The sequence below is a fragment of the Janthinobacterium sp. 1L-D-8-B-C4 genome (genome assembly GCF_057291295.1).
Map to the genome: position 1 here is coordinate 57672 of NZ_JBXAVX010000010.1, position 171794 is coordinate 229465.

The following is a 171794-nucleotide window of genomic DNA, read 5'->3' on the forward strand; positions in this document are numbered from 1 at the left end:
CTTTTCGGCGATGTCGAGCTGCGCCATGATCTTGATGCGAGAAATCAGCGAACCGTGGATGGCTTTCCTCGGCCGCACCACGTCGCGCAGGCTGCCGTCGATGCGAAAGCGCACCACCGAGGTCTGCTCGAACGGCTCGATATGGATATCGGAGGCGCCTTCGCGCAGCGCCTGCGTGAGCAGCGCATTGATCATGCGGATCACCGGCGCGTCGTCGGACGACTCGAGCAAATCTTCGATTGCCGGCACGTCCTGCAGCAGCTTGGTCAGATCCAGGTCGGCGTCGAATTCATCGGCCATCTGGGTCGCATTGCCGCCGCCGCCCGCATAGGCGCCGGCAATCGCCGCGTCGAGTTCCTCGCGCGGCAAGACCTTCAACTGGATCTGGCCGAAACGGCGCGACACTTCGGCAATTGCCGCTGGCGCCGTCGACACGGCCACCAGCACTTCGACCGCGCCGCCGTCCTGCGCGCCGGCCCGGGCCAGCAGGCCAAAATCGCGCGCGTAGGCGTAAGGAAGCAAATTACTCATGGCTGACCGATCACTGTTGCGGGTTTTGCTGATTTTGCTGGTTTTGCTGCTGGTACTGCTGCAGCATGGTCGGCGGCGTGGCGGCATTGGCCGGCGCGCCTTTTGGCGGCAACGGCGCCGCCGGCACCGGGCGCGTCACCATATTGCCGCCCACCGGCTGGCCGTCCTGCAGCGCCGGCAGCACCGGCGTGCCCAGGTCTTTCAGCATCAGGTTGCCGGTGGCCGGCACGGCGGCCGTTTCGGCCGAGCGCATGTAGTCGTAGCGGTCGGCCGCCAGGCTGCCGCTCTGCTCCTTGTTGCGCACGATCACCGGGCGCAAAAAGATCATCAGATTGGTTTTCTTGCGTTCGCGCGTCTGGTACTTGAACAGGTTACCCAGCAGCGGAATGTCGCCCAGGCCACGCACTTTTTCCGCGTTGTCGCCGGTGCTGTCCTCGATCAGGCCACCGAGCACAATGATCTGGCCGTCGTCGGCCAGCACATTGTTTTCGATCACGCGGTTGTTGATGGTGATGCCGCTTACCGCGGTCGTCGTCGATTTGTCCACGCTCGACGTCTCGTGGTAGATCGCCAGCTTGATGGTGCCGCCCTCGGAAATCTGCGGACGCACCTTCAACGTCAGGCCCACGTCCTTGCGGTCGATGGTCTGGAACGGGTTGGTATTGGTGCCGGCGGTGCTGGTGTACTGGCCGGTCAGGATCGGCACGTTCTGGCCCACTTGCATGGTGGCCAGTTCGTTGTCGAGCGTGACCAGGTTCGGCGTCGACAGGATATTGGCGTTGCCGTCCGATTCGAGCGCATGGGCCAGCGCACCGAGGCCCAGCGCGCCATTGATCTGCTTGAAGATGCCCAGGGTCAGGCCGCCCGTCGGCAGCACGGCGCCCTTGCCGGTGGCCAGCGCGGCGATATTGTTGGTGGTGCCGCTGGCGAACGATTGCAAGGCGCCGACGCGATAGCTGCTGGAGCTGTCGCCGGACAGGCCCAGCCACTGCACGCCAAATTCGGAAGCCTTGGCCGACGTCACTTCGACGATCAGCGCCTCGATATATACCTGGGCGCGGCGCACGTCGAGCTGGTCGATCACGGCGCGCAGGTTGCGGTAGACCGCTTCGTTGCAAGTGAGGATCAGGGTATTCGTCGAGGCATCGGCCTGGATAAAGCCGGCCGCGCCGCCCGAGGACAGCTGCTGCGGGCCATTGTTGAGAGCCGCGCCGCCAGTGCTGCCGTTTTGCGAGTTGCCGCCCATGCCGGTGCTGTTGATGCCGCTGATATTCTGGGTCTGGTTGTTGTTGCCCTGTGCGCTGTTATTGGTGCTGGTGCTTTGCTGCGCGGTGGCGGCCGAGCCGTCCGAGGTCACCACCGAGCGCAGGGTCTGCGCCAGCTTGGTGGCGTCGGCGTTCTTCAGGTAGACCACGTGCACATTGCCCAGCTGCGTGGTCGGCTGGTCCAGCTTGGCGATCAGCGACTTGGCCAGGTTGGCGCGCGCCGCCGATGGCGCGCGCAGCACCAGCGAATTGGTGCGCGGGTCGGCCAGCACCGAGACCTTGCCGGTATCGGCAGCGGCGCCGGCGCCGCCAGCATTGCCGCCTTCCATCAGCTTGTTCACCATCGAGGCCAGGTCGGAAGCGATCGCATAGCGCACCGGGATCACATCGAGATCGGTCGATGCCGGCACGTCGAGCGCGGCGATGATTTTCGCCATGCGCTTGAGGTTGTCGGCGTAATCGGTGATCACCAGTGAGTTGTTGCCCGGGTTGGCGTTGATCGTGTTGTTCGGCGAAATCAGCGGGCGCAGCACGGCCAGCAGGTTGGCCGACGATTCGTAGTTCAGGTAAAACACCTGGGTGGCGATCTGGTCGCCCTTGACCTGGGCCGCGCCATTGCCGACCTGGGTCGGCACCGACTGCAGCTTGGCGTCCGCTTCCGGCACCACCTTGGCGTAGCCGTCGCCGGACACCACCGCATAGCCTTGCAGGCGCAGGGCCGAGGCCAGCAGCGCAAAGGCCTGGGTCTTGCTGATCGATTTTTCCGACACCAGGGTAATCGTGCCCTTGACGCGCGGGTCGATCACGAAATTGATGTTGGTGTAATGGCCCACCGCCTTGATCACCGACTCGATGTCGGCGGCGACGAAATTGAGCGCCGCTTCGTCGCCGGGCGCGGCCCAGACTGGTGCCGGCATGCCGGCCACCGAACAGCACAGCAGGGCGGCGGCGGACAGGCGGCGCAGCGAGAAGGATGGTTTGATTGGGCTCACGGATGATTTTTTCATTGTCTAAACTCTAGGGCGATGATGTTTTTTTCGCTATTGCTACGGCGCTGTCCCAGCAAATTCAACAAACTCGCCAAGGTCTCTTCATATCCTGCTGCGGCCTGGGCCTGGCCGGAAAACTGCATGCGCCCCTGCTGCAAACTGCCGCTGCCATCAAGCAGCAAGGGGCCCTTCATGGAACGCAAGGTCAATGTGGCGTTCTGTCCCTGCCAATCGAAATCGAGTTCATAACTGCCCAGCGGGCGCAGCGACGACAGGCGCGAGGCCATGTCGGTCATCTGCAAGGTGGTACGCCCGATGGCGGAAAACTGCTGCTGCTCCAGGGCCAGCTGCAAGGTGCTCCACGACAGCCGCATGCTGCCGGTCGGTGCCACCGTGTTGAGTGGCGCGCCGAGGCCCCCCAGGCCATCGGCCGGCAGCAGCAGCGCCGCAGGGCTGACCTGCCAGTGCGACCATGAACCGCGCAGGTTGACCGGCTGCGACAGCGCCTCGGTATTTTGCAGCTCGACGTCGACCGAACCCCACAGCACCGACGGCGCAATGCGCCAGTTGAAGCGGCCGGGCAGCAATGGCGTGACGGCGCCGCCGGCACTGGCCGCGCCGCCGACAAAGGCCGAGCCGCGCCACAGGGTACCTTGCGCATCGCCCAAGGTCAAACGCCCGCCGGTCTGCTTTTCAACGATGGCAGCGACCCAGGCGGCTGGAAAGAACACCAGCAGGGTCAGGCAGACGCTGACGATGATCGCCAGCAGCCAGAGCACCATGCGCTTCATCGGGTCACGCCCGGGCTCTGGTGCAGCGACAAGGTGGCGTCGACCAGCCCGGCCTTGCTTTGCGCCGTGATCTTCGCGTCCTGCACTGCGATGCGGCCTTCGCGGCGCAAGCCATCGAGCCACAGCATGACGCTGGCAAACGGCACGCCGTTCAGCTGCACGCGCGCATACTCACCGGTCAGCGACAGCGATTGCGGCGCCAGGCCGCGCGCTTTCAGGGAAGCGTCCAGTGCCTCGCGGTTCATCGGCGCCACCTGCACCGGCGCCTGGCGCGCCAATTCTTCCGCTTCGCGCGCCAGCGACTGCAGCACGGCAGCCTTCTGGCGCAGCTCGGGCAAACTCTTTTGCAGCGCGATGCGCCCGTTCCAGGCCGGCTCGAAAAACACCGCATATACCAGCGCCACGCCGGCCACCACCGCGCCAATCGAAAGCAGCTTGCGCTCCTGCGCCGTGCGCTCGGCCCAGAAGGCCTGCATCGCCTGCTGGCGCGTGGCCAGTGCCGCCCTGCCCTTGTTCAATGCGATGCTCATGCTGCTGCTCCCTTGACCACCGTGGCGACCGTGATTTTCCAGACACCCGGCTCGGGCTCGTTCAGGTCCAGCTTGCGCGCGGCCAGCCCCTGCTTCACCTGTGCCTGCGCGCTGGCGTCGACCATGTCGGGCTTGATGCGCACGATCAGGCTGCGCTCGCGGTATTCCAGCGAGGCCACTACGCCGCGCCCGGCCAGGCCACCCAAGGCCTCGCCCAGCGCCGCGCTCATGCTGGTGAAATCATCCATGCTCGCTTGCCCGCCCTGCAAGCGCGCGGCGGCGATATTGCGCCGCATCTGTTCATCTTCACGGCCATATACCGGCGCCTCGTTCGGATACGCCGCCTTGAAGGTCTGCAGCATCGATGTCTGCACCGTCGCCACTTCGCGCTTCAGGCGCGACCATTCGATATTGATGCCTAGCAGATTGACGATCACCGCCAGGAGCGCCAGGCGCAATGGCCAGCGCCAGCGCGTCCAGTCGCGCGCGGCCGCCCCGCCTGCCCCTAACGCCGGCGCCAGGTCCAGCGCAGCGGTACGGCCGCCGGCGATCCAGTGCGCCCAATGGTCAAGCTCCACCGTCACGCCGGCCACGTCTTGCGCCAGTTGCCGATACTGCGCCAGTTCATCCTGCGCCACATACACGGTCAGCGGCACGTCGCCGGCAAACGCGCGCGTGGTCGCCAGCGCCTGTTGCGGCTCCGCTGGCAGCACCAGGCCCAGGCCTTCCTGCGGCGCCTGGCGCAAGGCCAGTTCGATACCCTGGCTGCCCGCCTGCAGGCTGGCCGACACGCCGCCGGGCGGCAAGGGCAGGCACAATTGCGATGGCAGCACGGCCACCTTGCGTGCACCCTGCGCCAGCAAGGCCTGCACCAGCACTTCGACCCAGGCGCGCTGCGCCACCGCTATCGTGCGCAGGCCGTTTGCGTCGGGCGCGCCGGCAGCCAGCACGCAGTCCTGCGCGTCGCCGAGGATATGTTCTTCCACCAGGCCAGGCAGCGCCGCGCGCAGGCGTGCACCGGCCAGCGGCGGCGTTTTCAGGCGCAGCAAGGTCACGTCGGCCGCCGCCAGCAGCAGCACCACGCGTTGTGCGCCGCCGATCAGCTGGCCCAGGCTGCCCAGGGCGGCGCTGCCCTGCTGCTGCAGCGCGCCACCGTCGCCGGCCAGCACGAAGGCGCAGACGGCCGCACTATCGGTGGAGGCCTTGGCCGGGTGGCGGATATACAAAGTTGTCAAAGGGACTCGCTTTCAGGTTTTAATTTTCCCGCAACCAGACCAGGCTGGTGGTGCGCTGTGGATTCGGCTGGCGCCACACCAGCGCCTGCGCATCGAGCGCGGCTCGGTCCAGCCGTACCCGGATCACGGTCAGGAAGTACTGGCTTTTTACGTCGATATCGACCCCGTCGATCACATTCTTGCCATTAATATTATTCTTGAAATTGCCCGTATCGACAAACTTTTTGCGCGGATTGGACAGTGTCAGGGCGCTCGCTTCGGAAACCGACATGTCGGTGACGGCGGCCAGCACTTCGGCCGAGGCGGTATTCACGTTGACGGGCGTCACCTGCGGCAGCACGATCACGTAGTCGCGCAGCTTTTCAATGATCTGCGGGGTATAGCCCGGTATCGCCAGCAAATCCTCGATCTGCGTCATGGCCACCGGCTCGCCGCTGCCGGAGGTGGCGGTATCGGTTTTCCTGTCGCTGCCGTCGGTAGCGGCGCGCAACTTCGGCTTCGCGCGCGCCACCGCGTCGGCCGTGGCCCGCGCCAGTCCGCTATCGAGTTGCAAGTTTCCCAGCAGGCGCTGGTAAGCCTGCAGCTGGCCGGGACTGGGCGCCCCCGTGATATCGACCAGGTTGGTGAGATTGAAACGCGCCTGCGCGTCGAGTGCGCGGCCAGACACGGTGGCGTCGAATTTTTCGGTGTCGACCTTTTCGCGGTCGACGTAATCATCAAGCCGCGCTTCCTCGATCGGCGTGGCCCATACGCCGTCCAGCGCCGTCAGCGAAGGATTGTCCTGGCGCAGCCAGAAGCGGGCAAAGTCGACCATGCCGCGCATGGCCCATTGCGTCTGCAGGCGCTGGCGCTGGTTTTCCATCGAGCGCACCTGCACCTGCTGCTGCCAGAACAGGCTGGCCACCACCGTGATGGCCAGCGCCGTCAGCAGCAGCGCCGTGATGACGGCCACGCCGCGCTGGCGCGTGGGGTGATTGAACGGCTTCATCCCGGCCCCAGCAAAAAGACCTTCGACAGGCCCGCGGCCTGGCCCGGCAGTTGCAAGGTCACTTCGAGGCCGGCCAGGTCCGCCGTCTTGCTGCCGGCGGCCAGGGTAATCCAGTCGGGCGCGGCGTTGCCGCTTAAGCTGCGCTGGCCGCGCATGACCATGCTGTCGACGCCGCGCAGCAGCACCACGCTGGCGTTGCCGGTATCGGTGTCGTCGCGCGCCGCCTGCCACAAGGTGTCGAGCACGGCCAGGTCCCGCGTGCCGGTTGACTCGCGCCGCGTCAGCACGCCGCCGACCAGGCGATAAGTGACTACTTGCAGCTGCTGCGGCTGCTGCTCGGAGACGGCCTGGCGCACCAGGATCAGCCGGTCCTGTTCGGCCGACAGGTTGCTGCGGCCATTGAGCAGGGTATTGGTGGCAGTGGCCGAGCTGGCGCCGGCCAGGTGGTCGCAGTCGCTCTGCATCTGCGCGAACGTCAGCTGCATGCCGCGCGACTGTTCCAGCTGGCCATTGAGCACCTCGCGCGAGCGCACGATACTGTCCAGGCCGCGCCAGCCCAGCACGGCGACCATCGCCAGGATGCCGATCGCCACCAGCAATTCGATCAGGGTGAAGCCGGCAACGGCCAAGCGTGGGCGCGCCATCAGTCGTTGAACGACAACAGGACCAGGCGCACGATGCGCCGGGCCGGGTACTGCGCGTCATAGACATTCACGCGCACCTGGCGCATGCGCGGGTTCGGCGTGGCCACCACTTCTTCTTCGCAGATCAGCTTCAGGTCGCCCTGCGGGCAATCCTCGCTGCGCTTGCCGGTCTGCGGGAATTTTTTCTCCAGCCGCAATCGCACCAGGTGATTTTCGGCCGACCAGGTGGCCATCATGGCGCTGCGCAGGCCATCGCTGTTCTGCGTCAGGCTGCCGACCGCGCGCAAGGACGCGCCCAGCGCGGTGCCGACGATCACCAGCGCCACCAGGACTTCCAGCAAAGTGAAGCCGCGCTGCGATGCACACAACTGCGGACGGCGTGGCAGGAATCTCATTATTGTTCGACCGTGAAGTGGCCGATGCCGTCGGCGCGGATAGCCACGCTGCGCTCGCCGCTGGCCAGGGTCAGCACGAAAGGCTTGTCGACCGGCTCGCGGCCAAACACGATGCGCAGCGGCTGGGCCGCGCTGGTCGATGGCTGCACGCTGAGCAGCATCGGCGTATTGGCAAAGCTGCGCTCGCGCAGCAAGTCATCTTTTGTCACGGCTTGCCACAGCTTTTCATTGAGGACCAAGAAACGATACTGGTTTTCATCGGCTTCGAACGCCACCTGCCGGCTGCGCACGATGGCTTCATCGCGCGCCAGCTGCAGCAGCAGGGCGATGCGTTCGGCCTCTTTTTGCAGCGCCTGCTGGCCGTTCGGCATGGCGTTCAGCGACACCAGGCCCAGGGTGATGCCGATAATGACCATCACCACCAGCAGCTCGATCAGCGTAAAGCCGCTGGCGCGTTGCCGGTTCACTGCGCGGCCAATGCTCATGGCAGGCATGGGGCAGACTTACTGGTCCCAGGAACCGATATCGGCGTCGTCGCCGCTACCGCCAGGCTGGCCATCGGCGCCCAGCGACATGATGTCAACTTCGCCTTTCAGGCCCGGCGACAGGTACTGGTAGGGATTGCCCCATGGGTCTTTCGGCATTTTTTCCAGGTAGCCGCCCGCCTTCCAGCCATTCGCGGCCGGGCCGACGGTCGGCTTTTCCACCAGCGAGCGCAAGCCCTGCTCGGTGGTTGGATAGCGCTGGTTGTCCAGGCGGTACAGTTTCAGCGCTTGCATCACGGTAGCGATGTCGACTTTCGCCGCCGCCACTTTCGATTCACCGGTGCGGGCGATCAGCTTGGGCACCACCAGCGAGGCGAGGATGCCCATGATCACCACCACCACCATGATTTCAATCAGCGTGAAGCCGCGCGCGCGGCGCTGCGGTATCGAACGGGTTGCTGCGTTTTGCATAAGAAGAAAGAGAAGTAGGTCTGTGGAATGCAGAGTATAAAGCCGAAATATGACAAAGCCTGTCATATGGGGACAATTTACGAAAATTTATCGCGCCGTGTTCAGACTGACAAGGCCGTGTCACCACAAACCGGGCAGGCCGGGTCGCGTGCCACGCGCATGCTGCTCCACTCCATGTGCAGGCCGTCGAGCAACAGCAAGCGCCCGGCCAGCGACTCGCCGATGCCCATGATGAGCTTCAACGCTTCAGCCGCCTGCATGCTGCCGACCACGCCGACCAATGGCGCGAACACGCCCATGGTGGAACAGGCTTCGTCGGTGAACTGCTGGTCTTGCGGGAACAAACAGGAGTAGCAAGGCTGGCTGCCCGTGCGCGGATCGAACACGCTGACCTGGCCGTCGAAGCGGATCACGGCGCCCGACACCAGCGGCACCTGGTGCGCCACGCAGGCGCGGTTGACGGCGTGGCGGGTGGCGAAATTGTCGGTGCAGTCGAGCACCACGGTGCTGCCCGCCACCAGTGCGGCCAGGCGCGCATCACTGACGCGCTCCTGCAAGGCGATCACGTCGATTTCCGGATTGATGTCCAACAGCGTGCTGCGCGCCGAAGCGGCTTTCGGCTGGCCGACGCGCGCGGTGACATGGGCGATCTGGCGCTGCAGATTGGTCAGGTCGACCGTGTCGTCATCGACCAGCGTCAAGTGGCCGACGCCGGCCGAGGCCAGGTACATGGCGGCGGGCGAACCGAGACCGCCGGCGCCGATCACCAGCACCTTCGCGTCGAGCAAGGCCTGCTGGCCTTCGATGCCGATCTGGTCGAGCAGGATATGGCGCGAGTAGCGCAGCAGCTGATTGTCGTTCATAACTACCGACCCCAAACAACATCTGGGGTCGGACCCTCAGGGTCCGACCCCGGCCCTTGCGGTGGGGTTGGGGTTCGCTGCATGATCAAGGCTTCTGCACCGGTATCTTTTTATCCTCGGCCTTGATATCGGACTTGATCTCGGGCTTGTCGCTGATCTTGACCGCCTTGGCGTCGGCCTTGGTTTCCGCCTTGGACAATTGCACCGGCAGGCCCTGGAAGTGGTTCAGCGCCTGCTGCAACTGGAAATCGTCCTTGGCGCCGTATTCGAGCGGCTTGCGCTTTTTCGCCGTGGCGATCAGGCGCTGCTCTTCTTCCAGCTGGTCATGTACGGTGCCCAGGGTGGGCGCGGCCGTTTCGGGCTTGCCGTCGTCGCTGTTCAGGTGTTTTTCCAGGTCTGCTTCGCGCACGCGCAGGCTGTTCCAGCCGTCGCCGTCGGCCGTTTCATCGACCAGCATGTCGGGCACGATGCCGCGCGCCTGGATCGAGCGCCCTTTCGGCGTGTAGTAGCGCGCCGTGGTCAGCTTGACGGCGGTGTCGGCCGTCAGCTGGCGCAAGGTCTGCACCGAACCCTTGCCGAAGGTTTGCGTGCCGATCACGGTGGCGCGCTGGTAGTCTTGCAGTGCGCCGGCGACGATTTCCGAAGCCGAGGCCGAGCCGGCATTGACCAGCACCACCAGCGGCACGGTTTTCAGCGCGGCCGGCAACTTGGCCAGCGGATCGGTTTTTTCGCCCGGTGGCGCATAGAACTCGCGGCGGCCATAAAACACCTGTTTCGATTCCGGCAACTGGCCGCTGGTCGAGACGATCACCGAGTTGCCCGGCAAAAAAGCGGCCGAGACGCCGATGGCGCCCGGCACCACGCCACCGGGATCGTTGCGCAAGTCCAGCACCAGGCCCTTGAGCTTGGGGTCCTGCGCATACAGCGCGTTGATCTTCTTGACCATGTCGTCGACGGTCGGCTCCTGGAACTGGGCGATGCGCAGCCAGGCATAACCGGGCGCGACCATCTTGGCCTTGACGCTTTGCACGCGGATTTCCTCGCGCACGATGGGAAACACCAGCGGCTTGCTGTCGCCCTTGCGCGACACCGTCAGCACCAGCTTGCTGTGCGGCTGGCCGCGCATGCGCTTGATGACCTCATCGAGCTGCAAGCCCTTGAGCGGCACGTTGTCGAGCCGGGTGATCACGTCGCCAGCGGCAATGCCGGCCTTGGCGGCCGGGCTGTCCTCGATCGGCGAGACCACTTTCACATAGCCGTCTTCCATGCTCACTTCAATGCCGATGCCGACAAACTTGCCCTGCACGCTTTCGCGCATTTCCTTGAAAGCGTTCTTGTCCAGGTAGACCGAATGCGGGTCCAGCGAGGCCACCATGCCGGCAATCGCCTCGGACAACAGCTTCTTGTCTTCCACCTTTTCAACGTAGTCGCTCTTGATCAGGCCAAACACGTCGGACAGCTGGCGCAGCTCGTCGAGCGGTAGCGGCGCACCGGCGCGCTGCGCGATGGCCGGGAACTGCACGGTGGCGCCGATGCCGGCCAGCAGGCCCACGCCGATCAAGCCGATAGTTTTTACTTTGATGCCCATATGTGATTCGCAATCTGCAAGTACGTTGTTACTTAAAACTTGACCCAGGTGGCGGGATCGAAGGCACGGCCCTGATGGCGCAGCTCAAAGTATAGCCCCGATTCTTCGTTGCCGCCGCTGTTGCCCGCGCTGGCGATCGCGTCGCCGCTCTTGACGCTGTCGCCGGCGCGTTTCAGCAAGGACTGGTTATTGCCATAAATGCTCATGTACTGGCCGCCATGGTCGACGATGATCAGGTTGCCGAAGCCGCGCATCCAGTCCGAGAACACCACGCGGCCGGCGGCCACGGCATGCACTTCGCTGCCCTCGCCGGTCTTGATGAACACGCCCTTCCAGGTGGGACCGTCTCCGCGCTTGCTGCCAAAGCGGGCCGCGACCCGGCCTGACACGGGCGGGCGCAACTGTCCTTTCAGGCTGGCAAAAGCGCCGTCCGGCGGCGCGGGCGCCAGGGTCGGACGGGCCGTTACCGGGACCGGCTCGGGTTTGGGTTCCGGCTTCGGCTCGGGCTTGGGTTCGACCTTGGCGATCTGTGGCGGCTCGTCGTTGTCGATCGGATCGAGTTTTACAGGCGGCGCCGGGACCGGGACAGGCACGGGCACCGGCACCGGGACCGGCACCGGCAGCGGGGTTTGCGGCTGAATCTTGCCCGATTTGCTCTGTTGCTCTCGTGCCAGGCGTTCGCGTTCGGCCAGCGCGCGCGCTTGTGCCCGCGCCAGCGCCTGGGCTTCTACCTTGGCGCGCGCGGCGAGCAAGCGCTCACGTTTTTCTTCGGCGGCCTTGGCGGCGGCCGCCGCTTTCGCGGCGGCGCGTTGTTCGGCCAGCAATTGCTGGCGTTTCTTTTCAGCGGCGGCCGCAGCCGCCTGCTCTTCGATCAGCTTGGCCAGCTTGTCGACCAGGTTGCCCATGCGCTGCTCGTCGCGCTCGACATTGCCCGCTTCCTTGCGCTTGGCCACCAGGCGCTGCGACAGATTGGCCAGCATGCTGGCGCGGCGCGCCTTTTCCTGTTCCAGCACGACTTTCTGGTCGCGTTCTTCCTGGGCGATTTCTTCCAGCTCATCCTTGGCGTTCTGCACCTCGGCCTGGTTTTTTTCCACCGCCAGCAAGTTCGCGCGCAACGATTCGAGCAGTCGCGCCTGCGCCTGCGACACATAGGCCATCAGTTGCAGGTCGCGGTTGATGCGGTTCGGATTGTCGCCCGACAGCAGCAGCTTCATGCGGTCTTCATTGCCGGCGACATATTGCTCGCGCAGCAATTTCGACAGTTGTCCTTTTTGTTTTTCCACCGTCGCCGTCAGCTCGCGGTGCTCCTTGCCCAGCGCATTGAGCTTGACGCTGGTCTCGCTTTGCTCCTGCGCCAGGTCGCGCAGCGCGCGATTGGCGTTGGAGATCGCCTCCTCCGACTCGGCCAGGGTATCGGCCGCGTCGTCCTTGGCGCTTTCGGTCTGGCTGATATCGCGTTTCAGGGCCGTCAGCTTTTGCTGCAGGCCGGCGCGCTGCAATTCCGCAGCCGCCTTCTGCTTGCTGCGTTCGGTGGGTCTGGCATGCGCGGCACCGCTGGAAAGCAGCAGCGCCAGGCACAACACGGCGCCGGCGCGCCAGGCCGGCAGGGGACGTTCAGCAGAGGGGGCGATCACTGTGCTACGGAAGAAAGACTGCAAAGTTACTTGGCCTTCCCTTGGTTCGCCACGGCAGCCTGGGCTGCCGCAATCGCTGCCGGGTCGCCCAGGTAGTAATGACGGATCGGTTTCAGGTCGGCATCGAGTTCATACACCAGCGGCTGGCCGTTCGGGATGTTCAGACCGACAATGTCGGCGTCGCTGATGCCGTCGAGCATCTTGATCAGGGCGCGCAGGCTGTTGCCGTGGGCCGAGATAATGATCTTCTTGCCGGCGCGAATGGCCGGCGCGATTTCCTCGTCCCAGGCCGGCATCACGCGCGCCACGGTGTCTTTCAGGCATTCGGTCAAGGGAATCGACGCTTTCGGCAGGCCGGCATAACGCGGATCGTTGAACGAGGCGCGCTCGTCGTCCTGCGCCAGCTCCGGCGGCGGCGTGTCGTAGCTGCGGCGCCAGACCAATACTTGCTCGTCGCCATACTTGGCGGCCGTTTCCGCCTTGTCCAGGCCCTGCAGGGCGCCGTAGTGGCGCTCGTTCAAACGCCAGTCGTTCTTCACCGGCAGGTACATCATGTCCATTTCGTCCAGCGCCAGCCACAGGGTGCGGATGGCGCGCTTGAGCACCGAGGTATAGGCCACGTCGAAAGTAAAGCCTTCTTCTTTCAGGATCTGGCCGGCAGCCTTGGCTTCGTTGATGCCCTTGGCCGTCAGATCGACGTCGGTCCAGCCGGTGAAGCGGTTATCGAGGTTCCAGGTGGACTCGCCGTGACGCATGAAAACGATTTTGTACATGGTTCTATCTTCTAAAAGGTTTCAATCAAAAAAGCAAAGGTAAAAAAGAACTGTTCCGGCTTCTATTTTATAATGCGCGCATTGACTTAAACCATTGGACCCTTCGTGAAATTCATTATCGACCATATTTTTCTGCTTGCCATCGTCATCCTGTCGGGCGGCGCCCTGCTCTGGCCACTGCTGTCGATGCGCGGCAAACGCGCCACCGTACTCGAAGTGACCCAGTTGATCAATCGTGGCAAGACCATGGTGCTCGACGTGCGCACGGCGGACGAATTCGCCAAGGGTCATCTGCCGGACGCAAAAAATATTCCAGTGGCAGAACTGGCAAAACGCATGGGCGAGCTGGAAAAATTCAAAACACGCCCCATTGTAGTGGTTTGCCAGAAAGGATCGCGCTCCGCAACCGCGGTTGCGGCGCTGACCAAGGCTGGTTTCGCTGAAGCAACTAGCTTGGAAGGCGGCATCGACGAATGGACCAAGCAGGGCCTGCCATTGAAAACACCGTTGCTGGCCAAACCGTCGCTGGCCAAATAAGGCCCGCCACTTTGCCACCGAGCACTCACACAAGGAGAACACCATGTCCGTCCCCGTAATCGTGTATAGCACCGCCGTGTGCCCGTATTGCATCCGCGCCGAGCGCCTGCTCGAAGCCAAAGGCGTGACCGTGCAAAAAGTGCGCGTCGACCTCGATCCTGCCGAGCGCGTCAAGATGATGGAACGCACGGGCCGCCGTACGGTCCCGCAAATTTATGTCGGCGACACCCATGTCGGTGGTTTCGATGACCTGTATGCGCTGGATCAAGCCGGCAAGCTGGACCCCTTGTTAAATGGCACGGCAACCTGATATAAAGTGGGGTCGAGAAATTGCTTGGTTTTTGGCGGTATTGTTTTGATACAATTGCCCTCGCACCCCAGCAAGTTGCGCCTATCCGGCACGGTTTGCCGCAAGCACCGTATTTGTACGCACCCTATTTGAACGGTGTGCCGTTCTTGTCCATTACAACGAAAGCGTTCCATGTCTGACGAAAATCTGCAACCAGTCTTCCAAATCCAACGCGTCTATCTGAAAGACATGTCGCTGGAACAACCAAATTCCCCAGCCATCTTCCTGGAACAAGAAGCGCCGGCCATCGAAGTCGCTCTGGACGTGAGCGCCGAGCCTCTGGCCGACGGCATCTTTGAAGCCACCGTGACCATCACCGTGACGGCCAAGGTTGGCGAAAAAGTCGCTTTCCTGGTTGAAGGCAAGCAAGCTGGTATCTTCGAAGCACGCAACATCCCTGCCGATCAACTCGATCCGCTGCTGGGAATCGGCTGCCCGAACATCATCTACCCTTACCTGCGCGCCAACATCGCCGACGTGATCACCCGTGCCGGCTTCCCGCCAGTGCACCTGGCCGAGATCAACTTCGAAGTGTTCTACCAGCAACGTCTGCAAGCGATTGCTGACGCGACTGCAGCAGCGCCTAACGAAACCATCAATTAAGTTTCGGCATGACTCCGCCAACCCGTCCTGGGTTGGCCCGACACGGCGGCTCGCTTGCTCAGGCCGCCGTGTTTCATTCAAGGTTCACCAAACATCATGTTGAAAAGTACGCTCATGAGCAAATTGCGTTGGATCTCAGGCGCCCTGCTGTTGCTGGCTACGGCCACCAGCCACGCCGTCGACTTCAAGACCGTGGGCGCGGCGCCCGTGATACTGTACGACGCGCCGTCGGCCAAGGGCGGCAAGCTGTATGTGGCGCCGCGCGGCATGCCGCTTGAAGTCGTGCTCAGCTACGGCGAATGGGTCAAGGTGCGCGACGCCAGTGGCGAAATGGCCTGGACCGAAGCCAAGGGCCTGTCCGCCAAACGCAACGTGGTGGCGCGCGCCGCCAACCTGAAAGTACGCGCCGGTCCTGACGACACCTCGTCGGCGGTGCTGCTGCTCGACAAGGGCGTGCTGCTGGAAATGAGCGAACAGCCGAGCAGTGGCTGGCTCAAGGTGCGCCACAAGGATGGCCAGACCGGCTACGTCAAGACCAGCGAAGTGTGGGGCCTGTAAGACATGCCAGTTTCCCCTGATACCAGCGCAAGCACCGCCAGCGCGCGCCGCCGTATCACCATTCTCGGCGCCGGCGCCTGGGGCACGGCGGTGGCGATGGCGCTGGCCGCCCGCCACGACGTACTGTTGTGGGGCCGCAACGCCGAGGCCATGGCGGCCATGGCCGCCAGCGGCGAAAACAGCTACCTGCCCGGCTTTGCGCTGCCGCCGCAACTGGCCATCTCCGCCGATTTCGACGCCGCACTCAACCATGCCAGCGGCGAGCATGCCCTGCTGGTTGCCGCCTGCCCGGTGGCCGGCCTGCGCCCGCTGCTGCTGCAGCTGAAAGACAAGCACATCCCCAACCTGGTGTGGCTGTGCAAGGGGTTTGAAAACGGCACCGGCCTGCTGCCACACCAGATCTTCCAGGACATCCTCGGTGACAAGGTCGCTGGCGGCGCCCTGTCCGGCCCGTCGTTTGCGCAGGAAGTGGCGCGCGGCCTGCCATGCGCGCTGACGATTGCCTCACATGATGCGGTGCTGCGCGCCTGCGTGGTGTCAGCCTTGCATGGTGGTAATTTCCGCGTGTATGCCAGCGATGACCTAGTCGGCGTGGAAGTAGGCGGCGCCGTGAAAAACGTGCTGGCGATTGCCACCGGCGTGGCCGATGGCCTGGGCCTGGGGCTGAACGCCCGCGCCGCGCTGATCACGCGTGGCCTGGCCGAAATCACGCGCCTGGGCACGGCCTTGGGTGGCCAGACAGAAACCTTCATGGGCCTGACCGGTATGGGCGACCTGATTCTGACCTGCACCGGTGATTTATCGCGCAACCGCAGAGTCGGCCTGGGGCTGGCGCAAGGCAAGCCGTTGGCTACCATCGTGGCCGAACTGGGCCATGTGGCCGAAGGCGTGCCATGCGCGCGCGCCGTGCGCGAGCTGGCGCAACGCATGCAGGTCGACATGCCGATCACCAACGCGGTGGCCGGCGTACTGTTCGATGGCGACTTGCCACAGGAAATGGTACAGCAATTGCTGGCGCGCGATCCGCGCGACGAAGCCAACCGGGTGTGAGCTGATTCAGCGGCCGGTCTTGGCCAGCAAGATGGTCATCAGCAACAGGCTGTCTTCGCGCGCTTCGAGCGCGTGGGCCTGGCCGCCATTGAGGTACACCATCTGGCCCGGCCCCAGCAGCTGCACGCTGCCGTGGGCGTCGAGCGCCACCTGACCTTGCAGGCACAGCAAGGTGACCTCTCCCAGCACATGATGTTCGGGCATGGTTTTGCCCTTGGGCATGCACATGCGGATCAGTTCCAGCTCGTCCGTCCTGGCCAGCGCAATCGAGGAAAATTGCGTCAGATCCTCGCCGCTGGCGCGCTGCACATCGATTACCTGCCCTGAAGTTGCGTGGTTCAATGCCATCATGCGCTCCTGTTCAGTTAGTCCGCCGCTTCCTCGACTTCCTCTTTGGCACCGCGCATCCATTGGACCAGTGGAAACGCATCCTTCAGGCCTTCGGCCATCAGCGGCAACAGTTTTTCCGGCTCGTTCAATGGCAACGGCAGCTCGGTCCAGACAAAAAAGCTTTTCAGCTTGATGAATTCGATATGTTCGGCATCAGCGTCAAAACCCTTGGGTGGACGCTGCAGCTTGCCCTCGTCCTGGATGGTGCCGAAACGGGCCTTCAAGCGCTTATTCTTGAGCACTTTGGAAAACCCTGGCGCATCGTTGACCATATGCTCGCGCAGCGCCTTCAGCCGGCCAGGCGGCGGCATGTATTCGCCGGCGCCAAACAGCACCTGGCCCTTGCCATCGATCTGCACATAATACGTGGGGCCGCCGGCCTTGCTGGGGCGGCGCATGTCGTTCGGCGCGATCGCCGCCGAAAAACGTGTTTTATACGGGCTTTTGTCATGTGCAAAGCGCACGTCGCGGTTGATGCGGAACATCGCCTTCTTGGGATTACAGAATTTCACAGCCGGATCGAACTTGCCGAGTTCGGCAATCAATGAAGTCACCAGGGCCAGGAATTCCTCGCGCAGGATATCGTAGCGCGGCTTGTTCATCACAAACCAGGGACGGTTGTTGTTTTCGCTCAGTTCACGTAAAAATTGGGTCAAATCACGCACATGCATGTGTCAGTTTCCGATTCTTGCTATTTGTTCAGTTCTTTCGGGGTCGGACGCTTGCCCACCACCACCTCGAGCGCTGCCTCGCGGCTCTTGCGCAGCACCGTCATTTTAGCTTTTTCGCCCGGCGGCAGTTGCGCGATCAAATTCAGCATTTCGGTGGTGTCGCCGACGCTCTTGCCGTCGACGTTGAGCAGGATGTCGCCCGGCTTGATGCCGGCCTTGTCGGCCGGGCCGCCGCGCACCACGCCGGCAATAATGGCGCCGGTGCTGCGCTGCAGGCCGAAGCTTTCGGCCAGCTCCTGCGTGATGTCCTGGGTTTCCACGCCGATCCAGCCGCGCACCACATGGCCGTTCTTGATGATCGCTTCCATCACCGTCTTGGTGGTGGAAACGGGAATGGCAAAGCCGATGCCGACCGAGCCGCCGCTTTGCGAATAGATGGCCGTATTGATGCCGATCAGGTTGCCGCGCGTATCGACCAGGGCGCCGCCCGAATTGCCGAAGTTGATGGCCGCGTCGGTCTGGATGAAGTTTTCAAAACTGTTGATATGCAGGTTATTGCGGCCCAGCGCGGAAATGATGCCCATGGTCACGGTCTGGCCCACGCCGAACGGGTTGCCGATCGCCAGCACGGCGTCGCCCACGCGCGCCTGCTCGGACTGGCCCAGCACGATCACCGGCAGCTTGTCGAGCTTGACCTTGATCACGGCCAGGTCCGTTTCCGGGTCCAGGCCGACCACCTGCGCCGGCGCCTTGCGCCCGTCGGTCAGCACGACTTCGATTTCGTCGGCGCCTTCGACCACGTGGTTGTTGGTGAGAATATAGCCTTCGGGGCTGACGATCACGCCCGAACCGAGGCTGTTTTTCATCGCGCTGCCTTCTTCATCCATGTCCGGCGTGCGTTCGCCGAAGAAACGCTTGAAGAAGGGGTCGCGCATCAGGGGATGGGCGCCGCGCTTGGGCGCCTGGGTGGTCAATATGTTGACCACCGCCGGCATGGCGCGCGCCGCCGCGTCGCGAAACGAGCCCGGCGCCAGGCTGCTCGACGCCGTTTCCACCACGGGGATCGGGGTGGCGGGCGAACCGAGTTGCTGGAGCCGGCTGGCCGGGCGCAAGGCGCCATACACAAAATACAGCGCCAGCGCGATGGTCACGGTTTGTGCAAACAACAACCAGAAACGTCGCATAAAAATCCACCCAAGTCAGCCGGCCCACGCCGGAACGGCTTATTGTGCCAGATCGTTGTTTTTTGGTGCGCCCTTGAGCGAGTCGCGGATCTCGCGCAGCAGCATGATGTCTTCCGGCGTGACCGGTGGCGCGGCCGGTGCCGGCGGCGGCGTATGGGCGCGGCGCGCCTTGTTCATCAACCGTACCATCTGGAAAATGATAAAGGCGAGAATGATGAAATTGAGCAAGATGGTCAGGAAGTTACCGTAGGCCAATACGGCGCCGGCCTTTTTCGCCTCCACCAGGGTCATGGTGGTAGCCTGTCCATTCAGGGGCAGGTAGTAATTGGCGAAATCGAGGCCGCCGAAAATGCGGCCGATCGGCGGCATGATGACGTCTTGCACCAGTGAATCGACAATCTTGCCGAAGGCGCCGCCGATGATGACACCGACCGCCAGATCGACCACATTGCCCTTCATTGCGAATTCTTTGAATTCTTTCATCATTGCCATGAATTTCCCCTTCAGATAAGTATAAAAAAACATGACGATCATACTATTGATTCTGTTTCCACCCGGATTTTGCATGTGCGGTCGCAGCATTCCCGCATGCCGCAAACTTTCTAGTTCGAAAGAACTAGCCACTCCCTGCAAAAGTATATAAATTATGGTACAAGCAACGTTTTGGTTTTATTCGTTGTTTGCTTCACTTATAATTTGCGGTTGCCAGCAGCGGCTTTTTTGCGCTATGACAATTAACAAGAAAATGGCATGGGCTGCGCCATTGACCGAAGTTCCGCAGGGATATTGCCACGTTATCGTACAAAGCGCGTACAAAGCGCATACAAAGAGACGGCGCCTGGCAAACGGTGGGAAAGCGCTTCGGCGACGGATGTTTCGCGGCTGCCATTCATAATAAAGATTCGCATTTTGACTGATTGGGGTTTGCATGAGTAACGAAAAGCAGGTCGATTCAGGCCGCCGCGGCTTGCTCGTCGCCACGTGCGCGGCGGGCAGTGTAGTCGGGTTGGCAACCGCAGGAGCCTTGGTAAGCACCTTCCAGCCGTCGGAGCGGGCGAAAGCCGCAGGCGCGCCGGTCGAAGTAGACATTGCCACCTTGCAGCCCGGCGAAATGCGCACCGTCGAATGGCGCGGCAAACCGGTCTGGATCCTCAAGCGCACGCCGGAAATGGTCGCGTCGCTGAAGAAAACCGACGGCAAGGTCGCCGATGCCAATTCGCAACGCAATCCTGCCGAGTTCACGCCAGAGTACTGCATGAACGAATGGCGCTCCATCAAGCCTGAAATCCTGGTCGCCGTCGGCATCTGTACCCACCTCGGCTGCTCGCCTTCCTCGAAATTTACTCCCGGTCCACAACCTTCCCTGCCCGATGACTGGGAAGGCGGCTTCTTGTGCCCTTGCCACGGCTCGACCTTCGACATGGCCGGCCGCGTGTACAAGAACAAGCCGGCGCCGGACAACCTGCAGGTGCCGCGCCACATGTACCTGAGCGACACCACCCTGGTGATTGGTAAAGACGCGAAAGGCGAGGCTTGATCATGGCTGCTTTCAAAGAAACCAAATTCCCGGCCGATGCGCCGGCCGCGCAAAAAGCAGTGGGCTGGGTCGATGACCGCTTTCCCCTGACCAAGCTGTGGAACGACCAGTGGGGCAAATACTACGCCCCGAAAAACTTCAATTTCTGGTACATCTTCGGCTCGCTGGCGATGCTGGTGCTGGTGCTGCAAATCGTCACCGGCATCTTTTTGACCATGCACTACAAGCCCGATGCGGCGCTGGCCTTCAATTCGGTCGAATACATCATGCGCGAAGTACCGTGGGGCTGGCTGGTGCGCTACATGCACTCGACCGGCGCTTCGGCCTTCTTCATCATCGTCTACCTGCACATGACGCGCGGCCTGCTGTACGGTTCCTACCGCAAGCCACGCGAACTGATCTGGCTGTTCGGTTTCGCCATCTTCCTGTGCCTGATGGCCGAAGCGTTCTTCGGCTACCTGCTGCCATGGGGCCAGATGTCGTACTGGGGCGCCCAGGTGATCGTCAACCTGTTCGGCGCAATTCCCTTCATCGGCCCTGATTTGTCGCTGTGGATCCGTGGCGACTACGTGGTCTCCGACGCCACCCTGAACCGTTTCTTTGCCTTCCACGTGATCGCCATCCCGCTGGTCCTGCTGGGCCTGGTCGCAGCGCATTTGATCGCCCTGCACGAAGTCGGTTCGAGCAATCCGGACGGCATCGAAGTGAAGGAAACCCTGGGCGCCGACGGCCATCCGCTCGATTCGATCCCGTCGCACCCCTACTACACCGTGCACGACCTGTTCGGCGTGTCGATCTTCCTGGTGATTTTCAGCGCGGTAGTGTTCTTTGCGCCGGAAATGGGCGGCTACTTCCTGGAGTACAACAACTTCCTGCCGGGCGACTCGCTGAAAACCCCGCTGCATATCGCGCCAACCTGGTACTTCACGCCGTTCTACTCGGTGCTGCGCGCCACCACCGCCGACTTCATGTACGTGCTGATGGGCGCCGTGGCCGCCTACGTGGTCTTCATCTGGCTCAAGTCGCGCCTGTCGATCAAGGTCAAGACGGCGATTGCCGTGATTGCCCTGCTGGCCATCGTCGGCATGCTGCCACAGGTGCTGGACGCGAAATTCTGGGGCGTGGTGTTCTTTGGCGGCTCGGTGGTGATCCTGGCGTTCTTGCCATGGCTGGACCATTCGCCGGTAAAGTCGATCCGCTACCGTCCGAGCTGGCACAAGATTGTGTATGCCATCTTTGGCCTGTCGTTCCTGATCCTCGGCTACCTCGGCACGCAAGCGCCAACCGACGCCAAGACCATCGTGTCGCAAGTGTGCACCCTGATTTACTTCAGCTTTTTCCTGCTGATGCCATGGTGGAGTGCAATGGGCAAGTTCAAGACCGTGCCGTCGCGTGTGACGTTTCACGCGCACTAAGCCGATCCCACGCCACGCTCAAAGGACATACATCAAATGAAGATTGCAAAAAAACTGCTCGCCATCCTGGCGTTCGTGCCCGCCCTGGCCCTGGCCAGCGAAGGTGGCTTTCCGCTCGACAAGGCGCCTGACCGCCAGACCAACATGGCGGCGCTGCAACATGGCGCCAAACTGTTCGTCAACTATTGCCTCAATTGCCACGCCGCCGTCTCGATGCGCTACAACCGCCTGAAAGACCTGGGCTTGACGGAAGACCAGATCAAGAAAAATCTGTTGTTCTCAGGTGATAAAGTGGGCGACCTGATGACCACGGCGCTGGCGCCGAAGGACGCCAAGGCCTTTTTCGGCGTGGTTCCGCCCGATTTGTCGGTAATTTCGCGCGCGAAATCATCTTCCGCTGGCACAGGCGGCGACTACCTGTATACTTACCTGCGTACGTTCTATAAAGACGACACGCGGCCGACCGGCTGGAACAACATGGTCGTGCCGAATGTTGCCATGCCGCATGTGTTATGGGAGTTGCAAGGTATCCAGACTGCCAAGTTCGTGGAAGAGACTGATCCGCATGATGCGGCCAAGAAAATCCACAAATTTGTCGGCTTCGAACAAGTCAAGCCAGGCACGTTGAACAAGATCGAGTATGACACTGCGGTGGCCGACCTGGTCGGCTACATGGAGTGGATGGCCGAACCGGCACAACAGACACGCAAGCGCCTGGGCGTTTGGGTACTGCTGTTCCTGTCGGCTTTTGCGCTGCTGGCATGGCGCCTGAATGCGTCGTTCTGGAAGGAAGTCAAATAAGTGAGGCGCCGGCTGAAGGCCGGTTAATGCCTGTTTCTGCGTTGTCCGCATGAGTGGACAAGCGACCTGGGGTGAGCCGTTCGCGGCTTCACCCCCTTTGTTTCTAAGGAACTATAAAAAATGATGGTTCTCTATTCGGGTACAACCTGCCCATTTTCGCAACGCTGCCGCCTGGTCCTGTTTGAAAAAGGCATGGACTTCGAAGTGCGCGACGTCGACCTGTTCAACAAGCCGGAAGACATTTCGACCATGAACCCGTATGGCCAGGTGCCGATCCTGGTCGAGCGTGAACTGATTCTGTATGAATCGAACATCATCAACGAGTACATCGATGAGCGCTTCCCGCATCCGCAACTGATGCCGGCCGATCCGCTGATGCGTGCCCGCGCGCGCCTGATGCTGTTCAACTTTGAAAAAGAACTGTTCGTGCACGTGCACGTGCTTGAAAGCGAACGCGCCAAGAGCAACGACAAGAGCCACGACAAGGCACGCGCGGAAATCCGCGACCGCCTGACAACCCTGGCGCCGCTGTTCCTGAAAAACAAGTACATGCTGGGCGACGAATTCTCGATGCTCGACGTGGCTGTTGCGCCGCTGCTGTGGCGCCTGGACCACTACGGCATCGAACTGTCGAAAACGGCCGCGCCGCTGATGAAATACGCCGAACGCATCTTCTCGCGTCCGGCCTATATCGAAGCGCTGACGCCGTCGGAAAAAGTCATGCGCCGTTAAAAGAGTTGCCCGGCAGGCCAAGCTTGCCGGGACATTCTGCGTCCTTTGAAATACCGGTGCACCGCCTTGCAGCAACGGCGGCGCACCCGCCTCACAGTGCCTATCATGTCTGAAATCTCAACCAAACCTTATATGCTGCGCGCCATCTACGAGTGGTGCACCGACAGCGGCTACACGCCCTACCTCGCGGTCAAAGTCGATTCGCGCACCACGGTACCGATGGAATACGTGAAAAAAGGCGAAATCGTCCTGAACATCAGCTTTGGTGCCACCAGCGGCCTGAAGATGGACAACGACGCCGTGCGCTTCCACGCCCGCTTCGGCGGCGTCTCGCGTGAAATCTACGTGCCGGTCGACAACGTGATGGCCATCTACGCCAACGAAAACGGCCAGGGCATGGCGTTCGAACCCGTGCTGGGCAACGACGACCCGCACGGCCAGCCAACCGACAGCCCCGCATCCAGCGACGCGCCACCACCACCGGCCCCGGCAGCGAGCGGCCCGACTCTATCATCGGTCCCGACCGGCAACACCGGATCGACCGAACCACGCGACACGCCGCCCGGCGACGACGAGCCACCAAAAAAAGGCGGCCGCCCGACCCTAACGCGCATTAAATAGCGTATAATTCGCAACGCGCAGTTTCTGCCGACTTAGCTCATTTGGTAGAGCAGTTGATTTGTAATCATCAGGTGGCCAGTTCGAAACCGGCAGTCGGCACCAGAATTCAGTTGGAAAATCAAAGGGTTGCAGGCTGTTGGCTTGCAATCCTTTGTCGCTTTTTTTGAAATTTTTTTTCATGTAGGCGCCATGTAGGTTTTTACTTGACGCTTCTCTTCCTCTAATGCGCTTGTTCCGTGGCAGGAGGATAAATTCGGTCACTAAAGAACTAGGGCTTGCATGCAAATTATTTCTGACGTGTCTCCAGTAGTCCCAGATAGCTCCTTGGCATCCATTACGGCGTGCTTAGGCGAAGCTGCTGCTAAGTACGCACAAAATAAGCATCGTGGGGGCTCAAATGGGAAAAAAGGCAGCCGGTATGAGGATTATTTTCTCGCTTACTCGGTTGCTGAAATTGTGTCCCATAGGCTAGATGGTACTATCCCTGCTTGGCCTTTTTTACGTGGACAAACCTATGGGTTCGTCGACGATATGATGGTCAGTAGCAGCGAAGCAAACAGTTACTATCAGTTGAAAAATGTTGCATCAATCTCGTGGACAACTGGCGACCATCCTATAGCAACGGACTTTTCTTATCAGTACGCAGTTGCTAGCTATGAAAAACAGGCGAACCCGACTACTCATCTAGTTGTTGCAAATGCTGCGCAACAGACTGCGTTGCAGGACTCAATGCCAGGTGATATAGCGCCTCACTCTACGGTTCGATATTTTCCTTACAGCGAGTCAGTCAACAGATTGGTCTTGGAAAATGAGTCACTCCATCCTGTGCTGAAGCAACTGTCAAAGTCTAAAACGCCGTGTGCAGACGAGTTAACCGGGGTGCTAGGCGTTCTGATCATGGGTTGTCTTGATCATCCCGAAGGCGCCAGTGTCGAGGCAATTTTGAAGTCGGTCAATCGGTTTCATCCTAACCAAATTCGCTTAATCGAACTGGTTGAGGCGCCGGTTATCCTAAGCGTTCGCTTCAAAAGCATTCTTGATGGAATTGCAGGATTGACGTACGATGTAAGCAAGGGGTTCTTTAACTGGTCAGCGTTTGGCACCACAGGTGTGTTTGGTTTTAGCTGCAATGACCCACAGTTCGTACAATTTCAAGCAAACGTCGAGCAAGTGCAGCCAACAACATTTGATGGCTTTGAGGAGCTTCTCCCATGAGAACTTTTACCCATTTTTCCTATGAAGACCCTGTAGCTAAGCAGCTCGTGGACGAGTTGCACACCATTCAGGGCAATCCGATGAAGTACCAAGAGCATATGTTGCAAATTGGTAGGCATCTGGGTGCTGGCATCATTCCAAAGTTGCCTAAAAATCAAAATTCTGCGATTTGTGTTGTATGCACAGTCGAAGACGCGGATTTCTTAGCACGGGGTCTCATTGAGGCTTTAGAGCAGGATGGGTTTGCCGAGCGTGTTCACTTAGTTTGTCTCTGGAATGAAAAAATCCGGGAAAATGGAGTATCGCTTTCCCCAATAAGCCGCCAGTATAAAGAAGAGTTTCCACCGGAGAATTCAATATTTATCGTGGTGAAATCAATCATCTCGGGTGCATGTGTAGTTAAGACCAATTTAACAAGAGCTGTTTCTTTTTCGCAACCCTCACGCATCATTGTAGCCTCACCTGTCATGCTAATCGGAGCAGAAGGTCGGTTGGAGAGGGAATTCCCGCCAGCTATAAGTGCGAAATTTGAATATGTTCACTTTGTTACTGATACGGAGAAAGACAAAGACGGCGAGAATGTGTTGCCTGGCATTGGTGGCTCATTGTATGAGCTGCTGGGCTTAGGGAACCAGCACGAGAAAAATAAGTACGTTCCATCAATCGTCAAGGAACGGCGTAAAAGATTGTTTCCCGCAATTGCTATTGCATAATTTCGGGAAAAAAGGCCTAACATTTCTTGTTAGGCCTTTTTTACGCCTAAGCTCATGAAGGCTTTACAACGCTTAGAATGTTTGCGCGTGATACCTGGTACGTACGTGCCAGTGCACTAACACTTTCACCAGCCACGTACTTAGCCGTGATTTCTACACGTTGCTCAACTGTGGTCTTCGACGGGCGCCCCAGCGTTTTACCTTCGCTCTTCGCGCGCGCCAAGCCCGCCTGCGTGCGCTCCACCAGCAAATCGCGCTCCATCTCGGCCACAGCTGCCAACATGGTCATCATCATCTTGCCGGCTGGCGAGGTCAGGTCCAGCTTGCCCAGCTGCAGGACAATGACGGCAATCTTGCGGGCTGCCAGCAGCTTGACCGTGGCGCCGACGTCCTGCGCGTCGCGGCCCAGGCGGTCGAGCTTCGCCACTACCAGCGTTTCGCCATTGCGAATCTGCGCCAGCAGCGCGGCAAACTCCGGGCGCTCGCTGGCGCTGGTCTTGCCACTGATGGTATCCGCATACCAGTAATCGACATGGTGGCCGGCCGCTTCAATTTCCATCTTCTGGTTGTCTGCGGTTTGCTCTTTGGTGCTGACGCGGCCGTATGCGAAGGTTGCCATGATGTTACTCCGGTTAAGACTGTTAGAAAACACTGTTAGAATATATCTACCTGTTAGAAATAGCAATCCCTATATTTCCAACATAGATTTATGTTGATGTTTGTAGATGTTAGAAATCGTTCGTTTTCTAACACCTTCTCGCTTAAGCTATACTTGCCTTTTTGAGAACGAAGAGGGTATCGTGACTTTAGACTTCAACGCGCCGTTAGCTGGGGTGACCCTGCTTCAAGTATTTACAATTGCGATTGCCACTGTCGGCGCGGTGCTGGGGGTGGTGAACACTTGGGCCAGTGTGGACAAATCAAGGATGAAACTCCGGGTCAGGCCAGCTCACGCAATTCCTTATGGTGGAGCACCTCAACACATAGGCATGAGTATTACTGTAACGAATCTCAGTGCATTCGCTGTCACTATCAACGAGGTCGGGATACTTTATCGGAAGGCTGCGAATCGGGGTGCAATTATCACGCCGATTTTAGGCGATCATGGCGAATGGCCCAGACGACTGGAGCCAAGGTCATCCGTAACGATTTATGCACAGCGGCCGGAGCCGAATACGCGTGGCATTAAATGTGCCTACGCGACAACTGCATGTGGAGTAACGAAAAAGGGAAGTTCCCCCGCCCTTCGACAAATGGCGCGTGAAGGCTAACGTCCGCTGATTTGGGACTATCTTCAGGTGAAGCGCAACTACAGGCCAGCAAGGCGCGCCAGCGGCTCGTGAAAGCGATTAAGGATTTCGGTATCGGTCTGAGCGGCAATTAATCCTGTGCGCTGGCACTGCTTGAAACCAACTCAAAACTAAGCAGGTCACCGCAATTGCAGCCGAACAGTGCCAGCAACTGGATATCCACGAAGGCGCTGCATTTCCCCGAAGATGCTCACATAGTTTAATGAGCACCTTCGACGTTTTTTGAGCACCTTCGGGAATTGGCCAGTCACAGCGGCCAGGTCCAGCCTCTTTCATACCTCCCTTGATTGCCACCACACCAAGGGCATCTACTTTATCTGCTTGCCAGCTATCTGTAATATATCTGTTTTTCAGATAAAATCGATATATCTGAATAACGGATACCATACATGTCTTTCTCGCCCACCACCCAACGTCTTCTCACAGCGTCGCAGCTCGGCCAATTGCTCGCATCGACCCGCAAACAACACAAAATGACTCAGGCGACTGTGGGCATTCGCGTCGGCTTGAGCCAGAACCGCATCTCGCACCTGGAGAGCCATCCTGATGAAATCAGCGTCAAGCAGTTACTCAGCTGGTGCTCCGCACTCGAGCTCGAGCTGCAACTGGGCGAGCGCGATACGTCCGCTGCAAGCAGTTCGGCCGAGTGGTAGCCATGGGTCGCAGCGCATGCTGACCGTCCTGCCTCAATACCGCATCGCCGGCATGCCACTGGCGGCGATCAGCGCCAGCGCAATCGGGCCGGCCATGCCCAGCACGGTGCCGCAGATGATGCCGGCGCTCCACCACCAGGTTTTCCAGCGCGCCAGCAGCAGGGCCACCACGATCTGCGCCAGCATGGCCAGCACATAGAGAGGGAAGAGGCCGATCTGGTTGAGTTCCAGCCAGAACGGTCCGCTGTAGTCGCGCAGATTCCAGCAAATGGCGCTCCAGGCCACCACGATCAGCAGCGCGAGCAGCATGCCGCGGCCGAAGCGGCGCCAGTGGCCATCAGGATGCTGCGGGTTGTTTGCCATGTTTTTTCCCTGGTTCAGAAATAATAACCCGCCTGCAGGTTGATCCTGCGCGTGTAGCCATCGTGTACGCTGGAGGTCGAGGCCAGCCCGTCGCCGTCCGGCGACAGGTAGGGGTGGTGCTTGCCCAGCATGAAATCGGCATAGAACACCCATTTGCCGGTTGAAAAAGTCAAGCCGCTGACATTCTGCACCGAACTTTTGTAATTGCCGACACGCTTGCGCAGGATGCTGTAGTCGTTGTACAGCTTGAAGCCGCCCAGCGGCCCCAGGGTACCCGGAATATCATAGCTGAGGTTGGCGATATAGATATCGCCTTTGGACGCCACCGGGTAGGGATAACCGAAGGCGCCCAAGATGACAAAGCTGTTCGAATCGAGCCCGCCATAGGTCTGGTTCGCGCCGTGGCTGGTGCCGTAGCTGTAGCGCAAGGCTTCCAGCATGACATTCCATGGCCCGGTGCCGCCCCGGTAGTGCAGCGCCACGGCATTGCGGCGGGTGTCGCGTCCTTCGCTGCGGGTGTCGTTACGGATGGTGCCGGTCAGGCCGGACAGCCCCACTTCATGCTGCCCGGCGCTGCCGATGTGCGCCACCACGCGGCCGGTGAAGGTCATGCGTTCGTGGTCGCGCTGGCCGGTGGCATACCCCTGCTGGGCGTCGTCGGGCACGATATTGTACGAGTAGCGATTCGAGGCGCCGGCCGTATTGCTGCCGCCGCCATAGGAGCCGCCGTCGCGCGGGAAAAAGCCCAGCTGCCACTCGACGGGGCCGGGCCGGCTGGCGTAGGTCAGGCCGAGATCGTACTTGTCCTCGAAACCGGTATAAAACGCCATCGACTCATAAAAATTATTGGACGCGAACGGCTGCAGCCCGAACGGGTTTTTCACCAGGCCTGCTTGCACCGTGCTCTTGTCGGCCAGGCGCATGCCGACCCAGCCGTGATGCAGGAAGTGCTGCCAGTAGCCGCCCTGCCCCTTCGGGTAGCGGTTGTAGCGGTATTGCGCCGAGCCGAGCAAGGTGCCGTCGTCGTAATTGACGTCCAGCCGGGCTGTGTCCAGGCCGACGAAACCGCTTGGATAGTCGTCCTGCCAGCTCTTGTAGACATAATTGAAGCGGACCGCGCCGCCGACGGTCCAGGGCGACTTGGCCACTTCCTCGGCCGCTACGGCGTTACACAGCAAGATCAACGCCCCGGCCAGCAGCGCGCCACGATAGTTTGCAGACATGGTCAATCTCCCGTATCAGTGCAGGCGCAGCGCATCGCGCGAGCCGGCCTGTGGCGCCCGCGCCGGCGAGGTCAAAGCGTTGCCTTCCATCTGCGGCAGCTTGAAGCCTGCCACCACCTCGGCCAGTGCGCTGGCTTGCTGCTGCAGCGATTGCGCGGCGGCGGCGGCCTGCTCGACCAGGGCGGCATTCTGCTGGGTGTTTTCATCCATTTGCGTCACCGCCGTGCCCACTTCGGTGATGCCGCTGCTCTGTTCATGGCTGGCACTGCTGATCTGCCTGACGATGGCAGCGAGCTTGCCGATGCTGTCGACCACTTCCGTCATGGTCACGCCGGCGCTTTCCACCAGCCGGCTGCCCGCGTCGACCTGGGTCACGGAGTCGCCGATCAGCGCCTTGATCTCCTTGGCCGCTTCGGCCGAGCGGCCGGCGAGCGAGCGCACTTCGGTCGCCACGACCGCAAAGCCGCGGCCCATTTCGCCGGCCCGCGCCGCTTCCACGGCGGCATTGAGGGCGAGGATATTGGTCTGGAAGGCGATGCCGTCGATGGTGCCGATAATGTCGACGATCTTGCGCGAGGCAGTATTGATATCACCCATGGTTAGCACCACCTGCTGCACCACTTCGCCACCGCGCCCGGCCACCTGGGTGGCGCTGGCGGCCAGTTCGTTGGCTTGCTGGGCGTTTTCGGCATTCTGCTGGACAGTGGCCATCAGTTGCTCCATGGCCGCCGAGGTTTCTTCCAGCGCGCTCGCTTGCGACTCGGTGCGCGTCGACAGGTCACTGTTGCCAGCAGCGATCTCGCCCGAGGCGGTGCGCACCGTATCGGACGCAACACGGATTTGCAGCAGCACGGCGGCGATCTTGTCGGCGAAACGGTTGAAGGCGCTGGCAATTTGCGTCAGCTCGTCGCGGCCGGACGCATCCATGCGCCGCGTCAGGTCGCCCTCGCCGGAAGCGATGTCTTCCAGCGCGTCGCGCACCAGCAGCATGCGGCGCAGCTGGCGGCTGACGAACACCGACATCAAGCCGCCAGCGGCCAGCAGGCACAACACCGTGATGATGACCGTCACGCGCAGCATCGTCCTCAAGGTCGCCGTGGCCAGGCCGCGGTCGACCGCCGTCAGCAGTATCCATGGCGTGCCCTCGACCTTGGCGGCATACACCATCTGCGTGGCGCCGTCGATCACCAGTTCAGCGTGCTCGCCGCCCTGCACCAGGCGCGCCAGCAGCGCAGCATCGAGCCCGGCGGCCAGGTCGGTCAGCGGCTTGAGGGTCAATTCCTTGCGCGCGTGCGCCAGGATGGTGTTGTTGGTGCCATCGACCAGCACCGCAAAACTCTTTTCCGTAGGGTGGATGGCGTTGACTTTCCTGACCACCGAGGTCAGCTTCGCATCAGCACTGACCACGCCGGCCAGCGCACCGCCAGCCTGGGTGAACACGGGTTCGACGAAGCTCACGTACAGTTCGCCGGTATTGGCATCGGCATACGCTGGCGTGATGGCGGGGCCGCCGGTCGATGCGGCCAGCTTGTACCAGGGGCGCGTGGTGCCGTCAAAGTCCGGCGGCACTGTCCAGCCGCTGTAGACAGCCCGCTTGTCGCTCATGGCAAAGCCCACCGAATCCATGGCCCCGGCCTGGCGGGCCGTATCGAGCGCGGGCTGCGGGTCCGCCTGGGCCACCGCCACCTTCAGTGCGCTGGCAATGCGCTGCTTGTCCTGCACCCATTCGGTCAGCTCGCGCGCATACTGGCGCGTGACATCGCCGATCTGCTTGTCCAGCGAGGTGAGCACATTGGCCCGCACGGTGACAAAGGTCACCGACGAGAGGAGTACCAGCGCGACTGCGACGATGGCAATGGCAATGGCGATAAGACGCGCACGCAGGGTGTGGAACATGGCAACTCCAGAAGGGAAAAGGGACGCAGCCAACAAGAAAAGTCCACGCTGTCGTGCGAGCACGAAGCCCGGATTCAGCTATGCCTGCCACGCATACAGTTAAACTCAGTGCAGCATATTGCGTCAAGTCAACTATTTTCTATTGCTGGCAGTTATGACAAGAGTGTGGTGAAACTGCAAATTCACCGTCTCCTGAGCAGAAAAGATAGGCGATGACGTGCTGCCCGCGTTAGGATTGTCCGGGCAGGCACAGCAACGTTTCGCCATTGCCCCGATGCAGGTCACGCCGGCGCCGCTGGCGACTTAAGCTGCCGGCACCTTGTACCCATCCGTCAAGGTTTTCAGGAACACGATCACATCCGCAATCTCCTTCTCGTTCAAGGCTAGGGCCTGGCCCTTTTGCCGGTCAAACGGCGCCACGACATTGACATTTGCCTCCAGGCCCGGCGGCAGGTCATCGTATTTGTGCACGCTGCCATCAATGTTCTTCGGATACCATTTTTGCGGCGCCGTGTCGCGCTGCACATAGAAGCGCAGCACCTGTTCCAGGCTGGTAAAGCTGCCGTTGTGGAAGAAGCTTTTGCGCAGCGCGACGTTGCGCAGGGACGGCGTCTTGAAGCGGCCGCAGTATTCCTTGTGGTCCTTCAAATCCGTGCGGTCGGGGCCGCACAGGCCCAGGTCAAAGTAGTGCGGGTCGGCGTTGACGGGCAGCTTGTTGTTGCGCGGCACGCCGATGTTGATCAGGCCGTAGTCGGTAAATTGCGGGAAGGCGCCGCCGGGGGTGATCTGGCTGATATGGCAGGAGGCGCAATTGCCCTTGGTCTCGTCGTTGAACAGGGCCAGGCCGCGCAGTTCCTGCGGACTCAACTTGACCTGCTTGCGCAAAAAGGCATCGTACTTGCTGGTGTAGGGATAAAAATCGGCCGGGCTTTCCTGGAACACTTCCAGCGACATCAGCGCCTGGCGCAGTGCCTGTTCGGGTTGCTCGAATATTTTCTCGCCATAGGTTTTGCGAAACTGCGCCGCCAGCGGGCCGTGCCGCAGTTTGTCGACCACGGCGGCGGCGTCAACGTTGCCCATCTCATGTTTTGACAGCAGCGGCGTCAATGCCTGTTCGTGGCCGGACTGGGCGCGGCCGTCCCAGTTGCGACCACCGGTCGGTCCCGCGTCGATGCTGTCGTCGCCATCGTCGTCATGGAAATGTTCGGTGAATGAGGGCGCGTTCTGCAGATAGCGCAGCGAGGGCGCGGCGCGCGTGCCGGTGTCTTTCAGGTCCGGGCCACCGAGCTGCACCGCCAGGCTGTTGGGCGGGCCATAGGCATGCTCGGGACTGTGGCAGCTGGCGCACGACAGCTTGCCCGACACCGACAGGCCGGGCTCGAAAAACATGGCGCGGCCCATCGCCGTCATGTCGGCCACCGAAGGCTGGTGCTGCGCTGGCGCATAGGCGGCATTCAGATAGGCCGGTGCGGCGGCAGGCTTGGGATCTTGCTGTGGCTGGCAGGCGGCCAGCATTAGCAAAAATGGCGTGAACTTCATCATGGCGGCAACTGACAGCTGTGAACATGGTCGGGCAGCGTAGCAACACCATATGACAGCTGCGTGACAAATCGGCCGCAAATGCCGCCCGAACATTACCGCATGTATCGCATGTAACGAAACATGGACATGTCACGCAGCTGACATATTGCCTGCCTAGCATGCGACGTTTTACACCCTTTCGTCACCCATAAGGCATGAGCATGAAACCGCACGCAAGACCTGCATTACGTCCCCTCCCCGTACTACTGGCGCTGGCCTTGGGCGCCGGCCTGGCAGCCTGCGGCAGCAATTACGCGCTGGCCCCCACCACCAGGGGCCAGGTGATCGGCAGCTACTATGAGAACGCCCAGGTCTGCCTGGAAAGCACGACGGCCAAACTGACCTGCGCCAGCGATTCGGCTCCCGTGCGCAGCACCGCCGACGGCAGCTTTACGGTGATGGGCGAAGGCGCCGTGCTGGCGCTCATCGGCACCGATGCGATCCGCCATGAAGTGGTGGGCGACGCCGGCAGCAAGGTAACGCAAAAACTGCTGCTGCGCGCACCCGCCGGCCATGCGGCATTTGTCAGCGCCCTGTCGACCGAACTGGCACAGGTGATGGATGGCAATGGCGGCGACTTTGCCGGCGCCAGCAACAAGCTGGCGGCGCGCATCGGCGTGTCGGAAACTGCTCTGGCCTCGGACTTCAACAAGGCCAGCGGCGACGAACTGGCAAAACTGAAAGCGGAAAACACCAGCGTGACGGCGGTGATCGCCGGCGCCAGCGCCCAGGCGGCGCCGGCCGATGCGCTGGCCGCCCTGAACAGCGGCCTGGCGCTGAACAATATCCAGACCATCGTCGTGATCTATGCGGAAAACCGCGGCTTCGACAATCTGTACGGTCTGTTCCCGGGCGCCAATGGTGTGCCGGGCGTGAATCCGACTTCGACCTCGAGCTATGTGCCACAAAAGGATATCGACGGCAGCGTCTTGCCGGTGCTGCCACCGACCTGGGGCGGCATGACGGCCGCCGGCCAGAGCACGGTGGTGACGCAGGCGCAATCGGCCAACCTGGCCAACAAACCGTTCCAGATCGACGACGCCAACAGCCCGATCAGCCTGCCGCAGTCCGTCATCACGCGCGACCTGGTGCACCGTTTTTATAACAACCAGATGCAGATCAATGGCGGCGCCAACGACAAGTTCGCGGCCTATTCCGACGCCGGCGGCCTGTCCATGGGTTACTACGACGGCAGCAAGATGAAGCTGTGGGATATCGCGAAGCAGTATGCGCTGGCCGACAACCTGTTCATCGGCGCCTTCGGCGGCTCGTTCCTGACGCACCAGTACCTGATCTGCGCCTGCGCGCCGACCTATCCGAATGCCGACACCTCGGTGGCCAAAGGCTCGATCTCGAAGATCGACGTCGACGCCAAGGGCAACTTCGTGCGCCTGACGCCGGCCGCCACCTCGCCCGCCACCGTATTGAATGGCGCGCCCGTCTACGCCAATGACAATACCTTGACGCCAGCCGACAGCAGCGGCATGTTCTACGCCGTCAATACCATGCAGCCGGCTTTCCAGCCGAGCAGCAATGCGCCGGCGTCCGGCGACAGCAGCAAGCTGTATGCCGACACCGGCAAGGCCAATACCTTGCCGCAGCAGACGCAGACCAATATCGGCGACCTGTTATCAGGCAAAAACATCGACTGGGCCTGGTATGCCGGTGCCTGGAAAGACACCACTGCGCTGGCCACGGCCAGCGCGCGCGGCAGCAGCTTTCCAAGCCCGCCAAACTTCCAGTTCCATCACCAGCCATTCAATTATTTTGCCAGCATGGACCCGGTCAAGGCGCCAGCCTACCGCGCCGCGCACCTGCGCGACTTCGACAGCCAGTTCATGACGGATGCGGCCGCCGGCAAGCTGCCACCGGTGACCTTCTACAAGCCGCAGGGCAACCTGAACCAGCACGCCGGTTATGCCAGCGTGGCCGATGGCGACGCGCATATCGCCAGCGTCATCGCGCAGTTGAAGAAGAGTCCGCAATGGAAGAACATGCTGGTGATCGTCACCTACGATGAAAACGGCGGCTTTTATGATCACGCGGCGCCACCGAAAGGCGACCGCTGGGGTCCGGGTACGCGCGTGCCGGCGATCCTGGTGTCACCGTACGTGAAAAAGGGCCTGGTCGACCATACGCAATACGATTCGGCTTCGATCCTGCGCGCCATCACGCACCGCTTCTCGCTGCCCGTGCTGGACGGTTTGAGCACGCGCGACAAGGCGCTGGTGGCCAATGGCGGCAAGCCGATGGGCGACTTCAGCGCGGCGCTGGCCTTGCTGCCGCAGGAGTAAAGGCCTCAGCGCTTGCGGCTGTCGAGCCAGTCCTGGCCGCCAGCCGCCAGGGCGGCAGTGATCACTTTTTCGGGCAGGCTGTAGACGGTGGCCCAGCTGGCGCGGCCGTCTGCCGTGTTGGCTGGAAAACTGTGGGTCTCGATCGGCCAGTGATACTTGCGTTTCAATGCCTTGACGATGGCCGCCAGCGAGACGCGGCCCTGCAGCGGTTCGGCGCCGGCCTGGTCCTGCTGCGACAGCAGCACGGCCAGGACCTGGCCGCGGCCCGTGCGCACGCCGGGGAAAGTGGGAGATTTTTTTGCCATCGCCTATTTTAACGGCCCGCGAGGCTGGCAAGGCGTGGTGTCGGCATTTCTTACAATTAGCTCATTCTTGTCCAGCCGTTTGACACAAGCCCTTGATACAACTCGGTTTTTTTGCTTGGCACGCAAGCTGCTTATCCAGGTCAACCCCCGACCACGATAATGAGGCTGCGATGAACATCGATCACCCACGAAGCAAGACCATGAGCCTGTTTGGCGCACTGGTAGCGGCCGGCATGCTGGTCACCGGCCAGGCCCAGGCCGGCGCCTATGGCCTGGCAGTCAACGACCTGAATAGTTTCCGCATCACCACCAGCGCCGGCACGCTGTCGCTGACGGGAGCCAATCGCAATGCCAGCGACAGCACATATTTTGAGGGCGCGGCAGCGGTCAATCCGCGCGCCGTCAACACCGGCCCTGCCGCCAATGCCGATGTGCTGCAAGTGTGTGCCGGCAACGGTTGCGCCGGCCTGGCGCAAAATAACTACGCCCCGACCACCGCGCTGGAGTTTGCCCGTGGCGACGCGCATGCCTTCGGCAATATGCTGACCGCTGCCGGCTCCACCGTGCGGGCCGTGTCGGAAGCGCAGCGCGATACGGTCGGTGCCGCTTCGTCGACAGCCGGCGACACCCTGACCGGCTCGGTCAACCTGACCCTGTCGAGCGCCGGCTTCATCACCTTCAGCTTCCTGGCGCGGCGCGACCTGCGCAGCAGCGTGACCACCTTGGGCGACAAGTCGAATGTGTCGATCATGGATATTTTCAGTATTTCCTGCAATGCCGCCAGCCCGGCAGGCTGCGCCCCGCGCGCCACCTCCGACGGCGTGGTATTCCAGTTCGCGCCGGATGGCAACCCGAACAATGGCAGCGACGTCAACGGCAACCATGGCGCTGGCTCTGGCAGCCTCGACCCCTTCAGCCTGAACATGACAGCCGGCACCAATGACCCGGGCACCTCGCGTACATTCACGAATGCCTTTGCGCAGTTTTCGCTGACCTCGAATTTTGCCTTGCCGGCTGGCAGCTACACGCTGAATTTTTCCAAATCCACGCGTACCGATATCGTCGTGATCGAACAGGTACCGGAACCGGGCACGCTGCTGCTGCTGGGCATCGGCCTGGCGGCGCTGGCAAGTACGCGCCGCCGCCAGGATCGCGCGTGATGCATCAACCGAGCCGCGCCAGCGCCTGGCGCGCCAGTGCCAGCTGCTGCACATAGTAGCGGTGCAGCACGGCTGGATCGATATCGCGTCCAAGGATCAGGCGCAGTTCGCTGGCCGGGCAATCGGCGGCCACAAACTCGACATTGGTTCCCAACTGGCGTGCCAGCCGGCGCGCTGCCTGCCGCTGCGCCGGACGGTATTCGACGCGCGTGCGCGCCACCCGGAACGAGGACGCATTTCCGGTACGAACCACTTGCAAGGGACTGCTGGCCAGGCTGCGCGCCAGCGCCGCCGCCATGCCCGGCTTGCCATTCCCATTGAGAATTTCCAGCCGCAGGCGCGGCGCCTCTGGTGCGCTGGCCGCCGCCACGCGCTGCAGGCGCGCCATGCCGTCGCTTTGCGTGATCTCGATGCGGTCCATGGCGGGTGCGCCAGCCGCTGCCGCAATCACCGGCGCTGCCGCCGGCAAAGTCTCGGCAGGCGGCGTAGCAGCCACCCGCAGACCTTGCGCCTGCGCCAGCACGCGCGCCGCTCGTTCGTGCTGTCCCAGCCTGGCCAGTACCTGCGACAGGCGCTGCCACGCCAGCGCATTGAGCGGGTCGAGCAGGCAGGCTTTTTCCAGTACCGTCAAGGCGTCGGCGTCGCGCCCGGCCAGCGCATAAGCATGGCCCAGGTTCCTGAGCAGATAGGCATGGCGCAGCGCTGGCGGTTCACCGCCAGCGAGCAGCGCTTCCCAGATGGCGACGGCCTGCTGCATTTCGCCGCGCTGCGCATGCAGCACGGCCTGGCCATTGCGATCGGCCAGCGCCAGGGGAACCGGGCCAGGCGCGGTAACGGGACTGGCGCAAGCGCCCAGCAGCAAGCAAGCACTGGCAGCGGCCAGGCGCGATAGCGAAAATGACATAGGATTCCTTTTATCGGTTGGCCATGGCCGGCACCAGCACGCGGTAGACCTCGATCACGGCAGGGCCCATCAGCACCAGCATCAAGGTAGGAAACACACAGAAAATCAGCGGAAACAACAATTTGAGGGCGATCTTGGCGGCCGCCTCTTCGGCCAGCAGGCTGCGCTTGCCGCGCAGGTTATCGGAATGCACGCGCAGCGAATCGCCCATGCTGGTGCCGAAACGCTCGGACTGGATCAGCATGGCCACCAGCACGTCGACATCCTCCACGCCGCTGCGCAGGGCCAGGTTGCGCAGCGCCTTTTCCTTGGTAAAACCGGCGCGCATTTCCATCAGCACCAGTTGCAGTTCCTGCGCCAGCACCATGCTTTTGATATGGATTTCAGCCGACACTTTCACCAGTGCGCGCTCCAGGCTCAGGCCCGCTTCGACGCAAACGGTCAGCAGGTCGAGCGCGTCGGGGATATTTTCAAAGATGTCGCGCTGGCGCCGCCTGGCGGTGCTGGCCAGGATCAGGTTCGGCAGGTAATAGCCGATGGTGGCGCTGACGCACAGGAAAAATAATAAAACGCTGCGCATGCCGGCCGCCATGCTGCTGGCCGCAAACAGGCCCAACACGGTGGGAAACAACAGGGCCAGCACTGACTTGGCGGCAAAATACAGCGCCGGCGCGCTGGCCTGGCGCCAGCCTGCATTCATGAAACGGGTGCGCAGCGGCGAGCGCTCCCAGCCTTCCTCGGGCAGCGACAATTTTGAAAACGGCTTGGCCACGCGCGCTACCCGTTCCACCCAGCCCTGCTCCAGCACCACCTCGCTGGCGACCGGCGCGGTGGCGCCAAACAGGCGCTGGCGCAAACTGCCCGGAAAGAAAATCAGCGACGCCGCCACCGCCAGGCCCGCCACCACGGCAAACACGATCACAAGAAACAGCAGTTGCTGGCCGGTCATGACATGCTCCTTCTCAAATACGGATTCGAATCACTTTGCGCATCCACACTACGCCCAGCGCCACCATGCCGGCGGCATACCACAACAGGCGTATGCCGCTGGGGTCGGTCCATAGCAGGCTGATGTATTGAGGGTTGACCAGCGACATCACGCCGATCATCACCACCGGCATCAGGCCCAGCACCCAAGCCGACATGCGTCCTTCAGCCGACAGCACGCGCACCTGTCCCAGCAATTTCAGACGCGCGCGGATGATGCGGGCGATACTCACCAGCACTTCGGCCAGGTTGCCACCCGATTCGCGCTGCACCAGCACGGCGATCACCAGGTAGCGCAAGTCGGTCAGCGGGATGCGCACAGCCAGGTTCTGCAGCGCTTCATTCATCGGCACGCCGTAATTGATCTCTTCATGGGCCAGCTTGAATTCGCCGCTGATCGGTTCATTCAATTCGTCGCCCACCATTTGCAGCACGTTTGAAAACGAATGGCCGGCACGCAGCGCGCGCGCCAGGAAATCAGCCGCCTCCGGCAGTTGCGCCTCGATCTTTTGCAGCCGCGCCGCGCGCGCGCGCAGCAGGAACAGCGGCGGTCCGCCAGCGGCCATCGCCAGCAGCAGCAACACGCCCGGCAAGGGCATCTGCCAGGCGGCCAGCAGCAGCAGCGCGGCCAGCAGCACGCCGCCGGCGATGGCCAGGAACTGTGCCACCGACGACGCCAGGCCCGCCTGCAGCAGCAAGCGGTCGAGCGCCTCGCATTGCGGTATTTTGCGCAGCAGGCGCTCCAGGCCAGGTGCGCGCGCGTAGCGGCGCTGCTTGAGGATCGATACCCGTTCGCCACCGGCCTCGCCGCGTGCGGCCATCAGGCGCAAGCGCCGGCTGATGCGCCGCGCCGCGCTGCCGTGCGTGCCCGACCACCACAGCCAGGCGCCTTCCACCATCAGGATGCAGGCGGCGAACAGGACGACGACAAAACCGTAGAAGACCAGGTCCATGATGGCTCCTCACTCGTAGATGCGGTCGGGGTCGAACACGCTGTCGGGCACCGGCGCGCCGAACAAGCGCAGGCGCTCCGTGAAGCGTGGCCGCACACCGGTGGCGCAGAAGTGGCCCAGCACGCGGCCGTTGGCGTCCACGCCGGTCTGCTCGAAGCGGAAGATTTCATGCATGGCGATGATCTCGCCTTCCATCCCCGTCACTTCCTGCAGGCTGACCAGCTTGCGCGCGCCGTCGGTCAGGCGCGACACCTGCATCACCACCGTCACGGCCGAACAGATCTGCTGGCGCGTGGCGCGCGGCGTCAGGTTCACGTTGGCCATGCCGACCATGTTTTCCAGCCGCGCCAGCGCGTCGCGCGCGGTGTTCGAGTGGATCGTCGCCAGCGAGCCTTCATGGCCGGTGTTCATCGCCTGCAGCATGTCGAGCGCCTCGGCGCCGCGCACCTCGCCCAGGATGATGCGATCGGGCCGCATGCGCAGCGCATTGCGCACCAGGGCGCGCTGGCTCACTTCGCCCTTGCCTTCGATATTCGGCGGGCGCGTTTCCAGGCGCACCACGTGCGGCTGGCGCAGCGCCAGTTCGGCCGCGTCTTCGATGGTGACGATGCGCTCGCTGGCAGGGATGAAGCCGGACAGCACGTTGAGCAGGGTCGTCTTGCCGCTGCCGGTGCCGCCCGAGATCAGGATATTGATCTTGGCCTGGCCCAGCGCCTGCAGCACCTGCACCATCGGCGGCGTCAGGCTTTTATAGTCGAGCATGTTGGCGATCGTCAGAGGCTGCACCGCGAAGCGCCGGATCGACAGGATCGGGCCGTCCACCGCCAGCGGCGGAATGATGGCGTTCACGCGCGAGCCGTCGGGCAGGCGCGCATCGACCATCGGACTCGATTCGTCGACGCGGCGCCCGACCCGCGAGACGATCTTCTCGATGATCTTCATCAGGTGCGCATTGTCATGAAACGTGACGTCGGTCAGTTCCAGGCGGCCACTGCGCTCGACGTAGACCTTGTCGCAGGTATTGACCAGGATGTCGGACACGCCAGGGTCGGCCAGCAGCGGCTCCAACGGCCCGAAACCCAGCATCTCGTGCTGGATATCGAGCACCAGGCTGTGCCGCTCGTGCTGGTTCAGCACGATGCGTTCTTCCTCGATCACGCGCTGCACCAGCAGCGCCAGCTCGTGCTTGAACTGTTCGGCCGTCAGGCGCTTCAGGCGCTCGAGGTCGATACGGTCGAGTATTGTCTGGTGCATGGTTTTTTTCAGCGCCTGGTAGGCGTGCAGCGCCAGCGCGCCATGTCCATGGCTGGCCGGGCGCGGCGGTTCGTTGGCCGCCAGGCGTTCGCGTAAGGTCATCTTGTCTCCCTTGAGGGTTGGTCAGGTATCGCTGCGGCTGAACAGGCGGTCGAACAGGCCGCGGCTTTCGGTGACGCGGCGCGCCGTCACCTGCTCGACCAGGTCGGCCAGGCTGCGCGCCACGGCGCTGGTGCGCGACAGTTGCAGCACCGGTATGCCCTGGTTGACCGAGTCGGTGGCGGACAGGTAGTCGTTCGGCACTGTGTGCACCACCGCAGCGCCCAGCGCCTGTTCCAGGTCGGCCAGGCGCAAGCGGCCACCCTTTTCGTAGCGGTTGACGATCAGGCGCAGCCGCTCGCCCGGATAGCCGAGCGAACGGAAGATGTCGAGCAGGCGGCGCCCGTCGCGGATGTCGGGCAGGGCCAGCTGCAACACGGGGTAGATGGCGTCGGCGCTGTCGAGCGCGCGCAGCGACAGCGCATCGATCTGGCGACCCACGTCGAGCACGATGTAGTCGTAATGCTGGCGCGCCACGGCCAGGATGCGGTCCATGTGGCCAGGCTGCATGTCGACCTTGTGCGCCGGATCGTCGGCCGCCGCCAGCACGCCGAAATTCGGCGTCACATGCACCAGGCAGGAGGCCAGGAAGGCGCCGTCCATGCGCGAGATCTGGGCGCAGATATCGGACAAGGTCATGGCCGGTTTCTGGTCCGAAACATACAGGGTGGCGTCGCCGAACTGGCCGTGCAGGTCGATCAGCAGCACCTTGCAGCCGGCCAGCGCGGCCAGCGCGTAGGCAAAATTGGTCGACAAGAAGGTGGCGCCGCTGCCGCCCTTGCACGAAATAAAGGCCAGCACCTTGCCATCGCGCATCTGCGTCACGCCGGCCTGGATATCGACCCGGTCCATCGCTTCGTGGAAGGCCTTGTGCACCAGCGGCAACTGCAGCACTTCACGCATGCCGGCGCGCATGGCGCGGATCAGCACGTCCTGCTGCTGGCCGCGCGTGAGCAGCATCAGCACGGCGGCCGGATACTGGCGCGCCAGGCGTTCGAGCAGGTCGGCCTCGTCGGCGTCGATGCCGCTGGCGTCGACGATCACCAGTTCGGGCGCCTCGGGCAGCATGCGCTCGACGGCGTCGCGCAGGCCGCTGCGGCGCTCCAGGATGCGCAGCACCGGCATGCGCGCGGCACCCTGGGCGGCGATTTCATCATGCAGCTGGACGTCACGGCTGATCATCAGGGCTCTCATTGCACATCCTTAAAAATAACGATACGACGGTCCGGCGATCCGGCGGTCCGGCGATCCGGCGGTCAGTTGCAAAAGGCGGGATTGTCCTGGTAGCCGAGCGACTCGGCCACCGCCAGTGTCACGCCACTGGGCAGGCGCACCGCTTGCGCACCCGATGGAAACATCATCTCCAGCAGCGGCAGGAGCGGACGGTAAGGCACCCGTTCGCATGTGCCGCCCGCAGCGGGCAGGCACAGCTGCGCCCGCACGAAGCGGATGCAGCTGGCGCCGTGCGGATCGTCCAGGCAATTGATACGGTTGCGCTGCGGGCAGCCCGGCATCACGCCCACCGGCAGCGCCGCCGACACGCCGCCAGCGGACGACTGGAACAGATAATCGATGCGCACATACGCGTCGCCGATGGCGCCACCCAACGGCAGCCGGCCCGGTCCCGCGCGCAGGATCGCCTGCTCGCGCACCGCCTGCACCGCGCTGGCATTGCTGAAGTCGGTGACGGCCGCGGCGCGCGCGGCGCGCCGGGTAATTTCCGGCACCAGATTCCACAGATAGACGGCGCGCGCCACTTCCAGCAGGGCAAACAGGAACAGGAAAAACAAGGTCGCCAGCATGGCGAACTCGACGGCAAAGACGCCGCCCTGGCGCCGCCGGCCTGCGTGTACGGTCTCAGTTCGCATAGCGCAGCACCGCGTTGGCATTCAATGAAATCGGTGCCAGCTGCGGCAGCCAGCGCATGGTCAGGTCGGGCAGGAAAGCGATCGGCAGGTCGGCGACAAATTTCACGCGCACCTGCAGCGGCCGCGTGACATAGGAACCGCAGGGATAGTCGCCGCTGGCATACACGCATTCGACGCGGATACGGTTGGCATTGAGCACCGGTCCCGTCTCGGCCAGCGCCTGCCGCACCATCTGCGTGGCAAACGCGGCGGCCTGGTTGGCGGTGTCATCATTCGTCATCTGCTGCAGCGGCAAGGTGGCCATGTAGCGCGCCGCATCCTGCGCGCTTTTTTGCACCGCCGTGTACATGAACAGGGCGCGACCGAACAACAGCACCACCGGCAACAGGCCCATGAAAAACAGCATGATCAGCGCCAGTTCGATCGCCGCCACGCCCTGCTGGCGGCGCTTGGGGCGGCACTGGACAGGGCGCCTCATCGCAGCAGCTCCGCCGGGCCGCCCAGCGCCAGTTCGTCGGCCATGCCGGCAAATTCACCGCTCAATACGCTGGCACTGGCGGGCGCCGTCATGAAAAAGCGGCCGATGCCCAGCACGCTGGCCAGCACGTCGCTACCGGCCGGCAAGGGGCAGGCCAGCAAGGCGATATGCAGCACGCGGCGCTGCGCCACGCCCGCATTGCCGACAGGCGCCGTAAGGAAGGCGGGCGCCGCATACGGCGTGCCGCTGGCAGGATAAAAGCTGTTGCTGGCCGGCGCCGTGGGCAGGCCCGGATACAGGCTGGCCCAGGCGCTGTTGGGAAAGGCCGTGTAGTCGCCGGCCGGCTTGGAATCGGCATATTGCACCGCCTTGGCAAACGACCACAGCGGCCCATAGCTGGCGGGCGCAATGCTGGCGGGCGTGCCGGCGGCCAGCGGCGGCAGGTCGGCCACCGTCAGCAAGGGCGTGCCACTGCTGGCCACCGCATTCGAGCCGGACGGCACATTCATCCACCAGTTCGACAAGGCATTCGGAAAGGCGCGGATATTCGTATCGGGCGGCGCCGTCACGGGGTTGCAGCGGCTGGCGCCATATTGGTTGAAGCGCGCATTGAAGGCCGGCCACAGCGCGGTGGGAAACGGCCGGTGCACGTGGATGGGCGTAGTGCCAATTGCCGTGTGCAGCACGCTGCCGCTGCAAATAAAGGGCTCGACGCTGGCGTCGCTCAATTGCGCGGAAGGCCCGATGGCGCCCAGCGGCCCAAGTGGATTGAGCAAAAAATGCTCGGCCGTTGCGCCATGCGGATTGAGCTTGAACAGGTTGTAGGCCACGCCGCGCCGAAAACCGAATTCCAGCGCTTCGCGGCGCTCGGGCGGCCCCGGATTGATGCGCAAGGACGCCGGCGCCGCCGACAGCGCGCACAGTGCCAGTGGCGTGATGCGCAGACTGCTGCGGCCCGCCACCGCGCGACCGCTGGTGCCGAGCGTGCGCAGGGCCGGCGACCAGGCGCCCAGGAAAGCGGTTGCCACCTGCCCCAGCGCAGGTACGTTGTCGCGCGTGTCGACGCGCACGAACAGCGCCCTGGCCGGATCGGGCACGGCGCCGGCGGCATGCCATGCGCTGGCGGGTGCATCGGCTGCGCTGGCGAAGCGGATACTGTCATCGGAAAGCAGGGCGCCCTGCAGGCGGCGCTGGTACAGGCTCTGGCCGGCCGCGCTGGCTTTCGCCTTGGCCACGGCATTGGCCAGGCCGGTGGCCGTACCCACCAGTTCGGGCGCGGCCGCCAGCGCCGCATTGTCGGCCAGGTTCTGCAGTTCGGTCTTGCGGCCGATGACCTGGCCGACATCGAGCGCCAGGCCGATAAAACCCAGCACCACAATCAGCAGGATGGAAAACATGATCAGCATCGCCCCCCGCTGGCGCACCGTTTTATTTTCCACCGCTGCCTCCCAGCAGGAAAGTCACCGGCGCCGCCGCCTGGCCATTCGGTTCGGCAAACGAGGCGCGGTAGCGCTCCATCACGGCACGCGCGCTGGCGCCGTCCAGGCCGTTGGCCGGCGCGGTATTGCCGGTGGCGGCCGGGTCCATTACCTGTTGCGCCATGGCCACGCGCGTGGCCTGGCCAAAGTGCGCATCGAAGCGCGGCGTGCTGCCCTGCACGCAGCCAGCCAGCTGCAGTAGCGGCAGCAGCAAAACAAGCGGCCGTATCAGGATGGGCATTTTCATTCGCATGGCATGGCTCCCTGGTTTATTGCAACTCGAAGCCGCCCACCGTGCGCGGCGCGGCGGCGGGCGTGGACAGCGGCGGCGGCGCGCCTTCCATCTTGCCGTTGAACATCAGATCCACGCGCGAAGGCGGCGTCAGCTGCGCCGTCGGCAAAGCTGCGCCAGCCGGCGGCAGCGGCTTGACCAGGTGGGCCGTGATGACGAACAGCAGCTCGGTGCGGTCGTGCTGGAAATCGGTGCTGCGAAACAGCGCGCCGAGCACTGGCAGCTCGCTGAGCCAGGGCAGGCCAGTGACGTTGCTGACCTGGTTGTTCTTGATCAGGCCGCCAATCGCATAGCTCTGGCCGTCATACAGCTGCACCGTGGTCGAGGCGCGCCGGGTGGTGATCACCGGCAGGATCGAGCGACCGGTGACGCCGGCGCTGGAAATGCCGACCCCTTCGCGCGACAGCTCCGACACTTCCGGCGCCACCTTCAGGTTGATGCGCCCGCCCGACAGTACGGTGGGCGTGAAACGCAGGCCGACGCCGTACTCGCGCTCTTCCAGCGTGACCTTGTTGTTGTCCTGGCCGACCGGAATGAAAATCTTGCCGCCGGCCAGAAAGCTGCCCTCCTGGCCGCTGATCGCCATCACGGTCGGCTCGGCCAGGATGCGCACCAGCCCGTCCTGCTTCTGCGCCTCGATGGTCAGTTGCTGGCCGTTCGACTTGCGCAGGTCCAAGAGGCCATTGGCCGCGCCGGTGAGAAAGTTCGACAGCAAGGTGGTGGCCCAGCTGCCGGAGGCAAAGCGCAAAGTGGCGCCTACTTCCAGGCGTTCGAGCAGCGACTTCGAGACTTCGGCGATCTGCACCGCCAGCATCACTTGCTGCGGCGCACTGACGTTGAGCATGTTGATGATGCGGCCAGCAGCCCCGCCCGCGCCCGTACCGGCGGCTGCCGCTGGCGTGGCCAGTGCAGCGCCGTCGGCCGGTTTGGGCAGCGCCAGCGGCGTGCTGGCGCGCCGTACATACGCTTGCGCCAGCTCGACCGCGCGCAGTACCGCGTCGGCGTCCTGCACCGTGCCCGACAGTACCAGGGTATCGGCGGCGGCCGTGACACGGATGGCTTTTTCTTCCGGCATCAGTTCGGCCAGCGTTGCGCGCAAGCCTGCCGGGTCCATGCTGACGGTGACATTGACCACGCTGCACACCCCGCTTCTGCCCTGAATAATCATGTTGGTGCTGCCGATATCGGCGCCCACCACGTACAGCGTATCGGGCGCCACCAGCATGGCTTGCGCCACGGCAGGATTGCCGACGCTGCGCTGCAGCACCGGCTCGGGCAGGCGCAGCATGCTCGACTTGCCTACCTCAAGCTGCAGATGGCCGGGCGTGGCGGCAGCGCCGCCGCAGCGTGGAGCGCTGTCGGCAGCGGCCGGCGGGGGCGATAGCAGCAGCAAAATCGGGCACAGGATCGGCAGGGCGCGGTTCATATCAGCATGTCCTCAGGTTGGGGCGGGCGGCTAGAAGCATTCGCGCGAGGTGCGCGTACCGTCGATCAGGCCGCTGCAATGCAGGGGCGGCGCCACCGCCGCCACGCGGCGCGGCGCGGCCGGCTTGACGGGGGCGGCCGACGCCGGTGCCACCGGGGGCGCGGCCGCAGGTTCGGGCGACGGCGCACCCAGCAGTGTCAGCTTGGTGGCGCCATCGGTCACGCCCGGCTGCGGATCGACCTGGTTGCGCAAGACCAGCGACAAGCTGCCCACGCTGCGCGCCAGATCCAGGTTTTCCGCCTGCGTCGGCGTCACTTCGAGGGTCACGGCATTGACCACGCGCGGTTTGGTTTCGTCGCGCCCCACTTCCTGCGCCACCGCCAGCACCAGGATGCGTTCGAGCACGATCTTGGAAATATTGCGGCTTTGCGGATACGTGCGGTCGCCCGCATCCTGCTGCGTGCTGACGATGATGTCGACATAATTGCCCGGCAAGGCAAAGCCGGCCACGCCGATCACGTCATTGACGCGCACGGTGATGGCGCGCCGCCCTTCCGTGATCAGGGCCGACAGGCCGCCCAGGGTGCCGGCCGGGGCCAGCTTTGCCTCGCTCAGCGGCTCGCCGCGCAGCACGCTGCTTTTCAGCACCCGTCCCGACAATTTCAAGGGGTCTTGCAGTGCGCCTTCCGGCAGGCTTTCCGCCGGCCATTCGGCCAGGCGCAGCATCTCCGGGCTCAGGCGCTGGCCCAGGTTGACGTCGGCCGCAGCGACCACGATCTTGCCCTTGCCGGCAGGGTTCTGGCGCAGCAGCCAGTGCGAGGCCAGCAGCACCGCCAACAAGCCCAGCACGATGGCCAGCGCCATCATCATCAGTGCGCGGCGATTTTTCATGCGATGTTCTCGTCGAGTACACCGTCCGCCACATCGCAACTGGCAAACAGGCTGCGCCAGGCCTGTTCCAGCGTGGCCACCGTCAATTGCGCTTCGCTGCCGGCAAAGCCGGCAAAGTCGGCGATGCGCTCCAGCAATTCACGCGGCGTGCTGGCCAGCAGCGCCCGACCGCTGACGCCATGCAGCTGGCGCAGCAAATGATTGAGCACCAGTTCATCGTAGGCGATGCCGGTGGCGCGGCATTGCTGGCGGAACAGCACGCGGTAGGCGCTCTCGCCCAGCGGTCCGAGCCGCACCTTGTAGCCGATGCGGCGCAGCAGTGCGGCGTCAAGCAGGCTGGCCGGCGCCAGGCTGGTGGCCAGCACCAGCGCATTGTCGAATGGCATGCTGATACTGGCGCCGCCGCGCAGGGCCAGCTGATCGATGCCGCAAGCGGCCGGCTGTATCAGCCGCGACAGCAATTGCGGCGCCGGCAGGCGCTGGCAGCCCAGGTCGTCAATGATCAGCATGCCATTGTTGGCGCGCACATGGGGCGGCGCCTGGTAGCAGCCACCACCTTCGTCATGGCGCAGTTCCAGCATGCCGCTGTCAAACTCGGCACCCACCTGGATCACGGGCCGCTGGCACAGCACCCAGCGGATATCGGTGCTGCGGCGTTCCAGCGCCTGGCGCGCATGGCTGCCATGCTGTACTGGCGGCAGGTGCACGGCCGGGTCATACAGGCAGATGATGTCGTGCCCCACCAGCACGGCATATGGCACCGCCACCAGGCCATGCAACAGTTTGCCCAGCTGCAGCGCCAGCGCGGACTTGCCGCTGCCCGGCGGGCCGTACAGCAACAGCGAGCGCCCGGAATGCAGGGCCGCGCCAACCGTGTCAAGCAGGCCCGGCCCGGCGTGGGCGCCACCCAGCACCACCGCCAGGTCATCGCTGGCCACGCGCAGCTCCTGCACCCGCCAGGACTGGCGCTCCACCATGGCGCGGTAGGCTGCCAGCGTGACCGGGGCCGCGCCCAGGTAGGCGCAGCGTTCCATGTAGGCGGCGGCATGCTGCTTGCCGGCGCCGGTCAGCTGATATTGCACGTCGATCTCGGATTCGCCACGCCACGCCACTTCGGCCAGTTGCTCGCCAACCATGAAGTCCAGCACTTCGCGCAGCACATTGATCGACAGCCGCAGCCGCGTGGTGAGCAGCGACAGATGGCTCTTGCCGCCCACCAGGATAGCCTTGGCGATCAGTTCCACCACCAGCTGGCGCTCCAGTCCCGTCTCGTGCAGGCTTTTCGGCTGCGGCGGCAAGGGCGGCATCAGCGCCGCATCGGCCGGACGACTGGTCTCGGCGGTGAAATAATCGACTTCGGTCATGCTTTTCTCCCCTGCTTATCTAGCCTGCGAAAGACAGAATTTCATTCTAACGAGCAACTTCAGGTGGACATTGATTCCAAGCAATGATCGGTTTCAGAGATAATTTCGTCCCTGTACCGCCAGGCTGCCCAAGGCGATCGCCAGGCCATACGGCATGTTGCCAACGCTGACGTGGCTGCCGGGCGATGACGCCAGCGGCATGCCGGCGGTGCGCGCCAAGAGCGGCCACAGCAGCTGGCGCAGATTGCGCACGCAGGCACGCCAGCTGCCTTGCCAGGTGACGATCAGCAAGGCCATCACGCCACCGAGCACAAAGGTGGCAAAGCAGATCAGCAGGGTCGGCCAGGGACCGGCAAAGGCGCCGACCATGGCGATCAGCTTGACGTCGCCGGCGGCCATGCCGCGCAGCAAATACAGTGGCAGGAACAGGAAGAAGCCGGTGGCCATGCCACCGAGGCTGTCGAGCAGGCCGGATGGCGGCGCCAGCCAGCCATGCAGGCAGAACGCGGCAAGCAGGCCCGCCAGTACCAGCCGGTTGGGAATTTTTCGGCGCATCAGATCGCTGACGGCGGCGGCCGTCACGAAGACCAGCAGCAGCAGGTCGCACAGCACGCTTGCAGACATGGGGAACTCCCGTAAAAAAAACCCGCCACCGGTTGCGCGGCGGCGGGCACCCACTTAAGGCGTCAACACCAGGTTGGTTGAAATTTCGGTGAGGACGGACAGCAGGTTGGTCTTGATCAGCAAGAAACCGGCCGTGATGGCAGTTGCCATCAGGGCCGCAATCAGGCCGTATTCGATTGCCGTAATGCCATCCTCATCCTTGACAAATTGCTGTACTGCCGACAGGAAGGTATTCATGACAGGCTCCCAAAAGTGAAACACAAGTCCCTGGCGCAATCGAGTGTGAAACATTGTCCATTCCTGCTACTATGTTTCTTGCCGTAAATTTCTGCGCCATTGCAATGACTATAAAACGCGGGCAATTTTCCAAATTGACGCACCACAAGTTTCTAGACGGAAATTGTCAAGCTTCGGTGGAATGGCGGGAGATGGCGGAGGACAGGACGATGATGGCGACAGCAAGCACTTTTTGCGCTGCGATGCACGAATCTCATCTATTTACATGAAATCTTGCATACGTAATTGCCTATGAGGCAAAAAAACATTATCCTGCTTAGCTCTTCTTTGGAAAGGCATCTCGCCGCAGGTTAGTGCCACCAAATAATCCTTGGCTTCTTGTAACGGACGTATATTGCTCGACGCAATGTTGGTATGAAGAATCTTGTGTGACCACTTTCCAGAGAACGACGATGGATTCCCTACTGAAACACATGGTGGACATGACCGGCCACCGCGATCACACCATGCTCGACGTCTCGGTGATCTCGGCGGTCCAGGAACTCGCTTGCGCGTCGCAAACCCGCGTGCTGGCGCTGACCAGCGTGCGTGGCCAGGTGTTCGTGCGGGCGCGGGCCATCGTGGTGGCAGGCAGTCCGGCGCGCATGGAAGACAATCTCGACCCTGCACTGCCAGGCGAACCGCTGTCGGACTATCCGGCGCTGGCGGCCTGCATCGCGCGCCATGAAACCAGTTGCGATGCGCTGTGCGCCGATGGCCGCCACCTGCTGTGGCTGCCCATCTGGATCGGCGACCAGGTCACTACCTGCCTTGAAATCACCAATCCCACGCCGTACACGGGCGCCACCATCCAGGTCATCGGCGGCATCGTCAGCGTCTACCGCAATTTCCAGAACCTGCTCGATTACAGCGAACGCGATTCGCTGACCGGTTTGCTGAACCGCAAGACCTTCGACCACCAGCTGGCCAAGATCCTGCAATCGCGCGGTGAGCTCGACAGCGAAGCGGCGCGCCCGGCCGATGAAGAGCGCCGTCATCACGGCAATACCGAACGGCAATGGCTGGCGGTGGTTGATGTCGACCATTTCAAGCTCGTCAACGACAAGTTCGGCCACCTGTATGGCGACGAGGTGCTGATCCTGATCGCCAACCTGCTGCAATCGTCGTTCCGCTCGCAAGACCGCATCTTCCGCTTCGGCGGCGAGGAATTCGTCGTGCTGCTGCGCTCGATCACCCTGGAAAATGCCCAGAAAATCATCGATCGTTTCCGCATCAACGTCGAAACCCACGATTTTCCACAAGTGGGCAGGGTTACCGTCAGCGTCGGTTTCGTCAGCATCAGCGCCTTCGAAGCGCCCGTCATCATCCTGGGCCGCGCCGACCAGGCGCTGTACTATGCAAAAAGCCACGGCCGCAACCTGGCCTGTCACTACGATGAGCTGGTGGAAAAGGGCATGCTCACCGCCGTCGCCTCGAACGATACGGCCGAATTCTTCTAGGCGTCCGCCAGCGACAGGAAACGCATCGGATCGACCTGCCACTTGGCCGCCGATTCATGGCCGACAATCTTGTCGCCGCCGCCAAAACCGAGTCCGCGCGACAGGTCGACCGTTTCCGGCTTGATATAGGCGTTGCTCCTGGTACTGAAGAATACATTCACCTTGGGCGCCAGCAAATTGCTCTCGTGGGCCTCGATCACCACGGCCAGGCGGCCAGACTCCAGCTTGACCATCGTGCCTACCGGATAGATACCCACGCAGCGCATGAAGTCCTGCGCGAAGACCGGATTGAAGTGGAATTTGCTCCATTCATAGATCTTGCGCAGCGCATCGGCCGCTGGAATCGCCTTGTGATAGCTGCGCTCGGATGTCAGGGCGTCGTACACATCGACAATCGCCGCCATCTGCGCCAGTTCGCCGATGGCGTCGCCGGCCAGGCCATCGGGATAGCCGCTGCCGTCGCGCCGTTCGTGATGGTGCAGGGTGATATCGAGTGGAATCGGTCCCACTTCGGGTGTTTGCAGCAAGATGTCATGCCCATCGCGCGGATGGCGCTTGATGAGGGCAAATTCTTCCGGGCTCAAGGGTCCGGGCTTGTTGAGGATGGCGTCGGGTACCAGCGCCTTGCCTGTGTCGTGCAGCAAGCCGCCCAGCCCCGCCTGGTGGGTGGTGGCAGGATCGAGCCCGCGCGAGCGGCAAAACGCCACCATCAGCGCGCAGACGCTGATCGAATGCAAGAAGGTATAGTCGTCCTTGGTCTTGATGCGCAACAACCCTACCAGCGCCCCCGGATTGCGCAGGATCGACTCGGTAATCTCCTCCACCATGGGCTGGACCCGGTCGATATCGACCGCATTGCCCAGCCGCACATCGGCCATTACCGTGCGCACCAGGCCCGATGCCTGCTTGCGCAGCTGCGTCGCGCGCGCCAGCTCCATGCTCAGCGAGATGCGCGTGACCTGCTGCGGCGCGCTGGCGATCTGCACCAGCTCGCGTTCGATGGCGGCGGCCGCCTGCGCCACGCTGGGCGCGTCCTGCACGTCCAGGCCCTTGCTGTTGTCGATCACCACGTCGTGGATGCCGGCGGCGATGATCTTGCGGATTTCTTCGTCGCTGCGCAGCAGGAAACGGTTGCGCATGAAGGGATGCGTCATCCAGTCGCAGCTGAGATCATGGACATACATACCCACTTTTAACTGCGAGGAATCGACTTTTTTGAACATGCTTTCATCCCACAAATCCGTCGGCGTGCGCGCCAGGGCGCACCAGAAGCGCTAGAATGAGTATAGCAAAATTGCAAGCCCCGGCAACGTCCATGCCAGCGCATGGTTTTTATGCCACAAGTTCCCGTTTTCCTCATCAGATTGCCCGTCCATGGAATTGCGTCAACTTCGCTACTTTGTTGCCATCGTCGACCACGGCTCGCTGTCGCGCGCCGCCCTGACCCTGCATGTGGCGCAGCCGGCCCTGACGCAACAGCTGCGCCAGCTGGAAGAAGAACTGGGCGTGCAACTGCTGCACCGCTCGGCACAGGGGGTCCTGAGTACCGACGCCGGCAAGATCTTCTACGAACACGCCCAAGCCATCCTGAAACAGGTGGCCGATGCCCGTTCGGCCGTCACGCAAAGCGCCACCCGCCCGTCCGGCAATGTGACCTTGGGACTGCCGCACAGCATTTCCGGCGCGCTGGCGCTGCCGCTGTTGCTGGCCGCGCGCGAACAGTATCCCGAAATCACCCTGCAACTAACCGAGGAAATCACCGGCAACCTGACCGAGCAATTGAAATCGGGCCGCCTCAACCTGGCCGTGCTGTTCGACGACGGGCAACTGGCGCCGTTTGCCAGCAGCGCGCTGGTGGAAGAAGAGATGCGCTTCATTTGCCGCAGCGATGCTTACTGCGCGCCCGAGGGCGACGCCTTGTCGTTCGCGCAGGCGCTGGCCACCACTTTGATCCTGCCGGGCCCGCAGCACGGCGTGCGCCCGCGCATCGACAGCCGCGCGCGCGCCGCCGGGCTGACGGCGACGCATGTGATCGAAATCAATTCGATCGCCATCCTGAAATCGGCGATTCTTGCCGGCATGGGCGCCACCATCTTGCCGGCCGCGCCGATGCTGGCCGAACTCGACAGCGGTGCCATGCGCAGCTACGCCATTCATGAGCCGGCACTGTCGCGCACGGTGGCGCTGTGCGCCTCGAAAAACATTCCACTCACCAATGCCGGCGCGGCCGTCAAGCAACTGGTGCGGCAAGTGGCGGCGCAGTTGTGCGATAGCGGCCGCTGGCAAGGTGCCCATATGCTGGCACTCGCCACATAAGTAAAACTTATAGCCCCATCGGCAAGGCATATTTGCCGCGCCCTCCTCGCCGCCCTACACTGAGGCAGCCGCGTACAAGCAGCAATTCCGTGTGCCCAGCGCGCGCCTTACCGGGCGCCGCCGCTACGCACACGTCATCTGAAACACCCTTTTGGAGACAGCCATGTCCGTGACCACGGAAAACGGCTCCGCAGCGTTCGTCAGAAACGCCGGTGCCGCGCCATCCACGCCGTTTGACCCTTCCCGTTTGACCAGCGTCAGCCTCGACGACAAATACACGGCCACCAGTGGCGCGATCTTTTTGTCCGGCATCCAGGCCCTGGTGCGCCTGCCGATGCTGCAGCGCCTGCGCGACCAGGCCGCCGGCCTGAACACGGCCGGCTTTATTTCCGGCTACCGCGGTTCGCCCTTGGGCGGCCTCGACGAAAACCTGTGGAAAGCGAAATCGCAACTGGAAGCGCACCACGTGCAGTTCGTGCCCGGCGTCAACGAAGACCTGGCTGCCACCGCCGTCTGGGGTTCGCAGCAGGTCGACCTGATCGGCCCTGCAAAATACGATGGCGTATTTGCCATGTGGTATGGCAAGGGCCCGGGCGTGGACCGTTGCGGCGATGTCTTCAAGCACATGAACCATGCGGGCACGGCCAGGCACGGCGGCGTGCTGCTGGTGGCCGGCGACGATCACGGCGCCTATTCCTCGACCCTGCCGCACCAGTCCGACCATCTGTTTTCGGCCTCGATGATCCCGCTGCTGTACCCATGCAATGTGCAGGAATACCTGGACCTGGGCATCCACGGCTGGGCCATGTCGCGTTTTTCCGGCTGCACCGTCGCCTTTAAAGCGTTGGCCGATACGGTCGAATCGTCCGCCTCGGTCGATGCCGATCCGTTCCGCGTTACCGTGAAAATCCCGCAGGATTTCCAGATGCCCGAAGGCGGCCTGAACGCGCGCCTGTCGAATATTCCGCTGGGCCAGCAGGCGCGCAACCAGGAAGCGCTGATGCAGGACTACAAAATCTATGCGGCGCTGGCGTATGCGCGCGAGAACAAGCTCAACCACACCACCATCGACAGCCCGAACGCACGGCTCGGCATCATTGCTTCCGGCAAGTCCTACCTGGACGTGCTCGAAGCGCTGGAGGAACTGGGTATCGATGAAACCATGGCGGCCGAGGTCGGCTTGCGCCTGTTCAAGGTAGCCATGCCGTGGCCGCTGGAACCGGACAGCGTGCGCGAATTCGCGCAAGGGCTCGATGAAATCCTGGTGGTCGAAGAAAAGCGCCAGATCGTCGAATACCAGTTGAAAGAGCAGCTGTACAACTGGCGCGACGACGTGCGCCCGCGGGTGATCGGCAAGTTCGATGAAAAAGGCGAATGGGTGGCGCCGCGCGGCGAATGGCTGCTCACCTCGAAGGCCGATTTTTCCGTCTCGCAAGTGGCCAGGGTGATCGCCAGCCGCATCGCGCGGCTCATTTCCGACCCCGTCACCTGCGATCTGATCAAGGCACGATTGAGCTTTCTGGACGCCAAGGATGCGGTCCTGAAAAAGGCCGTCGACACGCCGTTCCGCCCGGCCTTCTATTGCTCGGGCTGCCCGCACAATACCTCGACCAAGGTACCCGACGGCAGCCTGGCGCTGGCCGGCATCGGCTGCCATGTGATGGCCACCTCGATCTATCCGGAAATGAACAAGCTGACCACCCATATGGGCGGTGAAGGCGCGCCATGGATCGGCCAGGCGGCGTTTTCCACCCTGCCGCATGTGTTCCAGAACCTCGGCGACGGCACCTACTTTCACTCCGGCTATCTGGCGATCCGTGCCGCGCAGGCCGCCAAGGTCAATATCACCTATAAAATCCTGTACAACGATGCGGTGGCGATGACCGGTGGCCAGCCGGTCGACGGCCTGATCACCGTGCCGATGATGGCGCAGCAGGTGGCGGCCGAAGGCGTGGCGCGCATCGCGCTAGTGACCGAAGACCTGTCGCGCTATGCCGACCGTTCCAACCTGCCGGCGCACTTGACCTTGCACGACCGCAAGGACATGGATGCGGTGCAGCGCGAATTGCGGGAAATCCCGGGCGTGTCGGTATTGATCTACGACCAGACCTGCGCCGCCGAAAAGCGCCGGCGCCGCAAAAAAGGCGAGTATCCCGACGTCGCCAAGCGCATGGTCATCAACGACGCCGTGTGCGAAGGCTGCGGCGACTGCGGCGTGCAGTCGAACTGCGTGTCGATCCTGCCGAAGGAAACGCCATTCGGCCGCAAGCGCACCATCGACCAGTCGTCATGCAACAAGGATTATTCCTGCGCCAAGGGCTTTTGCCCCAGCTTCGTCACGGTCGAGGGCGGCAGCTTGAAAAAGACCAAGACCGGCACCAGCAAGGAAGACAATTTCGGCCCCTTGCCGGAACCCGTGCTGCCGGCCTGCGACGCACCGTATAACATCCTGATCAACGGCATCGGCGGCACCGGCGTAATCACCGTTGGCGCGCTGATGGGCATGGCGGCCCACCTCGAAGGCAAGGGCGCCTCCGTGCTGGACATGACGGGCATGTCGCAAAAGAACGGCTCCGTCACTTCGCACGTGAAAATCGCCGCCACGCCGGCGCAGATCCGCGCCCAGCGCATCGCCACCGGCGAAGCCGATCTGATACTGGGCTGCGACATGCTGACGGCCGGCGCCCAGGACGCCATCTCGAAAATGCGCCCGGGCCGCAGCCTGGCCGTGGTCAACCTGCATGAACAGCCACCCGGCACCTTTGCGCAAAACGCCGACTGGCAATACCCCACCGCGCAGGTGCGCCAGCTGATTGAGGAATCGGTGGGCGGCGCGGATGCGGCCGACTTCATCGACGCCACAAAACTGGCCACCGCGCTGATGGGCGACTCGATCGCCGCCAACCTGTTCATGCTCGGCTACGCCTGGCAAAAGGGCCGCATTCCGCTCACCGAAGCGGCGCTGCTGCGTGCGATTGAATTGAATGGCGTCGGCATCGAATCGAACAAGAAAAGTTTCCTGTGGGGCCGGCGCGCTGCAATCGACGTGCGCAAGGTAACGCAGATCGCCACCCCATCGCAGGCGATCGTGATGCAAATGCCGCAAAGCCTGGACGCCATCATCAAGCAGCGCGTGGAGTTTCTCACCGCCTACCAGGACGCGGCCTATGCGCAGGGCTACCAGACCCTGGTCAACCAGGTGCGCGACCGCGAAAACGTGCTGGGGCTTGGCCAGAAACTGTCCTTGGCGGTAGCGAAAAGCTATTTCAAATTGCTGGCCTACAAGGATGAATACGAAGTGGCCCGGCTGTACACCGATGGCCGTTTCGCCGAGCAACTGCAGCAACAGTTCGAAGGCAATTTTTCGGTCAAGTTCAACCTGGCGCCACCGCTGTTTTCCAGGAAAGACGCGAAGGGACACCTGGTCAAGGCCGAGTTCGGCTCCTGGATGTGGCGCGCGTTCAAGCTGCTGGCCAAGGCCAGGGGCCTGCGCGGCGGCACCTTCGACCTGTTCGGCTATACGGCCGAGCGCAAGATGGAACGCGCTCTGATCGTCGAGTACCGCGAACTGCTGGCCAACTTGCTGGTGAATATGACGGCCGACAACTACGCCACCTGCGTCGAACTGGCAGCCCTGCCCGAAAAAATCCGCGGCTTTGGCCATGTGAAGGAGCAGGCGGTGGCGACGTATCGCCAGGACAAGGCACGGCTGCTGGCGGTACTGGCGACAGGCACCAAACACGCGGCGTAAGCCAACGCAGCGGCTCGGCAACTTACAACGCAGCGCTACGGCGCTGCGTTTTTTTTACTCCATGCAACGTCCCACCGTCGCCCCCGGCAACAGCACCGGTTGCCAGATTTCCTGCAGTTTTTCCGGTGGCGTGCCGGCCAGCAAGGCTTGCAGCATTTCAACCATCTTGGCGCCGGCGCGGCGCAGGTCGGGCTGGGCGATGGTGGTGACATCAATGCCGATCAGGCTGTCTTCCACATTGCCCCAGACGATCACCGAGATCTCCTTGCCGATGGCAATGCCGGCGTCCATCAGCGCGCGCACCGCTCCCACGCCAGAGAGGTGGTTGTCGACGATGACGGCGGTGGGGCGTGGCGTGGCGGCCAACAGTTGCTGCATGGCCTGATAGCCGCTGCGGCGATCCAGTGCCTGCTCCAGAAGGTGGCGCGGGTCGGCCTGCAGGCCTGCTTGCGCCATGCAGCGCAGAAAGCTTTGCTTGCGCTGGTAGGCGAAATGCAGGTCCAGCGGCGCACTCAGCAAAGCGATGCGCTGGTGGCCATGCGCCAGCAGGAAGGACACCGCCAGGTCGATACCCGTGTCGTGGTCGTAATCAAAATACGCATACGGCGCTTCGGTGCAGGTGCGGCCATGGGCGACGAACGGAAAACCGGCCTGCATCAGGCAATCGATGCGTTCATCGCGGACCTTGGTGCGCCCCACCACCAGGCCATCGACCTGATGGCTGCGTACCATGGTTTCATACGAAGGCAGCTCATTTTGCGGCGAGACGGGCGAGATGATCAAGCTCATTTTTGCCGCTTCCACCGCCTCGGACATGCCATTGACCACCGACAGGAAAACACTGTCGCCCAGGTCATTGGGCAGCAATGGGAAAATCATGCCCAGCACATTGCTGCGGCCGACGGCAAGGCTGCGCGCCAGCGGATTGGGCCGGTAGCCGACTTTCTTGGCGGCGGCCAACACGATTTCACGGGTACGGGAATTGACTTCCGGGTAGCCATTCAAGGCCCTGCTGACTGTCGTTTTGGACATGCCCAGGGCGATGGCGAGGCTCTTGAGATTCATGATTACTACCTGTCTGCAGGGCCATATTAAGCTATCGTAACCATCGATTATAGCCGAGAGAACCTTGCAAACCACTTATATGCACAAGCAAAAATGGTGCAAAAACAACATTGTTATTGATATGTAAAAGACAAGCTGTCAATATCACATATTTGTTGCCAGCCTGAAAGGCTCGGATCACTATCGCCATGCCAGTCAATAGCGGCATTGATAGCGTGCACTTACTTCATGTCTCTTGCAAGCATTTTGCCCTGTACGTTAAGCAGCGCACGTTTGGATTATCAAGAAAACACAGTTCACTGGCGATGTGCGAAAATTTATCCTACTCTTGATTCAGGTTAAGCCTTTCCCATTGATCTGCGCACACCCAAGGTGAATATTGTGGCCTCCCTCTCTTCCATCAATTCCCTGCAAGCCAGCCTGGCAACGGCGCAACGGCGGGTCGAACAAGGCCAGAACCAGGTGCAGCGCGACAGCGAACAGCTGGCCGACAGCCGCCGCCAGTTGATCAAGGAAAAGGAACAACTGAGTGACACCCAGCGCAGCACGCAACAGGCGCAGACCAGCAGCGCCGAACCGATCAAGGTGCCACAGCTGGACCAGGCGATCAGGGTCGCGGTGCCGTCACAACTCGGTATCAATAGCACTCAGCAGCCGCAGCTGAACAGCTTCGGGCAATCGATCGGCCGCCTGATCAATACGACCGCCTGATTACTCGGCCATTTCCTGTTCCACCACTGCCAGCCACCATTTCTCGCCGCGTCGCGGCGCACGCAAATCGACCGCTTCGCCCATCTGCGGCGTGGCCAGGTCCACACCCCGCTTGGCGGCCAGCGCCGCAATGCGGTCGAACGGTTCATGCCAGGCATGCAGCCCCAGGTCAAACGTGCCGTTATGCACCGGCATCAGCCATTTGCCTTTCAAATCCAGGTGCGCCTGCAAGGTCTGTTCGGGCTGCATGTGCACGTCCGGCCACAACTTGTCATAGGCGCCGGTCTCGATCATGGTCACGTCGAACGGTCCATATTTTTCGCCGATCTGCCTGAAGCCATCGAAATAGCCGGAGTCACCGCTGAAAAACACGCGCAGTTCCGGCGCCTCGATCACCCATGAGGCCCATAAGGTCTTGTTACCGTCGAACAAACCTCGTCCCGAGAAATGCTGCGACGGCGTCGCCACCAGGCGCACACCCTCGAACGTCACACCCTGCCACCAGTCGAACTGCTGCACCTTGGTCTTGGGGATGCCCCACTCCACCAGGGTATCGCCAACGCCCAGCGGCGTGACGAAGTGCTCGGTCTTGGCCGCCAGCGCCAGCACGGCCGCATGATCAAGATGGTCGTAATGGTCGTGCGACAGGATGACGGCTTTGATCGGTGGCAACTCGTCTATGCTGATCGGCGGCTGGTGAAAGCGCTTCGGCCCGGCCCATTGCACCGGCGAAGCACGTTCGGAAAACACCGGGTCGGTCAGGAAAAAGTGGCCATTGAGCTTCAGCAGCAAGGTCGAATGGCCAAGGCGAAACAGGGTATTGTCGGGCGCCGCCAGCAGCTGGGCCTGGCTCAAGGCTTGCACCGGCACCGCCTTGGTCGGCACGGTGCCAGCCGGCTTGCCCACGGCAAAGGCCCACATCAGCTTCATGGTCTCAAACCCGCCCAGCTTGTGCATGGCCACCGGATTGCGAAACTTGCCGTCGACACGTTGCAAAACGGTAGGGGCGGCGGTATCGGCAGACTGCGCGCGCAGGGTGCAAGAACTGATGCTCATCAAGACTCCCAGAAAGATAATGTGATGCAAGGACATATGCGGCCTGTCGTGTCAAATACAAGGAAAATTTACACTACACAGTGTAGTTCCGATTTCAAGCAAAGTAAACCAGGAGGTGTAAAATATTGTTTTCAAAGGAGATTTGCAGCCATGGCCTTACCGCAACGCTTGACCGACCGCAAGCGCGTCGCCATCGTCGATGCCGCCATCGCCGAGTTTCGCGAGCACGGTTTTGATGCGACCAGCATGGACAAGATTGCCGCCACGGCCGCCGTTTCCAAGCGTACCGTGTACAACCATTTCCCCAGCAAGGACGAGCTGTTCTCGGAAATCCTGCAGCGCATGTGGGAAAGCAGCGCCGCGCAACCTGCAGTGCCCTACGAAGCAGGCCAAGCTTTGCGGCCACAGGTACTGGCGCTGGTCGAGCAGAAAATGGAATTGCTGTGCGATGCCGCGTTCATCGACCTGGCGCGCGTGATTTTCGGCGAAACCATCCATTCGCCCGAGCGGGCCCAGGCCATGGTGAAGCGCCTCAATGAAAAGGAAACCGGCCTCAATATCTGGATCCGCGCGGCGCAGCAGGATGGCCGCATCAAGGCCGGCGAGACGCTGGAAGTGGCGAACCTGTTGATGTCGCCGCTGAAAACCTTTGCTTTCTGGCCGCAGATCACCCTCGGCGAACCACTGCTCACTCCGGCGCGCCAGCGCGAAGTGGGAGCGCTCGCCGTGGACATGTTCTTGTGCTACTACGCCATCCCACAGCAGCAATAAAAACAGGAGCCGCCATGAGCATCACCCCGGAACAACTGGCTTTGTTGATGCAGGAAGTGGAAGTGGCCGACCCGATCGACTTTGCCGACCTACCCTTCAACGAGCAGGAGCTGCGTGGCCTGATCGCCAACCACCTGTGCGAGATGGCCGACGCCATGGAAAGCTTTACGCCGGAAGACCGCAACCTGGCCCTGCTGGCCGTGGCGGCCAAGCTGGTGCTGGAAAACCTGGTGCTGCACGTGCAGCTGCTGCGCCGCCACGGCCTGCCGGTCAGCGACGGCGTGGAGGCGCTGCTGCAGCGGCTGCAGAACAAGTCCTAGAGCACCGGTGCGGCGGGGAAATCGAGCACGGTATCGTTGACCCGGTTGAACAGATTGGTGAAGGTAATCGCGCTGATGGCCAGCAAGGTGTCGACGATCTGCGCATCGCTGTAGCCGGCCGCCTTGACCAGCGCCACCGTGTCCGGCGCGGTGGTGCCGCGCGACGTGACCAGGCTGCGGGCAAACGTGGCCAGTGCATCGAGACTTGCGTCGCCGCTGTCCGTGCCCTGGCGCAGGGCGATACTGGCGGCCTGGTCGATGCCGTTCTTGCTGGCCATCAAGGTATGGGCAGCCAGGCAATAGTCACAGCCCGCCGCTTCGCTGACGGCCAGGCGAATGGTTTCCAGCTCGCGCGCGGCCAGGCTGCTCTTGCGCAATGCGGCGTCGAGGCCCAGCGCCGCTTCGAGCGCGACCGCGCTGTTGCCGCCGATATCGGCGTAGGCATTGGGCACCTTGCCCATCGCGCCCTGGATGGCGGTAAACAGTTGCGCGGTCTTGCCGCTGGCTGCGCTGACGGCTTGTTGGGTAAGACGGGTCATGATGCTTCCTTTCAGTGGGGTGGTGCACTGCATCTGCAGGCATGAACACAGTCTACGCAGCGCACCCTTTCTTTTTAATGCCTGAAATGCGTTAAAATTTGCCCATTCGTCTCAAGTTCATCTTATGGATAGCCTCAGCCGCCTGCTTGCCCTGTACCCGATGCGCACCGCCCTCGATGTGCGCTGCCACTTCGGCGCGCCGTTTGTCTTGCAGCAGGAAGCGGTCGCGGCGGGCATCGCGCCCTACCATCTGATACTGCAGGGTCAAGCCTGGCTGACGCTCGCCGGCCAGCCGGACCTGGCCTTGCAGGCCGGCGATATCGTGGTGTTCCCGCATGGCAGCGCGCACACCCTTCAGTTGCAGGGCAACGGCGCTGCAGCGCCCGTCTACGAGCTTGCGTCGGCGAATCCCCTGCGCACGGTCGTCAATGACGGCGATGGCGTGCCGACCGATATCCTGTGCGGCCAGTTCAGCTGGGAGCCGCAGGTGTCGCAGGCGCTGCTGGCGACCTTGCCCGCTTGCATTCTGGTGCGCACGCAGGAAGCCGCCGATCTGGCGGGTTTGCAGGCCTTGATGCGTCTGCTGCAGCAGGAAGCCGAGCAGGACCGGCCCGGTGCGGCGACGGTGCTGGCGCAGCTGTCGTCGGCGCTGTTCGCGATGCTGATGCGCGCCTGGCTGGAACAGAAAGACCAGCCGCCGGGCCTGTTTGCCGTGCTGGCGGAGCGGCGTTTGCAGGCGGCGCTGCAGGCGATGCTGGCGCGGCCGGGGCAGGACTGGAATCTGTCCAGCCTGGCGGCGACCTGCCATATGTCGCGCGCCAACTTCGCCCGCGTGTTTCGGCAGGTGGCCAGTACCACGCCGGCCGCGCTGCTGCAGCAGCTGCGCATGGCGCAGGCGGCGCAGTGGCTGCGCCAGGATGGCCGTCCGGTGGCCGACATCGGCGAGCAGGCAGGCTACCAGTCCGAGGCGGCCTTCAACCGCGTCTTCAAACGCCATTTCGGCATGGGGCCGGGGCAATACCGGCGCACGGGCAATCTCATGCGCGGCGCACCGCCCGCGCCTGCAGGGTAAGGTCCGTTTCGGCCACCGCCACGCAGGGCAGGATATAGCCGTCCAGCCGTTCGTCGAGGCTGACGCCGGGCCAGTCCACCGTATAGCGCACCTTGCCTTCCGGCATATGGCACAGACAGGTGCGGCAAGTGCCGTTGCGGCAGGAACTGAGCAGGCGGATGCCCGCCAGTTCGGCGGCGGCCAGCAAGGTGGTGTCAGGGCCGGCGGAAAATTGCCAGCCCTGCGGCAGGATGGTGACGGTAGGCATTCAGGCAGTGTAGCAGCCTCAACCGTCCAAGGTGGTCCACTGCGCGCCGGCCGCATGGCTGCGCAGTACGGCCTCGGCAAACGCCAGCCCGGCCACGCCATCGGTCACCGTCGGCAGCAACCGCGCGGCTTCGGGAATCGCCTCGCCAGCCTGCAGCGCGCGGATAGTCAGGGCGGCATCCAGGTACAGCTGCGCAAATGCTTCCAGATAACCTTCCGGATGGCCGGCCGGCACGCGCGTGGCATGCTGCGCGGCGGCGCTATCGACCCTGCCGGGGCGAAGCAGCTGGCGGTTGCCGCCCTGCGGCGTGAACCACAATGCGTTCGGCTGTTCCTGGTCAAAGTCGAGCTGGGCCTTGCTGCCGAACAGGCGCAGCCGCACCGTGTTTTCGCAGCCGGTCGCCACCTGGCTGGCCCACAGCGTCCCCTTCGCGCCATTCGCATAGCGCAGCATCACCTGCACATGGTCGTCCAGCGTGCGGTTCGGTACAAAGGTCGACAGCTCGGCCAGCAGCGTTTCAGGCGTCAGTCCACTGACAAACTGCGCCATGTGATAGGCATGCACGCCGACGTCGAGCAAAGTTCCTCCCGGGCCGGCTTTCGACGGCTCGTTATGCCAGTTGCCCTCTGCCATGCCGCCGGCCGCAATCGCCTCGGCCAGCCAATCCTGGGAATACTCGACCTGCACCAGCCGCAAGTCACCAATTTCGCCGGCTTCGACCATGGCTTTCGCATGGCGCAGCAACGGGTAGCCGCTGTAGGTATGGGTCAGGGCGAACAGCAAATTCTTTTCCTGCGCCAGCGCCGCCAGCGCCTTGCCTTCGGCCAGCGAAATGGCCAGCGGCTTGTCACAGATCACATGGATGCCCGCTTCCAGGAAAGCGGTGGCCACCGGTGCGTGCAAATGATTGGGCGTGACGATGGCGACGGCCTCGATACCGTCGGCGCGCGCGCTTTCTGCCTGCGCCATCGCGCGGTAGTCGCTATAGCAGCGTTCAGGCGCCAGATGCAGCGCCTGGCCACTTGCCACCGCGCGCGTGGCGTCGGACGATAGCGCACCCGCCACCAGTTCATACTGGTCGTCGATGCGCGCCGCAATGCGGTGCACGGCGCCGATAAAGGCGCCCTGCCCGCCGCCTACCATGCCCAGCCGTAATCGTCGCTGCATCTCAGTCTCCTTGCTTCAGGCCCAGCAATTGATTGATTTGATTCTGGTCGACCGCACTGCCGGCAAAGTCGTCGAACGCATGCTCGGCCACGCGGATAATGTGCTCGCGGATAAAACGCGCGCCTTCGGCCGCGCCGTCTTCCGGGTGCTTCAGGCAGCACTCCCATTCCAGCACCGCCCAGCCCGGAAAGTCGTACTGCGCCATCTTTGAAAAGATCGCCTTGAAATCGATCTGGCCGTCGCCCAGCGAGCGGAAGCGCCCGGCCCGGTCCTGCCAGTCGCTGTAGCCGCCATACACGCCCTGGCGCCCGTTCGGGCGAAACTCGGCATCCTTCACATGGAAGGCCTTGATGCGCTCGTGATAGATGTCGATAAAGGCCAGGTAGTCGAGCTGCTGCAACACAAAGTGGCTGGGGTCGTACAGGATAGCGGCGCGCGGATGCTGGCCCACCGCATCGAGAAAGCGCTCGAACGTCACGCCATCGTGCAGGTCTTCGCCCGGATGCAGTTCATAGCAAACGTCGACACCGGCCGCATCGAACGCATCGAGGATCGGCAACCAGCGCCTGGCCAGCTCGGCAAAAGCCGTTTCCACCAGGCCGGCGGGACGCTGCGGCCACGGGTACAGATAGGGCCAGGCCAGCGCGCCGGAAAACGTCACATGGGCCTTCAAGCCCAGTCGCTGCGAAGCGGTGGCGGCCCACAGCAGTTGCTGCGTGGCCCAGGCCGTGCGCGCGGCCGGGTCGCCCTTCACATGCTCGGGCGCAAAGCCGTCGAACAGCGCGTCATAGGCCGGGTGCACGGCAATCAGCTGGCCCTGCAGATGCGTCGACAATTCGGTCACCTGCAGGCCGTGGCGCGCCAGCAAGGCGACGACGTCATCGCAATACTGCTGGCTGGCCGCCGCCTGCTCGAGGTCGAACAGACGCGGCGCGGTCGGCAGCTGCAAGCCCTTGTAGCCAAGGCCGGCCGCCCACTGCGCCAGGTGTTCGAGCGTATCGAACGGCGGCTCGTCGCCGAGAAACTGGGCCAGGAAAATGGCCGGGCCCTGGATGGTTTTCATGGGTATCCTTTAGCCCCGGAATGCGACTTCCGGGGCATACAAATTAAAACGGCGACTTTGGAAAGTAAAACTGCTTGGCGTTTTCACGCGTGATCAGCACCGACGGAATAATCGTGTTGGCCGGCAGTTTTTCGCCTTTCAAACGCGCTTCGGTGGTCAGCTTGATGGCGTCGTACATGAACTTCGGCGAGTACGATACATTGGCGACGATTTGCGGGTCGGAACCATCCATGATCTTCTTCACCGCGCCCTTGGCGCCAGCGCCGCCGAACACCTGCTTGATATCGGTGCGCTTGGCCTGGGTAATCGCTTTTTGCACGCCGATCGCCATATCGTCGTCGGCCGCCCAGACGGCGTCGATCTGCTTGAAGCGCGTCAGGTAATCCTGCATGACCTTGAAGGCGTCGTCGCGGTTCCAGTTGCCGTATTTGGCGTCGAGGATCTTGATGCCGGGCTGGCCTTTCATGACGGCGTTGAAGGCGTCGAAGCGCTCGTTGTCGAGCGTGGTCGGCATGCCGCGCAGCACCACGATATTGCCCTTGCCGTTCAGGCTTTTCGCCAGGTATTCGGCCGGCAGCTTGCCAAACGCCGTATTGTCGCCAGCGATATACGCATCCTGCGATTCGGTATTGGTCAGGCCACGGTCGACCACGGTCACATAGACGCCCTTGTTTTTCACTTGCGCCACCGGCTGCGTCAGCGAGGCCGATTCGATCGGGAAAATCACCAGGGTGTTGATCTTGTTGACCGTCAACATGTCCTGCAACTGATTCGCCTGCTCGGGTGCGGTGGCAGCCGTCTTGACGATGACCTTCACGCCGGGATGGGCTTTTTCCAGCTCCTCCTTGGCCTGGTTGGCCCACCACACGATGCCCGACGTAAAGCTGTGAGTCGCGGTCGGAATCGCCACGCCCACGATCAACTTGTCAGCCGCCTGCGCCGCCATCGGCACGGCCCATGCCTGCATGACCAGTACTGCCATCCCTGCTACACGAATAAAGCTTTTCATGCTGCTCTCCTCCAAGGTTATAGGCGGCCTGCGGGCCGCCCTTTCAGAACGCCGCTGTTTTTTTATTTGCGGCCTCGCTGCAGGAAGGCGACGGCGATAATCACCACGCCTTGCACTGCGGCATTCAGATAGACACTGATAATGCTGGTCAAATTCAGGATATTGCTGATCACGGACAGCAAGATGGCGCCGATCACGGTGCCAACGATGCGGCCTTCGCCGCCCTTCAGGGCGGTGCCGCCCACCACGACGGCGGCGATCGCTTCAAGTTCCCACAACAGGCCGGTGGTCGGCGTGGCCGAGCCGAGGCGCGGCACATACAGCACGGTGGCGATGCCGACGCACACGCCCAGCAGCATGTAGGTGGCGATTTTCACGCGGTCGACATTGATGGCGGCATAGCGCGCCACCTGCTCGTTCGAGCCGATCGCCTGCACATGGCGGCCAAAGGTGGTGCGGTTCAGGATAATGGCGCCGGCGGCTGCGACGATCAGGAAGATCCAGATCGGGATCGGCGCGCCCAGCACGCTGGTGTAGTACACGGGGCTGTACAGGTCCGACAAGGTCGAGTCGAGCGTCAGCGCGCCGCCATCGGCCAGGTAAGTGAGCACCGCGCGGAAGATGCCGAGCGTACCCAGCGTGACGATGAACGGCTCGATATTGCCCTTGCTGATCAACAAGCCATGCATCAGGCCAAAGCCGGCGCCCAGCACCAGCGCCATGCCGATTCCCAATACCAGCATGGTGATCGGCGCCAGATCGCCGCCCACGCCCATCGCCAATTGATTCATGAAATAAATCATGCAGCCGGCGATCAGCGCCGCCATCGAGCCGACCGACAGGTCGATACCGCCCGAGATAATCACGAAGGTCATGCCGACGGCGATAATGCCGATAAAGGCCGTGCGCGTGAGCACGTTCATCAGGTTGTCGATGGTGGCGAAGTCGCCGTTGAGCAAGGTGCCCGCGATGCACAGGGCGATCAGGCCCAGTACGGGGCCAAAGCCCTTGATGCGTGCGCCCAGTTGCGTCAATGAACTGGTGGTGGTATCAGTGCGTGCCGGTTGCATGAGCAATCAACTCCTCTTCGGTCAGGTGCTCGGCGCCGAGCGTGGTTTGTAAAGTGCCGGCACGCATCACCGCAACGCGGTGGCACAGGCCGATCAGTTCGATCAATTCGGACGAGATCACGATCACGGCGCGCCCTTCGGCGGCCAGGCGGTGGATCAGAAAATAAATGTCGCGCTTGGCGCCCACGTCCACGCCGCGGCTCGGTTCGTCGAGCACGATCACGCGCGGATCGGAATGCAGGTATTTGGCCAGCGCCAGCTTTTGCTGGTTACCGCCCGACAGCATGCGCGCGCGGCTGCCCTGGTCGCCAGTGCGGATATTGAAGTCGCCCACCGCCTTGGCCAGCGCGGCTTTCTCCGCCTTCAAGTCCAGCCAGGGCCGCGCATAGCGCTCCATCGTCATCATGGTCAGGTTTTCACGCAGGCCCAAATTCACGTGCAGGCCCTTGCCCTTGCGGTCTTCGCTCAGATAGGTCATGCCATGCACCATCGCTTCGCGCGGCGTGCGGATATTGACCATCTTGCCCTCCAGCGTGATGGTGCCGGCGCTGCGCGCGCGCAAACCCAGCAGCGCCTCGAACGACTCGGTGCGGCCGGCGCCGACCAGCCCGGCAAAACCCAGCACTTCGCCGGCGCGCACCTCGAACGACAGGTCGGTCGACCAGCCCGGCACGCTCAGGCCCTCGACCTTGAGCAGCACCGGCGCATCCGCCGCCAGCGGCACCTTGGCCGGGAACATGTCGGACAATTCGCGGCCCACCATCAGGTTGGCCATCTGCTGGCGCGTCAGGCTGGCCGTCAGTTCGCGCGTGACAAAGCGGCCGTCGCGCATGACGATCACTTCGTCCGTATTGCGCTCGACTTCATCGAGCTTGTGCGAGATATACAGGATGGTGACGCCGTCGCTTTTCAGCTGCGCCATCACGGCAAACAGGCGCTGGGTTTCCGACGAGGTCAGCGTGGCGGTCGGCTCGTCCATGATCAGGAAGCGGGCGCGGCGCGACAGCGCCTTGGCGATCTCGACCAGCTGCTTTTCAGCCACAATCAGGTCGCGGATTTTCGTTGCCGGCGACACGTCCAGCCCCACCTGCTTCAGGTAGCGCGACGCCTCCTCGTGCATGGCCTTTTCGTCGAGCAGCCAGCCGCGCGTTTTCTCGTGGCCGAGGAACATGTTCTGCGCCACCGTCAGGTGCTCGGCCAGGTTGAATTCCTGGTGGATCAGCACGATGCCGGCGCTTTCTGCCGCGCGCGAACTGGCAAAGCGCTGCGGCTGGCCATCGATCAGCAACTGGCCTTCGCTGACGGCCTCGTAGCCGGCAAGGATTTTCATCAGGGTCGACTTGCCGGCGCCGTTTTCACCGAGCAAGCCGTACACCCTTCCCGGCGACAATTCAAAACTGACGCCATGCAAGACCCGCACCGGACCGAAGTCCTTGCAGATCGCTTCAAATCTGACGGCAACGCTCACTATGCACTCCCCCGTAATACCAAATTATGTTGCAGCACCACTCCGGGCACTTGTGCGGCCGGGTCGGCCAGGCGCTGCAGCAGCAATCGCGCAGCCGTCTCGCCCAGCTCGCGCATCGGCTGCGCGATGGTGGTCAAGCCCGGATCGAACTGGGCGGCAATCGCGATATCGTCAAAGCCGATCACCGCCACGTCTTGCGGCACTCTTTTTTTCAACTGGCGCAGCGCGCTCAACACGCCAATGGCCAGGGTGTCGGAGACGGCAAAGATGGCAGTCGGCGCGTCGGCTTGCGCCATCAGGTCCAGCGCCGCCTGCGTGCCCGCCTCGTAGTCCAGGCTTTGCACGGTGCGCATCCATTGCGGCTGCACGGCCACGCCGGCGCCGGCCAGGGTGTCCAGATAGCCCTGGCGACGCTGGCGCGCATACAGATAGCGCTCGTCGGAATTGATCAGGGCGATACGCGTGTGTCCCTGCGCCAGCAGATGCGCCACCGCGTCGGAGGCGGCGCGGTGGTTGTCGATGCCGACATACGGCACGGCCACGCCGGGATCGAATTCGCAGCAGGCCACCCATGGCAGGCTGATCGATTCATGCGACAGCGCATGCTGCACCGTGTCCGGGTCAAGACAGATGGCGCCGTCGGCGCGGTGCATGCGCAGCAAGTCGAAATACGAACGCTCGCGGCCCTCGTCGGCGCCCGTGTCGCACAGCAGCACGAAATAACCGTGCTCGCGCGCTACCGTATCGATGCCGCGCACGATCTGCGCATAGAACGGGTTGCCGACGTCAGGCACCATGGTCAGCAGCATGCGGCTCTCGGCCGTGCGCAGGCTGCGCGCCAGGTGGTTCATGCGGTAGCCCAGCGCAGCGACCGAGGCGAGCACCTTGTCGCGCGTCGGCGCCCGCACGCTGCTGTGCTCGTTCATCACGCGCGAGACGGTCGCCACCGACACGCCGGCATGGGCGGCGACGGCGCTGATCGAGACGGCGGATTCGGCATTAACGATGGCGGGAACAACTGGCGGCATGGCGTTCTTCAAAAATGTAATCGATTACATTTATAAGCCAGAGCCGCGCGGGATGCAAACAATATCGATGGTGCGGTGCGGAAGATCTGACGCTAAGTTAGCGTCTTTTTCAACCCCAAAAGCAAGATCCGCGGTCGGACCCTCAGGGTCCGACCCCAGTATTTTCGCTGTTCGGGGTAAGCGAGAGCGGTCTCGGGTGCCTTAAATTAGCGGCATCAGGATCTGACCCCAGCCGTCTCATGCGTTATTGCAGCATGCCGCAAAACGCGTCACTACTGCCGTCGAGTATCACCCCGCTGGGCCAGCGGTGGCTGCGTTTTTGCGCCCGCAGCAGCGATGCCGCCAGCGCCGAATCGCCATCGACCGCATACACGAACACCGGCATGTTCAGACTGGCGGCGTCCGCCAGCAGCGTAGGATTGGCGTCCAGGCTGCGCGCGTCGACATGCACGCCGACCGGCATGCCGATCTGCTGCTGTACCCGCTGCAGCCAGGGCTTGTCGAGCTTCGGCGCGCGGGCGTTTTTGGCGATAAAGCGGCTGACGCGGTTGGCGCCGGCCGCCTGCGCGTTGCGCGCGTCGAACACGATCAGGCCCAGGTAACCCTGCGGATCGGCGCGGCGCGCGCACAGCAGGTTGTTCGGCACGGCGGACGTCAGGAACCAGTTGCCGTGCTTGATGCCACCGCGCAGCTGCTGCACCAGCGACTCGATCGGCGCGCAGGACGGCACCAGGTCCTTGATTTCCGCATTCAGGGTTTTGGCGGGGAACGGCGTGGCCAGGTCGGCGATGTCGGTTACGAAGGGTGGCGTTTCGGCGGTGGTCACGCCACGATGTTTCATGCTGGCGGCGCGCCATTGCCCGGCGTTCATCTGGCGCACAGGCAAGGGCTGGCCCGTATCGACCACCCGGCCCGTCAGCAGGTCGTGGTGTACCACCCAGCTGCCGTCGCCGAGCAGCTGCAAGTCTGTCTCGACGCCGTCCCAGGTGCCGAAATAGGCGTTGCGCAAGGCGCTCAGCGAATTTTCCGGGGCATTGCCGGCGCCGCGGTGGGCCTGCACCTTCATGCCCAGGCATTCGGCCTGCACGCTGCCGGCCAACAGACTCAGCAGCAGCGCCAGCGCCGCGGCCTTATTTTTCTTTCGGGTGATAACCATATTCCATTCCCTGCAAAATATTGATGCGAATCGCTTCATTGACGGGGTAGCTATAGCCCTGCCCCACCGCCACCACGTGCGTGAAATTGGCCAGCAGTGCCTTGCCGGCGATTTTCCAGCGCGTGCTGTCGGCGTCGGCCTGGCGGTTCCAGTCGAGCATCTGGCGGAACAACTCGCTTCGCGTCACATTATTGTCCGAGAGCGTAAAGATGCCCCAGGTACCGAGGAAAGCACCGGCCAGCACGCCGGTGGCGATCCAGGCCGAGCGGCGGCTCAGCTGGCCATCCTCGCCGGCCTGCTCGCCCCGGCGCGCCGCCAGCACCAGCAAGCCCACGGTAGCGATCAGGTACAGCAGTTTCGAGAAGTGGCCGATGGCGCCCAGCAAGGAAAAGAACAGCGCAACCGGTGGCACGATGGCCGCGCGCGAGGCTTCCTTGCCTTCCTCAAAGTATTTGCCGCCGCCCTCGAAGTCGCTGCGGCTGGCGCGGTATTCCACCAGTCTTTCGGCCGTCTGGCGCGCAACAAACTGGTCGAACAGACGGCCAAATTCGGCCGGGCTGCCATACGCATCCTGCACCACGGCGCCTTTGGGCAAGCGCAGTCCCCGGCTTTTCTCGCTACCGTCGCCGCCGTCCGGCCCATCGCGCAGGACGGACTGGATGCCGGGGCGCGCCACGAAGGCCGGGAAAGACAGGCCAGGCGGAATCCGGTCGCCCTTGACAGTCACGCCCTTGCCGGCCGCTTCCGACGCGTAGCGGCGCTTGATGGCAAGGCGGAACGAGAACTGGTCGGCCGGATGCCAGTTGGCCGGCACCGGCACTTTCTTGCGCACGTTACTGACCACTGCGGCGCGCCGGCGCGCCGGCACCGATTCGGGACGCCAGCCGTGGCGCGACAGGCTTTGCTGGTAATCATTCCAGGCCTTTTCCTGTTCCTGGCGCAGGCCGGCGTCGTTGTCGGGAATAATGCCCGAATACAGTTTCCAGCTATCGCGCACTTCCCCGATCGCCTGCTGGTACTTTTCATAGTAGCCGCCCGCACCGCCGGCGATCTTGCGCACGTTGAAGCTGATCAACTGCTCCTTGGCCGGCTCCATGCGTTCATCGAGATGGCCGACCGAGACGGCCAGGAAAGGAAACAATGCCAGGAAGGCTTTTCCCTCAGGCTGGGCAAACAGGGCGGGATCGTTGACCAGGCCCTGCAATTGCAAGCTGCCGGCCACCAGCGAGCGCTGCATCAAGGTGGTGTTGAAGGCCATGCGGCGAAATTCCGCATCGCGGGTATTGACCAGCACGGTTACCAGGGTTTTCAGCACCATGAACACCAGCACCGCCGTGAATGCGCACCAGATCATGATTTGCTTCCAGCTGGGGCCGCTGCCGTCCTTGCCGCCATTTTTCAGGCGCCGGCGCCACATCAGCTGCAGCACCACCAGCGCGGCGGCGATGCCCGACAGGCTGCGGCCGTAAAACTCCACGCCTTCCACGTCGTGCGGCGTGACATCGCCGCCCACCACGTCGAGCAGGCGGGCATTGAAGCCCAGCTCGAAGCACAGGTAGACGATGGTCAGGGCGATCAGAATCAGGGTCTGCCGGATCTGCAGACTGCGCAAACTCGCTGCCATCTTATTTCCTCAAATCGATCACGACCGGCTTGATCTCTTCGGCCTGGAAGATCATCGGCGCGGCCGCCGGTGCGGGCGTGGCCACGCGTGGCAGCGGCAGGCTGATGGCGGCGGGCGCGGCGGCCTTGGCCGGGGTTTCCTGGCGGCGCGTTTTTGCCGTGCTGCGCGATGTCGCTTTCGGTGCTGCCACAGGGGCAGCGGCGGGCGCCGGCGGCGCCGGAATCACGCGCCCGCCAGCATCGCCAATCGGCGTGTTGACCATCGCCGGGGCAGTGCCGCGCAAGGCGTCGTCGGCAAACGGCACCAAGCGCGTATCGACGCCGGGCGGCACCGGCACGCTGGTGTTGAGCAGACGGCTGTCGGTATAGATCTGGCGCGACAGGGTGTTGTAATTCGGGAAGTCGATATTGAGCGACTTGCCGTCAGGCGCCAGTGCCACGCGCGGGCGGTCCTTGCAATTGCCGATGGTCCATTGCAGCACGTCGCTGCCCTGGAAGGCCAGCACTTCGTAGCGGTAGGCGCAGCCGCGCTCCTGGGTTTCAACGATCACCACCGTGCGCTCGCCCACGTTTTCCACGCGCGCCACGCGCGCCGTAATGGCTTTTGCCAGTGGCACCACGCGAAACGCCTGCGACAGTTTGATCGAAAATTTTCCCTGCGTATCCTTGCGCAAGGTGCCTTCGGTGCCGTCACGCAGCTTGAAAGTGGACAGCGGCGTGCCGAACAGTTCGGCCGTATCGAGGCCGACCATCACGCCGCCCTGGCCGTTGGGCGTCATGGCGCAGCCGGTCAGCAAGACTCCGGCAGCGATGCCGGCAGCCAGCTTGCGCCAGTGCGCAGATGCAAAACTCTGATAGTTGTTCATGATTGATTACTTTCTCTTATTTTTTCATATCAAGGATTGATCACGGCCAGCGGATTGCCCGCGCCTGGCGGCGGCAACACCTTCTGGCGGTCGCGCGTGAGCAGGGTGAACGCGCCCAGCGTATCGGGGCCATTGACGATTTCCAGCTGCTCGCGCTGCAGCCAGGTGCGAATTTCCGCTTCGCTGGCGTCGGCGCGGAACAGCACGCGAATGCGCTTGCCTGTCTCGACGCCACTGCCGCCACCGCGATACTCGGCGTTGTCGATGATCGCCGCGTCCCTCGGCAGGAAAATCCAGACCGATTGCGCCACCATCACGCTGGCGGCGACGGCGGTCACCATCTTCAGCCAGCGCGAGGCATTGGCGGCCTTTACCGGCGCCGCCGGTATCATCGGTATGGCCGGCGCCGCTGCTGGCGTGGCTGGCGCTATGCGCAACTGCTGCAAGCCCTGGCCAAGCAACGTGCGGTAAGCGTGCCTGGCGTCCTTGCCCAGTTCGCCAAGCGGCGTGCCGGTCAGCGCGTAGCCGCCTAGCACTGCCACCCGCGCCACCACGCCGGGGGCGGCGGCCGCCGCATTGTCGCGCCCGTGCAATTCGAGCCAGCGCGCCGTTTGCAAGCGGTCCTGGCTGAACACGCCCAGGCAGGCGCCCAGGTCAGCCACCGCCAGGGTCACCGGCAGGTCGCACAGCACCAGGCCGGCGCGCGGATCGGCGGGCGCGTCGCGCTCTTCGACCACCAGGGCGCAGGCGTCGGCATAGGCTGCATCGGGCGTTACCAGCCAGCCGCGCCACTGGCCCAGCGCCGGCTGCCAGGCATCGAGCAGCACCGCGCCAAAGCCGGGGTGGCGCGCCAGCAGATGGATCTGGCCGCCGCCGATGGGGCGGTTCGCCAGCGGCGCCGCGTCGCTGCGGCGGGCAAAGCGTTCCAGCAGATGGGGCGGCACGGCGATGCCGCGCCAGTCGGGTGCGTCACCCTGGACGACATCGTCCGCCAGCAACTCGGTGCTGGCGGGGGCCGTTTCAAGACGGGCGGCAACAATGGCCAGCGAGGGCGTCAGCGCAGTCATGCCGGTGGCCTTTCATTCAAATTCGGGTGGGTGGATGCGGGATCCACATGCTCGCTTAACGCAGCCAGGCACAAAATATCCAAAACTATTTGCGCCGCATCGATATCGCTTGCCGTCAGGGTGTCGCCGCTACGCAGCTTGAGCAGGTTGAACACCCAGGCTCCCAGCAAGGTGGCGCGGTGCGACGCCTGTACCGTCTGGCGCCCGGCGCTGCTGGCGTCGCCCTTCTGCTTGTGGACCAGGCCCAGCTTGCCGCTGTGGTAGTGGGCCGAGGCGATCTGCTCGGCCAGTTCCTTGACCGGCATGCCGCCGCAGCCGCAATGGCGCAGCAGCAGGATCAAGTCATCGGACAAGGTGGTGATAAAGGTCTCGGCGGCCTCGCGCACCTGCTGCGGCGTCAGCTGATAGTCGCGCAGCGCTTGCGCGTACTCGTCGGGCGCGCGCAAGTGGCAAGCGGCATCATCCTCGCCGCCACCATCGGGCAGCTTGCGCAACTGGTCGATGATGTAGCGCTTGAAATACAAAAACAGCGCGCCGACATGAACCGGTACCGAGGTACTGTCGCTGCCCAGCACTTTTTCGACAAAGAAATGGTGGCGCAGGTCCGCCAGGCTGTCGCCCAGCGCCGCCGCTTCGCGCGGACGGCAGGGCGTCAGCGCGGCGATGGTGCGTTGATAAAACTCCGCCAGCTCTTGCTGGGTGAGCTGCTGGCGGCGGCTCCAGAAGTCCTGGATACGTTCAAATTGTTCCGATTGCAAAGCCGGTCCGATCGTGTATGAGGCGCGCGGCATGAGCTGTTCATGCCTGCGGCCGGGAAGAATACGCTTGCAGACAAGAAAAACTTGTCAGTAAGGTAAAATGCATAGAGGCAATTTTCTCATATCGATGTGAAAATCGCTAACCTTTTGTTACTCACACAACAACGACCGAGAGAGCGATGCGCCGTCTTTTCCTGCTATTGCTGACACTGTTTTTTCTGCAGTCCACGCATGCCCATGCGGCGACCCCGGGCAAGCGCATCGCGCTGGTGATCGGCAATGCCGCCTATCCTCAACCCCTGTTAAATCCCGTCAACGATGCGCGCGCCATGGCCGAACGCTTGCGCCGCCTTGGCTTCGAGGTGCTGTTGCGCACCGATATCAGCAGCGCGCAGTTGCAACAGGCCTCGGCTGAATTTTCCACCAAAGCGCGCGGCGCCGATATAGCGCTGGTGTTCTATGCCGGCCACGGCGCGCAGGCCGGCGAAGCCAATTACGTGCTGCCGATCGGCGCGAACATGAATGCGCTCAACAGCAGTGCGATCCAGTCGCAGGGCGTGTCGGTGGCCAGCCTGGCCGGCGACCTGCAGCGCAGCGGTGCGCGCGGCGCCGTGCTGATCCTGGACGCTTGCCGCGCCGAATACACGCGCGGCGGCGCCCAGTTACCCGTCAGTGGCAATGGCGCCGCCAGCCACGGTTTTGCCGATACAGGCGCGCCGCGCGGCGTGGTGATCGCCTATTCGGCCGGCCCCGGCGCACTGGCGCGCGACTTCTGGTCACCCGACTCGCGCAACAGCCCCTATACCAGCGCCCTGCTCGACGCACTCGACGCGCCCGGCCTGCCGATGGGCGAACTGTTTTCGCAAGTGGCCTCGCGCGTGGCCAGCATGACGCACGATGTGCAAAAGCCGCGCGTGTCGTTTGGCGAAACCTCGGCGCGCCTGGTGCTGAACCTGGGCAGCGGCAAGGTCACGCCCGAGCCGTCGCCGGCCGTGATAGCCAGCAATGGCAACGGCGGCATGCGCGCGCCGGCGCCTGCCGCCAGTACCGCCACGCCAGCAACCAAGGCTGGCGCCAAGGTCTGGCCCGGCAATGTACTGCAGGACATCAACCATGAAATCCGCATGCAGATCGCCGCGCGGCCATTCCCGCGCCAGCAGCTGGAAAAACGCGCCCGCACAGGCGACCTGGTGGCGCTGACGGCGCTGGGCTACGGCATCGGCGGCGGCGACGCCGGCGTCAAGCAGCCAAAAGCCGGCATGCAGTGGCTGGAAAAAGCCGCGGCAAAAGACTTCCCGGTGGCGCAGACCTACCTGGCCGAGCTGCTGATGGTCAAAGGCGACCCGGCCTCGTTGAAGCGCGCCGGCGTGCTGCTCGACGCCGCTTCGCAGGCCGGTTACAGCCCGGCGCACGCGTATAAATTCGACCTGGCGCGGCGCACCGGCGCACCGCCGCAGGAGGCGGCGCGCCATCTGCAGGACGCTTTCATGGGCTTGATGAAGGATTACCAGGGGGCGGCGAAAGACCTGATGCAGCCACCGAAAAAATAGGCTCTGTCACCACAAAAGGTGGGAACGACCCGACATTGCTGAGGTCTGACTAATCAGTTATTTCCTTCCAGGAGCTGATCATGGACCTTACCCAGTGGCAGGTTTTCGTCCAGCAATTCGCACTACTGTCACCGCGCCAGCGTATTGTCAGCGGCAACCTGTTGCGTAGCGATGTGGCGCAGGATGCGAGCGTGACCCTGATCGAACAAGTGGCACAAGGGCAGTTGCATTGCCCGGCCTGCGGCGCGACACATTTCCACCGACATGGCCAGGCCCATGGCCTGCAGCGCTACCGCTGTGTACCTTGCCGTAAAACCTTCAATGCCCTGACCGGCACGCCGCTGGCGCACTTGCGCTACAAGTCCCGCTGGCTGGCGTATGCCGATTGCCTGCTCAATTCGTTTTCGGTGCGCAAGGCTGCAAGCGAAGTCCATATCCATCGCAACACCAGTTTTCGCTGGCGCCACCGTTTCCTGGCCCTGGCCAAAACCGACCGGCCGCGTTGCCTGCATGGCATCGCCGAGGCCGACGAGATGTATATATTGGAGTCGCAGAAAGGGGCACGGCACCTGACGCGTCCGGCACGCAAGCGCGGCGGTGCGGCCCGCCAGCGCGGTATTTCGAATGAACAAGTGTGCGTCCTGGTTGCCCGTGACCGCACCGGGCAGACCGTCGATTTCGTTACCGGCCTGGGCCAGCTGACCAAGGCGAAGTTGCACGCCTGCCTGCCAGCGGTGATCGACCGTGACATCCTGCTGGTCACCGACGGCCATCCGGCGTATCCCGTATTTGCAAAAGAAATGGGGATTTTGCATGCTGCGGTGAATTTGCGGGCCGGCATCCGCGTGCGTGGCACGGTCCACGTGCAAAACGTCAACGCCTATCACAGCCGCTTGCGGGAATGGTTGCGCGCCTTTCATGGCGTGGCCACGCGTTACCTGCCCAACTACCTGGGCTGGCGCTGGATACTCGACGCAAAGAGGATATTGTCCTGCGAAAGCTTGCTCAGGGCCACTTTGGGCACGTTCCCACATTTGACAGTGACATAGCCAAAAAATAGTTTGAAATAATTTTGTATTTCCTGGGGCGCCCCCCGTTGTGGGAGGGTACATGCAATAAAGCATGCCAATTCCCAGGGAGTACAACATGCACACAGCACCGCAAACCACGGCAACATCCACCCCGTCCGCACGCGGCCGCATCCTCGCTTACCAGCCCGGCGGCCAGGGCACCGTCACCGTCGCCGGCGTGCAATATGCGTTCGACGTCGCCAGCCACTGGCGCTCCGACACGGCGCCCGCCATCAATGCCGCAGTCGACGTGCGCTTCAATGACGCCGGTGCCATCGACAGTTTGAGCGTGGTCACGGCGCAGCAGATCACCCAGGAAGAAATGACCGCCGCCGCCAAACTGGCGCGCGCAAAAGGCCAGCAGGTGTGGGGCAATGCCGTCGCCGCCCTGGGCCTCAAGGCGCTGGGCGCGGTCGGCGTGCTGGTGGCCGGCGCGTTTATTTTCAACACCATCAATATCAGGCTGTTCGCCGCCGTCTCGCGTTCGTACTGGCAGTTGCTGGGCCTGTCCGCCGACAGCCTGGAAGGCTTTGCGCGCGGCGGCGGTGGTGGTTTTACCTCGGCACAATTTTTCTTCCTGCTGGCGATTGCCGCCTGCTTTGCCACCATGGCCAGCACCAGCCCGAAAGCGGCGCTGGGCAAGTGCGCACCACTGCTGTTCATCGTCATCCACACCGGCATGCTGTATCTCAAGATCAAGGGCGCCATCAGCGAGGCGGGCGACGCCATGAGCGGCATTGCCGGTGCACGTGCCGCCAGCATGGCGCAGCAGATGGCCAGCGAAATGCTGGGCCAGGTGTGGCAGGGCATGTCGTTTGGCCTGGGCTTCTATCTGGTGCTCGCATCAAGCATCGTGCTGGCCAGCTTCGGCTACGGCGAATACAAACGCAAAAGCATTGTCTGATTCCCTCTTCTTTCATTTCACTTTACAAGGAACAACATCATGAAACGCACCCTGCCAGCCCTGTTCGCCATCGCCCTGATCCTGTCCGCCTGCGGCAAGAAAGAAGCCGATACCGCCACCCCTGACGCTGCGGCTCCTGGCCCCGTGGCCACCAGCACCGCCGACCTGGCCGCCAAGGCGCAAGTGAAGGCAGCGGCCGCCAGCCTGCCGCAAGCGGACCCGGCCACACCCAGCGCCAGCTACGTCGACATCACCAGCGGCAACCAATTGATGTACAGCTATATCGCCCTGTCCGGCGTGCCGCCCGACTACGCCAGCGTGGCGCAGCGCATCTCGCGTGAATACACCAGCACCGACGACGCCTTCCGCAAGCAGGAAGTGCTCGACGCCATCAAGCCGCAGATCGACGCCAAGGTCAGCGAAGCGAAAACGCGCCGCTACCTGCGCTACCAGATCAACGGCCAGGGCGCACTGTCGCCCTACGCGATGGACAAGGGCGCCTTCCCCGCCAAGTTTGCCGAGGCCGGCACCTATTACTACATGTACGACAATGGCGACTACAAGCTGGGCTTTACCAACGGCGACGGCTACAGCCTGCTGAAGGTGGACCAGGAAGCGGCGCGCAAGATCGAAGCGGCGCGCAGCAGCTACAAGAATTTTGCCATCGTCGTGTATGCCTACGCCCAGGAAGCGGACATGTCGGCGCGCCAGGTCAAGGCGCAGATCGTCAAGGTGGCGATCAAGCTGAACGGCGAAGAAATTCCCGTCAGCGCTGCCATCTAAAAGCGGGCTCGGTTACACTGTTCGCCACACTCAAGGAGACACGCGAATGGGCGAACAGACACTGGCCGAACAGCAACTGAGCAAGGGCCGTCAACTGCACCAGCAGGGCAAGCTGATCGAAGCGATCAACGCCTACCAGGCGGCTTATAAAGCGCAGCCGGCGCTGGCCGAAGCCCAGCATTTCCAGGGCCTGGCGATGCTGGAACTGGGCCAGCCGGCGATGGGCCTGGGGCTGCTGAAACTGTCGCTCAGGCAGCAGCCGGAAAATGCCCTGTTTCACCATAACCTGGGCAATGTGATGCGCGGCAATGACAACGACGCCGCGCTGGCCAGCTACGCTCAGGCCGCCAAGCTGGCGCCACAGGAACACGATTACGCGATTGTCCATGCCGAACTGTTGCTGGCGAAACAGCGCGTGCCGGAAACGATAGCGGAGCTGGAACGGGCGCACGCCCTGCGCCCGGAGCGCTGGCAAACCCTGCAGGGCCTGGCCGAGCTCTACTACCGCAGCGGCCAGCGCGAGCTGGCTTTGGCGCGCTACGAGCAGGCGCTGGCACTGCACCCGGCTTTGGCGCAAGTATGCCGGGTCGGCTTTGCCAGCCCCAATCCTGCTCAAGCCGAGCGCTTGAGCCAGCTGGAGGTAGCCGACGAGTTGCACGACTTTGTACGGGAAACCAACCTGCATGTCATCGATGATTTCCTGCCCGATCCCGCCGCCTGGCGTGCTCAGGCGTTGGCGCTGCCGTTCGAGCAGCAGCGCTATGCGGGCCAGAATTATCCGGGCAGCCAGACCGACGGTCAGCCCTGCCAGGCCATCATGGAGCGCATCGCCACCGCGCTGGGCCGTGAGATCCGCTTCATTTCACCGGACAACGGCTCGTACCGCCTCAGCTATGCCGACGCGATGGCGCGCACCGACATCCATGTCGACAACGAGACGGGCAACAATTTCAATTTTTATGCGGGCGTGCTGTATCTGAACCCGCCCGGGCAGTGCCAGGGCGGCACCACCTTCTGGCGCCACCAGCCGAGCGGCTGGTACCGCAGGCTACCCGAGGCGCAGGTGAAAGCGGGCGGCTACGCCAGCTTCAAGGATTTCCAGAAACGCTGGCTGCCGAACAACGCGGTGCAAAAATTCAATGACTTGCAGGAGCGGCGCGACAGCTGGCAGGCGCTGCTGGAAGTGCCGATGCGCCACAACCGGCTGATCGTGTACAAGGGCCACTATTTCCATTCGCTCAGCAATGTGTTTGGCGACACTCCCGACAATGGCCGGCTGGTACAACTTTTTTTCTTCGAGGTGCCGGACTAATACATATCCTTGGCCGCCGCCAGCACCGCATTGAGCAGCATGTCGGCGCCCGGCGACAGCAGATGGTCGCGCTGGCGGATGATGCCGAAGGCGTCCATCTTGCACGGCAGGTCGATCGGCAAAATGCTCAGCACGTTCAGCGACTGGTAGTAGTGCGCCACTTCGGTCGGCATCACGTGCAGCGAATCGGTCTGCTGCAGCAAGGACGTAATCAGGAGCAAGGCGGTGGTGTCGACCGTGTTGACGGGGGGCTCCAGGCCGGCGCGGCGGAACATCATGTCGCAGCGGTGGCGCAGGATGCTGCCTTGCGGCGGCAAAATCCACGGATGGTCCGAAATATCCTTCAATTGCAGGTTCTTGCGCGCCATCAAAGGATGGCCATTGCGTGCCACCACGCTGGCCGGCTCTTCCGTCAATTCCTCGTACACCAGGCCGGAGCTGCCTTCCTTTTCCAGGATGCGCCCGATCATGAAATCGAGCTTGCCGTGCTGCAGCATGTCCATCAGGGTATTGCTGTGCTCCACATGCACGCCGATGCGCATCAGGGGCGCCTGCTGCTTGATGCGGGCGATGGCGCGCGGCAGCAGGGCCATCGCCGGCGTCATGATGATGCCCACTTCCACCTGGCCCGTCAGGCCCGACTTGAGCGCAACGATATCGTCATGCGCCAGCGACAGGCTGGTCAGCGCCATGCGTGCGTGGCGTATCATGGTTTCGCCGAAAATGGTCGGCTCCATGCCGCGTGGCAACCGGTCGAACAGGCGCACGTCGAGCATCTCTTCCAGGTCCTTGATCTGCTTGGACGCGGCCGGTTGCGTCATGTGCAATTCTTCGGCCGCGCGGTGGATATTGCGCTGCTCGTCAAGGGCGATCAGGAGCAGCAATTGCCGCGTCTTCAAGCGGGCTCGCAAGAACCAGTTGGGGTTGAGAGTATCCATCAATAAATCATATCATGATCGATATCGGAAATTATTCGATATCGATATTATAGATATCGCTATGTCTCCAGTACAGTCAAAAAAAAGCCACCGGCGCTAACGCCGATGGCCATGCTCAGGCAGGTAAAAAATCAGGCGGTTTTCTTCTGCCCCATTGCCATCAAACGTTGCACCACGCAAAACACGAACAGCAGGCCGCCGATGACAATCTTGGTCCACCAGGAACTGAGCGTGCCGTCAAACGCGATCAGGGTCTGGATAGTGCCTAGCACCAGCACGCCCGACAAGGCGCCGGCCACATAGCCGTAGCCGCCGCTGAGCAAGGTGCCGCCAATCACCACGGCGGCAATTGCATCGAGTTCCGTGCCCTGCGCATGCAGGCCGTAGCCGGACAGCATGTAGAACGAAAACAGCACGCCGCCCAGGGAAGCGCAAAAGCCGCTGAAAGCATAGATCAGCACCTTGGTGCGGCCGACCGGCAAGCCCATCATCAGCGCCGACTGCTCATTGCCGCCGATCGCATACACCGCGCGGCCAAACGGCGTGGCGTGCGCCAGCCAGACCGCCGCCAGCAGGGTGATCACCGCGATCACCACGCCCGGGGAAACAAAGCCGCCAAGGAACTGCAGCTGGGTTTGCGACATGGCCACGTACAGCGGGTCGTCGATGGTGATCGAATTGATGCTGATCAGATAGCACAGGCCGCGTGCCAAAAACATGCCGGCCAGGGTGACGATGAACGGCTGCAGCTTGAAGTAGTGGATAAAGGCGCCCATGCTGGCGCCAAACACGCAGCCCAAGGCGAGCACGGTGGCAATCACCAGGAGCGGCGGCCAGTGCGCCACCTGCAGCAGCCAGGCGGCAATCATGGTCGACAGCGCCAGCACCGAGCCGACCGACAGGTCGATGCCGCCCGAGACGATCACAAACGTCATGCCGACGGCGATCACCAGCAAAAAGGCGTTATCAATCAGCAAGTTGAAAATGACTTGCGTCGACAGCAGGCCAGGATACATCGCGCCGCCCAGGCCCAGCATCACCACCAGCAGCAATACGGTGACGAGCGAGGTGAAATAAGGGGTATGCAGCAAGCCCTTCATGCTTTCCTCCGTTGCAGCAATTGCTTGAATTCCGACGATTGCGACATGCAGACGAGGAACACGACGACCGATTTGACCACCATGTTCACTTCCGGCGGCACGCCCAGCGAGTAGATCGTGTAGGTGAGGGTCTGGATGATCAGCGCGCCGATCATGCTGCCCACCAGGCTGAACTTGCCGCCGGCCAGCGAGGTGCCACCCAGGGTCACGGCCAGGATGGCATCCAGTTCCAGCATCAGCCCCGCGTTATTGGCGTCGGCGCTCTTGATGTTCGAGCTGATCATCAGGCCCGACAAGCCGGCGCAGGCGGCGCAGAACACGTAGACGAAAAATATCAATGTCGCCGTGCGGATGCCGGCCAGGCGCGCGGCCACCGGATTGATGCCGACTGCCTGGATAAACAGGCCGAGCGCGGTCTTTTTCATCAGCAAGGCGGTAATGATGAACACTGCCGCCACCAGGTACAGCGAGAACGGCAGGCCGAACAGATAGCCGCTGCCGATAAAGAAAAACGGCTTGTAGTAGACCGTGACGATCTGGCCGTCCGTCAGCAACTGCGCCAGGCCGCGCCCGGCCACCATCAGTATCAAGGTGGCGACGATCGGCTGCAGGCCCAGGCCGGCCACCAGCACGCCGTTCCAGGCGCCGCACAGCAAGGCTGCGCCCAGGGCCGCAGCCAGCGCCCAGCCCATCGGCATATTGCTCACGTAAGTGGGCACGCCGTTGTCCATCACCATGGTGCCGCCGATCAGCATGGCGGCCACGGTGCCGGACAGCGCCACCACGGCGCCAACCGAAATATCGATGCCGCGCGTGGCGATCACCAAGGTCATGCCGAGCGCCGCCAGCATCAAGGGAGCGGCGCGGTTGATGATGTCGATCACGCTGCCGTACAAATGGCCGTCGCGCACTTCAAGGTGGAAAAAGCCCGGGATGGTAAAGAAAGCCACCAGCAGCAGCAGCACCAGCGCGCCCACCGGGCGGCCGAGCGGGTGAGTCAGGACGTTATGCAAAGGGGAACCATCCGTGGTGATGGCCGAGCGCGCCGCGCCGGCCGGTGTGGAAATGCTCATGCGCTGTCTCCGGCGATCACCTGCAGCACCGAGCTGTCATCGAGCTCGCCACGCGCATATTCGCCGCAGGCCTTGCGGTCGCGCATGACGACAATGCGGTCGCTGCAGCGCAGCACCTCGGGCAGCTCGGACGAGATGAACAGGATCGCCATGCCTTTGCGGCACAGCTTGCTAACGTAACTCATGATTTCCTGCTTGGCGCGCACGTCGATGCCGCGCGTCGGTTCGTCCAGGATCAGCATTTTGGGATTGGTCACCAGCCAGCGTGCCAGCAAGGCTTTCTGCTGGTTGCCGCCCGACAAGCTGCCGATCGGCGTCTCGATGCTGGCCGTCTTGATGCCCAGCGCTTTCACGTACTCATCGGCCAGCGCCTGCTGGCGCTTGAACGGAATCGCGCGCAGCAAGCCGGTGCGTGCCTGCAAGGCCAGGATGATGTTTTCGCGCACCGACAGGTCCAGGATCGCGCCTTCGTGCTTGCGGTCTTCCGAGCAGAAACCGATATCGGCAGCGATCGCGTCGCGCGGCACGGCAAAGTTCTTTGCCTTGCCGTTGATCCGGATGCTGCCGGTATCGGCCTTGTCGGCACCAAACAGCAGGCGCGCCAGTTCGGTGCGGCCCGAGCCCAGCAAGCCGGCCAGGCCCAGCAGTTCACCCTGGCGGATATGGAAGTCCATCGGCGCCAGCGCACCCTTGCGGCCCAGGCCTTGCGCTTCGACCACATTTGCACCAAAAACAGCAGCGCCGTCGTGCAGCGGTTCATCGGCCAGCGCCTGCGTATCGGCCGCCACGCCGATCATCTTGTTGACCAGCGCCAGGCGCGACAGTTCGCTGCAAGGGTATTCGCCTTCGCGCTCACCGTTGCGCATCACCGTGATGCGGTCGGAAATGGCGTAGGTCTGCTCGAGGAAGTGGGTCACGAACAGAATCGCCATACCCTGCTCGCGCAAGCGGCGCAGTACCGAGAACAGCAGGTTGACTTCCGCTTCATCCAGGCTGGAGGTCGGTTCGTCGAGGATCAGCACGCGCGCCGAAATATTCAGGGCGCGCGAAATGGCCACCATCTGCTGGATTGCCAGCGGATAGGCCGACAATTGCGCCGTCACATCGATATCGATCTGCAGTTGCTGCAGCAAGGCGCGCGCCTGCTGCTGCATCGAGCGCCAGTCGATCGCCCCGAAGCGGCGCGGATAGCGGCCGATAAAAATGTTTTCCGCCACCGACAAATTCGGGCACAGATTGACTTCCTGGTACACGGTGCTGATGCCCAAGGCCTGGGCATCCGAAGTCGAGGCCGGCGCGATGGGCTTGCCATCGAGCACAATCTCGCCACTGTCGGGCGTGTAGACGCCCGTCAGCACCTTGATCAGGGTCGACTTCCCGGCGCCATTTTGCCCCATCAAGGTATGCACTTCGCCCGGATACAGGCGCAGTGCAACATTGCTGAGGGCTTTGACGCCGGGAAATGACTTGCTGATGCCGCGCAGTTCCAGCAATGGCACTGGCGCGGTGTCATGCGACACTTGCGTATTCATCGGCAAGCTTAGTATTTACGGTTAGGAAATTCCTTGGCCGCCACTTCGGCCGGGAACACGCCCTCTTCCGTCGTGATGCGTTTCGGCACCGCTTTGCCGGCCACCACATCGCGCGCGATCGACATCAGTTGCGGGCCCAGCAGCGGGCTGCACTCGACGGTGACGTTCAGCTTGCCGGCAATCATCGCCTCGAACGCGCCTTTCACGCCATCGATCGAGATGATAATGATGTCCTTGCCCGGCTTCATGCCCGCTTCTTCGATCGCCTGGATGGCGCCGATGGCCATGTCGTCATTGTGCGCGTACAGCACGTTGATCTTCTTGCCTTCGGCCTTCAGGAACGCTTCCATCACTTCCTTGCCCTTGGCGCGGGTAAAGTCGCCGGTTTGCGAACGGATGATCTTCAGCTTCGAATTCTTGCCGATGACTTCCGCAAAGCCCGCCTTGCGGTCGATCGCCGGCGCCGAACCGACGGTGCCTTGCAGCTCGACGATATTCAACTGCGCGTCCGGGGTTTTCTTGGCGTGCTCGAGCAGCCATTGACCGGCGCGGCGGCCCTCTTCGACGAAGTCCGAGCCGATAAAGGTCACGTACAGCGATTTGTCGGTGACGTTGACGGCGCGGTCAGTCAGGATGACGGGAATCTTGGCAGCCTTGGCTTCACGCAATACCGTATCCCAGCCCGATTCGACGACTGGCGAGAAGGCGATCACGTCGACCTTCTGGGCGATGAACGAGCGCAGGGCCTTGACCTGGTTTTCCTGTTTCTGCTGGGCGTCGGCAAATTTCAGGGTGACGCCATCTTTCTTGGCGGCGTCCTTGATCGACACGGTATTGGCGGTGCGCCATTCGCTTTCGGCACCCACCTGCGAGAAACCCATCACCAGCGGCTTGGCGGCAAAGGCGGACGTCGTGCTGGACAGGGCGAGCAGGATGGCGCTGGCGAGCAGTGTGCGGCGTGTGAATTTCATTGTAGTCTCCATTTTTATCGGAATACCGGCAAGACGGGATGCCTGGCCGGGCATTTTTTTATGAACCCATGGTAGGAGAAAGCAACATAGCCATCCAATCAATTCTTTTTCACAGGTGATATCAATTTATATATCGGTATCAAAAATAGTAAGCGCCGCCGCGCGGTAAACGAAAAAAAGCTCCTGCGGCGGTGGCCGGCAGGAGCGAACGTTTGCTGCGGGGATAAAATTATACCCAGCCGGCGTCGACAATGAATTCCTGCGACGAGCACATGGCGCCGTCGTCCGAAGCGAGGAACAGCACCATGGCCGAGATATCGCGCGCCATCAATTTATTCGGCAGGCACTGGCTTTTCTTGATTTCCAGCTCGGCCGCGTCGTCAACCCACAGGTCGATCTGGCGCTGCGTCATGACCCAGCCCGGCGTGACGGTATTGACGCGGATATTGTGCGCGCCATAGTCGCGCGCCAGGCCCCGCGTCAGTCCCACCACGGCCGCCTTGGTGGTGGCATACACGGGATAGCCGCCCGACTTCATGTGCCACGAAATCGAGCTGACATTGATGATGGAGCCACCGCCGCGGCGCTTCATGCCCTCGAATACGGCCTGGCAGGTGAAGAACATCGGCCGCTGATTGATCGCGATGCGCTCGTTCCAGTATTCCACGGTGACATCTTCGGCCTGGTGGCGCTGGTCGTTGGCGGCATTGTTGACCAGCACGTCGAAGTCGCCGATCTCGGCCACGAAGCCGGCCATGACGGCCTGCAGCGCGGGGATATCGGTAATATCACAGTGGCGAAACAGCGGCGCCGGCAAACCGGCTTCCGCCAAGCGGCGGCACAAAGCCTCGCTGGCGTCACGGGCAATATCGACAAACGCCACCAGCGCGCCTTGGGCGGCAAACTCCTCGACCATCGATTCGCCGATGCCGCTGCCACCACCGGTGATAAATACGCGCTTGCCACGCAGGCTGTCATACCTTGCCAACTGCTTCATCTGTTCTCCACTGTTTTACCGATTGACGCTTACTCTTTGCCCAATACACCGTCTTTACGGCGCCAGATACCCAGCGGATTGCCGTCACGCAGCGATTCCGGCAGCAGGTCCTGCAGCAGGTTCTGGTACGACACCGGGCGCAGGAAGCGGTTGATCGCCGCCGTGCCGACCGAAGTGCTGCGGCCATCCGAGGTGGCCGGGAACGGGCCGCCATGCACCATCGCGGTCGATACTTCCACGCCGGTCGGGAAACCGTTGGCCAGGATGCGGCCGACGCGGCGTTCCAGCGCCGGCAGCAGGCGGCGTGCGTCTTCCAGGTCGCCCTGGTCCATTTGCAAGGTAGCCGTCAGCTGGCCTTCCAGGCTTTCGGTGATTTCAACCAGTTGCGCGATATCGCGGCAGGCCACCAGCAGCGAGACCGGGCCGAACACTTCGTCGCGCAGGTCGTGTCTGGCCAAAAACGCCTCGCCCGAAGTAACGAACAGGGCGGCGGCGCCCTTGCCTTCTTCGCCCGTGTTCTGCACCAAGGACTTCACATCGGCGTGCTGCGCCAAAGCGGCCACGCCCTTGACGTAGCTGCTGGCGATGCCGGCCGTCAGCATGGTGCCAGCCGGCGCTGGCGCCAGCGCTTCGGCGGCGGCGGCGGCAAACGCCGTAAATTCAGGGCCTTCCAAACCCAGCACCAGGCCAGGATTGGTGCAGAACTGGCCCACGCCCATCGTCAGCGAACCGGCAAAGCCGGCGGCAATCGCGGCGCCACGGGCGGCCAGCGCCTGCGGCAGCACGAATACCGGGTTGATGCTGCTCATTTCGGCGTAGACAGGAATCGGTTGCGGACGGTTGGCCGCCACTTTCATCAGCGCCAGGCCACCGGCGCGCGAGCCGGTAAAGCCGACTGCCTGGATGGCCGGATGGGCTACCAGGTTCTGGCCGAGATCGTTGCCGATACCGGTCAGCAAGGAAAATACGCCGGCTGGCAGCTTGGCGATCTCGACTGCCTTGACGATGGCGCGCGCCACCAGTTCCGAGGTGCCAGGGTGGGCCGGATGGGCTTTCAGTACTACCGGGCAACCGGCGGCCAGGGCCGAAGCGGTATCGCCGCCAGCAACCGAGAAGGCCAGCGGGAAGTTGCTGGCGCCGAATACGGCAACCGGGCCCAGGCCGATCATGCGCAGGCGCAGGTCAGGACGTGGCGGGGTGCGTTCCGGCAGGGCGCTGTCGATGCGGGCATCGGTCCAGGAACCTTCGCGCAGCAGGCCGGCGAACAGTTTCAGCTGGCCCACGGTGCGGCCGCGTTCGCCTTCCAGGCGCACGCGCGGCAAGCCGCTTTCGGTCATGGCGCGCACGATCAGGTCGTCGCCGATGGCCAGGATCTGTTCGGCGATGGTGTCGAGGAAATCGGCACGCTCGGCGTCGGTGGTGGCACGGTAAGTGTCGAAGGCGGCTTCGGCCAGTCGGCAAGCTTCATCGATCTGGGCCGCATCGACGGTCTGGAACGACGGCGCGACATGCGCGAGGGCGGCCGGATCCCAGGCTTCGAAGGAGGCGCCGTTGGCTTTGACGGCAACGCCGCCGATCAGGGCTTCGCCCGTGATATTGAAACTCATAATGTGCTCACTTTCGCAAATTCGGTAGGGAAGATTTCAAGGCGGTTCGACAGTGCCGGGCCAAAGGCCGGCGCCTCGATTTCAAACGTTTCGCCCGGCGCGACACTCACGCCATCGGCAAAGCTCAAAGTCGCCGTGCCGAAGAAGTGTACATGTACATCGCCAGGACGTTTGAACAGCGGATATTTGAAGTGGTGGTGCTCCAGGTTGGCAATCGTGTGCGACATATTCGTCTCGCCACTGACAAAAGCCTTTTCCCAGCGCACTTTGCCGGAAGAGTCCAGCACGCGCGAGCTGCCGTCTATGTGTTCAGGCAAATCGCCCACCAGCAGGGCCGGGCCGACGCTGCACATGCGCAGTTTCGAATGCGCCAGGTACAGATAGTTCTGGCGTTCGGTGATGTGGTCCGAAAATTCATTGCCGATGGCGTAGCCGACGCGATACGGCTGGCCGTCGTCGCCGATCACGTACAGGCCGGCGATTTCCGGCTCTTCGCCGCCATCCAGAGCAAAGTCGGGCATGCCCAGCGGCTGGCCGCCGGCGCGCACGATCGAGCCGTCGCCCTTGTAGAACCATTCGGGCTGGGCGCCAGCCGCGCCAGCGGCAGGTTTGCCGCCTTCGACGCCCATGCGGAACATCTTCATCGAGTCGCTCAAGGATTCCGCATCGCCGCCGATTTTCTTGTGCATGGCGTCGCGCGCACCGGCGCTGCCCAGGTGGGTCAGGCCGGTGCCCGTCACGTAGCAGTGCGCTTCGTCGGCATGGTCGAGCGGCGGCAGGACGCGGCCGGCGGCGGCGATGGCCGCATAGGAAGCGGTCGCGGTGCCGAGCTTGGCGTTGACCAGTTCGGCCAGACCGGTTTTGCTGCGGATGGCGTCCTGCGCCAGCGCATAGGTCGTGTCGTAGCCGTCGATAATGGTGACGACATCGTCTTGCAGCAGGCCGACCTGGCGGGCGCCGTTTTCGTTCTTGAATTGAATCAGCAACATGTCAGTCTCTCGCTTAGTGTGAATGGCGTGGCACGGCGGAACCGCGCGGGCCGACCAGGAAGTCGAAGTCGCAGCCTTCATCGGCCTGCAGCACGTGTTCGATATACAGCTGCTGGTAGCCGGTCTTCGGACCTGGCGCGCTACCGCGCACGCGCACTGCCTGGCGCGCCGCCATTTCTTCGTCGGTAATGTCCAGGTTCAACAGGCCACCGGCGCAGTCAAGCGTGATCCAGTCGCCGTCCTGCACGATGCCCAGCGGGCCGCCGGCCATCGCTTCGGGCGCCACGTGCAGCACCACGGTGCCGTAGGCGGTACCGCTCATGCGTGCATCCGAAATGCGTACCATGTCCTTCACGCCGGCCGCCAGCAGTTTAGGCGGCAGGCCCATGTTGCCCACTTCGGCCATGCCCGGATAACCTTTCGGGCCGCAGTTCTTCATCACCAGCACCGAGTCTTTATCAACTTCCAGGTTCGGGTCCATGATGCGCGACTTGTAGTGCTCGAAGTCTTCGAACACCACGGCCTTGCCGCGGTGCTGCATCAGCGCCGGGGTGGCGGCCGACGGTTTCAGCACGGCGCCGCGTGGTGCCAGGTTGCCGCGCAAAATGCAGATGCCGCCATCCTTCAACAGAGGATTGTCCAGGGTGCGCACCACTTCGTCGTCGTAGATCGGCGCGTCCTTGCAGTTTTCCCACAGCGACTTGCCGTTGACGGTCAGCGCGTCCGGGTTGGGCAGCAGATTGCCGTCGCCCATGCGGCGGATCACGGCCGGCAGGCCACCGGCGTAATAAAACTCTTCCATCAGGAAGCGGCCCGATGGCAGCAGGTCGACGATGGTCGGCATGCCACGGCCCACGCGGGTCCAGTCTTCCAGTTCCAGGTCGACGCCGATACGCCCGGCAATCGCCTTCAGGTGGATCACGGCATTGGTCGAACCGCCGATGGCGGCGTTGACGCGAATCGCGTTTTCAAAATTTTCCTTGGTCAGGATTTTCGACAGTTTCAGGTCTTCATTGACCATCTCGACGATGCGGATGCCCGACATATGCGCCAGCACATAGCGACGCGCGTCTACCGCTGGAATCGCCGCATTGTGCGGCAGCGAGGTGCCCAGCGATTCGGCCATGCAGGCCATGGTCGAGGCCGTGCCCATGGTGTTGCAGGTACCGGCCGAGCGCGAGTGGCCCGCTTCGGCCGCCAAAAATTCGTGCATCGAAATTTCGCCGCCCTTGACCTGCTCGTGCAGTTGCCATACGGCCGTGCCGGAGCCGATGTTCTTGCCGTTGAGTTTGCCGTTCAGCATCGGGCCACCAGTGACGACGATGGTCGGAATATCGACTGACGCCGCGCCCATCAGCAGCGCCGGGGTCGTCTTGTCGCAGCCGACCAGCAGCACCACGCCGTCCATCGGATTGCCGCGGATCGATTCTTCGACGTCGATCGAGGCCAGGTTACGCGTCAGCATGGCGGTTGGGCGCAGATTCGATTCGCCGTTCGAGAACACCGGGAATTCGACCGGAAAACCACCCGCTTCCAGGATGCCGCGCTTGACGTGCTCGGCCAATTTACGGAAGTGCGCATTGCACGGCGTCAGTTCGGACCAGGTGTTGCAGATGCCGATAATCGGCTTGCCCTGGAATTCATGGTCGGGAATACCCTGGTTTTTCATCCAGCTGCGATACATGAAACCGTTCTTGTCCTGCGAGCCAAACCACTCGGCCGAGCGCAGTGTTACCTTCTTTTTTGTGTCAGACATGCCATTCTCCTGGTTGTGCCATGCCCGATCACATCAATCGGCCCGGGCAGCGATGTGGCGATACTAAAGAAAGGCGCCATGCCTTTCCAATCAATTTTTATAGCGTTTCGATACCGAAATGAATATCGACAACGGCAACAATAACGCCCTGCAAGCAGGGCGTGACAGTGCTGGCGGGAACGCAGGCTTACTCTGCTGAAAAGCGGTAGACCGTGCTGGTGCGGTACTCCTGGCCCGGTCGCAAGATGCTGTCGGGGAAGTGCGCATGATTGGGCGAGTCGGGAAAATGCTGGGTCTCCAGGCAGAAAGCGCCACGATAAGAATTGGCGCGCCCCTTGCCCTGCTGGCTGCTGTCGAGGAAATTGCCCGAGTAAAACTGCACACCTGGCTCTTCTGTATACACTTCCATCACGCGCCCCGACTGCGGCTCGCGCACCAGCGCTGCCAGGCTCAAGGCCTGCCCTGCCTGTTTATTGAGCACAAAGTTATGGTCATAACCGCGCCCGATGGCGATCTGCGGATCGTCGGCAGCCAGGCCTGTGCCTATCGGCGTGCTCTGGCGCAGGTCGAACGGCGTACCGGCCACCTCGGCCAGTTCCCCGGTGGGGATCGAACCCGCATCGACCGGCGTATAGCGGTCGGCATGGATAACGATCTCGTGCGCCAGAATATCGCCCTGCCCCGCCAGGTTGAAATAGCTGTGGTTGGTCAGGTTGACGGGCGTGGCCTGGTCGGTCACGGCGTGGTAGCGCAAGGTCAAGGCATTGTCGTTGTTCAGCTCATACACCACTGTGACGTCGAGCTTGCCCGGATAGCCATCTTCGCCGTCCGGACTGCTGCGCGTAAAGGTAACGCCGACCGCCTCGTCGTTTTCAAACGGCACCGCCTGCCACAGCACCTGGTGAAAACCCTGCTCGCCACCATGCAAATGGTTCGGTGGATTATTGACCGCCAGCTGGTAGTTCTTGCCATCGAGGCTGAACTGCCCCTTGGCAATCCGGTTGCCAAAACGCCCGATCACGGCGCCCAGGAAGGCCGAATTGGCCAGATACGGTTCGATATGGTCAAAGCCCAGCACCACGTCGGCAAACTTGCCATCGCGGTCCGGCACATGGACTTCGCTGATGATGGCGCCAAAGTCCAGCACCTTGACTTGCATGCCGTGGCGGTTGGTCAGCGTATAGGCAGTGACGGCGGAGCCGTCGGGCAGGGTGCCGAACGGCGTGGCGCTGACGGACAGGGCAAGGGCATCATGACTCATGGGCATACGGTCTCCGTTGGATTTTTATAGGCGGCATGCCATGCGGTGATGTCGCGCACGCAGGGCGCCACGCTGATCTTAGGGGCTGGAGAGTCATCGCACCAATCTTTTTTTCCTGCAATCCGATATCGGTTTTCATATCGTACAGCTGCAGGAATGGCTAGTCAGGCCATGCAAGTTTGCTGTTTTTAACGCTAACTCTTCGAAATTTTCACATTTTCATCGAGAAATTTTCATTTTTCCACGAATAAGCGTTCATAACTCGAAAAATTCAACTTTCTGCACCGCGTTGGACGCTCCATCGCTTAATAAGAATCTAACTCAGATAGCCTGATCCGATTCGGGTCTTTGGCAAGATTGGAAAACCGGAATATGTCAATACGGCATGAATAGTTCCCGTAGGGAAGCGCTGATCAATTCGGTTTTCTGACGAGGCTGGCGCGCCAAATACCCGACCGGCGAGCCGTTCAAGCCCGTTTTTCGTTCAATTTGACGCGATGCTGCGCGTCTTTCTGGAGTCAAGACGGACTACGGGATTCGGTGATCGTAAAGCGCCGTCCAGCCAGTACCAGATTGGCAAAGGCGAACAAGGTAAAAAGCTGTGCAGTGTTCTTGGCCAAGCCGCGATAGCGCGTCTTGCGATGACGGAACAGGTTCTTGATGACATGAAACGGATGCTCCACTTTTGCCCGCACGCTGGCCTTCAGATGCTCCAACTTTTCCGTCAGGCGCCCCAGTTTGTTATTGGGCAGCGCCTTGCGTTTGGAGCGCTTCATGGCCACGTGCCATGTCACTGATTTGCCGATGTTTTCGGGCCGTTTTTCCACGCCCTGATAGCCGGCGTCGCCGAGTGCAGCGGTCTCGTCGCCGTGCAGCAACGCGTGCGCCTGGGTTACATCGGCCGCATTGCCGGCCGTGCCAATGACCGTATGCACCAGGCCAGAAGCGACATCGACGCCGACGTGGGCCTTCATGCCAAAGTGCCAGTCGTTGCCTTTCTTCGACTGGTGCATTTCCGGATCACGCTTGCCATTCTTGTTCTTGGTCGACGGTGGCGCGGCGATCAGCGTGGCGTCGACGATAGTGCCTTCGCGCATCATCAAGCCTTTCTCGGCCAAGTGCCCGTTGATCGTGTCGAAGATCTGGCGCGTCAGCCCGTTGGCCTCAAGCAGGTGGCGGAACTTCAGCAAGGTCGTCGCGTCCGGCGCCGATTCGCGGCCCAGGTCGATGCCTACGAAAGCACGAATGGACTGGCTGTCATAGATCGCGTCTTCGATACCTTCGTCCGACAAGCCAAAGCATTGCTGGGCTACGTACATGCGCAGCATGCGCGCCAGTCCAATCGGTGGCCGGCCGGCACCTTCGACCTTCGGATAGAACGGCTCGACGGCTTTATGCAGCTTGCCCCACGGCGTTACGCTGTCGATCTCGGCCAGGAATCGGTCGCGTCGCGTCAGTTTCTTCTTGGCACCATATTCAAGGTCAGAAAAGCTCTTTTGCATGGTCGATGGCGGACAGTGGGGATGCCGTTATTGTCTCAGGTCGGACCTCAGCACGGAACGGTGCCAAATAAATAAATCAGTGCTTCCGTAGACCTAGCACTCATTCTCATCTCAAATCGAACACCAATGGTACCTGAAGCCGAACACCAGTTAGCAACACAAGCCGGACAATGATCTTCCTATCTGGACACCCTCAAGTAGTAAATGACGAGAAGGTCCGCTGCCATCCCAAAGTGGCCGATCGAGGCACTGTGAGAATTTGTGATTTTTCCACGTAGAAAGTCTGCTATCGTTGACCGATTTTGGCCATCTTCAGTCAGTGACCTGCAAACAGAAGCCTGAATTAATGCGTCAAGTGGGATGATCGAGGCTATCCGTGCTGCACGAGTACTCACCTACATGTACTATCAAGAGCGTGTTCTCTTGTTTAAAGCCGTGTATTGGCGCCGACGCGAAATTGACCTACCAAGTCGATTTTGACTGATGCAGATTACCCTACCGAAAGTAGCGCCAGACCAACATTTACGACGAGTTAGATAGATTACAGATTTTCAGAAACGTCGGTAAATTCAGCATCTACGTCAATATACGTATTAGAAATTTCTTTACATTAATGATATTGATGTGTTCGAATATTTCTATAATTAAATTTGGAAAAATATGAGCAATTTGAGAGCAATACGAGTTAAAAATCTGAGAAGCTTCTTAGATACTGAAGAAATTCCCATCCGCAGAATCAATGTGCTAGTGGGACGCAACAGCGGAGGCAAAAGCACCTTTGCTCGGATTTTACCATTGATACGCCAAAGTACCGAAGTACGTAAGCGCAGTCCAGTGCTGTGGTACGGCAGATTAGTCGATTTCGGCAGCTTCAACGACAGCTTGCGTAATGCAAAATCAGCTAAAGAGATCGAACTATCATTTCGAATTGGACTTAATAAAAAAACTTCTGACCTTACCACAAAGGTCATCGACGATGAAATATCTTACGATATTTCAACGACGATAACTTTAAGCCAAGTAAATACAGCATCCGAAACCACAATTTCAAAATTAGAAATAAGATTTGAATCTGTAAAATGTGTTTTGATATTTGAGGATCAGAAACTAACTTTAATTTCAGTTGATGATCTTCAAGAAATTGTAAATCCAGCATTTTATCAACAAATTTCCTATCCCGGACTTTTACCAAAAATTCATTCTTACCGATTTCAGAAAGTTAAATTTGGCGAAAAAGAGGTTGACGTCCCGACCAAAACGGATCTGTTTACCGGAGCATTGACCCGAGAGATTGCTAACATTAGCAAATCCAACGCACAACTGGACAGTTATGAAGATTTAATTGACCAACTTTCGTTTGGATCAGATAAAGAAATTTTGATTCAATTAAAAAAACCAAATGAAGGGCCGGCAAAATGGAGCGCTTACTGCAAAAATCTTGAGGAAAAAAATCCTGCATTTACTCGAATTCGAAATTTAATAATTATGGCAAAACTGCCGCTTCTAATTGCGGCAATCGACGAAGCTATAACTGTAATAAGCAAAAATGTTAACTATTTGGAGCCTCTTCGAGCAACCGCGCAAAGATATTATCGTCGCCAAGACCTAGCAGTCGACGAGATTGATTCTCGAGGCTCCAATTTACCATTTTTTTTAGATAATTTAGCGAGCTATGAAAAAGAGGAGCTCAACAAATGGCTCGTGAAAAATTTCGGCATTTCGGTTGAAACGGAAAGCTCGGGTGGACATATCGCAATTCGTTTGAAAATTGTTGGTTCTGACCAAGCAGTAAATCTAGCAGATACCGGATTCGGATATTCTCAGGTATTACCTATCGCTCTTCAACTTTGGAAACTAAGCGCAGGATGGATGTTTACTCGAAGCGGTACGGATGAATTTGTCCGAAAAACAGTTGTAATAGAGCAACCTGAACTTCACCTACACCCAGCCTTACAATCCAAACTTGCCGACATATTTGTCGCCTGCACTTCAGATATTGAACCTCACTCTCATTATCAAGGTCCAGGAATCGATATGATTGTGGAAACTCATAGCCCATCGTTAGTTAATAGGCTTGGAGAGTTGGTCTCGATCGGTATGATAGCACCGTCCGATGTACAAGTAATTCTATTTGATAAAAATGAGGAGACTGGAATTAGCTCTACACGCATCGCCGAATACTCCCATGACGGTAGGCTAAAAAATTGGCCCCATGGGTTTTTTGATGCTATTGATGACAATGAAACTTCGTTTTCGCTTAAGGGGTAAAAATTGCTAGTGCAACTTGACGCTTCATTAAGTGAATTATTACCCTCAAACTTAGCCGAACTTTCCGGACTGGAAAGTGTTCTTGCGTCGTCTTATAATGGTGAACACTTTCTTACTACTAGTTTTAACGTAGTAAGATCACTTTTACAACTTCCACTTAGTCAGAAATCGCGTGCTGTACTCAATAGATTGCGCTCAAATATTTCTGGCCACGGGGCATTTCCACATCCGAATAGCTTCAGCTTGAACATTACTTTAGCAGGTACTTTGAGTAAAATTAGTTCATCCGCGTGGAGTGTGCCAATTACAATATTCAGTAATAAGAATTTTCCTCCAAGCGTTGTTCTTGGAGAAAATATTTTGGATTCGGAAGCGTTCTTCCACGGCGCACGGCAAGCCGCCATTAAAAGTGGCTTTAAAGAATCCTGTAACGCGATTCGGGATGCAGGAGGAGGATCTCAGACGGCCGTTAAGCTGGAAAATTATTTAAAATCCAATAACGGATATTGTATGTGCATAACAGATGGAGATTATCGAAGTCCAGCATATCCTAGAAGTGCAGTGAGCAATGCTTGCTCTTCATTAGTCAATCTCAGCAACTGGCCCTCATTTGCTATGGATTTTCAAGCTAGATCCATCGAAAACATTCTTCCACTAGGAGTTGTCGAAGATGCATTGAGCGCGACGTCTATTCCGGCAGCATTTTATACTTACAAATCGATAAACAGTATAGACAGTGATGTAACTCGCTATTTAGACGTTAAAAACGGTTTAAAATTCTGTAGTTATATGAAAATCAAGGCCAAATCTGAGCAAGAAAAATTTTGGCACGGGAAAATTAAAAAACTGAATTTAGATTCGAAGGTAAAATATTATCTCGCGAATCCTCCGGCATGCACTTCAGAAAATTGTACTGTTTGTTCTATTATTGACGGAGTGGGGTCAGGCACGTTGAAACAAGTTGTATCACATTTTCAAAGAACCACTCCTCATAAGATCGCTGAGAGAATTGATCGAAACACAACTTGGTACGAGATCGGCGTGCGCATTTTCCACTGGACACTCGCCGATAAGCCAATCCTAATCTAAGGGCACCTCGAAAAAACTCCCCAGTTCTGGCATGATGCCGGCGGACCGACTCTGGTCCGATTTCCATAATCAAACACAGCCTGTTTGCCGGCTAGGAGCGCGAAGTAAGCTCGACGAACGTGGAGACACCTTGCGCCTGCTCGACCAAGATGCCAACTTCGCCGCGCTTGCCGAATCGGTCGATCATGCAGCGCCTCGACCAAGCAGGGATGTGGTGGTCGTTAGCCGTTTCTCACTAAACTGCTGGTGCGCGTGCTAATGACCCAGCATTTGTTTAACCTGAGCGACGAACAGGTGGAATTCCAACTGCTCGACCGTTTGAGCTTCCAACGTTTTTTCGGGCGGCGTTATAGTAGCCAAATCCCGGACCTCACAACGATCGGGATATTCAAGGAGCGAGTGGTCTAGACCGGGGGCAACCAAACGGTGTTTGAGTCGGTCATCCAACTGGGTTACGCCGGTAATCTCCCCACAAAACGCAATCAGAAGTAGAATTTTCTACTTAAGACACAGAAATCACTGCATGAAGACTACTGTGGTCTAGCAAAGAGCTTGCCGAGGCACGCATAGAGCGCGATATCGTAAAAAAAGCGGCAGCGTACTTTGCGCGGGAGTCGCTGCCAAGTACGCGGTCATGAAGACCTTGCGACTCGAATTTCCTGTCACCGTCATGTGCCGCGTCTTTCGCGTCTCGCGCAACGGTTTCTACGCTTGGGCGAACGGCAAACCGTCGCAGCGGGCGCAGGACGACGCGCGCCTGAAGGTCGCCTTCGAGGCCGTGCACGCGCAGAGCCGGCAGACTTTTGGCCCGCTTCGCATGCAGCCGGAACTGACGGCACAAGGCTTTCCGGCCGGCCGTGATCGTATCGTCCGTCTGCGTCGCGAGCTCGCCCTGCGCTGCAAGCAAAAGCGCAAGTTCAAAGCGACCACGAACTCGAAGCATGACTTGCCGGTGGCCGACAATCTGCTCAATCAGACTTTCGCGCCGACCCGGCCGAACGAAGCCTGGGTGACCGACATCACCTATGTGGCGACCGGCGAGGGCTGGCTTTACCTGGCCGGTATCAAGGACGTGTTCACCTGCGAGCTGGTGGGCTACGCGATGGACGAGCGCATGACGCAAACGCTGACGGCTACGGCGCTGTGGAAAGCCGTGCGCAACAAGCGCCCAGCGCCGGGCCTGATTCACCACTCCGACCGTGGCAGCCAGTACTGCGCCCATGACTATCAAAAACTGGTGACGCAGTTCGGCATGCAGCCGTCTATGTCGCGCCGGGGGAACTGCTATGACAACGCGCCCATGGAAAGCTTCTGGGGCAGCCTGAAAAACGAGCTGGTGCACCATCAACGTTACGCGACACCGGCCAATGCGAAAGCTGCAGTACAGGGATACATCGCAAGCTTCTATAACCGCCAGCGGCGCCACTCGCGCCTCGGCAATGTTTCACCTACGTTGCTTGCTGAAAAATTAAGCAAACAACCGAGGGCGGCTTGAAACAAAAGTATCCGCTATTGACAGCACACCTCAATCATGGCTCCAATGTCCCCCTATCTGAATAGCGCATCTATATTGGCAATAAAACTACGGGGCAAGCAGCTCGGCGAGCTTGGCCGCAACATTTGCCATCGTATCGTCTGCAGTGTTCAGGCCGCTTCTCGAACCCAGCAGGGGACTGACGTCACGGAGAGCTTCATACGTCGTGTCGTGCACGATAGGAACGAGCAAGTCACGCGCCAAGAGTACCGAAAGCTCTTTGTCGGCGATGCCCTCCCCTGCGAGGCGGCGCAGCAGCGCAGGAGTTACCAGCACAATCCCTACTCGCGACTTCACCAGTCCCTTATCGATTTCGCGGAGTAACGGCGTGCCTAGGAGGACATCCTTTTCGCTGAACCAAACCGAGACACCAAGCGACTCAAGCAGATCATGCAGTTCCTTAGCAGCTCCTTGCCGATCATCCCACGCGTGACAAAGAAATACGTCACGAAGATCGGGCACGGACGCTCGCCTTTCAACGTTTTCTCGGACCGGTGTGAGCGTCCGTACCTCGGCAGGTGTGTACACCACGGACGAACTTTCTCGCGACCAGCGCGGCCTCAAGGTACTTCTGGATGCACCACCGCTCCGAACGCCTCCATTGCTTCCCGACGAGGAATAAGATGGAGAGTAGGACGACGGCGAATTTGAGTATGACCCGAAGCCGCTATACCGGCTTCGGCTACTGCATGCGGGGCAAGCATCTCTCCCGCTCGCTGTACTATGGCCACGTACTGGTGCTGTGCATCTAGACATGTCGTAATCCTTTAGGTGGAATCGCTCTTCAGATAGCAGAGCAGTCTAACCTCGGTACAAGAGGCGGCAAATGACCTAACTCGGCCAATGCCGCTAAGGTTAGCATGTTGTAAATCTGGAAAATACATAAATATCACCCGGCATGTAAACATGAGCGGACAGCTAGACATCTGCGCCAAAGCGCAGATGTGCTGAATACCCATACCTAGTTGCGTACTATGGTTTTGAAGTGGTGGACTCTATTGATGGGCTGGCGACGATCTAAGCGGGTGCAGGCCTGCGTTCTATGCGATTGGCGGCGGTGTCCATGCGAATACTTGGAAGAATAGCTGAAGCAACTTCAGTCGCATCGCACTTTTTTAGCTCTCGATATAGGTAACCTGTAGACGCCCAAAAACGGCCGAAATTTTCCAACATCAGAAATTTTTAGATAAGGGCAACGCTGTTCGGTGCACATCAGGTAGCGAACAAAAAAGAGAAGCAGACCGAGCCTTCAACAAAAAAAATGCATTTTCGCAAAAAAGATTGGCACAATTTTCTGCGCAGTGCAGTGTGCCAAAATATGCTAAATAAAGTATCACATCGCAAACAAATGCCATGCCTACATACTTGATTTGTATAGAGGAAAACTGGTGCGGCTGGCGGGGATCGAACCCACGACCCTTGGCTTCGGAGGCCAATACTCTATCCACTGAGCTACAGCCGCGTAGGGGGAATTTCTGAAGTGAAGCGAAGGATACCGTTTTTCTTTACCTGCGTCTACGGAAACTGTCGTATCGCTGGCAATTGCATGTCACTGCTCAATTTTTGTGCCTATAATCGATAGTTTTATAAAGATTTGCATCCAGGCATGTAAAAATGCCAACATACACGGCCCACAGCTTCGAATCTGGACTAAGGACATCATGAGCGACGCACATAACGAACAACAATCAGCGATCAAAACGCCTAAACAACTGATAGCGGCAGTCGCCGGCTTTTTCCTTATAACGGTCATCGGCATCATCCTGCTGGTGCAATTCGTCACGGCGCAGAAGCTGACGGGCGAAGGCTCGAACAGCCAGTCGGCGGAAGCCATCGAGGAACGCCTGAGTCCGGTGGCCAATGCCGGCTATACCTTCAAGGACGCCAGCGGCCCGAAAGTGCTGCAAAGCGCCGAAGCGATCTATACCTCCACCTGCGTGGCCTGCCATGGCGCCGGCGTGGCCGGCGCACCGAAGTTTGGCGATGCGGGTGCCTGGACGGCGCGCCTGGCGCAAGGCTATGACACGGTATTGAAGCATGCGCTCGAAGGGCTGCGCGCGATGCCGGCCAAGGGCGGCAATCCGGACCTCGATGACGTCGAAGTGGCGCGCGCCGTGGTCTATATGGCCAATGCCTCGGGCGGCAAGTTCAAGGAGCCGGAAGTGCCGGCACCAGCCGCAGCGGCCGATGGCGCCGCGCCGGCAGCCGAAGCGGCACCAGCAGCAACGCCAGCCAAATAAAAAGGCCAGCTTCAAAAAAACCACCGTTCGGCACGGTGGTTTTTTTTCGTCCCTACAGTTTGAAGGCCGAGACGATCTGTTCCAGCTTGCCGGCCTGTTCCTGCATCGAATGGGCGGCAGCGGCGGCCTGCTCGACCAGCGCGGCGTTTTGCTGGGTGGCGTCGTCGAGCTGGGCAATGGCTTGGTTGACCTGGCCGATGCCGATATCCTGCTCCTGGCTGGCCAACATGATTTCGCCGAGGATGGCGGCGACCTTGTCGGTACCGGCAACGATCTCGCTCATGGTGGCGCCAGCCTGGCTGACCAGCTTGCTGCCGGCGTCGACGTTGTGCACCGATTCAGAGATAAGCGCGCCGATTTCCTTGGCGGCCTGGCTAGACCTCTGCGCCAGGTTGCGCACTTCGGAGGCCACCACCGCAAAGCCCCTGCCCTGTTCGCCGGCGCGCGCCGCTTCCACCGCCGCATTGAGCGCCAGGATATTGGTCTGGAAGGCGATGCCGTCGATGACGCTGATGATGTCGACGATTTTCTTCGACGACGCTTCGATCGCGCCCATCGTTTGCACCACTTGCGCCACCACCGCGCCGCCTTGCGCGGCAACCTTGGAGGCGTCGAGTGCCAGCCGGTTGGCCTGGGTGCCGCTGCTGACGTTCTGCTTGACGGTGCTGGTCAGCTGTTCCATCGACGAGGCGGTTTCTTCCAGCGCGCTGGCCTGGCTTTCGGTGCGGCTCGACAAGTCCTGGTTGCCGCTGGCGATTTCACGCGAGGCCAGCGCGATCGAGCCAGTGCTGCGGCCGATTTCACCAATCATGGTTTGCAGGCGGCCGATAAAGCTGTTGAAGCTGGTGGCGACGGCGTCGAATTCGCTGCCGCCACCGGCCGGCAGGCGGCGGCTCAGGTCGGCGTCGCCGGCCGACAGGGCATCGATATTGTCCTTCAGGCCAGTCAAGCGTTGCATGAAGACGCGGATGCCGCCGACGCACATCACGAACAGCAGGATGGCAACCGGGATCTGCACCGCGCCAAGTTTACCGAGGATGCGCCGGCTTTGCTGGGTCAGCGAGCTGGTCGGCAAGGAAGTGGCCAGCAGCCATGGGCTGCCGGGAATCGCGGTGACCAGCATCGTGCGCGCTTCGCCGGCGCTGTCGTAGTCGGACTCGATGCTGGTCTGTTTGTCGAGGGTCGGCAGCAGGCGCGCCAGTTCGGCGGCCATCGGCGAAGCGCTGGCCAAATCCGCCACTTTTTTCAGCACGATATCGCTCTTGATATAGGTGCTGTTGCTGACGATCTTGCCGTCGCGCTCGACGATCAGGATCTGGCCGTTCAGTTTTTTCTCCATGTCGGCCACCAGGCGGTTGAAAAAGCCCAGGGTCACATCGATGGTCGACACGCCGAACAGCTGGTCGCCCTTGTAGATCGGCATGGCGCAGTTGGTGCGCGGCTGCGGGCTGGCGTCGTCCTGGTAGGCATTGGCCCAGGTGCAATGGCCACGCGGCGATTTCAGGCCGCCGAGGAACCAGCTTTGCTCGAAATACTTCAGCGATTCCGGCGAATTCCAGTGCGTGTTGAACACCAGCTTGTTGGCGCTGTCACGCGCAACAAAAGTGGAAAACTTTTCGCGCCCCGGTTCGCGCTGGTTGGGCAGAGGCCAGATGCCGCCGCCAAACACGTTCGGGTCGGAATACTGGTCCACCAGGCCAGGCAGCACCACGTCGATAGTGGCGCTGTCGACCAGCGGGATGGTCTGCGTGATGCTGCGCGACTGCGCCTCGACCTGGCGCAATTGCTCGCCGATGCGGGTGGCGATATCGTTGACGCTGGAGGCGACCACCAGCGACTCGGTGCGCTTCAAGTCAGGCGTCACGAAGAAATGGATCACTGCCAGGGTCAGTCCCAGCAACAGCAGGAAAATCAGGCTGAACAAGGCGGTAAAGCGCGCCTGGCTGGTACGGAACAGGTTTTTCAAAGTGTGCCCCTTGAGCTCGTGAAGATGAATTTGCCGGCGCCGCACCATGCGTCGCCATGCCTGCTGCAATGTATATTCTGGGCAACAATCAAAGTCAATCCGCAAAAAACCAAGCTTACTAAAAACGCATTTTATTCACCCAGTTTTGCAACATGAAAAAAGCCGCCCGGCTGGTGACAGCGGAGCGGCTTCGAAGATTACCTTTCAGGCATTACCACATGATGACGCGGTCTTTCGGTGGCAGATACATCTTGTCGCCAGGTTTCACGCCGAAAGCCTGGTAGAAGCCCGGCTGGTTGCGCATGGTGCCATTGGCGCGGAATTCGCCTGGCGAATGCGGGTCGGTTTTCAGCAACACCAGTTGCTGGGCTTCACGCATCTTCATGCGCCATACCTGGGCAAAGCCCGCATAGAAGCGCTGCTCGCCGGTAAAGCCGTCGATGACCGGTGCTTTCTTGCCGTTCAGCGACAATTTATACGCCTTGTAGGCGATCGCCACGCCAGAGTTGTCGGCGATATTCTCGCCCAGGGTCAGCTCACCATTCACGTTGTGGCCTTTGACCGGGCTAAAGCCGTTGTACTGCTTGACCAGCTGCTGCGTCTTGGCCGCGAAGTTCTTGTGGTCGGCCTTGGTCCACCAGTCGCGCAGATTGCCGTCGCCGTCGTACTGGGCGCCCTGGTCGTCGAAGCCGTGGCTGATTTCATGGCCGATCACGCCGCCGATGGCGCCGTAGTTGACGGCGTCGTCGGCATTGGCGTCAAAGAACGGTGCTTGCAGGATGGCGGCCGGGAAAACGATTTCGTTCATTTCCGGGTTGTAATAGGCGTTGACGGTTTGCGGCGTCATGCCCCATTCGTCGCGGTCAATCGGCTGGCCCAGCTTGTTCAGTTCGCGGTTGTAATTGACCAGGTGCGAGCGCGCGATATTGCCGATCAGGTCGTCAGGCGTGACCGTCAGGCTGGAGTAGTCGCGCCATTTGTTCGGGTAGCCGATCTTGGTGGTGAACTTGGCCAGCTTGGCCTGCGCCTGCTTCTTGGTGACCGGGCTCATCCAGTCGAGCTTGTCGATGCTTTGCTTGTACGCCGTCATCAGGTTTTTCACCAGCGCTTCCATGCGCGCCTTGCGGTCGGCCGGGAAATATTGTTCGACGTACAGCTGGCCAACGGCTTCGCCCAGCGCGCCTTCGACGGCGCCCACGCCACGCTTCCAGCGCGGACGCATTTCCGTCACGCCCGTCAGGGTGGTGCCGTAGAACGCGAAGTTTTCATCGACATAGGCTTTCGGCAGGTAGCCCGCGTTAGCGTGCAGCAAATGCCACTGGAAATACGCTTTCCAGGTGTCGAGCGGGGTTTTTTCGGCAATCGCCGTGAAGCCCTTCAGGTAGCTGGGCTGGCTGACGATCACATAACCGACCTTGCCGGCGATGCCGGTGTCCGCCAGGTAGCGGTTCCAGTCGTAGCCGGGCGCCACTTCCGCCAGCTTCGCCAGTTCCACCTTGTTATAGGCTTTCACCGGGTCGCGGTTCTCGACATTGCTCCACTGCACGCGCGCCAGTTCCGTTTCCAGCGCCACGATGGCTTTCGCGTTGGCGCCAGCGTTCTTGTCGCCGGCCAGGCCCAGCATTTTTTCCACGTGGGCCGTGTATTTCGCCAGGGTGTCTGCCTTGGCCGCTTCCAGGTAGTAATCGCGGTCCGGCAGGCCCAGGCCGCTTTGCACGATGTCGGCCACGTACTTGGTCGAATCCTTGGCGTCCTGGTGGATGGCAAAGTCATACGGCGAGGTGACGCCAAGCTTGCTGAAGTGGGCGATCACGGCCGGCAGTTCTTTTTTGTCCTGCAGCGCGGCGATCTTTGCCAGTTCGGCATTCAAAGGGGTCAAGCCCAGGCTTTCAAGCTTGGCTTCGTCCATGAAGCTGTTGTAGAAGTCGCCGATTTTTTGTGCATTCGAGCCCGCTGCGCGGGCCTTGTCGGCGGCCGCGCCTTCGACGATGCCGCGCAATTGGGTTTGCGTGTCATCGGCCAGCTTGGCGAAACTGCCCCAGCTCGACTTGTCGGCGGGAATCACCGTGTCGGCCAGCCATTTGCCGTTCAGGTGCTGGAACAGGTCGTCCTGGGCGCGCACGGCCGGGTCGATGTATTCGATGGCGATGCCGGAAGCGAGGCCCGCAGGCGCGCTGGCGGCGACCGGAGCGGTTTTCTTGTTTACATCAGCAGCGTTGGCCATGCCGGCGACGCCGGCCAGCAAACTCAAGGTCAATGCACTTAACAAATGTCGATTCACGGTAGTCCTTGTATTGTGTGGAATATAAGGGTCAGAACGCCCTAGGCTTCTGGCCCGGTTTTCGACTGTAGCATACCGGCCGCAAGGGCATAAAAAAGTTTGCGGCGAAGGCAAAAAAGACCACGCGAGGTGGTCTTTTGTGTTGCTGCAACTATACGGTTTACCAGATGATGACGCGGTTTTCCGGGGCGACATACATCTTGTCGCCCGGTTTCACGCCGAACGCTTCATAGAAGCCAGGCTGGTTGACCATGGTGCCGTTGGCGCGATACTGGCCCGGCGAATGCGGATCGGTCTTGATCTGCACGATCTGTTGCGCTTCGCGCATCTTGCTGCGCCAGACCTGGCCAAAGCCCATGTAGAAGCGCTGGTCGCCGGTCAAGCCGTCGAGCACGGGCGCCGGTTGGCCTTTCAACGAAATCTTGTAGGCCTTGTAGGCGATCGCCACGCCGGAATTATCGGCAATGTTTTCGCCCAGGGTCAGCGCGCCGTTGACGTTATAGCCCGGCAACGGGCTGTAGCTGTCGTACTGCCTGGTCAGCGCGTCGGTCTTGGCAGCGAAGTTCTTGCGGTCTTCGGCCGTCCACCAGTCGCGCAGGTTGCCGTCGCCATCGGACTGGCTGCCCTTGTCGTCGAAGCCGTGGCTGATTTCATGGCCGATCACGGCGCCGATCGCGCCATAGTTGACGGCGTCGTCGGCGTTGGCGTCAAAGAACGGCGGCTGCAGGATCGACGCCGGGAACACGATCTCGTTCATGGTCGAGCTGTAATAGGCGTTCACCGTTTGCGGCGTCATGCCCCACTCTTCGCGGTCGATCGGTTTGCCCAGCTTGGCCACATTGCGTGCCGTGGCAAAGTTTGCCGCGCGCATCATGTTGCCGGCCAGGTCGTTGGAAGCGATCTGCAGTTTCGAGTAATCGCGCCATTTGTTCGGGTAGGCGATTTTTGGCGTGAACTTGGCCAGCTTGGCCTGCGCCTCTTTCTTGGTCTCCGGGCTCATCCAGTCCAGGGTGTCGATGCTTTCCTTGTAGGCGGCCAGCACGTTTTTCACCAGCCCTTGCATGTGTTCCTTGCGCTCGGCCGGAAAGTATTGCGCCACATACAGTTTGCCGACAGCTTCGCCCAGCACATTGTCGACGGCGCCCACGCCACGCTTCCAGCGCGGCTGGTTTTCCTTTACGCCGCTCAGCACGGTGCCGTAAAAGTCAAAGCTGGTATCGACAAAGTTTTTCGACAGGTAAGGCGCATAGGCGCGCAGCAGCTGCCACTCGAAATAGGCTTTTACGGTGTCGAGGTCGGCGGCAGCCAATACTTTGCTGTAGCCGGCCAGGTAGCTCGGCTGGTTGACGATCACGTAGTCGACCTTGTTGGCGATGCCGGCCGCGGCCAGGCTGCTTTTCAGGTCATAGCCTGGCGTCAGCTCATTGAGCTGGGTGACCGCCGTCTTGTTGTAGCGCTTGACGGGGTCGCGGTTTTCAACCTTGGTCCATTGCACTTCGGCCAGCGCCGTTTCCAGGGCTACCACGGCCTTGGCGCGTGCGGCGGCATTCTTGTCGCCGGCCATGGACAGCATTTTTTCCACGTGCGCCTGGTATTTGGCCTTCACTTCCGCCTGCTTCGGTTCCAGGTAATAGTCGCGGTCAGGCATGCCCAGGCCGCTCTGGCTCACATAGGCAGCGTATTTGGTCGACGCGCGCGCGTCCTGTCCCACATAAAAGGCATAGGGGGTCGAGACGCCGGTCTGGCTCAGGTGAGCGATCAGGCCCGGCACGCCCTTCTTGTCGCGCAGCGAGCGGATGCGATTCAGCTCGCCTGCCAGTGGTTTCACGCCCAGCGCATCGAGGCGGGCTTCATCCATGTAGCTGGCGTACAGGTCGCCAATCTTTTGCGCTTCGGAACCGGCCTTCTTGTTCTTGTCCTGTTGCGTCGCTTCGATAATGCCGCGCAATTGCGGCGTGGTGTCGTCGCGCAGCTTGGCAAACGAACCCCAGCTCGACTTGTCGGCCGGAATTTCAGCGGTTGCCAGCCATTTGCCGTTCAAATGGGTAAAGAAGTCATCCTGCACGCGCACGGCGGAGTCGATGTATTGCACGTCGATGCCGGACACAGGGGTGGGAGCGGCGTGGGCAAACGCAGCCAACAGGGTCAGGGTCAGGCTGCTCAAGAGATATCGTTTCACGAAAGTCCTTATGGGGCTGGTCAGAAAGAACGGGCGGATAGCCCGCCGCGCCGGGCGCGTCAAGACGGCGCGTCAAAGAATGTAGCACGCGCAGCACCGGCTTGACCATCCCCTGCCGCCGGACAGCTCCCAAAAAACGTCAGTTCCCGGGGAAATTCATGCTCGCGCCGCCGCTGCCCATGCTCGCGCCCATACCGCCCATGCCACCTTTGCCCCCCTTGCGCCCGCCAGGCTCGCCGCCCTCGCGCCCGCGCGACTCGGCATGCGGCACGGCGCCATCCATCACGCGCGCCATCTGGCCGGCGATAAACACGGTCACGGCCTGGCGCTGGCGTTCATCGAGCGCATCATTGACGCTCAGCCACCACTCGCGCAGCTGCTTTTCTTCGGCCAGGCTGACGGTACTTTCATTGTCCAGGCCCGCCAGCAGGTCGCGCAGTTCCAGGCTTGGTGACGCCAGCGCCTGCTGCACGCCAGCCTGCAAGCGTTCGCGGCGCGACTGGCGCTCGCGCAGCAGCTGGCGGGTTTTATTTTCTACCTGCTGCCACAGTATCTGCTGGTTGGCATTGAGTTTGAGTTCGGTCTTGAAATCGGGTGCCATCGGCAACAGGTCCTGCAAGCGCATCTCGGCGATCGGCACGGCCGAGGCACTGGCGCCTGCCATGCCCAGCATCAGGGCCAGCGCCATACGGCGCACATTGGAAAAGCACGGCAAAGATGTCATATGAAAGATTCCGGATAAAAAAAAGCCTGCGTCCGAAGACGCAGGCAAAACCACTTCGTGTCGAGAATGCGGATTGACTATAGGGCGGTCGGCTACGCTTTATTTCGACTCTTACAAATGCTTACTCCCCTCAAGACTATCCCTACACGGCTGTACACAAGCGCTACATTTGGCAAGCTTGCACGGTGCTTTTTGCGCCTACACTGCCATTACCTGCGCGCCTACAGCGCCAGCGGTAATTCAGGACTATACTTTCAAACAGGCGCCGCTCCATGGGGACTGGCGCCGCAGCAACGCATCGACGAAGGCGCAAATTCATGGGCAAACTTAAAAATACCGGCTTGATCGGCCTGGGCGTGGTGGCCGGCATCGCGGTGTCGCTGCAGTTTTCGGCGATGGCGCAAAAAAGCGTCGAGCCGGCCTTGCCACTGGAAGAATTACGCCAGCTGGCCGATGTGTTTGGCCTGATCAAGTCCGATTACGTGGAACCGGTGGAAGACAGGAAACTGCTGACGGAAGCCATTTCCGGCATGGTCGCCTCGCTCGACCCGCACTCGGCCTACCTGGATAAAAAAGCCTACGCCGAATTGCGCGAAGGCTCGGAAGGCAAGTTTGTCGGGCTGGGCATCGAGATCGGCGCCAGCGACGACGGCTATATCAAGATCGTCTCGCCGATCGAGGATTCACCGGCCTACCGCGCCGGCATCAAGGCGGGAGACCTGATCACGCGCCTCGACGGCCAGCCGGTCAAGGGCGTGAGCCTGGAAGACAGCGTCAAGCGGATGCGCGGCGAGCCAGGCACGAAGGTCACCCTGACGATCGCCCGCCAGGATGAGCCGCAGCCGCTGTCATTCACCATCACGCGCGAAGAAATCCACCAGAAGAGCGTCAAGTCGAAAATGGTCGAGCCGGGCTACGCCTGGCTGCGCGTGTCGCAGTTCCAGGAGCCGACCGTGGACGATCTGGCGGCCCAGATCACGGCGCTGTACCAGCAGGACCCGCAGATCAAGGGCATGGTGCTGGACCTGCGCAACGATCCGGGCGGCGTGCTGCAAGGCGCCATCGGCGTGTCGGCGGCGTTTTTGCCCAAGGATGCGGCCATCGTCTCGACCAACGGCCAGGTGGCCGAATCTAAACAGGTATTTTATGGCCGCGCCGAATACTACGCCTTCCGTTCCGACGGCGACGCGCTGGCGAAACTGCCGGCGGCGGTAAAAGACGTGCCGCTGGTGGTGCTGGTCAATACAGGTTCGGCCTCGGCCTCGGAAATCGTCGCCGGCGCCCTGCAGGACTACAAGCGCGCCACGATTATCGGCACGCAGACCTTCGGCAAGGGCTCGGTGCAGACCATCCGGCAGCTGACGGCCGACACCGCCGTCAAGCTGACCACCGCCCGCTATTACACGCCGAAAGGCCGCTCGATCCAGGCCAGGGGCATCGTGCCCGACCTGCTGGTCGATGAAACGGCCGAAGGCGACGGGTTGAACAGCCTGCGCATGCGCGAAGCGGATCTGCAAAAGCATCTGAGCAACGACCGCGACAAGGAAAGCGCCAAGGCCGCCCCCGTCAACGACGAGATGGAAGAGCAGTTGCGCATCATGGCGCTGGAAAAGAACCGCAAGCCGCTGGAGTTCGGCAGCAAGGACGATTTCCAGCTGACCCAGGCACTGAACCATCTGAAAGGCTTGCCGGTACAACTGGCCAAGGCCGAGCCGGTGGTGGTGCAGGCCGATGTGAAAAAAGACCAAAAGAAATAACCTTTTACCCTAAAGCAAGGCCGGGGTCGGACGGGGGCGCCAAGCCCCTCAGGGTCCGACCCCAGTCTCTGTCGTTGGGTTGATTCTTGTCAAATACCACCGCTGCGCAACACCCCTCTTCCGCTACAACCCAACGAAACTCTCTCAAGCCCACCCTGTTTGTGTAGAATTTGCTTCACTTGTCGGCATCGCGCCGATTGCCCAATTTGAAAGCGAATCCATGAAACAAGTCGTCATCAGCGGTACCGGCCTGTACACGCCGCCATTTTCGATCTCCAACGAAGAGCTGGTCGCCTGCTTCAACGCCTACGCAGAAAAAACCAATGCCGATAACGCCGAGGCGATTGCCGCCGGCACCGCCACGGCGCTGGATTTGTCGAGCGTGGCGTTTATCGAAAAGGCCTCCGGCATCAAGTCGCGCTACGTGATGGAAAAGGAAGGCATCCTCGACCCGGCGCGCATGGTCTCGCGCATTGCAGAGCGTGGCGATGACGAGATCTCGCTGCAGGCTGAAATGGCCGTGGCCGCCGCGCGCGACGCCTTGGCCCGCGCTGGCCGCAGCGCCGCCGATATCGACATGGTGCTGGTCGCTTGCAGCAACATGCAGCGCGCCTACCCGGCGCTGGCGGTCGAAGTGCAGGACGCGCTGGAGATCGACGGCTACGGTTTCGATATGAACGTGGCGTGCTCGTCGGCCACCTTCGGCATCCAGCAGGCGGTGGCCGCCGTGCAAAGCGGCCAGGCGCGCGCCGTGCTGGTGCTGAACCCGGAAATTACCAGCGGCCACCTGAACTGGCGCGACCGCGACAGCCACTTCATTTTTGGCGATGCCTGCACCGCCATCGTCGTCGAAGCCAAAGAAACAGCCGTGTCCGAACACCAGTTCGAGATTATCGGCACGGAACTGAAAACACGCTTTTCGAACGCGATTCGCAACAACTTCGGCTTTTTGAACCGTTTTGACGAGTCCGGCGTCGGCCAGGCCGACAAGCTGTTCCGCCAGCAGGGCCGCAAAGTCTTCAAGGAAGTGTGCCCGATGGCCGCCGAAATGATCAAGGCGACCCTGGCCAAGGCCGGCGTGGAAGTGCCGCAAGTGCGCCGCTACTGGCTGCACCAGGCCAACCTGAACATGAATTTGCTGATCGCGCGCCTGATCCTGGGCCGCGACGCCGAACCGGGCGAAGCACCGGTGATCCTCGACACCTATGCCAATACCTCGTCGGCCGGCTCGATTATTGCCTTCCATAAATATCAAGATGATTTGGAAACGGGCGCGCTGGGCGTGATCTGCTCGTTTGGCGCCGGCTACTCGATCGGTTGCGTGGTGGTGCGCAAGGTCTGAAACGATATGGTTTGAAAAACACCCGATCACTGCAATTGAGTGCAGTTCCAGGTGGATAGGCATGCGTTCGCGCCCACCTGGACGAAGATGCAGCACAAGTTTTTTGCAAAAAAGCCGCAGGAAAATTTCCAGCCTGGCCTTTCCAGCGTTTATACTTACTCGCTGAGCAACATCTTTTTCCCTCCGCATCCTGTAAGGAACCCATAACGCATGCCCCACGACATCAGTCTGATCACCACCATTGCCGCCGCCCTCGGGGTTGGCCTCGTTTTTGGCTTTATCGCCGCCCGCATGAAGCTGCCGGCTTTGGTCGGCTACCTGGCCGCCGGCATCGTCATCGGACCGGCCACGCCCGGTTTCGTTGCCGATGCGCAGATCGCCGGGCAATTGGCGGAGATCGGGGTGATGCTGATGATGTTCGGAGTCGGCCTGCACTTTTCCATCGAGGATTTATGGGATGTGCGCAAGATCGCCCTGCCGGGCGCCATCTTGCAGATCGGCGTCGCCACGGCGATGGGCATGGGCCTGGCCCACTGGTGGGGCTGGAGCCTCGGCGGCGGCCTGATCTTTGGCCTGGCGCTGTCGGTCGCCAGTACCGTGGTGCTGCTGCGCGCGCTGGAAGAACGGGGCATACTTGATTCCCTGAATGGCCGTATCGCCGTCGGCTGGCTGGTGGTGGAAGACCTGGTCACCGTGCTGGTGCTGGTGCTGCTGCCGGCCTTTGCGGGGACTTTGGGCGGCACGGTCGCGCCCGGTTCGGAAGAAGTCAGCCTGTGGCGCACCCTGGCCATCACCTTGGGCCAGGTGGCCGGCTTTATCATCTTCATGCTGGTGGTGGGGCGCAAGTTGTTCCCGTGGATCTTGTGGCAGGTGGCGCGCACCGGTTCGCGCGAACTGTTCACCTTGTGCGTGATTGCGGCGGCCGTCGGCATTGCCTACGCGTCGACCAAGCTGTTCGGGGTGTCGTTCGCGCTGGGCGCCTTCTTTGCCGGCATGGTGCTGCGCGAATCGGAACTGAGCCATCGCGCCGCCGAAGAGTCGCTACCGCTGCGCGACGCGTTCGCCGTGCTGTTTTTCGTCTCGGTCGGCATGCTGTTCGAGCCCAATATCCTGATCGAAAAACCGCTGCAGGTGCTGGCCGTGTGCGCCATCATTATCTTCGGCAAGTCGATCGCCGCCTTTTTGCTGGTGATGGCGCTGCGTTATCCACCGAAGACCGCCATTATCGTCTCGGCCAGCCTGGCGCAGATCGGTGAGTTTTCCTTCATTTTGGCCGCGCTGGGCCTGTCGCTGGGCCTGATGCCGCAGGAAGGCCAGAGCCTGATCCTGGCCGGCGCCATCCTGTCGATCGCACTGAACCCGGTAGTGTTCAGCATGGCCAAGCCGCTGCTGAACGTCATCGGCAACAGCGATTTTGCGCGCAAGTTCGAACGCACCAACGATCCGCTGGCTGAACTGCCAATGACGGTGCCGCAGGAAAAACTGCATGGCCAGATCGTGCTGGTCGGCTACGGCCGCGTGGGCCGGCGCATCGCGGCCGCACTGATGGAACGTGGCATCCACTTCGTGGTGGCCGAGGAAAACCGTGAAATCGTCGACCAGCTGCGCAAGGACGGCATCCCTGCCGTGGCCGGCAATGCGGGCGAACCGGCGGTGCTGATCCAGGCGCATATCACGCATGCCACCATGCTGGTGATCGCCACGCCGGACACCTTCCACGTGCGCGCCATGATTGAAACGGCGCGTGCGCTGAACCCCGGCATCCTGACGGTGGTGCGCACGCACAGTGAAGAAGAAGCCGAACTGCTGCGCGCCGAAAACGCCGGCAAGGTGTTTATCGGCGAGCACGAACTGGCGAACGGCATGATCGACCATGTGCTGCACAGTTTTGATGGCGAAAAGAAAGGCCACGGCCACTGAGATGGCACGGCGCGGTTTGGACGTTCTTACAACCGCGCCGCCAGTTCCGCCCCTTCCCGTATCGCCCGCTTCGCATCGAGCTCGGCCGCCAGCGCCGCGCCGCCGATCGCATGAAAACGCGGGCCGCCCTGCGCGCCAGGTGCCGGCATCAGTTCCGTCAGGCTGTCCTGCCCCGCGCAAATGATCACGTTGTCAACCGCCAGCAAGCGCTGCACGCCACCGACGGTAATGTGCAGGCCCTGGTCGTCGATCTTGTCGTAGGACACGCCAGCGAGCATGCATACGCCGTTCCTGGCCAGCGCCGCGCGGTGCACCCAGCCCGAGGTCTTGCCCAAACCTGCGCCGACCCTGCTGGCCTTGCGCTGCAACAGGAATAGTTGCCGCACCGGTTCCGCCGCCTGCGCCGGCACCAGGCCGCCGCCAGTGGCCGCATTCAGGTCCACGCCCCATTCGCCGGCCCAGGCGGCAATCGGCTGCGGCAGCGGATGGGCCGAATCATGCAGCAGGTACTCGCTGACGTCGAAGCCGATGCCGCCGGCGCCGATCACGGCCACGCGCTTGCCGACTTGCGCCTTGTGCTGCAGCACGTCCAGGTAGCTCAGCACACTGGGGTGATCGATGCCGGGGATGCCTGGCAGGCGCACCTTGATGCCGGTGGCAACAACCACCTCGTCAAAGCCGCCGGCCAACAATTGTTCGCGCGTCACACGCTGGCCCAGGCGCACATCGACGCCCAGCAGCGCCAGCCGACGTTCAAAGTAGCGGATGGTCTCGGCGAATTCTTCCTTGCCCGGTATCTGCATGGCTACCTTGAACTGGCCGCCGACCTTGGGCGCGGCGTCGAACAGGGTTACCTGGTGGCCGCACTCGGCGGCGACGGTGGCGGCCGACAGGCCGGCAGGGCCGGCACCGACCACTGCCACTTTTTTCAGCACCGCTTTTTTGGCATAGACCAGTTCCGTTTCATGGCAGGCGCGCGGGTTGACCAGGCAGCTGGCGCGTTGGTTGGCAAAGGTGTGGTCGAGGCAAGCCTGGTTGCAGCCGATACAGGTATTGATTTCATCGCTGCGCCCCGAGGCCGCTTTTGCGACGAAGTGCGGATCGGCCAGGAAAGGACGCGCCATCGACACCAGGTCGCAGTCGCCGCGCGCCAGGATGGCATCCGCTTCCTGCGGCATGTTGATGCGGTTCGAGGCCACCACGGGAATGCTCACTTCGCGCCGCAAGCGCCCCGCCACGCTGGCAAAAGCCGCGCGCGGCACCGATGTGACGATGGTCGGCACGCGCGCTTCATGCCAGCCGTAGCCGCTGTTGAGGATGGTCACGCCGGCCTGTTCCAGCGCCTTGGCCACCGTCACCACCTCGTCCCAGGTATTGCCGCCTTCGACCAGGTCGAGCAGGGAATGGCGGTACATGATGATGAATTCACGCCCGACGGCGGCGCGGATGCGGCGCACGATCTCGACGGCCAGGCGCATGCGGTTGGCGATGTCGCCGCCCCAACGATCAAGGCGCAAATTGGTGCGTGCACATAAAAACTGGTTCAGCAGATAGCCTTCGCTGCCCATCACTTCGACGCCGTCGTAGCCGGCCTGTTTGGCCAGGCGCGCGCAGCGCACATAGGCGCTGATGGTGCGTTCGATGCCGCGTTCGGTGAGCGCGCGCGGGCGAAATGGCGAAATCGGCGACTTTTTCGCCGAGGCTGACACCACGAAAGGCTGGTAGCCATAGCGGCCCGCATGCAGGATCTGCATGACGATCTTGCCGCCCTCTTCGTGCACGGCGCGCGTCACCTTGCGGTGATTGAGCACGTCGCCGAGGAAATTCATGGTGCCGCCAAACGGCAGCAGCCAGCCTTGCCGGTTCGGCGAAATGCCGCCCGTGACGATCAGCCCCACGCCGCCCTTCGCGCGTTCGCGGTAGAAAGCGGCCAGCTTGCCGTAGTGATAAAAACGGTCTTCCAGACCGGTGTGCATGGAACCCATGATGACGCGGTTGCGCAAGGTGGTAAAGCCCAGGTCGAGCGGGGCCAGCAGGTGGGGATAAGCGGTCATGGCGGTACTCGGTAAGAACGTGCGGCGGCGACGTCCAGCAGGCGTACGGTAGCAAGCATTGCAGGCGGGCGCAGCGCTTTTCTGTAGACCGGGGGTTCTAATATGTACGCAAGCGCACCTTGGCGGCGCGCGCAGCTTGTGCCGGACGATAGTTTCCCGTAGGCTAGACTGCATGATGCGATTATCTTTCAGTCTGCTGCTGCTGTGCGCCCTGCCCTGGTCCACCCCGGCGCTGGCGCAGGCGCCGCGCCTGGACACGCCGCGCCTCAAGGTCGAGGTCAAGCGCATCGAGGTCGATGCCCAGCGCATGTATGAAGTGAACGCCAATGCCGTGGTGCAGGCGGCCCCCGCCGCCGTGTGGAAAACCCTGACCGGCTACGAGCGCATGAGCGAGTTCGTGCCCGACCTCAGTTCCTGCCGCGTGCTGTCGCGCAACGGCAATGAGGTCATCATCGAGCAGCAGGGCATGGCCCGCTTCCTGTTCATGAACCACCCGATCCACCTGGTGGTGCGGGCGATGGAAACGCCGATGACGGCGATCGACATCGACCTCATTTCCGGCGACATGCGCCACTACGAGTCGCGCTGGGCCTTGACGCCCATGCCCGAGACGGGCGGCACGCGCATCGTCTTTTCCAGCCGCTTGATGCCGGGCTTCTATGTGCCCGGCATGCTGGGCACGACCATGATACGCGGCGATATCGAGCGCATGATGGGCGCCGTGATGGCGCGCATCGACAGCCAGCCAGCGCCCGCTGCAGTCAAATAGTTCAGGCCAGACTCAAGCCAGATAAGTATCGCGGTCGCGCAGTTCGGCGTAGTTTTCCAGGTTGCCCAATTTTACTGTCACCGGATTCAGGCTGGCCTGCGGCTGCATCGAGCGCCAGGCGAACAGCCATTCCTGCTCCACCGCTTCTTCGCGCGTCTTGGTAAACGCGGCGCCCAGGGCGGCGCGCTGGCCGTATTCGACCAGGCCGTCGATGCCCGCCCAGCTGGGCAAAGTGCGCTGCACGGCGCGGTGCAGGCGTTCGCCGAACTCTTCCGTGTTATGGATGATCAGGCAGCTGTCGGCCGGCGCGAACAGGTCGAACAGTTTCTTGTCCCACACCTGTGAAAAACTCAAGGTGAGGCAGTTGCCGGCCGGGGTCAGGCGGAACTGGCCCAGGCTCAGCGCCAGTTCGAGTTCGCTGCGCTGGCCGTAGCGGTGCAGTGTGGGGGGGCGTTGGTAATCGTGCATGCTAAGACTCAATCTTCAATATGGGGAATGGCAAGACCGGCGCGCGGCAATCAGCGTGGCGGTCGGATATGGCGCCGGATGCGCTGGGCGGTGGCGGCAAGATAAATCTCGCGCAGCAGGTAAGTGAAACAGCCGATCAGGCAGATCACGGCCAGCACGAAAAACACGGCGATGTATTTATCGAGCGTCAGATTCAGTATATCGCCCAAAAACAGCATGGCGATAATGACGCAGACGAAGAAACCGCACGCCGTGCTGAGGGAAATCGAATAATTGATCAGATGGGTGCGCCGGTACAGGGTATCGAGCTCATCCATGTAAAAATCGTTGTAGCCAATATCGAGCCGGTCTTCCAGCACGCGTGTGCGGTCTATGATGCGGCCCAGGCGATTGGTCAGCACTACCAGCATGGTGCCGATACCGGTCAGCAGGAATACCGGCGCAATCGCCAGCTGGATGATGTGGCCAATGTCGCCGATCTGTATGTTCATGGATAAAGGTAATGGTTCACGCTGGCGCCGACGCCGGTGCCGGCACAGGCGCTAGTGTAGCAGGCGCGGGCGTTGCAACGGTAGGCTGCCGCGCCCGTGCCGGCTATACGAAGCCGCGGCCCGGCTGGAAACGTTGCGTGGCGTTCACCAGCGCTGCAGCGATACCCCGTTCCAGCGCGCCATGGCCGGCGTCCGGGATCATCTCAAGTTGCGAACCGGGCCAGGCCTGGTGCAAACGGTATGCCGACAAGGGCGGGCAGATGGCGTCGTAGCGCCCTTGCACGATGACGGCCGGCAAATGCGCGATGCGGTGCAATTGCCGGATCAGCTGGTCTTCCTCGAAAAAGCCCAGGTTGGCCATATAGTGCGATTCCAGCCGGCCCACGCCCAGGTCGAGCGCATCGTTGGGCGTATCTTCGGCTTGCGGCATCAGGTAGACGCGGCGTCCTTCGAAGCGGCTCCAGGCGCGCGCGGCCGGCCAGTACATTGCCGGGTCGCCGCTGAGGATGCGTTTCACGTAGGCGGCCAGCAGGTCGCCGCGCTCTTCTTCAGGAATCAGGGCGGCAAATTCTTCGTACAGGTCGGGGTAAAACCAGCGCACGCCTTCGATGAACCAGTCGATCTCGGCCTGCGTGCACAGGAAGATGCCACGCAGCACGAAGCCCAGGCAAGCTTCTGGATGGGCCTCACCATACGCCAGCGCCAGGGTCGAGCCCCACGAACCGCCAAACACCAGCCATTGTTGTATGCCGAACTGGGCGCGCAACTGTTCAATGTCATCGATCAGGAGCTGCGTGGTGTTGTTGCGCCACTCGCCCAGCGGCGTCGACTTGCCGGCGCCGCGCTGGTCGAACAGGATCACGCGGTAGCGCTGCGGGTCAAAAAAGCGGCGGTGCTGCGGCGACAGGCCGGCGCCCGGGCCGCCATGCAGAAACAGCACGGGAATGCCGTCCGGGTTGCCGCACTCTTCCCAGTAAATGGTGTGCAGCGCATCGACGGCCAGCATGCCGTGCCGGTTCGGCAACAAGGCAGGAAACAACGGTGACAGGGTATCGGGCATGGCAGTACTCACTAGGTTGGACAGGCCTCAGGCCAGCGGCAAGGGCAGCCGGTTCGACGACTTGATCTCGCGCATCGACAGGCTGGACTGGATTTCCGCCACGCCGGGCAGGCGGCGCAGGACGTTGGAGACGAATTCGCCATACGCTTCCAGGTCGCGCGCCACCACTTGCAAGAAATAATCGGCTTCACCGGCCACGTTATGGCACGACAAAATTTCAGGAATCGACATGATCGCCTGCTCGAACTGCGACGGCTGCTCGTTGCCATGGTTGGCAAACACGATGCGCACGAACGCCACCAGGCCGATGCCCAGCTTCTTGCGGTTGATCAGCGCCTGGTAGCCGGTAATGAACCCTTCGTCCTCCAGCCGGCGCAAACGGCGCCAGACCGGCGTTTCACTAAGCTTCAGGCGATCGGCAAGGCGCGCATTGGACAACCGCCCTTCTTCCTGCAACAGCCTGAGTATGTGCAAATCAGTGGCATCCAGGCTTACTTCTGAAATTTTCATCTATTTATTGTTTTATTACGGGTGGAATCTACCCAGATACTAGAACATGGCAGGCAGCAATAGCAAGCACATTTCAATTAAGCAAGAACATAATGACGCGACCGCCCCACTCTTTGATTGCCTGCCACCGCCATGTCCGATTCTACCTTCTTGATGTATCTGCTGGCGCTGGCTGGCGCGTTCTTGTTGCCCGGGCCCGACATGGCGCTGGTGCTGGCGACCGGCGCGGCGCGCGGCGTGGGTACGGCCCTGGTCACGGCGCTGGGCATCGCCGGCGCGCGCGCCATGCACGTGGCGCTGTCCGGCGCCGGCCTGGCGGCGCTGATGGTCACGCATCCGGAAGCCTTGCAGTGGGTCAAATGGGCCGGTGCCGCCTATCTGTTCTACCTGGCAGCGCGGCTGCTGCAGTCGGCGCTGTCAAAACAGCCAGCGCAAGAGACACAGGCACCGGCCACGGCGCACAGTGCGCGCGCCAGTTTCGTGCGCGGCTTGCTGACCAATTTGCTCAATCCCAAGGCACTGCTGTTTTGCAGCATGTTCCTGCCGCAATTTGTCGCCGCCAATGGCGAGAGCATGGGCCTGCAATACCTGCGCTTGGGCGCCACCCTGGTACTGGTCGGCTTGCTGTTCGACGCCGTCTACGCGGTATTGGCCGCACGCCTGGCACGCCGGCTGCGCGGCAAGCCTTCGCCCTACGGCAAGTTCGTGCTGCCGACTGTATTCGTGCTGCTGGCGGGGCGGCTGGTGCTGAGCTGAGCGCACAACAAAAAAGCAGCCGAAGCTGCCTTTTGATGATGATGCGTAACGCTTACGACATGTGCTGGCCGCCGTTGATCGAGATATTGGCGCCGGTCACAAAGGCTGCCTCATCGGAGGCCAGGTAGGCCACCAGGCCCGCCACTTCTTCCGGCTTGCCCAGGCGCGCCATCGGGATTTGCGGGATGATTTTGCTGTCCAGCACTTCCTGTGGAATCGCCATCACCATCTTGGTGCCGATATAGCCTGGCGAAATGGTGTTGACGGTGACGTTCTTGCGCGCCACTTCCAGCGCCAGCGACTTGGTGAAACCATGCATGCCGGCCTTGGCGGCCGAATAGTTGGTCTGGCCGAAAGCACCCTTCTGGCCGTTCACGGACGAGATATTGATGATGCGGCCCCAGCCGCGCTCGACCATGCCGTCGCAGACCGGTTTGGTCATGTTGAAAACGGAGTCGAGGTTGGTGCCCATCACGGCGTCCCAGTTCGGCTTGTCCATTTTCTTGAACGTCATGTCGCGCGTGATACCGGCGTTATTGACCAGCACGTCGACCGGACCGACTTCCTTTTCCACCGTCGCCACGCAAGCAGCGGCCGAGTCGTAGTCCGATACATCGCAAGGATAGGCCTTGAAGTCATAGCCCTGGTCCTTGGTGGTCGCCAGCCATTCATCGACCTTGGTGTTGCCCGGGGAATACGTGGTCACCACGCGATAGCCCAGCGCCGCCAACTTGAAGCACACCGCTTCGCCCAGACCGCCCATGCCGCCTGTTACTAATGCAACTCTTGCCATTTTCATCCCCTCAGTGTCGTGCTGCTATTTGAATTTTGTCGTTCTACCGGCAGGCACTGCCTGCCGGAGCTACTGTACAGGCTTAATCGCGCTCGATCGCCAGGGCGACACCCATGCCGCCACCGATGCACAAGGCAGCCAGGCCCTTCTTGGCGTCGCGGCGTATCATTTCGTGGATCAGGGTGACCAGGATGCGCGCGCCCGAGGCGCCGATCGGGTGGCCGATGGCGATCGCGCCGCCGTTCACGTTGATCTTGCGGGTATCCCAGCCCATTTCCTTGTTGACGGCAATTGCCTGCGCGGCAAACGCCTCGTTGATTTCCATCAGGTCCAGTTCTTCATGCGTCCAGCCGGCTTTTTTCAGGCACAGGCGCGAAGCCGATACCGGGCCCATGCCCATCACGGCCGGGTCCAGGCCCGACGATGCGTAGGCCTTGATGCGCGCCAGCGGCTTCAGGCCCAGTTCCTTGGCGGCGGAGGCGGACATCATGATGACGGCGGCGGCGCCGTCATTCAGGCCCGAAGCGTTGCCGGCGGTGACGCTGCCTTCCTTGGAAAACGCGGGGCGCAGGCCGGCCAGCGACTCCAGGGTCGATCCCGGCTTGATGTATTCGTCGCTGTCGAACACGACCGTGCCTTTTTTGTTGACGATTTCCAGCGGCAGGATTTCATCCTTGAACTTGCCGGCTTTTTGCGCCGCTTCGGCCTTCAGCTGCGATTGCAGCGCGAATTCGTCCTGCTCGGCGCGCGACACTTCGTATTTCTTGGCGACGTTTTCCGCCGTGATGCCCATGTGGTACTGGTTGTAGACGTCCCACAGGCCATCGACGATCATGGTGTCGGTCATCTTGAAGTCGCCCATGCGGAAACCGTCGCGCGAACCGTTCATCACGTGTGGCGAGGCGCTCATGTTTTCCTGGCCGCCAGCGATGATGATGTTGGCGTCACCGCACTTGATCGCTTGCGCCGCCAGATGGGTGGCTTTCAGGCCGCTGCCGCAGACCTTGTTGATGGTGAAGGCGGGAATCGCGCTTGGCAAACCTGCCTTGATAACGGCCTGGCGCGCGGCGTTCTGGCCGACGCCGGCTGTCAGTACCTGGCCCAGGATCGCTTCGCTGATCAGGTTCGGGTCGATGCCGGTTTGCGCCAGCAGGCCCTTGATTACGTGTGCGCCCAGTTCGGACGCAGGAATCTTGGCCAGGCTGCCACCGAATTTGCCCACTGCGGTACGGCCGGCGGCCACGATTACGACATCATCCATTTATTTCTCCGATATGCTGGCCATGACGGCCAAGGTGTTGATGAATCCGGGAAGACGCAGCAAGCTGTACGCAAGCTGTACGCAAGCTGCATCATTGCATGCGCCTTTGCTTCAGTCGCACCACTGGCGTGGCCGGCAACGATGGCGGCCGGCCTGGCGGTGATGGCGGGCGGCCTGGCGCGGCGGATAGCCGCTGCCGGGCCGCGCGGTTCCTGTCAATGATCAGGACGCGTGTTTTTATCATACCCTTCATCGGCAGCGCCGAAAGGGCTTTTTAGAAAATTATTGAACGGGTTTATCAGAGGGAACGGTGTCTCCTTCACCACCTGCAACAGTTCACCGAATTTTTGATGCGATGCAGCAAACTCACCCTTTGTCACGGCGGTAAAATTTTCCTGGTTTTCTTGGGCAACTTCCTTTGCCTGGCGCCCATAGGAACCGATGCGTTCCATGGCCAGTTGCGACTGCGTGCGCGACAATTCCAACAGCGTTTTCGGGTCGCGCGCCGACAGCAATTGCTGCGCCGCTACCGTGCTGGCAGCGAGCGACGAGCGGGCTACATCGAGTTGCAGATCGATCAGCCTGGCGCCGCCTTGAAACGCCGCTTCGGTCAGCGCCTGGGCGCTGTTCAACTGGGCAGCGTAGATGGCCTTGCCGGCCTGGGACAGCTGCTCGGTAAATGAAAACATTGCATACCTCCTCAAATGATAGCGGTGCATGTTGCGCCGCACAGTGCTCCACTCTAAGCGGCGGCGCCTTGCAATCTCTTGATCTGGCTCAAGCTCTTTGTTGGATTGTTTCCAAGTGAACGATCATCAGGACAGCAACTTGATACCATCCAGCGAGGCCGCGCACTGTTCGCGTATCACGCTCACAAAGTCGCGCACATAAGCCCTGTCTTCCAGCGCGGGCGGCACGGAAACATACAGGTCGCTCCACAAGCCATGCTCGCCGACCGGGCGCGCCACCACATAATCGTAGTCGACATAGTTCTTGATGGCCCAGTTCGGCAGAGCGGCGATGCCGCGCCGGCTGGCCACCAGTTGCAGCACCGCCACCGTCAGTTCGGCCGTGCGGCGCTCGAAAACGATGCCGTTCGGCCGCAGCACTTCGCGGATCAAGTCGATGCGCTCTTCCGGCACCGGGTAGGTGATCAAGGTTTCACCGGTGAAGTCAGCCGCCGCCAGCCGGCGCTGCGCCTGCAGGCGGTGCTTTTGCGCCATCACCACCAGCATTTCAAAGCGGAACAACGGAAACACGGTGAAATCGGGACCATATGGCGAACCGATCACCAGATCGGCCTCGCCCGAACGCAGCAACTCGGCCGGTTCGCTGTGAAAGCCTGATACCAGGTCGATCTCCACTTCAGGCCAGCGCTGGCGAAACGCATCCATTACCGGCATCAGCCAGTCGAAACAGGTATGGCATTCAAGCGCCACGCGCAATTGTCCGGTGTCGCCCTGCGACAGGCGCGCCACATCGCGCTCGGCCAGTTCGATCTCGGGCAGCAACTTGTCGGCCAATTCCAGCAGGCGGCTGCCGGTGGCCGTAAACGCGATCGGCATCGACTTGCGCTCGAACAGCGGCGCCTTGTAGCGCTCCTCGAGCAGGCGGATCTGGTGCGACAGCGCCGACTGGGTGAGGTTGAGCAATTGCGCAGCGCGCACCAGGCTGCCGGACGAGCGCAAGGCGCTCAGGGTGCGCAGATGGCGAATTTCCAGCATGGTCCCTTGTTGTGGTGAATAATTTTCATGTTAAACGTCAAAAGGTTTCGTTTTGATTATAAATCAGATTGCCGCACACTCTAGCCTATCAACATTAAATCTCGATGACATCATGACGATCCTCTCCCATATCCTTGGTTTTCCCCGTATCGGTGCCGAACGCGAGCTGAAATTTGCGCTGGAACGCCATTGGCGTGGCGAGGCTGCGGAAGCCGCGCTGGAAGAAGCCGGCAAGCAATTGCGCGCACGCCACTGGGCGCTGCAGCGCGACGCCGGTCTCGATTTCGTCACCGTGGGCGACTTTGCCTTTTATGACCAGGTCGCCAACCATATACAACTGCTGGGCTGCGAGCCGGCCCGCTTCGACTTCAACGACCAGCAGTCGCAACTGTCACGCTACTTCAAGATGGCGCGCGGCGCGGACAACCATGCAGACCATGCCGGCTGCCACCACGGCCATGCCGATGCCGCCCCTGACGCGAGCAATTACGCGCTGGAAATGACGAAATGGTTCGACACCAATTATCACTACCTGGTACCGGAATTTTCACCGCTGACGCAATTCTCGCTGGCGTGCGAACGCCTGTTCGAGGAAGTGGCGGAAGCCCAGGCGCTGGGCCACCGCGTGAAAGCGGCACTGATCGGCCCGCTGACCTTTCTGTGGATGGGCAAGGCAAAAACGGCTGGCTTCGACCGCCTGGCGCTGCTCGGTCAATTGCTGCCGGTCTACGGCGCCCTGCTCGACCGCCTGAAGCGGCAAGGCGTGGCCTGGGTGCAGGTCGATGAACCGATCCTGGGCCTGGACTTGCCGAACGCATGGCGCAGCGCGTTTGAAAGCACCTACTGGCAGCTGAACCAGGTGGGCGTGAATATTTTGCTGGCCACCTATTTTTCGCCGCTGGAAGAAAACCTCAGCCTGGCCTGCCGCCTGCCGGTGGCCGGCCTGCATGTGGACGGCATCCGCGCGCCGCAGGAATTGAGCAGCGTTACCGACTGGCTGCCAGCGCATAAAGTGCTGTCGATCGGCATCGTCGATGGCCGCAATATCTGGCGCACCGACCTGGACCAGGCCATCGCCGTGCTGCAGCCACTGGTCGATAAACGCGGCGGCCACCTGTGGCTGGCGCCGTCCTGTTCCTTGCTGCACACACCGCTCTCGCTGGCGCAAGAAACCGGGCTGGAACCCGAGATCAAATCGTGGCTGGCGTTCGCCACAGAAAAGCTGGTCGAACTGTCATTGCTGAAAGACGCGCTGGCCGGCAATGGCGACAGCACCGCGCTGGCCGTTTCGCGCCTGGCGCTGGCCGGCCGGCGCAGCAGCTTGCGCGTGCACCGCCCGCCAGTGGCGCAGCGCCTGCAAGCACTGTCGCCGACCGCCGACCGGCGCGACTCGGGCTTTCCGCTGCGCCAGGCGCTGCAGCGCGCACGCTTCCAGTTGCCGGATTTTCCCACCACCACCATCGGCTCGTTCCCGCAAACGAGCACCATCCGCGCCGCCCGCGCCAACTTCAAGCGCGGCGAACTGGCCGCCGCCGACTATGAACGCAGCATGCACGCGGAAATCGCCCATGCCGTGGCGCGTCAGGAAGCGCTGGGGCTGGACGTGCTGGTGCATGGCGAAGCCGAGCGCAACGACATGGTGGAATACTTTGCCGAGCAGCTCGATGGCTTTTTGTTTACCCGCCTGGGCTGGGTGCAATCGTATGGTTCGCGCTGCGTCAAGCCGCCCGTCATCTATGGCGACGTGCAGCGCCCCGCCGCCATGACGGTGGCCTGGACGGTGCATGCGCAAAGCCTGACCGGCAAACCAATGAAAGGTATGCTGACGGGGCCGATCACGATCCTGCAATGGTCGTTCGTGCGCGACGACCAGCCACGCGCCACCACCGCGCTGCAGATCGCGCTGGCGATTCGCGATGAAGTGGCCGACCTGGAAACGGCTGGCATCGGCATCATCCAGATCGACGAGCCGGCCATCCGCGAAGGCTTGCCGCTGCGCCGCAGCCAGTGGGACGCCTACCTGGACTGGGCCACGCGCACGTTTCGCATCACCGCTTCGGTGGCTGGCGACAGCACGCAGATCCACACCCATATGTGCTATGCGCAATTTAACGACATCCTGCCGCAGATCGCCGCCATGGACGCCGACGTGATCACCATCGAAACCAGCCGTTCGGACATGGAACTGCTGACCGGCTTTGGCCAGTTCAAGTACCCGAACGAGATTGGCCCCGGCGTGTACGACATCCATTCACCGCGCATTCCATCGGTCAATGAAATGGTGAGACTGCTGCAAAAGGCCAGCGCGGTAATTGCGCCGGCGAACTTGTGGGTGAACCCCGATTGCGGCCTGAAAACGCGTGGCTGGCAGGAAACCGAAGCGGCGCTGGCCAATATGGTGCAGGCGGCAAGACAAATGCGGCGCGCCAGCGGCGACATAAAAGCTTGATGGCCTTCAGGCCGCATGCACGGCTGCTTTCAGGGCGACGCGACGGGTTTTCCGTGCGTCGCCCCGTTTTTTTCACATGAAGCACATGTTGCTCTACGGAATAGCATCCGTGCGTCCCCTGACAGCGTTTTTTTTGCAGTAGAATGCAAGAAATTTACTGCTTTCCATATGTGCCTATCGGTCACCGGGCCTTCCGCAGTTTCACTCTGAACAACGTTTATGTCCAAAAGCCTGCTGCAGAAGCCGATTGAAATCAAGATTTCCACCGTCGTTGCCGTCTCGGCCATCGTGCACGGTGCCGATACCCAGGCGCTCGACGCGGCCCTGCACGACATGACGGGCGGGGTGGCCGACTTTTTCGAAGATGACCTGGCGGTGCTCGACGTGGCCGACCTGGCGCCCGGCGACACACCGGTGGACTGGGCCGCGCTGGTGGCCCTGCTGAAAAAATACCGCTTGAACGCCGTTGCCGTGCGCAATGCCGCGCCGGAGATGCACGAAGCCATCCTGGCGCAGGGCCTGAGCCTGGACAGTGGCAAGACGCGCGACGATGCACCAGCCAAGGACGGCCCGACCCTGGCCGCCGAGTCCGGCGCCGAAGCGCAGGTAATGGTGATCGACACGCCGGTGCGCGCCGGCCAGCGCATTTATGCGCGCGGCTGCGACCTGATCATCACGGCGGTCGTCAACAACGGCGCCGAAATCATTGCCGACGGCAGCATCCACGTGTATTCCTCGTTGTATGGCCGCGCGCTGGCCGGCGCCTCGGGCAATCCGCAGGCGCGCATTTTTGCGCTGGCGATGGAGCCGGAACTGGTGTCGATCGCCGGCGTGTACCGCACCTTCGAGGACGGTTTTACGCCGGAGATGAAGGGCGGACCGGCGCAAATACGTTTGGCTGGCGACAGAATCGAGATACACTCCATGAAACCGGTCACCCCCGTAAACCGCTCTTGAACTGCACAACTCAAAGAGATATCTGAAAAGGATTATTTGTGGCAAGAATTATTGTTGTGACGTCCGGCAAGGGCGGTGTCGGCAAAACCACCTCCAGCGCCAGTTTTTCCACTGGCCTGGCACTGCGCGGCCACAAGACAGCCGTGCTCGACTTTGACGTGGGCCTGCGCAATCTCGACCTGATCATGGGTTGCGAACGCCGCGTGGTCTATGACCTGATCAATGTGATCAACAAGGAAGCAACGCTGAACCAGGCGCTGATCAAGGACAAGCACTGCGACAACCTGTTCATCCTGCCTGCTTCGCAAACGCGCGACAAGGACGCTTTGAGCGAGGAAGGCGTGGAACGCGTGTTGAACGACCTGATCAACATGGGCTTCGAATTCATCATCTGCGATTCGCCGGCCGGCATCGAGCATGGCGCGCTGATGGCGCTGACGTTTGCCGACGAAGCGATCATCGTCACCAATCCGGAAGTGTCGTCGGTACGCGACTCGGACCGCATCCTGGGCATCCTGCAGGCCAAGTCGCGCCGCGCGCAGACCGGCGCCGAGCCGGTCAAGGAACACTTGCTGATCACGCGTTATGCGCCGAAACGCGTGGAATCGGAAGAAATGCTGTCCTACCAGGACGTGCAGGAAATCCTGCGCATCCCGCTGGTGGGTATCATTCCGGAATCGGAACAAGTGCTGGCCGCCTCGAACCAGGGCAACCCCGCCATCCATTTCAAGGGCACCGACGTGGCGCAAGCCTACGAAGACGTGGTCTCGCGCTTCCTCGGCGAAGAAGTGCCGCTGCGCTTCACCAACTATGAAAAACCTGGTTTCCTCCAGCGCATTTTCGGGACGAAGTGACATGGCCTTGCTTTCTTTCCTGTTCCCTCCCAAACCGAAAACGGCCAGCGCGGCCAAGGAACGCCTGCAGATCATTATCGCGCGTGAACGCAGCGGCCGCGACGGCCCCGACTTCCTGCCGGCCCTGCACAAGGAATTGATCGAGGTCATTTCCAAGTACACCAAGGTCAACGCCGAAGACATCAAGATCTCGCTCGACCGCCAGGGTAACCTGGAAGTGCTCGATGTGAACGTGGTGCTGCCGGACGCGTAAGTGCTAGGCGGCAAGTAGCCGCCAGAAACAGTTCTATAATCAAAGGGTTGACGCGTCGTCAGCCCTTTTCGCGTTGTTGCCGACGCCATTCATTCATGCCGCACTGGAGCCAACATTGAAAATCGCACGGATCACCATTCAGAATTTCCGTTGCTTTGAAAATGTACAGCTCGCGTTCGATCGCCAGTTGACGGTGATCGTGGCGCGCAACGGCCAAGGGAAATCGTCCCTGCTCGACGCGATCAAGATTGCCTTGTGGCCGTATATTGCCGGTTTTGATCTCGGCAGCATGTCACTCGATACCACCGGCATCAATATTGACGACGTGTTGCGCGAAAAGCTGGCGGCGCATCAGATGGAGTGGCGTTTGCCCTGTGTGATCGATTCAAGTGGCACGATTGAGCCGTTCGAGGAAATGGATGTGATCTGGCATGAAGAACGTTTCCGTGACAGTGTCAAGAAATCCAGCAAGACAAAAAATATAGCTTCTTCCAAGGCAATACCGTTATATGGTTATGCGCAGGTGCTGGAAAAACGCATCTTTGCCAATGGCCAGGTTAAAGCAGACGATCTGCCGATGCTCGGTTACTACGGCACAGGCCGCTTGTGGAGTCAGAAAAAACTGGCCGGCAAATCTGAAAAACTGGACCAGGCATCTCTATCGCGCACCTGGGCTTACCGCGATTGCCTGGCGCCCTCGTCAAACTATACCGATTTTGCCCAGTGGTACACACGCGTCTTCAAGGCGCTGCGCGACGCGCAGATCCGCAATCTGGAAAAGAACCTGCGCCCCGATGCCGCTATTGCCAGCGACCTGATCGCACCGGTGCGCGCGGTGCAGCAGGCCATCGACACCATCCTGCAATCCCATACGGGCTGGCACACGCTGGAATACAGCGCCGAGCACGACGATCTGGTGCTGGAGCATGCAGAGCAGGGCAAACTGAAGGTACACCAGCTGAGCGACGGCATCCGCAATATGCTGGCGCTGGTCGGCGATATTGCCTACCGCTGCTACAAGCTCAATACCCACTATGGCAAGCAGGCAGCCTTGCTGACGCATGGCATCGTGATGATCGATGAAATCGACATGCACTTGCATCCCGAGTGGCAGCAAACCGTGCTGCCCGACTTGCAACGGGCCTTCCCGAATATCCAGCTCATCGTCACTACGCACAGCCCGCAAGTGCTGAGCAGCATCGCCGCCAGCTGCATACGCCGGCTCGATTGGGAAACCGACGAAGACAGCGGGCGCAAACGGATGGTGGTCAATCCCGTCGACCAGCAAACCATGGGCGTGGCCAGTTCGGATGTGTTGGCCAACGTGATGGGTATCGATCCGGTGCCCGATGTCGAGCCGGCACGGCAGCTCAGTCGCTATCTGGCACTGATTCAGCAGAATTTGCATGAAGAGCCAGAGGGCAGGCAACTGCGGGAAGAACTCAATGAGCATTTTGGTCCGGACCATCCGAACATGCTCGAATGTGACAGCCTGATCCGTCTGCAAGCCTTCAAACGCAAGTTGCCTCTGCGCGGGAATCTTGATGCGTAAGCTACAACGCGGCCCGGCGCCAGCATGCTTGTCCTTATATCGGCATGGCTTGAACAACTGGAAGGCGCTGACGGCTGACAATAGGCAAGAAATATGGGTAAGCCTTGAAGCAATGCAACAGCAGCGCTGCGCCTATTGCGAAGGCGAACTTCGCATCGGCAAGCGGCATATCGAGCACTTTCGTCAGAGGGACCGAGATACACGGTTGACTTTTATCTGGTCCAACCTTTTTGGCTCGTGCAATCAGGATGACAGTTGCGGCAAATACAAAGATGAGCTGCCGCGTTATGATCCCGCCAGCCTGATCAAGCCGGACGATGAGGACCCGGAACACTTTTTCTTGTTCATCAGTGACGGTAGTATCGCTGTGCGGGAAGGATTGAGTATTATGGAAAAGCAACGCGCCAACGAAACCATCCGTATTTTCAATCTCAATGGCGTGCTGCGTGCAAGACGCCATATAGCTGTATTAGGCTATCTTAGCCTGGCAAAAGAAGTCCAGCAGTTGGTCGATTCCGGTGACTTTACCTTGGCTCAAGGGAATGAAGTTTTAAAAGACGAACTCATCGCAATAGCGCATCTGCCATTTTCTACAGCGATTCGACATGTATTGACTGCTGCGTGATGACCTCAGCTTGGCCGTACCGCAATCAATTCCTGCGCCACCGCCGCGCAGGCGTTGACGTGCTGGTTGCCGATCTGGCGGAACACGGCGTAGCCTAGCGCGGCTGCCACGGCCTGGCCGGCGAATGGCACGAAGCGGGCCACCTGCTTGCTGGCCAGTTTCACGCCACTGCGCTTGAGCAGGTGGATGATCAGTTCGCGCGTCACCAGTTTCCCTACCAGCATGCCACCCATGCCGATCGCCACGCGATAGGCCATCAGCTTGAACTGCGGGTTCAGTTTTTCGATCTGCTCCGGCGTCAGGCCGAATTCATGGTTGATGTCGTTGATCAGCATCGACAGCAGGCCGACGTCCGACATCAGGTCGATGCCCGGGATCGGAATGGCCGAAGTGCCGGCCGACATCAGGGCGCGGCGGCCCACCAGGCGGCGGCAGCGCTCGCGTGCCTGCTCGATTTCGGCCAGGGTGCCCGGGATCAGATTCCAATCGGTGACGGTATTGTCTGGCATACGGTTTCTCCACGCGGTAAAGGCAAACCCAAGTGTAGCGGAAAGGGCGCCCTTTCGATTTCACTGGACACAGTTGCAATCTCTGTTATATTTCATGAGAGCATTCCTTAACATTACGATAAGCAGCGCTGCCCGTCTGTTTGTTGTTACACATTCCAGCCAAATATGCGAATTGCCGTACTCGATAGCGACCATAGCCAGGCAGAACTGATATGCCAGGTGCTCACTGCGGCAGGACATGCTTGCCATGAGTTCCAGAGCGCCAGGGAGATGCTGGGGCAACTGCGCAAGGACAGTTGCGACATGCTGATCCTCGACTGGCAGGTCAGCGATCTCGATGGCGCCGAAGTATTGCGCCGTGCACGCGAAAAACTGGCGCCCAAGGCGCCGGTGTTGTTTATGACCAACAGCTCGGGCGAAGACGATATCGTCGCCGGCATCAAGGCCGGCGCCGACGATTACCTGGTGAAACCGCTGCGGCGCAGTGAACTGGCGCTGCGTGCCCAGGCCCTGCTGCGCATGGCGTATCCTACCCAAACCAGCGCCGAGCAACTGCAATTTGGCAATTACACATTTGAAACGCGCGCCGGTCGGCTGCTGATGGACGGCGAGCCGCTGGACGTGACGCACAAGGAATTTGCCCTGGCGTTGCTGTTTTTCCGCAACCTGGGCCGGCCCTTGTCGCGCGCCTATATCCATGAAGCGGTATGGCAACGCGAAACGGTCGTGCCCTCGCGCACCATGGACACCCACGTTTCGCGCGTGCGCAACAAGCTGCAACTGAAACCCGAACATGGCTACCGGCTGGTGCCCGTGTACAGCTACGGTTACCGCCTGGAAAAGCTGAGCGCCCAGCCGGCAAATGCCTGAGCCAGGGCGGGCCTGCTCAAGCAACGGGCACAAAGCGCTATAATATCGGCACAAGTCATCCCAACGCCCTGAAATGCAACTGCTAGCCGTCGGCCTCAATCACACCACCGCACCAGTGTCGCTCCGCGAACAGCTGGCGTTTTCGCCTGAGCATCTGGGCCAGGCGGTGGTGGCGGCGCGCACCTGGTTCCAGCGCATCGACCTGCGCGACAATGACGAAGCGGCCATTTTATCGACTTGTAACCGCACCGAGCTGTATGCGGCCAGCCGGGTACCGAACCCGCTCGACGCCGGCGCCCATTTCCTGGCCGATTATCACAAGCTCAGCTACAGCGAACTGCGGCCCCACCTGTACATGCTGCCGCAGCACGACGCCGTGCGCCACACCTTCCGCGTCGCCTCCGGGCTCGATTCGATGGTGCTGGGCGAAACGCAGATCCTGGGCCAGATCAAGGACGCCATCCGCACCGCCGATGAGGTGGGCGGCCTGGGCACCTATTTGCACCAGCTGTTCCAGCGCAGTTTTTCGGTCGCCAAGGAAGTGCGCAGCACCACCGAAATCGGCGCCCACAGCGTGTCGATGGCGGCCGCCGCCGTGCGGCTGTCGCAGCGCATCTTCGACAAGATCGCCGAGCAGAACGTGCTGTTCATCGGCGCCGGCGAAATGATCGAGCTGTGCGCCACCCACTTTGCGGCGCAGAACCCGAACAGCATCACGATTGCCAACCGCACCATGGAACGCGGCGAGGCGCTGGCCCACCGTTTCAACGGCAAGGCGATCCGCCTGGCCGACCTGCCGGAAAAACTGCACCAGTTCGACATCGTCATCTCTTGCACGGCGTCATCCTTGCCGCTGCTGGGCCTGGGCCTGGTCGAGCGCGCCATCAAGGCGCGCCGCCACAAGCCCATGTTCATGGTCGACCTGGCCGTGCCGCGCGATATCGAAACCGAAGTGGGCCGCCTGAACGACGTGTTCCTGTATACGGTCGACGACCTGGGCAAGGTGGTGCAGACGGGCCTGGAAAGCCGCCAGGCGGCCGTGGCGCAAGCCGAAGCCATCATCGAGACGCGCGTGCAATCGTTCATGACCTGGGTCGACGACCGCGCCATGGTGCCGGTGATCCAGGATTTGCATGAAAGCAGCGAAACCTTGCGCCAGATGGAAGTCGAACGCGCGCGCAAGATGCTGGCCAAGGGCGCCGACATCGACGCCGTGCTCGAAGCACTGTCGAAAGGCCTGACGGCCAAATTCATGCACGGCCCGCAACAGGCACTGCACCGCGCGCAAGGCGACGAGCGCAAGCAACTGGCCACCCTGCTGCCGAAACTGTTCCGTCCGCGCCGTTAGCGCAGCGCGCTGGCCGTCCCAGGCCCTGCTTTCCAGGCGCGCCCGCGGTGTGCCCTCCTCGTTCACTCTTTCTCTCGAATTGCTATGAAACCATCCATGCTGTCCAAGCTCGATCAACTGGCGAACCGCCTGGTTGAACTCGACGAACTGTTGATGCACCAGGACGCCACGTCGAATATGGACAGCTACCGCAAGATGACGCGCGAGCATGCCGAGCTGGGCCCGCTGGTGGCGCTGTACCACTCCTACCAGGAAGCGGGCAACGACATCGCCACCGCGCAGGAAATGCTGGCGGACCCGGACATGAAAGACTTCGCCCAGGAAGAGATCGAGGCAGCGAAAACCACCATGACGCAGCTCGAGCGCGAACTGCAAACCATGCTGCTGCCAAAAGACGCGAATGACGAGCGCAATATTTTCCTGGAAATTCGCGCCGGCACCGGCGGCGACGAATCGGCCCTGTTTGCCGGCGACCTGCTGCGCATGTACACGCGCTTCGCCGAGCGCAACCGCTGGCAGGTGGAACTGGTGTCGGCTTCGGACTCCGACCTGGGCGGCTACCGCGAGGTGATCGTGCGCCTGGTCGGCAATGGCGCCTATTCCAAGCTGAAATTCGAGTCCGGCGGCCACCGCGTGCAGCGCGTGCCAGCCACCGAAACCCAGGGCCGCATCCACACCTCGGCCTGCACCGTGGCCGTGATGCCGGAAGCGGACGAAGTGGAAGACGTCAATATCAATCCGGCCGACCTGCGCATCGATACTTACCGCGCTTCGGGTGCCGGCGGCCAGCACATCAACAAGACCGACTCGGCCGTGCGGATTACCCACTTGCCGACCGGTATCGTGGTCGAATGCCAGGACGACCGCAGCCAGCACAAGAACAAGGCGCAGGCCATGAAAGTGCTGGCCGCGCGCATCAAGGACGTGCAGCTGCGCGAACAGCAATCGAAAGAAGCGGCCACCCGCAAGAGCCTGATCGGCTCGGGCGACCGCAGCGAGCGCATCCGTACCTACAACTTCCCGCAGGGACGCATGACGGATCATCGCATCAACCTGACCTTGTACAAGCTGGACTTCATCATGGATGGGGATTTGACGGAGTTGACCAATGCGCTGGCGGCTGAGCACCAGGCAGAGCTGTTGGCGGCCTTGGGCGATTAAAAAGCGTCCATGGCTGCGTTGCATTGCCTAGCCGTACTGTTCGTACTGTCTTCGGCAATGCGCCTTGCCCTGAACACTTTTTAAAGCGCCCAAGCTACAGGCTGGTTTAAGTAGCGGCTAAGCAATAAATTTTTCCGCCTGTGCGAAAATGCATGGCTAACATTCCATCCACCTCACCGTGTCGCCCATGAAAAATTCACGCACTGTCTTACTTTCTATCGCTGCCCTGTGCTTCGTCATGCTGGGCGTTGCCATGTATTTGCAGCATGTGATGAACATGGCGCCGTGCCCGCTGTGCGTGATCCAGCGCTATCTGTTCATTGCGATTGCGATTGGCTGCCTGATCGGCGCGGCGTCGAAAACACCGACCATCGGCGCAGCGATCGGCTTGCTGGCGTCGCTGGGCGGCCTGGGCGTGGCTGGCAAGCATTTGTATGTGCTGGCCCATCCGGGCTTTTCCTGCGGCATCGATCCGGTGGAAACGACACTGAACAAGATTTTCACGGCCGAATACATGCCTTTCATGTTTGAATCGTACGGCGCCTGTGAAAACGCGGGCGAGGCCTTCGTCGGCCTGTCGATCCCGCAATGGGCGTTCGTCTGGTTCGCCATCTTCGCGCTCGGCCTGCTGTTCACCTTGCTGCGCCGCAAAAAATAAACGAAAGCATCATGACAGTCACCTTGATCCCCGCCGGCAGCACCGTCGGCGCCCTGCAACAGCGTTCACTACTGGACGCGGTCGATAACCGCATCCTGCTCGGCCATGCGCTGGGCCTGTCGCGCGTGGGCCTGATCACGCAGTCCGAACGCGTGCTGACCGGCGACGAGGCGCAGCGCCTGTCCGGCCTGGTGGAACGCCGCCTGAACGGCGAACCGGTGGCGTATATCGTCGGCCAGCGCGAATTTTTCGGCCTGCCGTTTACCGTCAGCGACGCCGTGCTGATCCCGCGCCCCGATACCGAAGTGCTGGTGGAACTGGCGCTGGAACGCCTGCCGCCGGGCGGGCGCGTGCTCGACATGGGCACCGGCAGCGGCGCCATCGCCGTCGCCCTGGCCCATACCCGGCCCGACGCGGTGGTGACAGCGCTGGACGTGAGCAGCGCGGCGCTGGCCGTGGCGCGCCGCAATGCCAGCGCCAATGGCGTCAATATCACCTTCATGGCCAGCGACTGGTTCAGCGCGCTGGGCACGGAAAAGTTTGACCTGATCGTCTCCAATCCGCCGTATATCGCCAGCGGCGACCGCCACTTGGCCGAAGGCGACTTGCGGTTTGAACCTTCCGGCGCCCTGACCGACCATGCCGACGGCCTGTCGGCGCTGCGCACCATCGTCGCCGGCGCCGCGCGCCACCTGGCGCCGAAAGCCTGGCTGCTGATGGAGCATGGCTACGACCAGGCCGCCTCAGTGCGCCAGTTGCTGGTAGAGGCCGGCTTCAACCAGTCGCAAAGTTGGCGCGACCTGGCCGATATCGAACGCGTCAGCGGCGCCCGCCACGGCTGAAATTTTTTTTCGTCCGCTGCCACCTGCTTGACCGCGCAATGCGCCGTCCAGCGTCCAATTTGTTAAAATATCAAGCGCTTCCTGGCCGCCGCCCGCACCCCGTGTTCCCGGGGCGCAGGCAGACGGCGCGGCGATTTTGGGAGGCCGCCGACGCATTTGCGCATTTTCGGTTAATCTCAGCACCACATTTATTTGCTGTACAAGAAAGGAAGCTCAAATTGCCCAACCTGTTGACACGCCGCCTGGCATTGCTGACCGAAGATGCCAACCGCGCGCTGCTGGGCGGATTGCGCGGCATCGAGCGTGAAACCCTGCGCGTCGATCACGCCGGCCAACTGGCTTCCACGCCCCATCCCGCTGCGCTCGGTTCGGCGCTGACCCACCCTGAAATCACCACCGACTACGCCGAAGCACTGCTCGAATTCATTACCCCGGCCGAACCCGATATCGCCGTCACGCTCGATAAACTCGACACCGTGCACCGCCATGCCTATAGCCGCCTGGGCAACGAACTGCTGTGGAGCCAGTCTATGCCGGGCCAGCTGCCGGACGAAGAAAATATAGAAATCGCCAACTACGGCAGTTCGAACATGGGCATGCTCAAGCATGTCTACCGGCGCGGCCTGGCGCTGCGCTATGGCAAGGCCATGCAATGCATCGCCGGCATCCATTACAACTATTCGCTGGACGAAGGCCTGTGGCAGCTGCTGGCCAAACATGAGTCAAGCAACAGCGCATCGGCAAAAGACGTGCAGTCCGAAAGCTACCTGGCAACGATCCGCAACTTCCGCCGCTACAGCTGGCTCTTGATGTATCTGTTTGGTGCCTCGCCGGCGCTGGCGTCCGGCTTTTTGCGCGGCCGTCCGCACAAGCTCGACACCCTGTCCGCCGATACCCTGTATTTGCCTTATGCGACCAGCCTGCGCATGAGCGACCTGGGCTACCAGAACGACGCCCAGTCGGGCCTGCGTCCGCATGAAAACAGCCTCGACGATTACGTCAACGCGCTGACGCACGCCGTCAACGACCCGTATGCGCCGTATGAAGCACTGGGCACCAGGAAAGACGGCGAATGGATACAGCTGTCGACCAACGTGCTGCAGATCGAAAACGAATATTATTCGACCATTCGCCCCAAGCGCGTGATCCGTACCGGCGAACGCCCGATCCAGGCGCTGTGCCTGCGCGGCGTGCAATATATCGAAGTGCGCTGCATGGACGTCGACCCGTTCGAGCCGGTCGGCATCAGCCTGCCGACCGGGCGCTTCCTCGACGCCTTTTTGCTGTTCTGCGCGTTGGACGAGAGCGCGCCGATATCAGGCGAACAGAGCGCCTGCTATACCGCCAATTTTGCGCGCACCGTCAAGGAAGGCCGCAAGCCCGGCTTGACCCTGCGCCGCGACGGCGAAGAAATCGGCCTGCAAGCCTGGGGTGAAGAATTGCTGGCGCGTATCGCGCCGGTGGCGGCCTTGCTCGACGAGCGACATGGCGGCACCGAACACGCCGACAGCCTGGCCGCGCAAGCGGCGAAACTGGCCGATCCGGACGCCACGCCATCGGCGCGCGTGCTGCGCGAACTGCGCGCCAACGGCGGCTCGTTTGCCGCCTTCGGCCTGCAGCAAAGCGAGCGCCATGCGGCGTTTTTCCGCGCCCAGCCACCGACGCCAGAACAAAGCGCGTATTTCGATCAGCTGGCCGAAACGTCACTGGCCGAACAGCGCGCCATGGAAGCGGCGCCGCAGGGCAGCTTTGACGACTATGTCGCGTCCTACCGCGCCAGTACCCTGTGCTCGCACACCTGACTCGATAACCTTCCGTAAAGCGCCCGATGCTGACCTTCTACAATGAATTGCACAGCCAGCACCGGGGCCGCTTCGAAATGTTCCGCGGCGAAATCGTGCCCTGCTTCGAGACCCCGGAACGGGCCGACATGGTGGTGGCCGAACTGGGGCGGCGCAACCTGGGCCGCATTGTCACGCCGCACGGCGTGCCGCTGACCTCCCTGGAACGCATCCACACGCCGCGCTACCTGCACTTTTTGCGCCACGCCTGGCACGACTGGCTGGCGCTCGACCCGGACAACGCCAACCGCGACGCCGTGCCATCGGTCTGGCCGGTGCGCACCTTGCGCAGCGATATCGAACCCGACAACTTCACCGCCAAGCTGGGCCTGTATTCGATGGACAACGGCACGCCCCTGACCGCCGGCACCTGGACCGCCGCCAAGACCGGCGCCGACTGCGCCGTCAACGCGGCGCACGCGCTGCGCCTCGGCGAACGGGCCACGTTTGCGCTGACGCGTCCGCCGGGCCACCATGCGGGTGCCGACTTCTTTGGCGGCTACTGTTTCCTGAACAACGCCGCGCTGGCGGCCCAGCACCTGCTCGACGACGGCGCGCGCCGGGTCGCCATCCTCGACCTCGATTACCACCACGGCAACGGCACCCAGAGCATCTTCTATGCGCGCAACGACGTGCTGTTCGTCTCGATGCACGCCGACCCGCGCCAGGAATATCCGTTCTACCTGGGCCACGCCGACGAGACCGGCATGGATGCCGGCCTGGGCTACAACGTCAACCTGCCGCTGCCGGCCGGCTGCCCGACCGCGCAGTGGTTCACGGCGCTGGAAACGGCCTGCTTGCGCATCACCATGTACGCGCCCGACGCGCTGGTGGTCTCGCTGGGCGTGGATACCTATGTCGGCGACCCGCTGTCGCATTTCGCCCTGCAAAGCGGCGACTACCTGCGCCTGGGCGAACGGCTGGCTTACCTGAACCTGCCGACCGCCTTCATTCTCGAAGGCGGCTATGCGGTCAAGGAACTGGGCATCAATGTAGTGAATGTGCTCGAAGGTTTCGAGACGGCGGAGTAGGTTGGGCTCCGCAACGGTCCTGATCATCCATTGTCAATCTCCCTGCGTTTTCATTCGAAGCCTGCTTCGCATGCCGCCCAGGAACACTTCGTCGGTGCTGTTCCAGCGCGAGTTCGCCAGGTACTCGCTGTCCGGGCCCGCCGGGAAGCGCAGACGGTCGGTCTGGTCGTTTGCGGCGGCAAAGATGCCGTCGGCAACCTGGTCTGCATGCGTGACGGTGCCGGGATTGGCGAAGGACTGCATCAACTGGCCGGCGTACGCCTGGTAGGCGGGCGGCACAAGGCCGTCCATGCGGTGCATGCCGTTGGCCGTGAAGCTGGTTCCGGGACCGTAGCCTGGCTCGACCAGCTTGACGCGCAGGCCCAAGGTATCGAGTTCGAAGAACAGCGCTTCGGTGAAGCCCTCGATGGCGAACTTGCTGGCGGCGTAGGGCGCCACCAGCGGCATGCCGGCGAAGCAGACGCTCGATGTCACGTTGACGATGGTCCCCTGGCCACGTTGACGCATGTGCGGAATGATGGCCTGGGTCATGGCCATGACGCCGAAAGTATTGGTTTCAAATATCTCGCGTATGGTTGCCGCCGGCGTGGCCTCGAACGCCGAGAACAGGCCGATGCCGGCGTTGTTGACCAGCACGTCGATCTGGCCGAAGGCGTCGATCCCCTGGCGAATGGCGCCAGCGATGCCCGTCTCGTCGGTGACGTCGAGCTGAACTACCAGCAAACGCTCGGATGGCGCGATCAGTGCGGGATCGGGCTTGCGCATCGTCGCGATGACGTTCCAGCCCTGTTGCAGGAATCGTTCGGCCGCCGCCTTGCCGTAGCCGGAGGATGTGCCAGTGATCAGTACGGTTTTCATATGCATCTCCTTGAATTAAAAATACATGGTAGGTCGTATGAGAAAGACGATCAATCGCGTATAGTCTTGGAATTATGCGAGAACGTCTAAATGATGATCCACTAGCCTCCATCGTAGCCTTGCTGCGACCGCGTACCGTGTTATCGAAGTTCGTCAGCGGTTCAGGCAGTTGGGCAGTGCGATACCTGGACTATGGCCGGCCCAGCTTTTGCCTGATGACGGCGGGCTCGTGCTGGTTGCGCGTCGCAGACGCCGAGCCGTTCCTGTTGGAAAAGGGTGACTTCGTGCTATTGCCGGCGACGCCAGAATTTCGCATGGGCAGCGACTTGCAGGCGCTTGCAACGCCGACCATGCGGGTCGCCGAGGCCGACGAAGCTGAGGCCAGCGAGATTCGGCATGGCGCCGATGACGCAGAACCTGCTGTACGCATGCTCGGCGGCTACTTCCTGTTCGATCCGGTCAACGCGCCGCTGCTGGTGGGGCTCATGCCGAGCGTGGTCCACATCAAGGCGGCCGATGCCAGCGGCGCGCGTTTGGGCTGGATCGCGCGCGCCATCGGCGAAGAAACGGCAACCAGCCGGCCTGGCGGCGAGGCCATATTGATGCGCCTGGTCGAAGTGATGCTGATCGAAGCGCTGCGCTGGCGGCCGGAGCGGGACGCCGGGACGGTTTCCGGCCTGCTGTCAGGCCTCGCCGATCCACGCATTTCAGTCGCCCTCAGGCATATCCACGATGACGTCGCGCGGCGCTGGACAATTGAGGAACTGGGCAGCAAGGCCGGCATGTCACGGGCGGCGTTTGCCGCGCGGTTCATGCAGGTGCTTGGCATTCCTCCGATGGAATACGTACTGCGCTGGCGCATGGCACTGGCCAAGGACTTGCTGTGGCATGACGGTCTGTCGCTGGGCGAGGTTGCCCACGCCATCGGCTATCAGTCCGCCAGTGCGTTCAGCGCCGCCTTCAGCCGTTGCGTGGGTTCGTCGCCGGGATCTTTCGCGCGAACCGCACGGACCCGGGCGCCGGCCGATCGGCACTAGGGGCCGGTCCCGGCTGTAACGGATTCACATATTGCGGAACAGCGCCATGAACGGCTGGCTTACCACCAGCGTTTCCGGCCGCGTTTTCAGGCGCAGCAGGCCGCGTCCCATCTCGTCGCGCGACACCGACGCCACCGCTTTCATGTTGACGATGGTCGAGCGGTGGATCTGCTTGAAGACGGCCGGGTCGAGCGTGTCGAGCAGTTCGCGTATCGGTTTCCTCAGCAACGCTTCGCCATCGGCCGTCATCACCGCCGTGTACTTGGTATCGGACTGGAAATAGGCGATATCGTCGACCATGATCAATTTGGTGTCCTTGCCGCTGCTGGCCGTCAGCCACACCAGCGGCGGCGCCTTGGCCACCGATGGCAAAGCGCCTGTCAATTGCTGCAGCAGCGCCGCCAGGGCCACATCAGGCGCCGCACCTTTCGCCGCGCGCGCTTCGATGCGTTCGCGGCAAGCCTGCAGGCGCGGCCGCGCCACCGGTTTCAGCAGATAGTCGACGGCGCCCTTGTCGAAGGCGGCGATCGCATACTGGTCGTAGGCGGTGATGAACACCACCTGCGTGCCCGGGCTGGCGTCCAGTGCGCCTGCCGCCACTTCCAGGCCACTCAAGCCCGGCATACGGATATCGAGCAGGGCCACGTCGGGCTGGAAGGTGGCGATCGCTTCGAGCGCCGTGCCGCCGTCGTCGCAGGCCGATACCACGCGCAACTCGGGCCACACTTCGGACAATAAAGTCAGCAAGGCTTCGCGCAGCAGCGTTTCGTCTTCGGCGACGACACACGTCATGGGTTTTAAGTCAGGCATATGCCGCTCCCCTGGCCGTGCTGTCCGGCACCGTGATGGTGGCGGCCACGCCGCCCGGGAAATTCGACACGATGCTGAACAGCGCCGCGTCGCCGTACGTCAGGCGTAGCCGTTCGCGCACATTGCGCAGGCCGATGCCGGTGCCGCCGCCATGGTCGCTGAAACCCTGGCCGTCGTCGGCCACCGTGATGGCCACCGTGCCCTCGCCGGCGCGCGCCAGGATCCACACGGTGCCGCCGCCGCTTTTCGGCTCCAGCCCATGCTTGATGGCGTTTTCCACCAGGGTCTGCAACATCATCGGCGGCACCTCCACCTGCTTCAGATACTGCGGCACTTCGATCTGCAAATTCAGGCGGCTACCCATGCGGATTTTCAAAATATCGAGATAGGCCTTCGCACGTTCCAGCTCGATGCCGATGGTCGACATGGCGTTCTCGGTGCGCGGCAGCGAATGGCGCAGATATTCGATCAGATTGCCCAGCATCTCGTCGGCGCGCGGCGGGTCGCTGCGCGTCAGCAGCTGTGCGCTGGCCAAGGTGTTGTACAGAAAATGCGGCTCGACCTGGGCGTGCAGCAGGCTCAGTTTGGCCACCGTCAGCTCTTTTTCCGTCACCGTCTGGCGCGCTTCGGCCTGCTCGCCGCGGCGGCGCTGCGCCACCCGGCGCGTAATCGCCCGCGTCACCGCTTCCGCGTTTTCCAGGTTGGTGCCATGGTCGACCAGGAACCAGTCGGTCCAGGCAGTACGCGCCGGCTCGCAGATCAGGGTCACGCTGCCCGCTTCGCCGTTCGGCGTGACGGTGGCCAGTATCTGGTTCGGGCGCGGCTCGAGGAAGTTCAGCAGATGCCAGCGCGGCGCACCGGACTGGGTATAAGGCGCCGGACGGCGCACGCGCGCCTGCACCTGCAGGCTGTCGCGCGCGCTTTCCTGCATCTCGCTGCCCGGCAGTTCGCGGATCGCCGCGTCGATCAGGTCGAACGTTTCACCGGCCTCGAACGGCACTTCGATCTGGCGCCGCTGGCGGCAAGACAGCGCTGCGCCATCGACCTTGCCGGCGATCAGGCGTACGCGGCGCACATGCGAAAATGCATTCAGGGCCGCAAACGCGCCCAGCAGGCTGGCTGTGCCAACTACAAAGCCTTCAAAGTGGGCGCCATGCGGCAGCAGGCCATTGAGCACGATCGACGCGATCAGCGCATAGGCGGCGAGGCTCGCCAGCGCAAGGCGGAAGATGAAGAAGAAGCTGGTCATGATGGTGTCCTGGGGGCGTTGAAGTGAGCCTAGATTAGCAATCAGCGCCAACCATGATGGCCATTATGCGACGAAAGGCATGGATGGACGACGGAAACAATCATTTCAACATCAGGACAGCATGGCGGATGGGCGCAGGCGCTCCAGCAGGCGTCTTGCATGCAAACAGCAACGCTGACGAGCCAGTTGCGGATCGTCAGCGTTGCGCCTGTCACAGCCCTGACGGATAGGTTTCCTCAACCTCGCCCGGGCGCCAGCGTACTGAATACTCGAGCGGCTGCAGCGCGCTGGACTGGTCGACGTGCACGATGGCGTCGAACTGGCGGGCCGGGTGGGCCTGGAAATAATGGCTGAGCCGCTCGGTTTGGGGCCGGTAGATGACGCCGATGGCGCGCTCGAGCAGCGGCGTGCCCAGCTCGGCCAGCGCACTGTGGCGTGCGCGCAGTGGCAGCAGCAGGCAATTGCTGCGCAACATGACGGCCACCTCGTGCAGCAGGCCTTCGATGCTGTCGGGCGGCGCCGGCAACACCGTCTTGAGCTCGACCGGCGCGTCCCACGCGCTGGCCGCGCTGACCGTGCCGCTGTGGGTGGTAAAGCCGAGGATGAAGACCTGCTCCTCGCCGCAGCGCTCGCGCATCAGCTGGCCCACGTTCAACTGGCCGTCCCAGCCCATTTCGGTATGGCGGGCGTCGCCGAGGTGGGAATTGTGCGCCCACACCACGATGCGCGCCGGGCGCTGGAGCTTGGCGCTCAGGTGCGCCTGCAGCTGTTCCAGCGTATCGGCCATATGGCTGTCGCGCTGGTTCCACGACTGGTCGCGGCTGCTGAACATCACGCGGTAATAGCTTTCGGCGTTTTGCACCACGCGCATTTTGCTGGGCGTAAAACAGGTCGTCGGGCACCAGGCCGTCACCGCTCTCGCGCACATGGCCCGCAGCAAGCTGGCTCAGTTCGGCAAGCTGGCGTATCACCTGCTGTTCGCAATCGTGCTGCATGCCCAGCGAGGTGGCAACGCCATATTGCTGCGTATCGACCGCGATATGGTCAAAGCCGGCATAGCGGGCGCGGGCGCGCCGTGCGGCGACAGGGTCGGCCGTTTCCAGGTAGTCGATGACGGCGTAGATCGACTTGCGCAGGCTGTACAGGTCGATGCCGTAAAAGCCGACCGGGTGCTGTTCGTTGCGCCCGTTATGCGCGCGCAGCCAGTCGAGCAAGGCGATTATTTCGACATTGCGCCACATCCATTGCGGAAAGCGCTCGAAACCGGACAGCGCATGGTCGGCGGTGCGGTCGCTGCCGGCATGCTGGACATAGCGGCTGGCCTGCAAGGCGTCCGGCCAGTCGGCCTCGACGGCGATGGCGTCGAAGCCCTGTTCGGTGATCAGGCGCCGGCTGATTTCGGCGCGCAGGCGATAGAACTCGCGCGTGCCATGGGTCGCTTCGCCCAGCAGCACATAGCGCGCGCTGCCGCACAGCCCGATGAGCGCATCGAGATCCGCAGTGCCGGCGATGGGCTGCGCCTCGCGGCACAATTTGCGCGCCAATAATGGCTCGGTCATATGGCCCTCCTTTCATCGCGCTTTACCGCTTGGACAGGTGCCGCAGGGCCAAGTTCACGCGGCCCGCTGCAGTCCGGTAAAAATCATGAAATAAAATAGCTTGCAATTAAATAGCGCACGATATATATTGTGTACATGGACGCCGCATTGCAGATGATTCAGATGGGCTTCCCGGGTAATTACCCAACAAAAAAGTAGCACACTATTTAGTCGTTAACTATTTAATTCAAGGAGCACTACCATGTCGATCCAACAAGTCCTGTACCGCGCCCAAGCTACCGCCACCGGAGGCCGCGAAGGCCGCGCCGTATCGTCCGATAACGTGCTCGACGTGAAACTGACCACGCCGAAAGAACTGGGCGGCAATGGCGCCGTCGGCACCAACCCTGAACAGCTGTTCGCCGCCGGCTACTCGGCCTGCTTTATCGGCGCGATGAAATTTGTCGGCGGCCGCGACAAGATCGCCCTGCCAGCAGATCTGTCGATCGAAGGCAACGTCGGTATCGGCGCCATCGAAACGGGCTTCGGCATCGAAGTGGAACTGAAAATCTCGCTGCCGGGCATGGACCGCGCCGCCGCCGAAGCGCTGGTCGCCGCCGCCCATATCGTCTGCCCGTACTCGAATGCCACCCGCGGCAATATCGACGTCACTTTGACCATCGTCTAAGCACGCTGGTTGTCATCCAAACCGCGCTGCCTGATGGCGGCGCGGTTTTTTTTTGCCTGAAGCTTTAAAATCACGCTTTTCCCTGACAACCTGGAACACCGATGATCACCTGGCAATGGCAAACGTTTGACGAACTCGGCCCCCACTGCCTGTATGCGCTGCTGGCGCTACGCCAGCGCGTATTCGTGCTGGAACAGCAGTGCCTGTATGCCGACATGGACGGGCATGACCAGGCCGCCATGCATCTGCTGGGCTGGCAAACGGTCGATGGCGAGCGGCAACTGGCGGCTTACTTGCGCGTGCTGGCGCCGGGCGCCAAGTATGTCGAGATGTCGCTGGGCCGCGTGCTGACGGCGCCCGAGGCGCGCACCACCGGCGCCGGCAAGCAGTTGCTTCTGGAAGGCATCGCGCGCGCCGTGCGCCTGCATGCGGGCCATGCCATCCGCATCGGCGCGCAGCAATACCTGGAACGCTTTTATCAGTCGTTTGGTTTTGTTACCGTCAGCGCCCCCTATGACGAGGACGGCATACAGCATATCGACATGCTGCGCGCGGCGGAAGCTGCATGACAACCGCGCTGATTTCCTGGAGCGGCGGCAAGGATTCCTGCTTGACCCTGTGGCGTGCGCGGGCCGCCGGCATGGCCGTGCCGCTGTTGATCACGGCGATGGATGAGGACGGGCGCAAGTCGCGCTCGCACGGCGTGCCGCCCGCGCTGCTTGAAGCGCAGGCCGCCAGCCTGGGCGCGCGCCTGCAGCGCTATCACGCCAGCTGGGCCAGCTACGAAGAAAAATTCATCGCCATGCTGCGCGCGGCGAAAGCCGATGGCATCGAACATGCCCTGTTCGGCGATATCGACCTGCAGCCGCACCGCGACTGGGAAGAAAAAGTCTGCGCGGCAGCCGGCCTGCAGGCGCACTTGCCGCTGTGGGGAGAAGATCGCCTGGCGCTGGTCGAGGAGTTTTTGGCGGCCGGCTTCAAGGCGATTGTCGTCTGCATCAACGGCAACCATTTGCCGCCCGAATTTTGCGGGCGCGAATTCGACGCCGCCTTCCTGGCCGATTTGCCGCCCGGCGTGGACGCCTGCGGCGAGAATGGCGAGTTCCATACCTTTGTCTATGACGGCCCGGCCTTCAGCGCGCCGGTGGCGCTCAAGCGCACCCAAGTGCTGCGCTACGATGCGCCGCGGGACCTCGGTGGCGCCACCTATTATTTCCAGGAGCTGGCGCCCGCTTGAAGCGTGGCAAGCGTGGCGTCAGATGCAAAACGGGCGGCCCGCAGGCCGCCCCGTTGCATGTCAGGCAACCGCTACATCAAGGCTTGGTGAGGGTGACCAGGGTCACATCGAATACCAGGCCGGCATAGGCCGGAATGGTTGGCAGGCTGCCATTCGGACCATAGCCAAGATCGGATGGAATCGTCAGGCGGCGCGTGCCGCCCACCTTCATGCCGACCAGGCCACGATCCCAGCCCGGAATGACCCGGCCCTTGCCCAGCACCACATCAAAGCCGACGCCAGGCTTGGTGGCGTCGAACTGCGTGCCCTTGTTGTCAGTCTTGCCCGAGTTATACAGCCAGCCGGTGTAGGTGACGATCAGGGTATCGCCGGAGGCGGCCGCCGCGCCCGTGCCTACCGTCAGGTCGGTAACGATCAATTCCTTCACCTGGGTGGCCGGATCGATGACGGGATCCTTTTTTTCATTGGCGGCGCTGCCGCAAGCGGTCAGGGCAAAAGCACAAGCGACGGAAGCGATCAACTGAAATACCGATTTCATGGTTTCCCTTTACATATTGGAGTGTGACTGTAGCCCGTACGATGCGGACCGTGCGGGCTGCAGTTTAACAGGAGAAACCGGGCCAACTTGTAAGCAGACGTAAGCAGGCTGGCCGATGCGTGGTTCCTGCAACACATGCGGAACCACGCAGCGGCCGGCGCATCAGATTTCCACCTGCGTGCCCAGCTCGATCACCCGGTTGCTGGGGATCTGGTAGTAGTCGGCCGCCGTGCGCGCATTGCGCGACATGGTGACGAACAGATGCTCGCGCCATGGCATCATGCCCTGGCCTGGTGTCGAGATGATGGTCTGGCGGGCGATAAAGAACGACGTTTCCATCATTTCAAAGGTAAAGTCCTCGCCCGAACCCTGGGCCAGCGCCAGCGCGGCCGGAATGTCCGGCTCGTCCTTGAAACCATAATGCACATTGACCTGGTAGCACTGGTGGCCGAGGTCGAGCACATTGACCTGCTCGTTGCGCGGCACCCACGGCTCTTCGTGCATGAAAACGGTCAAAAAGATCACGCGCTCGTGCAGCACCTTGTTGTGCAGCAGGTTGTGCAATAGCGCATGCGGCACGCCATCGCTTTCGCCGCGCAGGAAGATCGCCGTGCCCGGCACCCGCAGCGGCGGCGCAATGAACAGCGAGGCGAGGAAATCGTCGAGCGGAATCGCGTGTCTTTCCAAATTGTCGAACACCAGTTGGCGCCCGCGCTTCCAGGTCAGCATGACAATGAACAGGATTGAGCCCAGCAGCAGCGGGAACCAGCCGCCGTGGAACAGCTTCAGCGCGCTGGCCGACACCAGGTTGACGTCGATGATCAGGAAAAAGCCGGTCGCGGCCCAGCACAGGGCCAGGTTCATCTTCCAGCGGTAGCGGATCACGAAGAACGTCAAGATGGTGGTGCACAGCATGGTGGCCGTGACGGCAATGCCGTACGCGGCGGCCAGGTTTTCCGAGGAACCGAAACCGACCACGGCCAGCAGCACCACGCACAGCTGCAGCCAGTTGACGGCCGGGATATAGATCTGGCCGATTTCGCTTTCCGAGGTGTGGCGCACGCGCATGCGCGGCAAAAAGCCCAGCGCGATGGCCTGCTTGGTCATCGAGAAGGTGCCGGAAATGGTTGCCTGCGAGGCGATCACGGTGGCCATCGTCGACAATATCACCAGCGGGTACACGCTCCACGAGCCCAGTTGCTGGTAGAACGGATTCGACACCGCTTCCGGATGCGCCAGCAGCAAGCCGCCCTGGCCCAGGTAGTTCAGCGCCAGCGCAGGAAACGCGATCAGAAACCAGGCCAGGCGGATCGGTTTCTTGCCGAAGTGGCCCATGTCGGCGTACAGCGCCTCGGCGCCCGTCAGCGCCAGCACTACCGCGCCCAGCGCGACAAACGCGACAAAGCCGTTTTCCATCAGGAAAGTGGCCGCATGCACGGGGTTCAGCGCGGCCAGCACCTGCGGCGACTTGATGATGTTGAGCACGCCCATGATGGCCAGCGCGGCAAACCACAGCACCATGATGGGCGCGAAATAGCGGCCGATGCCGGCCGTGCCATGCGACTGCACCGAGTACAGGGCCACCAGCACCACCATCGTCAGCGGCACCACATAGGGGCTGAAGGCGGGCGTGGCCACTTCCAGGCCCTCGATCGCCGACAAGACGGAGATGGCCGGCGTGATCACGCTGTCGCCATAGAACAGGGTGGCGCCAAACACGCCGATCACCATCAGCGGGAAATGCCAGCGCGACAGCTTGCTGACCGACGACAGCACCAGCGCCATCAGCGCCATGATGCCGCCCTCGCCGCGGTTGTCGGCGCGCAGCACCAGGGTCACGTACTTGAGCGAAACGATCAGGGTCAGGCCCCAGAAGATCAGCGAGACGATGCCCAGCAGGTTGTTGTGGGTCAGCGCCAGGCCGTGGGCAGGGTCGAACACGGTCTTCAGGGTGTAGAGCGGGCTGGTGCCGATATCGCCGTAGACGATGCCCACGGCCGCCAGCGTCATGCCGGCCAGGCCGCTTTTTTTATGTTCCGACGTCAAGGTTGCACCCGTTTTTGTTTTGTTGCATCGCACAATATGATAGGTATTAGCAAATAGCAAGAGTATTTTTGCATGGTTCCGGCGCTGCCCCAAGGTCGTTTGTTATTGGCTGCGGCACCCCTGTGCACGGCGTCGCGGCCTTCGATTTGTTGCCATTCTACGCTGCCCCGGTGCCGCCCGGCAGGCCGTATTGATTTCAGCGATAATGGCAGACTGTCTATTCTTTTTGAAGCCGATCATGAATCCAGGCATGCTGTACGCCTCGCTCGCCTTTTTATGCTGGGGCCTGTTTCCACTGTACTTCCATGCCCTGGAAGAAGTCGCACCGCAGGAAATCCTCGCCCACCGCATGGTCTGGTCACTGCTGTTCCTCGGCATCGTGCTGACGGTGCGCCGCCAGTGGGGCTGGCTGGGCGCCTTGAAAAGCCAGCCGAAGGTGGTGGCCAGCTTTGTCGCCAGCGCGTTCTTGTTGTCGGCCAACTGGTTCATTTATATCTGGGCCGTCAACAACGGCCATGTGGTCGACGCCAGCCTCGGCTATTTCATTACGCCGCTGATCAATGTGATGCTGGGCTTTTTGCTGCTGCACGAACGCCTGCGCCGGGCGCAGTGGCTGGCCATCGCCATGGCCGCCTGCGGCGTGGCCTGGCTGACCTGGCAGGCGGGGCAAGTGCCGTGGATCGCCCTGCTGCTGGCCGCCACCTTTGGCGGCTACGGCCTGCTGCGCAAGACGGCAGCCTTGGGCGCGCTCGAAGGCCTGTCGTTCGAAACCATGATCCTGTTCCCGCTGGCGCTGGCCTATATGTTATGGCTCACCTGGCATGGCCAGAGCGGCTTCGTCAATACGGAGTCCGGCACCACGCGCGCCCTGCTGCTGGCGTCGGGTCCGATCACGGCGATTCCGCTGCTGATGTTCGCGGCCGGCGCGCGGCGCTTGCCGCTGGCCGTGCTGGGCCTGCTGCAATATATCGCCCCCACCGGCCAGTTGCTGATTGGCGTGTGGGTCTTCCATGAATCATTTACGCAGGAACGCATGCTGGGCTTCATGGTGATCTGGGCCGCGCTGGCGCTGTATGCGTGCGAAGGGCTGTGGATGAACCGCCGCGCCCGCCTGGCAGCCTGATGTACATGACAGCGCTGGCCGGAAGCGGGCGTTTACCGTATCCTGTTCGTCTTTGTATAACACCCGAGATTTCTAATGGCTAATTACGTCTACACCATGAATCGCGTGGGCAAGATCGTCCCGCCCAAGCGCCAGATCCTGAAAGATATTTCCCTTTCCTTCTTCCCGGGCGCCAAGATCGGCGTGCTGGGCCTGAACGGTTCCGGTAAATCGACCCTGCTTAAAATCATGGCCGGCATCGATACCGACATCCAGGGCGAAGCCGTGCCGATGCCGGGCCTGAATATCGGCTACCTGCCGCAGGAACCGCAGCTCGATCCGGAAAAAACCGTGCGCCAGGAAGTGGAATCGGGCCTGGGCGAAGTGTTCGAAGCACAAGCCAAGCTCGAAGCCGTGTACGCCGCCTATGCCGAGGAAGACGCCGATTTCGACGCCCTGGCCAATGAGCAGGCGCGCCTGGAAGCGATCATCTCGACCTCCGACGGCGGCAACCTGAATCTGCAACTGGAAATGGCCGCCGACGCGCTGCGCCTGCCGCCATGGGATGCCAAAATCGGCGTGCTGTCGGGCGGTGAAAAGCGCCGCGTGGCGCTGTGCAAGCTGCTGCTGTCGAAACCGGACATGCTGCTGCTCGACGAGCCAACCAATCACCTGGATGCGGAATCGGTCGACTGGCTGGAACAATTCCTGCTGCGCTTCCCGGGCACCGTGGTGGCGATTACCCACGATCGCTACTTCCTCGACAACGCGGCCGAGTGGATACTGGAACTGGACCGTGGCAGCGGCATTCCATGGAAGGGCAATTACTCGACCTGGCTGGAACAGAAGCAAGCGCGCCTGAAACAAGAAGAAGCAACCGAATCGGCACGCCAGAAGGCGCTGCAGAAAGAACTGGAATGGTCGCGCCAGAACCCGAAAGCGCGCCAGGCCAAGTCGAAAGCCCGCCTGGCCCGCTTCAACGAGCTGTCCGAGCACGAATACCAGAAGCGCAACGAAACCCAGGAGATCTTCATTCCCGTGGCCGAGCGCTTGGGCAATGAAGTGATCGAGTTCAAGAACGTGTCGAAAGCATTTGGCGACCGGCTGCTGATCGACGACCTGAGCTTCACGATTCCTGCCGGCGCCATCGTCGGCATTATCGGCCCCAACGGCGCCGGTAAATCGACCCTGTTCAAGATGATCACCGGCACCGAGCAGCCGGACAGCGGCGAAGTGGCGATCGGCCAGACGGCGCGCGTGTCGATTGTCGACCAGAATCGCGGCGACTCGCTGTCGGACAACAAGACCGTGTTCCAGGACGTCTGCGGCGGCGCCGACATGCTCACCGTGGGACGCTTTGAAATGCCGTCGCGCGCCTACCTGGGCCGCTTCAACTTCAAAGGTGGCGACCAGCAAAAAATCGTCGGCAACCTGTCCGGCGGTGAACGTGGCCGCCTGCACCTGGCAAAAACGCTCTTGATGGGCGGCAACGTCCTGCTGCTCGATGAACCATCGAACGATCTGGACGTGGAAACCCTGCGCGCGCTGGAAGACGCCCTGCTGGAATTTGCCGGCAGCGTGATGGTCATTTCCCACGATCGCTGGTTCCTCGACCGTATCGCCACGCATATCCTGGCGTTCGAAGGCGATTCGCAGGTGAAATTCTTTGACGGCAACTACCAGGAATATGAAGCCGACAAGAAAAAACGCCTGGGCGAAGAAGGCGCCAAGCCGAAACGCATCCGCTACAAGCCGCTGACCGTGTAAGTTTTACGGCTGGCAATACAAAAAGGCAGTCACCTCGCGGTGACTGCCTTTTTTTTCAGCAACTTCTATAGGAAAGCTTAGAAGTTGTAGCGCGCGCCGACTGCCAGGCCTGTGGCCTTGTGGCCCTGGTCGGCGCTCTTGCCGAAGTGTTCCACTTCTGCCGTCAGCGAGACTTTCTCGTTGATCGCGTACTGCGCGCCCAGCGAGGCGTACACGCCGGTCTTGTTCTCGCCGCGGATACCGGTCGACAGGCCCGAGCCGCTCAGGCTGTTGTCGACACGGGCGACACCAAGCTTGCCGAACACGCCGACTTTTTCATTGACGGGCATGGTGGCCTTGCCTGCCAGGTAGTAGCCGTGCGAATCGCTTTTCACATTGCCGCCAGCGCCAGCGCCGTTGACATAGCTGTAGTCCTTGCTGCCGAAGTCGGCATAACCGCCCTCGACCGCCCAAGTCTGGTTCAGGTCGTAACCAGCAAAGACCTTGCCGCCGGCCTTCGCGCCGCTGTGGTTACCGGCGCTGGTGGCGCCAGGAACATCGAAGTCATAACGGTTGGCGGTGACACCCACGCCCACATAAGGACCTTCGGCATGGGCGGCGCTCATGGCGGACAGGGCGGTTACGGAAGCGATCATTGCAAACAGGATCTTTTTCATCATGTTACCTCTTGAATAAGTTGAATTGCCTGGATTCGCAGTTCAGCGAAATGCGATGTGTCCACGATAGCACTGTGAAAAACACACGTCCGTCTCCATTCCGTAAGAAATGTGACGAGATGTAAGCCAGGCAGTTAACTGATTAATAAGGTAGAAATGAGCAAAGTTAGACTAACTTAAGCGAAACTTAAGAGAAGTCATAAAATCCGGTACTTATGCGTAGGCCTCCGCCATGGTCATCACCCTCGGCGTGATCGCGATGCCATGTTGCGCAAACAGGGCCGTGATGTCGGCCAGGTTCTGCGTACATTCCTCGCTTTTCCAGCCCTTGAAAATATCGGTGCCGTCTTTCTGGAAATGCAGGTCCAGCACCTGGCAGCCATCCTTGTGCAAATAGGACGAACTGTAAGTATTGCCGAAGCCCAGCGCCTTGAGCTGGTCCAGCAAGCCTTGCGGCGCATGGTCGGGGTTGGTGGCGAGGAAGACGCCGAAAGTCTTGCCTGGTGGCTTGGCGGCGATATCGACCTCATAAATGCCTGGCGCCTTGCTGCTTGATGTGGTCTTCAGAAATAACATGGAATACTCCCTGCGCGTGCAGTCTCGCGCCTGAAGCCGGCGCCATGACTGGGGCGGTGCGCTTGATTCCCAGTATTAAATGTTATTTCCAATCAGCATCTTTGTCGACAACGCAGCCCTTATATTTGGTCATTTGTGGTTATCTGGCTGCTTATTTGCTGCGCGGGCATTCCAGATTGCCCGTTAACATTGCACCAAGACAAGCACTACTGCATACTTTTGCCTTGCGCGCGCCAGCCCGACCTTCCAAAACTTCCATGCTGTCGAACAAGTACCGTCTGCTACTGCTCCTGACCTTGATCCTTGCTGCGGGCTTTGTCGCTACCAGCCTGGCCAGTTACCTGGCCTCGCGCAATGCCATCGAACATGGCATCGCCGACCAGACCTTGCCGCTGACGGGCGACAATATCTATTCCGAAATCCAGAAAGACATGCTGCGCCCCGTCTTCATTTCATCGCTGATGGCGCACGACACCTTCGTGCGCGACTGGATACTGGCCGGTGAAAGCGACAGCAAGCAAATCGTGCGCTATCTGGCCGAAGTGAAAAAGAAATACGGCGCCATCACCAGCTTCCTGATTTCCGACAAGACCAGCAAATATTATTACGCCGAAGGCACGCTCAAATCGATCAGCCCAAAAGCCGAGCGCGACATCTGGTACTACCGCGTGCGCAACATGAAGGGCAGCGACTATGAAACCAATGTCGACATCGACATGGCCAACCGCGACAGCATGACGATCTTCATCAACCACCGCGTGCTCGATTACGACGGGCGCTTTATCGGCGCCACCGGCATCGGCCTGACCCTGGATACGATGAGCCATATCATCGACCGCTACCAGGCGCGCTTTCGCCGCAATATCTATTTTGTCGACGGCAAGGGCGCCATCGTGCTCGCTGGCAAGACCATGCGCGACAACCACAGTGGCCAGGGCAATATCCGCAGCCTGCCAGGGGTGCGCGATATTGCCGGCCATATCCTCAACCAGCAGACCGAACCGACGCATTTGTCCTACCAGCTTGAACGTGCGCAAATCCTCGTCAATTCGCGCCATATCCCCGAACTGGGCTGGTATCTGGTAGTCGAGCAAAATGTCAGCGATGAAGTCAAATCCCTGCAAAACGTGTTCATTCTGAATCTGGCCATCAGCTTTGGCGTGACTTTGCTGGTATTGCTGCTCACTTTGCTTACCGTCAACCGCTACCAACAGCGCATCGAACGCATCGCCTCCACCGACGCATTGACGGGTTTGTTGAACCGCAAGTCGCTGGAACTGTTGTTCCAGCGCGCCATGCTGCTGTCCAAACGCACGACCCAGCCCATGTCGGCCATCCTGTTCGATATCGATTTCTTCAAGCGCGTCAACGACACCCATGGCCACCTGTGGGGCGACAAGGTGATCCTGGGGGTGGCCGACGTGGCGCGCGCCACCGTGCGCGACAGCGACGTCATCACGCGCTGGGGCGGCGAAGAATACCTGGTGCTGCTGAACAACTGCAGCCTGGCGCAGGCGGTGCAAGTGGCCGAAGCCTTGCGCACGGCCGTCGCCGGCCACGACTTTGGCCTGCCCGCGCCGCAATTGCCGGTGACCATCAGCCTGGGCGTGACCGAATACCGGCACGACGAAAGCGAATCCGCCTTCTTTTCACGCGCCGACAGCGCCCTGTACCAGGCCAAGAACGGCGGACGAAACCGCGTGGTAACAGCTTGACTACTGAGCGCGCTTGCGTCGGGCCAGGTCCACGGTAGGCGCCACCAGCGCCGCATACAAGTCGCCGGTGGCCGCGTCCCACTGCGCCACCGCCTGCTGCTGGCGCGCCACGGTGGCCATGTCGCCACGCGCGATCGGGCCGGTGAGCGCGGGCGCCGCGCCCAGGCGCAGCACATTGGCCACCGTTTCCGTCACCAAGGGCCCAGCCAGCTGGCGCGCCACCGCTTCCGGGATGCCGGCAGCCTGGTAAGCGCGCAGCGAAGCGTCGAGCACCGTCACCAGGTAATTGCTGGCGAACACGGCAGCGGCGTGATACACGGTCTTGGCGGCTGCGTCGATCGGCACCGGGCGTGCACCGATGCTGGTCAAGGCTGGCGTCAAAAAGGCCAGCGCCAGCGGGTCGCCTTCGACACCGCAATAGGTGCCGTCGAAACTGCCCGCCACCTGTGCCGGATCGGCAAAGCTGCGGATCGGATGCACGCTGGCGACCGAAGCGCCGGCCTGGCTGGCCGACAGCAGCAGGCTGGACGCCAGCGCGCCGCTGCAATGGAACACGATGGCGCCGGCCTGCCCGCCCTCGGCCACCAGCGCCGTGCAAGCGGGCACGATCTGGTCGTCCGAGACGGCCAGCATGGTCACGTCGGCGCGCCGCAAGGCCGCATAGCTGTCAATCGGCCGGCCGGCGCCAATGAAGCCGACCGCGGCGCTTGCCGAGTCCATCGAGCGCGTCAGCACGTCCTGCACGGCAATGCCTTCCACGCCGGCGAACAAGCGCCCCAGCACCCGGCCCACATGGCCGGCGCCGATGATATTCAAGGTCACGTCCATGATGGCCTAGAAGCTGGAGCCCGGCTGCTGCAGGAAGGTTTCTTCTTCGGCGGTGGAAGCGCGGCCCAGGATGGCATTGCGGTGCGGGAAGCGGCCGAAGCGGGCAATCACTTCCTGGTGGCGCTGGGCATAGTCGAGCATGCTCTCGAAGCCCTCGCGCGACTGCGTCAGCAACTGGAACAGTTCCACCGCCCTCGCCTGCATGGCCAGGTCTTCCGCATGCTCGAAAGGCATGTAGACAAACGAGCGCAGGGTCGGCTCCAGTTGCTGGTCCTGGCCGTTTTCCACCAGCGCCACGGCCAGCGCCAGCGCTTGAGCGTCGCCGGCAAACGCGCGCGGCGTGCCGCGATACACATTGCGCGTGAACTGGTCGAGCACCAGGATCTGCGCCAGCGCGCCGCGCGGCGTGGCGGCCCAGTCGCGCAGGCCGCCGTCGATGGCGGTGTCGATCAGGGCGCCGAAGCGCTCGCGGATCTGCGCGTCGAAAGCGTCGTCCTTGCGGAACCATTCGGTGCGCGACTGGCCGTGGGCCGGGTTGTCGGGAGCCAGAAACCAGAAATCGAGTACCGCTTGTGCCTGTGTATCCATGGTGATCCTTGTCTAGTTGCGGGCATGCGACAGCTGGAAGCCGGCGATGCCGTCGAAAGCGGCCAGCTCGGCCGACATGGCGGACAGGCTGGCGCCCGTGTTCTTGCCATGGGCGATGGCGACGAAACGCCACTCCTGCATGCCGTCGGTGCTGCCGATGGTCAGCGAGCCGCCCGCGATATCGTAGCCGCGCTTGGCGGCCATGCGGCGCAGCGCATCTTCGCGTGGCACGAAGTCGCGCCTGAAGCGCATGGTGATGGCCACGGCATGGCGCGAGGGCAGCCAACTCTCCAATTTTGACAGAAAAATCATCGCCATCGCGCACAAAAAGGCGAGGCCCATGGCCGACAGGTAAAAGCCGATGCCCACCATGATGCCGATTACCGACGAGGCCCAGATCGAGGCGGCAGTCGTCAGGCCGCTGATATTGAAGCCTTCGCGCATGATCACGCCGGCACCCAGGAAACCGACGCCGGTGACGATGCCCTGGATCACGCGCGTCGGGTCGCTGCCAACGATGCTGCCATGGCCGCCGTACCAGAACTCCGGGTAACCACCGAGCACCGTCAGCGCGGCCGAGGCCATGCACACCAGGCTGTAGGTGCGCATGCCCGCCGCACGCCCGTGGTAGGAACGCTCGTAGCCGACAAGCAAACCCAGCAGCAGCGCGCCGAGCAAATTGAGCAGGATCACGCCATTGGTCGCCAGCTCGGCCGGCGACCAGTAGGCGCGCAGGAAGTCGATGGTCGGCATCGGCTACGGTTTTTTGGTCAGCTGCTTTTCAAACGCCACATCAAGCTTGCTGACCCGGCGCGCCTTTTGCGGCCCCAGCGCATTGACAAAGGCGACAAAGGCATCGAGTTCCAGCGGCTCGCACAAGGGCGGCAGGCCCGGGCCTTCGGTCAGGAAAAACAGCTCATTGCCGGTACGCGCCATGGTGTAGAGGCGGTTGCCAGTGCGTTCCTTGAGCCGCTCGATGGCGGAGGTGGCGCGTGTCGATCGCATCAGATGGCTCCCGTGCGTTGTTCCAGCCACGCCAATGCAGGCGCATCGGCCGGCGCGGCCAGGTGCGGCGCCAGGCGCGCGCGCACGGTGGCGTGATAGTCGTTCAGCCAGGCCGCTTCGTCGTCGCGCATCAGGCTGCGTTCGATGCAGCGCGTATCGATCGGGCACAAGGTCAGGGTCTCGCATTTCAGAAAGTCGCCGAACTGCGAGGACTCGGCCGGCACATTCAATACCAGGTTCTCGATGCGGATACCCCACTGGCCGGGACGGTAGATGCCCGGTTCGACCGAGGTGATCATGCCCGGCTCCATCGCCGTTTGCGGCTCCGGCATGGCGGACTGGGAAATCGATTGCGGCCCTTCATGCACGTTCAGGAAAAAGCCCACGCCGTGGCCGGTGCCATGGCCAAAATCGATGCCTTCGGCCCACAGCGGCGCGCGTGCGATGGCGTCCAGCATGGGCGACTTGACGCCGCGCGGGAACTGCGCGCGCGACAGCGCGATCATGCTGCGCAATACCAGGGTGAAATCGCGCCGCTGTTCCGCCGTGATGGCCCCCACCGGCACCACCCGCGTGATGTCGGTGGTGCCGCCCAGGTACTGGCCGCCCGAATCGATCAGCAGCAGGCCATCGCCCTCGATGGTCGCCGCCGTCTCGGCATGCGCGTGGTAATGCATGATGGCGCCATGCGCGTTGAAGCCGGCGATGGTGCCGAAACTGGGGCTGACAAAACCGGCGCGGCGCGCACGTGCCGCCGTCAGGCGTTCATCGACGCCGATCTCCGTCAAGGGCGCGCGCTGCGGGTCGGCCAGGGTGGCGTCGAGCCAGCTGAAAAATTCGCACAGCGCCGCGCCATCCTGCTCCATGGCCGCGCGCACATGGGCCGCTTCGCTGTCGCTCTTGCGCGACTTGGCCAGTGTGGTCGGGTTGATCGCTTCGATCACGCGCACGCCGCCGGCCACCGCCTGGCGCGTGCCGTACGTGACGCGGCGCGGGTCGAGCAGCAAGCTGGCGCCCACTGGCAAGGCGGCCAGCGCGTTTGCGGCCTGCGCATACGGCGCCACGTCGACGCCCTGCTCTTCCAGGGTCGCGCGCAAGTCGGCAGGCAGCTTGCCCTCGGCAACAAACAAGGTGGCGCGCTCGGGTCCCACCAGCGCATGGGCCAGGAACACGGGGTTGTAGTTGACGTCGGCGCCGCGCAGGTTGAACAGATACGCGATATCGTCGAGCGTGGAAATCACATGATGACTGGCGCCATGGGCGTTCATGCTGGCGCGCAGCGCCGCCAGTTTGTCGCCGCGCGGCAGGGCCGGATACGGCGCGCCATGCTCGAAGATGGCAGCTGTCGGCAGCGCCGGGCGCTCCGTCCAAACATGGTTCAGCAGGTCGGTATCGGTGCGCAGCAGCACCTGTTCACCCAGCGCCTGCTGCAGCAGGCGTGCATTGGCCAGGCCCAGCACGGCGCCGTCGACGGCCACGGTTTGCCCGGCGCGCATGGTGGTGCCCAGCCAGTCGATAAACAGCACGCTGGCGCCGGACGGGATTTTCTTCAGCTCGATGCCGCTGCCGGCCAGTTCGGTTTCCGCCTGCTCCCAGTAGCGGCCATCGGTCCATACGCCGGCAAAGTCCTGCGTGACGACCAGCGTGCCGACCGAACCGGTGAAACCGGACAGCCATTCACGGCCCTGCCAGTGCGCCGGCAGGTATTCGGACAGATGCGGATCGGCCGACGGCACGATCAGGGCGTCGATCCGTTGCACGCGCATGGCGGCGCGCAGCAGGGTCAAACGGGAGGCGGGATTACTGGTGACGGATGTCTGCATGGCGGCAAAAAAATGTGGTGCTGGGAAGCGTCCATGATACTCCGATTGCCGGCGATGCAGTACTCATGCGGCGCGCTGCGCTACCAGCTCGGCAATCTGTTCGGCCGCAGGCGTTTCAGCGGCCATGGCGGCGGCCACCGTGGCGCAGGCAGCGGCAACCGCAGGCTTGGCCAGCAAGCCCGCCAGCGCGCCGGTCCAGGCGCGCAGTGGCGCGTCGGGCAGCACCGTGGCAGCCACCCCGAGGCGCCGCAGGCGCGCGGCGTTGTCGGGCTGGTCGAAGGCGAACGGCACCACCAGCTGCGGCTTGCCGGCCGCCAGCACGGTGGCGCTGGTGCCGATGCCGCCGTGGTGCACGAACGCCGCCGCCTGCGGTGCCAGCAGGTCGAAAGGCGCATACGCCGCATGGTGCACGCTGGCGGGCAAGGTGGCCGGCAATTGCGCGCGGTATGGCGTGACGACCACCACCCGCAGCCCCAGCGCGGCGGCCGCATCCAGTGCGCGGGCGATAAAGGCGCCGCCATGCGCCATCGCCGAACCGGGCGTGACGACGACTGGCGGGCTGCCCGCATCGATAAAGCGCTGCAGGGCAGGCTCAAGCTGGCCTTCGCTGGCCGGCATGCGCGGAAAGCCGGTGCACACCGTATTCGGTGGCCAATCCGGCTGCGGCGCGGCAAACCAGGCGGGAAAGGCGCAGATCACCTGCTGCGGCGAATGCAGCCAGCGGCTCATCACGCGCCGCACCGGCGCCAGGCCCAGGCTGGCGCGCAGGCGGTTGATGGCGGGCCGCACGACAGGATCAAGCATCAGCCGCTCGACCAGGTTCAGGATCAGCCGCACCAGCGGGCGCGGCAGCGAGCGCGGCCAGTTCAGGCCGCGCCGCACGGACGTATCGTCGGCCGTCAAAAAGCACGACGGTGCCAGGTGCACCGTCACCAGAGGCACGCCCTGCGCATCCTGCAGCAGGCGTCCCGTCAGGCCGAGGGTGCTGGCGACAATGATCGTCGGTTCGCTACTTTCGCGCACCAGCGCCAGCTGCTGCGCATAGGCGCTGGGCAAATGGCGCGCCATATGCTTCCAGATGGTGGCAAAGCCCTTCACCGGATGCCACAGGCCGGGATCCTGCACGCTGGCGTCGAGTTCATCCTGGCTCAGGCCCGAGACAAACTGCAGGCCGGCGCGCTCGACCCGTTCCTGGAAATTGGCGGTGGCCACCAGGGTCACCGCATGGCCGCGCGCGCGCAGCGCCTGGCCGATGACGATAAACGGGTAGACATCGCCGGCGCTGCCGACAGCCAGGATCAAGATATGCGCCATCTCAACCCTTGAGCAGCTGGCCGGCCAGGCCGACGATTTTTTCCAGCAGCGCCTCGTCGTGCGGCAGCCAGGGCATGGCGCCCAGCTTGCTGCCTTTGGCCGTAACCTCCACCACCACTTCGGCGCCGTCCAGCGTGACCCTGCCGGTGGCCAGATGAATCGCGTGCCGGCCCACCATCAGGTGGCGCGCTTCGACGACCATGCGGCCCGCAGCGATCTGCTGCGCAAACACCTGCCCCAGCACGGCGCGCCGCATGCCCACCATCGGCCCCGCTTCCAGACTGGCCAGGTGAGCCAGACGCTGTTGGCGCTGCGCGTCCGGCTCTTCCTCGACCAGCGCCAACGCGCTGGCGCTGACCAGCAAATCGACCGCGCGGCACGCCTCCGAATACGCCACCGGCGCCATCTGCCGCATCTGCGCCGCTTCCAGTCCATTGGACGTGCAAGCGCCCTGCGCCCCCGGATACACGCGGCCCTCGATGCGCAGCAATACGCGCCAGGCGCCGAACTGGCGCGACAGGCCTTCATCGTGGTCCAGCCGCCAGCCTTCGCGCCGCGCCAGGCCCAGCAAGGTACGCAGCGACAGCTGGTAGCCGGCAAACGGGGCGCCGCCGTCGCCCGGTGCTTCATATATTTCGCGATACACCTGACGCAGCGGCTGGCGCACACGCCGCTGCGTGACCAGCGCCTGCCAGCTGGCGCGCTCTTGCACACTGCCGTGCAAGGGGTGCCACAGGCCGATCTCGCCGCAGTCGGGCAACGCCACTGGCCGGCCCTGCGCATCGATGGCACCCTGCCCGTCGAGCATGAAAGCCTGGCCGTCGCCCGTGCGCCAGACCAGAGCGCGCGCCACTGTGTCGATATCGGCGTCGCCGCGCAGGGCGCGCCATTGGTCGAGGCTGAACCACACCTCGCTGGCGTAGCCCGCCTCCAGGCGGCGCGCCAGCACGGCCTGGCGTCGCTTGCCCATGGGGCCTGGCATGCCGGCCCGCCAGGCGATATCGGGTCGTTCCGCCAGCGCTCTTTCGGCCGGCTTCAGGTTGCGTTCGAGCTTTTTGCGGATGCCCGCATGGCGCACACTGGCCAGCGCCGTGCGCAAGGCCAGCAGGCTTTCCGGCGTGGGGATGGTTTCCACCGCATGGCCCAGCGCCATCGCCAGCGATTGCGACGGCGCGCTTTTTGCCGTGCCCGGCGCCACGCACGCCAATGGCAGCAAGGTAGTGATCACGGGCCTGAACCAGTCATCGTCCCGGTAGGCCGCGACCCGCGCGGCGCGCGCCAGCACCGGCGAGTCTGCCGTGGCAAAGGCGGCGTCGGCCGCATACGGCACGCTGCCGTCGTGGATGGCGGCGATATGGCGCGCCGCGTCTTCGAGCATGCTGCGCGAAAAATCGACATAGGCGGCGTCGCCGGCCAGCACTTCGGCCGGGTCGGCCTCGCCGATGCTGTCGCGATTCCAGAAGCTGCTGTGGCGCGAACCGGCCAGCGCCAGCAGCGAATCGGGTTTCAGTTGCGCCAGCAGTTCCAGCTCCTGCAAGGTCAATGACATGGGATAGCGTGCGTGGCGCTCCTGCATCACCTGCATGAACAGGGCAGGCGCATCGCCGCCGGCCAGGCGCGCCAGCAGATACGCCTGGTAATGCCGCTCGGCCCAGCCCGAGTTTTCCCCCAGAATGCGCCGCGCCTGCGCCGCCGTGCCAGCCGGTACCTCACCCTGCAGGCAGGCCAGGCAAGCGACCACGTACTCCCATTCGCCGCTGTAATCACCGGCCGCGTCGAGTGCATCAAGGAATTGGTCGCCAGCGAGCAGCGGCGCCAGATTGGCCCCGGCCACCTGTTCTTGCAGCATACGCCCCAGCTTGAACCGCTCGATATCGTCATGACCAAAGCTCGCCGCGCGGTGCAGCGCGCCCCAGACCACACCCAATTCCTCTGGCGTCCAGCCGCTCAAATCGACCGGCGGCCCGGTAAAACGCGCATGGTCGACCAGGGCGCCATCGAGGCGCGCACGCAGGGCTGTGGCGCGGGTCGATTCAGCTGGCATCATCGGCCTCGTAGCGGCGCAGGCCGTCCAGATCGAGCACGCGGATGCCGCCGTAATCAAGACGCAGCAAACCCTGTTTTTCCAGCACCTGCAAGGCCTGGTTGGCGCGCTGGCGCGACGAGCCCGACAGCAAGCCTATCTCTTCCTGCGACAGCTGCACCAGGGTGTCCACGCCCGGGTACAGATGCGAATTGAACATCGACGCCAGGCAGCGCGCCACGCGCGTGTTCAGGTCCAGCAGGCGGTCGTTTTCCACCATGCCGATAAACTGGCCCAGGCGCTCGTTCAGCTGCATCAGCAAAAAGCGCGTAAACGGCAAGCTGGTATCGAGCAGCCAGTGGAAGGTCGACGCAGGCAGGCGCGCCACACGCGTGTCACGCAGGGCCATGGTGTCGTATTTGCGGATCTCGTTTTTCAGCAAGGAACCTTCGCCAAACCAGCTGCCCGGTGGCACGCCGATAAAGGTCATGGCCTTGCCGGAAGCGGAAAAATTATTCATCTTGACCATGCCGCTGATGACGCCGATCCAGTAATCGGCCGGCTCGCCCTTGCGGCAGACAAAGCCGCCTTTCGGCACGAACGCTTCCACGGTATCGGCTTCCACGCGCGCCAGTTGATCGGCGTCCAGCAGCTGCGCCCAGTTGGCCGCGCGCACGGCATCCTTGAGACTGATATCGACTATTTTCATTTGTGCGACGCACCATCGAAAAGTGGGCAAATGTCCCCGAAAAGACAACTCGGCAAACCAACGCAAGCTACTATCATTGCACAAACGCCTTACACATAAAAACACAGAGTGCCACCCAATGAGGTGGCGCCTGAGACACGCAACAGGAGACACTGGTGCAAAACAATACAGCAATGCCGACTTTTCCCCGGCGCCTGGTGCAGCATGGCGCCGTCCGTCCCGACAAACCCGCCTTCCGCGAAAAATACCTGGGCATCTGGCAAACCTGGACCTGGCAGGACGTCAACGCCGAGGTCCGCGCGCTGGCCTGCGGCCTGGCCGCCATCGGTTTCCAGCGCGGCATGAACCTGGCCATTATCGGCGACAACCGCCCGCGCCTGTACTGGGCCATGCTGGCCGCGCAAAGCCTGGGCGGCGTGCCCGTGCCGCTGTACCAGGATGCGCCGGCGGCCGACATGGCCTATGTGCTGCAGGACGCGCATATCCAGTATGCCATTGTCGAAGACCAGGAACAGGTCGACAAGCTGCTCGAACTGAAAACCATGTATGCGCATGTGGCGCATATCGCCTATGACGACGAGCGCGGCATGCGCCACTACCACCAGTCCGAGCTGATTTCCTTTGCCGGCCTGCAGGCGCTGGGGCGCGAATACGACAGCGCGCATCCGGGCTTTTTCGAAGCGGCCGTCGAAGCGGGCCGCGGCAGCGACTCGGCCGTGATCCTGTACACCTCGGGCACCACCGGCAAACCAAAGGGCGTTTGCCAGAGTCACACGGCCCTGCTGGCGGCAGGCGTTGGCTGCGTGGCCTTCGACAAGCTGACCGACAACGAAGATATTTTGTCCTACCTGCCGATGGCGTGGGTTGGCGACTGCCTGTTTTCGCTGGCGCAGGCGATGGTGGCGGGGTTCACCGTCAACTGCCCGGAATCGGGCGACACGGTGATGATCGACATGCGCGAAATCGGCCCGACCTGCTACTTTGCGCCGCCGCGCGTGTTTGAAAACATGCTCACCAGCGTGATGATACGGATGGAAGACGCCAGCAGCATCAAGCGCCGCCTGTTCGCCCATTTCATGGACGTGGCCAAGCGCTGCGGCGCACAGATCCTCGACGGCAAGCCGGTGCCGTTGCTGGACCGCCTCAGCTACCAGCTGGGCAATGTGCTGGTCTACGGCCCGCTGAAAAACGTGCTGGGCCTGTCGCGCGTGCGCGTCGCCTACACCGCCGGTGCCGCCATCGGCCCCGACCTGTTTCGCTTCTACCGCTCGATCGGCGTGAACCTAAAGCAGCTGTACGGCTCGACCGAAACCTGCGCCTATGTGTGCTTGCAACCGGATGGCAATATCAAGTTCGACAGCGTCGGTCTGCCGGCGCCCGGCGTGGAGGTCAAGCTCGCACCGAATGGCGAAGTGCTGGTCAAGTCGCAGGCCACCATGAGCGGCTACTACCACCGCCCCGAAGCGACCGCCGAAGTGATCGACGCCGATGGCTATTTTCATACGGGCGACGCGGGCGTGTTCGACAGCGAAGGCCATTTGAAAATCATCGACCGCGCGGCCGATGTCGGCAAGATGAATTGCGGCGCCATCTTCGCCCCCAACTATATCGAAAACAAGCTCAAGTTCTTCCCCTTCATCAAGGAAGTGGTGGCCTTCGGCCATGGCCGCGACCAGGTCTGCGCCTTTATCAATATCGATATCGAGGCGGTCGGCAACTGGTCCGAGCGGCGCGGCATCGCCTACGCCGGCTATACCGACCTGGCCGCGCGCGAAGAGACCTATGGCCTGATCCGCGACTGCATCGAACAGGTCAACGCGGAACTGGCGGCCGATCCGCTGATGGACCGCACGCAGGTGCACCGCTTCCTGGTGCTGCACAAGGAACTCGATCCCGATGACGACGAACTGACCCGCACGCGCAAGGTGCGCCGCAAGTTCATCGCCGAAAAATACGCGGTGCTCATTGCCGCCCTGTACGAAGGGAAAACCTCGCAGTTCATCGAGACCCAGGTCAAGTTCGAGGATGGACGCACCGGTTCGACCAGTGCCGACCTGCAGATCTGGAGCAGCAAAACCTGGCCGGCCCTGGGCCTGGCAGCATGATGGAGCACGGTACGATGCTAATGAATGAACCCGACGTCCACTTCGGCACCGAGCGCAAGACCGGTCCCGTGATCTTGGACCTGAAAAATATCTCCCTGTCGTTCGGCGGCGTGAAGGCACTGACCGATATCTCTTTCGACGTGAAACAGCACGAGATCCGCGCCATCATCGGCCCCAATGGCGCCGGCAAAAGCTCGATGCTCAATGTGATCAACGGCGTGTACCGCCCGCAGCAGGGCGAGATCATCTACCGCGGCGAACACCGGCGCGGCATGGATTGCTACCAGGCCGCCAAGTCCGGCATTGCGCGCACGTTCCAGAACATCGCCCTGTTCAAGGGCATGACGGTGCTCGACAACATCATGACCGGCCGCAACCTGAAAATGAAATCGAACTTTCTGCTGCAGGCCCTGTACTGGGGGCCGGCACGGCGCGAGGAAATCGAACACCGCAAGAAGGCCGAGGAAATTATCGACTTCCTGGAAATCCAGGCGATCCGCAAGACTCCGGTCGGGCGCCTGCCCTACGGTCTGCAAAAGCGCGTCGAACTGGGCCGCGCATTGGTGGCCGAACCGGAGATTTTGCTGCTCGACGAACCGATGGCCGGCATGAACGTGGAAGAAAAACAGGACATGTGCCGCTTCATCCTCGACGTCAACGACCAGCTGGGCACCACCATCGTGCTGATCGAGCACGACATGGGCGTGGTGATGGATATCTCGGACCGCGTGGTGGTGCTCGACTACGGCCGCAAGATCGGCGACGGCACGCCGGACGAGGTGCGCAGCAACCAGGATGTCATCAATGCGTATTTGGGTGTAGCGCACTAGTATCAGACCAGGGATAACAATGAATATCAATTTTTTCTTTGAAGTGCTGATCGGCGGCCTGCTGTCGGGCGTGATGTATGCGCTGGTGGCGATCGGCTTCGTGCTGATCTACAAGGCCTCGGGCGTGTTCAATTTTGCGCAAGGAGCGATGGTGTTTTTCGCCGCCCTCACCTGCGTCGGCATCATGGACAAGTTCGGCCTGTCGCTGTGGCTGGCCATTCCGCTGACGATGGTCGCCATGATCATTCTCGGCATGGCGATCGAACGGGTGGTGTTGCGCCCGCTGGTCAACCAGCCCGAGATCACGCTGTTCATGGCCACCATCGGCCTGGCCTTCTTTATCGAAGGCCTGGCGCAGCTGATGTGGGGCTCGCAGGTGCACAAGCTGGACCTGCCGATCGAAGACGTGCCGATGCAGTTCCTGATGGATCACTTCAACATCATCATCTCGCAGTTCGACGTGGTGGCGGCGGGCATCTGCGCGCTGCTGGTGATCTGCCTGGCCCTGCTGTTCTCGAAAACCAAGGTCGGCCGCGCCCTGCGCGCAGTGGCCGACGACCACCAGGCGGCGCTGGCGGTGGGCATTCCGCTGCAGCGCATCTGGGCCGTGGTATGGGGCGTGGCGGGGCTGGTGGCGATGGTGGCGGGCCTGTTGTGGGGTGCGCGCAATGGGGTGCAGTTCGCGCTGACCTTTATCGCCCTGAAGGCCTTGCCGGTCTTGATACTCGGCGGCTTTACCTCGGTGCCGGGCGCGATTGTCGGCGGCCTGATCATCGGCGCTTCCGAAAAACTGGCGGAAGTCTATATCGGCCCGATGGTAGGCGGCGGCATCGAAGGCTGGTTCCCGTATGTGCTGGCCCTGCTGTTCCTGCTGGTGCGCCCGGAAGGCCTGTTCGGCGAAAAAATCATCCGGCGCATCTGACGCCCGACTCCGCACACTTGCAAAGGACTTACCATGATCTACCGTGAAGCCGGACAATTCAAGACCAGCTACCAGGACGACAACCAGATCTTCCCGATCCGCCAGGACCGCCTGGCACTGACGGCGACCCTGATCGCCGCTGTGTTCCTGCTGCCGTATTTCGCCTCGCCCTACATCCTGTCGGCGATCATGATCCCGTTCCTGATCTTCGCGCTGGCAGCGCTGGGCCTGAACATTTTGACGGGCTACGCCGGCCAGCTGTCGCTGGGCACGGCCGCCTTCATGGCGGTCGGCGCGTTTGCCTCGTATAACTTCATGGCGCGCCTGCCCGGCCTGCCGCTGCTGGTGTCGTTCATCCTGGGCGGCCTGTGCGCGGCCATGGTCGGCATTGCGTTTGGCCTGCCGTCCCTGCGGATCCGCGGGTTCTACCTGGCCGCCTCGACCCTGGCGACGCAGTTCTTCGTGGTCTGGTGCCTGACCAAGATCCCTTACCTCACCAACTACAGCTCCTCGGGCGTGGTGACGGTGCAGGGCATGCAGATCCTCGGCTACCAGTTCGACACGCCGCAAAGCAAATACCTGCTGGTGCTGGCCATCGTGGCGGGCATGGCGCTGCTGGCCAAGAACATGATCCGCTCCAACGTGGGCCGCTCGTGGATGGCGGTGCGCGACATGGACATGGCAGCCGAAGTGATCGGTTTCCGGCTGATGCGCACCAAGCTGCTGGCGTTTGCCGTCAGCTCGTTCTACTGCGGCGTGGCCGGCGCCCTGTATGCCTATGCCTACCTGGGCACGGTGGAGCCGGAAGCGTACAACCTCGACCTGTCGTTCCGCATCCTGTTCATGATCATTATCGGCGGTGTCGGTTCGATCCTCGGCTCCTTCCTAGGTGCCGCCTTTATCGTGCTGCTGCCGGTTTTCCTGAACATCGTCGCGCACGGCCTGGCGCTGCCCACCAGCGTCGCTTCGAACCTGGAACTGATGGTGTTCGGTGCGCTGATCATCTTCTTCCTGATCGTCGAGCCGCACGGCCTGGCCAGGCTGTGGCAGATCGCGAAAGAGAAATTGCGGCTCTGGCCTTTCCCGCACTGATTTTTGCAGTCGATGTCGGTTCAATTGATACCAAATAAAAAAGAGGAGACACAATGAAACACATCAAATCGCTCATGCTGGCCACTGCCTTTGCCACTGCCGCCTTCACGGTTGCCGGCACGGCGCAAGCGCAGGTCCAGGAGCAGTACATCGCCCTGCCGTCGTACCGCGTGGGGCCGTATGCGGCCGGCGGCTCGGGCTTTTACGGCGGCATCATCGATTACTTCAACCTGGTCAACCAGGCCGGCGGCGTCAATGGCGTCAAGATCAGCTGGGAAGAATGCGAAACCGAATACAACCCCTCGCGCGGCGTGGAATGCTATGAGCGCCTGAAAACCAAGCAGGGCGGCGCCACCCTGGTGGAAACCCTGTCGACCGGTGTCGCCTACGGCATCCTCGACCGCGTGGCGCAGGACAAGATCCCGATGACCATGATCGGCTACGGCCGCTCGGATGCGGCCAACGGCAAGGTCTTCCCGTATGTGTACCCGTTGATCTCCAGCTACTGGAGCCAGGCCGCGGCCATGATCAAGTATTTGGGCGACAAGGAAGGCGGCATGGACAAGCTGAAAGGCAAGAAAATCGTCCACCTGTATCACGACTCGGCCTTCGGCAAGGAGCCGATGCCGGTGCTTGACGCACTGTCGAAACAGTATGGCTTCGAGCTGATCAAGATCCCGGTCGCGCCGCCAGGCAGCGAACAGCAGTCGCAATGGCTGCAGATCCGCCAGGCCAAGCCCGATCACGTGATTCTGTGGGGCTGGGGCGTGATGAATTCGGTGGCCATCAAGACGGCGCAGCGCAACGGTTTCCCGCGCGAGAAAATGCTCGGCGTGTGGTGGGCCGGCTCCGAGGAAGACACGATTCCGTCGGGTGATGCGGCCAAGGGCTACAGCGCGATGAGCTTCAACACGCCTGGCAACTACCCGGTGCTCGACGATATCCGCAAAAAACTGTACGCGTCCGGCAAGGGCAACCTGGCCGACCAGTCGCGCATCGGTTCGGTCTACCACATGCGCGGCGTGACGGCCGGCATCCTGTGGGTCGAAGCGATCCGCACCGCGCAAGAAAAATTCGGCAAGGGCAAACCGATCACGGGCGAGCAGATGCGCTGGGGCCTGGAAAACCTGAATGTCGACGACGCGCGCCAGAAAGCCGTCGGCGCGCTGGGCATGTTCCCGACCGTGAAAACCAGCTGCGACGACCATGAAGGTTCGGGCGCCGTCAAGGTACAGCAGTGGGACGGCAAGAAGTGGACCGCCATCACGCCGAAATGGATCGTCGGCGACAAGGCCCTGGTGCGCAAACTGGTCGAGGAATCGTCGGGCAAGTATGCGGACGAGAAGAAGATCACGCCCGCCTGCATGAAGTAAGCGCACAAAAACCGGACCGGCACTCACGCCGGTCCCTTGTTTGACATTCTGAAGAAGCAGCCATGACACCCACTGCCACGCAAGCACCGACCGCACCGCCGCCCTATTTGTCGGTCAACAATATCGAAGTCATCTACGACCATGTGATCCTGGTCCTGAAAGGCGTGTCGCTGCAGGTCCCGCAGGGCAAGATCGTGGCGCTCTTGGGCGCCAATGGCGCCGGCAAGTCGACTACCCTGAAAACCATCTCGACGTTATTGCGCGGCGAACGCGGCGACGTTACCAAGGGCGAAGTGCAGTTCAAGGGCGAGCGGGTCGACCAGCTGACGCCGAATGAACTGGTGAAGCGGGGCCTGTCGCAGGTGATGGAAGGGCGCCACTGCTTCGGCCATTTGACGATCGAGGAAAACCTGCTGACGGGCGCCTACACGCGCAGCATTTCACGTGGCGAACTGAAAGACGCTCTGGAGAAAGTGTATCACTATTTCCCGCGCCTGAAAACGCGGCGCTCCAGCCAGGCCGGCTACACCTCGGGCGGCGAGCAGCAGATGTGCGCGATCGGCCGCGCGCTGATGGCCAAGCCGTCGATGATACTGCTCGATGAACCGTCGATGGGCATCGCGCCGCAGATCGTCGAAGAAATCTTCGGCATCGTCAAGGACCTGAACCACAAGGAAAACGTGTCGTTTCTGCTGGCCGAGCAGAACACCAACGTGGCGCTGCGCTATGCCGACTTTGGCTACATCCTGGAAAACGGCCGGGTGGTGATGGAAGGCCAGGCGCAGGATTTGGCCAGCAACGAAGACGTCAAGGAATTCTACCTGGGCGTGTCGAGCGCCGGGCGCAAGAGCTTTCGCGACATGAAGTTCTACCGCCGCAGGAAACGCTGGCTGGCCTGATCAACAAAACCCCGAGCTGCAACGCGCCTGGCGGTCACGCACAGCCGGGCGCGCGGACAAACACGCACTGATATCTGGAGATTGACTGACATGAACGACACGCTCGACAGTCTGGAAACGCGCACCGTTGAGGCGCGCGAAAGCGAATTGATGGCCGGCCTGCCGCAGCTGATCGCGCGCGCGCAAGGCGCGCCGGGCTGGGCGCGCATCCTGGCCGGCGTCGATGCGGCAGGCATCACCAGCCGCGAAGCGCTGGCGCGCCTGCCCGTCACCCGCAAGTCCGACCTCAAGCAGCTGCAGCAAGGCGAACCGCCGTTTGGCGGCCTCAATACGACGCCGAAAAATGCGCTGTCGCGTATTTTTGTGTCGCCCGGCCCGATTTTTGATCCCGAAGGGCGCGGCCAGGATTGGTGGCGCTTTGCGCGGCCCATGTATGCCGCCGGCGTGCGCGCTGGCGGCCTGCTGCAGAACTGTTTTTCGTATCACTTCACGCCGGCCGCCTTCATGGTCGAAGGCGGCGCCGCACGCATCGGCTGCACTGTAATCCCGGCCGGCATCGGCCAGACCGAAATGCAGGTGCAGGCGATGGCCGACCTGAAACCGGACACCTATGTCGGCACGCCGTCGTTCCTGAAACTAATCATTGAAAAGGCGCGCGAAATGGGCGCCGACATCAGCAGCGTCAAGCAGGCGCTGATGGGCGCCGAAGCGCTGCCCGAATCCTTGCGCAGCTGGTTTGCCGAGCATGGCGTGCCGCATGTATTCCAGACCTACGCCTCGGCCGATATCGGCAGCATCGCCTATGAAACGGCCAGCAACGGCAAGCTCAATGCCGGCATGGTGGTCGATGAAAACGTGCTGCTTGAAATCGTCCATCCGGGCAGCGGCACGCCGGTCGCGCCCGGCGAAGTGGGCGAAGTGGTGGTCACCGTCTTCAATAGCGACTATCCGCTGATCCGCTTTGCCACCGGCGACTTGTCGGCCGTGCTGGTGGACGCGTCCGCCTCGCCGTGCGGGCGCACCAATACGCGCATCAAGGGCTGGATGGGGCGCGCCGACCAGACCACCAAGGTACGCGCCATGTTCGTGCATCCGTCGCAGGTGCACGAGATCACGCGCCGCCATCCGCAGATCGTCAAGGCGCGCCTGGTGGTGTCGGGGCGCATGGCCAACGACGAGATGACCTTGCACTGCGAAACCGACCAGCTGGACGATGGCGCGGGCGTCGAAGGCATTATTGCCTCGATCCGCGAACTGACCAAGCTGCGCGGCGAAGTGCGGCTGGTGGCCAGGGGCAGTTTGCCGCTGGACGGGAAAATCATCGACGACGTGCGCGACTACACATAGCGCGGATGGTGGGCATGGCACGCAGGAAGCAATTGCGGGATAATATCGGCATTAACCATCAGCCATATCATCGCCATGCAAGAGTCCATGCAAGAATTTCATCACAATCGTGCCCGTGATCTGCTCAAGAACGCGGAGCTGCTGTTCGACCAGGACGCCGTGCAGGCGTCGATCACGCGCATGGCCGATGTGCTCAACGCGCGCTATAACGCCGAGGGCACCAAGGAGTTCCCGCTGGTGCTGGGCGTGATGGGCGGCGCCGTGGTGTTTACCGGCAACCTGCTGCCGCAGCTGAGCTTCCCGCTGGAGTTCGACTACATTCATGTGAGCCGCTACGGCGACGACGACAAGGGTGGCGAAGTGGTGTGGAAAGTCATCCCGCGCTCGAACGTGGCGGGCCGTACCGTGATCGTGCTCGACGATATCCTCGACGAAGGCGAAACGCTGGCCCACGTCAAGCAGCGCCTGCTCGACATGGGCGCCGCCGAAGTGATCCTGGCGGTGTTTGCCGACAAGGCGATCGGCAAGAAAAAACCGGTACAAGCCGATATCGTCGGCCTGGTGATCCCGAACCGCTTCGTGGTCGGTTTCGGCATGGATGCGTATGGCTACTGGCGCAACCTGCCGGGTCTGTGGGCGATCAAGCCCGAGGATTTGAAGCAGGAATAATTCAAAGTAAGCATTCACCCCAACGGCAGAAGGGCCGGGGTCGGACCCTGAGGGTCTGAGGTATCCCGGTTTTAATGGAGAGTCACTCCCTCGCGGCGCGGGGGATTTTTAATCGATGCGTACTGCACCTCAGCCTCGACTGGGGTGCG

At 61.9% G+C, this 171794-nt stretch carries 160 protein-coding genes, 2 tRNA genes and 2 pseudogenes (1 of these 164 only partly in view); 67 read left to right on the forward strand and 97 right to left on the reverse strand.

The features are described 5' to 3' along the window. The 14 genes from gspE to gpmA form a co-directional block, all read right to left on the reverse strand. A protein-coding gene (gspE, locus tag AC0Z42_RS17815; RefSeq protein WP_485469529.1) for a type II secretion system ATPase GspE crosses the window boundary here: on the reverse strand, nt 1–531 show its beginning. The gene continues 897 nt to the left of window position 1, outside the view; only the first 531 of its 1428 coding nucleotides appear in the window; it begins with the start codon at nt 529–531; the stop codon falls past the left edge of the window. Between the two features lie 10 nt (nt 532–541). Next, nucleotides 542–2803, reverse strand: a complete 2262-nt coding sequence (gene gspD, locus AC0Z42_RS17820; protein WP_485469530.1) for a type II secretion system secretin GspD — start codon at nt 2801–2803, stop codon at nt 542–544. After that, entirely contained in the window at nt 2800–3576 is a 777-nt protein-coding gene (locus tag AC0Z42_RS17825) for a type II secretion system protein N (protein ID WP_485469531.1), read from the reverse strand. Before AC0Z42_RS17825 ends, gspD begins: the two co-directional genes overlap by 4 nt. Beyond that, a complete protein-coding gene (gspM, locus tag AC0Z42_RS17830; RefSeq protein ID WP_485469532.1) occupies nt 3573–4106 on the reverse strand; it encodes a type II secretion system protein GspM in 534 nt (177 codons plus the stop codon). Before gspM ends, AC0Z42_RS17825 begins: the two co-directional genes overlap by 4 nt. After that, complete coding sequence (gene gspL, locus AC0Z42_RS17835; RefSeq protein ID WP_485469533.1) at nt 4103–5341, reverse strand: type II secretion system protein GspL; 1239 nt, start codon at nt 5339–5341, stop codon at nt 4103–4105. The genes gspM and gspL overlap by 4 nt, the downstream gene beginning before the upstream one ends. A gap of 19 nt (nt 5342–5360) precedes the next feature. Then, nucleotides 5361–6329 (reverse strand): type II secretion system minor pseudopilin GspK, encoded by a 969-nt coding sequence (gene gspK, locus AC0Z42_RS17840; RefSeq protein WP_485469534.1) that lies wholly within the window; start codon nt 6327–6329, stop codon nt 5361–5363. Next, entirely contained in the window at nt 6326–6973 is a 648-nt protein-coding gene (locus AC0Z42_RS17845) for a PulJ/GspJ family protein (protein ID WP_485469535.1), read from the reverse strand. Before AC0Z42_RS17845 ends, gspK begins: the two co-directional genes overlap by 4 nt. Then, a complete protein-coding gene (gspI, locus tag AC0Z42_RS17850; protein ID WP_485469536.1) occupies nt 6973–7368 on the reverse strand; it encodes a type II secretion system minor pseudopilin GspI in 396 nt (131 codons plus the stop codon). Before gspI ends, AC0Z42_RS17845 begins: the two co-directional genes overlap by 1 nt. Beyond that, a complete protein-coding gene (locus AC0Z42_RS17855) occupies nt 7368–7862 on the reverse strand; it encodes a GspH/FimT family pseudopilin (protein WP_485469537.1) in 495 nt (164 codons plus the stop codon). Before AC0Z42_RS17855 ends, gspI begins: the two co-directional genes overlap by 1 nt. Nucleotides 7863–7871: 9 nt before the next feature. Continuing rightward, on the reverse strand, nt 7872–8324 hold the full coding sequence (gene gspG / locus AC0Z42_RS17860; RefSeq protein WP_485469538.1) for a type II secretion system major pseudopilin GspG: 453 nt from the start codon (nt 8322–8324) through the stop codon (nt 7872–7874). Nucleotides 8325–8425: 101 nt separating this feature from the next. Further along, nucleotides 8426–9187: a HesA/MoeB/ThiF family protein gene (locus AC0Z42_RS17865; RefSeq protein WP_485469539.1), complete on the reverse strand. Its 762-nt coding sequence runs from the start codon at nt 9185–9187 to the stop codon at nt 8426–8428. 85 nt (nt 9188–9272) lie between these two features. After that, a complete protein-coding gene (locus AC0Z42_RS17870; RefSeq protein WP_485469540.1) occupies nt 9273–10775 on the reverse strand; it encodes a S41 family peptidase in 1503 nt (500 codons plus the stop codon). Nucleotides 10776–10807: 32 nt separating this feature from the next. Next, the gene (locus tag AC0Z42_RS17875; protein WP_485469678.1) at nt 10808–12358 is read right to left on the reverse strand and encodes a murein hydrolase activator EnvC family protein; all 1551 of its coding nucleotides are present in this window, start codon (nt 12356–12358) and stop codon (nt 10808–10810) included. A gap of 77 nt (nt 12359–12435) precedes the next feature. After that, the gene (gene gpmA / locus AC0Z42_RS17880; protein ID WP_485469541.1) at nt 12436–13182 is read right to left on the reverse strand and encodes a 2,3-diphosphoglycerate-dependent phosphoglycerate mutase; all 747 of its coding nucleotides are present in this window, start codon (nt 13180–13182) and stop codon (nt 12436–12438) included. A 105-nt stretch (nt 13183–13287) separates the two neighbouring features. Here gpmA and AC0Z42_RS17885 point away from each other — a divergent pair, with 105 nt between their 5' ends. The 5 genes from AC0Z42_RS17885 to AC0Z42_RS17905 all read left to right on the forward strand — a co-directional run bounded on the left by AC0Z42_RS17885 (nt 13288) and on the right by AC0Z42_RS17905 (nt 16279). Further along, on the forward strand, nt 13288–13719 hold the full coding sequence (locus tag AC0Z42_RS17885; RefSeq protein WP_485469542.1) for a rhodanese-like domain-containing protein: 432 nt from the start codon (nt 13288–13290) through the stop codon (nt 13717–13719). 43 nt (nt 13720–13762) lie between these two features. Next, a complete protein-coding gene (grxC, locus tag AC0Z42_RS17890) occupies nt 13763–14029 on the forward strand; it encodes a glutaredoxin 3 (protein ID WP_308923439.1) in 267 nt (88 codons plus the stop codon). 171 nt (nt 14030–14200) lie between these two features. Next, nucleotides 14201–14671: a protein-export chaperone SecB gene (gene secB / locus AC0Z42_RS17895; RefSeq protein WP_485469543.1), complete on the forward strand. Its 471-nt coding sequence runs from the start codon at nt 14201–14203 to the stop codon at nt 14669–14671. Between the two features lie 114 nt (nt 14672–14785). Next, entirely contained in the window at nt 14786–15229 is a 444-nt protein-coding gene (locus tag AC0Z42_RS17900) for an SH3 domain-containing protein (protein WP_485469544.1), read from the forward strand. 3 nt (nt 15230–15232) lie between these two features. After that, the gene (locus AC0Z42_RS17905; protein ID WP_485469545.1) at nt 15233–16279 is read left to right on the forward strand and encodes an NAD(P)H-dependent glycerol-3-phosphate dehydrogenase; all 1047 of its coding nucleotides are present in this window, start codon (nt 15233–15235) and stop codon (nt 16277–16279) included. 6 nt (nt 16280–16285) lie between these two features. Here the strand turns inward: AC0Z42_RS17905 and AC0Z42_RS17910 are convergent, their stop codons facing one another. The 4 genes from AC0Z42_RS17910 to mscL are packed head-to-tail and all read right to left on the reverse strand — an operon-like array spanning nt 16286 to nt 19016. Then, nucleotides 16286–16630 (reverse strand): cupin domain-containing protein, encoded by a 345-nt coding sequence (locus AC0Z42_RS17910; RefSeq protein ID WP_485469546.1) that lies wholly within the window; start codon nt 16628–16630, stop codon nt 16286–16288. 14 nt (nt 16631–16644) lie between these two features. After that, nucleotides 16645–17340 (reverse strand): DUF2461 domain-containing protein, encoded by a 696-nt coding sequence (locus AC0Z42_RS17915; protein ID WP_485469547.1) that lies wholly within the window; start codon nt 17338–17340, stop codon nt 16645–16647. A 20-nt stretch (nt 17341–17360) separates the two neighbouring features. Next, a complete protein-coding gene (locus AC0Z42_RS17920) occupies nt 17361–18524 on the reverse strand; it encodes a Do family serine endopeptidase (RefSeq protein ID WP_485469548.1) in 1164 nt (387 codons plus the stop codon). A gap of 39 nt (nt 18525–18563) precedes the next feature. Continuing rightward, on the reverse strand, nt 18564–19016 hold the full coding sequence (gene mscL, locus AC0Z42_RS17925) for a large conductance mechanosensitive channel protein MscL (RefSeq protein WP_485469549.1): 453 nt from the start codon (nt 19014–19016) through the stop codon (nt 18564–18566). 436 nt (nt 19017–19452) lie between these two features. Between mscL and petA the strand changes: the two genes are divergently transcribed. The 8 genes from petA (at nt 19453) to AC0Z42_RS17965 (ending at nt 25558) form a co-directional block, all read left to right on the forward strand. Beyond that, the gene (gene petA / locus AC0Z42_RS17930; RefSeq protein ID WP_485469550.1) at nt 19453–20061 is read left to right on the forward strand and encodes a ubiquinol-cytochrome c reductase iron-sulfur subunit; all 609 of its coding nucleotides are present in this window, start codon (nt 19453–19455) and stop codon (nt 20059–20061) included. 2 nt (nt 20062–20063) lie between these two features. Then, nucleotides 20064–21476, forward strand: coding sequence for a cytochrome b (locus AC0Z42_RS17935; protein WP_485469551.1), 1413 nt, complete (start codon nt 20064–20066; stop codon nt 21474–21476). Between the two features lie 36 nt (nt 21477–21512). Next, entirely contained in the window at nt 21513–22277 is a 765-nt protein-coding gene (locus AC0Z42_RS17940) for a cytochrome c1 (RefSeq protein ID WP_485469552.1), read from the forward strand. A gap of 120 nt (nt 22278–22397) precedes the next feature. After that, complete coding sequence (locus tag AC0Z42_RS17945; RefSeq protein ID WP_008443913.1) at nt 22398–23009, forward strand: glutathione S-transferase N-terminal domain-containing protein; 612 nt, start codon at nt 22398–22400, stop codon at nt 23007–23009. Nucleotides 23010–23114: 105 nt separating this feature from the next. Then, on the forward strand, nt 23115–23630 hold the full coding sequence (locus AC0Z42_RS17950; RefSeq protein ID WP_485469553.1) for a ClpXP protease specificity-enhancing factor: 516 nt from the start codon (nt 23115–23117) through the stop codon (nt 23628–23630). 26 nt (nt 23631–23656) lie between these two features. Continuing rightward, nucleotides 23657–23732 (forward strand) — tRNA-Thr (locus AC0Z42_RS17955). A gap of 177 nt (nt 23733–23909) precedes the next feature. Beyond that, complete coding sequence (locus tag AC0Z42_RS17960) at nt 23910–24845, forward strand: hypothetical protein (protein WP_485469554.1); 936 nt, start codon at nt 23910–23912, stop codon at nt 24843–24845. Then, nucleotides 24842–25558, forward strand: coding sequence for a hypothetical protein (locus tag AC0Z42_RS17965; protein WP_485469555.1), 717 nt, complete (start codon nt 24842–24844; stop codon nt 25556–25558). The genes AC0Z42_RS17960 and AC0Z42_RS17965 overlap by 4 nt, the downstream gene beginning before the upstream one ends. Nucleotides 25559–25610: 52 nt before the next feature. On the opposite strand, the gene AC0Z42_RS17970 is transcribed toward AC0Z42_RS17965, so the two are convergent. Continuing rightward, nucleotides 25611–26177: a recombinase family protein gene (locus AC0Z42_RS17970; RefSeq protein WP_485469556.1), complete on the reverse strand. Its 567-nt coding sequence runs from the start codon at nt 26175–26177 to the stop codon at nt 25611–25613. 106 nt (nt 26178–26283) lie between these two features. On the opposite strand from AC0Z42_RS17970, the gene AC0Z42_RS17975 reads away from it, so the two are divergent. Beyond that, the gene (locus AC0Z42_RS17975; protein WP_485469557.1) at nt 26284–26829 is read left to right on the forward strand and encodes a hypothetical protein; all 546 of its coding nucleotides are present in this window, start codon (nt 26284–26286) and stop codon (nt 26827–26829) included. Between the two features lie 428 nt (nt 26830–27257). Further along, nucleotides 27258–27521 carry a helix-turn-helix domain-containing protein gene (locus tag AC0Z42_RS17980; RefSeq protein WP_485469558.1) on the forward strand — a complete coding sequence of 88 codons (264 nt, stop codon included), beginning with the start codon at nt 27258–27260 and terminating at the stop codon, nt 27519–27521. 33 nt (nt 27522–27554) lie between these two features. Here the strand turns inward: AC0Z42_RS17980 and AC0Z42_RS17985 are convergent, their stop codons facing one another. The 4 genes from AC0Z42_RS17985 to AC0Z42_RS18000 all read right to left on the reverse strand — a co-directional run bounded on the left by AC0Z42_RS17985 (nt 27555) and on the right by AC0Z42_RS18000 (nt 32542). Then, nucleotides 27555–27884: a hypothetical protein gene (locus AC0Z42_RS17985; RefSeq protein ID WP_485469559.1), complete on the reverse strand. Its 330-nt coding sequence runs from the start codon at nt 27882–27884 to the stop codon at nt 27555–27557. Between the two features lie 14 nt (nt 27885–27898). After that, a complete protein-coding gene (locus AC0Z42_RS17990) occupies nt 27899–29107 on the reverse strand; it encodes a hypothetical protein (protein ID WP_485469560.1) in 1209 nt (402 codons plus the stop codon). 15 nt (nt 29108–29122) lie between these two features. Beyond that, nucleotides 29123–31003 carry a methyl-accepting chemotaxis protein gene (locus tag AC0Z42_RS17995; protein WP_485469561.1) on the reverse strand — a complete coding sequence of 627 codons (1881 nt, stop codon included), beginning with the start codon at nt 31001–31003 and terminating at the stop codon, nt 29123–29125. A 303-nt stretch (nt 31004–31306) separates the two neighbouring features. Then, a complete protein-coding gene (locus AC0Z42_RS18000) occupies nt 31307–32542 on the reverse strand; it encodes a cytochrome-c peroxidase (RefSeq protein WP_485469679.1) in 1236 nt (411 codons plus the stop codon). Nucleotides 32543–32745: 203 nt separating this feature from the next. Here AC0Z42_RS18000 and acpA point away from each other — a divergent pair, with 203 nt between their 5' ends. Continuing rightward, on the forward strand, nt 32746–34878 hold the full coding sequence (acpA, locus tag AC0Z42_RS18005; RefSeq protein ID WP_485469562.1) for an acid phosphatase: 2133 nt from the start codon (nt 32746–32748) through the stop codon (nt 34876–34878). 5 nt (nt 34879–34883) lie between these two features. Here acpA and AC0Z42_RS18010 read toward each other — a convergent pair whose 3' ends face one another. Next, nucleotides 34884–35183, reverse strand: a complete 300-nt coding sequence (locus AC0Z42_RS18010) for a hypothetical protein (protein ID WP_485469563.1) — start codon at nt 35181–35183, stop codon at nt 34884–34886. Between the two features lie 170 nt (nt 35184–35353). Here AC0Z42_RS18010 and AC0Z42_RS18015 point away from each other — a divergent pair, with 170 nt between their 5' ends. Then, nucleotides 35354–36343: an EDSAP-1 family PEP-CTERM protein gene (locus AC0Z42_RS18015; protein WP_485469564.1), complete on the forward strand. Its 990-nt coding sequence runs from the start codon at nt 35354–35356 to the stop codon at nt 36341–36343. Between the two features lie 4 nt (nt 36344–36347). Here AC0Z42_RS18015 and AC0Z42_RS18020 read toward each other — a convergent pair whose 3' ends face one another. The 14 genes from AC0Z42_RS18020 to AC0Z42_RS18085 form a co-directional block, all read right to left on the reverse strand. Next, entirely contained in the window at nt 36348–37247 is a 900-nt protein-coding gene (locus AC0Z42_RS18020) for a LytR C-terminal domain-containing protein (protein WP_485469565.1), read from the reverse strand. Nucleotides 37248–37257: 10 nt separating this feature from the next. Beyond that, nucleotides 37258–38196, reverse strand: a complete 939-nt coding sequence (locus AC0Z42_RS18025) for a type II secretion system F family protein (RefSeq protein WP_485469566.1) — start codon at nt 38194–38196, stop codon at nt 37258–37260. Between the two features lie 13 nt (nt 38197–38209). Further along, the gene (locus AC0Z42_RS18030) at nt 38210–39187 is read right to left on the reverse strand and encodes a type II secretion system F family protein (protein ID WP_485469567.1); all 978 of its coding nucleotides are present in this window, start codon (nt 39185–39187) and stop codon (nt 38210–38212) included. Nucleotides 39188–39196: 9 nt separating this feature from the next. Then, nucleotides 39197–40543 (reverse strand): TadA family conjugal transfer-associated ATPase, encoded by a 1347-nt coding sequence (locus AC0Z42_RS18035; RefSeq protein WP_485469568.1) that lies wholly within the window; start codon nt 40541–40543, stop codon nt 39197–39199. 21 nt (nt 40544–40564) lie between these two features. Next, on the reverse strand, nt 40565–41734 hold the full coding sequence (locus AC0Z42_RS18040; protein ID WP_485469569.1) for a CpaE/TadZ family protein: 1170 nt from the start codon (nt 41732–41734) through the stop codon (nt 40565–40567). Nucleotides 41735–41796: 62 nt separating this feature from the next. After that, nucleotides 41797–42408 (reverse strand): TadE/TadG family type IV pilus assembly protein, encoded by a 612-nt coding sequence (locus AC0Z42_RS18045; protein ID WP_485469570.1) that lies wholly within the window; start codon nt 42406–42408, stop codon nt 41797–41799. After that, complete coding sequence (locus AC0Z42_RS18050) at nt 42398–42886, reverse strand: TadE/TadG family type IV pilus assembly protein (protein ID WP_485469571.1); 489 nt, start codon at nt 42884–42886, stop codon at nt 42398–42400. Before AC0Z42_RS18050 ends, AC0Z42_RS18045 begins: the two co-directional genes overlap by 11 nt. Continuing rightward, entirely contained in the window at nt 42883–44325 is a 1443-nt protein-coding gene (locus AC0Z42_RS18055) for a TadE/TadG family type IV pilus assembly protein (protein ID WP_485469572.1), read from the reverse strand. Before AC0Z42_RS18055 ends, AC0Z42_RS18050 begins: the two co-directional genes overlap by 4 nt. Beyond that, entirely contained in the window at nt 44315–44617 is a 303-nt protein-coding gene (locus AC0Z42_RS18060) for a hypothetical protein (RefSeq protein ID WP_485469573.1), read from the reverse strand. The genes AC0Z42_RS18055 and AC0Z42_RS18060 overlap by 11 nt, the downstream gene beginning before the upstream one ends. Nucleotides 44618–44633: 16 nt before the next feature. Continuing rightward, on the reverse strand, nt 44634–46082 hold the full coding sequence (locus tag AC0Z42_RS18065) for a type II and III secretion system protein family protein (RefSeq protein WP_485469574.1): 1449 nt from the start codon (nt 46080–46082) through the stop codon (nt 44634–44636). 30 nt (nt 46083–46112) lie between these two features. Beyond that, nucleotides 46113–46973 carry a Flp pilus assembly protein CpaB gene (gene cpaB, locus AC0Z42_RS18070; RefSeq protein ID WP_485469575.1) on the reverse strand — a complete coding sequence of 287 codons (861 nt, stop codon included), beginning with the start codon at nt 46971–46973 and terminating at the stop codon, nt 46113–46115. Further along, nucleotides 46970–48337, reverse strand: a complete 1368-nt coding sequence (locus AC0Z42_RS18075; RefSeq protein ID WP_485469576.1) for a P-loop NTPase family protein — start codon at nt 48335–48337, stop codon at nt 46970–46972. The genes cpaB and AC0Z42_RS18075 overlap by 4 nt, the downstream gene beginning before the upstream one ends. Before the next feature lie 93 nt (nt 48338–48430). Then, nucleotides 48431–48961 carry an A24 family peptidase gene (locus AC0Z42_RS18080; RefSeq protein WP_485469577.1) on the reverse strand — a complete coding sequence of 177 codons (531 nt, stop codon included), beginning with the start codon at nt 48959–48961 and terminating at the stop codon, nt 48431–48433. A 54-nt stretch (nt 48962–49015) separates the two neighbouring features. Beyond that, complete coding sequence (locus AC0Z42_RS18085) at nt 49016–49198, reverse strand: Flp family type IVb pilin (RefSeq protein WP_485469578.1); 183 nt, start codon at nt 49196–49198, stop codon at nt 49016–49018. Between the two features lie 452 nt (nt 49199–49650). Here AC0Z42_RS18085 and AC0Z42_RS18090 point away from each other — a divergent pair, with 452 nt between their 5' ends. Next, nucleotides 49651–50697, forward strand: a complete 1047-nt coding sequence (locus AC0Z42_RS18090; protein ID WP_485469579.1) for a GGDEF domain-containing protein — start codon at nt 49651–49653, stop codon at nt 50695–50697. Here AC0Z42_RS18090 and AC0Z42_RS18095 read toward each other — a convergent pair. Next, nucleotides 50694–51920 (reverse strand): HD-GYP domain-containing protein, encoded by a 1227-nt coding sequence (locus tag AC0Z42_RS18095; protein ID WP_485469580.1) that lies wholly within the window; start codon nt 51918–51920, stop codon nt 50694–50696. The two genes, AC0Z42_RS18090 and AC0Z42_RS18095, sit on opposite strands and share 4 nt — an antisense overlap. 151 nt (nt 51921–52071) lie before the next feature. Here AC0Z42_RS18095 and AC0Z42_RS18100 point away from each other — a divergent pair, with 151 nt between their 5' ends. Both AC0Z42_RS18100 and AC0Z42_RS18105 read left to right on the forward strand, forming a co-directional pair. Continuing rightward, entirely contained in the window at nt 52072–53013 is a 942-nt protein-coding gene (locus tag AC0Z42_RS18100; protein ID WP_485469581.1) for a LysR substrate-binding domain-containing protein, read from the forward strand. A gap of 163 nt (nt 53014–53176) precedes the next feature. Further along, the gene (locus AC0Z42_RS18105; RefSeq protein ID WP_485469582.1) at nt 53177–56764 is read left to right on the forward strand and encodes an indolepyruvate ferredoxin oxidoreductase family protein; all 3588 of its coding nucleotides are present in this window, start codon (nt 53177–53179) and stop codon (nt 56762–56764) included. Between the two features lie 54 nt (nt 56765–56818). On the opposite strand, the gene AC0Z42_RS18110 is transcribed toward AC0Z42_RS18105, so the two are convergent. After that, the gene (locus AC0Z42_RS18110; protein ID WP_485469583.1) at nt 56819–57829 is read right to left on the reverse strand and encodes a substrate-binding domain-containing protein; all 1011 of its coding nucleotides are present in this window, start codon (nt 57827–57829) and stop codon (nt 56819–56821) included. A 381-nt stretch (nt 57830–58210) separates the two neighbouring features. Here AC0Z42_RS18110 and AC0Z42_RS18115 point away from each other — a divergent pair, with 381 nt between their 5' ends. Then, on the forward strand, nt 58211–58540 hold the full coding sequence (locus AC0Z42_RS18115; protein ID WP_485469584.1) for a hypothetical protein: 330 nt from the start codon (nt 58211–58213) through the stop codon (nt 58538–58540). Here the strand turns inward: AC0Z42_RS18115 and AC0Z42_RS18120 are convergent, their stop codons facing one another. After that, the gene (locus AC0Z42_RS18120; protein WP_485469585.1) at nt 58541–59596 is read right to left on the reverse strand and encodes an MBL fold metallo-hydrolase; all 1056 of its coding nucleotides are present in this window, start codon (nt 59594–59596) and stop codon (nt 58541–58543) included. A 150-nt stretch (nt 59597–59746) separates the two neighbouring features. Between AC0Z42_RS18120 and AC0Z42_RS18125 the strand changes: the two genes are divergently transcribed. Then, nucleotides 59747–60367 (forward strand): TetR/AcrR family transcriptional regulator, encoded by a 621-nt coding sequence (locus tag AC0Z42_RS18125; protein WP_485469586.1) that lies wholly within the window; start codon nt 59747–59749, stop codon nt 60365–60367. 14 nt (nt 60368–60381) lie between these two features. Then, entirely contained in the window at nt 60382–60687 is a 306-nt protein-coding gene (locus AC0Z42_RS18130; protein WP_485469587.1) for a hypothetical protein, read from the forward strand. On the opposite strand, the gene AC0Z42_RS18135 is transcribed toward AC0Z42_RS18130, so the two are convergent. After that, nucleotides 60684–61226, reverse strand: coding sequence for a carboxymuconolactone decarboxylase family protein (locus tag AC0Z42_RS18135; protein WP_485469588.1), 543 nt, complete (start codon nt 61224–61226; stop codon nt 60684–60686). The genes AC0Z42_RS18130 and AC0Z42_RS18135 overlap by 4 nt on opposite strands. Before the next feature lie 124 nt (nt 61227–61350). On the opposite strand from AC0Z42_RS18135, the gene AC0Z42_RS18140 reads away from it, so the two are divergent. Then, complete coding sequence (locus tag AC0Z42_RS18140) at nt 61351–62298, forward strand: AraC family transcriptional regulator (protein WP_485469589.1); 948 nt, start codon at nt 61351–61353, stop codon at nt 62296–62298. Here AC0Z42_RS18140 and AC0Z42_RS18145 read toward each other — a convergent pair. From AC0Z42_RS18145 to AC0Z42_RS18200, 12 genes are all read right to left on the reverse strand, one after another. Next, entirely contained in the window at nt 62264–62545 is a 282-nt protein-coding gene (locus tag AC0Z42_RS18145) for a 2Fe-2S iron-sulfur cluster-binding protein (protein ID WP_485469590.1), read from the reverse strand. The genes AC0Z42_RS18140 and AC0Z42_RS18145 overlap by 35 nt on opposite strands. 18 nt (nt 62546–62563) lie before the next feature. Further along, on the reverse strand, nt 62564–63712 hold the full coding sequence (locus tag AC0Z42_RS18150; RefSeq protein WP_485469591.1) for a Gfo/Idh/MocA family protein: 1149 nt from the start codon (nt 63710–63712) through the stop codon (nt 62564–62566). Nucleotide 63713: 1 nt separating this feature from the next. Beyond that, on the reverse strand, nt 63714–64775 hold the full coding sequence (locus tag AC0Z42_RS18155; protein WP_485469592.1) for a sugar phosphate isomerase/epimerase family protein: 1062 nt from the start codon (nt 64773–64775) through the stop codon (nt 63714–63716). Nucleotides 64776–64818: 43 nt separating this feature from the next. Then, complete coding sequence (locus tag AC0Z42_RS18160; RefSeq protein WP_485469593.1) at nt 64819–65784, reverse strand: substrate-binding domain-containing protein; 966 nt, start codon at nt 65782–65784, stop codon at nt 64819–64821. Between the two features lie 62 nt (nt 65785–65846). Further along, nucleotides 65847–66854, reverse strand: coding sequence for an ABC transporter permease (locus AC0Z42_RS18165; protein WP_485469594.1), 1008 nt, complete (start codon nt 66852–66854; stop codon nt 65847–65849). Next, nucleotides 66835–68322 carry a sugar ABC transporter ATP-binding protein gene (locus AC0Z42_RS18170; RefSeq protein ID WP_485469595.1) on the reverse strand — a complete coding sequence of 496 codons (1488 nt, stop codon included), beginning with the start codon at nt 68320–68322 and terminating at the stop codon, nt 66835–66837. The genes AC0Z42_RS18165 and AC0Z42_RS18170 overlap by 20 nt, the downstream gene beginning before the upstream one ends. Further along, the gene (locus AC0Z42_RS18175) at nt 68322–69350 is read right to left on the reverse strand and encodes a LacI family DNA-binding transcriptional regulator (RefSeq protein ID WP_485469596.1); all 1029 of its coding nucleotides are present in this window, start codon (nt 69348–69350) and stop codon (nt 68322–68324) included. The genes AC0Z42_RS18170 and AC0Z42_RS18175 overlap by 1 nt, the downstream gene beginning before the upstream one ends. 244 nt (nt 69351–69594) lie before the next feature. Next, nucleotides 69595–70506, reverse strand: coding sequence for a glycerophosphodiester phosphodiesterase (locus AC0Z42_RS18180; protein ID WP_485469597.1), 912 nt, complete (start codon nt 70504–70506; stop codon nt 69595–69597). Further along, nucleotides 70481–72130 carry a hypothetical protein gene (locus AC0Z42_RS18185; protein WP_485469598.1) on the reverse strand — a complete coding sequence of 550 codons (1650 nt, stop codon included), beginning with the start codon at nt 72128–72130 and terminating at the stop codon, nt 70481–70483. Before AC0Z42_RS18185 ends, AC0Z42_RS18180 begins: the two co-directional genes overlap by 26 nt. Before the next feature lies 1 nt (nt 72131). Then, a complete protein-coding gene (locus AC0Z42_RS18190; protein WP_485469599.1) occupies nt 72132–72995 on the reverse strand; it encodes a hypothetical protein in 864 nt (287 codons plus the stop codon). Between the two features lie 29 nt (nt 72996–73024). Beyond that, nucleotides 73025–74062: a hypothetical protein gene (locus tag AC0Z42_RS18195; protein ID WP_485469600.1), complete on the reverse strand. Its 1038-nt coding sequence runs from the start codon at nt 74060–74062 to the stop codon at nt 73025–73027. Continuing rightward, a complete protein-coding gene (locus tag AC0Z42_RS18200) occupies nt 74059–74853 on the reverse strand; it encodes a hypothetical protein (protein ID WP_485469601.1) in 795 nt (264 codons plus the stop codon). The genes AC0Z42_RS18195 and AC0Z42_RS18200 overlap by 4 nt, the downstream gene beginning before the upstream one ends. Nucleotides 74854–74999: 146 nt before the next feature. Between AC0Z42_RS18200 and AC0Z42_RS18205 the strand changes: the two genes are divergently transcribed. The 5 genes from AC0Z42_RS18205 (at nt 75000) to AC0Z42_RS18225 (ending at nt 80439) form a co-directional block, all read left to right on the forward strand. Beyond that, nucleotides 75000–76370: a caspase family protein gene (locus AC0Z42_RS18205; RefSeq protein WP_485469602.1), complete on the forward strand. Its 1371-nt coding sequence runs from the start codon at nt 75000–75002 to the stop codon at nt 76368–76370. A gap of 80 nt (nt 76371–76450) precedes the next feature. Then, nucleotides 76451–77419 carry an IS1595 family transposase gene (locus AC0Z42_RS18210; protein WP_485469603.1) on the forward strand — a complete coding sequence of 323 codons (969 nt, stop codon included), beginning with the start codon at nt 76451–76453 and terminating at the stop codon, nt 77417–77419. Nucleotides 77420–77516: 97 nt separating this feature from the next. Continuing rightward, a complete protein-coding gene (locus AC0Z42_RS18215; protein ID WP_485469604.1) occupies nt 77517–78344 on the forward strand; it encodes a hypothetical protein in 828 nt (275 codons plus the stop codon). A 39-nt stretch (nt 78345–78383) separates the two neighbouring features. After that, nucleotides 78384–79127 (forward strand): hypothetical protein, encoded by a 744-nt coding sequence (locus tag AC0Z42_RS18220; protein ID WP_485469605.1) that lies wholly within the window; start codon nt 78384–78386, stop codon nt 79125–79127. Between the two features lie 46 nt (nt 79128–79173). Continuing rightward, complete coding sequence (locus AC0Z42_RS18225; protein ID WP_485469606.1) at nt 79174–80439, forward strand: DUF6445 family protein; 1266 nt, start codon at nt 79174–79176, stop codon at nt 80437–80439. On the opposite strand, the gene AC0Z42_RS18230 is transcribed toward AC0Z42_RS18225, so the two are convergent. The 11 genes from AC0Z42_RS18230 to AC0Z42_RS18280 form a co-directional block, all read right to left on the reverse strand. Next, nucleotides 80436–81377 (reverse strand): LysR family transcriptional regulator, encoded by a 942-nt coding sequence (locus AC0Z42_RS18230; RefSeq protein ID WP_485469607.1) that lies wholly within the window; start codon nt 81375–81377, stop codon nt 80436–80438. The genes AC0Z42_RS18225 and AC0Z42_RS18230 overlap by 4 nt on opposite strands. A gap of 131 nt (nt 81378–81508) precedes the next feature. After that, nucleotides 81509–82477, reverse strand: coding sequence for a galactofuranose ABC transporter, permease protein YjfF (gene yjfF, locus AC0Z42_RS18235; RefSeq protein ID WP_485469608.1), 969 nt, complete (start codon nt 82475–82477; stop codon nt 81509–81511). Beyond that, nucleotides 82474–83550 carry an ABC transporter permease gene (locus AC0Z42_RS18240; protein WP_485469609.1) on the reverse strand — a complete coding sequence of 359 codons (1077 nt, stop codon included), beginning with the start codon at nt 83548–83550 and terminating at the stop codon, nt 82474–82476. The genes yjfF and AC0Z42_RS18240 overlap by 4 nt, the downstream gene beginning before the upstream one ends. Beyond that, complete coding sequence (locus tag AC0Z42_RS18245) at nt 83547–85082, reverse strand: sugar ABC transporter ATP-binding protein (protein WP_485469610.1); 1536 nt, start codon at nt 85080–85082, stop codon at nt 83547–83549. The genes AC0Z42_RS18240 and AC0Z42_RS18245 overlap by 4 nt, the downstream gene beginning before the upstream one ends. Before the next feature lie 8 nt (nt 85083–85090). Next, a complete protein-coding gene (locus AC0Z42_RS18250) occupies nt 85091–86053 on the reverse strand; it encodes an ABC transporter substrate-binding protein (protein ID WP_485469611.1) in 963 nt (320 codons plus the stop codon). A gap of 229 nt (nt 86054–86282) precedes the next feature. Continuing rightward, complete coding sequence (locus tag AC0Z42_RS18255) at nt 86283–87050, reverse strand: SDR family NAD(P)-dependent oxidoreductase (RefSeq protein WP_485469612.1); 768 nt, start codon at nt 87048–87050, stop codon at nt 86283–86285. A 29-nt stretch (nt 87051–87079) separates the two neighbouring features. Further along, nucleotides 87080–88657 (reverse strand): aldehyde dehydrogenase (NADP(+)), encoded by a 1578-nt coding sequence (locus AC0Z42_RS18260; protein ID WP_485469613.1) that lies wholly within the window; start codon nt 88655–88657, stop codon nt 87080–87082. Further along, entirely contained in the window at nt 88654–89646 is a 993-nt protein-coding gene (gene araD1, locus AC0Z42_RS18265; protein ID WP_485469614.1) for an AraD1 family protein, read from the reverse strand. The genes AC0Z42_RS18260 and araD1 overlap by 4 nt, the downstream gene beginning before the upstream one ends. A gap of 13 nt (nt 89647–89659) precedes the next feature. After that, nucleotides 89660–91402, reverse strand: a complete 1743-nt coding sequence (locus AC0Z42_RS18270) for an IlvD/Edd family dehydratase (RefSeq protein ID WP_485469615.1) — start codon at nt 91400–91402, stop codon at nt 89660–89662. A gap of 187 nt (nt 91403–91589) precedes the next feature. Beyond that, nucleotides 91590–92663 carry an aldose epimerase family protein gene (locus tag AC0Z42_RS18275; RefSeq protein ID WP_485469616.1) on the reverse strand — a complete coding sequence of 358 codons (1074 nt, stop codon included), beginning with the start codon at nt 92661–92663 and terminating at the stop codon, nt 91590–91592. A 518-nt stretch (nt 92664–93181) separates the two neighbouring features. Then, nucleotides 93182–94165 carry an IS5 family transposase gene (locus AC0Z42_RS18280; RefSeq protein ID WP_485469617.1) on the reverse strand — a complete coding sequence of 328 codons (984 nt, stop codon included), beginning with the start codon at nt 94163–94165 and terminating at the stop codon, nt 93182–93184. A 660-nt stretch (nt 94166–94825) separates the two neighbouring features. Between AC0Z42_RS18280 and AC0Z42_RS18285 the strand changes: the two genes are divergently transcribed. The 4 genes and pseudogenes from AC0Z42_RS18285 to AC0Z42_RS18300 form a co-directional block, all read left to right on the forward strand. Beyond that, nucleotides 94826–96433 (forward strand): DUF3696 domain-containing protein, encoded by a 1608-nt coding sequence (locus AC0Z42_RS18285; RefSeq protein ID WP_485469618.1) that lies wholly within the window; start codon nt 94826–94828, stop codon nt 96431–96433. A 9-nt stretch (nt 96434–96442) separates the two neighbouring features. Further along, the gene (locus AC0Z42_RS18290) at nt 96443–97522 is read left to right on the forward strand and encodes a hypothetical protein (protein ID WP_485469619.1); all 1080 of its coding nucleotides are present in this window, start codon (nt 96443–96445) and stop codon (nt 97520–97522) included. Nucleotides 97523–97780: 258 nt separating this feature from the next. Further along, entirely contained in the window at nt 97781–97930 is a 150-nt protein-coding gene (locus AC0Z42_RS18295; RefSeq protein ID WP_485469620.1) for a transposase, read from the forward strand. Between the two features lie 137 nt (nt 97931–98067). Next, nucleotides 98068–99017: pseudogene (locus tag AC0Z42_RS18300) on the forward strand (IS3 family transposase); the annotation flags it as partial. 87 nt (nt 99018–99104) lie between these two features. On the opposite strand, the gene AC0Z42_RS18305 reads toward AC0Z42_RS18300, so the two are convergent. Both AC0Z42_RS18305 and AC0Z42_RS18310 read right to left on the reverse strand, forming a co-directional pair. Beyond that, entirely contained in the window at nt 99105–99518 is a 414-nt protein-coding gene (locus AC0Z42_RS18305) for a toll/interleukin-1 receptor domain-containing protein (RefSeq protein WP_485469621.1), read from the reverse strand. A gap of 924 nt (nt 99519–100442) precedes the next feature. Then, a tRNA-Arg gene (locus AC0Z42_RS18310) sits at nt 100443–100518 on the reverse strand. Between the two features lie 199 nt (nt 100519–100717). Between AC0Z42_RS18310 and AC0Z42_RS18315 the strand changes: the two genes are divergently transcribed. After that, nucleotides 100718–101296 (forward strand): c-type cytochrome, encoded by a 579-nt coding sequence (locus AC0Z42_RS18315; RefSeq protein WP_485469622.1) that lies wholly within the window; start codon nt 100718–100720, stop codon nt 101294–101296. Nucleotides 101297–101348: 52 nt separating this feature from the next. Here the strand turns inward: AC0Z42_RS18315 and AC0Z42_RS18320 are convergent, their stop codons facing one another. The 4 genes from AC0Z42_RS18320 to AC0Z42_RS18335 form a co-directional block, all read right to left on the reverse strand. After that, on the reverse strand, nt 101349–103253 hold the full coding sequence (locus AC0Z42_RS18320; protein ID WP_485469680.1) for a methyl-accepting chemotaxis protein: 1905 nt from the start codon (nt 103251–103253) through the stop codon (nt 101349–101351). Between the two features lie 220 nt (nt 103254–103473). After that, a complete protein-coding gene (locus AC0Z42_RS18325; RefSeq protein ID WP_485469681.1) occupies nt 103474–105486 on the reverse strand; it encodes a M13 family metallopeptidase in 2013 nt (670 codons plus the stop codon). A gap of 217 nt (nt 105487–105703) precedes the next feature. Continuing rightward, the gene (locus tag AC0Z42_RS18330) at nt 105704–107722 is read right to left on the reverse strand and encodes a M13 family metallopeptidase (RefSeq protein WP_485469623.1); all 2019 of its coding nucleotides are present in this window, start codon (nt 107720–107722) and stop codon (nt 105704–105706) included. Between the two features lie 139 nt (nt 107723–107861). Then, nucleotides 107862–108446, reverse strand: a complete 585-nt coding sequence (locus AC0Z42_RS18335; protein ID WP_485469624.1) for a hypothetical protein — start codon at nt 108444–108446, stop codon at nt 107862–107864. 317 nt (nt 108447–108763) lie between these two features. On the opposite strand from AC0Z42_RS18335, the gene AC0Z42_RS18340 reads away from it, so the two are divergent. The 3 genes from AC0Z42_RS18340 to AC0Z42_RS18350 all read left to right on the forward strand — a co-directional run bounded on the left by AC0Z42_RS18340 (nt 108764) and on the right by AC0Z42_RS18350 (nt 113465). Next, a complete protein-coding gene (locus AC0Z42_RS18340; RefSeq protein WP_485469625.1) occupies nt 108764–110203 on the forward strand; it encodes a S41 family peptidase in 1440 nt (479 codons plus the stop codon). A 220-nt stretch (nt 110204–110423) separates the two neighbouring features. Continuing rightward, nucleotides 110424–111545: a beta-ketoacyl-ACP synthase III gene (locus AC0Z42_RS18345; protein WP_485469626.1), complete on the forward strand. Its 1122-nt coding sequence runs from the start codon at nt 110424–110426 to the stop codon at nt 111543–111545. Nucleotides 111546–111755: 210 nt separating this feature from the next. Then, a complete protein-coding gene (locus AC0Z42_RS18350) occupies nt 111756–113465 on the forward strand; it encodes a cation:proton antiporter domain-containing protein (RefSeq protein ID WP_485469627.1) in 1710 nt (569 codons plus the stop codon). A 26-nt stretch (nt 113466–113491) separates the two neighbouring features. Here AC0Z42_RS18350 and AC0Z42_RS18355 read toward each other — a convergent pair whose 3' ends face one another. Continuing rightward, nucleotides 113492–115519 (reverse strand): 2,4-dienoyl-CoA reductase FMN-binding domain-containing protein, encoded by a 2028-nt coding sequence (locus AC0Z42_RS18355; protein WP_485469628.1) that lies wholly within the window; start codon nt 115517–115519, stop codon nt 113492–113494. Between the two features lie 172 nt (nt 115520–115691). Between AC0Z42_RS18355 and AC0Z42_RS18360 the strand changes: the two genes are divergently transcribed. After that, a complete protein-coding gene (locus AC0Z42_RS18360) occupies nt 115692–116288 on the forward strand; it encodes an SRPBCC family protein (protein ID WP_485469629.1) in 597 nt (198 codons plus the stop codon). A gap of 12 nt (nt 116289–116300) precedes the next feature. On the opposite strand, the gene AC0Z42_RS18365 is transcribed toward AC0Z42_RS18360, so the two are convergent. The 4 genes from AC0Z42_RS18365 to AC0Z42_RS18380 form a co-directional block, all read right to left on the reverse strand. Next, nucleotides 116301–116756, reverse strand: coding sequence for a hypothetical protein (locus AC0Z42_RS18365; RefSeq protein WP_308923347.1), 456 nt, complete (start codon nt 116754–116756; stop codon nt 116301–116303). A 50-nt stretch (nt 116757–116806) separates the two neighbouring features. Then, nucleotides 116807–117247 carry a DUF2721 domain-containing protein gene (locus AC0Z42_RS18370; protein WP_094442761.1) on the reverse strand — a complete coding sequence of 147 codons (441 nt, stop codon included), beginning with the start codon at nt 117245–117247 and terminating at the stop codon, nt 116807–116809. A gap of 103 nt (nt 117248–117350) precedes the next feature. Next, on the reverse strand, nt 117351–118307 hold the full coding sequence (gene pip, locus AC0Z42_RS18375) for a prolyl aminopeptidase (protein ID WP_485469630.1): 957 nt from the start codon (nt 118305–118307) through the stop codon (nt 117351–117353). Nucleotides 118308–118334: 27 nt separating this feature from the next. Then, nucleotides 118335–118817: an Lrp/AsnC family transcriptional regulator gene (locus AC0Z42_RS18380; RefSeq protein ID WP_485469631.1), complete on the reverse strand. Its 483-nt coding sequence runs from the start codon at nt 118815–118817 to the stop codon at nt 118335–118337. A gap of 132 nt (nt 118818–118949) precedes the next feature. Here AC0Z42_RS18380 and AC0Z42_RS18385 point away from each other — a divergent pair, with 132 nt between their 5' ends. After that, nucleotides 118950–119573, forward strand: a complete 624-nt coding sequence (locus tag AC0Z42_RS18385) for a LysE family translocator (protein ID WP_485469632.1) — start codon at nt 118950–118952, stop codon at nt 119571–119573. A 52-nt stretch (nt 119574–119625) separates the two neighbouring features. On the opposite strand, the gene phbB is transcribed toward AC0Z42_RS18385, so the two are convergent. The 4 genes from phbB to AC0Z42_RS18405 all read right to left on the reverse strand — a co-directional run bounded on the left by phbB (nt 119626) and on the right by AC0Z42_RS18405 (nt 123351). After that, nucleotides 119626–120366 (reverse strand): acetoacetyl-CoA reductase, encoded by a 741-nt coding sequence (gene phbB / locus AC0Z42_RS18390; protein ID WP_485469633.1) that lies wholly within the window; start codon nt 120364–120366, stop codon nt 119626–119628. Between the two features lie 82 nt (nt 120367–120448). Then, nucleotides 120449–121627 (reverse strand): acetyl-CoA C-acetyltransferase, encoded by a 1179-nt coding sequence (locus tag AC0Z42_RS18395; RefSeq protein ID WP_485469634.1) that lies wholly within the window; start codon nt 121625–121627, stop codon nt 120449–120451. 215 nt (nt 121628–121842) lie between these two features. Further along, the gene (locus AC0Z42_RS18400; RefSeq protein WP_485469635.1) at nt 121843–122358 is read right to left on the reverse strand and encodes a phasin family protein; all 516 of its coding nucleotides are present in this window, start codon (nt 122356–122358) and stop codon (nt 121843–121845) included. Between the two features lie 84 nt (nt 122359–122442). Further along, the gene (locus AC0Z42_RS18405) at nt 122443–123351 is read right to left on the reverse strand and encodes a LysR family transcriptional regulator (protein ID WP_485469636.1); all 909 of its coding nucleotides are present in this window, start codon (nt 123349–123351) and stop codon (nt 122443–122445) included. 112 nt (nt 123352–123463) lie between these two features. Between AC0Z42_RS18405 and metE the strand changes: the two genes are divergently transcribed. The 6 genes from metE (at nt 123464) to ptuB (ending at nt 130041) form a co-directional block, all read left to right on the forward strand. Then, nucleotides 123464–125800, forward strand: a complete 2337-nt coding sequence (gene metE / locus AC0Z42_RS18410; RefSeq protein ID WP_485469637.1) for a 5-methyltetrahydropteroyltriglutamate--homocysteine S-methyltransferase — start codon at nt 123464–123466, stop codon at nt 125798–125800. 219 nt (nt 125801–126019) lie between these two features. Then, nucleotides 126020–126757 carry a septum site-determining protein MinC gene (minC, locus tag AC0Z42_RS18415; protein WP_485469638.1) on the forward strand — a complete coding sequence of 246 codons (738 nt, stop codon included), beginning with the start codon at nt 126020–126022 and terminating at the stop codon, nt 126755–126757. Between the two features lie 38 nt (nt 126758–126795). Beyond that, nucleotides 126796–127611: a septum site-determining protein MinD gene (gene minD / locus AC0Z42_RS18420; RefSeq protein WP_485469639.1), complete on the forward strand. Its 816-nt coding sequence runs from the start codon at nt 126796–126798 to the stop codon at nt 127609–127611. Between the two features lies 1 nt (nt 127612). Next, complete coding sequence (gene minE, locus AC0Z42_RS18425) at nt 127613–127864, forward strand: cell division topological specificity factor MinE (RefSeq protein WP_065307788.1); 252 nt, start codon at nt 127613–127615, stop codon at nt 127862–127864. Nucleotides 127865–127979: 115 nt separating this feature from the next. Next, nucleotides 127980–129416 carry an AAA family ATPase gene (locus tag AC0Z42_RS18430; RefSeq protein ID WP_485469640.1) on the forward strand — a complete coding sequence of 479 codons (1437 nt, stop codon included), beginning with the start codon at nt 127980–127982 and terminating at the stop codon, nt 129414–129416. Further along, complete coding sequence (ptuB, locus tag AC0Z42_RS18435) at nt 129409–130041, forward strand: retron Ec78 anti-phage system effector HNH endonuclease PtuB (RefSeq protein WP_485469641.1); 633 nt, start codon at nt 129409–129411, stop codon at nt 130039–130041. The genes AC0Z42_RS18430 and ptuB overlap by 8 nt, the downstream gene beginning before the upstream one ends. 5 nt (nt 130042–130046) lie before the next feature. Here the strand turns inward: ptuB and AC0Z42_RS18440 are convergent, their stop codons facing one another. Beyond that, the gene (locus tag AC0Z42_RS18440) at nt 130047–130550 is read right to left on the reverse strand and encodes a hypothetical protein (RefSeq protein ID WP_485469642.1); all 504 of its coding nucleotides are present in this window, start codon (nt 130548–130550) and stop codon (nt 130047–130049) included. 165 nt (nt 130551–130715) lie between these two features. On the opposite strand from AC0Z42_RS18440, the gene AC0Z42_RS18445 reads away from it, so the two are divergent. The 7 genes from AC0Z42_RS18445 (at nt 130716) to AC0Z42_RS18475 (ending at nt 138301) form a co-directional block, all read left to right on the forward strand. Further along, nucleotides 130716–131420, forward strand: a complete 705-nt coding sequence (locus tag AC0Z42_RS18445) for a response regulator transcription factor (RefSeq protein WP_485469643.1) — start codon at nt 130716–130718, stop codon at nt 131418–131420. Between the two features lie 73 nt (nt 131421–131493). Then, complete coding sequence (gene hemA / locus AC0Z42_RS18450) at nt 131494–132768, forward strand: glutamyl-tRNA reductase (protein WP_308923335.1); 1275 nt, start codon at nt 131494–131496, stop codon at nt 132766–132768. Nucleotides 132769–132852: 84 nt separating this feature from the next. Beyond that, nucleotides 132853–133929, forward strand: a complete 1077-nt coding sequence (gene prfA / locus AC0Z42_RS18455; RefSeq protein WP_485469644.1) for a peptide chain release factor 1 — start codon at nt 132853–132855, stop codon at nt 133927–133929. A gap of 187 nt (nt 133930–134116) precedes the next feature. After that, nucleotides 134117–134587 carry a disulfide bond formation protein B gene (locus AC0Z42_RS18460; RefSeq protein ID WP_485469645.1) on the forward strand — a complete coding sequence of 157 codons (471 nt, stop codon included), beginning with the start codon at nt 134117–134119 and terminating at the stop codon, nt 134585–134587. 11 nt (nt 134588–134598) lie between these two features. After that, complete coding sequence (prmC, locus tag AC0Z42_RS18465) at nt 134599–135429, forward strand: peptide chain release factor N(5)-glutamine methyltransferase (protein WP_485469646.1); 831 nt, start codon at nt 134599–134601, stop codon at nt 135427–135429. A gap of 218 nt (nt 135430–135647) precedes the next feature. After that, nucleotides 135648–137231, forward strand: coding sequence for a glutamate--cysteine ligase (gshA, locus tag AC0Z42_RS18470; protein WP_485469647.1), 1584 nt, complete (start codon nt 135648–135650; stop codon nt 137229–137231). Nucleotides 137232–137257: 26 nt separating this feature from the next. Next, entirely contained in the window at nt 137258–138301 is a 1044-nt protein-coding gene (locus AC0Z42_RS18475) for a histone deacetylase family protein (protein WP_485469648.1), read from the forward strand. Between the two features lie 33 nt (nt 138302–138334). On the opposite strand, the gene AC0Z42_RS18480 is transcribed toward AC0Z42_RS18475, so the two are convergent. After that, nucleotides 138335–139159 (reverse strand): SDR family oxidoreductase, encoded by an 825-nt coding sequence (locus tag AC0Z42_RS18480; protein ID WP_485469649.1) that lies wholly within the window; start codon nt 139157–139159, stop codon nt 138335–138337. A 74-nt stretch (nt 139160–139233) separates the two neighbouring features. Here AC0Z42_RS18480 and AC0Z42_RS18485 point away from each other — a divergent pair, with 74 nt between their 5' ends. Continuing rightward, complete coding sequence (locus tag AC0Z42_RS18485; protein WP_485469650.1) at nt 139234–140196, forward strand: AraC family transcriptional regulator; 963 nt, start codon at nt 139234–139236, stop codon at nt 140194–140196. 24 nt (nt 140197–140220) lie between these two features. Here the strand turns inward: AC0Z42_RS18485 and AC0Z42_RS18490 are convergent, their stop codons facing one another. From AC0Z42_RS18490 to AC0Z42_RS18500, 3 genes and pseudogenes are all read right to left on the reverse strand, one after another. Next, nucleotides 140221–141006, reverse strand: coding sequence for a LytR/AlgR family response regulator transcription factor (locus AC0Z42_RS18490; RefSeq protein ID WP_485469651.1), 786 nt, complete (start codon nt 141004–141006; stop codon nt 140221–140223). Continuing rightward, nucleotides 140999–142255: a sensor histidine kinase gene (locus AC0Z42_RS18495; RefSeq protein ID WP_485469652.1), complete on the reverse strand. Its 1257-nt coding sequence runs from the start codon at nt 142253–142255 to the stop codon at nt 140999–141001. Before AC0Z42_RS18495 ends, AC0Z42_RS18490 begins: the two co-directional genes overlap by 8 nt. 211 nt (nt 142256–142466) lie before the next feature. Then, a pseudogene (locus AC0Z42_RS18500) lies at nt 142467–143814 on the reverse strand (erythromycin esterase family protein). Nucleotides 143815–144055: 241 nt separating this feature from the next. Here AC0Z42_RS18500 and AC0Z42_RS18505 point away from each other — a divergent pair. From AC0Z42_RS18505 to AC0Z42_RS18515, 3 genes are all read left to right on the forward strand, one after another. Continuing rightward, on the forward strand, nt 144056–144481 hold the full coding sequence (locus tag AC0Z42_RS18505; protein ID WP_485469653.1) for an organic hydroperoxide resistance protein: 426 nt from the start codon (nt 144056–144058) through the stop codon (nt 144479–144481). A 101-nt stretch (nt 144482–144582) separates the two neighbouring features. After that, nucleotides 144583–145050: a GNAT family N-acetyltransferase gene (locus AC0Z42_RS18510; RefSeq protein ID WP_485469654.1), complete on the forward strand. Its 468-nt coding sequence runs from the start codon at nt 144583–144585 to the stop codon at nt 145048–145050. Then, entirely contained in the window at nt 145047–145718 is a 672-nt protein-coding gene (locus tag AC0Z42_RS18515) for a Dph6-related ATP pyrophosphatase (RefSeq protein WP_485469655.1), read from the forward strand. The genes AC0Z42_RS18510 and AC0Z42_RS18515 overlap by 4 nt, the downstream gene beginning before the upstream one ends. A gap of 76 nt (nt 145719–145794) precedes the next feature. On the opposite strand, the gene AC0Z42_RS18520 is transcribed toward AC0Z42_RS18515, so the two are convergent. Together AC0Z42_RS18520 and AC0Z42_RS18525 are read right to left on the reverse strand one after the other, a co-directional pair. Next, nucleotides 145795–146256 (reverse strand): FKBP-type peptidyl-prolyl cis-trans isomerase, encoded by a 462-nt coding sequence (locus AC0Z42_RS18520; RefSeq protein ID WP_485469656.1) that lies wholly within the window; start codon nt 146254–146256, stop codon nt 145795–145797. A gap of 162 nt (nt 146257–146418) precedes the next feature. Further along, nucleotides 146419–148302 carry a potassium transporter Kup gene (locus tag AC0Z42_RS18525; RefSeq protein WP_485469657.1) on the reverse strand — a complete coding sequence of 628 codons (1884 nt, stop codon included), beginning with the start codon at nt 148300–148302 and terminating at the stop codon, nt 146419–146421. A 238-nt stretch (nt 148303–148540) separates the two neighbouring features. Between AC0Z42_RS18525 and rarD the strand changes: the two genes are divergently transcribed. Together rarD and ettA are read left to right on the forward strand one after the other, a co-directional pair. After that, nucleotides 148541–149425: an EamA family transporter RarD gene (gene rarD / locus AC0Z42_RS18530; RefSeq protein ID WP_485469658.1), complete on the forward strand. Its 885-nt coding sequence runs from the start codon at nt 148541–148543 to the stop codon at nt 149423–149425. A gap of 75 nt (nt 149426–149500) precedes the next feature. Beyond that, complete coding sequence (gene ettA, locus AC0Z42_RS18535; RefSeq protein WP_485469659.1) at nt 149501–151171, forward strand: energy-dependent translational throttle protein EttA; 1671 nt, start codon at nt 149501–149503, stop codon at nt 151169–151171. A gap of 77 nt (nt 151172–151248) precedes the next feature. On the opposite strand, the gene AC0Z42_RS18540 is transcribed toward ettA, so the two are convergent. Both AC0Z42_RS18540 and AC0Z42_RS18545 read right to left on the reverse strand, forming a co-directional pair. Next, nucleotides 151249–151830, reverse strand: coding sequence for a porin family protein (locus AC0Z42_RS18540; protein WP_485469660.1), 582 nt, complete (start codon nt 151828–151830; stop codon nt 151249–151251). Nucleotides 151831–152040: 210 nt separating this feature from the next. Next, the gene (locus AC0Z42_RS18545) at nt 152041–152403 is read right to left on the reverse strand and encodes a hypothetical protein (RefSeq protein WP_485469661.1); all 363 of its coding nucleotides are present in this window, start codon (nt 152401–152403) and stop codon (nt 152041–152043) included. Nucleotides 152404–152660: 257 nt separating this feature from the next. Here AC0Z42_RS18545 and AC0Z42_RS18550 point away from each other — a divergent pair, with 257 nt between their 5' ends. Further along, nucleotides 152661–154118, forward strand: coding sequence for a sensor domain-containing diguanylate cyclase (locus AC0Z42_RS18550; RefSeq protein WP_485469662.1), 1458 nt, complete (start codon nt 152661–152663; stop codon nt 154116–154118). On the opposite strand, the gene AC0Z42_RS18555 is transcribed toward AC0Z42_RS18550, so the two are convergent. The 8 genes from AC0Z42_RS18555 to AC0Z42_RS18590 all read right to left on the reverse strand — a co-directional run bounded on the left by AC0Z42_RS18555 (nt 154119) and on the right by AC0Z42_RS18590 (nt 162408). Further along, nucleotides 154119–154946 (reverse strand): Rossmann-like and DUF2520 domain-containing protein, encoded by an 828-nt coding sequence (locus AC0Z42_RS18555; RefSeq protein WP_485469663.1) that lies wholly within the window; start codon nt 154944–154946, stop codon nt 154119–154121. Between the two features lie 6 nt (nt 154947–154952). After that, on the reverse strand, nt 154953–155534 hold the full coding sequence (locus AC0Z42_RS18560; RefSeq protein ID WP_485469664.1) for a DUF924 family protein: 582 nt from the start codon (nt 155532–155534) through the stop codon (nt 154953–154955). A 12-nt stretch (nt 155535–155546) separates the two neighbouring features. Beyond that, nucleotides 155547–156287, reverse strand: coding sequence for an MgtC/SapB family protein (locus AC0Z42_RS18565; protein ID WP_485469665.1), 741 nt, complete (start codon nt 156285–156287; stop codon nt 155547–155549). A 3-nt stretch (nt 156288–156290) separates the two neighbouring features. Further along, nucleotides 156291–156539, reverse strand: a complete 249-nt coding sequence (locus AC0Z42_RS18570; protein WP_485469666.1) for a hypothetical protein — start codon at nt 156537–156539, stop codon at nt 156291–156293. Then, complete coding sequence (locus AC0Z42_RS18575; protein ID WP_485469667.1) at nt 156539–158362, reverse strand: aminopeptidase P family protein; 1824 nt, start codon at nt 158360–158362, stop codon at nt 156539–156541. Before AC0Z42_RS18575 ends, AC0Z42_RS18570 begins: the two co-directional genes overlap by 1 nt. A 63-nt stretch (nt 158363–158425) precedes the next feature. Next, nucleotides 158426–159676 (reverse strand): glycosyltransferase, encoded by a 1251-nt coding sequence (locus AC0Z42_RS18580; protein WP_485469668.1) that lies wholly within the window; start codon nt 159674–159676, stop codon nt 158426–158428. Between the two features lies 1 nt (nt 159677). After that, nucleotides 159678–161723: a DUF4132 domain-containing protein gene (locus tag AC0Z42_RS18585; protein WP_485469669.1), complete on the reverse strand. Its 2046-nt coding sequence runs from the start codon at nt 161721–161723 to the stop codon at nt 159678–159680. Beyond that, a complete protein-coding gene (locus tag AC0Z42_RS18590) occupies nt 161710–162408 on the reverse strand; it encodes a Crp/Fnr family transcriptional regulator (RefSeq protein ID WP_485469670.1) in 699 nt (232 codons plus the stop codon). The genes AC0Z42_RS18585 and AC0Z42_RS18590 overlap by 14 nt, the downstream gene beginning before the upstream one ends. A gap of 173 nt (nt 162409–162581) precedes the next feature. On the opposite strand from AC0Z42_RS18590, the gene AC0Z42_RS18595 reads away from it, so the two are divergent. From AC0Z42_RS18595 to AC0Z42_RS18630, 8 genes are all read left to right on the forward strand, one after another. Next, nucleotides 162582–164513 carry an AMP-binding protein gene (locus AC0Z42_RS18595; protein WP_485469682.1) on the forward strand — a complete coding sequence of 644 codons (1932 nt, stop codon included), beginning with the start codon at nt 162582–162584 and terminating at the stop codon, nt 164511–164513. A 14-nt stretch (nt 164514–164527) separates the two neighbouring features. Continuing rightward, nucleotides 164528–165343: an ABC transporter ATP-binding protein gene (locus AC0Z42_RS18600; RefSeq protein WP_485469671.1), complete on the forward strand. Its 816-nt coding sequence runs from the start codon at nt 164528–164530 to the stop codon at nt 165341–165343. Nucleotides 165344–165368: 25 nt separating this feature from the next. Continuing rightward, a complete protein-coding gene (locus AC0Z42_RS18605) occupies nt 165369–166265 on the forward strand; it encodes a branched-chain amino acid ABC transporter permease (RefSeq protein WP_485469683.1) in 897 nt (298 codons plus the stop codon). A 33-nt stretch (nt 166266–166298) separates the two neighbouring features. Then, complete coding sequence (locus tag AC0Z42_RS18610) at nt 166299–167357, forward strand: branched-chain amino acid ABC transporter permease (RefSeq protein ID WP_308923304.1); 1059 nt, start codon at nt 166299–166301, stop codon at nt 167355–167357. A 53-nt stretch (nt 167358–167410) separates the two neighbouring features. Next, nucleotides 167411–168730 (forward strand): ABC transporter substrate-binding protein, encoded by a 1320-nt coding sequence (locus AC0Z42_RS18615; RefSeq protein WP_485469672.1) that lies wholly within the window; start codon nt 167411–167413, stop codon nt 168728–168730. 62 nt (nt 168731–168792) lie between these two features. Beyond that, nucleotides 168793–169629 (forward strand): ABC transporter ATP-binding protein, encoded by an 837-nt coding sequence (locus tag AC0Z42_RS18620; protein WP_485469673.1) that lies wholly within the window; start codon nt 168793–168795, stop codon nt 169627–169629. Nucleotides 169630–169719: 90 nt separating this feature from the next. Further along, nucleotides 169720–170976 (forward strand): phenylacetate--CoA ligase family protein, encoded by a 1257-nt coding sequence (locus AC0Z42_RS18625; RefSeq protein ID WP_485469674.1) that lies wholly within the window; start codon nt 169720–169722, stop codon nt 170974–170976. Nucleotides 170977–171063: 87 nt separating this feature from the next. After that, nucleotides 171064–171645, forward strand: coding sequence for a hypoxanthine-guanine phosphoribosyltransferase (locus AC0Z42_RS18630; protein WP_485469675.1), 582 nt, complete (start codon nt 171064–171066; stop codon nt 171643–171645). The last annotated feature ends 149 nt before the right edge of the window (nt 171646–171794 follow it).

Excerpts from the sequence above, each read along its gene's own strand:
- AC0Z42_RS18295 (WP_485469620.1), top strand. The coding sequence starts at position 97,781 with ATGACCCAGCATTTGTTTAACCTGAGCGACGAACAGGTGGAATTCCAA.
- AC0Z42_RS18315 (WP_485469622.1), top strand. The coding sequence starts at position 100,718 with ATGAGCGACGCACATAACGAACAACAATCAGCGATCAAAACGCCTAAA.
- AC0Z42_RS18560 (WP_485469664.1), bottom strand. The coding sequence starts at position 155,534 with ATGGATACACAGGCACAAGCGGTACTCGATTTCTGGTTTCTGGCTCCC.
- AC0Z42_RS18050 (WP_485469571.1), bottom strand. The coding sequence starts at position 42,886 with ATGAGGCGCCCTGTCCAGTGCCGCCCCAAGCGCCGCCAGCAGGGCGTG.
- petA (WP_485469550.1), top strand. The coding sequence starts at position 19,453 with ATGAGTAACGAAAAGCAGGTCGATTCAGGCCGCCGCGGCTTGCTCGTC.
- acpA (WP_485469562.1), top strand. The coding sequence starts at position 32,746 with ATGAAACCGCACGCAAGACCTGCATTACGTCCCCTCCCCGTACTACTG.
- AC0Z42_RS18395 (WP_485469634.1), bottom strand. The coding sequence starts at position 121,627 with ATGGATGATGTCGTAATCGTGGCCGCCGGCCGTACCGCAGTGGGCAAA.
- AC0Z42_RS18225 (WP_485469606.1), top strand. The coding sequence starts at position 79,174 with ATGGGCGAACAGACACTGGCCGAACAGCAACTGAGCAAGGGCCGTCAA.
- AC0Z42_RS18365 (WP_308923347.1), bottom strand. The coding sequence starts at position 116,756 with ATGCACGATTACCAACGCCCCCCCACACTGCACCGCTACGGCCAGCGC.
- AC0Z42_RS17905 (WP_485469545.1), top strand. The coding sequence starts at position 15,233 with ATGCCAGTTTCCCCTGATACCAGCGCAAGCACCGCCAGCGCGCGCCGC.
- AC0Z42_RS18475 (WP_485469648.1), top strand. The coding sequence starts at position 137,258 with ATGCTGACCTTCTACAATGAATTGCACAGCCAGCACCGGGGCCGCTTC.
- AC0Z42_RS18145 (WP_485469590.1), bottom strand. The coding sequence starts at position 62,545 with ATGCCTACCGTCACCATCCTGCCGCAGGGCTGGCAATTTTCCGCCGGC.
- AC0Z42_RS18195 (WP_485469600.1), bottom strand. The coding sequence starts at position 74,062 with ATGACTGCGCTGACGCCCTCGCTGGCCATTGTTGCCGCCCGTCTTGAA.
- AC0Z42_RS18405 (WP_485469636.1), bottom strand. The coding sequence starts at position 123,351 with ATGCTGGAAATTCGCCATCTGCGCACCCTGAGCGCCTTGCGCTCGTCC.
- AC0Z42_RS18125 (WP_485469586.1), top strand. The coding sequence starts at position 59,747 with ATGGCCTTACCGCAACGCTTGACCGACCGCAAGCGCGTCGCCATCGTC.
- AC0Z42_RS18065 (WP_485469574.1), bottom strand. The coding sequence starts at position 46,082 with ATGAACCGCGCCCTGCCGATCCTGTGCCCGATTTTGCTGCTGCTATCG.
- rarD (WP_485469658.1), top strand. The coding sequence starts at position 148,541 with ATGAATCCAGGCATGCTGTACGCCTCGCTCGCCTTTTTATGCTGGGGC.
- AC0Z42_RS17980 (WP_485469558.1), top strand. The coding sequence starts at position 27,258 with ATGTCTTTCTCGCCCACCACCCAACGTCTTCTCACAGCGTCGCAGCTC.
- AC0Z42_RS18440 (WP_485469642.1), bottom strand. The coding sequence starts at position 130,550 with ATGCCAGACAATACCGTCACCGATTGGAATCTGATCCCGGGCACCCTG.
- AC0Z42_RS18270 (WP_485469615.1), bottom strand. The coding sequence starts at position 91,402 with ATGTCTGACACAAAAAAGAAGGTAACACTGCGCTCGGCCGAGTGGTTT.
- AC0Z42_RS18325 (WP_485469681.1), bottom strand. The coding sequence starts at position 105,486 with ATGGCCAACGCTGCTGATGTAAACAAGAAAACCGCTCCGGTCGCCGCC.
- AC0Z42_RS18600 (WP_485469671.1), top strand. The coding sequence starts at position 164,528 with ATGCTAATGAATGAACCCGACGTCCACTTCGGCACCGAGCGCAAGACC.
- AC0Z42_RS18385 (WP_485469632.1), top strand. The coding sequence starts at position 118,950 with ATGTCCGATTCTACCTTCTTGATGTATCTGCTGGCGCTGGCTGGCGCG.
- AC0Z42_RS18380 (WP_485469631.1), bottom strand. The coding sequence starts at position 118,817 with ATGAAAATTTCAGAAGTAAGCCTGGATGCCACTGATTTGCACATACTC.
- AC0Z42_RS18360 (WP_485469629.1), top strand. The coding sequence starts at position 115,692 with ATGATGCGATTATCTTTCAGTCTGCTGCTGCTGTGCGCCCTGCCCTGG.
- AC0Z42_RS17970 (WP_485469556.1), bottom strand. The coding sequence starts at position 26,177 with ATGGCAACCTTCGCATACGGCCGCGTCAGCACCAAAGAGCAAACCGCA.
- ettA (WP_485469659.1), top strand. The coding sequence starts at position 149,501 with ATGGCTAATTACGTCTACACCATGAATCGCGTGGGCAAGATCGTCCCG.
- gspK (WP_485469534.1), bottom strand. The coding sequence starts at position 6,329 with ATGAAGCCGTTCAATCACCCCACGCGCCAGCGCGGCGTGGCCGTCATC.
- AC0Z42_RS18550 (WP_485469662.1), top strand. The coding sequence starts at position 152,661 with ATGCTGTCGAACAAGTACCGTCTGCTACTGCTCCTGACCTTGATCCTT.
- AC0Z42_RS18165 (WP_485469594.1), bottom strand. The coding sequence starts at position 66,854 with ATGCAACCGGCACGCACTGATACCACCACCAGTTCATTGACGCAACTG.
- AC0Z42_RS18370 (WP_094442761.1), bottom strand. The coding sequence starts at position 117,247 with ATGAACATACAGATCGGCGACATTGGCCACATCATCCAGCTGGCGATT.
- AC0Z42_RS17920 (WP_485469548.1), bottom strand. The coding sequence starts at position 18,524 with ATGCGACGTTTCTGGTTGTTGTTTGCACAAACCGTGACCATCGCGCTG.
- araD1 (WP_485469614.1), bottom strand. The coding sequence starts at position 89,646 with ATGTTGCTGATTCAATTCAAGAACGAAAACGGCGCCCGCCAGGTCGGC.
- AC0Z42_RS18085 (WP_485469578.1), bottom strand. The coding sequence starts at position 49,198 with ATGAATACCTTCCTGTCGGCAGTACAGCAATTTGTCAAGGATGAGGAT.
- AC0Z42_RS18610 (WP_308923304.1), top strand. The coding sequence starts at position 166,299 with ATGATCTACCGTGAAGCCGGACAATTCAAGACCAGCTACCAGGACGAC.
- AC0Z42_RS18025 (WP_485469566.1), bottom strand. The coding sequence starts at position 38,196 with ATGACCGGCCAGCAACTGCTGTTTCTTGTGATCGTGTTTGCCGTGGTG.
- AC0Z42_RS18155 (WP_485469592.1), bottom strand. The coding sequence starts at position 64,775 with ATGAAAACCATCCAGGGCCCGGCCATTTTCCTGGCCCAGTTTCTCGGC.
- minE (WP_065307788.1), top strand. The coding sequence starts at position 127,613 with ATGGCCTTGCTTTCTTTCCTGTTCCCTCCCAAACCGAAAACGGCCAGC.
- AC0Z42_RS18350 (WP_485469627.1), top strand. The coding sequence starts at position 111,756 with ATGCCCCACGACATCAGTCTGATCACCACCATTGCCGCCGCCCTCGGG.
- AC0Z42_RS18545 (WP_485469661.1), bottom strand. The coding sequence starts at position 152,403 with ATGTTATTTCTGAAGACCACATCAAGCAGCAAGGCGCCAGGCATTTAT.
- AC0Z42_RS18275 (WP_485469616.1), bottom strand. The coding sequence starts at position 92,663 with ATGAGTCATGATGCCCTTGCCCTGTCCGTCAGCGCCACGCCGTTCGGC.
- AC0Z42_RS18030 (WP_485469567.1), bottom strand. The coding sequence starts at position 39,187 with ATGGACCTGGTCTTCTACGGTTTTGTCGTCGTCCTGTTCGCCGCCTGC.
- AC0Z42_RS18110 (WP_485469583.1), bottom strand. The coding sequence starts at position 57,829 with ATGAATCTCAAGAGCCTCGCCATCGCCCTGGGCATGTCCAAAACGACA.
- AC0Z42_RS18555 (WP_485469663.1), bottom strand. The coding sequence starts at position 154,946 with ATGGACGTGACCTTGAATATCATCGGCGCCGGCCATGTGGGCCGGGTG.
- AC0Z42_RS18045 (WP_485469570.1), bottom strand. The coding sequence starts at position 42,408 with ATGCGAACTGAGACCGTACACGCAGGCCGGCGGCGCCAGGGCGGCGTC.
- AC0Z42_RS18595 (WP_485469682.1), top strand. The coding sequence starts at position 162,582 with ATGCCGACTTTTCCCCGGCGCCTGGTGCAGCATGGCGCCGTCCGTCCC.
- AC0Z42_RS18520 (WP_485469656.1), bottom strand. The coding sequence starts at position 146,256 with ATGAAATCGGTATTTCAGTTGATCGCTTCCGTCGCTTGTGCTTTTGCC.
- gspM (WP_485469532.1), bottom strand. The coding sequence starts at position 4,106 with ATGAGCATCGCATTGAACAAGGGCAGGGCGGCACTGGCCACGCGCCAG.
- AC0Z42_RS18075 (WP_485469576.1), bottom strand. The coding sequence starts at position 48,337 with ATGACCGAAGTCGATTATTTCACCGCCGAGACCAGTCGTCCGGCCGAT.
- AC0Z42_RS18340 (WP_485469625.1), top strand. The coding sequence starts at position 108,764 with ATGGGCAAACTTAAAAATACCGGCTTGATCGGCCTGGGCGTGGTGGCC.
- AC0Z42_RS17910 (WP_485469546.1), bottom strand. The coding sequence starts at position 16,630 with ATGATGGCATTGAACCACGCAACTTCAGGGCAGGTAATCGATGTGCAG.
- AC0Z42_RS18570 (WP_485469666.1), bottom strand. The coding sequence starts at position 156,539 with ATGCGATCGACACGCGCCACCTCCGCCATCGAGCGGCTCAAGGAACGC.
- AC0Z42_RS18460 (WP_485469645.1), top strand. The coding sequence starts at position 134,117 with ATGAAAAATTCACGCACTGTCTTACTTTCTATCGCTGCCCTGTGCTTC.
- AC0Z42_RS18255 (WP_485469612.1), bottom strand. The coding sequence starts at position 87,050 with ATGAAGCAGTTGGCAAGGTATGACAGCCTGCGTGGCAAGCGCGTATTT.
- AC0Z42_RS18540 (WP_485469660.1), bottom strand. The coding sequence starts at position 151,830 with ATGATGAAAAAGATCCTGTTTGCAATGATCGCTTCCGTAACCGCCCTG.
- AC0Z42_RS17845 (WP_485469535.1), bottom strand. The coding sequence starts at position 6,973 with ATGGCGCGCCCACGCTTGGCCGTTGCCGGCTTCACCCTGATCGAATTG.
- AC0Z42_RS17940 (WP_485469552.1), top strand. The coding sequence starts at position 21,513 with ATGAAGATTGCAAAAAAACTGCTCGCCATCCTGGCGTTCGTGCCCGCC.
- gspI (WP_485469536.1), bottom strand. The coding sequence starts at position 7,368 with ATGAGATTCCTGCCACGCCGTCCGCAGTTGTGTGCATCGCAGCGCGGC.
- AC0Z42_RS18040 (WP_485469569.1), bottom strand. The coding sequence starts at position 41,734 with ATGAGAGCCCTGATGATCAGCCGTGACGTCCAGCTGCATGATGAAATC.
- AC0Z42_RS18120 (WP_485469585.1), bottom strand. The coding sequence starts at position 59,596 with ATGAGCATCAGTTCTTGCACCCTGCGCGCGCAGTCTGCCGATACCGCC.
- AC0Z42_RS18060 (WP_485469573.1), bottom strand. The coding sequence starts at position 44,617 with ATGCGAATGAAAATGCCCATCCTGATACGGCCGCTTGTTTTGCTGCTG.
- AC0Z42_RS18105 (WP_485469582.1), top strand. The coding sequence starts at position 53,177 with ATGTCCGTGACCACGGAAAACGGCTCCGCAGCGTTCGTCAGAAACGCC.
- AC0Z42_RS18515 (WP_485469655.1), top strand. The coding sequence starts at position 145,047 with ATGACAACCGCGCTGATTTCCTGGAGCGGCGGCAAGGATTCCTGCTTG.
- AC0Z42_RS18585 (WP_485469669.1), bottom strand. The coding sequence starts at position 161,723 with ATGATGCCAGCTGAATCGACCCGCGCCACAGCCCTGCGTGCGCGCCTC.
- AC0Z42_RS17950 (WP_485469553.1), top strand. The coding sequence starts at position 23,115 with ATGTCTGAAATCTCAACCAAACCTTATATGCTGCGCGCCATCTACGAG.
- AC0Z42_RS18505 (WP_485469653.1), top strand. The coding sequence starts at position 144,056 with ATGTCGATCCAACAAGTCCTGTACCGCGCCCAAGCTACCGCCACCGGA.
- AC0Z42_RS18260 (WP_485469613.1), bottom strand. The coding sequence starts at position 88,657 with ATGAGTTTCAATATCACGGGCGAAGCCCTGATCGGCGGCGTTGCCGTC.
- AC0Z42_RS18630 (WP_485469675.1), top strand. The coding sequence starts at position 171,064 with ATGCAAGAATTTCATCACAATCGTGCCCGTGATCTGCTCAAGAACGCG.
- metE (WP_485469637.1), top strand. The coding sequence starts at position 123,464 with ATGACGATCCTCTCCCATATCCTTGGTTTTCCCCGTATCGGTGCCGAA.
- AC0Z42_RS17915 (WP_485469547.1), bottom strand. The coding sequence starts at position 17,340 with ATGCATGTGCGTGATTTGACCCAATTTTTACGTGAACTGAGCGAAAAC.
- cpaB (WP_485469575.1), bottom strand. The coding sequence starts at position 46,973 with ATGAAAAATCGCCGCGCACTGATGATGATGGCGCTGGCCATCGTGCTG.
- AC0Z42_RS17855 (WP_485469537.1), bottom strand. The coding sequence starts at position 7,862 with ATGCCTGCCATGAGCATTGGCCGCGCAGTGAACCGGCAACGCGCCAGC.
- AC0Z42_RS18230 (WP_485469607.1), bottom strand. The coding sequence starts at position 81,377 with ATGGATACTCTCAACCCCAACTGGTTCTTGCGAGCCCGCTTGAAGACG.
- AC0Z42_RS18280 (WP_485469617.1), bottom strand. The coding sequence starts at position 94,165 with ATGCAAAAGAGCTTTTCTGACCTTGAATATGGTGCCAAGAAGAAACTG.
- AC0Z42_RS18480 (WP_485469649.1), bottom strand. The coding sequence starts at position 139,159 with ATGAAAACCGTACTGATCACTGGCACATCCTCCGGCTACGGCAAGGCG.
- AC0Z42_RS17995 (WP_485469561.1), bottom strand. The coding sequence starts at position 31,003 with ATGTTCCACACCCTGCGTGCGCGTCTTATCGCCATTGCCATTGCCATC.
- AC0Z42_RS18345 (WP_485469626.1), top strand. The coding sequence starts at position 110,424 with ATGAAACAAGTCGTCATCAGCGGTACCGGCCTGTACACGCCGCCATTT.
- AC0Z42_RS18100 (WP_485469581.1), top strand. The coding sequence starts at position 52,072 with ATGGAATTGCGTCAACTTCGCTACTTTGTTGCCATCGTCGACCACGGC.
- AC0Z42_RS18625 (WP_485469674.1), top strand. The coding sequence starts at position 169,720 with ATGAACGACACGCTCGACAGTCTGGAAACGCGCACCGTTGAGGCGCGC.
- AC0Z42_RS18205 (WP_485469602.1), top strand. The coding sequence starts at position 75,000 with ATGCGCCGTCTTTTCCTGCTATTGCTGACACTGTTTTTTCTGCAGTCC.
- yjfF (WP_485469608.1), bottom strand. The coding sequence starts at position 82,477 with ATGAAGGGCTTGCTGCATACCCCTTATTTCACCTCGCTCGTCACCGTA.
- AC0Z42_RS18175 (WP_485469596.1), bottom strand. The coding sequence starts at position 69,350 with ATGCCGCCAGTTGTTCCCGCCATCGTTAATGCCGAATCCGCCGTCTCG.
- AC0Z42_RS18080 (WP_485469577.1), bottom strand. The coding sequence starts at position 48,961 with ATGTCTGCAAGCGTGCTGTGCGACCTGCTGCTGCTGGTCTTCGTGACG.
- AC0Z42_RS18495 (WP_485469652.1), bottom strand. The coding sequence starts at position 142,255 with ATGACCAGCTTCTTCTTCATCTTCCGCCTTGCGCTGGCGAGCCTCGCC.
- gspG (WP_485469538.1), bottom strand. The coding sequence starts at position 8,324 with ATGCAAAACGCAGCAACCCGTTCGATACCGCAGCGCCGCGCGCGCGGC.
- secB (WP_485469543.1), top strand. The coding sequence starts at position 14,201 with ATGTCTGACGAAAATCTGCAACCAGTCTTCCAAATCCAACGCGTCTAT.
- AC0Z42_RS18180 (WP_485469597.1), bottom strand. The coding sequence starts at position 70,506 with ATGGTTATCACCCGAAAGAAAAATAAGGCCGCGGCGCTGGCGCTGCTG.
- AC0Z42_RS17990 (WP_485469560.1), bottom strand. The coding sequence starts at position 29,107 with ATGTCTGCAAACTATCGTGGCGCGCTGCTGGCCGGGGCGTTGATCTTG.
- AC0Z42_RS17825 (WP_485469531.1), bottom strand. The coding sequence starts at position 3,576 with ATGAAGCGCATGGTGCTCTGGCTGCTGGCGATCATCGTCAGCGTCTGC.
- AC0Z42_RS18215 (WP_485469604.1), top strand. The coding sequence starts at position 77,517 with ATGCACACAGCACCGCAAACCACGGCAACATCCACCCCGTCCGCACGC.
- AC0Z42_RS18510 (WP_485469654.1), top strand. The coding sequence starts at position 144,583 with ATGATCACCTGGCAATGGCAAACGTTTGACGAACTCGGCCCCCACTGC.
- AC0Z42_RS18580 (WP_485469668.1), bottom strand. The coding sequence starts at position 159,676 with ATGGCGCATATCTTGATCCTGGCTGTCGGCAGCGCCGGCGATGTCTAC.
- minC (WP_485469638.1), top strand. The coding sequence starts at position 126,020 with ATGTCCAAAAGCCTGCTGCAGAAGCCGATTGAAATCAAGATTTCCACC.
- AC0Z42_RS17870 (WP_485469540.1), bottom strand. The coding sequence starts at position 10,775 with ATGGGCATCAAAGTAAAAACTATCGGCTTGATCGGCGTGGGCCTGCTG.
- AC0Z42_RS18020 (WP_485469565.1), bottom strand. The coding sequence starts at position 37,247 with ATGTCATTTTCGCTATCGCGCCTGGCCGCTGCCAGTGCTTGCTTGCTG.
- AC0Z42_RS18035 (WP_485469568.1), bottom strand. The coding sequence starts at position 40,543 with ATGACCTTACGCGAACGCCTGGCGGCCAACGAACCGCCGCGCCCGGCC.
- AC0Z42_RS18130 (WP_485469587.1), top strand. The coding sequence starts at position 60,382 with ATGAGCATCACCCCGGAACAACTGGCTTTGTTGATGCAGGAAGTGGAA.
- gpmA (WP_485469541.1), bottom strand. The coding sequence starts at position 13,182 with ATGTACAAAATCGTTTTCATGCGTCACGGCGAGTCCACCTGGAACCTC.
- AC0Z42_RS18590 (WP_485469670.1), bottom strand. The coding sequence starts at position 162,408 with ATGAAAATAGTCGATATCAGTCTCAAGGATGCCGTGCGCGCGGCCAAC.
- grxC (WP_308923439.1), top strand. The coding sequence starts at position 13,763 with ATGTCCGTCCCCGTAATCGTGTATAGCACCGCCGTGTGCCCGTATTGC.
- AC0Z42_RS18245 (WP_485469610.1), bottom strand. The coding sequence starts at position 85,082 with ATGAATACGCAAGTGTCGCATGACACCGCGCCAGTGCCATTGCTGGAA.
- AC0Z42_RS17935 (WP_485469551.1), top strand. The coding sequence starts at position 20,064 with ATGGCTGCTTTCAAAGAAACCAAATTCCCGGCCGATGCGCCGGCCGCG.
- AC0Z42_RS17965 (WP_485469555.1), top strand. The coding sequence starts at position 24,842 with ATGAGAACTTTTACCCATTTTTCCTATGAAGACCCTGTAGCTAAGCAG.
- AC0Z42_RS18090 (WP_485469579.1), top strand. The coding sequence starts at position 49,651 with ATGGATTCCCTACTGAAACACATGGTGGACATGACCGGCCACCGCGAT.
- AC0Z42_RS18135 (WP_485469588.1), bottom strand. The coding sequence starts at position 61,226 with ATGACCCGTCTTACCCAACAAGCCGTCAGCGCAGCCAGCGGCAAGACC.
- AC0Z42_RS18210 (WP_485469603.1), top strand. The coding sequence starts at position 76,451 with ATGGACCTTACCCAGTGGCAGGTTTTCGTCCAGCAATTCGCACTACTG.
- AC0Z42_RS18000 (WP_485469679.1), bottom strand. The coding sequence starts at position 32,542 with ATGAAGTTCACGCCATTTTTGCTAATGCTGGCCGCCTGCCAGCCACAG.
- AC0Z42_RS18160 (WP_485469593.1), bottom strand. The coding sequence starts at position 65,784 with ATGAAAAGCTTTATTCGTGTAGCAGGGATGGCAGTACTGGTCATGCAG.
- hemA (WP_308923335.1), top strand. The coding sequence starts at position 131,494 with ATGCAACTGCTAGCCGTCGGCCTCAATCACACCACCGCACCAGTGTCG.
- prmC (WP_485469646.1), top strand. The coding sequence starts at position 134,599 with ATGACAGTCACCTTGATCCCCGCCGGCAGCACCGTCGGCGCCCTGCAA.
- AC0Z42_RS17900 (WP_485469544.1), top strand. The coding sequence starts at position 14,786 with ATGAGCAAATTGCGTTGGATCTCAGGCGCCCTGCTGTTGCTGGCTACG.
- AC0Z42_RS18015 (WP_485469564.1), top strand. The coding sequence starts at position 35,354 with ATGAACATCGATCACCCACGAAGCAAGACCATGAGCCTGTTTGGCGCA.
- AC0Z42_RS18490 (WP_485469651.1), bottom strand. The coding sequence starts at position 141,006 with ATGCCTGACTTAAAACCCATGACGTGTGTCGTCGCCGAAGACGAAACG.
- AC0Z42_RS17960 (WP_485469554.1), top strand. The coding sequence starts at position 23,910 with ATGCAAATTATTTCTGACGTGTCTCCAGTAGTCCCAGATAGCTCCTTG.
- AC0Z42_RS18140 (WP_485469589.1), top strand. The coding sequence starts at position 61,351 with ATGGATAGCCTCAGCCGCCTGCTTGCCCTGTACCCGATGCGCACCGCC.
- ptuB (WP_485469641.1), top strand. The coding sequence starts at position 129,409 with ATGCGTAAGCTACAACGCGGCCCGGCGCCAGCATGCTTGTCCTTATAT.
- AC0Z42_RS18200 (WP_485469601.1), bottom strand. The coding sequence starts at position 74,853 with ATGCCGCGCGCCTCATACACGATCGGACCGGCTTTGCAATCGGAACAA.
- AC0Z42_RS18095 (WP_485469580.1), bottom strand. The coding sequence starts at position 51,920 with ATGTTCAAAAAAGTCGATTCCTCGCAGTTAAAAGTGGGTATGTATGTC.
- AC0Z42_RS18150 (WP_485469591.1), bottom strand. The coding sequence starts at position 63,712 with ATGCAGCGACGATTACGGCTGGGCATGGTAGGCGGCGGGCAGGGCGCC.
- AC0Z42_RS18485 (WP_485469650.1), top strand. The coding sequence starts at position 139,234 with ATGCGAGAACGTCTAAATGATGATCCACTAGCCTCCATCGTAGCCTTG.
- AC0Z42_RS18240 (WP_485469609.1), bottom strand. The coding sequence starts at position 83,550 with ATGAGCATTTCCACACCGGCCGGCGCGGCGCGCTCGGCCATCACCACG.
- AC0Z42_RS18190 (WP_485469599.1), bottom strand. The coding sequence starts at position 72,995 with ATGAACAACTATCAGAGTTTTGCATCTGCGCACTGGCGCAAGCTGGCT.
- AC0Z42_RS18285 (WP_485469618.1), top strand. The coding sequence starts at position 94,826 with ATGAGCAATTTGAGAGCAATACGAGTTAAAAATCTGAGAAGCTTCTTA.
- AC0Z42_RS18185 (WP_485469598.1), bottom strand. The coding sequence starts at position 72,130 with ATGGCAGCGAGTTTGCGCAGTCTGCAGATCCGGCAGACCCTGATTCTG.
- AC0Z42_RS18445 (WP_485469643.1), top strand. The coding sequence starts at position 130,716 with ATGCGAATTGCCGTACTCGATAGCGACCATAGCCAGGCAGAACTGATA.
- AC0Z42_RS17975 (WP_485469557.1), top strand. The coding sequence starts at position 26,284 with ATGTTAGAAATCGTTCGTTTTCTAACACCTTCTCGCTTAAGCTATACT.
- AC0Z42_RS18250 (WP_485469611.1), bottom strand. The coding sequence starts at position 86,053 with ATGAAATTCACACGCCGCACACTGCTCGCCAGCGCCATCCTGCTCGCC.
- AC0Z42_RS18010 (WP_485469563.1), bottom strand. The coding sequence starts at position 35,183 with ATGGCAAAAAAATCTCCCACTTTCCCCGGCGTGCGCACGGGCCGCGGC.
- AC0Z42_RS18565 (WP_485469665.1), bottom strand. The coding sequence starts at position 156,287 with ATGCCGACCATCGACTTCCTGCGCGCCTACTGGTCGCCGGCCGAGCTG.
- AC0Z42_RS17865 (WP_485469539.1), bottom strand. The coding sequence starts at position 9,187 with ATGAACGACAATCAGCTGCTGCGCTACTCGCGCCATATCCTGCTCGAC.
- pip (WP_485469630.1), bottom strand. The coding sequence starts at position 118,307 with ATGCCCGATACCCTGTCACCGTTGTTTCCTGCCTTGTTGCCGAACCGG.
- AC0Z42_RS18615 (WP_485469672.1), top strand. The coding sequence starts at position 167,411 with ATGAAACACATCAAATCGCTCATGCTGGCCACTGCCTTTGCCACTGCC.
- AC0Z42_RS18355 (WP_485469628.1), bottom strand. The coding sequence starts at position 115,519 with ATGACCGCTTATCCCCACCTGCTGGCCCCGCTCGACCTGGGCTTTACC.
- phbB (WP_485469633.1), bottom strand. The coding sequence starts at position 120,366 with ATGGCAAGAGTTGCATTAGTAACAGGCGGCATGGGCGGTCTGGGCGAA.
- AC0Z42_RS18575 (WP_485469667.1), bottom strand. The coding sequence starts at position 158,362 with ATGCAGACATCCGTCACCAGTAATCCCGCCTCCCGTTTGACCCTGCTG.
- AC0Z42_RS18620 (WP_485469673.1), top strand. The coding sequence starts at position 168,793 with ATGACACCCACTGCCACGCAAGCACCGACCGCACCGCCGCCCTATTTG.
- AC0Z42_RS17945 (WP_008443913.1), top strand. The coding sequence starts at position 22,398 with ATGATGGTTCTCTATTCGGGTACAACCTGCCCATTTTCGCAACGCTGC.
- mscL (WP_485469549.1), bottom strand. The coding sequence starts at position 19,016 with ATGGCAATGATGAAAGAATTCAAAGAATTCGCAATGAAGGGCAATGTG.
- AC0Z42_RS18335 (WP_485469624.1), bottom strand. The coding sequence starts at position 108,446 with ATGACATCTTTGCCGTGCTTTTCCAATGTGCGCCGTATGGCGCTGGCC.
- AC0Z42_RS18220 (WP_485469605.1), top strand. The coding sequence starts at position 78,384 with ATGAAACGCACCCTGCCAGCCCTGTTCGCCATCGCCCTGATCCTGTCC.
- gspD (WP_485469530.1), bottom strand. The coding sequence starts at position 2,803 with ATGAAAAAATCATCCGTGAGCCCAATCAAACCATCCTTCTCGCTGCGC.
- prfA (WP_485469644.1), top strand. The coding sequence starts at position 132,853 with ATGAAACCATCCATGCTGTCCAAGCTCGATCAACTGGCGAACCGCCTG.
- AC0Z42_RS17985 (WP_485469559.1), bottom strand. The coding sequence starts at position 27,884 with ATGGCAAACAACCCGCAGCATCCTGATGGCCACTGGCGCCGCTTCGGC.